Annotated in this window: 203 protein-coding genes, 4 tRNA genes, 5 pseudogenes and 1 riboswitch (2 of these 213 cut by a window edge); of the genes and pseudogenes, 96 read left to right on the top strand and 116 right to left on the bottom strand. The window is 69.8% G+C overall.

All coding sequences use genetic code 11. From position 1 onward, the window contains the following. Positions 1-38: the final stretch of a UDP-glucose dehydrogenase family protein gene (locus tag OHS16_RS18975; RefSeq protein ID WP_328538403.1), read on the top strand. 1,306 nt of this gene lie to the left of the window's left edge; 38 of the gene's 1,344 nt are visible here — the last part of the coding sequence; its start codon lies beyond the left edge, outside the window; its stop codon occupies positions 36-38. A gap of 64 nt (positions 39-102) precedes the next feature. On the opposite strand, the gene OHS16_RS18970 is transcribed toward OHS16_RS18975, so the two are convergent. Beyond that, complete coding sequence (locus OHS16_RS18970) at positions 103-606, bottom strand: CGNR zinc finger domain-containing protein (protein WP_328538402.1); 504 nt, start codon at positions 604-606, stop codon at positions 103-105. Between the two features lie 90 nt (positions 607-696). Here OHS16_RS18970 and OHS16_RS18965 point away from each other — a divergent pair, with 90 nt between their 5' ends. Further along, positions 697-1,059, top strand: coding sequence for a VOC family protein (locus OHS16_RS18965; protein ID WP_328538401.1), 363 nt, complete (start codon positions 697-699; stop codon positions 1,057-1,059). A gap of 51 nt (positions 1,060-1,110) precedes the next feature. On the opposite strand, the gene OHS16_RS18960 is transcribed toward OHS16_RS18965, so the two are convergent. The 3 genes from OHS16_RS18960 to OHS16_RS18950 are packed head-to-tail and all read right to left on the bottom strand — an operon-like array spanning position 1,111 to position 3,968. Next, a complete protein-coding gene (locus OHS16_RS18960) occupies positions 1,111-2,298 on the bottom strand; it encodes a dipeptidase (protein WP_328538400.1) in 1,188 nt (395 codons plus the stop codon). Positions 2,299-2,307: 9 nt separating this feature from the next. Continuing rightward, positions 2,308-2,832 (bottom strand): 5-(carboxyamino)imidazole ribonucleotide mutase, encoded by a 525-nt coding sequence (purE, locus tag OHS16_RS18955; protein WP_328538399.1) that lies wholly within the window; start codon positions 2,830-2,832, stop codon positions 2,308-2,310. Next, positions 2,829-3,968, bottom strand: a complete 1,140-nt coding sequence (locus OHS16_RS18950; protein WP_328538398.1) for a 5-(carboxyamino)imidazole ribonucleotide synthase — start codon at positions 3,966-3,968, stop codon at positions 2,829-2,831. Before OHS16_RS18950 ends, purE begins: the two co-directional genes overlap by 4 nt. A 161-nt stretch (positions 3,969-4,129) precedes the next feature. Between OHS16_RS18950 and OHS16_RS18945 the strand changes: the two genes are divergently transcribed. Next, entirely contained in the window at positions 4,130-4,639 is a 510-nt protein-coding gene (locus OHS16_RS18945) for a GtrA family protein (RefSeq protein WP_328538397.1), read from the top strand. Between the two features lie 107 nt (positions 4,640-4,746). Here OHS16_RS18945 and OHS16_RS18940 read toward each other — a convergent pair whose 3' ends face one another. Both OHS16_RS18940 and OHS16_RS18935 read right to left on the bottom strand, forming a co-directional pair. Continuing rightward, positions 4,747-6,036, bottom strand: a complete 1,290-nt coding sequence (locus tag OHS16_RS18940) for an ATP-binding protein (RefSeq protein ID WP_328538396.1) — start codon at positions 6,034-6,036, stop codon at positions 4,747-4,749. A 47-nt stretch (positions 6,037-6,083) separates the two neighbouring features. Next, entirely contained in the window at positions 6,084-6,761 is a 678-nt protein-coding gene (locus OHS16_RS18935) for a response regulator transcription factor (RefSeq protein ID WP_328538395.1), read from the bottom strand. Between the two features lie 480 nt (positions 6,762-7,241). Between OHS16_RS18935 and OHS16_RS18930 the strand changes: the two genes are divergently transcribed. Then, positions 7,242-8,738, top strand: coding sequence for an oligopeptide:H+ symporter (locus tag OHS16_RS18930; RefSeq protein ID WP_328538394.1), 1,497 nt, complete (start codon positions 7,242-7,244; stop codon positions 8,736-8,738). Between the two features lie 274 nt (positions 8,739-9,012). Here OHS16_RS18930 and OHS16_RS18925 read toward each other — a convergent pair whose 3' ends face one another. Together OHS16_RS18925 and OHS16_RS18920 are read right to left on the bottom strand one after the other, a co-directional pair. Continuing rightward, positions 9,013-9,504 carry an ATP-binding protein gene (locus OHS16_RS18925; RefSeq protein ID WP_328538393.1) on the bottom strand — a complete coding sequence of 164 codons (492 nt, stop codon included), beginning with the start codon at positions 9,502-9,504 and terminating at the stop codon, positions 9,013-9,015. 117 nt (positions 9,505-9,621) lie between these two features. Beyond that, entirely contained in the window at positions 9,622-9,990 is a 369-nt protein-coding gene (locus OHS16_RS18920; protein WP_328538392.1) for an STAS domain-containing protein, read from the bottom strand. Between the two features lie 257 nt (positions 9,991-10,247). On the opposite strand from OHS16_RS18920, the gene OHS16_RS18915 reads away from it, so the two are divergent. From OHS16_RS18915 to OHS16_RS18905, 3 genes are all read left to right on the top strand, one after another. After that, on the top strand, positions 10,248-11,120 hold the full coding sequence (locus OHS16_RS18915) for an RNA polymerase sigma factor SigF (RefSeq protein ID WP_328538391.1): 873 nt from the start codon (positions 10,248-10,250) through the stop codon (positions 11,118-11,120). Positions 11,121-11,294: 174 nt separating this feature from the next. Beyond that, positions 11,295-12,479 (top strand): DegT/DnrJ/EryC1/StrS family aminotransferase, encoded by a 1,185-nt coding sequence (locus tag OHS16_RS18910; protein WP_328538390.1) that lies wholly within the window; start codon positions 11,295-11,297, stop codon positions 12,477-12,479. Next, the gene (locus OHS16_RS18905; RefSeq protein ID WP_443042649.1) at positions 12,472-14,568 is read left to right on the top strand and encodes a lipopolysaccharide biosynthesis protein; all 2,097 of its coding nucleotides are present in this window, start codon (positions 12,472-12,474) and stop codon (positions 14,566-14,568) included. Before OHS16_RS18910 ends, OHS16_RS18905 begins: the two co-directional genes overlap by 8 nt. Positions 14,569-14,662: 94 nt before the next feature. On the opposite strand, the gene OHS16_RS18900 is transcribed toward OHS16_RS18905, so the two are convergent. The 10 genes from OHS16_RS18900 to hutU form a co-directional block, all read right to left on the bottom strand. Further along, on the bottom strand, positions 14,663-15,781 hold the full coding sequence (locus OHS16_RS18900; protein WP_328538389.1) for a glycoside hydrolase family 26 protein: 1,119 nt from the start codon (positions 15,779-15,781) through the stop codon (positions 14,663-14,665). Continuing rightward, a complete protein-coding gene (locus OHS16_RS18895) occupies positions 15,778-16,191 on the bottom strand; it encodes a hypothetical protein (protein ID WP_328538388.1) in 414 nt (137 codons plus the stop codon). Before OHS16_RS18895 ends, OHS16_RS18900 begins: the two co-directional genes overlap by 4 nt. A gap of 11 nt (positions 16,192-16,202) precedes the next feature. Further along, the gene (locus tag OHS16_RS18890; RefSeq protein WP_328538387.1) at positions 16,203-18,083 is read right to left on the bottom strand and encodes a hypothetical protein; all 1,881 of its coding nucleotides are present in this window, start codon (positions 18,081-18,083) and stop codon (positions 16,203-16,205) included. A 68-nt stretch (positions 18,084-18,151) separates the two neighbouring features. Next, positions 18,152-18,958, bottom strand: coding sequence for a polysaccharide deacetylase family protein (locus OHS16_RS18885; protein ID WP_328538386.1), 807 nt, complete (start codon positions 18,956-18,958; stop codon positions 18,152-18,154). Continuing rightward, positions 18,955-20,214 carry a glycosyltransferase gene (locus tag OHS16_RS18880; RefSeq protein ID WP_328540903.1) on the bottom strand — a complete coding sequence of 420 codons (1,260 nt, stop codon included), beginning with the start codon at positions 20,212-20,214 and terminating at the stop codon, positions 18,955-18,957. Before OHS16_RS18880 ends, OHS16_RS18885 begins: the two co-directional genes overlap by 4 nt. Before the next feature lie 166 nt (positions 20,215-20,380). Next, on the bottom strand, positions 20,381-21,451 hold the full coding sequence (locus OHS16_RS18875; RefSeq protein WP_443042781.1) for a GNAT family N-acetyltransferase: 1,071 nt from the start codon (positions 21,449-21,451) through the stop codon (positions 20,381-20,383). A gap of 249 nt (positions 21,452-21,700) precedes the next feature. After that, positions 21,701-22,879: an imidazolonepropionase gene (hutI, locus tag OHS16_RS18870; RefSeq protein ID WP_328538384.1), complete on the bottom strand. Its 1,179-nt coding sequence runs from the start codon at positions 22,877-22,879 to the stop codon at positions 21,701-21,703. A 47-nt stretch (positions 22,880-22,926) separates the two neighbouring features. Next, positions 22,927-24,276, bottom strand: a complete 1,350-nt coding sequence (locus tag OHS16_RS18865; protein WP_328538383.1) for a formimidoylglutamate deiminase — start codon at positions 24,274-24,276, stop codon at positions 22,927-22,929. Further along, positions 24,267-25,466, bottom strand: a complete 1,200-nt coding sequence (locus OHS16_RS18860; protein WP_328540902.1) for an allantoate amidohydrolase — start codon at positions 25,464-25,466, stop codon at positions 24,267-24,269. Before OHS16_RS18860 ends, OHS16_RS18865 begins: the two co-directional genes overlap by 10 nt. Positions 25,467-25,513: 47 nt before the next feature. Next, positions 25,514-27,175, bottom strand: coding sequence for a urocanate hydratase (gene hutU / locus OHS16_RS18855; protein ID WP_328538382.1), 1,662 nt, complete (start codon positions 27,173-27,175; stop codon positions 25,514-25,516). A gap of 120 nt (positions 27,176-27,295) precedes the next feature. Between hutU and OHS16_RS18850 the strand changes: the two genes are divergently transcribed. The 5 genes from OHS16_RS18850 to OHS16_RS18830 all read left to right on the top strand — a co-directional run bounded on the left by OHS16_RS18850 (position 27,296) and on the right by OHS16_RS18830 (position 30,972). Continuing rightward, on the top strand, positions 27,296-28,675 hold the full coding sequence (locus tag OHS16_RS18850; RefSeq protein ID WP_328538381.1) for a diaminopimelate decarboxylase: 1,380 nt from the start codon (positions 27,296-27,298) through the stop codon (positions 28,673-28,675). Positions 28,676-28,860: 185 nt separating this feature from the next. Next, on the top strand, positions 28,861-29,268 hold the full coding sequence (locus OHS16_RS18845) for a hypothetical protein (RefSeq protein WP_328538380.1): 408 nt from the start codon (positions 28,861-28,863) through the stop codon (positions 29,266-29,268). Beyond that, a complete protein-coding gene (locus OHS16_RS18840) occupies positions 29,265-30,029 on the top strand; it encodes a transcriptional regulator (RefSeq protein ID WP_328538379.1) in 765 nt (254 codons plus the stop codon). The genes OHS16_RS18845 and OHS16_RS18840 overlap by 4 nt, the downstream gene beginning before the upstream one ends. Before the next feature lie 38 nt (positions 30,030-30,067). Continuing rightward, positions 30,068-30,460, top strand: a complete 393-nt coding sequence (locus OHS16_RS18835) for a roadblock/LC7 domain-containing protein (RefSeq protein WP_328538378.1) — start codon at positions 30,068-30,070, stop codon at positions 30,458-30,460. Between the two features lie 137 nt (positions 30,461-30,597). Further along, positions 30,598-30,972: a hypothetical protein gene (locus OHS16_RS18830; protein WP_328538377.1), complete on the top strand. Its 375-nt coding sequence runs from the start codon at positions 30,598-30,600 to the stop codon at positions 30,970-30,972. A gap of 21 nt (positions 30,973-30,993) precedes the next feature. On the opposite strand, the pseudogene OHS16_RS18825 reads toward OHS16_RS18830, so the two are convergent. The 3 genes and pseudogenes from OHS16_RS18825 to OHS16_RS18815 form a co-directional block, all read right to left on the bottom strand. After that, positions 30,994-31,492: pseudogene (locus OHS16_RS18825) on the bottom strand (hypothetical protein). A gap of 164 nt (positions 31,493-31,656) precedes the next feature. Further along, positions 31,657-32,493, bottom strand: a complete 837-nt coding sequence (locus tag OHS16_RS18820; protein ID WP_328538376.1) for a MurR/RpiR family transcriptional regulator — start codon at positions 32,491-32,493, stop codon at positions 31,657-31,659. Between the two features lie 120 nt (positions 32,494-32,613). After that, positions 32,614-34,092, bottom strand: a complete 1,479-nt coding sequence (locus tag OHS16_RS18815; protein ID WP_328540901.1) for an aromatic amino acid ammonia-lyase — start codon at positions 34,090-34,092, stop codon at positions 32,614-32,616. Positions 34,093-34,232: 140 nt separating this feature from the next. On the opposite strand from OHS16_RS18815, the gene OHS16_RS18810 reads away from it, so the two are divergent. Genes OHS16_RS18810 through OHS16_RS18795 form a run of 4 tightly spaced genes read left to right on the top strand, consistent with a single transcriptional unit; the run spans position 34,233 to position 37,632 of the window. After that, positions 34,233-35,357 carry an ABC transporter ATP-binding protein gene (locus tag OHS16_RS18810; protein WP_328538375.1) on the top strand — a complete coding sequence of 375 codons (1,125 nt, stop codon included), beginning with the start codon at positions 34,233-34,235 and terminating at the stop codon, positions 35,355-35,357. Continuing rightward, positions 35,354-36,007: an ABC transporter permease gene (locus OHS16_RS18805; RefSeq protein WP_328538374.1), complete on the top strand. Its 654-nt coding sequence runs from the start codon at positions 35,354-35,356 to the stop codon at positions 36,005-36,007. The genes OHS16_RS18810 and OHS16_RS18805 overlap by 4 nt, the downstream gene beginning before the upstream one ends. Before the next feature lie 4 nt (positions 36,008-36,011). Beyond that, positions 36,012-36,683 carry an ABC transporter permease gene (locus OHS16_RS18800; protein ID WP_328538373.1) on the top strand — a complete coding sequence of 224 codons (672 nt, stop codon included), beginning with the start codon at positions 36,012-36,014 and terminating at the stop codon, positions 36,681-36,683. A gap of 19 nt (positions 36,684-36,702) precedes the next feature. Continuing rightward, the gene (locus OHS16_RS18795) at positions 36,703-37,632 is read left to right on the top strand and encodes an ABC transporter substrate-binding protein (protein WP_328538372.1); all 930 of its coding nucleotides are present in this window, start codon (positions 36,703-36,705) and stop codon (positions 37,630-37,632) included. Between the two features lie 165 nt (positions 37,633-37,797). Here the strand turns inward: OHS16_RS18795 and OHS16_RS18790 are convergent, their stop codons facing one another. Continuing rightward, entirely contained in the window at positions 37,798-38,799 is a 1,002-nt protein-coding gene (locus tag OHS16_RS18790) for a LacI family DNA-binding transcriptional regulator (RefSeq protein WP_328538371.1), read from the bottom strand. Positions 38,800-38,890: 91 nt separating this feature from the next. Between OHS16_RS18790 and OHS16_RS18785 the strand changes: the two genes are divergently transcribed. The 4 genes from OHS16_RS18785 to OHS16_RS18770 all read left to right on the top strand — a co-directional run bounded on the left by OHS16_RS18785 (position 38,891) and on the right by OHS16_RS18770 (position 42,463). Further along, positions 38,891-39,838 carry an amidohydrolase gene (locus OHS16_RS18785; RefSeq protein ID WP_328538370.1) on the top strand — a complete coding sequence of 316 codons (948 nt, stop codon included), beginning with the start codon at positions 38,891-38,893 and terminating at the stop codon, positions 39,836-39,838. Continuing rightward, positions 39,835-40,338: a cysteine dioxygenase gene (locus OHS16_RS18780; protein ID WP_328538369.1), complete on the top strand. Its 504-nt coding sequence runs from the start codon at positions 39,835-39,837 to the stop codon at positions 40,336-40,338. Before OHS16_RS18785 ends, OHS16_RS18780 begins: the two co-directional genes overlap by 4 nt. A gap of 106 nt (positions 40,339-40,444) precedes the next feature. Further along, on the top strand, positions 40,445-41,878 hold the full coding sequence (locus tag OHS16_RS18775) for a purine-cytosine permease family protein (protein WP_328538368.1): 1,434 nt from the start codon (positions 40,445-40,447) through the stop codon (positions 41,876-41,878). A gap of 162 nt (positions 41,879-42,040) precedes the next feature. After that, a complete protein-coding gene (locus OHS16_RS18770) occupies positions 42,041-42,463 on the top strand; it encodes a hypothetical protein (RefSeq protein WP_328538367.1) in 423 nt (140 codons plus the stop codon). 18 nt (positions 42,464-42,481) lie between these two features. Here OHS16_RS18770 and OHS16_RS18765 read toward each other — a convergent pair whose 3' ends face one another. Further along, entirely contained in the window at positions 42,482-43,243 is a 762-nt protein-coding gene (locus tag OHS16_RS18765; protein WP_328538366.1) for an SDR family oxidoreductase, read from the bottom strand. Between the two features lie 142 nt (positions 43,244-43,385). Between OHS16_RS18765 and OHS16_RS18760 the strand changes: the two genes are divergently transcribed. Then, entirely contained in the window at positions 43,386-44,234 is an 849-nt protein-coding gene (locus OHS16_RS18760; protein ID WP_328538365.1) for a helix-turn-helix transcriptional regulator, read from the top strand. Positions 44,235-44,565: 331 nt separating this feature from the next. On the opposite strand, the gene OHS16_RS18755 is transcribed toward OHS16_RS18760, so the two are convergent. Further along, complete coding sequence (locus OHS16_RS18755; protein ID WP_328538364.1) at positions 44,566-45,954, bottom strand: cystathionine beta-synthase; 1,389 nt, start codon at positions 45,952-45,954, stop codon at positions 44,566-44,568. A gap of 94 nt (positions 45,955-46,048) precedes the next feature. Here OHS16_RS18755 and OHS16_RS18750 point away from each other — a divergent pair, with 94 nt between their 5' ends. The 3 genes from OHS16_RS18750 to OHS16_RS18740 all read left to right on the top strand — a co-directional run bounded on the left by OHS16_RS18750 (position 46,049) and on the right by OHS16_RS18740 (position 49,631). After that, on the top strand, positions 46,049-47,041 hold the full coding sequence (locus OHS16_RS18750; protein WP_328540900.1) for an SGNH/GDSL hydrolase family protein: 993 nt from the start codon (positions 46,049-46,051) through the stop codon (positions 47,039-47,041). Positions 47,042-47,253: 212 nt separating this feature from the next. Continuing rightward, complete coding sequence (locus tag OHS16_RS18745; RefSeq protein ID WP_328538363.1) at positions 47,254-48,474, top strand: acetyl-CoA C-acetyltransferase; 1,221 nt, start codon at positions 47,254-47,256, stop codon at positions 48,472-48,474. A gap of 308 nt (positions 48,475-48,782) precedes the next feature. Beyond that, positions 48,783-49,631 (top strand): hypothetical protein, encoded by an 849-nt coding sequence (locus tag OHS16_RS18740; protein WP_328538362.1) that lies wholly within the window; start codon positions 48,783-48,785, stop codon positions 49,629-49,631. A 60-nt stretch (positions 49,632-49,691) separates the two neighbouring features. Here OHS16_RS18740 and OHS16_RS18735 read toward each other — a convergent pair whose 3' ends face one another. Next, on the bottom strand, positions 49,692-50,009 hold the full coding sequence (locus tag OHS16_RS18735; RefSeq protein ID WP_328538361.1) for a hypothetical protein: 318 nt from the start codon (positions 50,007-50,009) through the stop codon (positions 49,692-49,694). Between the two features lie 111 nt (positions 50,010-50,120). Between OHS16_RS18735 and OHS16_RS18730 the strand changes: the two genes are divergently transcribed. Further along, positions 50,121-50,351 (top strand): DUF4287 domain-containing protein, encoded by a 231-nt coding sequence (locus OHS16_RS18730; protein WP_328538360.1) that lies wholly within the window; start codon positions 50,121-50,123, stop codon positions 50,349-50,351. A gap of 136 nt (positions 50,352-50,487) precedes the next feature. On the opposite strand, the gene OHS16_RS18725 is transcribed toward OHS16_RS18730, so the two are convergent. Then, the gene (locus OHS16_RS18725; protein ID WP_328538359.1) at positions 50,488-51,321 is read right to left on the bottom strand and encodes a Bax inhibitor-1/YccA family protein; all 834 of its coding nucleotides are present in this window, start codon (positions 51,319-51,321) and stop codon (positions 50,488-50,490) included. 230 nt (positions 51,322-51,551) lie between these two features. Between OHS16_RS18725 and OHS16_RS18720 the strand changes: the two genes are divergently transcribed. Beyond that, positions 51,552-52,250, top strand: coding sequence for a TetR/AcrR family transcriptional regulator (locus OHS16_RS18720; protein ID WP_328538358.1), 699 nt, complete (start codon positions 51,552-51,554; stop codon positions 52,248-52,250). 110 nt (positions 52,251-52,360) lie between these two features. Next, positions 52,361-53,506 (top strand): FAD-dependent oxidoreductase, encoded by a 1,146-nt coding sequence (locus OHS16_RS18715; protein WP_328538357.1) that lies wholly within the window; start codon positions 52,361-52,363, stop codon positions 53,504-53,506. A gap of 109 nt (positions 53,507-53,615) precedes the next feature. On the opposite strand, the gene OHS16_RS18710 is transcribed toward OHS16_RS18715, so the two are convergent. Further along, positions 53,616-53,698: transfer RNA gene (locus tag OHS16_RS18710), tRNA-Leu, on the bottom strand. Between the two features lie 660 nt (positions 53,699-54,358). On the opposite strand from OHS16_RS18710, the gene OHS16_RS18705 reads away from it, so the two are divergent. Together OHS16_RS18705 and OHS16_RS18700 are read left to right on the top strand one after the other, a co-directional pair. Continuing rightward, on the top strand, positions 54,359-55,129 hold the full coding sequence (locus OHS16_RS18705) for an ABC transporter ATP-binding protein (RefSeq protein ID WP_328538356.1): 771 nt from the start codon (positions 54,359-54,361) through the stop codon (positions 55,127-55,129). Positions 55,130-55,210: 81 nt separating this feature from the next. Continuing rightward, positions 55,211-57,739, top strand: a complete 2,529-nt coding sequence (locus OHS16_RS18700) for an ABC transporter permease (RefSeq protein WP_328538355.1) — start codon at positions 55,211-55,213, stop codon at positions 57,737-57,739. Between the two features lie 67 nt (positions 57,740-57,806). Here OHS16_RS18700 and OHS16_RS18695 read toward each other — a convergent pair whose 3' ends face one another. The 14 genes from OHS16_RS18695 to OHS16_RS18630 all read right to left on the bottom strand — a co-directional run bounded on the left by OHS16_RS18695 (position 57,807) and on the right by OHS16_RS18630 (position 71,939). Next, positions 57,807-59,102 (bottom strand): cyclopropane-fatty-acyl-phospholipid synthase family protein, encoded by a 1,296-nt coding sequence (locus tag OHS16_RS18695; RefSeq protein WP_328538354.1) that lies wholly within the window; start codon positions 59,100-59,102, stop codon positions 57,807-57,809. A 234-nt stretch (positions 59,103-59,336) separates the two neighbouring features. Next, entirely contained in the window at positions 59,337-60,728 is a 1,392-nt protein-coding gene (locus OHS16_RS18690) for an NAD(P)/FAD-dependent oxidoreductase (protein WP_328538353.1), read from the bottom strand. A 483-nt stretch (positions 60,729-61,211) separates the two neighbouring features. Beyond that, a complete protein-coding gene (locus OHS16_RS18685) occupies positions 61,212-62,141 on the bottom strand; it encodes a Ppx/GppA phosphatase family protein (RefSeq protein ID WP_328538352.1) in 930 nt (309 codons plus the stop codon). A 94-nt stretch (positions 62,142-62,235) separates the two neighbouring features. Further along, positions 62,236-62,778 carry a DUF501 domain-containing protein gene (locus OHS16_RS18680; RefSeq protein ID WP_328538351.1) on the bottom strand — a complete coding sequence of 181 codons (543 nt, stop codon included), beginning with the start codon at positions 62,776-62,778 and terminating at the stop codon, positions 62,236-62,238. Between the two features lie 37 nt (positions 62,779-62,815). Continuing rightward, positions 62,816-63,292, bottom strand: a complete 477-nt coding sequence (locus OHS16_RS18675) for an FtsB family cell division protein (RefSeq protein ID WP_328538350.1) — start codon at positions 63,290-63,292, stop codon at positions 62,816-62,818. Between the two features lie 199 nt (positions 63,293-63,491). Beyond that, complete coding sequence (eno, locus tag OHS16_RS18670) at positions 63,492-64,778, bottom strand: phosphopyruvate hydratase (RefSeq protein ID WP_328538349.1); 1,287 nt, start codon at positions 64,776-64,778, stop codon at positions 63,492-63,494. Between the two features lie 243 nt (positions 64,779-65,021). After that, positions 65,022-65,705 carry a transglycosylase family protein gene (locus OHS16_RS18665; RefSeq protein ID WP_443042648.1) on the bottom strand — a complete coding sequence of 228 codons (684 nt, stop codon included), beginning with the start codon at positions 65,703-65,705 and terminating at the stop codon, positions 65,022-65,024. Positions 65,706-65,708: 3 nt separating this feature from the next. Further along, positions 65,709-65,909: riboswitch (cyclic di-AMP (ydaO/yuaA leader) on the bottom strand. Positions 65,910-66,167: 258 nt separating this feature from the next. Next, positions 66,168-67,124 carry a transglycosylase family protein gene (locus OHS16_RS18660; RefSeq protein ID WP_328538348.1) on the bottom strand — a complete coding sequence of 319 codons (957 nt, stop codon included), beginning with the start codon at positions 67,122-67,124 and terminating at the stop codon, positions 66,168-66,170. A 113-nt stretch (positions 67,125-67,237) separates the two neighbouring features. Beyond that, positions 67,238-68,479: a cytochrome P450 family protein gene (locus OHS16_RS18655; protein ID WP_328538347.1), complete on the bottom strand. Its 1,242-nt coding sequence runs from the start codon at positions 68,477-68,479 to the stop codon at positions 67,238-67,240. Continuing rightward, entirely contained in the window at positions 68,476-69,462 is a 987-nt protein-coding gene (locus OHS16_RS18650) for a nucleoside triphosphate pyrophosphohydrolase (protein WP_328538346.1), read from the bottom strand. Before OHS16_RS18650 ends, OHS16_RS18655 begins: the two co-directional genes overlap by 4 nt. Before the next feature lie 91 nt (positions 69,463-69,553). Beyond that, positions 69,554-70,204: a SurA N-terminal domain-containing protein gene (locus OHS16_RS18645; RefSeq protein ID WP_328538345.1), complete on the bottom strand. Its 651-nt coding sequence runs from the start codon at positions 70,202-70,204 to the stop codon at positions 69,554-69,556. A 58-nt stretch (positions 70,205-70,262) separates the two neighbouring features. Then, positions 70,263-70,694, bottom strand: a complete 432-nt coding sequence (locus OHS16_RS18640; RefSeq protein ID WP_328538344.1) for a GtrA family protein — start codon at positions 70,692-70,694, stop codon at positions 70,263-70,265. 247 nt (positions 70,695-70,941) lie between these two features. Further along, positions 70,942-71,127, bottom strand: a complete 186-nt coding sequence (locus OHS16_RS18635; RefSeq protein WP_328538343.1) for a DUF397 domain-containing protein — start codon at positions 71,125-71,127, stop codon at positions 70,942-70,944. Further along, entirely contained in the window at positions 71,124-71,939 is an 816-nt protein-coding gene (locus OHS16_RS18630; RefSeq protein ID WP_328538342.1) for a helix-turn-helix domain-containing protein, read from the bottom strand. Before OHS16_RS18630 ends, OHS16_RS18635 begins: the two co-directional genes overlap by 4 nt. A gap of 120 nt (positions 71,940-72,059) precedes the next feature. On the opposite strand from OHS16_RS18630, the gene OHS16_RS18625 reads away from it, so the two are divergent. The 4 genes from OHS16_RS18625 (at position 72,060) to OHS16_RS18610 (ending at position 75,525) form a co-directional block, all read left to right on the top strand. Next, positions 72,060-72,479 carry an ATP-binding protein gene (locus tag OHS16_RS18625; protein ID WP_328538341.1) on the top strand — a complete coding sequence of 140 codons (420 nt, stop codon included), beginning with the start codon at positions 72,060-72,062 and terminating at the stop codon, positions 72,477-72,479. Between the two features lie 568 nt (positions 72,480-73,047). Continuing rightward, the gene (locus OHS16_RS18620) at positions 73,048-73,701 is read left to right on the top strand and encodes a guanylate kinase (RefSeq protein ID WP_328538340.1); all 654 of its coding nucleotides are present in this window, start codon (positions 73,048-73,050) and stop codon (positions 73,699-73,701) included. A 79-nt stretch (positions 73,702-73,780) separates the two neighbouring features. Then, positions 73,781-74,137, top strand: coding sequence for a YciI family protein (locus tag OHS16_RS18615; protein WP_328538339.1), 357 nt, complete (start codon positions 73,781-73,783; stop codon positions 74,135-74,137). A gap of 368 nt (positions 74,138-74,505) precedes the next feature. Further along, positions 74,506-75,525 (top strand): glycoside hydrolase family 16 protein, encoded by a 1,020-nt coding sequence (locus tag OHS16_RS18610; protein ID WP_328538338.1) that lies wholly within the window; start codon positions 74,506-74,508, stop codon positions 75,523-75,525. A 92-nt stretch (positions 75,526-75,617) separates the two neighbouring features. Here the strand turns inward: OHS16_RS18610 and OHS16_RS18605 are convergent, their stop codons facing one another. From OHS16_RS18605 to OHS16_RS32150, 6 genes are all read right to left on the bottom strand, one after another. Continuing rightward, a complete protein-coding gene (locus OHS16_RS18605; protein WP_443042780.1) occupies positions 75,618-76,412 on the bottom strand; it encodes a glycoside hydrolase domain-containing protein in 795 nt (264 codons plus the stop codon). A gap of 314 nt (positions 76,413-76,726) precedes the next feature. Beyond that, positions 76,727-78,256, bottom strand: a complete 1,530-nt coding sequence (locus tag OHS16_RS18600) for a serine/threonine-protein kinase (RefSeq protein ID WP_328538337.1) — start codon at positions 78,254-78,256, stop codon at positions 76,727-76,729. Next, complete coding sequence (locus tag OHS16_RS18595; protein WP_328538336.1) at positions 78,253-78,924, bottom strand: hypothetical protein; 672 nt, start codon at positions 78,922-78,924, stop codon at positions 78,253-78,255. The genes OHS16_RS18600 and OHS16_RS18595 overlap by 4 nt, the downstream gene beginning before the upstream one ends. A gap of 201 nt (positions 78,925-79,125) precedes the next feature. Next, positions 79,126-79,827 carry an HNH endonuclease family protein gene (locus OHS16_RS18590; protein WP_328538335.1) on the bottom strand — a complete coding sequence of 234 codons (702 nt, stop codon included), beginning with the start codon at positions 79,825-79,827 and terminating at the stop codon, positions 79,126-79,128. A 250-nt stretch (positions 79,828-80,077) separates the two neighbouring features. Further along, positions 80,078-83,617: a transcription-repair coupling factor gene (gene mfd / locus OHS16_RS18585; protein ID WP_328538334.1), complete on the bottom strand. Its 3,540-nt coding sequence runs from the start codon at positions 83,615-83,617 to the stop codon at positions 80,078-80,080. 125 nt (positions 83,618-83,742) lie between these two features. Next, complete coding sequence (locus OHS16_RS32150) at positions 83,743-84,045, bottom strand: helix-turn-helix domain-containing protein (RefSeq protein WP_443042646.1); 303 nt, start codon at positions 84,043-84,045, stop codon at positions 83,743-83,745. A 256-nt stretch (positions 84,046-84,301) separates the two neighbouring features. Here OHS16_RS32150 and OHS16_RS18580 point away from each other — a divergent pair, with 256 nt between their 5' ends. Further along, positions 84,302-84,952 carry a phospholipase A2 gene (locus OHS16_RS18580; RefSeq protein ID WP_328538333.1) on the top strand — a complete coding sequence of 217 codons (651 nt, stop codon included), beginning with the start codon at positions 84,302-84,304 and terminating at the stop codon, positions 84,950-84,952. Positions 84,953-85,023: 71 nt separating this feature from the next. On the opposite strand, the gene OHS16_RS18575 is transcribed toward OHS16_RS18580, so the two are convergent. From OHS16_RS18575 to OHS16_RS18555, 5 genes are all read right to left on the bottom strand, one after another. Continuing rightward, positions 85,024-87,594, bottom strand: coding sequence for an ABC transporter permease (locus OHS16_RS18575; RefSeq protein ID WP_328538332.1), 2,571 nt, complete (start codon positions 87,592-87,594; stop codon positions 85,024-85,026). Further along, positions 87,591-88,379, bottom strand: coding sequence for an ABC transporter ATP-binding protein (locus OHS16_RS18570; protein WP_328538331.1), 789 nt, complete (start codon positions 88,377-88,379; stop codon positions 87,591-87,593). Before OHS16_RS18570 ends, OHS16_RS18575 begins: the two co-directional genes overlap by 4 nt. A 372-nt stretch (positions 88,380-88,751) precedes the next feature. Beyond that, positions 88,752-89,642, bottom strand: a complete 891-nt coding sequence (locus OHS16_RS18565) for a cellulose-binding protein (RefSeq protein ID WP_328538330.1) — start codon at positions 89,640-89,642, stop codon at positions 88,752-88,754. Positions 89,643-89,936: 294 nt separating this feature from the next. After that, a complete protein-coding gene (locus tag OHS16_RS18560; protein ID WP_328538329.1) occupies positions 89,937-92,372 on the bottom strand; it encodes an SUKH-4 family immunity protein in 2,436 nt (811 codons plus the stop codon). Positions 92,373-92,379: 7 nt separating this feature from the next. Continuing rightward, positions 92,380-93,363, bottom strand: a complete 984-nt coding sequence (locus OHS16_RS18555) for an SMI1/KNR4 family protein (RefSeq protein WP_328538328.1) — start codon at positions 93,361-93,363, stop codon at positions 92,380-92,382. Between the two features lie 240 nt (positions 93,364-93,603). On the opposite strand from OHS16_RS18555, the gene OHS16_RS18550 reads away from it, so the two are divergent. Continuing rightward, on the top strand, positions 93,604-94,116 hold the full coding sequence (locus OHS16_RS18550) for a YwqJ-related putative deaminase (RefSeq protein ID WP_328538327.1): 513 nt from the start codon (positions 93,604-93,606) through the stop codon (positions 94,114-94,116). Between the two features lie 10 nt (positions 94,117-94,126). Beyond that, positions 94,127-94,627 carry an SUKH-3 domain-containing protein gene (locus OHS16_RS18545; protein ID WP_328538326.1) on the top strand — a complete coding sequence of 167 codons (501 nt, stop codon included), beginning with the start codon at positions 94,127-94,129 and terminating at the stop codon, positions 94,625-94,627. 73 nt (positions 94,628-94,700) lie between these two features. Here OHS16_RS18545 and OHS16_RS18540 read toward each other — a convergent pair whose 3' ends face one another. Next, a complete protein-coding gene (locus OHS16_RS18540) occupies positions 94,701-96,011 on the bottom strand; it encodes a sensor histidine kinase (protein ID WP_328538325.1) in 1,311 nt (436 codons plus the stop codon). A gap of 142 nt (positions 96,012-96,153) precedes the next feature. On the opposite strand from OHS16_RS18540, the pseudogene OHS16_RS18535 reads away from it, so the two are divergent. The 7 genes and pseudogenes from OHS16_RS18535 (at position 96,154) to OHS16_RS18505 (ending at position 101,600) form a co-directional block, all read left to right on the top strand. Further along, positions 96,154-96,778 (top strand): annotated as a pseudogene (locus tag OHS16_RS18535) (hypothetical protein). A 27-nt stretch (positions 96,779-96,805) separates the two neighbouring features. Next, positions 96,806-96,881, top strand: a tRNA-Gln gene (locus OHS16_RS18530). 105 nt (positions 96,882-96,986) lie between these two features. Beyond that, entirely contained in the window at positions 96,987-98,474 is a 1,488-nt protein-coding gene (gene glmU / locus OHS16_RS18525) for a bifunctional UDP-N-acetylglucosamine diphosphorylase/glucosamine-1-phosphate N-acetyltransferase GlmU (RefSeq protein ID WP_328538324.1), read from the top strand. A gap of 144 nt (positions 98,475-98,618) precedes the next feature. Continuing rightward, on the top strand, positions 98,619-99,596 hold the full coding sequence (locus OHS16_RS18520) for a ribose-phosphate diphosphokinase (RefSeq protein WP_328538323.1): 978 nt from the start codon (positions 98,619-98,621) through the stop codon (positions 99,594-99,596). A gap of 188 nt (positions 99,597-99,784) precedes the next feature. Continuing rightward, the gene (locus OHS16_RS18515) at positions 99,785-100,378 is read left to right on the top strand and encodes a 50S ribosomal protein L25/general stress protein Ctc (RefSeq protein WP_328538322.1); all 594 of its coding nucleotides are present in this window, start codon (positions 99,785-99,787) and stop codon (positions 100,376-100,378) included. Positions 100,379-100,475: 97 nt separating this feature from the next. After that, the gene (gene pth, locus OHS16_RS18510) at positions 100,476-101,069 is read left to right on the top strand and encodes an aminoacyl-tRNA hydrolase (protein ID WP_328538321.1); all 594 of its coding nucleotides are present in this window, start codon (positions 100,476-100,478) and stop codon (positions 101,067-101,069) included. Positions 101,070-101,135: 66 nt separating this feature from the next. Then, complete coding sequence (locus OHS16_RS18505; protein WP_328538320.1) at positions 101,136-101,600, top strand: hypothetical protein; 465 nt, start codon at positions 101,136-101,138, stop codon at positions 101,598-101,600. A gap of 274 nt (positions 101,601-101,874) precedes the next feature. Here the strand turns inward: OHS16_RS18505 and ppc are convergent, their stop codons facing one another. Beyond that, on the bottom strand, positions 101,875-104,610 hold the full coding sequence (ppc, locus tag OHS16_RS18500; protein WP_328538319.1) for a phosphoenolpyruvate carboxylase: 2,736 nt from the start codon (positions 104,608-104,610) through the stop codon (positions 101,875-101,877). Between the two features lie 248 nt (positions 104,611-104,858). On the opposite strand from ppc, the gene OHS16_RS18495 reads away from it, so the two are divergent. From OHS16_RS18495 to OHS16_RS32145, 3 genes and pseudogenes are all read left to right on the top strand, one after another. Then, complete coding sequence (locus OHS16_RS18495; protein WP_328538318.1) at positions 104,859-105,839, top strand: acyl-CoA desaturase; 981 nt, start codon at positions 104,859-104,861, stop codon at positions 105,837-105,839. Further along, positions 105,836-106,525, top strand: coding sequence for a TetR/AcrR family transcriptional regulator (locus OHS16_RS18490; RefSeq protein ID WP_328538317.1), 690 nt, complete (start codon positions 105,836-105,838; stop codon positions 106,523-106,525). The genes OHS16_RS18495 and OHS16_RS18490 overlap by 4 nt, the downstream gene beginning before the upstream one ends. 125 nt (positions 106,526-106,650) lie before the next feature. Then, positions 106,651-106,719, top strand: a pseudogene (locus tag OHS16_RS32145) (hypothetical protein); the annotation flags it as partial. Between the two features lie 2 nt (positions 106,720-106,721). On the opposite strand, the gene OHS16_RS18480 reads toward OHS16_RS32145, so the two are convergent. Next, a complete protein-coding gene (locus tag OHS16_RS18480) occupies positions 106,722-107,087 on the bottom strand; it encodes a VOC family protein (protein ID WP_328538316.1) in 366 nt (121 codons plus the stop codon). After that, complete coding sequence (locus tag OHS16_RS18475; protein ID WP_328538315.1) at positions 107,084-107,872, bottom strand: trans-aconitate 2-methyltransferase; 789 nt, start codon at positions 107,870-107,872, stop codon at positions 107,084-107,086. Before OHS16_RS18475 ends, OHS16_RS18480 begins: the two co-directional genes overlap by 4 nt. An 89-nt stretch (positions 107,873-107,961) precedes the next feature. Between OHS16_RS18475 and OHS16_RS18470 the strand changes: the two genes are divergently transcribed. After that, positions 107,962-108,459, top strand: a complete 498-nt coding sequence (locus tag OHS16_RS18470; RefSeq protein WP_328538314.1) for a MarR family winged helix-turn-helix transcriptional regulator — start codon at positions 107,962-107,964, stop codon at positions 108,457-108,459. Here the strand turns inward: OHS16_RS18470 and OHS16_RS18465 are convergent. The 4 genes from OHS16_RS18465 to galT form a co-directional block, all read right to left on the bottom strand. Then, a complete protein-coding gene (locus OHS16_RS18465) occupies positions 108,418-109,185 on the bottom strand; it encodes a response regulator transcription factor (protein ID WP_328540897.1) in 768 nt (255 codons plus the stop codon). The two genes, OHS16_RS18470 and OHS16_RS18465, sit on opposite strands and share 42 nt — an antisense overlap. A gap of 272 nt (positions 109,186-109,457) precedes the next feature. Continuing rightward, the gene (gene galK / locus OHS16_RS18460) at positions 109,458-110,588 is read right to left on the bottom strand and encodes a galactokinase (protein WP_328538313.1); all 1,131 of its coding nucleotides are present in this window, start codon (positions 110,586-110,588) and stop codon (positions 109,458-109,460) included. Next, positions 110,585-111,571 carry a UDP-glucose 4-epimerase GalE gene (gene galE / locus OHS16_RS18455; RefSeq protein ID WP_328538312.1) on the bottom strand — a complete coding sequence of 329 codons (987 nt, stop codon included), beginning with the start codon at positions 111,569-111,571 and terminating at the stop codon, positions 110,585-110,587. Before galE ends, galK begins: the two co-directional genes overlap by 4 nt. Then, positions 111,568-112,629, bottom strand: a complete 1,062-nt coding sequence (gene galT, locus OHS16_RS18450; protein WP_328538311.1) for a galactose-1-phosphate uridylyltransferase — start codon at positions 112,627-112,629, stop codon at positions 111,568-111,570. Before galT ends, galE begins: the two co-directional genes overlap by 4 nt. A gap of 246 nt (positions 112,630-112,875) precedes the next feature. Between galT and OHS16_RS18445 the strand changes: the two genes are divergently transcribed. After that, positions 112,876-114,546, top strand: a complete 1,671-nt coding sequence (locus OHS16_RS18445; RefSeq protein WP_328538310.1) for a sodium:solute symporter family protein — start codon at positions 112,876-112,878, stop codon at positions 114,544-114,546. Between the two features lie 15 nt (positions 114,547-114,561). Continuing rightward, positions 114,562-114,924, top strand: coding sequence for a hypothetical protein (locus OHS16_RS18440; RefSeq protein ID WP_328538309.1), 363 nt, complete (start codon positions 114,562-114,564; stop codon positions 114,922-114,924). Positions 114,925-114,948: 24 nt separating this feature from the next. Here the strand turns inward: OHS16_RS18440 and OHS16_RS18435 are convergent, their stop codons facing one another. Next, entirely contained in the window at positions 114,949-115,671 is a 723-nt protein-coding gene (locus OHS16_RS18435) for a helix-turn-helix transcriptional regulator (RefSeq protein ID WP_328538308.1), read from the bottom strand. 227 nt (positions 115,672-115,898) lie between these two features. Here OHS16_RS18435 and OHS16_RS18430 point away from each other — a divergent pair, with 227 nt between their 5' ends. Continuing rightward, a complete protein-coding gene (locus OHS16_RS18430; RefSeq protein ID WP_328538307.1) occupies positions 115,899-116,342 on the top strand; it encodes a hypothetical protein in 444 nt (147 codons plus the stop codon). Between the two features lie 57 nt (positions 116,343-116,399). On the opposite strand, the gene OHS16_RS18425 is transcribed toward OHS16_RS18430, so the two are convergent. The 9 genes from OHS16_RS18425 to rsmI all read right to left on the bottom strand — a co-directional run bounded on the left by OHS16_RS18425 (position 116,400) and on the right by rsmI (position 127,835). After that, the gene (locus OHS16_RS18425) at positions 116,400-118,193 is read right to left on the bottom strand and encodes an outer membrane protein assembly factor BamB family protein (RefSeq protein WP_328538306.1); all 1,794 of its coding nucleotides are present in this window, start codon (positions 118,191-118,193) and stop codon (positions 116,400-116,402) included. 46 nt (positions 118,194-118,239) lie between these two features. Next, the gene (locus tag OHS16_RS18420; protein WP_328538305.1) at positions 118,240-120,015 is read right to left on the bottom strand and encodes an outer membrane protein assembly factor BamB family protein; all 1,776 of its coding nucleotides are present in this window, start codon (positions 120,013-120,015) and stop codon (positions 118,240-118,242) included. Positions 120,016-120,244: 229 nt separating this feature from the next. Next, positions 120,245-122,056: an ABC-F family ATP-binding cassette domain-containing protein gene (locus OHS16_RS18415; protein ID WP_328538304.1), complete on the bottom strand. Its 1,812-nt coding sequence runs from the start codon at positions 122,054-122,056 to the stop codon at positions 120,245-120,247. A 106-nt stretch (positions 122,057-122,162) separates the two neighbouring features. Continuing rightward, entirely contained in the window at positions 122,163-123,092 is a 930-nt protein-coding gene (locus OHS16_RS18410; RefSeq protein WP_328538303.1) for a 4-(cytidine 5'-diphospho)-2-C-methyl-D-erythritol kinase, read from the bottom strand. Next, positions 123,089-124,021 (bottom strand): 16S rRNA (adenine(1518)-N(6)/adenine(1519)-N(6))-dimethyltransferase RsmA, encoded by a 933-nt coding sequence (gene rsmA, locus OHS16_RS18405; protein ID WP_328538302.1) that lies wholly within the window; start codon positions 124,019-124,021, stop codon positions 123,089-123,091. The genes OHS16_RS18410 and rsmA overlap by 4 nt, the downstream gene beginning before the upstream one ends. Further along, on the bottom strand, positions 124,018-125,337 hold the full coding sequence (locus OHS16_RS18400) for a ubiquitin-like domain-containing protein (protein ID WP_328538301.1): 1,320 nt from the start codon (positions 125,335-125,337) through the stop codon (positions 124,018-124,020). Before OHS16_RS18400 ends, rsmA begins: the two co-directional genes overlap by 4 nt. 79 nt (positions 125,338-125,416) lie before the next feature. Next, complete coding sequence (locus OHS16_RS18395; RefSeq protein WP_328538300.1) at positions 125,417-126,310, bottom strand: TatD family hydrolase; 894 nt, start codon at positions 126,308-126,310, stop codon at positions 125,417-125,419. A gap of 33 nt (positions 126,311-126,343) precedes the next feature. Further along, complete coding sequence (locus tag OHS16_RS18390) at positions 126,344-126,793, bottom strand: hypothetical protein (protein WP_328538299.1); 450 nt, start codon at positions 126,791-126,793, stop codon at positions 126,344-126,346. Between the two features lie 163 nt (positions 126,794-126,956). After that, entirely contained in the window at positions 126,957-127,835 is an 879-nt protein-coding gene (gene rsmI / locus OHS16_RS18385; protein ID WP_328538298.1) for a 16S rRNA (cytidine(1402)-2'-O)-methyltransferase, read from the bottom strand. A 61-nt stretch (positions 127,836-127,896) separates the two neighbouring features. Between rsmI and OHS16_RS18380 the strand changes: the two genes are divergently transcribed. Continuing rightward, a complete protein-coding gene (locus OHS16_RS18380; protein WP_328538297.1) occupies positions 127,897-129,666 on the top strand; it encodes a dolichyl-phosphate-mannose--protein mannosyltransferase in 1,770 nt (589 codons plus the stop codon). Positions 129,667-130,763: 1,097 nt separating this feature from the next. Here OHS16_RS18380 and OHS16_RS18375 read toward each other — a convergent pair. From OHS16_RS18375 to OHS16_RS18365, 3 genes are all read right to left on the bottom strand, one after another. Next, the gene (locus OHS16_RS18375) at positions 130,764-130,949 is read right to left on the bottom strand and encodes a hypothetical protein (RefSeq protein WP_328538296.1); all 186 of its coding nucleotides are present in this window, start codon (positions 130,947-130,949) and stop codon (positions 130,764-130,766) included. Between the two features lie 191 nt (positions 130,950-131,140). After that, positions 131,141-131,662 (bottom strand): GNAT family N-acetyltransferase, encoded by a 522-nt coding sequence (locus tag OHS16_RS18370; RefSeq protein WP_328538295.1) that lies wholly within the window; start codon positions 131,660-131,662, stop codon positions 131,141-131,143. Next, the gene (locus OHS16_RS18365; protein WP_328538294.1) at positions 131,659-132,441 is read right to left on the bottom strand and encodes a GntR family transcriptional regulator; all 783 of its coding nucleotides are present in this window, start codon (positions 132,439-132,441) and stop codon (positions 131,659-131,661) included. Before OHS16_RS18365 ends, OHS16_RS18370 begins: the two co-directional genes overlap by 4 nt. A gap of 491 nt (positions 132,442-132,932) precedes the next feature. On the opposite strand from OHS16_RS18365, the gene OHS16_RS18360 reads away from it, so the two are divergent. From OHS16_RS18360 to OHS16_RS18320, 9 genes are all read left to right on the top strand, one after another. Continuing rightward, positions 132,933-133,196: a DUF6284 family protein gene (locus OHS16_RS18360; protein WP_328538293.1), complete on the top strand. Its 264-nt coding sequence runs from the start codon at positions 132,933-132,935 to the stop codon at positions 133,194-133,196. After that, on the top strand, positions 133,193-134,191 hold the full coding sequence (locus OHS16_RS18355; RefSeq protein WP_328538292.1) for a DUF2637 domain-containing protein: 999 nt from the start codon (positions 133,193-133,195) through the stop codon (positions 134,189-134,191). The genes OHS16_RS18360 and OHS16_RS18355 overlap by 4 nt, the downstream gene beginning before the upstream one ends. Further along, positions 134,191-134,547, top strand: coding sequence for an RRQRL motif-containing zinc-binding protein (locus OHS16_RS18350; RefSeq protein WP_328538291.1), 357 nt, complete (start codon positions 134,191-134,193; stop codon positions 134,545-134,547). The genes OHS16_RS18355 and OHS16_RS18350 overlap by 1 nt, the downstream gene beginning before the upstream one ends. Positions 134,548-134,566: 19 nt before the next feature. Then, positions 134,567-135,037: a hypothetical protein gene (locus OHS16_RS18345; RefSeq protein ID WP_328538290.1), complete on the top strand. Its 471-nt coding sequence runs from the start codon at positions 134,567-134,569 to the stop codon at positions 135,035-135,037. 313 nt (positions 135,038-135,350) lie between these two features. Further along, entirely contained in the window at positions 135,351-137,192 is a 1,842-nt protein-coding gene (locus tag OHS16_RS18340) for an ATP-binding protein (protein ID WP_328538289.1), read from the top strand. A gap of 95 nt (positions 137,193-137,287) precedes the next feature. Then, on the top strand, positions 137,288-138,151 hold the full coding sequence (locus OHS16_RS18335) for a bifunctional DNA primase/polymerase (protein ID WP_328538288.1): 864 nt from the start codon (positions 137,288-137,290) through the stop codon (positions 138,149-138,151). Continuing rightward, entirely contained in the window at positions 138,144-139,625 is a 1,482-nt protein-coding gene (locus OHS16_RS18330; RefSeq protein WP_328538287.1) for an ATP-binding protein, read from the top strand. Before OHS16_RS18335 ends, OHS16_RS18330 begins: the two co-directional genes overlap by 8 nt. A gap of 441 nt (positions 139,626-140,066) precedes the next feature. Continuing rightward, complete coding sequence (locus OHS16_RS18325) at positions 140,067-140,306, top strand: helix-turn-helix domain-containing protein (RefSeq protein WP_328538286.1); 240 nt, start codon at positions 140,067-140,069, stop codon at positions 140,304-140,306. Between the two features lie 72 nt (positions 140,307-140,378). Further along, positions 140,379-141,638, top strand: a complete 1,260-nt coding sequence (locus OHS16_RS18320; protein WP_328538285.1) for a tyrosine-type recombinase/integrase — start codon at positions 140,379-140,381, stop codon at positions 141,636-141,638. A gap of 179 nt (positions 141,639-141,817) precedes the next feature. Here the strand turns inward: OHS16_RS18320 and OHS16_RS18315 are convergent, their stop codons facing one another. Next, on the bottom strand, positions 141,818-142,480 hold the full coding sequence (locus OHS16_RS18315) for a histone deacetylase (protein WP_328538284.1): 663 nt from the start codon (positions 142,478-142,480) through the stop codon (positions 141,818-141,820). A 278-nt stretch (positions 142,481-142,758) separates the two neighbouring features. On the opposite strand from OHS16_RS18315, the gene OHS16_RS18310 reads away from it, so the two are divergent. From OHS16_RS18310 to OHS16_RS18300, 3 genes are read left to right on the top strand one after another with little or no spacing between them, the layout of a single operon-like run. Further along, positions 142,759-144,411 (top strand): penicillin-binding transpeptidase domain-containing protein, encoded by a 1,653-nt coding sequence (locus OHS16_RS18310; protein WP_328538283.1) that lies wholly within the window; start codon positions 142,759-142,761, stop codon positions 144,409-144,411. A gap of 44 nt (positions 144,412-144,455) precedes the next feature. After that, positions 144,456-144,944, top strand: coding sequence for a YbaK/EbsC family protein (locus tag OHS16_RS18305; RefSeq protein ID WP_328538282.1), 489 nt, complete (start codon positions 144,456-144,458; stop codon positions 144,942-144,944). Then, positions 144,941-145,786, top strand: coding sequence for a DMT family transporter (locus OHS16_RS18300; RefSeq protein WP_328538281.1), 846 nt, complete (start codon positions 144,941-144,943; stop codon positions 145,784-145,786). The genes OHS16_RS18305 and OHS16_RS18300 overlap by 4 nt, the downstream gene beginning before the upstream one ends. An 85-nt stretch (positions 145,787-145,871) precedes the next feature. On the opposite strand, the gene OHS16_RS18295 is transcribed toward OHS16_RS18300, so the two are convergent. From OHS16_RS18295 to OHS16_RS18285, 3 genes are all read right to left on the bottom strand, one after another. Next, positions 145,872-146,549, bottom strand: a complete 678-nt coding sequence (locus OHS16_RS18295; protein WP_328538280.1) for a hypothetical protein — start codon at positions 146,547-146,549, stop codon at positions 145,872-145,874. Between the two features lie 245 nt (positions 146,550-146,794). After that, positions 146,795-147,616 carry an SDR family NAD(P)-dependent oxidoreductase gene (locus OHS16_RS18290; RefSeq protein ID WP_328538279.1) on the bottom strand — a complete coding sequence of 274 codons (822 nt, stop codon included), beginning with the start codon at positions 147,614-147,616 and terminating at the stop codon, positions 146,795-146,797. 7 nt (positions 147,617-147,623) lie between these two features. Next, complete coding sequence (locus OHS16_RS18285) at positions 147,624-148,781, bottom strand: serine hydrolase domain-containing protein (RefSeq protein ID WP_328540896.1); 1,158 nt, start codon at positions 148,779-148,781, stop codon at positions 147,624-147,626. 256 nt (positions 148,782-149,037) lie between these two features. Between OHS16_RS18285 and OHS16_RS18280 the strand changes: the two genes are divergently transcribed. Next, on the top strand, positions 149,038-149,409 hold the full coding sequence (locus OHS16_RS18280; protein ID WP_443042645.1) for an SsgA family sporulation/cell division regulator: 372 nt from the start codon (positions 149,038-149,040) through the stop codon (positions 149,407-149,409). A 62-nt stretch (positions 149,410-149,471) separates the two neighbouring features. Here the strand turns inward: OHS16_RS18280 and OHS16_RS18275 are convergent, their stop codons facing one another. Beyond that, complete coding sequence (locus OHS16_RS18275) at positions 149,472-151,667, bottom strand: MMPL family transporter (protein ID WP_328538278.1); 2,196 nt, start codon at positions 151,665-151,667, stop codon at positions 149,472-149,474. Positions 151,668-151,785: 118 nt separating this feature from the next. Further along, complete coding sequence (locus OHS16_RS18270) at positions 151,786-152,355, bottom strand: TetR/AcrR family transcriptional regulator (RefSeq protein ID WP_328538277.1); 570 nt, start codon at positions 152,353-152,355, stop codon at positions 151,786-151,788. Between the two features lie 255 nt (positions 152,356-152,610). On the opposite strand from OHS16_RS18270, the gene OHS16_RS18265 reads away from it, so the two are divergent. Then, entirely contained in the window at positions 152,611-156,012 is a 3,402-nt protein-coding gene (locus tag OHS16_RS18265) for a S41 family peptidase (protein WP_328538276.1), read from the top strand. Positions 156,013-156,229: 217 nt separating this feature from the next. On the opposite strand, the gene OHS16_RS18260 is transcribed toward OHS16_RS18265, so the two are convergent. From OHS16_RS18260 to OHS16_RS18245, 4 genes are all read right to left on the bottom strand, one after another. Continuing rightward, positions 156,230-156,412 carry a hypothetical protein gene (locus OHS16_RS18260; RefSeq protein ID WP_328538275.1) on the bottom strand — a complete coding sequence of 61 codons (183 nt, stop codon included), beginning with the start codon at positions 156,410-156,412 and terminating at the stop codon, positions 156,230-156,232. A gap of 99 nt (positions 156,413-156,511) precedes the next feature. Continuing rightward, positions 156,512-157,390, bottom strand: a complete 879-nt coding sequence (locus tag OHS16_RS18255; RefSeq protein WP_328538274.1) for an SDR family oxidoreductase — start codon at positions 157,388-157,390, stop codon at positions 156,512-156,514. After that, a complete protein-coding gene (locus OHS16_RS18250; RefSeq protein ID WP_328538273.1) occupies positions 157,387-158,283 on the bottom strand; it encodes an alpha/beta fold hydrolase in 897 nt (298 codons plus the stop codon). The genes OHS16_RS18255 and OHS16_RS18250 overlap by 4 nt, the downstream gene beginning before the upstream one ends. Beyond that, positions 158,280-159,800 carry a flavin-containing monooxygenase gene (locus tag OHS16_RS18245; protein WP_328538272.1) on the bottom strand — a complete coding sequence of 507 codons (1,521 nt, stop codon included), beginning with the start codon at positions 159,798-159,800 and terminating at the stop codon, positions 158,280-158,282. Before OHS16_RS18245 ends, OHS16_RS18250 begins: the two co-directional genes overlap by 4 nt. Positions 159,801-159,964: 164 nt before the next feature. On the opposite strand from OHS16_RS18245, the gene OHS16_RS18240 reads away from it, so the two are divergent. Next, positions 159,965-160,636, top strand: a complete 672-nt coding sequence (locus OHS16_RS18240; protein ID WP_328540894.1) for a MerR family transcriptional regulator — start codon at positions 159,965-159,967, stop codon at positions 160,634-160,636. Positions 160,637-160,672: 36 nt separating this feature from the next. Here OHS16_RS18240 and OHS16_RS18235 read toward each other — a convergent pair whose 3' ends face one another. Next, on the bottom strand, positions 160,673-161,476 hold the full coding sequence (locus tag OHS16_RS18235) for an exodeoxyribonuclease III (RefSeq protein ID WP_328538271.1): 804 nt from the start codon (positions 161,474-161,476) through the stop codon (positions 160,673-160,675). A 63-nt stretch (positions 161,477-161,539) separates the two neighbouring features. Between OHS16_RS18235 and OHS16_RS18230 the strand changes: the two genes are divergently transcribed. Further along, on the top strand, positions 161,540-162,034 hold the full coding sequence (locus tag OHS16_RS18230; protein ID WP_328538270.1) for a GNAT family N-acetyltransferase: 495 nt from the start codon (positions 161,540-161,542) through the stop codon (positions 162,032-162,034). 179 nt (positions 162,035-162,213) lie between these two features. Here the strand turns inward: OHS16_RS18230 and OHS16_RS18225 are convergent. The 7 genes from OHS16_RS18225 to galU form a co-directional block, all read right to left on the bottom strand. Beyond that, a tRNA-Ala gene (locus OHS16_RS18225) sits at positions 162,214-162,287 on the bottom strand. Between the two features lie 73 nt (positions 162,288-162,360). Further along, positions 162,361-163,413 (bottom strand): divisome protein SepX/GlpR, encoded by a 1,053-nt coding sequence (sepX, locus tag OHS16_RS18220; protein WP_328538269.1) that lies wholly within the window; start codon positions 163,411-163,413, stop codon positions 162,361-162,363. A gap of 176 nt (positions 163,414-163,589) precedes the next feature. Further along, positions 163,590-164,222 carry a GNAT family N-acetyltransferase gene (locus OHS16_RS18215; RefSeq protein ID WP_443042779.1) on the bottom strand — a complete coding sequence of 211 codons (633 nt, stop codon included), beginning with the start codon at positions 164,220-164,222 and terminating at the stop codon, positions 163,590-163,592. Further along, positions 164,219-164,758, bottom strand: coding sequence for a MogA/MoaB family molybdenum cofactor biosynthesis protein (locus OHS16_RS18210; protein ID WP_328538267.1), 540 nt, complete (start codon positions 164,756-164,758; stop codon positions 164,219-164,221). The genes OHS16_RS18215 and OHS16_RS18210 overlap by 4 nt, the downstream gene beginning before the upstream one ends. After that, positions 164,755-165,255 (bottom strand): cyclic pyranopterin monophosphate synthase MoaC, encoded by a 501-nt coding sequence (gene moaC, locus OHS16_RS18205; RefSeq protein ID WP_328538266.1) that lies wholly within the window; start codon positions 165,253-165,255, stop codon positions 164,755-164,757. Before moaC ends, OHS16_RS18210 begins: the two co-directional genes overlap by 4 nt. Before the next feature lie 60 nt (positions 165,256-165,315). Then, positions 165,316-166,620: a molybdotransferase-like divisome protein Glp gene (glp, locus tag OHS16_RS18200; protein ID WP_328538265.1), complete on the bottom strand. Its 1,305-nt coding sequence runs from the start codon at positions 166,618-166,620 to the stop codon at positions 165,316-165,318. A 3-nt stretch (positions 166,621-166,623) separates the two neighbouring features. After that, on the bottom strand, positions 166,624-167,526 hold the full coding sequence (gene galU, locus OHS16_RS18195; protein WP_328538264.1) for a UTP--glucose-1-phosphate uridylyltransferase GalU: 903 nt from the start codon (positions 167,524-167,526) through the stop codon (positions 166,624-166,626). Positions 167,527-167,649: 123 nt separating this feature from the next. Between galU and OHS16_RS18190 the strand changes: the two genes are divergently transcribed. Next, positions 167,650-168,213: a 5-formyltetrahydrofolate cyclo-ligase gene (locus OHS16_RS18190; RefSeq protein ID WP_328538263.1), complete on the top strand. Its 564-nt coding sequence runs from the start codon at positions 167,650-167,652 to the stop codon at positions 168,211-168,213. 21 nt (positions 168,214-168,234) lie between these two features. Here OHS16_RS18190 and OHS16_RS18185 read toward each other — a convergent pair whose 3' ends face one another. Continuing rightward, positions 168,235-171,006 carry a penicillin acylase family protein gene (locus OHS16_RS18185; RefSeq protein ID WP_328538262.1) on the bottom strand — a complete coding sequence of 924 codons (2,772 nt, stop codon included), beginning with the start codon at positions 171,004-171,006 and terminating at the stop codon, positions 168,235-168,237. Positions 171,007-171,196: 190 nt separating this feature from the next. Here OHS16_RS18185 and OHS16_RS18180 point away from each other — a divergent pair, with 190 nt between their 5' ends. The 5 genes from OHS16_RS18180 (at position 171,197) to OHS16_RS18160 (ending at position 176,545) form a co-directional block, all read left to right on the top strand. Next, positions 171,197-172,708, top strand: coding sequence for a potassium/proton antiporter (locus OHS16_RS18180; RefSeq protein ID WP_328540893.1), 1,512 nt, complete (start codon positions 171,197-171,199; stop codon positions 172,706-172,708). A gap of 313 nt (positions 172,709-173,021) precedes the next feature. Further along, entirely contained in the window at positions 173,022-174,314 is a 1,293-nt protein-coding gene (locus tag OHS16_RS18175) for an MFS transporter (RefSeq protein ID WP_328540892.1), read from the top strand. Positions 174,315-174,380: 66 nt separating this feature from the next. Then, positions 174,381-174,716, top strand: a complete 336-nt coding sequence (locus tag OHS16_RS18170; protein WP_328538261.1) for an FmdB family zinc ribbon protein — start codon at positions 174,381-174,383, stop codon at positions 174,714-174,716. 75 nt (positions 174,717-174,791) lie between these two features. Beyond that, positions 174,792-175,655 (top strand): S-methyl-5'-thioadenosine phosphorylase, encoded by an 864-nt coding sequence (locus OHS16_RS18165; RefSeq protein WP_328538260.1) that lies wholly within the window; start codon positions 174,792-174,794, stop codon positions 175,653-175,655. A gap of 317 nt (positions 175,656-175,972) precedes the next feature. Next, positions 175,973-176,545: an RcpC/CpaB family pilus assembly protein gene (locus OHS16_RS18160; RefSeq protein ID WP_328538259.1), complete on the top strand. Its 573-nt coding sequence runs from the start codon at positions 175,973-175,975 to the stop codon at positions 176,543-176,545. A 193-nt stretch (positions 176,546-176,738) separates the two neighbouring features. On the opposite strand, the gene OHS16_RS18155 is transcribed toward OHS16_RS18160, so the two are convergent. Continuing rightward, positions 176,739-176,933, bottom strand: coding sequence for a hypothetical protein (locus tag OHS16_RS18155; RefSeq protein ID WP_328538258.1), 195 nt, complete (start codon positions 176,931-176,933; stop codon positions 176,739-176,741). A 134-nt stretch (positions 176,934-177,067) separates the two neighbouring features. Here OHS16_RS18155 and OHS16_RS18150 point away from each other — a divergent pair, with 134 nt between their 5' ends. From OHS16_RS18150 to OHS16_RS18140, 3 genes are all read left to right on the top strand, one after another. Then, positions 177,068-178,249 (top strand): low temperature requirement protein A, encoded by a 1,182-nt coding sequence (locus OHS16_RS18150; RefSeq protein ID WP_328538257.1) that lies wholly within the window; start codon positions 177,068-177,070, stop codon positions 178,247-178,249. A 24-nt stretch (positions 178,250-178,273) separates the two neighbouring features. Beyond that, positions 178,274-179,350 carry a P1 family peptidase gene (locus tag OHS16_RS18145; RefSeq protein WP_328538256.1) on the top strand — a complete coding sequence of 359 codons (1,077 nt, stop codon included), beginning with the start codon at positions 178,274-178,276 and terminating at the stop codon, positions 179,348-179,350. Positions 179,351-179,476: 126 nt separating this feature from the next. Then, entirely contained in the window at positions 179,477-180,220 is a 744-nt protein-coding gene (locus OHS16_RS18140; RefSeq protein WP_328538255.1) for a DUF6227 family protein, read from the top strand. A gap of 125 nt (positions 180,221-180,345) precedes the next feature. On the opposite strand, the gene OHS16_RS18135 is transcribed toward OHS16_RS18140, so the two are convergent. The 4 genes from OHS16_RS18135 to OHS16_RS18120 form a co-directional block, all read right to left on the bottom strand. Then, the gene (locus OHS16_RS18135; RefSeq protein ID WP_328538254.1) at positions 180,346-182,391 is read right to left on the bottom strand and encodes a PTS fructose transporter subunit IIABC; all 2,046 of its coding nucleotides are present in this window, start codon (positions 182,389-182,391) and stop codon (positions 180,346-180,348) included. Then, on the bottom strand, positions 182,388-183,341 hold the full coding sequence (gene pfkB / locus OHS16_RS18130; protein ID WP_328538253.1) for a 1-phosphofructokinase: 954 nt from the start codon (positions 183,339-183,341) through the stop codon (positions 182,388-182,390). Before pfkB ends, OHS16_RS18135 begins: the two co-directional genes overlap by 4 nt. Then, positions 183,338-184,099 (bottom strand): DeoR/GlpR family DNA-binding transcription regulator, encoded by a 762-nt coding sequence (locus OHS16_RS18125; protein ID WP_328538252.1) that lies wholly within the window; start codon positions 184,097-184,099, stop codon positions 183,338-183,340. The genes pfkB and OHS16_RS18125 overlap by 4 nt, the downstream gene beginning before the upstream one ends. Before the next feature lie 237 nt (positions 184,100-184,336). Next, the gene (locus OHS16_RS18120) at positions 184,337-185,848 is read right to left on the bottom strand and encodes an MFS transporter (RefSeq protein ID WP_328538251.1); all 1,512 of its coding nucleotides are present in this window, start codon (positions 185,846-185,848) and stop codon (positions 184,337-184,339) included. A gap of 62 nt (positions 185,849-185,910) precedes the next feature. Here OHS16_RS18120 and OHS16_RS18115 point away from each other — a divergent pair, with 62 nt between their 5' ends. Continuing rightward, positions 185,911-186,882 carry a helix-turn-helix transcriptional regulator gene (locus OHS16_RS18115; RefSeq protein ID WP_328538250.1) on the top strand — a complete coding sequence of 324 codons (972 nt, stop codon included), beginning with the start codon at positions 185,911-185,913 and terminating at the stop codon, positions 186,880-186,882. A 62-nt stretch (positions 186,883-186,944) separates the two neighbouring features. On the opposite strand, the gene OHS16_RS18110 is transcribed toward OHS16_RS18115, so the two are convergent. After that, a complete protein-coding gene (locus tag OHS16_RS18110; RefSeq protein ID WP_328538249.1) occupies positions 186,945-187,925 on the bottom strand; it encodes a sigma-70 family RNA polymerase sigma factor in 981 nt (326 codons plus the stop codon). 182 nt (positions 187,926-188,107) lie between these two features. Here OHS16_RS18110 and OHS16_RS18105 point away from each other — a divergent pair, with 182 nt between their 5' ends. Beyond that, complete coding sequence (locus OHS16_RS18105; RefSeq protein WP_328538248.1) at positions 188,108-188,644, top strand: GNAT family N-acetyltransferase; 537 nt, start codon at positions 188,108-188,110, stop codon at positions 188,642-188,644. Positions 188,645-188,696: 52 nt separating this feature from the next. Here the strand turns inward: OHS16_RS18105 and OHS16_RS18100 are convergent, their stop codons facing one another. Continuing rightward, a complete protein-coding gene (locus tag OHS16_RS18100; RefSeq protein ID WP_328538247.1) occupies positions 188,697-189,482 on the bottom strand; it encodes a dioxygenase family protein in 786 nt (261 codons plus the stop codon). Positions 189,483-189,564: 82 nt separating this feature from the next. On the opposite strand from OHS16_RS18100, the gene OHS16_RS18095 reads away from it, so the two are divergent. Further along, the gene (locus OHS16_RS18095) at positions 189,565-190,080 is read left to right on the top strand and encodes a MarR family winged helix-turn-helix transcriptional regulator (RefSeq protein ID WP_443042778.1); all 516 of its coding nucleotides are present in this window, start codon (positions 189,565-189,567) and stop codon (positions 190,078-190,080) included. Between the two features lie 60 nt (positions 190,081-190,140). On the opposite strand, the gene OHS16_RS18090 is transcribed toward OHS16_RS18095, so the two are convergent. Both OHS16_RS18090 and OHS16_RS18085 read right to left on the bottom strand, forming a co-directional pair. After that, a complete protein-coding gene (locus OHS16_RS18090) occupies positions 190,141-191,676 on the bottom strand; it encodes an MFS transporter (RefSeq protein WP_328538245.1) in 1,536 nt (511 codons plus the stop codon). Positions 191,677-191,742: 66 nt separating this feature from the next. Beyond that, complete coding sequence (locus tag OHS16_RS18085) at positions 191,743-192,450, bottom strand: TetR/AcrR family transcriptional regulator (RefSeq protein WP_443042644.1); 708 nt, start codon at positions 192,448-192,450, stop codon at positions 191,743-191,745. Between the two features lie 272 nt (positions 192,451-192,722). Between OHS16_RS18085 and OHS16_RS18080 the strand changes: the two genes are divergently transcribed. Then, positions 192,723-194,054 (top strand): M6 family metalloprotease domain-containing protein, encoded by a 1,332-nt coding sequence (locus tag OHS16_RS18080; RefSeq protein WP_328538243.1) that lies wholly within the window; start codon positions 192,723-192,725, stop codon positions 194,052-194,054. On the opposite strand, the gene OHS16_RS18075 is transcribed toward OHS16_RS18080, so the two are convergent. Continuing rightward, positions 194,027-195,664, bottom strand: a complete 1,638-nt coding sequence (locus OHS16_RS18075; RefSeq protein ID WP_328540891.1) for a class I adenylate-forming enzyme family protein — start codon at positions 195,662-195,664, stop codon at positions 194,027-194,029. The two genes, OHS16_RS18080 and OHS16_RS18075, sit on opposite strands and share 28 nt — an antisense overlap. Positions 195,665-195,989: 325 nt before the next feature. Continuing rightward, on the bottom strand, positions 195,990-196,430 hold the full coding sequence (locus tag OHS16_RS18070; protein ID WP_328538242.1) for an ATP-binding protein: 441 nt from the start codon (positions 196,428-196,430) through the stop codon (positions 195,990-195,992). A 194-nt stretch (positions 196,431-196,624) separates the two neighbouring features. Here OHS16_RS18070 and OHS16_RS18065 point away from each other — a divergent pair, with 194 nt between their 5' ends. The 3 genes from OHS16_RS18065 to OHS16_RS18055 all read left to right on the top strand — a co-directional run bounded on the left by OHS16_RS18065 (position 196,625) and on the right by OHS16_RS18055 (position 198,109). After that, complete coding sequence (locus tag OHS16_RS18065) at positions 196,625-196,795, top strand: DUF5670 family protein (RefSeq protein WP_328540890.1); 171 nt, start codon at positions 196,625-196,627, stop codon at positions 196,793-196,795. A 162-nt stretch (positions 196,796-196,957) separates the two neighbouring features. Continuing rightward, on the top strand, positions 196,958-197,851 hold the full coding sequence (locus tag OHS16_RS18060) for an RNA polymerase sigma factor SigF (RefSeq protein WP_328538241.1): 894 nt from the start codon (positions 196,958-196,960) through the stop codon (positions 197,849-197,851). A gap of 185 nt (positions 197,852-198,036) precedes the next feature. Next, positions 198,037-198,109, top strand: a tRNA-Arg gene (locus OHS16_RS18055). A 75-nt stretch (positions 198,110-198,184) separates the two neighbouring features. On the opposite strand, the pseudogene OHS16_RS18050 reads toward OHS16_RS18055, so the two are convergent. Then, a pseudogene (locus OHS16_RS18050) lies at positions 198,185-199,147 on the bottom strand (tyrosine-type recombinase/integrase); the annotation flags it as partial. Between the two features lie 378 nt (positions 199,148-199,525). On the opposite strand from OHS16_RS18050, the gene OHS16_RS18045 reads away from it, so the two are divergent. Beyond that, on the top strand, positions 199,526-199,903 hold the full coding sequence (locus OHS16_RS18045) for a hypothetical protein (RefSeq protein WP_328538240.1): 378 nt from the start codon (positions 199,526-199,528) through the stop codon (positions 199,901-199,903). Positions 199,904-200,396: 493 nt separating this feature from the next. Next, positions 200,397-200,876, top strand: a complete 480-nt coding sequence (locus OHS16_RS18040; protein ID WP_328538239.1) for a DUF3515 family protein — start codon at positions 200,397-200,399, stop codon at positions 200,874-200,876. 560 nt (positions 200,877-201,436) lie between these two features. Here OHS16_RS18040 and OHS16_RS18035 read toward each other — a convergent pair. From OHS16_RS18035 to OHS16_RS18020, 4 genes are all read right to left on the bottom strand, one after another. Then, positions 201,437-201,877 carry a VOC family protein gene (locus tag OHS16_RS18035; RefSeq protein ID WP_328538238.1) on the bottom strand — a complete coding sequence of 147 codons (441 nt, stop codon included), beginning with the start codon at positions 201,875-201,877 and terminating at the stop codon, positions 201,437-201,439. A gap of 414 nt (positions 201,878-202,291) precedes the next feature. Continuing rightward, a complete protein-coding gene (locus tag OHS16_RS18030; protein ID WP_328538237.1) occupies positions 202,292-203,371 on the bottom strand; it encodes a HoxN/HupN/NixA family nickel/cobalt transporter in 1,080 nt (359 codons plus the stop codon). A gap of 413 nt (positions 203,372-203,784) precedes the next feature. After that, entirely contained in the window at positions 203,785-204,564 is a 780-nt protein-coding gene (locus OHS16_RS18025) for a calcium-binding protein (RefSeq protein ID WP_328538236.1), read from the bottom strand. Positions 204,565-204,732: 168 nt separating this feature from the next. Continuing rightward, on the bottom strand, positions 204,733-205,275 hold the full coding sequence (locus tag OHS16_RS18020) for a DUF1707 SHOCT-like domain-containing protein (RefSeq protein WP_328538235.1): 543 nt from the start codon (positions 205,273-205,275) through the stop codon (positions 204,733-204,735). 79 nt (positions 205,276-205,354) lie between these two features. Here OHS16_RS18020 and OHS16_RS18015 point away from each other — a divergent pair, with 79 nt between their 5' ends. The 6 genes from OHS16_RS18015 (at position 205,355) to OHS16_RS17990 (ending at position 212,073) form a co-directional block, all read left to right on the top strand. Further along, positions 205,355-205,498, top strand: coding sequence for a hypothetical protein (locus OHS16_RS18015; RefSeq protein WP_328538234.1), 144 nt, complete (start codon positions 205,355-205,357; stop codon positions 205,496-205,498). A 71-nt stretch (positions 205,499-205,569) separates the two neighbouring features. Continuing rightward, complete coding sequence (locus OHS16_RS18010) at positions 205,570-207,276, top strand: right-handed parallel beta-helix repeat-containing protein (RefSeq protein ID WP_328538233.1); 1,707 nt, start codon at positions 205,570-205,572, stop codon at positions 207,274-207,276. Then, positions 207,273-207,680, top strand: coding sequence for a hypothetical protein (locus OHS16_RS18005; protein ID WP_328538232.1), 408 nt, complete (start codon positions 207,273-207,275; stop codon positions 207,678-207,680). The genes OHS16_RS18010 and OHS16_RS18005 overlap by 4 nt, the downstream gene beginning before the upstream one ends. Before the next feature lie 388 nt (positions 207,681-208,068). Continuing rightward, the gene (locus OHS16_RS18000; RefSeq protein ID WP_328538231.1) at positions 208,069-209,112 is read left to right on the top strand and encodes a tellurite resistance/C4-dicarboxylate transporter family protein; all 1,044 of its coding nucleotides are present in this window, start codon (positions 208,069-208,071) and stop codon (positions 209,110-209,112) included. Between the two features lie 253 nt (positions 209,113-209,365). Further along, complete coding sequence (locus OHS16_RS17995; protein ID WP_328538230.1) at positions 209,366-211,012, top strand: PP2C family protein-serine/threonine phosphatase; 1,647 nt, start codon at positions 209,366-209,368, stop codon at positions 211,010-211,012. Continuing rightward, the gene (locus OHS16_RS17990) at positions 211,009-212,073 is read left to right on the top strand and encodes a cobalamin-dependent protein (RefSeq protein WP_328538229.1); all 1,065 of its coding nucleotides are present in this window, start codon (positions 211,009-211,011) and stop codon (positions 212,071-212,073) included. Before OHS16_RS17995 ends, OHS16_RS17990 begins: the two co-directional genes overlap by 4 nt. 44 nt (positions 212,074-212,117) lie before the next feature. Here the strand turns inward: OHS16_RS17990 and OHS16_RS17985 are convergent, their stop codons facing one another. Beyond that, positions 212,118-213,890 carry an MFS transporter gene (locus tag OHS16_RS17985; protein ID WP_443042777.1) on the bottom strand — a complete coding sequence of 591 codons (1,773 nt, stop codon included), beginning with the start codon at positions 213,888-213,890 and terminating at the stop codon, positions 212,118-212,120. 210 nt (positions 213,891-214,100) lie between these two features. After that, positions 214,101-216,794, bottom strand: coding sequence for a serine hydrolase (locus OHS16_RS17980; protein ID WP_328538227.1), 2,694 nt, complete (start codon positions 216,792-216,794; stop codon positions 214,101-214,103). Between the two features lie 193 nt (positions 216,795-216,987). Between OHS16_RS17980 and OHS16_RS17975 the strand changes: the two genes are divergently transcribed. The 4 genes from OHS16_RS17975 to OHS16_RS17960 all read left to right on the top strand — a co-directional run bounded on the left by OHS16_RS17975 (position 216,988) and on the right by OHS16_RS17960 (position 221,377). After that, a complete protein-coding gene (locus tag OHS16_RS17975) occupies positions 216,988-217,701 on the top strand; it encodes a GOLPH3/VPS74 family protein (RefSeq protein ID WP_328538226.1) in 714 nt (237 codons plus the stop codon). A gap of 232 nt (positions 217,702-217,933) precedes the next feature. Then, complete coding sequence (locus tag OHS16_RS17970; protein ID WP_328538225.1) at positions 217,934-218,791, top strand: helix-turn-helix domain-containing protein; 858 nt, start codon at positions 217,934-217,936, stop codon at positions 218,789-218,791. A 190-nt stretch (positions 218,792-218,981) separates the two neighbouring features. Next, a complete protein-coding gene (locus OHS16_RS17965; RefSeq protein ID WP_328538224.1) occupies positions 218,982-219,191 on the top strand; it encodes a DUF397 domain-containing protein in 210 nt (69 codons plus the stop codon). A gap of 590 nt (positions 219,192-219,781) precedes the next feature. Then, on the top strand, positions 219,782-221,377 hold the full coding sequence (locus OHS16_RS17960; protein WP_328538223.1) for a sodium:solute symporter family protein: 1,596 nt from the start codon (positions 219,782-219,784) through the stop codon (positions 221,375-221,377). A 314-nt stretch (positions 221,378-221,691) separates the two neighbouring features. Here OHS16_RS17960 and OHS16_RS17955 read toward each other — a convergent pair whose 3' ends face one another. Then, positions 221,692-222,105: a DUF1398 family protein gene (locus OHS16_RS17955; RefSeq protein WP_328538222.1), complete on the bottom strand. Its 414-nt coding sequence runs from the start codon at positions 222,103-222,105 to the stop codon at positions 221,692-221,694. A gap of 96 nt (positions 222,106-222,201) precedes the next feature. Between OHS16_RS17955 and OHS16_RS17950 the strand changes: the two genes are divergently transcribed. Further along, a complete protein-coding gene (locus OHS16_RS17950) occupies positions 222,202-222,672 on the top strand; it encodes a MarR family winged helix-turn-helix transcriptional regulator (protein ID WP_328538221.1) in 471 nt (156 codons plus the stop codon). A gap of 14 nt (positions 222,673-222,686) precedes the next feature. On the opposite strand, the gene OHS16_RS17945 is transcribed toward OHS16_RS17950, so the two are convergent. The 5 genes and pseudogenes from OHS16_RS17945 to OHS16_RS17925 form a co-directional block, all read right to left on the bottom strand. Continuing rightward, the gene (locus OHS16_RS17945) at positions 222,687-223,802 is read right to left on the bottom strand and encodes an ADP-ribosylglycohydrolase family protein (RefSeq protein WP_328538220.1); all 1,116 of its coding nucleotides are present in this window, start codon (positions 223,800-223,802) and stop codon (positions 222,687-222,689) included. Between the two features lie 84 nt (positions 223,803-223,886). Beyond that, the gene (locus tag OHS16_RS17940) at positions 223,887-226,505 is read right to left on the bottom strand and encodes a bifunctional FO biosynthesis protein CofGH (protein ID WP_443042643.1); all 2,619 of its coding nucleotides are present in this window, start codon (positions 226,503-226,505) and stop codon (positions 223,887-223,889) included. Positions 226,506-226,628: 123 nt separating this feature from the next. Then, the gene (locus OHS16_RS17935) at positions 226,629-227,123 is read right to left on the bottom strand and encodes a hypothetical protein (protein WP_328538218.1); all 495 of its coding nucleotides are present in this window, start codon (positions 227,121-227,123) and stop codon (positions 226,629-226,631) included. Between the two features lie 208 nt (positions 227,124-227,331). Further along, positions 227,332-227,421: pseudogene (locus tag OHS16_RS17930) on the bottom strand (DUF397 domain-containing protein); the annotation flags it as partial. Between the two features lie 80 nt (positions 227,422-227,501). Further along, positions 227,502-227,692, bottom strand: partial view of a hypothetical protein gene (locus OHS16_RS17925; RefSeq protein WP_328538217.1) — the 3' portion only. 133 nt of this gene lie beyond the right edge of the window; the window shows 191 of its 324 coding nt (coding positions 134-324); its start codon lies beyond the right edge, outside the window — the gene reads right to left on this strand; it ends in the stop codon at positions 227,502-227,504.

Genomic DNA, 227,692 nt, shown 5'->3' with positions numbered 1-227,692 from the left:
GGTGGGTCTACCGCGCGATGGGTAGGCCCCGGGCCTGATCACGGCCGGACCCGTCCGCCGGCCGGCGGACGGCTGCCCCGCCGCTGAGGCCGGCCGCACCGTTCAGGCCGGCGGCACCGAACGGCGAGCCCGGTAGGCCCGCATCTTCGCCCGGCTGCCGCAGACCGCCATCGTGCACCAGCGGCTGCGGCCCGCCGGGCTGCGGTCGTAGTAGGCCCACAGGCAGTCGTCCGCCTCACAGGCCTTGAGACGCTGCCAGGTTCCGTCGGCGACAGCCGCGGCAACGGCCGCCGCGACACGGGAAGCCAGCGGAGCGGGATCCGCCGGAGCCAGGGTCGCCCCGCCCGCCTCGTCGAATGCGACCAGCAGCGGCGCCCGGGACAGCAGCCGGGTCAGGGTGTCCCTCGCGGCGGGGGCCATGTCCTGGCCCGCATGAGCCAGACAGGCCGCGCGGAGCGCTTCGCGCAGCTCCCTCGCCTCCGCCAGGGCTTCGCCGCCGAGCCCGAACTCATCGGCCAGCCGGTCCGCTCCGCTGTCGACGCTCCGGGTGTTCACCAGCGCCTCGACCAGTGCGAGACCTCCGGGTGCAACCGCTCTGTCACTCACCCTTGCGACGTTACCTCCAGTGGGGCAGCATGAGGTAACGGTTACCTGTTAATGGCTTCTGCCGGTAACACACTGCCCAGGGAGGAACACATGGCTGTCGCCAGACTCGGCACTGTCGTACTCGACTGTCCCGACCCGCTTGCGCTCGCCGCCTTCTACGCCGAGATCATCGGCGGCAAGGCCGAGGAGACCGAGGAGGGCTGGGTCGAACTCACCGGGCACGAGGGCACTCCGCTCGCGTTCCAGAAGTCGCCGGGCTACGTGCCGCCGCGGTGGCCGGCCGAGGACGGATCGCAGCAGTTCCACCTGGATCTGACGGTCGAGGATCTGGACGCGGCCGAGACGCGGGTGCTGGCACTGGGTGCGAAGGCTGTCGACGCCGGCGACCCGGTGCGCACCTGGCGGGTCTACACGGACATCGCCGGGCACCCGTTCTGCCTCTGCGCCTGCTGAGCGCGGCTGGTCCGGGGGTGCGGCGCCGCGCCCCCGGACCGGTGGCGGCGATCAGCCGTCGAGATCGGCCAGGGTCGCGTTGGACGGACCGCGCTGCGCCTGCACGGCGCGGGCCACATCCTCCGCCGCGCGCAGTACCCGTACCGCGTTCTGCCAGGTCAGCTTGGCCAGGTCGGCTGACGACCAGCCACGCCCGATCAGTTCGCCGATCAGGTGGGGGTAGCCGGCGACGTCCTCGAGGCCGTCCGGGGTGAACGCCGTGCCGTCGTAGTCGCCGCCGATGCCGATGTGGTCGACACCCGCGACCTCACGCATGTGGTCGAGGTGGTCGGCGACGGTGGACGCGGTGGCCACCGGACGCGGGTGCGCCTCCTCGAAGGCACGCTGGACCTTCATGCCCGCGGGTGTCGTGTCCAGGTGGTGCAGACCGTGGGTGCGCATGTTCTCGTCCGCGCGGGCGGTCCAGGCGACCGCGTCGGGGAGGATGAACTTCGGCACGAAGGTCGCCATCGCGATGCCGCCGTTGGCCGGGAGCTGGGCCAGCACGTCGTCCGGGATGTTGCGCGGATGGTCGCAGACCGCGCGGGCCGAGGAGTGCGAGAAGATCACCGGCGCGACCGAGGTCTCCAGCGCGGCGCGCATCGTCTTCGCCGACACGTGCGAGAGGTCCACCAGCATGCCGGTGCGGTTCATCTCCCGTACGACCTCGTGGCCGAAGGCGGTCAGTCCGTGTGCCTTCTCGACATCGGTCGCCGAGTCCGCCCAGGCGATGTTGTTGTTGTGGGTGAGGGTCATGTACCGCACACCCAGCGCGTGCAGTGAGCGCAGGGTGCCCAGCGAGTTGTTGATGGAGTGCCCGCCCTCGGCGCCCATCAGCGAGGCGATACGGCCCTGGCTCCTGGCCGACTCCATGTCGTCAGCGGTCAGCGCGCGGACCAGGTCACCCGGGTAGCGGGCGATCAGCTGGGCCACCACGTCGATCTGTTCCAGCGTCGCACTGACCGCATCGTCGCCCGTCAGGTCGCTGCGGACGTACACCGACCAGAACTGGGCGCCCACACCACCCTTGCGCAGCCGGTGCAGGTCGGTGTGGAGAACACCCTGCTGGTCGCGGGCGATGTCGAGCCGGTCCAGGTCGTAGCGGACGTGTTCGCGCAGCGCCCACGGCAGGTCGTTGTGACCGTCGACGACCGGACAGTCGGCAAGCAGTTCGAGGGCCTCGGTGAGATGAGCCGTCATGGCTAGCGCCTACTTTCCGAATCCGAAGGAGCCTGTCCCCTCGACCTTGGCACGCAGCCGCTTGCCCTTCTCCGTGGCGGAGTCGTTCAGCTCCTGCTGGAACTCCCGCATCCTCTCCAGGAGTTCGGGATCGGCGGTGGCCAGGATGCGGGCGGCGAGCAGACCTGCGTTCCGCGCGCCGCCGACCGAGACCGCCGCCACCGGGACACCCGCCGGCATCTGGACGATGGAGAGCAGCGAGTCCATGCCGTCCAGGTACTTCAGCGGCACGGGGACGCCGATCACCGGGAGCGGGGTCACCGAAGCCAGCATGCCGGGCAGATGGGCCGCTCCCCCTGCTCCCGCGATGACCGCCTTGAGACCGCGCCCGGCAGCCTCCTCGCCGTACGAGATCATCTCGCGCGGCATCCGGTGCGCGGAGAGGACATCGACCTCGTAGGGAACGGAGAACTCGTCCAGCGCGGTCGCGGCGGCCTCCATGACGGGCCAGTCGGAGTCCGAACCCATGACGATGCCGATGAGAGGAGTGGTCATTCCGTGATCGTCCCTCGCAGATATCCGGCGGCGTGACGGGCGCGCTCCAGCACCTCGTCGAGGTCGTCACCGTAGGTGTTGACGTGGCCGACCTTGCGTCCCGGCTTGACGTCCTTGCCGTACATATGGATCTTCAGCTGCGGGTCGCGGGCCATGCAGTGCAGATACGCCTGGTACATGTCGGGGAAGTCGCCGCCGAGGACGTTGCACATCACGGTCCAGCGGACGCGCGGGCGCGGGTCACCCAGCGGAAGGTCGAGTACGGCCCTCACATGGTTGGCGAACTGCGAGGTGACCGCACCGTCCTGGCTCCAGTGACCGGAGTTGTGCGGGCGCATCGCGAGCTCGTTGACGAGGACGCGTCCGTCGCGGGTCTCGAAGAGCTCGACCGCGAGGTGGCCGGTCACCTCCAGCTCGGCCGCGATCCGCAGGGCGAGCTGCTGGGCCCGGCCCGCCAGGTCCTCGTCCAGACCGGGGGCGGGCGCGATCACCGTGTCGCAGACCCCGTCGACCTGGCGGGACTCCACGACCGGGTAGGCGACGGCCTGTCCGTGCGGCGAGCGCACGACGTTCGCCGCCAGCTCCCGTACGAAGTCCACCTTCTCCTCGGCGAGCACCGGGACACCCGCGTTGAACGGAGCCTCCGCGTCCGCCCTGGACCTCACGAACCACACGCCCTTGCCGTCGTAACCGCCCCGGACGGTCTTGAGGATGACGGGGAGCCCGCCCACCTCATCCGCGAAGGCCATCGCGTCGTCGGGGCCGGTCACGATCCGGTGGCGGGGACAGGGCGCGCCGATCGCGGTGAGCTTCTCACGCATCGCCCCCTTGTCCTGGGCGTGCACGAGCGCGTCGGGCCCGGGCCGGACGGGGATGCCGTCCGCCTCCAGGGCCCTGAGGTGCTCGGTGGGCACATGCTCGTGATCAAAGGTGATCACGTCACAGCCGCGCGCGAAGTCCCGCAGCGTGGCCAGGTCGCGGTAGTCGCCGATGACGACTTCGCTCACCACCTGGGCGGCCGAATCCTGCGGGGTGTCACTGAGCAGCTTGAATCTGATGCCGAGGGGGATGCCCGCCTCGTGGGTCATACGGGCGAGCTGACCGCCACCGACCATGCCGACTACGGGGAACGTCACATGTCCCAGGGTATCCGCCGGTCACGTCACCGCATCGCCGCCCCTTCCCGATCGGCAGGGCACCGGGTTGGCCCACTGGTTAGCATGGCCGGGTTGACGACGACCGAACAGCAGGCGACCGGTACCTGCGCCGGTGACACGGGACGGGGCTGAGCCACACCATGGGCGAACGGGGCGCGCTGCGGATACGGCTGGATGCGCTCGCTCGCGAGCTCGCCAAGTTCGGCGCGGTCGGGGCGATAGGTTTTGTGGTCAATGCGATCGTTTTCAATATCTGCACGCACGCTTTCGACCTTGCGGTCGTCCGGTCCGGGGTCATCGCCACCTGTGTCGCCATCGCGACGAACTACGTCGGCAACCGCTACTGGACCTACCGCCACACGGACCGCAGCAAGCGCACCCGCGAGCTGATGCTCTTCCTGCTCTTCAGCGGTATCGGCCTGGTCATCGAGAACGGCATCCTCGCCCTCTCGCACTACGGTCTCGGCTTCACGTCCACGCTCGCCGACAACATGGCGAAGAACGTCGTCGGGCTCGGCCTGGGCACCGTCTTCCGTTTCTGGTCCTACCGGACCTGGGTGTTCCGCGCGCTGCCCGCCCGGGAGGCGGTACAGACCGCGGAGTCCTTTCTCGACAAGGGAAGCCAGTCGGCCCGGTCGAACCGCCGGTGATCCGCAGAGCCGCCTCGGTGACCGCCCGAAGCCGTCCCGGAGCCCGGCCGCGGCGAACCGTTCCGCTGACCGGCCGGGCTCCGGGCCCGCGCCGCGGATGACCAGGGTCATCTGATCGTCGGCTCGTCCGGTTCCTCCGGCTCGTCCGCTGCCGGTGCCGCCCCCTTGGCCACCCGGCTCAGGAAGAGCGCGAACACCGGCGGGTCCTGTTGCAGCATTTCCAGCCGTCCGCCGTCGGCCTCCGCCAGGTCGCGGGCCACGGCAAGTCCGATCCCGGTGGAGTTGCGGCCGCTGATGGTCCGCTCGAAGATCCGCGCTCCGAGCTCGGGCGGCACCCCGGGGCCGTCATCGGTCACCTCGACGACCGTCTGGGTGCCGGTGACCCTGGTGCGCACCGCCACCGTGCCCCCGCCGTGCATCAGCGAGTTCTCGATCAGCGCGGCCATCACCTGGGCTACGGCTCCCGGCGTCCCCACGGCGCGCAGCCCGTGCTTCCCGGACCGTACGATCGCCCGGCCGGCGCTGCGGTACGCCGGACGCCACTCCTCCAGCTGCTGCTTGACGACCTCGTCGAGATCGAACGTGACGGCGGAGCCCGTACGCGGGTCCCGGGAGTTGGTGAGCAGCCGCTCCACCACGTCGGTGAGCCGCTCCACCTGGGTCAGCGCGATGGTCGCCTCCTCCTTCACCGTGTCCAGGTCATCGGTGAGGGTGATCTCCTCCAGCCGCATGGAGAGCGCGGTCAGCGGAGTCCGGAGCTGATGCGAGGCGTCCGCCGCGAGTCTGCGCTCCGCGGTCAGCATCCGGGTGATCCGCTCGGCCGACGAGTCCAGTACGTCGGCGACCCGGTCCAGCTCGGGCACCGCGTACCGCTTGTGCCGCGGTCGCGGGTCGCCCGAGCCGAGGCGCTCGGCGGTCTCGGCGAGATCGGTGAGCGGCGACGCGAGCCGGTTGGCCTGGCGTACGGCCAGCAGCACCGCCGAGATGATCGCGAGCAGCGCCACCGCCGCGATGATCATCAGGGTGCGGCCGACCTCGCGGGTGACGGTGGAGCCCGGTTCCTCGACGGAGACCTTCTCACCGCGGCCGCCGGTCGCCGTACCCCGGATCACGCCGCCCTGGGGCTCGGTGCCCAGCCTGATGGTCTCCTTGCCGGGGATCCTGATCACCGCGTAGCGGTTGACGTCGACCTGGTCGCGCAGGATCGCCGTGGTGACCCGCTCGTCGCTCACCAGCCGGCTCTCCACGATGCTGGCGAGCCTCAGCGCCTCGGAGTCCACGCTCTCCTGGGCGCTGCTGCTGATGGTGCGCGTCTCGACGATGACCAGCGAGACGCCGAAGACGGCGATCACGACGAGCACGACGGCGAGGGTGGAATTGATCAGGCGGCGGCGCATGCCGTCAGTGTCGCAGCCGGTGCCCGGCGCCTGCCCTCAGGAGACCGTCAGCTCTTCTCGAAGCGGAAACCGACGCCCCGGACGGTGGCGATGTAGCGCGGGTTCGCCGCGTCGTCGCCGAGCTTCTTGCGCAGCCAGGAGATGTGCATGTCGAGCGTCTTGGTCGATGACCACCAGGTGGTGTCCCAGACCTCGCGCATCAACTGGTCCCGGGTGACGACCCGGCCGGCGTCCCTGACCAGCACCCGCAGCAGGTCGAACTCCTTCGCGGTGAGCTGGAGTTCCTCGTCGCCCATCCAGGCCCGGTGCGACTCGACGTCGATCCGTACGCCGTGGGTGGCGGGCTGCGGGGCGGTGTCGGTGGCGCCGCGGCGGAGCAGCGCCCGCACCCGTGCCAGCAGTTCGGCGAGCCGGAAGGGCTTGGTGACGTAGTCGTCGGCGCCGGCGTCCAGGCCGACCACGGTGTCCACCTCGTCGGCACGTGCGGTGAGCACCAGGATAGGCACGGTGTGTCCCTCGGCACGCAGCCGCCTGGCCACCTCGAGGCCGTCCATTCCCGGCAGGCCGAGATCCAGGACGACCAGATCGACACCTCCCTGAAGGCCGGCGTCGAGCGCGGTCGGGCCGTCCTCCCGCACCTCGACCTCGTAACCCTCCCGACGCAGTGCGCGGGCCAGCGGCTCCGAGATGGATGCGTCGTCCTCGGCGAGCAGTACACGGGTCATGAGGTGATGGTAGTCCGCGACAGGTACTGCTCGTGAGGTGATCGACAACCCCTGCGGGTCTGGGATGCAACACTGGTCAAGGCCTTCGAATATGGGAACCTGGTTCCACGTTCACCTGTGATCCATGTCTCAAGTCCTTCCAAATGCCGTGTCTGCCTCCTTATGGTGGCGAGACGCCTGTAGCACCACTCGGGACTCTTTAGCCTGCTATGACACGCCAAGGATCCCTTTTCTGTGTGCGGTTGGCATCGCCGGCATCGCCGGCAGTCAACGACCCAGCGAGTAAATGACCTGACGGCCGGGCCCCGCGTGCGATGTTGCGTGCGGAGCGAGGATCCCGGTGTGGTCTCCCCTTCGGCACGGAGCGATTCCGGCCGGACCCCCTAGGCGTGGGGTGGGGAAGAACCATGCCGGTGCCGGCCACCCCCCACCGGGCGCGGCACCGTTTCGCGGCGCGTCCCGCAAAAGCAAGGAACGACCATGGCGTCCAGCCTGACGAAGGACTCGGCCGGTTCGACCGGCACCGGGAAGACCTTCTTCGGCCACCCCCGCGGCCTGGCTACTCTCTTCATGACCGAGATGTGGGAGCGTTTCTCCTACTACGGCATGCGCGCCCTTCTCCCGCTGTACCTGATCGCGCCCAACGGGCTCCATATGAACCCGGCCACGGCCACCGCGATCTACTCGGTCTACCTGTCGCTGGTGTACCTGCTCGCCATGCCCGGCGGCTGGTTCGGCGACCGGGTCTGGGGCCCGCGCAAAACGGTCGCCATCGCCGGCGGCGTGATCATGGTCGGCCACCTGACGCTGGCACTGCCCTCGCAGGGCACGTTCTTCGTGGGTCTCGCTCTGGTCGCGCTCGGCTCCGGCCTGCTGAAGTCCAACATCTCCACGATGGTCGGCCACCTCTACGACGGCCCGGACGACCCCCGTCGCGACGGCGGCTTCACCGTCTTCTACATGGGGATCAACCTCGGCGCCTTCGCCGCCCCGCTGACCATCGGCACCATCGGCGAGAACGTCAACTGGCACTTCGGCTTCGCGCTCGCCGCTCTCGGCATGGCGCTGGGCCTCGGCCAGTTCCTGATCGGCTCCCGCCACCTGAGCGAGCGCAGCAGCTTCGTCCCGAAGCCGCTCTCGGCCGAGGAGCGGACCTCCTCGCTCCGCAAGGCCATGATCTGGATGGCCGTCGCCGCCGTCTTCTACCTCGGCACGGTCGTCACCGGTGTCTACACCCTCAACTGGGTGCTGATCCCGATCACCCTCGCCGGTCTGGTCATCCCCGCTGTCGTGCTGTTCCGCATCAAGCGGGACAAGGACCTCAGCGACGTCGAGCAGCGGAAGATGTCCGGCTACATCTGGTTCTTCGTGGCCGCCGCCGTCTTCTGGATGATCTACGACCAGGGCGGATCGACCATGTCGATCTTCGCCGACGCCTCGGCCGACAACTCGGTCTTCGGCTGGAACTTCCCGGTCTCCTGGTACCAGTCGGTCAACCCGGTCCTGATCATGGCGCTCGCGCCGGTCTTCGCCTCCCTCTGGCTGGCGATGAACCGCCGCGGCAAGGAGCCGAGCACGGTCGTGAAGTTCGCTTCCGGCCTGGTGCTGGTCGGCGCCTCGTTCTTCGTCTTCCTGGCGCCGCTGACGATCGCGACGGACGGTGCCAAGGCGGGCGCGCTGTGGCTGGTCGCCATCTACTTCGTGCAGACCGTGGGTGAGCTGACGCTCTCTCCGGTCGGCCTCTCGGTCACCACGAAGATGGCTCCCGCCAAGTACGCCAGCCAGATGATGGGTGTCTGGTTCCTGGCCGTCACCGCCGGCGACTGCGTCACCGGCATGCTGTCCCTTCCGCCGTTCAGCCTCAACCTGAACAAGAGCGGCATCGTCGCCATCGAGGCCGCCGTCGCGGTGCTCGCCGGTGTGGCGGTGTGGCTGAACCGCAGCAAGGTCAAGGAGCTCATGGGCGACGTCCGCTGACGCGGACCGCTCACGCTCCACCCAGGGCCCGCCCGCACCGATCCGGTGCGGGCGGGCCCTGCCGCGTACTCCGCCGTCAGCCTGCCGCGCGGACCGGCGCCTCCGCGCGTGGCAGGAGCGCCCGGCAGGAACTGCGGCAGCGGTGCCCGGCAGGGGCCGTGCGGCAGGAAGGCACGGCAGCAGTGCGCTCAGGAGGCGTGCCGCACGAAGGCGCGGAAAGAAAAAGAGCGCACCGGGCAGGTGCGCTCAGAGGCGGTGCGGAAGGGGTGGCGGGTCAGGCCGGAGCGGAGAGCTCCGCCCAGACCATCTTGCCGGGCATTCCCGGCGTACGGACCACTCCCCAGTCGAGACAGAGCCGCTCGACGATGAACATGCCGTGGCCGCCGGGCCGGCCCGCCCGGTGCGGGCTGCGGGGGGTCGGCTGACCCGTGCCGCGGTCGGAGACCTCCAGACGGAGCACCTTCTGTCCGTAGGAGACCCGCAGGTCCTCGGGGCCCTCGGCGTGCAGGCACGCGTTGGTGACCAGCTCGGAGACGACCAGCAGGACATCCTCGGCGGCCGCACGGCGATCGGCGGCCTCCGCGGGCAGCCAGCCCCAGTCGTACAGCGCCTGGCGCGTGAAATCGCGGGCCAGAGGGACGATGCCGCTTGCATCCCGCAGAAGGAGCGTGCGGGTGCGACCTTCGGCGGACACGGTAAAGGCTGGTCCGGCGCCGTCGCGCTCGGGGCCGAGGTCCCCCGGCGGCTGCTGCCGGGTGGTGCTCATCAGCGCTTCACCTCACCGATTCACCGGATCTAGAAAGTCAGGGGTACAAAAGATTGCGCAGGGACTCCTGCCCTGTCGAATGGCCGCAACACTCATTTTTTCAACAGAGTGTGCCGATCAGTCGCGCAGAGCGTCGGCCAGAGAGTCATGCACGGTGAAAACCGCCTCGGCGCCCGTGATCTCGAACACCCTGGCCACCACCGGGAGCATCCCGGCCAGATGGACCCCGCCGCCCGCGGCTTCCGCCTTGAGGCGGGCGCCCAGCAGCACGTTCAAGCCGGTGGAGTCACAGAATTCGAGCGCAGAGCAGTCCACGACCAGCCGGGTCCTGCCGCGCTCGAGGGCCTTGTCCAGCGGCGCACTGAGCAGTTCGGCGGTGTGGTGATCCAGCTCACCCGCCGGGGTCACCACTTCACTTCGGCCCTCGGCCCGGACTTCGACCAGAAGCCGGCCCCGGTTCGCACTGCCGACGGTCCCGCGGTCCATGTCCGTGTCCGTCCCTCTTCGCCGTGGTTGTGAGATGTCTCTGACGTGCGAGAAAGACTACGCCCTTGAGGGACCGACCGGTAGCGGAGCAACCCCAACAAGCACGACAATTATGGACATTTGGTCCTTGCGTTTGCCCATCCCGAGCCGATAGGCCTAGAGGGTCATCATTCGACACGACCGGCTTTGGAGGCGCCGCTACACCGCGGACACCGAACAGGCATCGGCAGCCATACGCCGAGAACCATGGAGGCACCATGTCACCCCAGCTCGACGAACACTCCGCCGGTACGTCGACTACCCACCCCAACCGGATCGAGACCGGACTCGAGGAAATTCCCGAGATTCCGCCGTACGACGAGGTGGGCCCGCTGGATGCCAGGGCCCTTTCGAAGACGCTCTTCGCGCGTCTCGAGTCCCTCGAAGAGGGAACACACGAGCACGCATACGTACGGAACACCCTGGTCGAGCTGAACCTCGCGCTGGTCAAGTTCGCCGCCTCCCGCTTCCGCTCCCGCAGCGAGCCGATGGAGGACATCATCCAGGTCGGCACCATCGGCCTGATCAAGGCGATCGACCGCTTCGAGCTCAGCAGAGGTGTGGAGTTCCCCACCTTCGCGATGCCGACCATCATCGGTGAGATCAAGCGCTTCTTCCGTGACACCTCCTGGTCGGTCCGGGTACCGCGCCGCCTCCAGGAACTCCGCCTCGACCTCGCCAAGGCCGGGGACGAACTCTCTCAGCAGCTCGACCGCGCCCCCACCGTGGCGGAACTCGCCGCCCGCCTCGACCTCACCAGGGAAGAGGTCGTCGAGGGAATGACGGCGAGCAACGCCTACACGGCGAGCTCCCTCGACGCCCAGCCCGAGGACGACGAGTCGGAGGGCGCGCTGGCGGACCGGATCGGCTACGAGGACCACGACCTCGAAGGCGTCGAGTACATCGAGTCGCTGAAGCCGCTCATCGCCGGACTGCCCTCGCGCGACCGGCAGATCCTCTCGCTCCGCTTCGTCGCCAATATGACGCAGTCGGAGATCGGCGAGGAACTGGGCATCTCGCAGATGCACGTCTCGCGGCTGCTCTCCCGCACCCTGGTGAAGCTCCGCAAGGGCCTGACCCTGGAGCAGTGACACACGTCCCGAGGAACTGACGCCCCTCGGCGGAAGAGCCGGTCCCGCTTGCCGGGACCGGCTCTTCCGCGTTCCGGACGTCCCGTCACGGGCTTGTTGCACCACCCCTCCGCATTATTGACGAATCACCCCACCCTGCGTCAGATTGGCCGCAGGGCTCAGGGGGGACTGTGCATGGCGCTCGCAACGAGCGGCCGGGCAGCGCGGATCGAGGATGTACTGCGACGCCGTCTGGGCCGTGAATGTCTCTACGTACCGTCGTGCAGGACGGGTCTGTACCTGGCGTTGCGCAGATGGTGCGCGCCCGGCGGCCGGGTGCTGATGTCACCCGTCAACGACGACGTCATCTTCTTCGTGGTGCTGGCGGCCGGACTGCGGCCGGTGCAGGCGCCGCTGCGCGCACAGGACGGATCCATCGACCCGGCGGCGGTTCCCGACGCGGTCTGGGGCGGCCTGTCCGCCGTGCTGACCACCAATCTGTACGGGAACCCCGACCCCGCGCCGGAACTCCGTGCCCGCTGCGACGAGCTGGGCATCCCGATGGTGGAGGACGCGGCGCATGCCGTCGGCAGCCTGGTGGGCGGCCGGCCGGTGGGCAGCTTCGGAGACGCCTCCGTCTTCTCGCTCTCCAAACACCCGCACGCCAGGACGGGCGGTGTCCTCTCCGTCGCCGACCCGACGGTGCGCGGTGAACTGGCGCGAGCACGGGACGAGCTCCTCGCGCCGCGCAGACCGGCCGCCGAAGCCGCCTACGCGGTACGCCCGTACGCCGAGGCGGTGGTGCGCGGGCTGCGTCTCACCCCGGCCGCCCACGCCACGATGCGGCTGCTCGGGATGCAGGAGCGCGAGTCGATCCGGATGCCGCTGAGACCCGGCGAGCTGAAGCGGGCGATGGACACCGCCCCCTCACTCACCGGCTTCGACCCCTGGGTACGGGTCGACATGCACGACTACCGGCTGACCCCCGGAACCCAACGGCTGCGCAGAGTGGAGCGGCTGACACGCCGTCTGGACCGCACGCTGGCCGCGCACCGCGCGGGCACCGAGATGCTGTACGCCACCCGGTGGGCGCGCCCCGGCCCGCTGCAACCGCTGTTCCGGGTGCCGCTGCTGGTCGAGGACCGGGACGCGGCCATCGCGGCGCTGGCACGGCGCCGCATCACCGTCGGCTATCTCTACGACCCTCCGCTGGACGACTACGCGGGCGAGTCCTTCACCGACCCCTCGCCGTCACCGGCACCGGCGCGCTGGTTCGCCCGTCACGCCCTGCCCGTCGATCCGCTGAGAGCCGCCGAGGTCGTAGCGGTCCTCACCGCGCTGGGCGCCGAGCCGGCCCGGGGGTGCCCGGACGGTGGCTGAGGCGGCCGGGGCCACGTCCCCCCGGGGTGCCGGGGCCCCCGGGCCCGCCGTGCTCGCCCCCGCGGACCGGGCCCCGGACCCGACGGGGGCCGCCGGCAGCGCGTCGATGTTCCGCAACGCCTATGCGCTGATGCTCTCCACCGGTGTCTCCGCCGCGCTGGGCCTCGGCTTCTGGCTCGCCGCCGCCCGGTACTACTCCGAGGAGGCCGTCGGACAGGGTTCGGCCGCCATCGCCGCGATGCGCCTGCTGGCATCGGTCACCGCCACCACCATGACCGGCGCGGTGGTCCGGTACGTACCCCGGGCGGGCCGGGCGACCGCCCCGCTGGTTCTGCGCGCCTACCTGGCGAGCACGGTCGTGGTCTGTCTGGGCTGCGGTGTCTTTCTGCTCACGCTGGGCCGGTGGGGGCCCGCGTACGCGCCGCTGGGCACGCTCCGGGCCGGGCTTCTGTTCACCGCGTCCTGTGCCGCCTGGGCGCTGCTGACCCTGCAGGACGGGGTACTGACCGGGCTCCGCAGGGCCTTCTGGGTGCCCGTCGGCAACGCGGTCTTCTCGACCGGCAAGCTGCTGCTGCTCGCGGTGTTCTCCGCGGCACTCCCGGTGCTGGGCATCTTCGTCTCCTGGGCCGCGGCCATCGCGCTGTCGGTACTGCCGCTCGGCTGGCTCGTCTTCCGCAGGCTCATTCCCCGTCAGGCCGCCGCCGACCATGACCGGGAACCGCCGCGGCTGCGGGAGATCGGCCGCTTCCTCGCCGGCGACTCGGTGGGCGCGCTGTTCTCACTGGCGATGATCAATCTGCTGCCCGTGATGGTCGCGGTGCGCTTCCCGCCCGCCCAGAACGGCTTCTTCTACATCGCCTACACCGTCGGCGGGACCATGGAGTACATGGCCATCAACATGGCCTCGTCGCTCACCGCGCACGCCTCGCACACCCCCGGACGGCTGACGGAGGGTGTCCGCGGGGCGCTCCGCCGGATGACCCTCCTGCTCGTCCCCGTGGTGGCCCTTCTGGTGGCCTTCGCGCCGCAGATCCTGCGGCCCTTCGGTGACCACTACGCCGCCCACGGCACCACGGTGCTGCGGCTGCTCGCGGCGGCGGCGCTGCCGCGCGTGGTCGTCGAGCTGTACATCGGGGTACTGCGGGTACAGGGCCGAACCGGCGCGCTCGCCGTCGTCCAGGGCGCCATGTGCACCGCGGTGCTGGGCAGTTCGGCAGTACTGCTCGGCCCCATGGGCATCGACGGGGCCGGCTGGGCCGTCCTGGTGAGCATGTCACTGACCGCCCTGGGATGCGGCTTCGGACTGCGGGCCGCCCTCTCCGGCACCCGCGCCCGTCCGGCCCGCCGGTCCGTGGGGCCCGACCGCTACGGCACGAGCTGGGCCCGGGCCGCGGCCCCGCACGACGACGGCGGGCCCGGCTCCCGGCGGGCCGGGGGGCCGGCACGGGGGCGGCAGCGCTCCGGCTCCGGCTCCGGCGGGACACCCGACTCGCCACTGACGGACGTCCTGTGGCTGCTTTCCGGTCTGGCCGCTGGACTGTTCTGGGTACCTCTCACCCCATGGGCGGGGGCGGGCCGCCACCGTCCGTCGGGCCCGCCCCCGCTCGACGTGCTCCCGCCCCTCACCGTGATCGCCGTGACGCTGCTGACCGTGGTCTACGGCACGGCGCTCTGTCTCCGGCACCCCCGCCCCGCGCTCCTGGTCCCGGTGCTCCTGACCACCCTGACCGCGCTGCACACCGCGTCCTGGTTCCACGGTCCCGCTGCGCACCCCGTGTCGGCGCCCTGGCACGGCGCACCGGCGTTCCTGTCCGGTACAGCGGGTCCTGGCAGCCGCGATGTGGTGCTTCGCGCCCTGCCCGTCGCCCTCCAACTGCTCTGTCTGGGGCTGCTCGCCGTCACGCTGCGATCGCCCGGCACGCACTGGCGGGTCACCGCCGTGGTGATGTGGACGGCGGGGGTGGCCGGCTGGGTGGGCCGGGAGGTGTTCGCGGCGGTGGGGGGATGGATCGTCCTCGGCCTCCTCGCGCTGGCCGCGGTGACCGTTGCCGCAGGCCGCCGCCGTACCGCAGGACAGCGGACCCGGTGACGGGGGGAGGGTGTCGCGGGCCGGGGCGCGGCGCGGCCCGGGGCTCCGCGGGGTCTGCCGCAGGGCCTGCCGGCGGCAGACGGAGGCCGGGCCGCTAGCGGCCCGGCACCGGCTGGGCGAAGTAGCTGTCCCGGCCCGCCTGCCGGTAACCATCCAGACCCGGACCGCTGTCGACCGTCAGATCACAGTCCTTCCCGGGGACCGCGCGGTCCCACTGCACCAGTGCCTTCGCTCCGGGCATCGACCGCAGGGCGGACGGAATGCCGGTGTACCAGTCGCGCTGGCGGGCCGGGTCGCCGGGATCTGGGGCGGTCGCGAACTCGGCCATCATGACGGGCTTCTCGCCGGATACATGGCTGCGGAGCCAGTCGTAGGCGGGACGCTGGCTCTGCGCGAAGCCGTTCCAGTCGGTGGTCCGGTGGCAGAGGTAGTAGTTGTACTGGTCCATGCCGATCCAGTCGACGTAACCGTCGCCCGGGTAGAGGGACTTGATGACGGCGTCGTTGCCCTGGCCCAGATAGCCGGAGACCGTCCACACCCACACCACGTTGTCCACACCGAGCCGCTCGAAGCGGTCATGGATGTGGCGGTAGGCGGCGACGTACTGCGCGGGGGTCCCCGCTCCCTCGCTGATCCGGGCGTCGGCCTCCTGGTCGAAGGAGAAGAAGACCCGCTTTCCGTACGCCTTGATGCGCTCGGCGCCCGGATCGATGATGTCCTCGTCGTAGGTCCCGTCCGCGATGTTCCTCCAGCCGAGCTGGTCCTCGGTGTAGTGGGCGTGGTGCGGTTCGCGCCAGACCGTGGACTCCCAGGCGAGCATCAGCAGACGGTCCCTGCCGAGCTCCTGCTCCTGCGGGGTGAGGAGCTGGCCGTCCAGCCTGCCCCTGGACATGTCGTGGTAGGTGTACAGCAGATCGAGCCTGCGGCCGATCCTCTTCTCGAAGGCGTGCACCGGCCGGGTGAGCGAGCCGTCCTTCGCGTACGGGACGTAGGCGCCCCACCAGGCCCCGCACGGGGGCACCAGTGCCGCGGTCGGCGCGCAGGGGCCGTGCGGGCGTTCTCCCGAAGCGGCGTTCCCGGGCAGTCCTGAGCGGGCGCCCGTACCGTCGGTGCGGGCGATCCATACGCCGATCCCGATGAGCAGCGCGGCCAGCGCGATCAGCGCCGGCCATGCCCGGGGGCGCCATGGCGGTCCCGGCCTTCCTGTGGTCACCGGCGCGTCACTGGTGTGCGGGCACGCTCCACCGCGCCCCGGGTGGCAGCGGGCAGCGGCAGTCCCGGCAGCGCGGCGGCCACCGTGGTGAACACCGCGAGCGAGACGAGGAACGCGGTCGCGGAGAACCCCTCCACCAGGAAGAGCGAGGTGGAGACCAGCGCCCCGAGCGAGAGGCTGACCGGAGCGGCCAGCGCCAGCGCCTCGAGGCGGGCGGCCGGTCTTAGCCGGGCGGGCTGGGGAAGGAGCAGGGCGAGTCCGGGCCCGAGGGAGACGAAGAGCAGGACCGGAATCCAGCGAAGCGGAGCGCCTCCTGGCAGCGCTGTGGCCGCCAGAGCCAGCCATCCCGACACCGCTACCGCACCCCTGAGCGCGGCCCCGCCAAGGACCGGCGACGAACTGGAGACCATGACAACTCCCCTTACTGAGAACGGTATTGGAGGATCACGCCGTACTGGTTCCGCTCGAGGACCCGGAACTCGGGGGACTGCTCCAGTCTGGTCCGCAGCGTCACGAAGCCACCCGGCGGCAGCAGCCCCTCGCCGGCCGTGAAGGTCTCCTGGGTCCTGGTGAGGACGACGATCGCCCGGCCGCCGTCGGGGATCTGCGTCGCCAGGTAGCCCGCCGGGTCCTCGAGCATCCTGATGTTCGCCGGCTCCTCCTGTTCGACGAAGAACCAGTGCTCCAGTTCGTCGTACCGGTGCAGGGCCATCGGGAAGGAGCCGGTCGCGGCGAGGACCAGTGTCCCGTCGGGGGCCCGGTCGATCGCCCGGACGACCATCGCGGTCTCGGCGGGCGGCGTGTAGTACATCTTCTCCTTGCCGTAGTACGACAGCAGGAATCCGCCGACCAGTGCGAACACCACGACCGGCAGGGCCGCCGCGCCGATCCGCCGGCCGGCCGGTCCCGGCGTACGCCCCCCGGCGGCCGGGACGAGCGCGGCAGCGGCGAAGAACGCCGCCCCCGGCAGCCCGAAGAGATAGACCCGGAAGAGCATCTCGCCGCCGTAGTCGTTGACGGCGAACAGCGGCACCGGGGCCACGGAGACCAGCAGCAGCGGCAGCGCGCTCCGCAGCAGCTTCCGCCGGATCAGCAGGGCCACCGCGGCCGGCACCACCACCGCGAGGACCATCGCCACGTTGGCATGCCCCTGAAGCACCGGGCCGGGCCCGGTGAGCTGTCCCGCGTATCCGGCCCTGGAGTTCTCCAGCAGATCACCGGCCGACCGGCGCAGCGACTCCAGCGTCTCGACGAAGAGCGGGCGGCCCATGGTGAGGTCCCAGATCAGCATGATGACGCCGGTGACCACCAGCAGCCCCGCGTTGCGGTAGCGGCGGGTCAGATTGAGCGCGACCAGGGACGCACAGAGCATCACCGGGGTCAGCTGGTGCGAGACGTTGATAGCGGCGATGAGCGGGGCGAGGACCGCCACGCACACCGCCCGCTGGCGGGCGGTGGTGGGCGGCGGGACAGCGGCGGCCGCCGGGTCGAGATGAACGCGCGAGCGCAGCCGGCCGGCCGATCCCGGGCGTACGAAGTGGCGCAGCACCACGGCGATCACGGCGAGGTAGAGGAGGTACGACATGCCCTGGGGTGAGAAGTAGTCCTGTCCCACCCAGTTGGCCAGCTGGAAGATCCAGACCGCGGTCCACACCAGCCGCCGGTCCTCGGTGAACGTGCGGTAGATCAGGACCAGCACCGGCATGGTCAGCAGGCCGAAGACGATCGGCGCCCAGTTGAGGAAGGCCGCCGCCGAGTCCACGCCGAAGGCCCTGACCAGGGCGGCGTTGAGGGTGAAGAAGCCCGGCCACTGGTCGTACGCGGCCATGTTGCCCGAAAGGTGCGCCTGGGGGTGGAGGCCGTTGCCGAGCAGGTGGCCGATGACGGCGTCGTGCTTGGAGGCCCAGGGGTACCGCACCGAGTCGTACAGCACGGCGGTCGGCGCCTTGACCGCCACCAGCAGCGCCGCACAGTAGGCGGCCGGCCACCAGGTGCCCGCGCGGCGCAGGCCGGCCAGAAAGCCGGTGGTGAGCAGCGCAAGCGAGAGGTAGAAGACCGGCGGGAACCTGTCCAGCAGGCCGTAGTCGCCCATGTGGCGGAAGTCGATCAGCGGCAGCGAGAGGGTCCACAGGATCGCCGCCGCCGGTAACAGCCCGGCGGTGAGCCACTGTCGGACCCCGGCGCCGGCTGCCGCCCGGAGCCGCCGCTCGATCCGGGATCCGGGTCCGGGCCGGTCCCGCGGCCCGTCCGCCGGCCCGGCCCGGCCCGGCGGTGCCGGGTCCCCGGTGACCGGCGTGGGCATGCGTTGCTGCACCGTTCGACTCCCCCCGACGAGACCGATGTCCTGCTGAACTCCACCCCGGTGCGCGTCTATCCGGCGAACACATCCCCCCGCAGCGCGGCCCTGCCCCGCCGGTAGACGCGCCAGCCCACCGTGGGCAGGGAGTCCCGGTACGGCGCCGCCCGGGCGCCCCGCCCCGCCATCCAGGCCTCGACGTCCCGGACCGTGTGACCCCGGCGCACGATCAGCCGGGCGACGCGGTAGGTGTCGTCGGCCGCCGAGCTCAGCGCATGGCGTACGGCGACCGCACTGGCGTAACCGGCACTGCGGGCGGCTCTGCGGACCGCCCCGTTGTTGTAGCCGTGCGGATAGGCGAGATGGTCCACCCGGTGACCGAGGACGTCCTCCAGCGCCTTCTTGGAATCGGTGAGTTCAGCGCGCAGGGCCCGGGCCGGCAGGGTGTCCAGCTGGGGGTGGGAGACCGTGTGGGCGCCGACCTCCAGGCCGTACTGTTCGAGGAGCGGCGCCTGCGCCAGGGCCATCATCGGTGCCGGGGGCAGCAGACAGCGCCCGCCCGCGGTGATGGCGCCGGTGGTCAGGTAGGCGGTGGCGGGCAGATCCCGGACGGCGAGAGCTTCGGCCGTGGGCCCCGGCAGATCGGCGAACCCGTCGTCGAAGGTGAGCACGACCGGCCGGTGCGGCAGCGCGGCCCGGCCGGCGAAGTGGCCGGCCAGCGTGCCGATGCTGACCGGGGTGCGGCCGCTCGCGGCGATGGCGTCGAGCTGCGCCCCGAACTCCTGCGGGGCGACGGTGAATTCCGCGATCCAGTCCGGCGGGTCGTCCATCACCGCGTGGTAGAGCAGGACCGGTATCCGGCCGTTGTCCCGGGGTCTCATCGCTCCTCCCAGGGCAGCTGTCTGCCGCGGACCGCGTGCCGTGCCCTGAGGTAGCCGAGCGGCCCGTACAGCATCCCCCGGCGTTCGAGCCGGGAGAGACTGCGCGGCCATGGATAGCCCTGGGTTCCGTGCTCGCCGGGCACCCCTGCTCCCTCGGCCGCACTCCGGTGAGCGGTGATCGACACAGCGTGGAGGAGGCCGCGCGGCAGCCGGGCGAGCAGCGCCGGCAGCAGGGCGGGGCGGCGGACCACGGTCGCGGTGAGATACGCGGTGAGGCCCGCTCCGTATCCGTACGCCTGGTTTCTCAGGTCCTGCCACGTCTCCCGGTGGTGGTGCCAGACCAGTGCGTCGGGTGTGTAGCGCAACCGGTGCCCTGCGGCCACGATCCGGGTGAAGGCGTACAGGTCGTCGCCGCCCCTGGCCGGCGTACCGACTCCGGTGGCGGGGTCGAAGCCGCCGATGTCACGCAGCGGTCCCGCACGGAAGGCCATATTGGCTCCGGAGCCGAACATCCCTGCGGTGAACGGGAAGAGTGGGTCGCCGGCGGGCGGGCGCCGCGGGTCGAACCCCCGGGGTGCGAAGCCCTTGGTGAATCCGCCGTGGCTCTCGAGCAGGATCTGCGCCGGGGTGGTCAGCCGGGCGGGCAGTATCAGCCCGGTGACGCAGGCCAGTCGCGGATCGGCGGTGAACGGGGCCGCGAGGGCGGTGAGCCAGTGCGGGTCGGCGATGACGTCGTCGTCGGTGAAGGCGAGGACCGAGCCCTCGGCCACGGCGATGCCCCGGTTGTGCGCACAGGCGAGTCCCGGGACCGGCTCCTGGACGTAACGCACTCCCCTGGGTGCGTAGTTCTCCTCGATCAGACGGCGGGTCGCCGTGGTGGCCGGTGCGTTGTCGACGACGACGATCTCGTAATCCGGGTGGTCCTGGGCAAGCAGCGAGTCCAGTGCGCCCGCCAGGCGTGCGGGGCGCTCCCGGGACGCGACGATGATGCTGGCCCTGGGCATTCCGGTGGGCGCCTGCCGCTTCCCCGGAGTGCCCCTGACGCAGTGCCGCAGCCGGTCGCGCGCCGCGGCCGCGAGCACCGGGGCGGCCTCGGCGCCCTCCGGCACCAGGGCGAGAACCACACCGGCGGGAACACCGCCGACGCGTATCAGCGCGTACACGGGGCCGTCGGTCACCGGTGGTCCGCCCGGCGCGGGACGCAGGGAGATCACCCGCCCTCCGAGCCCGGCGAGATCCAGCTCGGCGACGGCGATCCCGCCCGGCCCCGCCCGGTCCACCGCTCCGGTCGGCCGCTGTGCCGTGTGCGGTGCCTGGACGGCCTGCGGCGTACGGCGGCTACGGGCAGGCCCGCCGGCCCCCTCGCCGGCCGGGCCGCCGGTCCGCCCGCGGATCCTCCTGGCGATCCGTCCGGCGGCGGTGTCACTCGGCACGGAGTCGCCCCGCCCGCTCGAGACTCCGCTGCGCGAAGGCCGCGAGGGCGGGCCTCCGGCGTACGAAGCCGTGCGCTCTGCGGGAGGGTTCGCGGCCGGCCCAGTGCAGTGCGGCCCCCGCCCCCGGCCGTAACGACGCTCCCTCGAAGACCCGTTGCTCCCCGGTTTTCAGGGCTTCCTTGTACTCGGCGGCCCCGCGTCCCAGGTCGAGCATGCCGATCCCCACCTCCGCGGCCGCCTCGGCCATCCGCAGATGCAGGATCAGGCCCGGTGAGAATCTCGCGAACTCCGGTTCGTAGGCCGGGAACCAGCAGGCGAGCACGGTGCGCGACCGCAGTCCGAAGTGAGCGGCCACCGGGCGGTCCGCCGCGTACAGCACGGACAGCAGACCCGAACAACCCGGCTCCCTGAGGTGCGCGAGGTAGTGCACGAGGCTGCTGATCCACTCCTTGGCGAACCGGTCTCCGCGCCCGGTCCTCCGGTACTGCGCGGACTTCCACGCCATCAGCCGTTCCAGTGCCGCCGGGTCCCGCTCGTCGAGGACGAAGCGGAGCGGGCCGATCTGGCGGCCCATTCTCCGTTCCTTGGCGAGCGTGGTCCTCAGGAACTTGGGCGACTGCTTCCGCAGGAGCTGCTGGTACTGCTCGTACCCCTGCGCCACGTCGATGACATACGAGGCGTACTCATCGGCGGCCGACGGCCGGAAGAGCTCCTGCCCCGCCTCGAGATTGTCGTACTCCCACGCGGAGAGCCCGCAGGCCCGCAGCAGTTCCCGGGCTTCCAGCCGCAGACCTGGCCCGAGCACCGCGCCCTGGCAGTCCGACACTCCGAAGCCGATGGCTCTGCCATGCCCGAACAGCCCCTTCTCGTAGGGGAAGAAGCCGGCCGTCCACCCCGCATCGTGCACCACGGCGACCCGGGCTCCCGGCCGCTGCCGCCCGACGGCAAGAGTGAATTCGGGCTCCATGAACGGATTGGCCCGTGCGCCGGACATGGCCCGCAGCTCGCGCCAGCTCTCGATCTCCCCCTGGTCCAGCTCGCCAGGCCTCTTCACACGGATGTGTACAGCGCTCAACTCGACCCCCCGGTCGGCCCCCCTTGAAACATCCTGGAAGGGACGGTACCGGGCGCTATGGCCGCACGGTAGGGAGTCTCACCCATCTTGTGACCAAGTTGCGAAAGGGGTGACAACTGCGACAGATCTTCGACTACCGGGTGCGTCGTTGTGGTGAATGCCCGACATCCGTGATCTCCGGCACCCGGTCCTGCGGGATGCCGGGGCGGCCGGCCGCCCCGGCACGCACGCGGGTCAGAGCTTGCGTTCGCCGCGCCGCCAGACCGCCGAGACCAGCGGAACACCCGGCCGGTAGGCGAGATGCACGGGCGACGGGGCGTCCAGGAGCGCGAGGTCGGCGAGGGCTCCCGGGGCGAGGCGGCCGATGTCGGTGCGCCGCAGAGCGGCCGCGCCGCCCGCGGTGGCCGCCCAGACCGCCTCGTCGGGGGTCATGCCCATGTCCCGTACCGCGAGGGCGATGCAGAACGGCATGGAGGAGGTGAAGGACGAGCCGGGGTTGCAGTCGGTGGAGAGGGCGACGGTGGCTCCCGCGTCGAGCAGACGGCGGGCGTCCGGCCACTCGGCCCGGGTGGAGAACTCGGCGCCGGGGAGCAGTGTGGCCACCGTGCTGCCGCTCGCCAGAGCCGCTACGTCCGCGTCGGTCAGATGGGTGCAGTGGTCGGCCGATGCCGCGTCCAGCTCCACCGCGAGCTGGACACCCGGACCGTGCCCCAGCTGGTTGGCGTGGATCCGGGGGTGCAGTCCGCGGGCCAGGCCGGCGGTGAGGATCGCGCGGGCCTGGTCGCCGTCGAAGGCTCCCTTCTCGCAGAACACATCGATCCACCGGGCGTGCGGGGCACAGGATTCGAGCATCTCACCGGTCACCAGCGCCACATAGGCGGCCGGGTCGTCCGCGTGCTCGGGCGGCACGATGTGGGCGCCCAGATAGGTGACCTCATCGGTGTGCGAGGCCGCGATGCGCAGCGCCCTGGTCTCGTCGGCGACGGTCAGCCCGTAACCGGACTTGGTCTCCAGCGTGGTGGTGCCCTGGCGGAGGGCCTCCCGCAGATATCTCGCGACGTTCGCCGAGAGCTCGTCGTCGGTCGCCGCCCTGGTCGCGGCGACCGTGGTGCGGATGCCGCCCGCCGAATAACTGCGGCCGGACATCCGGGCGTTGAACTCCGCCGTGCGGTCGCCCGCGAAGACCAGATGCGAGTGGGAGTCGACGAAGCCGGGAATCACCGCCCGTCCGCCCGCGTCGACCGCGTTGTCAGCGGCGGGTGCTTTGCTGGTCTCACCGACCCAGGCGATGCGGTCGCCGTCGATGACGAGCGCCGCGTCCTGGATCAGACCGAGAGGGGAACCGTCGCCGAGGGAGGGGTCGTTGGTGACCAAGGTGCTGATGTGGGTGAGTGCGGTGGTGCCGGTCTTCATCGCGGTGTGCTCCTACGCGTACGGGGCCGTGCTCCGGCCGGTCTGGCTCAGGCGTGCAGTGTGGCGATGGACCGCGCCAGGGCCTGCGGCACGTCCGGGACCAGGGTGTGCACACCGTCGCGTACGATCTGCCGGCCGCCGACGACCGTGTGCCGGACGTCCGCCGCGGAAGCGGCGAATACCGCGGTCTCCGCTCCGAGCCTCGACACCGGCCCCGCTGTTCTGACGGTGTCCAGCGCGATCGTGGTGAGGTCGGCGAGGGCACCCGGCTCGATGGTGCCCGCGTCGCCCCAGCCGATGGCGGCATGGCCGTCGGCGGTCGCGGCGCGCAGCAGGGCAGCCGCGGTCCAGTGCCCCCGGGTGCGGGTGCGCAGGCGCTCATTGAGCTCCATGGCCCGCGACTCCTCCAGGATGTCGATGACGGCGTGACTGTCGCTGCCCAGCGAGAGCGGACTGCCCGCGTGCTGGAGCTGGACCGCCGGGCCGATGCCGTCGGCGAGGTCCCGCTCGGTGGTCGGGCACATGCAGGTGCCCGTCGCGGTCGTGCCGATCAGCGAGATGTCGCCCGCGGTGAGATGGGTGTTGTGGACGCCGGTCGTGCGCGGTCCCAGCACGCCGTGATCCGCGAGCAGCCTGGTGGGCGTACAGCCGTGGGCCGCCCGGCAGGCGTCGTTCTCCGCTGTCTGCTCGGACAGATGCACATGGAGCGGTGCCTGCCGTGCTTCGGCCCACTCGGCCACCGTGGACAGCTGGGCGGCCGGCACCGCCCGTACGGAGTGGATGGCCGCGCCGATCCGGGTGTGCTCGCCGTCCTTCAGCAGGGAAGCCCGCTCGGCCCAGGCCTGGGCGGTGCCGTCCGAGAAGCGCAGCTGGTGCTTGTTGGGGGCGGCCCCTCTGCGCTTGTCGATCAGCCCGGACGCGAGGTAGGCGGTGTCGAGGAGGGTGATCCGGATGCCCGCGTCGGCGGCGGCCGCGATCAGCGCGTCGCCCATCGCGTTCGGATCGTCGTAGGGCGTCCCGCCGGGGCCGTGGTGCAGGTAGTGGAATTCACCGACGGCCGTGATGCCGGCCAGCGCCATCTCGGCGTACACCGCGCGGGCGAGGGCGTGATAGCTCTCCGGAGTGAGCCGGGCGGACACTCCGTACATCACGTCGCGCCAGGTCCAGAAGGTGCCGGAGCCCACCTGGACGGTGGAGCGCAGCGCGCGGTGGAAGGCGTGGCTGTGCGCGTTCGCCAGGCCCGGGAGGGTCAGACCGCGCAGCGCCGTCGCACCCCGCGGCGGGGCCGGCACATCCGTGACGACGGAGGTGATCCGGCCCGCGTCGACCTCCACGGCGACACCCGGCTCGACGTGGGTGTCGAGCCAGGCGTGTTCCAGCCAGTACGTCACCTGCACGCCAGGCCCTCCAGTACGTCGGCGAGTGCGGTCACCCCGGCCAGGCAGTCGTCCTCACCGGCGTGTTCCGCCGGGGAGTGCGAGACACCCGTGGGGTTGCGTACGAACAGCATGGCGGTCGGAACGGAAGCGGAGAGGATTCCGGCGTCGTGTCCCGCCCCTGTTCCGAGAACGGGGATGCCGCCGCCGTCCCCGCCGAGGATCCGGCCCAGCTCGTCCCGCAGCGCATGCGCGAATTCCACGACGGGGGTGAAGGACTCCCGGGTGACCCGGACATCCACGCCGTCGCGCTCGCCCTGTTCCCTGGCGGCCTGCTCGATACCGGCGATGACGGTGTCCAGGGTGGACTGGTCGGCGGCGCGGGAGTCGAGCCAGCCGCGCACCAGGGAGGCGATGGCGTTCACGCCGTTGGGCTCCACGACGATCTTGCCGAAGGTGGCGACGGCCCCGGCGAGCTCCGCTTCACGGCGCGCCGCGAGCACGGTCTGCGCATAGGTGAGCATCGGGTCGCGGCGGTCCACCAGACGGGTGGTGCCCGCGTGGTTGGCCTCGCCGGTGAAGTCGTACCGCCAGCGGCCGTGCGGCCAGATGGCGGACGCGATACCGACCGGGTCCCCGCTGAGGTCGAGGGCGCGGCCCTGTTCCACATGCAGTTCGACGAACGCGCCGATCCGGGCGAGCCGCTCGGGGTCGGGCCCGATCGTGGAGGGGTCGTACCCGGCCTTTTCCATGGCGTGGGGCAGTGGGACCCCGTCGCCGTCGCGCAGCGCATGAGCCTGTTCCACGGTGAGCCGGCCGGCCGCGAGCCGGGAGCCGACGCAGGCGAGCCCGAAGCGGGCCCCCTCCTCGTCGCCGAAGTTCCCGATGGCCAGCGGCCTGGTGAACTCCACTCCCCTGCTGCGGAGTTCGTCGAGGGCGGCGAAGGAGGAGACCACACCGAGCGGCCCGTCGAAGGCACCGCCGTCCGGCACCGAGTCCAGATGTGAGCCGGTGACGACGGCGTCGGTGCCCTCCGGGTCACCCAGCCATGCCCACTGGTTGCCGTTGCGGTCGACCTCGTAGGTCAGTCCGCGGCTCTCCGCCTGGTCCTTGAACCAGGCGCGGCAGTCCGCGTCCGCGGCGGTCCAGGCATAGCGGCGGTATCCGCCGCTTCCGGCGTCGCGGCCGATAGGGGCCAGGTCGCGCCACATCTCCTGGAAGGACGGCGGCGCGAGGGGGGCGCTGTCGATGCGGGTCGTCACTCGGTGCCCTCGCGCATCGGGATGCGGACACCGCGCTCGTCGGCCACCCGCTCGGCGATGTCGTATCCGGCGTCGACATGGCGGATGACGCCCATGCCCGGGTCGTTGGTCAGCACCCGGCGGATCTTCTCGCCCGCGAGTTCCGTGCCGTCCGCCACCGAGACCTGGCCCGCGTGGATGGAGCGGCCCATACCGACACCGCCACCGTGGTGGATGGAGACCCAGGACGCGCCGGACGCCACGTTGACCATGGCGTTGAGCAGCGGCCAGTCGGCGATCGCGTCGGAGCCGTCGAGCATGGCCTCGGTCTCGCGGTAGGGGGAGGCGACGGAGCCGCAGTCGAGGTGGTCGCGGCCGATGGCCAGCGGCGCGGCGAGCGTGCCGTCGGCGACCATGTCGTTGAACAGGGCGCCTGCCTTGTCGCGTTCGCCCTGGCCAAGCCAGCAGATACGGGCCGGCAGCCCCTGGAAGTGGACCCGCTCGCCCGCCATTTTGATCCAGCGGTGCAGCGATTCGTTCTCCGGGAAGAGGTCGAGCAGCGCCTTGTCGGTCTTGTGGATGTCCGATGCCTCGCCGGACAGCGCCGCCCAGCGGAACGGGCCCCTGCCCTCGCAGAAGAGCGGGCGGATGTAGGCGGGGACAAAGCCGGGGAAGTCGAACGCCCTTGCGTATCCAGCGAGTTGCGCCTCGCCACGGATGGAGTTGCCGTAGTCGAAGACCTCGGCGCCCGCGTCCATGAAGCCGACCATGGCCTCGACGTGCCGGGCCATCGACTCGCGGGCGCGCACCGTGAAGTCGGCGGGCTTCTCGGCGGCGTACGCGGCCATGTCGTCGAAGTCGACCCCGACCGGGAGGTAGGCGAGGGGGTCGTGGGCGGAGGTCTGGTCCGTCACGATGTCGATCGGGGCGCCGTCGGCGAGCAGCTGGGGCAGCAGCTCGGCCGCGTTGCCGAGCAGCCCGATGGAGAGCGGCTTGCGGGCGTCGCGCGCCTCGACGGCGAGCCGCAGCGCATGCTCAGGGCTGTCGGCCCTGACGTCCAGGTAGCGGTGCTCGATGCGGCGCTCGATGGCCCGCGGGTCGACGTCGATACAGATGGCGACGCCGTCGTTCATGGTCACGGCGAGTGGCTGGGCCCCGCCCATGCCGCCAAGACCCGCGGTGAGGGTGATCGTCCCGGCGAGTGTGCCGTTGAATCGCTTGGCGGCGACCGCGGCGAAGGTCTCGTAGGTGCCCTGGAGGATTCCCTGGGTGCCGATGTAGATCCAGGATCCGGCCGTCATCTGGCCGTACATGGTCAGCCCCAGCGCCTCCAGGCGGCGGAACTCCTCCCAGTTCGCCCAGTCGCCGACCAGGTTGGAGTTGGCGATCAGGACCCGCGGAGCCCATTCATGGGTCTGCATCACGCCGACCGGGCGGCCGGACTGGACGAGCATCGTCTCGTCCTGCTTCAGCGTCTTCAGCGTGCGCACCATCGCGTCGAAGGAGCGCCAGTCGCGGGCGGCCTTGCCGGTGCCGCCGTAGACGACGAGCTTGTCGGGGTGCTCCGCGACCTCGGGGTCGAGGTTGTTCTGCAGCATCCGGAGGGCGGCTTCCTGCTGCCATCCCAGGGCGCTCAGCTCCGTACCGCGCGGTGCCCGTACCGGCCGGGGTCCTGACATGGCGTGCCTCCTCGATCCATGACTGTTGCATTAACTATTCACATCTTGACGAGATGAATAGAGCTAGTCAATACGGCCCGGCATCCGCGCCGGACCCGAGCGGATGATTGGCTGGATCGCATGGCTTCCGAAACGGCTCCCGACAGCACCGACGTCAGGCCCTCCACCGCCCCCCGTACAGCCGCCCTGAGGCGCGAGCAGGCCGTCCGGGCGGCGGTGGAGAGCGGGATCGCCGGCGCCCGGACACCGATCGTCGGACTGCTGGACATCTCCGGCATCCGGAGCAGCGCGGCGGCACTGCACTCCGCCTTCGCCGGCGTCACGCCACCCGGCACCCCGGTTCTGCACGCTTTCGCGGTGAAGGCCGCACCACTGGTGCCGGTGCTGAGGCTGCTCAGGGCCGAGGGCATCGGGGCCGAGGTCGCGAGCCCCGGTGAACTGGCGCTGGCCCGCGCCGCCGGCGTGCGGCCCTCGCACACCGTGCTGGACTCCCCCGCGAAGACCCCGGCCGAGCTGCGGGAAGCACTGAGCCTGGGAATCGCGGTCAACGCGGACAATCCGCAGGAGCTGGACCGTATCGACGCACTCGTCGGATCGGATCCGCCGTCGTCCCCGCTGGGCCTGCGGGTGAACCCGCAGATCGGCGGCGGCTCCATCGGAGCCCTGTCGACCGCGACCGCCACATCGAAGTTCGGCATCGCCCTGCGCGACGACGGCGCGCGCGAGTGGGTGATCCGTGCCTGCCTGGACCGCCCCTGGCTGACCCGGCTGCACACCCATTCCGGCTCGCAGGGCGTGCCGCTGGCACTGATGGCCGAAGGCGTCCGGGCCGTCCATGAACTGGCCGAGGAGATCAACACCGCGGCGGGCCGGCAGCAGATCGACACCATCGACATCGGCGGCGGGCTCCCCGTCAACTTCTCGTCCGACGAGGAAACCCCCCGCTACGCCGACTACGCGCGCCTCCTCAAGGAGACCGCACCCGGGCTGCTCGACGGCCGCTACGGTCTGGTCACCGAGTTCGGCCGCTCCCTGCTCGCCAAGCACGGCACGATCCTCGCCCGGGTCGAGTACACCAAGTCGTCCGGCGGACGGCCGATCGCGGTGACCCACGCAGGTGTCCAGGTCGCGACCCGCACGGTGTACGCGCCCGAGTCCTGGCCGCTGCGGATCACCGCCCATGACGCGGACGGCCGGCCCAAGTCCGGCCCCGGGGTCGCCCAGGACGTGGCAGGGCCGGCCTGTTTCGCGGGCGATCTGCTGGCGGAGGACCGGGAGTTGCCCCTGCTCCAGCCGGGCGACTACGCGGCGGTGCTCGACACCGGCGCCTACTACTTCGCGCACCACTATGCGTACAACAGCCTTGCCAGGCCCGGCATTTACGGCTTTTCGACCGGACCCGACGGGGTGCGGTTCACCGTGGCACGGGACCCGCAGACCATGGAGGAGATCGTGGCGGACGCGGGTGGCGGGCATCGGGACGCACTTCTCCCGGAGTGATGTCCGCAGGGCATGACGGTCCGGCGGCCGCCCGCGTCCGAGCGGCCGAACTCGGACTTTAACCCCACGCCGCATGTTCCGCCGGAAAATGCCAGAACTCCCACCAGCAGAGCGCACGGTGCGTAACTTCACGGTTACTGCCGCACACCACGCTGCCGCACACCACGCTGGGGGGAGGGTCACGCGTGCCCGGAATCGACGAGTGTCTGCTGCAAGCCATGCGGCTGCCCGGTGCCATCGGCGCCGCCGTGGTCGACTGGACCAGCGGGCTCGCCCTCGGCACCATCGGCGACTCGCCGAACAACGACCATGAGGCGACAGCAGCCGAGACCGCCGAGCTGGCGCGGATGGCCGCCGAACATCCCGCCTTCGCTCCGGAGGAGCCCGCACCCGGCGACGAGGCTGCGGCCAGGGATCTCCCGGTCGAGGACGTCATCGTCACCACCCGCACCGGCTACCACATCCTGCGCTTCGTCGAGACGACCTTCGACAGCAGCGTCTTCCTGCACCTCTGGCTCGACCGCGACGAGGGCAACCTCGCCCTCGCCCGGTTACGGCTCGGCGATCTCGCCGAGCGACTGGTCCTGGCATGAGCCCCGCAACCGTGTCCCCCATGCTGGTCCGGCTCGCCGGTGAGCGCGCGACCGGCGCCCTGCTGCGGGACCGCGGCACGCTCTACCTGGTGGACGGCCAGGTGGTGCACGCCGAGAGCCCCGCCGCACCGGGCATCGACATCCTGCTCACCGCCACCGGCCGGTTGCGGCCCGAAGGCTGGCAGCAGGCCGTCGACCGGGCGGGCGCCCACGGTTTCGTCGGCAGATTCCTCGTGGAGAGCGGCCAGGTGGCCGGCGGGGAACTGGAGATATGCCATCTGGGAGCGCTGCACGACGCGGCGTTCTTCGCACTGGCCCCCAGCAGCGGGCCCACCCGCTTCCGTTACGGGGTCGCCCACTGGATCGGTCCGGTGCACCCGGTGTCCGCCGAGGTGGTGGAACGCGAAGCCGCCCGCCGGAGGGACCTGCTCGACCGGCTCTGGCCGTATCCGGACGTCGACAACGCCCCGGTGGTAAGGACCCGCCGCCGCCCGGACACCACGGTCACCGCGCGCCAGCGGGCCGTGCTCGCTCTGGCCGACGGCGCGATGACCCCGCAGGACATCGCCCGCGCGCTGGGCCGCCCGGCGTTCCACATTCTGATCGACATCCGCAGGCTGGCAGCCGCCGGCGCGGTCGAGACCCCGCGCGCGCCCGTACCGCAGGCGCACCTGGTTCCCGCGTGGGTCGCCGGGATGACGCCGGACCCGGATGTCGCCCTGCTCCGCCGGCTGCGAGACGCATTGGAGGCCACGCTGTGATCCGCGCCCTGCGGCAGCGCGCCGAGAGGAGACAGCTGATGTCCGCGGAGGCCGAAGTCCTCGACGAGTTGCACCGGCTGAGAGCCCGGGTCCCGCTGGTCGTCGGAGCGCTCGCGGCCAGCGCCGACGGCCTGGTGCTGGCTCAGGACACCGCGTCGTCGGAGGCCGAGTCCATCGCGGCGCTCACCGCGGCGGCCCTCGGCGTGGCCCAGCGGCTGACGGACACCACGGGCCAGGGCGACTTTCGCGAACTGCTCGTCCGGGGCGAACACGGCTACGTCGCCACCTATGCCGCCGGCCCGTCCGCGGTGCTCACGCTGCTCGCCCAGCCGCGCATCAACGTAGGCCGTCTGCACCTGGAAGCCCGCCGTGCCAGCGCCCGGATCGGCGAACTGGTCGACGGCGCCCTCGAACGGCCGGAGAGCCCATGACCGACGTCCCGCCACGAACCCCCCGGTCCAAAACCACTCAGCCCAGGACCACTCAGACCAGAACCACTCAGACCAGGACCGCCCAAACCGGGTCCACTCAGCCCAGGAACACCAGGACGAAAGGCAGTACAACCCTCATGGCGAACACCGAAACCACACTCAAGGAAGCGATGACCACGATCGAGGGGGCCATTGGAGCCGCCCTCGTCGACTACACCAGCGGGATGGCCCTCGGCACTCTCGGCGGCGGCAAGGACCTCGATCTGTCGGTGGCCGCCGCAGGAAACACCGATGTGGTGCGCGCCAAGGTGCGGACCATGGAACACCTCGGAATGAAGGACGAGATCGAGGACGTCCTGATCACCCTGGGCGAGCAGTACCACCTGATCCGGCTGCTCAAGGGCCGAGGCAAGAACGGCCTGTTCCTCTATCTGGCGCTGGACAAGGGCCGCGCCAACCTCGCCATGGCCCGGCACCAGTTGAAGAAGATCGAGGCCGAGCTGGAGATGTGAGACCGGCCGGCCTCACGGAAGTCAGCGACGCCGCGCCCCGCCCGGCGCGGCGTCGCCCGCGAGGACCCCCGTGGACCGATACCCCTTGACCGTGCTGCCGGCGGGACCGCGCGCGATCCAGTCGGTACGGACCCAGAACAGCAGGTCCTCGGCGCGTTCCCGGCGTCCCAGCCCGACCGACTTGAGCCACAGGCCGGCGCCTGCCCCGGCCAGGGTCAGCCCGCCGGCGGCCGGCAGGGCGAACGACGAACCCAGCGCCAGCACGAAGGCGGCCAGCAGCCACCACCGGTGCGAGCGCCGCCAGTTCCGCAGGGTGACCGCACGGGTCCTGGAGAAAGTCCGAACGGCCGGCCCGGTCAGGTGTCTTCGCCAGATGTCCGAAACGGCGCCTCCGGACCAGCGCCACGGCTGCCGCCGTGACCAGGAAGAGCGCCGCCCCGGCGAGCAGACCGATCCTGCGCCCGGTGAGCCCGGGCAGCAGCACCCCGGCAACCGCGGCGAGCAGCCCCAGCCACCACATCGGGGCAGCCCCCGCTCGCACCAGCACCGCGACCCGTGCCACGGCCCGTGTTTTTCCCTGCGTGCGCGCGCGACCCACGTCCGTACCCCCTCACAACTCCGCTCCACGACGAGCGGGAGATCAGCCGGGGTTTCTGAGTGCCGGGTGAGAACCACCGGGCGGTGTCACTCCACGAAGAGGCCCCGTGCCGAAGCCCTGGTGTCGAACTCCTCCAGCCTCGCCTGCGCGTCGGGCAGGTCGTCGCACATCGCCTCGAGCAGCACCCGGCCCAGCAGCATCGGCCCGCACGCCGTGTCGAAGGCAAGACCGGTGCCGACAGCCGCCGGGATGAGGATGTCGCTGTCCTTGGCCACCGGGGCGAAGGCCGAGTCGGCGACCGTGATCACGGTCAGGCCCGCCGATCCGGCGTACGCCAGCGCCTCGGCGACCTCGCGCGGATGGCGCGGCAGCGCGAAGCAGAGCAGCGCCGTGGCACCGGCCCGCACCGACGCGTCGATGCGGTCGGCCAGCATGGTGCCGCCCTCGTCGAGCAGCCGGACGTCCGAGTGCACCTTGGCCGCGAAGTACGCGAAACCCCTGGCCTGCGAGGAAGCGGCGCGCAGCCCGAGCACCGGCAGCACCGGAGATGCGGCGAGCGTCCTGCCCGCGCGCTCCACCAGTGACGGATCGGCGAGCAGTTCGGACAGCTGCCGCAGATTCTCCATCTCGGCCAGGACCGCCTGCTGGTACTCGTTGAGGCTGTTGTCATCGGCGGTGCTGCCGGCCGGCGCCACCTCGCGCAGATGCCTGCGCAGTGCCGGGTAGCCGTCGAAGCCGAGCGCGACGGCGAAGCGGGTGACGGACGGCTGGCTGACACCGGCCAGTTCGGCCAGCTCCACGGAGGAGAGAAACGGCGCGTCGGCGGCCCGGCGCACCATGCAGTGCGCGATCCGCCGCTGTGTCGGTGTCAGCCGGTGCCCTTCGAAGAGCTGCTGCAGCCGTGCGGCCGGGCTGTCGCTCATGCCGTCCCCTTCAAGATCCACATCCACATCGGACTTCGTTCACATCGGGCTTCGTTCACATCGGAGTTCCATCACGCCGGAGTCCGTCCACGCAGGAGTTCGTCCGTTTCGGCAGGCACATCAGAGATCGTCGAAACGGTCGAGCAGCGCGGCCGCTGTCTCGACATCATCGGTCAGCGGCCGGTCCGCGAGGTCCGGATCGAGTACCGCGTCCGCCAGGTCGAAGGCGCGGCCGACCGGCAGATCGGGATCGATCCGCAGATCACGCTGACGCAACGCCCGTACGGCGGCGACGAGTTCGCATCCGACGACGTACCGGAACGCTCGCCCGGCCCGCAGCGACTGACGGGCCGCCAGCGAGGCGAAGCTGGCCTGCTCCTCGACTCCGCGGGAGAGGACGGCGTGCCCGAGGGACGCGGGTGCGGAGAAAGCCCGCAGGTCGCCGAGCGCCGCTCCCGCCGCGTACTCCAGGATCATCACACCCGACGACGCGGCCTCACCGTCCGCCAGGAACGGCTTCAGCCGGGTGAGGGCCGGCTCGTTGAGCGCCGAGAGCCGGGAGGTCGAGAGCCGCGCGGTCTGGGTGACGGCCAGCCTGAAGTGGTCGAGTGCCAGCACCAGTTGGGCCATGTAGAAACCGCCGTGATGGTAGGCGGCCATGTCCGCCGGGCAGATCAGCGGATTCTCCGCTGCCGCGTTGATCTCGACGGCGAGGGTCCGCTCGAGGAGATCGGCCGCGTCGTACGCGGGGCCGTGGATCTGGGGCACACAACGGAAACCGTACGGGTCCTGGATGCGGCCGAGCGGCGGGGTGGGCCGCTCGGGTGCGCCGAGCAGCCGGCGGCTGCGGGCGGCCACCGCGTACGAACCGGGGTGCGGGCGGGCCGCGTGCACCGGCTCCGCGTACGCCTCGAAGGATCCGTCGACCGCGAGCAGCGAGAGCGCCGCCACGACCTGGGTGGCGGCGACCAGCCTGCGCAGCTCGTCGAGGGCCAGCGCGGACTGTCCGAGGGTGAGTGCGTTGCTGCTGATCAGCGCGAGGGCGTCGTTGTTGTCGAGGGGCTGAGCCCCCGGCGGCGTCCCGCCCTGCCAGGGATGCTCGCCCGCCAGTGCAAGACCCATCTGCGCGAGGGCGGCGATGTCCCCGGTGCCGACCGAGCCGAATTCGTGGACCACCGGGTGGGCGCCGGACCCGAGCGCATCGCAGAGCGCGGTGACCACCGTCGGCCGGAGCCCCGCTCCACCGGCGAGCAGCTGGTTGGCACGGACCGCGAGCATGGCCCTGACCTCGCCGGCGGGCAGCGGGTCACCGATCGCTCCGGCGTGCGAGCGCAGCAGCCTCAGTCCGTGGTCCGTGGCGGCGCCCGACGGGACGGACTCGTTACGGTTGGCACCTACACCCGTGGAGCGGCCGTAGACCCGGCCGGACGCGGCGAGCTCACGCGCCGCGTCCCATGACGACTCGACACGCTTCATCGCCTCGGTTCCGGGTACCGGCCTGACCGTACCGCGAGCCAGGCGCACCACATCGGCGACCGGAAGGGACTCACCGTCGAGCACCACGATGCCGGTCGGGGTGTCCACCATGCGGGACGACATCATGCGCGAACGCCTCCTGATCCGACATCCTGTCTTGCCTCATGGACTCATGGAACCAGTGTTTTACCGCAGCCCATTGACAAATTATTCAGACACAGAGAACTCTGCATGACCATATGCAGCCGGGCAAGGGATCACCGATGATCGAATTCGAAGCCGTGCACAAACGTTTCCCGAACGGCACCACAGCAGTCCACGACCTCACACTGGACATGCCGGAGGGACAGATCACGGTCCTCGTCGGCTCATCCGGTTGCGGTAAGACCACCACCCTGCGGATGGTCAACCGGATGGTCGACCAGACCTCCGGCACCATCCGCCTCGCGGGCAAGGACATACTCGAAGCCGATGCCGCCGTACTGCGGCGCGGCATCGGCTATGTCATCCAGCAGTCCGGGCTCTTCCCGCACCGGACGATCCTCGACAACGTCGCCACCGTCCCGCTGCTGCTGGGCTGGGGCAGGAAGAAGGCCCGGGCCCGGGCCGCCGAGCTTCTGGAGACCGTCGGGCTGGACGCCGCCACCGGCAAGCGCTACCCGAACCAGCTGTCCGGCGGCCAGCAGCAGCGTGTGGGCGTGGCCCGCGCACTGGCGGCCGACCCGCCGGTACTGCTGATGGACGAGCCGTTCGGAGCGGTGGACCCGGTGGTCCGCACGCAGCTCCAGGACGAGCTGCTGCGGCTGCAGAAGGACCTCAACAAGACCATCGTCTTCGTCACCCACGACATCGACGAGGCCGTACGGCTCGGCGACCGGATAGCCGTCTTCCGTACCGGCGGCCACCTCGTCCAGTGCGCCGAGCCCGCCGAACTGCTGGCCCGCCCCGCCGATGAGTTCGTCGCTGACTTCCTCGGCGCCGAGCGCGGGCTCAAACTGCTGTCCCTGAGCACCCTGGCCTCGGTACCGCAGAGCACGCCGGCCGCCCTCAGGGCCGACCAGCGGATATCCGCCGCCACCGGGCGCGAGGACCGCTGGCAGCTCGTCACCAGCGCCGAGGGAAAGCCGCTCGGCTGGCTCGACACCCAGGCCGCTCCCGCGTCGGGCACGGCGGGCGACGCCCCGCTGCTGCCGGTACGGGCCCTGCGGGACAGCGACTCCCTGCTCTCCGCGCTCAACGAGTCGCTCTCCTCCCCCGGCGGCCTGGTCGCCCGGGTCGACTCGAACGGCACACTGACCGGCGTCACCACCCGTGGCGACATCCACGACCACGCGGGCGGGGCCCACACGTCGGCCGGTGCCGCGGCGCACACGGGCACCGCCGTATGACCATCGACTGGGGCTGGTTCCCCGACCACACCGGTGAGATGGCCCACCTCACATCCGACCATCTCTCGACCGCGGTGCCCGCCGTCCTGTTCGGGCTGCTGATCGCGCTCCCCCTCGCGGTCCTCGCCCACCGGGTACGGCCGCTGCGCGGCTTCGTGCTCGGCCTCTCCAACATCCTCTACACCATCCCCTCCCTCGCCTTCTTCGTGCTGCTGCTGCCGATCACCGGTCTGACCAGGACCACCGCGATCGCCGGCCTCACCGCGTACACCCTGGTCGTACTCGTACGGAACACCGTCGAGGGCCTGGACGCGGTGCCCGCCAAGGTGCGCGAGGCATCGACCGCGATGGGCACCCGCCCGCTGCGCACCCTGCTCACCGTCGAGCTGCCGCTCGCCCTCCCGGTCATCATGGCGGGAGTCCGGGTCTCCACAGTGATGTCGATCTCACTCGTCAGCGTCGCCAGCTACATCGGCTACGGCGGCCTGGGCCAGCTCTTCATCGACGGCTTCCAGCGCAACTACCCCACGCCGGTCGTCGCCGGGGTCGCGCTGACCCTGCTGCTCGCCCTGGTGGCGGACGCGCTGCTGGTCAGCATCCAGTGGCTGTGCACGCCGTGGACCCATCGCTCACCCAGGCGAGGTGCCTGAACCCATGACCGAACTCCTCAAGAATCTCCTGTCCTGGCTGACCAGCGGTTCCCAGTGGTCCGGGCAGGAAGGCATCGCCCACCGGCTCGTCGAACACCTTCAGTACTCGCTGCTCGCGACCGTCATCGCCGCCGTGATCGCCCTGCCCATCGGCATGCTGATCGGCCACACCGGACGCGGCGCGTTCATCGCCGTCAACCTGGCCTCCTTCGGCCGCGCCTTGCCGACCGTCGGCCTGGTCACCCTGGTCTTCCTCGCCGGCGGCCTCTCCATCTGGCCCGTCTACATCTCGCTGGTGGCACTCGCCGTACCGGTGATCGTCACCAACACGTACGCGGGCATGGCCGCCGTCGACCCGGAGGTCAAGGACGCGGCCAAGGGCATCGGCCTCCGTGGTCACCAGGTCCTGCGGCAGGTCGAGCTCCCGCTCGCCCTTCCCCTGATCATGACCGGAATCCGGCTGGCGACCGTTCAGGTCGTGGCCACCGCCACCATCGCCGCCTACGTCAGCTTCGGCGGTCTGGGCCGCTATGTCTTCGACGGGCTGGCCCAGCGCGACCTCGTGCAGGTGCTCGGCGGCGCGGTGCTCGTCGCGCTGCTCGCCGTCGCCGCCGACCTGGCCCTGGGCGGGGTGCAACGGCTGCTGCTCCGCGGCCGCCCCACCACCGCCCGCTGACTTCCCGGAGGACCTGGAAATGAACCGCCGTACCGCGCTCACCGCGCTCCTCGCCGGCGCATCGGCGCCGCTGCTCGCCGCCTGCTCGTCCGGCATCACCTCGCTCAACGGAAGCGGATCGGGTGGCGACACCGGATCGAGCTCCGGCGGCCTGGTCATCGGCACCGCCAACTTCACCGAGAACCAGATACTCGGCTACCTCTACGCGGGCGTCCTGAAGGCCGCCGGCATCAAGACGACCGTCAAACCCAACCTCGGCTCCCGCGAGATCATCGTCCCCGCGCTGAAGGGAGGCGACATCGATCTGCTCCCGGAGTACCAGGGCAGCCTGCTGCTCTATCTGGATCCGAAGGCCACAGCGACGGAGGCGGGCGAGATGCAGAACGCCCTCGCGGCGGTGCTCCCCTCCTCCCTCGAAGTCCTTCCCTACGCGTCGGCCGAGGACCGCGACAGCTTCGCGGTCACTCAGGAAACCGCCGACAAGTACGGTCTGCACAGCCTCGCCGACCTGAAGAAGGCCAACGGCAAGCTGGTCTTCGGCGCGGCCGCCGAGATGAAGAAGCGGGTCGTGGGGCTCGTCGGCCTCAAGGACCAGTACGGCGCGCAGTTCAAGGAGTTCAAGGCGCTGGACTCGTCCGGTCCGCTGGTCAAGGGCGCGCTGAAGAAGGGTGACGTGGACGTGGCGAACGTCTTCACCACCGATGTGGATATCGCCGCGAACAAGTGGGTCATCCTCTCCGACCCCCGACACCTGGTGCCCGCACAGCACATCGTCCCGCTGATCGCCGCCCGCAAGGCGGACGGCAAGGTCCGCAAGGCGCTGGCCCGGCTGGGCAACGTGCTGACGACCGCCGAACTGACCGCGCTGAACCGCCTGGTCGACAAGGAGAAGCAGGACCCGGACCGGGTGGCGGACGCCTGGCTGAAGAAACAGAAGCTGGTGGCTTAGGTCCGCCGCCTCGGCAGCCGCGCACGCGGTACGGCACGCGGATCCCTGATCACGCGATGCCGCCGGGCGGCGGCCGGCCCTGCCCCGGCGAGGGCGGCCGACCGGCCCGGGGCCGGTCTCGCGCCGGTGGTGGCTTACGGTCTCGCGGGGCCGGACCCGGGGCCGTCAGCCGGTGGATGAGGCCGAGCCCCGCTCGACCAGCCGAGGGGCGCAGAGAATCCGCTTGCGCCGCACCCTGCGCCCCTCGATCGCCGCCACCGCCAGTCTCGCGGCGTCCGCCGCGATCTCCGCGAGGCCCCAGTCCAGCGTGGTCAGCGCGGGGGTGAGCACCCGGGACACCGGATGGTCGTCGAAGCCGACGACCGACACATCGCGGCCGACGGTCCGCCCCGCCTCCGCCGCTGCCGCGTACACGCCGTAGGCGATCGAGTCCGAGAAGCAGAAGACGGCGGTGGCCGGTCCCGCGAGCACCCCGCGGGCGACCGCTGTCGCCTCGCTCAGCTCCTGTGCGCAGGGGACCACTTCGACATCGAGCCCCAGCCGGCCCGCCGCCTCACCGACATAGAGGTCCGCCGGGCGGTCGGGGGTGCTCGGGCCGGTCGGCGTGAGCACCGTCACCCGCCGGTGCCCCAGACCCGCGAGATAGCCGAGGACCGCGTCGATGCCGGCCCGGTTGTCGAAGAGCACCTCACCCGCGGTGCGCGCCTGCCGCAGCGAGTCCCCGATCGAGACCACCGGCACCGCGTCGGCGATCTTCGCCCAGCCCTCCGCCGACGGGTCGACGGGCGAGACGAGCAGCCCGTCCACTCGCTGGTCGCGCAGCTGCTTCGCCAGCGCGAGTTCGCGCGCCGGGTCGCCGCCCGCGTCCAGGATCAGCGCATACCGGTCGCCTGCCAGCAGCTCACGGCCTATGGCCGCCATCAGCTGCTGCTGCCACAGGTCCTGGAGGTCCCCCGCGAGAACGCCGACCATGCTGGTGCGGCCGCTGGCGAGGGCACGGGCGATGGGGTCCGCCTCGTAACCCAGCTCGGCGGCGGCCCTGCGGACCCGTTCCTCGGTCTCCTTGGAGACCTGTTTGCCGCGCAGCGCGTACGAGACGGCAGCCGTCGAGAGGCCGGTGGCCTCTGCCACCTCGCGGAGGGTGGTGCGTTTGCTGGGCCTGGCCATATCGGGAAGCCTACCGGGCACGCTTGACAGCCCGAGTGGTTAAGCGTTTCACTTAAGCGCATCACTGAAGCGATTAACTCCAGGAGGCCCCTTGCCGGCGGACGTCCACCAACACCTCTGGCCTCCGGATTTCATCGAGTTGCTGCGGGGCCGCGCGAGCAGCCCCCGGCTGGACGGCTGGACACTCCACCTGCCCGGGGAGGCGCCTTATCCGGTCGACCCCGCCGACCACGACATCGCCGCCCGCACCGAGCTGACCCGCGCCGACGGCCTCGATCTCGCCCTGGTGTCGCTCTCCAGCCCCCTGGGCATCGAATATCTGCCGCCCGCCGAGGCGGCCCCACTGCTGACGGCCTTTCACGACGGCTCACTGGCGCTTCCCGCGCCCTTCGGCGTCTGGGCAGCGGCCGCACTGGTGGCTCCGGACCCGCAGGCCCTCACCCGTGAGCTGGACCGGGGCTGCGTGGGACTTCAACTACCGGCCACAGCACTGCTCGACGAGGCCGGCTGGGCCCACTGCGCCCCGCTGATCGAGACCCTGGCGCGCGCGGACAAACCACTCCTCGTCCACCCGGGGGCCGCGCCGCCCGCCGCCCCCGGCACACCGCCCTGGTGGCCCGCCCTGGTCCCGTACGTCCACCAGTTGCACGCGGCCTGGTTCGCCTTCCGTACCTTCGGCCGTGCCCGTCACCCGGGACTGCGCGTCTGCTTCGCCGCCCTGGCGGGCCTCGCCCCGCTGCACGGCGAGCGCCTCGCCGCCCGCGGCGGCGGGCGCGGCCTGGTGGACCGCGACGTGTTCTACGAGACCTCCTCGTACGGCACCCGGGCAGTCGACGCCCTGGCCAGGACCGTCGGCATCGACACGATCGTCGCCGGCAGCGACCGCCCGTACGCCCGGCCCGGCGCCCGCCCCCCATCCGCCGACACGGGTCGCGCCACACCCCTCGCCCCCGTCACCCCCGACCTGGGCGGGGATGCGGCCGCCCGGGCCCTGCACACCGCCAACCCCGACCGCCTCCTGAAGGGAGCAACCGCATGACCTACGACGCCGCACTGCCCGACCGCAACCTCGACAAGCGCGAACTCCGGGCCCTGGCCGACGAGCTGGCAGCCAGGCCGGGGCTGTGGCGTGCGGAGGTCGCCTTCTCCGACACCGAGCGCCACTACGCCTCGCTGCACCGCGACGAGTACGTCGACATCTGGCTGCTCTGCTGGACCCGCCAGAACGACACCGGCTGGCACGACCACGACCTCTCGTCCGGGGCGGTCCGGGTCGTCCAGGGCGTACTCACCGAGTCCAACCCCCGCATCGGCGGCCACCATCTCGCGACGGCCGTCGCCGCCGGCGAGTCGTTCTGCTTCGGCCCGGACCACATTCACCGGCTGACGGGCGCCACCGACGACGCGGTCTCGATCCACGCCTACTCGCCGCCGCTCTGGCGGCTCGGCCAGTACGACATCGGCGACGACGGACTGATGCGCAGGATTTCCGTCTCGTATGCGGATGAACTACGCCCCATGGACAGCCCTGCCGCCTGAGGAAACGGACAATCGGCCTGCGACTATTGACCTTCCATTCATCACAGCACACCCTGCATAGATCGATACATGAGCAGTGTGGTGAACGAGAGAGGGAGGCCGTCGCATGGCAGGCCTGGTGGAACAGCGCTCGATCGACGTCGTCCCCGACGAGGAGCGCCACGGCACGGCCTTCTCCCAGTTCACCCTCTGGGTCGGCGCGAACCTCCACATCACCGCGGTCGTCACCGGCGCCCTCGCGGTCGTCTTCGGTGGCGGTGCGCTGTGGTCGGTCGTCGGTCTGCTCACCGGCAACCTGCTCGGCGGCGCCGTGATGGCCCTGCACTCCGCCCAGGGCCCCCGGCTCGGCCTGCCTCAGATGATCTCCTCGCGTGCACAGTTCGGCGTGCGGGGAGCGGTGGTGCCGCTGGCCCTGGTCATCCTGATGTACGTCGGCTTCTTCGCCAGCGGCACCGTGCTCGCGGGCCAGGCGGTCGGCGAACTCACCCACCTCGGCGACACCGCGGGCATCGTCGTTTTCGCCCTGGTCACCGCCGCCATGGCGGTCATCGGCTACCGGATCATCCACGTGCTCGGCCGGGTCGCCGGCGCCGTCTGCGCCGTGGCCTTCGTCTATCTCGGCATCCGTCTGCTCGACCGCATCGACCTCTCCACGGTCCTGCACGACCACGGCTTCTCGCTGCCGCTGTTCCTCCTGGCCGTCTCCCTCTCGGCCTCCTGGCAGCTTGCCTTCGGCCCCTACGTCGCAGACTACTCGCGCTATCTGCCCAGGACCACGAGCGGCCGCGCCACCTTCTGGTGGACGCTCGGCGGCACCGCCCTCGGCTCCCAGTGGTCGATGACCTTCGGCGTGCTGGTCGCCGCCACCGCGGGTGACGCCTTCCTGAACAGCCAGGTGGGATACGTCGTCGGCCTGGGCGGCACCGGCCTGATGGCCTCGGTGCTCTACTTCGTCATCGCGCTGGGCAAACTCACCATCAACGTGCTGAACACCTACGGCGGCTTCATGTCGATGGTGACCAGCATCAGCGGTTTCCGCGGCCAGAAGACCCTGACACCGCGCGGCCGGACGCTCTACATCCTGGTCATCATGATCGCCGGAACCGCGGTGGCCCTCGCGGGCAAAGACAGCTTCCTGGACTCCTTCAAGGACTTCCTGCTCTTCCTGCTGGCCTTCTTCACCCCGTGGTCGGCGATCAACCTGGTCGACTACTACCTGATCTCACGCGAGCGCTACGACATCCCCGCCCTGTCCGACCCGCACGGCCGGTACGGGACGTGGCGCTGGGACGCTCTGCTCGTCTACGGAATCGGCCTGCTGGCCCAGGCCCCGTTCCTGGCGACGTCCTTCTACACCGGCCCGCTGGTCGCCCCGCTCGGCGGCGCGGACATCTCCTGGATCGTGGGCCTGCTGGTCCCGGCCCTGCTGTACTGGCTGCTGGCCCGCCGCGACACCTCGCACATCCCGCCGGCCACGATCCTTGCCGCGGTACCCGCGCAGCGGACGGAACCCGCCGCGGGGGCGCACGTCCTGCCGTGACACGCGCCCACCGGCCCTCCCGGCCAGGGCCCCCGCCGGCCGGTGCGCGGGTCCGCGGCGCGCTCCGGCGGCTGCGTCCGGGCCTCACCCGGCACGGAACCCGCCGGAATTGGGGGGTTAACCCCACTGCCATGGGCGTCCCCGATTCGTACCGTATTCACCATGGAAACCAGCGACCCAGAGCTGAAGAAGGAACTCGACGCCACCCTGCACGCCCGCAGGGAGCTCGGCGCGGACTACGACACCGCGCTGGTCGAGTCGTTCCTGGAGAAGGTCGAGCAGCGCCTCGACGGAACGGTCGACCGCCGGGTGCGGCGCCAGCTCGCCGAACAGCAGCTGGTGGTCGCCAGGGGATCCCGCCCGCCGCGTACCGACAGCAGCTTCGGCGAACGTTTCGGCTTCGGGATCGTCACGCTGATCGTCGCCATCCCGCTCTCGGCCATCGGCGCCGCACAGGCCCAGCTGTCCGGGCTGCTGGTCACCTGGCTGGGCATCGTCGGCGTCAATGTGGTCCATGCGGCGCGTGAAGGGGGCCTGTTCCGCCACTCCCGCAAGAAGTCCGCAGGCTCCGACTGGGAGGACTGACCCGGCAGGCCGCTCGGCTCATGCCTGGCGGGTGGGGAGCACGACCACCTGGCGCAGATTGATGTGCCGGGCCCGGCTGGTGATGTACCCGATCAGGTCCGCGATCTCGTCCGCCGCCAGCGGGCCGATGGTGCCGGCCATCCCGTCCAGCTGCCCGGACAGCTCATCGTTGTCGATGTGGCCGCCGAGCTCGGTGTCGGTCAGGCCGGGCTCGATGTTCGTCACCCGTACATCGCGCGGACCCAGTTCGGTGCGGAGCGACTCCGACAGAAAGGTCAGCGCGGCCTTGGACGCCCCGTACACCGCGTAGTTCGGGAAGAGCACATGCGCGCCGATCGACGAGATATTGACCAGATCGGCCGTCCTGCCGTCCGCCGCGGCGGCCAGCAGGTCAGGTGTGAACGCGCGGATCATCCGCAGCGCACCGGTCACGTTGACGTCCAGCATCCGCTGCCACTCGTCGACGCGGCCGTCGTCGACCGGATTCGGCAGCATCACACCGGCGGCGTTCACCAGCAGATCGACGGGCCCGTACACCTCATGGACCCTGGCCACCGCGGCAGCCACCGAGCGCTCGTCCGTGACGTCCGCGGTCACCGCGAGAGCCTGCCCGCCGCCGGCCGCGATCTTCCCGGCCAGCTCCTCCAGCCGTCCCGAGCGGCGGGCCAGCAGCACCACCCTGGCTCCCCGGGCGGCGAGCAGCCGGGCGGTCGCCTCGCCCATCCCGCTGGCGGCCCCTGTGATGACGGCGGTGCGGCCTGCGAGGTTCTCGTACGTCATGGTGTGGCTCCCTTGTCGTTCCCGGGGTGTTCCTGCTGACGGGAACCACTCTGCCGGGGGCGCGAGGTCCTACCCAGGGCTCGGCCTTTCCTGGGTCCGGCAGTACCAGGTAAGCGCCGCGGGCAGCCCGTAGGGTCGGGCCATGGACGGTGAACTCGGAGATTTCCTGCGGTCACGGCGCGCCCGGATACAGCCGGAGGACGTGGGCCTGCCCTCGCACGGGCGCCGCCGGGTGCCAGGACTGCGGCGCGAGGAGGTGGCACAGCTGGCGGGTGTCAGCGTCGACTACTACATCCGCCTGGAACAGGGCCGGCGGCAGGGCGTCTCCTCCAGGGCCGGGTCCGGGGGCGTGTCGGACGCCGTACTGGACGCGGTGGCCCGGGTGCTGCGGCTTGACGAGACCGAACGGCAGTATCTGCGGGAGATCGCCCGCCCGCGCCCCACCACCGTGACCCGTCAGAGCGTGCGCCCCGGGCTGCAGTTGCTGCTCGACACCCTCGACCGGGCACCGGCGTTCGTCCTCGGCCGCAGGATGGACGTGCTGGCCTGGAACGCACTCGGGGACGCGGTCGGCGACTTCAGCAGGATGGCGCCGGGTGAGCGCAACATGCCGCTGCAGGTGTTCCTCGCGCCCTCGGCACGTGAGCTGTACCCGGACTGGCCGGCGGTGGCGGCGGAGACGGTGGCGCATCTGCGTCTGGACGCGGGCCGCCATCCCGACGACAAGCGGCTGGCCGCGCTGGTCGGGGAACTGTCGCTGAAGAGCGAGGACTTCCGACGGCTGTGGGCCGACCATCTGGTGAAGGAGAAGACCTACGGGGTGAAGCGCATCGCCCACCCGGTCGTGGGTGAGCTGTCGTTCCCGTACGAGACTCTCGCGCTGCCGGGCGACCCGGACCAGCTGCTGGTCGTCTACACCCCGCAGCCGGGCTCCACGACAACCGAACGGCTCGCCCTGCTGGGCAGTTGGGAGAACCGGACAAGCGGGTGACGGCGGCGGGCGATCGCGGGGACCGCCGCACCCCCGGCGGACCGGGGGGCGGGACGACGGCGGTCCCCGCGAGGGACGCGGTCACGGGTCAGGGCCGGTTTCCGCGTCCATGGCGTCCTGGAAGCCGGGAGCCGCTCCGGAGGTCCGTGACGCCGTTCGTGGTGCCGGAGGGTTTCCCCTCCGACACCCACCACTGTGCCCCCACCGTGTTAAGACGGTGCTGCGTCAACGTGTCGCGTGCGTACCACTTCCGGGAACCCCGCGTTCCCGCCGGCTGGGCCGTGTGCGAGAAGTCCCGGCCGCCCCGCTGCGCCTGGCACGCACCTGCGGCCTAAGCCTCGCTCTTCGCGAGGAAGGCCAGCAGGTCCTGTCGGGTCACGACCCCCTTCGGCTTGCCCTCCACCAGCACGATCGCCGCATCCGCCTTGCCCAGTACGGACATCAGGTCCCCGACCGGCTCACCGGACCCGACCAGCGGAAGCGGGTTCGACATGTGCTTCTCCAGCGCGTCACCGAGCGAGGCACGCTTGGTGAACAGTGCGTCGAGCAACTCGCGTTCGACGACCGATCCGACGACCTCGGCTGCCATCACGTCGGGGTGGCCGGCGCCCGGCTTCACGATCGGCATCTGCGACACGCCGTACTCGCGCAGCACCTCGATGGCCTGGCCCACGGTCTCCTCCGGGTGCATGTGCACCAGGCTGGGGATGCCGTGCGACTTGTACTCCAGTACGGCCGCGACGCGCGGATCGGTGCCGGGCTGCTCCAGGAAGCCGTAGTCGTTCATCCACTCGTCATTGAAGATCTTGCTGAGGTAGCCACGCCCGCTGTCCGGCAGCAGCACCACCACGATGTCATCGGGACCGAGGTCCTTCGCCACGTGCAGCGCGGCCATGACCGCCATCCCGCAAGAGCCTCCGACCAGCAGGCCCTCCTCCTTGGCGAGACGGCGCGTCATCTGGAAGGAGTCCTTGTCGGACACCGCGACGATGTCGTCGGTCACCGTGCTGTCGTAGGCGGTGGGCCAGAAGTCCTCACCGACACCCTCGACGAGATACGGGCGCCCCGAGCCCCCGGAGTACACGGAACCCTCCGGGTCCGCACCGATGACCTTGACCCGGCCGTCGGAGACGTCCTTGAGGTAGCGGCCGGTACCGGAGATCGTGCCGCCGGTGCCGACACCGGCGACGAAGTGGGTGATTTTGCCGTCGGTCTGCTCCCACAGCTCCGGGCCGGTGGTCTCGTAGTGCGAGCGCGGGTTGTTGGGGTTGCTGTACTGATCGGGCTTCCAGGCGCCCGGCGTCTCCCTGACCAGGCGGTCCGAGACGTTGTAGTACGAGTCGGGGTGATCCGGGTCGACGGCCGTCGGGCAGACCACCACGTCCGCGCCGTAGGCGCGCAGCACGTTGATCTTGTCGGTGGAGACCTTGTCCGGGCATACGAAGATGCACTTGTAGCCCTTCTGCTGCGCCACGATGGCGAGACCGACCCCGGTGTTACCGCTGGTCGGCTCGACGATCGTGCCGCCGGGCTGCAGCGCGCCGCTCTGCTCGGCCGCCTCGATCATGCGGACGGCGATGCGGTCCTTCACGGAGCCGCCCGGGTTGAAGTATTCGACCTTGGCCAGGACGGTCGCCCTGATACCTGAGGTCACGTTGTTGAGCCTCACCAGCGGGGTGTTGCCTACGAGACTGATCATCGAGTCGTGAATGTGCGCCATGACGGTCAGCGTATTGGACAAGATTGGGCGACACCTGTCTCCGGGCAGTTAGGTGATGTACGGCTATGAGGAGGTGGCGGTGTCGAGAGCGAGGGTGGCACGGCGGATCGCGGCCGGCGCGGCGTACGGCGGCGGCGGAATCGGTCTGGTCGGGGCGGCGACGGTGGGGGTACTGCTGGCGGAGGTCCAGCTGGCGAAGCGTTCGGTGGGGGGCGGGCGGGCCCCCGAGCCGCCGAGGGCCGACGGGAGATACGGACTGGCGTTCGCGGGACGCAGCGGCCATCTGGAGCCGCTGCGTCTGGGCATGCTCGGCGACTCCACCGCGGCGGGACAGGGTGTGCGGCGGGCGGGCCAGACCCCGGCCGCCCTGCTGGCATCGGGGCTCGCGGCGGTGGCCGAGCGTCTGGTGGATCTGCGGAACGTCGCCCTGCCCGGCGCGATGTCGGACGATCTCGAACGCCAGGTGACGCTGCTGCTCGACGATCCCCGGCGCGTCCCGGAAGTCTGCGTGATCATGGTCGGCGCGAACGACGTGACGCATCGCATGCCGGCCACCCAGTCGGTCCGGCATCTCGCCACCGCGGTACGCAGGCTGCGCACCGCGGGCGCGGAGGTCATCGTGGGGACCTGCCCCGACCTGGGCACGGTCGAGCCCGTGTACCAGCCGCTGCGGTGGCTGGCGCGCCGGGTGTCCCGGCAGCTGGCGGCGGCGCAGACCATCGGGGTGATCGAGCAGGGCGGCAGGACCGTGTCCCTGGGCGAGATGCTGGGCCCCGAGTTCGCGGCGAATCCGCGCGAGCTCTTCGGGCCGGACAACTACCACCCGTCGGCCGAGGGGTACGCGACGGCGGCGATGGCGGTGCTGCCCACCCTGTGCGCGGCGCTGGGCCTGTGGCCGGAGACGGACCGTCTCGATGCCGCACGGGACGAGGACATCCTGCCGGTGGCGAAGGCCGCTTCGGCCGCCGCGTCCGAGGCGGGCACGGAGGTCACCGGTGCCCGTGCCCCATGGGCGCTGCTGAAGCACCGCAGGCGGCGGCGCCTGCCCCCGGTGTCGGAGCCGGCGGACAGTTCTCCGCAGGGGTGAGAAGAGGCGGACGGCTGACGGGCGCGGGCCGGTGTCGCATCTGGCGCACCGGCCGTGTTCGGACTACATTCTGAGCGGTCGCTTAGAAAAGAGTCCCGCATCACACGCCATTTCCGGTGACCTCCGAGCTACGTGCGGGTAACTTCCAGACGACTGCCCACCCGTCACCTGCCGCCACCCGACCTCCGACCTCTCAGCCCTCTGGAGCCGTGATGCCCGAAGCCGTGATCGTCTCAACCGCCCGCTCCCCGATCGGTCGGGCGTTCAAGGGGTCGCTCAAGGACCTGCGCGCCGATGACCTCACCGCCACCATCATCCGGACCGCCCTGGCCAAGGTCCCGGAGCTGGACCCCAGGGACATCGACGACCTGATGCTCGGCTGCGGCCTGCCCGGTGGTGAGCAGGGCAACAACCTGGGGCGGATCGTCGCCGTACAGATGGGGATGGACCACCTTCCCGGCTGTACGGTCACCCGCTACTGCTCGTCCTCCCTGCAGACCTCCCGGATGGCGCTGCACGCCATCAAGGCGGGCGAGGGCGACGTCTTCATCTCGGCCGGTGTCGAGATGGTGTCGCGCTTCGTGAAGGGCAACTCCGACAGCCTTCCGGACACGCACAACCCGCTGTTCGCCGACGCCGAGGCCCGCACCGAGGCCGTCGCGAAGTCGGAGGGCGCCTCCTGGCACGACCCGCGCGAGGACGGCCTGGTGCCCGACGCGTACATCTCGATGGGCCAGACCGCCGAGAACCTGGCCGGGCTCAAGGGCGTCACCCGCCAGGACATGGACGAGTTCGGTGTGCGCTCGCAGAACCTCGCCGAGGAAGCCATCAAGAACGGCTTCTGGGAGCGCGAGATCACCCCGGTCACACTTCCCGACGGCACCGTGGTCTCGAAGGACGACGGCCCGCGCGCCGGGGTCACCCTGGAAGCCGTCCAGGGCCTGAAGCCGGTCTTCCGTCCCGACGGCCGGGTCACGGCCGGCAACTGCTGCCCGCTGAACGACGGCGCCGCCGCGCTGGTCATCATGAGCGACACCAAGGCGCGCGAGCTCGGCCTGACCCCGCTGGCCCGGATCGTCTCGACCGGCGTCAGCGGCCTGTCCCCCGAGATCATGGGATACGGCCCCGTCGAGGCGTCCAAGCAGGCGCTGAAGCGGGCCGGGCTGACGATCGGCGACATCGACCTCGCGGAGCTCAACGAGGCGTTCGCCGCGCAGGTCATCCCCTCGTACCGCGATCTGGGCCTCCCCCTGGACAAGGTCAACGTCAACGGCGGCGCGATCGCCGTCGGCCACCCCTTCGGTATGACCGGTGCGCGGATCACCGGCACGCTGATCAACAGCCTCCAGTTCCACGACAAGCAGTTCGGCCTGGAGACGATGTGCGTGGGTGGTGGCCAGGGCATGGCCATGGTCATCGAACGACTGAGCTGACGAAGCGGCCGACGGCCCCAACTCGCCAGTAGGGCACCGGATTTGATCACCCAGAGGTACGGGTGGTGCCCGCACCGTGACAGTCCTCCGTCGGATACACCTACCGCGTCCCAGTCGTGACCGAATCTCCCCCAGGATGTGACCTATCTCCTGGGGGAGACCTGTTTTCGCAGGTCGCAGCGGTTTCAGCGCTAAACATCAGGCCCAAAGACCTGTCCAATTCGTGACGTAATGCACTGACAGCGGGAGCACTCTCACGACAAGCTGATGTAGTAAGTCGGGGAACGATTGAATCCGGGAGTAAGTCAGTGAGCGCCTTGTCTATTGCCCTGCTGCTGACGACGGCCGCCGCCACGGCCGTCGGCGCCGCGTCCCTGTACGCCGTCCATGGCCTGCGCCGCCAGATCACCGCGCTGCGCGACGATCTGCTCGCCAGGCAGGGCGGCGCCCGGGGCGTCACCGTGCCCGCCGCGCGGGAGACTCCGGCCGCTGAGATACGCGCCGCGGTCGCCGAAGCGCTGGCCGAGGAACGAGAACGCGAACTGGCGGAGGCGCGGGCCTTCTGGGCCGCGCAGGAGTCCCGTGACGCGGCGGATGCCCCGTCGCTGCTGGGCGGCCTGGCCGGTCTCGGCGAGGACGCGGCGTTCTTCATGCCGCGCCAGACGGACTTCACGGGAGTCGACGCGGGCTTCGACATGAGCTTCGGCCCGGAGCTGGAGCCCGCGGTCGAGCCGGCCGGCGAGCCGGACGACGAGCCCGCCGCGGAGGACTACGCCCCGGAGAGCGCCGACCTCGCCGCCGCGCGCCGCAGGCACCCCTCGCATCCGGACTTCGTGCCGGTGCAGACGCCCGTGGTGACCGACCACGAACGCATGGTCACCCGCCTCGAAGCGCTGGCGGAGACCCGCACCGCGCTGTCCGACGTGCGCCCCGGCCCGCTGGGCACACTCGATGTGTATGTCTTCACGGACGGCACCACCCTCTGCATGACCCCGGGCCACCGGGAGACGGCGGAACGCCTCGCCGAGGCCCTACGTCTGGGTGAGACCCCGGTCCTGCTGGGCGGTTCCGGCATCTCCGGCGCGTTCGCACTGACCTTCACCTGCGGCGAGGAGAACGTCTACATTCTCGCCGACCGGGTCATAGCCTCGCTCTGACCCGCACGGTCCGCCCCGGCTGCCGCGCGGCCCACCCCCGCCGCGCCACGCCTCCCGCCGTCACACCCCCGACTCGACGGCAGCCGCTTCAACGATCTTCACGGCCTCGTCCAGCTCTGCGGACGAGGCCGTCCGCAATTCCTCGGCCAAGTCGTTGCCCGCGACCACGAGTTGATCGGCGACGGCGAATATCCCGGCGTCCGGCATGACCCGCCGATCGGCGTCCGGGTCCTCCAGCAGCTGCGCCCGCAGGGAGAGTTCCCTGGCCAGCGCAAGGCCCTCGGCGGCGGCGCCACGGTTCAGCCGGCTCTGCGGGGCGGACCTCAGCCGGTCCGCGAAACGGCTCACTGCGGTGGTGAGGGGGGTCGTATCAAGCACGCCGCGACCCTACGCGCCCGTCCCTGCCTGTTGCCAACGAGCCTGCGCTCAGGCACGGTGCAGTGAAGGACGGTCTACGGCCGACTCAGCGCAACGCCTCCGGAGGCGCCGATGTCCCAAGTCTTCTCCGAAGAGACCCATCGCAATCTGCTCTCCCGCATTCCCCAATGCACAGGGCGTGAAGTATCCGACTGGCTCCACGCCGTCGACGAAGGACCCGCACTCGTCCGCTTCGACGAGAAGGTCACCTGGCTGAGAACGGAACATCATCTGGCGTACGGCCACGCCAAAGCGATCATCCACGAGTACGACCTGAGGCGTGCCGCGCGACGGCTGGCCTGAGGCCCGCGCACGACGGCGCTTCGCCCCGCCCGGCCACGGCCCGCGGGGCGAAGCGCTGTCCGGACGCCTCCCCGGACACACCGCAGGGCCCGCCCCGATGGGGGCGGGCCCTGCACGCACATGTCTCGCAGACGAACTAGCGGTTCAGGATCGCGACGAGTCGCAGCATCTCCAGGTAGATCCAGACCAGAGCCATCGTCAGCCCGAAAGCGGCCAGCCAGGACTCCTCACGCGGGGCGCCGTAGGCGATGCCGTCCTCGATCTGCTTGAAGTCAAGCGTCAGGAAGAAGCAGCCGATCAGAATCGCCAGGATCCCGACGAGCGCACCGAGCGGGCCGAACCCGCGGAGGCCGCCGTTGTCGGCGACGCCGGTGACGACCAGCAGCAGATTGACCACCATCACGATCACGAAGGCGATCGCGATGGTCATGCCGATCCGCGCATACCGCGCGGTGACACGAATCCAGCGCTGCTTGTACGCCACCAGGGTGGCGGCCGAGACCGCCATGGTGCCGAGCACCGCCTGGAAGGGCGCGCCGGACCAGGCGGAGTTGTAGATCTCGCTGATCACGCCGAGGAAGATGCCCTCGAAGAAGGCGTATCCGAGGATCAGCGCCGGCACCGGGGTGCGCTTGAAGGACTGCACCATGGCCAGCACGAACGCCAGCAGTGCGGACCCGACGGCCAGGCCGTAGCTGGTCGAGGAGACCGGCAGGACGGCCCAGGCGATGACGGCGCCGACCACCACAGTGCCGAGCGTGATGGCCGTACGGGTGACGACGTCGTCCATCGTCATCGCGTTGCTGCGCGGCGGCGCCGGAGGGGCGTACGGGTCGGTGGCGTACGGGTTCGTCGCGTACGGGTTGGTCCCTACCGCTGGGCCCCCGGCCTGCGGCGCCGCGTTGAAGCCCGCGTAGCCGGTGTCGCGGCTGAAGCCCCGTCGCGAGAAGACCGGGTTGCTGCTCCTCATCTCACTCCTCAGTGGCCACGCTGCGTGGCCTCGCGTCAAGAGTAATGGGACAGCAAAGCGATGGCTCTACTGCCCAGGAAGGATCTTTTCCTCATTATGGCGTCTGCCCACCTGACCGCCTCGTAGCGCTTCCGTGAGTGACCTGACCGAGTGACACCGGAACGGACATTCGCTACGAACATGTTCGTTACGATGTTGTTCGTAGCGAACATGTTCGCTATTCTGGTGACATGACACCAGGCACCAACACACCGCGAAGCCGCCGCGAGCGGCCGGCCAAACCGGCTCTGACCCTGGGCGGCATCGTCGCGACCGCAGTGGATCTGATGCGGGCCGAGGGGCTCGAGCGGGTGACCATGCGCCGGCTGGCGCAGGAGCTCGACACCGGCCCGGCCTCGCTCTACGTCTACGTCCGCAACACCGCCGAGCTGCATGCGGCGGTCCTCGACGAACTGCTCGGCGCGGTCGATCTGAGTCCGGCCGGGGCGGGCGGGGAGTGGCGCGACCGGCTGGTGCGGATCCTCACCTCGTACATCGAGGTGCTGTTCGAGCACCCGGCGCTTGCCAGATCCGCACTGCTGGCCCGGCCGTCCGGGGAGCACTACCTCGATCTGGTCGAGGCGGTGCTCGCGCTGCTGGACGAAGGCGGCTTCCCGCCGGGGAAAGCCGCCTGGGCGGTCGACATGCTGTTGCAGTTCGCCACCACGAACGCGGCCGAGCACTCGTCCCGCGCCCAGGACATCGGCGCCCAGGACGACTGGGACGCGCTCACCACCGCGCTGCGCGGCGCGTCCGACGCGCGCCGTCCGCACATCGCCGCCCTCGGCGCCGGCCTGCTGTCCGGCACCGGCCGGGCCCGGCTGGCCTGGGGCTTCGACGTGCTGATCAGCGGAATGCAGGCGGCACCGGCGCCGGACACCAGGACGTGAGCCACCGGAATCACCGGACCGCAGACGCAACCGCTGCCGGAGACACCGGCAGCGGACGGAGCCGGCACCGGACGACCAGCCCACCGCCCCACGCCGTAAGGAGCATGCCCATGTCCTCACAGCACCACCCCATCACCGTCGTCGGCGCCGGTCTCGGCGGCCTCACCCTGGCCCGTGTCCTGCACGTCCATGGGATCGAGGCGGCCGTCCACGACCTCGACGCCTCACCGTCGGCCCGCGACCAGGGCGGCATGCTGGACCTCCACGCGGAATCGGGCCAGGCCGCGCTCAGCGCCGCGGGCCTCTACGAGGAGTTCCGCGGGATCGTCCATCCCGGGGGCGAGGCCACGCGCATCGTCGGCAAGGACGGCACGGTCCGGCTGCGGGACGACACCGAACAGGGCGACCGTCCCGAGGTGAACCGCGAGGATCTGCGCCGCATCCTGCTCGACTCCCTGCCCGGCACCACGATCCGCTGGGGCGCCAAGGTCGACGGCGCCCGCCCGCTGGGCGGCGGACGCCACGAGGTCACGCTCTCCGACGGCACCGCCTTCACCACGGACCTGCTGATCGGCGCCGACGGCGCCTGGTCGAGGATCCGCCCGCTGCTCTCGGACGCGGCGCCGGCCTACACCGGCATCTCCTTCGTCGAGACCGATCTGCCCGACGCGGCCACCCGCCACCGGAGCGCCGCGGAACTCGCCGGGGGAGGCATGATGTTCGCGCTCGCCGACGGGAAGGGCTTCCTCACCCATGTCGAGAGTGACGGCGTCCTGCACGCCTACACGGCTCTCAGGGTTCCCGCCGACTGGCTGCGCGCCATCGACTTCACCGACACCGGCGCGGCCAAGCGAGCCCTGCTGAAGCACTTCGACGGCTGGGACGAGCGGCTGCGCGCGCTGATCGCCGACGCCGAGGGCGCACTGGTCCCCCGTCCGGTCCACGCCCTGCCCGTCGGACACCGGTGGGAGCGCACACCGGGTGTGACGCTGCTGGGCGACGCGGCCCATCTGATGTCCCCGTTCGCCGGCGAGGGCGCGAACCTGGCCATGCTCGACGGTGCCGATCTCGCGGCCGCCATCGCCGCCCACCCCGGCGACACCGAGGCAGCCCTCACCGCGTACGAGCAGGCCCTGTTCCCGCGCAGCGAACAGGCCGCGGCCGAATCCGCCGAGAGCCTCGCGCTGTGCTTCGGTCCCGACGCGACACGGCGCCTCGTCGAGCAGATGACGGGCGGTCAGGCCGCCGCCGGCTGAGCCCATGGTCCAGGAGGACGAGCCGTACGGCTGGGTGAGCGGCGCCTCGGTCGCAGCGGGCGCCGTGATCCGCCCCGGGTTTCCCCACTCGGGCACGCATCCGGCGAGGTGCCCGGAACCGGACTTGAACCGGTACGCCCCCGAGGGGCAGCGAGGTTTAAGCTCGCCGTGTCTGCATTCCACCATCCGGGCAAGGCGCGCGGCTCCGCATTCGTGTAGATCAGAGCCTATCGGGACGCAGCCCCCGCCTTGCTGCATAAAAACCCGATGTTGTCTTATTTTATTGATGCCTGAAGGTCCGTCAGCACCCTGAACTGCCATGGGCGCGTGCCACGCGCGGTGACCGCGCTGTACCCGGGGGTGCGGGATTGACGGAAAGTCGACGCCCGGTCAGTGCGCCCGCGCCACATGCTGGTCCCTTTCGCCGACGCGACAGCGCGCCGGGGTGTCCCCCTGCTCGTCCGGGCCGGGGATGCGGCCTCGCCCGTCACCCGGACGTGGGTGCTCCCGTCCGGCGTCAGGGTGACCGGAGCAGGAGGGGACCCGGCGTACCGGCCGGCCCCTCGCCGTCCGCACGGGACGGCTCCCTGCTGCCCGGTGGTCGCGGGCCGGCGCCGGCCGCGCGGGGCAGCGCACGGGTCCGCCACGCCGGTCCCGGTCCCGGGAGGGCCCGACCCCGGACCGGGGCTCAGGGCCGGGGTCATCCCGGAGGAGGAGACGAGGGCTCCCCGGTCAGCCTCAAGAGGGCCCCGGGAACGGGCACGCGGAGGGACGTCCCGGCGCGGGACGACGGACAGGATGAAGGGGTCCCATCGCACCTCGGTCCCCGACCGTCCTGACAGGAGCCCCACAGTGACCACGTCCACCACCGCTCGCCGCACTACCGCGGTGGCCGCCCGCGCCACCGAACTGTCCAAGGTGTACGGGCAGGGTGAGACCAAGGTCGTCGCCCTCGACCAGGTCTCCGTGGATTTCCGGCAGGGCGAGTTCACCGCGATCATGGGCCCGTCCGGCTCGGGCAAGTCGACGCTGATGCACTGTGTGGCGGGGCTGGACACGTTCAGCTCCGGCTCCGTACGGATCGGTGAGACGGAGCTCGGGACGCTCAAGGACAAGCAGCTCACACAGCTGCGCCGGGACAAGATCGGCTTCATATTCCAGGCGTTCAACCTGCTGCCCACGCTGACCGCGGCAGAGAACATCACGCTGCCGATGGACATCGCGGGCCGCAAGCCCGACAAGGCGTGGCTGGCCGAGGTGATCAAGATGGTGGGCCTCGCGGAGCGGCTCAGCCACCGGCCGACCCAGCTCTCCGGCGGCCAGCAGCAGCGAGTCGCGGTGGCCCGCGCCCTGGCCTCCCAGCCGGAGATCATCTTCGGTGACGAACCGACCGGGAACCTGGACTCCCGCTCGGGCGCCGAGGTACTGGGCTTCCTGCGCAACTCCGTGCGGGAACTGGGCCAGACCGTGGTCATGGTGACCCATGACCCGGTGGCCGCCGCCTACGCGGACCGGGTGATCTTCCTCGCCGACGGCCGGATCGTCGACGAGATGCTGGCCCCCACCGCAGACGGCGTACTCGACCGGATGAAGGAGTTCGACGCCCGCGGCCGGACCAGCTGACACCGGCTCGCTCCGCTGCCCCGCAGGCGTATCCGCCGGCCTCCCGACGGCTCATCCGACAACTCCAGGACTGACAACACCATGTTCCGTACCGCCTTGCGCAATGTGCTCGCGCACAAGGCCAGACTGCTGATGACCCTGCTCGCCGTGATGCTCGGCGTGGCCTTCGTCTCCGGCACCCTGGTCTTCACCGACACCCTCGGCCACGCCTTCCGCAACCAGTCGGCGAAGAGCTACGACAACGTCGCGGTCTCCGTCACCTCGTACAACGACGACAGCGGCGCCCGGCAGAGCCCCGGCATCAGCTCGAAGACCCTGGAGAAGATCCGGCGTCTCGACGGGGTCTCCTCCGCGACCGGACGGGTCTCGGGATTCGCCGGCGTCGCGGACCGCAACGGCAAGCTGATCGGCAACGGCTGGTCCAACACCGGGGCCAACTACGCGCCCGGCAAGCAGGACAAGGACAGCCAGTACACCTTCACCGACGGGACGGGCCCCCTGCGGGTCGGCGACATCGCCCTCGACCGGGCCACCGCCGACAAGGGCCACTACCGGGTCGGCGACACCGTACGGGTCTCCACCAACGGCCCGGTCCAGGAATTCAGGCTCGCCGGCATCTTCGACACCGAGGACGGCTCGGTCAGCGCGGGCGGCAGCCTGGTGCTCTTCGACACGGCGGTGGCCCAGAAGCTGTATCTGGAGCCCGGCTACTTCGAGGACGTCAACGTCGCCGCCGCCGCGGGCGCGTCCGACCACCGGATTCTGACCGAGGTCAAGCCGCTCCTGCCGTCGAACGCCCATGCCCAGACCGGCAAGCAGCTCGCCGACGACCAGGCCCGGCAGATCGAGAAGGGCATGTCCGGTCTCAGCCAGATGCTGCTCGCGTTCGCCGGTGTCGCGCTCTTCGTGGGTATCTTCCTGATCTCCAACACCTTCACCATGCTGGTCGCCCAGCGGACCAGGGAACTCGCGCTGCTGCGTGCCGTGGGTGCCTCCCGCAAGCAGGTCACCCGCTCGGTGCTCGCCGAGGCACTGGTGGTCGGCGCGGTCGCGTCGGCGATCGGCTTCGCGCTCGGTATCGGCCTCGCCGTGGGGCTGCGTTCCGCGATGGGCGCTTTCGGTGCGAAGGTGCCGGGCGGTCCACTGATCGTGGCGCCCACCACCGCGCTGGCCGCGTTCGCGGTCGGCGTGGTGATCACCATGCTGGCCGCCTGGCTGCCGGCCCGCAGGGCCGCGAAGATCCCGCCGGTGGCGGCCATGGGCAGCGCCCACCTGCCCGCGACCACCAAGACCCTGGTGGTCCGCAACTCCATCGGCGGAGTCATCACCCTGCTCGGCGCCGCCGTGATCGTCGCCGGAGCGGCGGCCGGGTCCGACGGCCGGATGATGATCGCGGCAGGAGCCTTCCTGACACTGGTCGGCGTGATCGTGCTGATCCCGTTGCTGTCCCGCCCCGTCATCGCGCTGGTACGGCCGCTGCTGCGCGGCGTGTTCGGGGTCTCGGGCAAGCTGGCGGGCCAGAACGCGGTACGCAACCCGCGCCGCACCGGGGCCACCGCTTCCGCGCTGGCGATCGGGCTCACCCTGGTCACCGGGCTCTCGGTGCTCGGCGCCACGATGAGCCAGGCCGTGGACCGCATGACCACGGACAACATCAAGGCCGACTACATGGTCCAGATGGCCAACGGCATGTCCCTGGCTCCTTCGGCACTCACCGCGCTGCACCACGCCAAGGGTGTGAGCGCCGCATCGCCGCAGAGCGGCAGCCAGGTCGTCATCGGCGGCCACGACGAGTCGGTCTCCGGTGTCACCCCCGGCGACATCCAGCAGGTACTCACCCTCACCACGGTCTCCGGTTCCCTGGACACCCTCGGCAAGGGAGAGATCGCGGTCGCCAGGAAGACCGCCGACAAGCAGGGCTGGAAGCCAGGCACCAAACTGCCCGCGACGTACCTGGACGACAAGAAGGGCGAACTCACCGTCGGCGCGGTCTACGAGGACAACGAGCTGCTCTCCCCCGTCCTCGCCTCCACCCGGGTGCTCGCCCCGCACGAGAAGAAGCCGGACATCCAGCAGATCTTCGTGAAGATGGACGGAGGCAGCGGCAAGGCCAACGAGCAGGCACTGGTCAACGCCCTGGGTGACAACCCCGCCATCTCCGTCATGAACCAGCAGGACATCCGCAACCAGTTCGGCGGCGTCATCAACACCGCCCTGAACATCATGTACGGGCTGCTCGCGATGGCCCTGATCATCGCGGTGCTCGGGGTCATCAACACCCTGGCGATGTCGGTCTTCGAACGGCAGCAGGAGATCGGCATGCTGCGGGCGATCGGCCTGGACCGCGCCAAGGTCAAGCGGATGATCCGTCTCGAGGCCGTGGTGATCTCGGTGTTCGGCGCGGTGATCGGTATCGGTCTCGGCTCGTTCCTCGCCTGGGCGCTCGGCCAGACGATCAAGTCGAGCATCCCGCACTACGCGATGGTCATGCCGTGGGACCGGATCGGGATCTTCCTGCTGCTCGCCGCGTTCGTCGGGGTGCTGGCCGCGCTCTGGCCGGCCCGCAGCGCCGCGCGGCTGAACATGCTGACAGCGATCAAGACCGAGTAGCCGGGCGGATCGCGGCGAAGGGCCCGGGACACCGTCCCGGGCCCTTGGCGTACCGGCGGCGGGCCGGTCAGCGCCAGTCGTACACCCGGCGCGGCACCCCCGACGCGCCGTTCTCCGGGGTCCTCACCGCCAGGATCTGGTTGACGCCGATCCGGTTGTGTTCGAAGGCAAGTGCCGATGCGGCCATGTAGAGCCGCCAGACCCGGGCCCGGCCAGGACTGGCCAGCCGTACCGCCTCCGGCCAGTGCGCCTCCAGATTGGCCACCCACTGGCGCAGGGTCAGCGCGTAGTGCTCGCGGAGCGTCTGCACGTCACGTGCCTCGAAGCCCGCCTCCTCCAGGGTGGCCACCGTGGAGCCCAACGGCGCCAGCTCACCGTCGGGGAAGACGTACGCGTCGATGAAACCGTCGATCTCATACGCCGATTCATCAAGCTCGGGGCGGCGGGCGATCTGGTGGTTGAGCAGTCGGCCGCCGGGCTTCAGCAGGGCGAAGACACTGTCCGCGTACTCCCGGTAGCGCACCGAGCCGACGTGTTCCGCCATCCCGATCGAGGAAATCGCGTCATAGGGACCGTCCCTGACGTCCCGGTAGTCCTGGACCCGGATCTCGATCCGGTCGGTGAGCCCCTCCTCCGCGATGCGCTTGCGGGCGTACGCCGCCTGCTCGCGCGAGAGGGTGACGCCGGTGACCCGGGCGCCGTACTCACGAGCCGCGTGTATGGCCATCGAGCCCCAGCCGCAGCCGACGTCGAGCAGCCGCGTGCCCTCCTCGAGGGCCAGCTTGCGGCAGACCAGGTCGAGCTTGTCGCGCTGGGCGGTCTCCAGGGTGGAGTCGTCGGCCCAGTAGGCGCAGGAGTAGACCATCGAGGGGCCGAGCACCCGCTCGTAGAAGTCGTTCCCCACGTCGTAGTGATGGCTGATGGCCCGTTTGTCACGGTGCTTCGTGTGGATGGGGCCGCGGCGTCTGCGGATCTCCTCGGCCGGTGGGGGCGGCGGGGGCAGCAGTCCCCCGATGTCCAGCAGTCCGCGGGCGGCCGCCCGCAGCCGCGGGTCGAACAGCGGGTGCCCCGCCTTCTTGCCGCCCTCTTCGTCGTCCCGCTCCCAGATCAGTCCTGCCAGCAGGTCCAGCGCCGCGTACAGATCGCCGTCCACATCGATCTCACCCGCCACCCAGGCTCGGGCCAGGCCGAGCTCGCCCGGCTTCCACAACAGCCGCCGCAGCGCCCTGCGGTGCCGGATCACCAGAACGGGAGTGCCCGGCGGCCCGGACTCGCTGCCGTCCCAGGCCCGGATCCTCAACGGGAGCGGGGCTCCCAGAAGTTCCTCGGCGAGAGTGGTCAGACGCAGCGCGGCGTCGGCCATGGCACACACCTCCGTACGGGCGGGAAACGCTCAGCACTACGTAAACAACCAATACCTGCCGTTGCAGTCCCACTACCACATAACGGGTCCGCAAAATCCATGGTTGATACATGTACATGTGTCCCGGAACGCCGAAGGGGCCGTCCGCACCACGGATGGCGGACGGCCCCTTCGGACGGAACCTTTACTGCTGGGTACTGCTCGGGCCCTGCTCCCGCGTCGGCTGACGCAGGGTCAGGAGGCCTTGGCCTTCTCACCCTCGGGCTTGACCGCGGCCGGGGCCGGGACGGGCGCCGGCTTGGCCGCCTCGTAGAACTCCTCGCGGGGAGTCTCCATGGCGCCGAGCGAGACCACCTCACGCTTGAGGAACATCGCGAGGGTCCAGTCGGCGACGACACGGATCTTGCGGTTCCAGGTCGGCACCGCGAGACCGTGGTAACCACGGTGCATGTACCAGGCGAGACGGCCCTTGAGCTTGATCTTCATCTTGCCCATGACGATCATCGCGACACCCTTGTGGAGGCCGAGGCCCGCCACCGCACCCTTGTTGGCGTGCTTGTAGGTGCCCTGCGGGAAGCCGCGCATGCCCGAGATGACGTTGTCGCCGAGGACCTTGGCCTGGCGCAGCGCGTGCTGGGCGTTCGGCGGGCACCAGGCGTTCTCCACGCCTGCCTCGCGGGCAGCCATGTCCGGCACCTGGGCGTTGTCGCCCGCGGCCCAGATGTAGTCGGTGCCCTGCACCTGAAGCTTCTCGGACGTGTCCACGTGACCACGGGGGCCGAGCGGCAGGCCGTAGCGGGCCAGCACCGGGTTCGGCTTCACACCGGCGGTCCACACCAGGGTGTTGGAGTCGACCTCGAGGCCGTTGTTCAGGACGACGTGACCGTCGATGCAGGAGTCCATGCCGGTCTTGAGGTAGACCTCGATACCGCGGGACTCCAGGTGCTCCTTGCCGTACGCGCCGAGCTTCGGCCCGACCTCGGGAAGGATCTTGTCGGCCACGTCGACCAGCACGAAGCGCATGTCCTCGCGCTTGACGTTGCTGTAGTACTTGGCAGCGTCCCTGGCCATGTCCTCGACCTCACCGATGGTCTCCGCACCGGCGAATCCACCGCCGACGAAGACGAAGGTCAGCGCCTTGCGGCGGACATCCTCGTCGGTCGTCGATGCAGCCTTGTCGAGCTGCTCGAGGACGTGGTTGCGAAGGCCGATGGCCTCCTCCACACCCTTCATGCCGATGCCCTGCTCGGCGAGACCGGGGATCGGGAAGGTACGGGAGACCGCGCCGAGCGCGATGATCAGGTAGTCGAAGGGCAGCTCATAGGCCTCGCCGACGAGCGGCGCGACCGTGGCGACCTTGCGGTCCTGGTCGATGGTGGTGACTCGGCCGGTGAGGATCTCAGCCTTGGGCAGCACGCGTCGCAACGGGACGACGACATGCCGAGGCGAGATGCTGCCGGCAGCAGCTTCGGGGAGGAAGGGCTGGTACGTCATGTACGAGCGCGGGTCGACGACCGTGACGGTCGCCTCGCCGTAGCGCATCTTCTTGAGAATGCGTCGAGCTGCGTACAGGCCTACGTACCCGCCTCCAACTACGAGGATCCTGGGACGCTCCGTGGTGCTCATGGCAACGAGTATCCACCTCTTGGAGGGGGGTACCTCGTGCGCCCCTTCACAAGGTCGGGTGGACCCTCTGCTACACTGCGCGGCTCGTGTGACGCAGGCCATCACTTCACAGGGGAACCAGAGTGCCCGGGTGCACGTTGTTCACCCCTCTTGAGCTGGACCTCACCGCGCGGAGCCGAGTGGACCACTGCCCGATGTCATCCGCCTGTAACAGACGGCGGGACGTCCGTCATGGAGGGAATCGGGACCTTCGGGCCCCCTCGAAGGACCAATGGCCCGGAAACTTCGGCCGCCCGGCCCCGATTCCTTGTGAAGAAGTTCACGAACTTTCCCGGGGCTGATCGATCAGACCGCCCCCCGAGGCCTTCCGAAGCCCCTTTCCGGCCATGGAGCAGGCGGCCCCGGCACGGCTGTCCACCGCCCCCTCCGGGAACGGCCGGCCCGGAGACCGGAGCCTCCGCGCCGCCTCGTCCGGCCGGCGGATCAGTCGTCCCCGAGTGCGATGTGCCAGGCAATGCCGTCGAGGATGTCGTGCTCGCTGACGACCACCTCCGCGGCCCCGGTGCGCTTCATGATCTCGTACAGGACCAGCGCGCCCGCGATGATCACATCGACCCTCCCGGGATGCATCACGGGGATCGCGGCGCGCTCATCGTGGGTCGACCGGAGGAGCTGCCCCACGATCTCACCGACCCGTTCCGCCGTGATCCGTGAGCGGTGGATCGCCGCGGAGTCGTAGGTGCCGAGACCCAGCGCGATGCCCGCGATGGTGGTGACCGATCCGGCCAGCCCGACGAGCGTACGGTCCCCGGCCAGCGGGACCGTCTCGTCGGCCAGGTCGAGAGCGGCGGTGATGTCTGCGCGGATCGCGGTGATCTCGCCGAGGGTGGGCGGATCGTTGCGCACATGCCGCTCGGTGAGCCGCACGCAGCCGATGTCCACAGAACGGGCCGCCCCCACGCGGTCGTCCCCCACGACGAACTCGGTCGACCCACCACCGATGTCCACGACCAGATACCGGCCGCCCTGTCCCGCCAGCTCCCTGGTGGCGCCGGTGAAGGAGAACTCGGCCTCCTGGTCCCCGGTGATCACCTCCGGCTCGACGCCGAGGATGTCCACCACCCCGCTGACGAACTCGTCGCGGTTCTCGGCGTCCCGGGAGGCGGACGTGGCGACGAAGCGGACGCGTTCGGCGCCGTGCTCCGCGATGATCCCGGCGAACTCCTTGCACGCGGCGAAGGTCCGCTCCAGGGCTTCCGGGGCGATCCGCCCCGTTCTGTCCACACCCTGGCCGAGCCGGACGATGGTCATCCGCCGGTCGATGTCGGTGAGTTCACCGGTGGCCGGGTCCACGTCCGCGACCAGCAGCCGGATGGAGTTGGTACCGCAGTCGACGGCGGCAACGCGGGTCATCTGGTGTGTTCCTCTCGTGTACCGGTGCCCGGGTACGAGCACCGGGGGCCGGCGGTCGCCGGACGGGCCGTCACGTTCCGGACGGGCCGGCCCGTCACTCGCCGGACGGGCCGGCCGCGTCCTGACAGGGCGACACACAGGGGCCCTTCGCCCACCACTGCGGCAGCATCGCGATCGCCTCGTCCCCCAGCGGGTTCACCCCGGGACCGGCAGCCAGCGAATGACCCACCAGAACGTGCAGACACTTCACCCGGTCCGGCATCCCCCCGGCGCTCGGGAACCCCTCCAGCACCTCGATGGCATCGCGGCGCGCGATGTAGTCCTCATGGGCGGCGCGGTAAGCGGCGGCCAGTTCGGGGTCGTTGCCGAGGCGCTCGGTCATCTCCCTCATCACGCCGTTCGCCTCCAGCGTGCCGATCGCCGACGCCGCGCGGGGGCACGTCAGGTAGTACGTCGTCGGGAACGGCGTGCCGTCCTCGAGGCGCGGCGCCGTTTCGACGACGTCGGGATTGCCGCACGGGCAACGGTGCGCGATGGCGCGCAGGCCGCGCGGCGGGCGGCCCAGCTGTTGCCGGAACGCGGCGATGTCCGCGTCGGTCGGCTCGGTGCGGTCGGTCTGCGGAGGGGGCGTTTCCATGCCTGCCTTGGATCTGTTCGTCAGGGTTTGCTGGTGTCTATTGCTTTTTGGTGCGGTCGGCGTTGTCCACGCCGTCCCAGAGGTTGGTGTACCAGGGCCGGTCCGTCGCGCCCTGGTCCTGGGACCGCTGTCTGCGGGCGTCGGGGTCGACGACGGTGTAGTTCTCCTCCCCCGGCCGCACGTAGTGCAGATGCTCCCTGGCCAGCCGCTCCACGTATGCGTTGTCCTGCAGACGTGCCTTCTCGTCCCGCAGTTCCTCGACGCGGGCCTTCGCCTCGTGCGCCTGCCGGCGCTGATCCGCGATGTCGTTGCGCTGCGAGACGTACTGCCGCATCGGATAGGCCAGCGCGACGACCAGCGTGCACAGCACCATCAGCAGTATCGCCGCCCGGCCGGTGAGCCGGGGACGGCGGGCCTGTCGCCTGGACTGGGAGCGGTAGACCCGGGCGGCTGTCTGTTCACCCAGCGCCTTGAGCCTGGTCGCGGTGGAGAACCGGTCCCGGTTCCCTGCCATGCCGCCTCCCCGTATACGCACGTCCGTCCCCGGACACGGTACGGGACCGTGTCCGGGGACGGCTGCGCTTCGCTGCGCCTTTGCTCCTCATTCAGTTCTTTGGATGCAAAGCCGCTGACCGGGTGTTCGGACGCCGCCCGGCCCGCGTCCGCCGGGGCGGGCAGCGTTCGTCAGGAGCAGGGAGCCCCCCGGGGGGAACTCAGCCCTTGAAGCGGGGGAACGCCGACCGGCCCGCGTACACCGCGGCGTCGTCCAGGATCTCCTCGATGCGGAGCAGCTGGTTGTACTTGGCGACCCGCTCGGACCGGGCCGGGGCACCGGTCTTGATCTGACCGCAGTTGGTGGCGACGGCAAGATCGGCGATGGTGACGTCCTCGGTCTCACCGGAGCGGTGCGACATCATGCACTTGAAGCCGTTGCGCTGGGCCAGCTCGACGGCGTCCAGCGTCTCCGTCAGCGAACCGATCTGGTTGACCTTGACGAGCAGGGCGTTGGCCGAGTTCTCCTCGATGCCACGCGCCAGGCGCTCGGGGTTGGTGACGAAGAGGTCGTCGCCGACGATCTGGATCTTGCTGCCCAGCTTCTCGGTGAGAACGTTCCAGCCGGCCCAGTCGTCCTCGAACAGCGGGTCCTCGATGGAGACCAGCGGGTACGCGGCGACGAGCTCCTCGTAGTACTCGGTCATCTCGGCGGCCGAGCGGGACTTGCCCTCGAACTCGTACAGGCCGTCCTTGTAGAACTCGGACGCGGCGACGTCCAGCGCCAGCGCGATGTCCTTGCCCGGGACGTAACCGGCCTCCTTGATGGCCTCGATGATGAGGTCGAGGGCGGCACGGTTCGAGTCGAGGTTCGGCGCGAAGCCGCCCTCGTCACCGAGACCGGTCGCCAGGCCCTTGCCCTTCAGGACCTTCTTGAGGGTGTGGTAGACCTCGGCACCCCAGCGGAGCGCCTCGGAGAAGGACTCGGCGCCGATCGGCGCGATCATGAACTCCTGGATGTCGACGTTGGAGTCGGCGTGCGACCCACCGTTGAGGATGTTCATCATCGGAACGGGCAGCAGGTGCGCGTTCGGACCGCCGAGGTAGCGGAAGAGAGGCAGGTCGCTGGCCTCGGACGCGGCGTGCGCCACGGCGAGCGAGACGCCGAGGATGGCGTTGGCGCCCAGCGAGCCCTTGTTGTCGGTGGCGTCCAGGTCGAACATGGCCTGGTCGATCAGCCGCTGCTCGGTGGCGTCGTAGCCGACGAGCTCCGGACCGATCTGCTCGATGACGGCCAGGACGGCCTTCTCGACACCCTTGCCCTGGTAGCGGTTGGGGTCACCGTCGCGAAGCTCGATGGCCTCGAACGCACCGGTGGAGGCTCCGGACGGAACTGCAGCACGACCCGTGCTGCCGTCGTCGAGGCCGACCTCGACCTCGACCGTGGGGTTGCCTCGGGAGTCCAGGATTTCCCGGGCTACGACGACGTCGATGGACGGCACGAGCATCTCCTTCTGGGATGTGACGCTATGGGTGCAGGGTCTCTGTGGCCTTGCGCCATGAGCCTAACCGGCCCGGGGCCTCCAGCAGGCCGGACGCCCGGCCCCTGGGACGAAAAAGGGCACAAAAGACCGTATTACCGCCCGAAGATCAGCAAATCTACTCGCTGGTAACCGGACTGGCGGAGAAAAACCCCGGCCCGGCGCGTTCGGGGGAAGTCGCGCCGGGCCGGGGTGGACCGGGGGCCGGGATCAGCTCAGGTGCAGCTGCTGCCCGGGGTAGATCAGGTCGGCGTGCTTCACGACGTCCTTGTTCAGGTCGTAGACCTTCTTCCAGCCGCCGGAGAGGTGGTGCGACTTGGCGATGGTGGAGAGGGTGTCGCCGGCCTTCACCTTGTACTCGCCGTCGCCCTTGCGGATCTTCTCCGGGGCGGCGTGCTTCGGCGCGGCCTTACGGGCCTCGCCGCGGGAAGCGGTCTGCTGGTCGCTGTGGGTCTCCTGCTTCGGCGCGGCCTTCTCGGCGGTCGAGCCGGAGGGGTTGACGCCCGGGTCCACACCGTCGTTGGTCAGACCGCCGGCACCGGCGCAGGACCAGGCACCCGGACCCTGCATCTCGAGGAGCTTCTCGGCCACGGCGATCTGCTGGTCCTTGGTGGCCAGGTCGGCACGCGACGCGTACTGCGTACCGCCGGCGGCGGCCCAGCTGGAGTTCGAGAACTGCAGGCCGCCGTAGTAGCCGTTGCCCGTGTTGATCGACCAGTTGCCGCCGGACTCGCACTGCGCGACCGCGTCCCAGGTGGAAACGGAAGCAGCGGAGGCGGAGGTCGCACCGAGCAGCGGCACGGCGACTGCCGCACCGGTCACACCGGCGAGCGTGGCGATACGGACGGCCTTGGACGGGCGACGGTGCTTGGACTTGCTGGACGAAAACAGCATCAAGTATCTCCTCACCGACGCCTACGAGGTGAGCTGTCGGGTTCGGGCCAATGAGTTGCCCGGCCGTGCGCACCTGCGCACAACTTCACCCCAAGCCGTATCCGTTCGTCCCGTTCACGGATTCCGCCGATGCGGACTCCGGAGGGACGGCCGGACCCGGCACTTACCTGGGTCCCCCGCTCCTGCCTACGGCGCTTTTACGCGTCGAATACAACCCATCGACCGATGACAGGATTCGGCGTGGCGGTCGAAGGGGCCCGCGGTGCGAGCGGTTCTGACCGAAACACAGATCCCCCCGATATTCAAAGATGAACATCGGAGGGATCTTGTCCCATTCGGCCCCCATCGGGACGCATTTACGCAGGTGAGGGACGGCGTGGACGGAGCGGACAGTCCGAACCTCCGGCGAGTCGGACGAGAGTCATGTCTCACCGATGCCAAATCCGGACATAGTTGGGCCAACTAGCCCTGATTCTGGTCGAGATCAAGGGTCTGGCCAGGAATGATGAGATCCGGGTCGCTGCCGACCGTCCGGTGATTCGCGGCGTAGAGCGCGCGCCACCCGCCGGGCAGATCATGCGCGTGGGCGATCGCCCAGAGGTTGTCACCCGAGCGGACGGTATAGCTGTGCTCCGAACCGGCGTCGTCGCGCTCCGGGCTCTCCGAGCGCGAGGCATGCCGGCCCGAGTCCTCGGGCCGGGCCGAACCGTTCAGCGGCTCGTCGGCCCGGCCGCCGCGGTGCTTGCCCGCCTTCTCGCTCTGCGAGGGTGCGGACGAGTCGTCGGAGGCGTCGACGGACGCGGTGGACCGCGAGGGTTCGGGAGACGCGGAGTCCGACGGATGATCGGTGGCGTCCGAGTCCGATCCGGAGTCGGAGGCGGAATCGGACGGCGAGGGCGAGGCCGTGCCCGAACCGGAGTCCGAGTGCGACCCGGTGGCCGGGTCCGAGCTCTTCGGAGTGCCGGTCGAGCCGGACGACGAGTCCGAGGGGGCGGGGCTCGCGGTGTCCGGGGCACCCGGGTCCACCAGCGGCGCGGTGGCGTCGCCCTTCGTCAGCCCGGAGATGGTCGCGCAGCTGAGCCAGGGCTTGGCACCCTCGGCCGCGTACACCTTCTCGGCCACGGCTATCTGCTGGGACCGGCTGGCGAGGTCGGGGCGCGATGCGTACTGACCACCGCCGTACTGGTCCCAGGCGTCCTGCGACAGCTGCAGTCCGCCGTAGTAGCCGTTGTCCAGATCGGCGCTCCAGACGCCGCCGCTCTCACAGAGCGCTACCCGGTCCCACGTGGTGGCGTCCGCGGCGTGTGCGCCGGCTGCGCCCAGCAGCGGAATGGCGATGGCGGATCCCGTGACTCCCGCCGCTACAACGAGGGCAGGAGCCTGGCGGGGTCGTCGATGCCGACCGTTCCCGGTGCGCATGCGGTGGCCTTCCGTGTGACGGATGATTCGAACGGTGAAGGTAGCCGTAGTCGAACGGCGATCACAAGTCGATGCAGCGCAGATCACGTGAAAGTCACAGTCCTGACGGATCGTCACTTTTTATGACGGGTGAACTCCACCGGAAGCGTGCGCAATCCACGCATGATGAGCCCTCCGCGCCAGCGCAAATCGTCAGGATTCACCGCAAGTCTCAGCTCGGGCAGCCGGCGCAGCACCGTGGCGAGAGCGGTCTGCGCCTCGAGCCTGGCGAGTGGGGCTCCCAGGCAGTAGTGAATGCCGTGTCCGTACCCGAGATGCTGGTTGTCGGCGCGCGAGAGGTCGAGCGTGTCGGGTTCGGTGAAGCGCTCGGGGTCGCGGTCGGCGGCCGCGAGGACGACGAGAACCGGATCGCCCTCCGCGACGGCCTGCCCGCCCAGGGTCAGCGCCTCGGTGGCGAATCGCCAGGTGGCGAGCTCAACCGGCCCGTCGTAGCGCAGCAGTTCCTCCACCCCGGTGGCCAGCAGTCCGGTCTCACCGGCGGCCAGCGAAGACTGGAGGCGCGCACGCTGTTCCGGGTTGCGCAGCAGCGCGTACACACCGTTGCCGATGAGGTTCACGGTCGTCTCGAAGCCGGCGAAGAGCAGGATGAACGCCATCGCGGCGGCCTCGTTCTCCGTCAGATGCTCCCCGTGGTCACTGGCCCGGATCAGACCCGAGATCAGGTCGTCGCCCGGATTCTCCCGCTTCCGGTGGATGAGCTCGGCGAGGTAGTTCCGCATCTTCTTCACCGAGCGTGCGACACCGCCGCGGGGCCCGCCGCCGTGACGGATCATCATGCCGGCCCAGTCCCGGAATTCGTCCTGGTCCTCACGCGGAACGCCCAGCAGATCGCAGATCGCGTAGATGGGGAGGGGGAAGGCGAACTCATGGATGAGGTCCGCCTCGCCCTTCTCCACGAACCGGTCGATCAGCTGATCCGTCAGCTCCTGCACCCGGGGCGCGAACAGCGCCACCGTGCGCGGGGTGAACGCCTTCGACACCAGTCGCCGCAGCCTGGTGTGGTCCGGCGGGTCGATGTTCAGCAGATGCGTCATCAGCTCCGCCTTGCGCTCCCCGGGGATGCCGGTCTTGCCCTTGGCGTGCGGCGACTCGGCGTGATGAGCCGGGTTCTTGGACAGCCTGGGTTCGGCCAGCGCCGTCCTGGCGTCCTGGTAGCGGGTCACCAGCCAGGCCTCCACCCCGCTGGGCAGCGTCGCCCGGTGCACGGGGGCGTTCTCCCGGAGCCAGGCGTAGGCGGGGTAGGGGTCGGTCGCGAACTCCCAGGTGAAGAGTTCGGGCTGCGGTCCCGCGGTCATCCGCGGGCGCCTTCTGCGGCCAGGATCGCGTCCCGGTACGCCCGCGCCGCGGCGCGCAGCGCGGCCTCGGGGTCGGTGCCCTCGGCCTCGGCCTCCGCGGCCATCGCGAGCAGCCGGTAGCCGACCCCCTCGCCCTCGGGGAGCGGGACCACGAGGCCGCCGCCCCGCACCCGGGATGCCAGCTTCGCCGCGAGGGCCAGCGCGGGCTGCCCGACCGGCACCCCCTCCGTCACCGACGCCCGCTGCTTCTCGGCCGCCTTGGTGCGGTCCCAGTGGGCATGGACGTCCTCCGCCGTCTCCGCGGTCTCGTCGCCGAAGATGTGCGGATGGCGGCGGATGAGCTTCTCCACGAGACCGCCGGCCACATCGTCGACGGAGAACGGCTCGTCCTCGTCCTCCTGAGCGATCCGCGCGTGGAAGACGACCTGGAGCAGCACATCGCCCAGCTCTTCCCGGAGCTCGTCACGGTCGCCGTCCTCGATCGCCTCGACGAGTTCGTACGCCTCCTCGATGAGGTACTTGGCGAGCCCCTGATGCGTCTGCTGCGACGTCCAGGGGCACTCCCTGCGCACCCGGTCCATCACCTGCACGAGGTCCAGCAGACGCGCACCCGGCAGGTCGTAGGAGCCGGGCAGCAGCTCCAGGTCCGGCATCTGCACCCTGCCGCTGCCGGCCAGCCGGGCCAGTCCGTCGGTGAGACGCCGGTCGCCCTCCCCCGTGGGAAGGACCACGACGGTGCGGCCGCCCGCGCACTCCCCGACGAGCTGCTCGGCGTCCGGTGACAGGTGCTCGGCGGTGATGCCGGCCTCCCGCAGATACGGCAGCTGGGGATGGCCCTCGTCCGGGCACAGCACCCGGTCGGCGTCGCGGAGCAGCTGCCAGGCGGGCCAGGACAGCAGCCCCGGCGCGACCCGGTGGCTGGTGGTGAGCAGCACGATACGGCCGGGGGTGTCAGGGGTGTCGGGGGTGTCTGATGCGGTCACCCGTCGAAACTACCCCGCCCCGCGAGTGCCATGGCAGGCGGTGTTTGCCCGTGGAGGAGGGACCTGCGCGCACGCCGCGACGGGACTGCCCTCAGGCGCCCGTCGCCGCGGACGGCGCCTTGGTGACCTGGGCGATCCACGGGGCCTTGTAGGGGCCGAGCTGGCTCTTCCTGGAGTCCCAGACGCCGTAGCGCGGATTGACGTCCACACCCAGCGACTTGGAGGCCTTCGACATGGCCTGGAGTACCGACGCCTGCCCCTGCGAGGTACCGAGGTCGGCGCCGAGGGACTGGGCCAGCTTCGAAGCGGTGACCTGTTCCTGGAGTGCCTGGTCGATCTGGCCGGGGGCGATGCCGTTCTGCTGGAGGTAGACCTGCCGCAGCCGCGCCTCGCTGCCCGCCTGCTTGACGAGCTGCGCCCGCGCGTCCTGCACGTCCTTGCGGGAGACCGTCGCACCGGCATCAGCAGCGGCCTTCGCGAGCACCCGGTCGAAGATCATGCTGCCGAGCTTCATCCCGCTGAGATTGTTACTGCTCTTGATCATCTCGGCGGCCTGCGGAGACTTGTTCTGTGCGTCGCGTACGGCCTTCACCTGCGCCTGGACGGAGGCGACGGTGATGCGGTCCTTGCCCACCACGGCAGCTGCCCCCGGATGCGCCTGACTGCCGCAGGCGGCGAGGAGAGGGGCCGCGGCGACGAGAGCGGCGGATACGGAGAGCGCAGTGCGACGGCGGCGGTGCAAAGGAGCCTCCTGGCGGCGAGTTTGTGCTTCGGTGCACAAGGCCTTGCGGGAAATGATGTTAGGCACTCGGCGTGGCCGGGGCCACTGGTTCGACCAACGATTCGGAGGCTTCCCGGTTGTCGGGGCGAAGCATGATCATCCGCGAGACGACAAAAGTGATGGGTACGGCGGCCCCCGCGGCGATCAGCGGGGCGTAGTGGCTGCTGAGGTGGACGAGGTCGACGAGGACGTACACACCGCTCGTCGTGATCACGAAATTCGCCGCGTTGGTCAGCGGGAACAGCAGGAACTTCCGCCAGGTCGGCCGGACCCGGTAGGTGAACCGGGCGTTCAGGAAGAACGAGCCCACCATGCTCAGGCAGAAGGCCAGGGTGTGGGCCGCGAGATACGGCAGCCCGGTGAGCAGTGCGCGGTAGCACGCGTAGTACGTGCCGGTGTTCACCACGCCCACGCAGGCGAAGCGGAGCATTTGCGCGAGGCGGCCGGTCATCTGCGTACGGGCTCCAGGGGTGCGGGGCCGCCGGAGGCCGCCAGGTTCGCCACCACCGTGTCACCCACCTCTGCCCAGCGGCAAGCGGGCAGGCAGGGCCCGGCGCCGCAGGCTGGACGCGGCCGCTCGCCGCGCCCAGCCTGCGAGCTTGCTGTGCACCGCCGTCGTCCCGGTCCGGTGCCTCCCGGGACACCGGCATCCGTGCCGGCGGCGGCGCGCATCGGCATGCCCCGTGTCGAGGGCCCGGTCAACGCCCGGACGCGTAGGCCAGGAAGTCCGCCCAGGGACCGCGCGAGAACGCGAGCCGCTCGCCGTCCCTGCTCTTGGAGTCCCGCACATGGACCGCGCCCCGGGCAGCCGCGATCTCGACGCAATCATTGCTGTCGCCTGCGCTGTAGCTGCTCTTGAACCACTGCAGTTCGGTGGTGGTCATGTCTCACCCAGTGCTTTCTCGATGAAGGCCATCGACTCCCGTGGCGTGAGAGCCTGCGAACGGATGATCCCATAGCGCAACTCAAGGATCTGGAGCTCTTTGGGATCGGAGATCAGGTAACTGGCCAACTGCGCCTCCGTGTACCCGACCGTAGACCCGTCCCCCAGCTTCAGCACCTGAATCTGCCCGCCCATTCCCGCGTGGTCCTCGCGCTCGGTCGGCATCACCTGAATCTCGACATTACGCAACTCCCCTACCGCGCCCATGTGTTCCAGCTGCCGGCGCAGCACATGCCGGCCACCGAGAGGGCGCCGCAGGATCACCTCCTCCAGTACGAAGGTGAGCGTGGTGCCCGCCCGTCCGAAGATCTCCTGGCGCCCCATGCGCGCTTCGACCTGGCGGTCGATCTCGTCCGCCGAATAGCCGGGGCGGCGCATCTCGAACAGTGCGCGGGTGTACTCCTCCGTCTGGAGGAGGCCCGGCATGTTGTGGTTGCTGTACGCCCCGAACTCGACGGCGGCCGCCTCCAGCCTCGCCAGGTCCCGCACCTTCTTGGGGTACCGGGCCTCCGCGACGTCCTTCTTCATCGCGGCGATGATCCCGTCGGCACCCAGCGCCGCATCGGCCCGGTCCAGGAACTCCGGCCTCGGCACCCGGCGCCCGCGCTCCACCGACGAGACCTGCTCCTCGCCGTACCCGACCGCCTCGCCCAGCTCCGACTGCCGCAGGCCCGCCCGCTCCCGCCAGAGTTTGATCTGCCGGCCGACCGCCTTCAGTACGGCCGCCGACTCGTCGTCCGTCGCATGCTCCATGCCGTCCACCTCCACACGGGGGTACAGAAACCGGACGGCTCCGGACAGCACCCGGACAGTGACGCTCCGTACCGGCGCCAGGCCTGTTCAGAGTAAACGCGACCGACCACGCTGAGTGACGTGAATCAGGAAATCACCGCCGCCCCCGCCCCCGTACGGCAGTTCAGCGTGCTGCTGTCCGCGACCCGCCGGGGCGCCCGGCTGGCGCGTCTGCTCAGCGTGCAGCAACTCATCGACTGGGAGCTGCCGTTCGATGCGGCAGCGCACGTCGTCGCCGAGCTCGCCGCCAACGCGGCCACGCACGGTCAGGTGCGCGGCCGGGGTTTCCGTCTGACGCTCTCGCTGTGCGGAGGACGGCTCCGTATCGAGGTGACCGATCCGCGCCCGGAGCGGCTTCCTGGCCTCCGCCGGCCGGACACCGGGCATCCGGAATCCGGCAGGGGCCTGCTGCTGGTGGAGGCGTACGCCGACCGCTGGGGCGTCGACGGCGGGCCGTCCCCGTGCAAGACGGTCTGGGCCGAGCTGGACATCGGGCCCTGAGTCACCCGGCCCCTCCCTCGCCTCGTCACCCACACGAGTGATCGGCATCAACTCCGCCGGTGATCATGGGATTTGGTAGGGCAGGGTCTGCGGAACCACCTGAACCCCCCGCACGCACCGACCACCGGCCGGCCCCCCGCGCCCCCGGCTCCCGGCTGCCCCTCCCCGCAGCGGACAGCGGCCGGGTCACCGGTGCCGTGTCCGACCGGCCCGGAGCGCGGCATCCGACCCCACCGCCGTACCGCGCGCCCCGACCACCTCGCTGCCCCAGGGGCCTCCACACCGCCCGGCACGCCTCCTCCTCCCCCCACCCCCACCCACCGACTCCCACCCCGTTTCCCGCCATCACTCCCGGACCGTCCGGCCCGGTCCGGGACCGCGACATCCGGCCCGCTCCGGACCTGAGGCGACCGCGACCCGCACCTTCGGTGTCCCGGGCCGGGCCGCTGCCGGGACTGCGACGCGCGGGTCACGGCGGATTCGCGGCCGAGCGGAGACAGGCTCCGCCGGGGCACAATCAACCGAACTCTCCCGTGAGCAATCATGAGCACCCGAGGAGCAGCGAGCCATGAGCCACCTGGACGCCCGGCCACTGATGTTCGTCGTATCCGGCCCCAGTGGTGCCGGAAAGGGAACGGCGCTGCGGTTCCTCACCGAGAGGTCCCTTCTCCAGCGGGTCCCCACGTACACCACCCGGCAGCCGCGCGAGCACGAGAAGCCGGGGGAGGACTACGTCTTCGTGAGCGAGGAGGAATTCTTCCGGCTCCACGACGAGGGGACGATCTTCGAGTACACCCGGACCTACTCGGCCAGCTACTACGGCTCCCCGCAGCGACTGCTCGCCGACGGCCAGTCCGGGCCGCTGCTGACCGAGCTCGATCCGGGCGGCTTCGTACGGGTGAGGGCCGCCTCCCAGCGCCGGGTGATCGGCATCTTCGTGACCACCGCGTCCGAGGACGAGCTGCGGCACCGGTTGCATCTGCGCGGCCAGGGTGACGAGGCGAACCAGCGGCTGCGCATCCGCACCGACCAGCTCACCTGGGCCTGGGTCTACGACTACGTACTCCTCAACGAGGACAGGGAACAGTTCCTCCGCGACCTGGAGACGGTGGTGCGCAGCGAGATCCTGCGGTCGGACGGGGCGCGGCGGATGCTGGAACTCAAGGCCGAATCGAACCCGACCCTGCTGGACGCCGAGGATTCCCGGAAGAACTCCGGGTGAGCTGTCGATCCGGGCGTCTTCCGTTCGACGCATGAGTGAGAGGCGGAAGAGCCCCCGCCCTCCACACCGAGGAGTCACCATGCCGCGCTTTCTGACACTGATCCGCATCGACGAGCAGAACGCCCCCACCGAGGACCCCGGCCCCGAGTTCGAGAAGCGGATGGCCGCACTCCTGGAGGAGATCACCAGGGCAGGGGTCATGCTGGACACCGCAGGCCTCACCCCGGCATCCGAAGCGACCAGGGCCACCTGGTCGGACGGCAAGGTCAGCTACACCGACGGGCCGTTCGCCGAGGCCAAGGAAGTCGTCGGCGGTTACTCCCTCATCCAGGCCAAGGACAAGGCCGAGGCACTGGAATGGGCCAGGCGGTTCCTCCAGATTCACCCGGCGCACTGGAACCTCACGGCCGAGGTCCGCGAGATCGCCGAAAACTGATCCGCCCGGACCGGAGGGCCCGGACCGCGTCCCGCCGCCCGCTCCGCGCGTCGGGGCGGTCCGGCACTCCCGTGACGACCCGGCTGACATGCGACTGCTGACAGGAGTCTTGACGTGAACGAGTCAGGGCTATAGACAACTAGCTCCAGAGAGCGCTCTCAGAGATTCGGCCTGCACACGGTCCCCCACCCGGTCAGGAGAAGGTCATGCCGAGCGACGGCTCACCGCTGACGTTCCGTCGGTACAGGCGGCCGGCACCGCCGTACTCACGGGTGCGGCTGTCGCGCCCCCAGCGCTCCCCCCTGACGTGCCCGGAGCCGGACCCCACCCGCGGCACGGAAGCATCCCCCCACCTCAGGAGAACCCGTATGTTCAGCGGACAGACACCGGAGCAGGACCGGATACCCCGTCATGGAAGCGGCGGCCACCGATCGCGGCGCTCCAGGACCCGGATGGCGCTCGCCGCCCTGGCCGTCGGCGCGCTGGCCGCGGCAGGACTCGGGGTCGTGGCTTCGCCCGGCGGCGCGGCCACCCCCACCGCGGCTCAGGCCGCTGCCCCGGCCGGCGTGCCCGCGCCGCCCGCCGGATTCACCACCACCTGGAGCGACGACTTCAACGGCGCGTCCGGCAGCGGACTCGACACCGGCACCTGGAAGTACGACACCGGCCCCGGCAGCAACTTCGGCACCGGTGAGATCGAGACGATGACCGACTCCACGTCGAATGTCTTCCAGGACGGCAACGGTCATCTCGTGCTGCGCGCCAACCACGACGGGACCGACCCCCGTTCGGGCTGGACCTCGGGGCGCGTGGAGACCCAGGCGGCCACCTTCGGCGCTCCGGCCGGCGGTGTGGTCGAGATGGTGTCGTCCATCCAGCAGCCGGACGTCAGCACCGCCAACGGCGCCGGCTACTGGCCCGCCTTCTGGATGCTGGGCTCCACCCTGCGCACCGGCACCACCTGGCCGACCTCGGGCGAGGTCGACATCATGGAGGACATCAACGGCCGGAGCTCCGTCTTCGGCACCCTGCACTGCGGTACCAACCCCGGCGGCCCCTGCAACGAGAGCACCGGCATCGGCAGCGGTGAACACCCGTGCGCGGGCTGCCAGACCGGCTACCACACGTACGCCGTGCAGATCGACCGCTCGGTCTCGCCCGAGCAGATCCGCTACTACCTCGACGGCAACCAGTACTTCAGCATCGACTCCACCAAGGTGGACGCAGCGACCTGGTCCAGCGCCGTGGACCACCCGTTCTTCATCATCTACGACCTCGCCATGGGCGGGGGCTTCCCCGACGCGTTCGGCGGCGGGCCCAACGCGGCCACCGTGTCCGGCGGTCAGATGAACGTCGACTACGTCGCGGTCTACAACAAGACCCCCTGAGCCCTGCCGGCATCCGGTCCACCGAGGGGAAGGGGCGCCCGGCTGGGACGCCCCTTCCCCTCGGGCACGGGGCGCCGGGCGGCGCGTGAGGGTTACTTCACGACGACCGCGACCGGGGCGTCCCAGGCGTCCCGGTCGATGGTGAGGGTGCCGCCGGTGTGCGTCACCTTCTTGTTGACGGCGAACTGGTGCCCGCGGCGATGGCCCGTCCACAGCGTCGAGGCGTAGGGGAAGCCCTTGGTGGTGGAGTACACGTCGTCGTACCGGGCGTACCAGAGAATCTCCGGCAGGTCGGTGCGGGTCTTGGCGTCGGCGACCACGGCCGCGCTGGAGTTGCTGAAGCCGTAGAAGCCGGACCAGTACCCCTTCGCCTTGACGGTCTTGTCGAACGAGCGGATGTACGTGAGGACGGTGTTCACGCACGACGTGTTCGCCGGGTCGAAGTACTCCATGTCCAGATAGACCGGGCTGCCGGCCTTCATCCCGAGTGCGGCTTCCTTCGCCACGGCGTCCGCGGCGTCGGTGGCGGCCAGCGATGTGGCGTTGGCGGCCGTCATCTTCTCGGGGTTGTTGCTCGTCTGGCACGGCGGCTGCGCGCCGACGTACAGCGGGATCAGCTTCCAGCCGGTGGCGCTCACCGACTTCACCCAGGACGCGGTGAGATTCGGCTGGGCACAGCCGCGGTTCCTGCCCCCCACGTAAACGGCGGCTCCCCGGTAGACCGACGTCGCGTACCAGCCCTTCATGGCCGTCAGTGACGGTGCCGCGCAGGTGTCGAACGCGTGCCCGGTGAAGATCTGTGGTGCGGGCCGGGCGGCCGTGGTGGCGGTGGCGGACTCGGCGGCGAACGCACCGCCGGCCAGCACCCCCAGACCTGCCAGGGACATGGCGATATAGCGCCGCTTTTTGGATATGCGGTGGTGGGGCACAGAGACCTCGACGGTTCTCAAAGGGAAGGAGAGTGAGCCGGACGGGCACAACGGCAGCCGTTCCGGCGGCAGGTCACGATCTCACGCGCCGCTGAAGCACAGCCGTTCGGTGAAGGAGCTGTGCCAATCCATGGCGGAAGCTTGGCGTGTCCATTACCTAGCGGCGGCTCCCTCACCCCACCTGATGAGCGGCTTCGCGCCGGACGCCGTCCGGCCCTCATGCGGACCGGCACCTGCCGGCAGCCGCGGGCGGGCCACCCTGCGCCGCGCCGCTACCTCCGCCGCATCTCCTGATTGCGCTGCAGTGCCCGCCGCAGCTCGGCCGGCAGCGGGTGGTGCGGGCCGTAGAACCGCTCGGTGTCGTAGAGCAGCTCCTCCAGTTGCCGGTGCGCCTCCATGTGCTGTCCGAGCGCCGGCAGCAGATGTCCGATGCGGTGCCGGATCTCGAAGGCGCGCGACGGGTCGTTGCCCGTCGCGTACTGGTTCTTGTAGTAGGGCAGCAGCGCGCGGTACTCGCCGAGCGCGGCGGCCGCGTCGCCCAGCTGCTCCAGGCACTGGGCTGCGTCGAAGCGGAACTGCAGCGCCTGCTGGTCGGCGACGCCTGCCTCCGACGTGCGTATGTCGGCGAGTCCGCGCAGTTCGGGCAGGGCACGGCGGTACTGGCCGTCGTCCATCAGGGTGGCCGCGTACTGCTTGCGCAGGATCCGGACCACCGGGGAGTGTTCGCCGTGCTGCTCGACCGCGACCGGGAGGATTCCGCCGAGGATGTCCACCGCCTGGGTGATCCTGCCCTCGCCGAGCAGCTTCTTCACCTCGTCGACAGCGGCCGCCACATCCTTCCTGGCGGGCGGCGGGGCGGGCTGCGCCGCGGGCGGGGTGGTGGCGCGGTCGGGCCAGGGGGCGTGCGGGCGCAGGAAAGGACGCGTCGGGTCGAGCGGGCCCGACGGACCGGCGCCACGTGCGGGCAGCAGCGGGACGAGGTTCTCGTACACCTCCTGGGCGCTCGCAGGGCGGTGCTGCGGGTCTTTCGCCAGCAGGCGCAGAACGAGGTTCTCCAGCTGCGGCGGCACCTCGGGCCGGGTACGGCGGACCGGCACCGGCGGCTCGTACAGATGGCGGTGGAGTACTCCGAGCGCGGTCGATCCGGAGAACGGCACGTCCCCACTGAGGAGTTCATGGAGGACCACGCCGAGGGCATAGAGGTCGGTGCAAGGGCCGACCGCACCGCCCATCGCCTGCTCGGGCGCCATATAGGCGGGGGAACCGATGGGGGTCCCGGTGTGGGTGAGGCGGGTGGTGTCGGTCTCGGTGTCGAGGACCGAGGCGACGCCGAGGTCGAGAACGGTGACCGTGCCGTCCGGTCTGATCATGAGATTGCGGGGCTTGAGGTCGCGGTGCACGATCGGCACCGCGTGCACGGCGGAGAGCACCGCACACAGTTGCGCGGCGACCGACACCGCCCACGGCCAGGGGTAGGGGGTGTGCGCGGCGAGATGGTCGGCGAGGTCGGATCCCTCGACGTGCTGCATGACGAGATAGAGGTCGTCGTCGTCGCTGCCGGCGTCGTGCACGGTGACCAGGCCGGGGTGGTCGACCTGGGCGGTGACCCGGCACTCGCGGACGAAGCGGCGGCGCAGCTCCTCGGCGTCGGCGGAGCCGGCGACCCGGTCGGGGCGCAGCAGCTTCACCGCGACACGGCGGTCCAGCCGCTTGTCGTACGCCGTCCAGACCTGGCCCATGCCGCCCTGACCGAGGACCGAGGCGAGCTCATAGCGTTCGGCGACGAGACGTCCGCCCGTCAACGGCCCTCGCCCTTGCCGTCGGTGTCCTTACGGAGCAGGTCGCTGAGCTCGTCCAGCTCGGCGCGGACCTGGTCGATACGGTGCGGGGGCCGGTCCGCGGACAGCGGGGCCGGGGTGTGCGGGGGCCGCTGCGGCATCTGCGGGTGCTGGGGCTGCGGGTGCTGGGGCTGCGTCTGCTGGAGGCGGGGCTGTTGCGGCTGCGTCTGCTGGGGGTGTGTCCCGGGATGCGGAAGCGGCACCGGGGTCTGCCGCGGATATCCGTAGCCGGCCTGCGGCTGCGTCTGGGCCGCATACCCCTGCTGGGGCGACGCGAAGTAGGCGGCGGGCGCCTGCCTTTTCCGCTCCATGTCGCGGATGTCGAAGATCACGAAGTAGACGGCGCTGCCGGCCCCGAGGAGCAGCACACAGGCGAGCGCCACATCGGTCCGGTGATCCGTCTCGGGCAGCGCGCCGATCACCGCGAGGCCGCCGATGGAGACCGGCAGGCTCAGCCAGGCCATCGCCCAGTCGTACCAGCGTCCGCGCATGATCGCGATCCGGAACAGCGGCAGGCAGGCGAGCATTCCACAGGTCAGGAACGAAGCCACGGCGAAGCCCACGCGCATGGTGATGCGGGCGCCCTCGCCGGGCGCGGACGGCGCGGGCGGCGCGGGATTGGGGCCGAACATGGCTGCTCCAGGGAACCTGATGGGACGTGGATTCGAGCGTATACACCGACACCGACAACCGGTCAGCGGTTGTACGGAACCGTTGTCCGACCGATCACATCAACTCACACCAGGAGGTGCCGCGAATCCCCGGGTGCACATCGGAACCGGCCACCGGGCAGCCGTCCGCGCCACCCGTGCCTCCCCACGCCCGTCCGTCCGTCAGCCGGTGGGCAGTTTCTCCTTCGGGCAGCCCGACAGGACCCGCTTCATGGCGTCCCGCTCGGCACCGGTCACCCACAGCCCGTACTTCTTCTTCACTGCCACCTGGCGGGCCACATAGCCGCACCGGGACGGCTTGTAGGCGGGCAGCCAGGTCGCGGTGTCACCGTCGCCCTTGCTGCGGTTGGTGGACGAGTCCACGGCCAGCAGGTTCAGCGGGTCATTGGCCAAAGCCGTCCGCCTCGACTTGTCCCACTGCTGGGCGCCCTTCTGCCAGGCGTCGGAGAGCGCGACCACATGATCTATGTCGACCTTGCTGTGTCCGCGCACGAACTTCACGGTCGTCCCCGTGTACGGGTCCCTGACCAGCGTCCCCGATGCGACCTGGCAGTCGCCCTTGTCGTACTGGACGTTCCGCAGGTCGCGTTTGAGCACATCGTCCCGGGTCGGGCAGTGGTTGTGGTCGGTGTCCGACCAGGCACTGCCGAACTCCTCCCGCTCATAACCGGTCTTGGGCGCCCGTCCCTTGACCGGAAGGGCCTCGGCAGCGGCGAGCGCGGATCCGTGCGCCGCCTTCCCGGCCGGGCCCGCCGGGGCACCCGACGCATCGGGCGCGGCGAGCCCCCCGTCCTTGCATCCCGCGAGAGCGAGCGCGGCGGCGGCAGCCGTGGCTGCGGAGAGAACGAGACGTGTACGTATCAAGGCGGGCCGTCCTGGCGGTAGTGGGCCGAACCACGCAATCCTAGAGACAGCTGCCCCGGGCCCCGGACACCACACCCGCGCGCGGTCCTGGACCACCGCGCACGAGCCCGGAGGCCGCCCTCCGGGAGACGCCGTTCAGCAGCCGCCGTCCGGAAGCCGCCCCGACGGAACCGGCGTTCACCGGCTGCCGTCCGGGAAACGGGCCCCGGCACCGCCGTTCGCGAGCAGCCGGCAGCCCGGGACCCGTCGTTCAGGACCCCAGGATCGTCGTCAGGAACTCCCCGGTCCACGACAGCAGTTCACGCCCCACCACCGGCTTGCCGCCGATCCGGCCTGCCGTCGGACGCGGCACCAGGATCTGATGGGCCGCCGCCTTGATGACCGTACGCGGATGGAGACGCTTGAGGCGCAGCTCCTGCGACTCCCTCAACTCCACTGGAGCGAAACGGATGTTGGACCCCTGCAGCACGATCTCGCCGACGCCGCAGGCCCGCGCCAGCATCCGCAGACCGGCCACCAGCAGCAGGTTCTCGACCTGCTCGGGGAGCTTGCCGTAGCGGTCGGTGAGCTCCTCCCGTACCGCCTTGATGTCCTCCTCGGAGTTGGCCGATGCGATCGACCGGTACGCCTGGAGGCGCAGCCGCTCGCCCGGGGCGTACTCGTGCGGGACATGCGCGTCGACCGGCAGCTCGATCTTGACCTCGAGCGGTGGCTCCTCGTCCGCACCGCCGTCGACCGCGGTGCGGTAGTCGGCCACCGCCTCGCCGACCATCCGGATGTACAGGTCGAAACCGACACCGGCGATATGGCCGGACTGCTCACCGCCGAGCATGTTGCCCGCGCCGCGGATCTCCAGGTCCTTCATCGCCACATACATACCGGCGCCCATCTCGGTGTGCTGCGCGATCGTCGCCAGCCGCTCGTGAGCGGTCTCCGTCAGCGGCTTCTCCGGCGGGTACAGGAAGTACGCGTAACCGCGGTCGCGGCCACGGCCCACCCGGCCGCGCAGCTGATGCAGCTGGGACAGACCGAAGTTGTCGCCGCGCTCGACGATCAGGGTGTTGGCGTTGGAGATGTCGATACCGGACTCGACGATCGTCGTGGACACCAGCACATCGAACTTCTTCTCCCAGAAGTCGACCACGACCTGCTCCAGTGCGCTCTCGCCCATCTGACCGTGCGCGGTCTGGATGCGGGCCTCGGGAACGATCTCGCGCAGCCGCGCCGCTGCCCGGTCGATCGAGTCGACCCGGTTGTGGATGTAGAAGACCTGGCCCTCCCGGAGCAGTTCCCGGCGGACGGCGGCCCCGATCTGCTTCTCCTCGTACCCGCCGACGAACGTCAGCACCGGGTGGCGCTCCTCGGGCGGTGTGGTGATCGTCGACATCTCCCGGATGCCGGTCACCGCCATCTCCAGGGTCCTGGGAATCGGCGTCGCGGACATCGTGAGGACATCCACATTGGCGCGGAGCTTCTTCAGCTGCTCCTTGTGCTCGACACCGAAGCGCTGCTCCTCGTCGACGATGACCAGGCCCAGATCCTTGAATCTGGTCTCCGACGAGAACAGCCGGTGGGTGCCGATGACCAGGTCGACGGAGCCGTCCCGCAGGCCCTCCAGCGTCGCTTTCGCCTCGCTGTCGGTCTGGAAGCGGCTCAGCGCCCTGACGACCACGGGGAACTGTGCGTACCGCTCGGTGAAGGTGCCGAAGTGCTGCTGGACCAGGAGCGTGGTGGGCACCAGGACCGCCACCTGCTTGCCGTCCTGCACCGCCTTGAACGCGGCACGCACCGCGATCTCGGTCTTGCCGTAGCCGACGTCGCCGCAGATCAGCCGGTCCATCGGAACCGTCTTCTCCATGTCCTCCTTGACCTCGGCGATGGTGGAGAGCTGGTCGGGCGTCTCCACGTACGGGAAGGCGTCCTCCAGTTCGCGCTGCCAGGGCGTGTCGGGGGCGAAGGCGTGGCCGGGCGCCGCCATCCGCGCGGAGTACAGCTTGATCAGGTCGCCGGCGATCTCCTTGACCGCCTTCTTGGCGCGGGCCTTGGTCTTCGTCCAGTCGGCGCCGCCGAGCCGGTGCAGGGTGGGGGACTCGCCGCCCACGTACTTGGTGACCTGCTCCAGCTGGTCGGTGGGGATGTAGAGCCGGTCGCCCGGCTGGCCACGCTTGGCGGGGGCGTACTCGACGAGCAGATACTCACGCGTCGCGCCCTGCACCGTGCGCTGCACCATCTCGATGTAGCGGCCGACACCGTGCTGCTCATGGACGATGAAGTCGCCCGTCTCCAGAGTCAGCGGGTCGATGGTCTTCCTGCGGCGGACCGGCATCCTGCCGAGGTCCTTGGAGATGGTGCGCTGGCCGGTGAGGTCGGTCTCGGAGAGCACGGCCAGCTTGATCGCCGGATCGATGAACCCGTAGTCGATCGACCCGCAGGACACATGGACGACCGAGGGGGCGAGCTCGGCGAGGTCGGAGTCCAGCCGGGCGGCGATGCCCTCACCGCCGAGGACCTCGACGGTACGGGCGGCGGGCCCGTGGCCCTCCGTGATGTACACCGTGCGCCAGCCGTCCGCGATCCAGCCCTTGGTGTCGGCCAGCGCACGGGCGGTGTCTCCGCGGTACGACTCGGGCGCGTGCATGCCCAGCTTGATGGTGTCGCCGCCGAGGTCCTCGTCCGCGGCGAAGGGACTCACCGACCACCACATCATGCCGAGCTCGCGGGCCCGGTCACGGACGTCGGCGATGCCCCACAGCGACGCGGCGCCCAGGTCGATGGGCGCCTCCCCGCCGCCCGCGGTCGCCGCCCACGACGCCTGGAGGAACTCCTGCGACGTGGCCACCAGGTCGGCGGCCCTGCTCCGCACCCGCTCCGGATCGCACACCACGGTCATCGCACCCGCGGGCAGCACATCCAGCAGCAGCTCCATGTCGTCGACGAGTACCGGAGCCAGCGACTCCATGCCCTCGACCGCGATGCCCTCGGCGATCTTGTTCAGCAGCTCGCCGAGCTCCGGGTGCTGCTGCGCCAGCGCGGCGGCCCGCTCCCGTACGTCGTCGGTCAGCAGCAGCTCACGGCAGGGCGGCGCCCACAGACCGTGCTCGGCGATCTCCAGGGAGCGCTGGTCGGCGACCTTGAAGTAGCGGATCTCCTCGATGTCGTCGCCCCAGAACTCCAGCCGCAGCGGGTGCTCCTCGGTCGGCGGGAACACATCGAGGATGCCGCCCCTGACGGCGAACTCTCCGCGCTTCTCGACCAGCTCCACCCGGGCGTACGCGGCGGCCGCCAGCGCCTCGGTGATCTGCCCCAGATCCGCCGACTGCCCGGAGCGCAAGGACACGGGTTCCAGATCGCCGAGCCCCTTGACCTGCGGCTGGAGCACCGATCTGATCGGTGCGACGACCACGCTGACCGGTCCGGCCGCCGGGTCGTCGGCGCGCGGATGCGCCAGGCGGCGCAGCACGGCGATCCGCCGGCCCACCGTGTCCGACCTGGGCGAGAGCCGCTCGTGCGGCAGTGTCTCCCACGACGGGTAGTCCACCACCGAGTCCTCCAGGCCGGCCGGCATCAGCGAGCGCAGCGCGGCCGCCAGATCCTCGGCCTCCCGTCCGGTCGCGGTCACCGCGAGTACGGTCCGCCGGGTCTCCCGGGCCAGCGCCGCGACCGCGAAGGGCCGCGCGGCGGGCGGGCCGACCAGATCGACATGCGTACGGTGCCCGTCGGTGGCGGCCTTCACCGCTTCGGCGAGCGCGGGGTCCGAGATGGTGGCATCGAGCAGACCGTGCAGGCTCATGAAGAACGCTTTCCGTCGTGGGCAACGCGAACGGCCCGACACGTGTCACGGGCCGGGGTTCTCCAGCGTACGGCGCTTTCCGCGTGGTACAGCATCTCCCGCCCTCCCCCTCCATGCCCCGGCCGTCAGGTCCGGGGCGGCCGGGCGATGTCCCGAAACGCAACCGCCACACGATTCCTGGGCTCGATCGCGACGTAGAGCACAGAATTCAGCGCCACCGCCACCCGCTTCAGCAACGGAATGGTGGGCATACACTTCCCGCGCTCAAGACGAGATATAGCCGCCTGACTCATTCCGGACACCCGCGCCAGCTGCGCCTGGGTCATGCCGACCTCTCGGCGGCGCGCTCGTACAGCGAGACCGAAGGGCTTCTCCAGGTCATCCTTCGAGTCGTTGCTGACAACATTATCCGCCAGTCGGCTCCCCATGAAACTTCCCCCCATTTCCAGCCCAGGCACCGCGCCACGGCACGGACCAGCCGTGGAAACTGTAAGCGGACTCTCGGGGCGCTACTGGCGGTTGAGGTAAATCTGAGCTTCGAACGACGTTCCGGCTCGGCCAACAACTTGTCGCCGATTCAACCACTCATTGACATTGCCACCCCATCGTTCGGCATGCCGAGAAACGCATATACCAAAATCGGCATACGCCATAGCTGAGCGTCGAAAACCCAGGTCAAGAGGCATGGAATATTTGGTTCCACTTATCGACCACCACCGGATTCGCCAAAACTGTTTGCCACGGACTCACAGCAATGTAAAGATCCACGCTGTCACCGAGCGGATATGGAGTGCAACATTGAACACACTTCGCAGTTTTCACGGAATCGCCCTCACTGGCGCCATCATTCTCACCACAGCTGCGCCAGCACTCGCGGTCGCACCTCCTGCAACCGTGTCGGCCGCTTCCTCGATCAGCAAGACAGCAAAAGTGAACAAACTCAAATCCATCACCGGCGACAGTTCGGCATCGCAGGACAGATGGTACAGCGATCTGGGAAACCGGAACAGCGCCGGAATCAAGAAATATGGATTCAACTGGAAGACGGATGGGTGCTCATGGGCCCCGGACACCCTCCCCGGGGGTTATGACTTCAAATTCCCCTGCTGGCGGCACGACTTCGGATATCGAAACTTCAAGAAAACGGTTGGCACGTCCAAGTTCCATCGCGACCACAAGAAGCGGGTCGACAAGGCATTCCTCCGCGACATGCGGTCCGTGTGCAACAGGTTCATCTGGGCCGACCCGTACCCGGCCGCAGCGCGGAAGAGGCTGAAAGCCGCGTGCTTCAAGACGGCTACCAAGTACTACAACACCGTCAAGTCCTTCAACTGACAGAGACCCGTGCGGATACTCGTGGGGAAGCCCCGGGCACATGTGTCCGGGGCTTCCCCACGACAATCGCACTAATCCGAAGCAATCGCGTTCAGCACGTTCATCCGGCCCGCTCGGAAGGCCGGGATCAGCGCGGCGAGCAGTCCCACGAAGGCCGAGGCAACGAAGACGCCAGTGATGGTCAGCCACGGTATTTCCAGCACAGCCATACCTTCGAGAGCGAGCAGCTTGTGCGCTGTGGCCCCCCAGCCCATTCCCAGCCCCAGGCCGAGCAGCGCACCGAAAAGTGCGATGACCACTGACTCCAGTCGGATCATCCGCCGCAACTGCCGGCGCGAGAGGCCGATCGCCCGCATCAGGCCGATCTCCCGGGTCCGCTCCACAACCGAGAGTGCGAGCGTATTCACCACGCCAAGCACCGCTACGACGATCGCCAGCGCCAGCAACCCGTAGACAATGTTGAGCAGCTGACCGATCTGATCCCTCAGGTTCTTCTTGAAGTCCGTCTGATCACGCACCTGGTACTGCGGATAATCCTGCATCGCTCGTTTAAGTGACGCGTAGGCCTGCTTTTCATGACCGTCCTTGGATGTTGCGAACATGACGTCGTTCAACGGCATCCTGTCGACGGGAATGTACAGTTCCACAGTACTGATGTTGAGGTACATGGAACCACGGTCGACCGCGGTGTTATCCGATGTGATGGCCGCTACCCTCAGCTTCGCTGTGTGGCCATCCCCGAAATCGACATCTAGTTCATCGCCGACCCCGACGTGCTTCGCATCCGCGAAATTGTCGCCTACCGACATCGCGTCCCTGCCGTATGCGGCCGCCAGATCACCGGACATCACCTCACGCCGTAGATCCTTCGTATACGAAGGATCTGTAGCGGAGAGCGACGTCGTTTCCTTCGAGCCGTTCGGAGCGGTGATAGTGGCATCGATGGTCTTCATTCTGGTGACATGTTCGAGACCGGGCACCGATTCCATCGCCTTCGCCGCGTCCGGCACAATCGGCTGGTTCTGATCATGTCGGACGATGAAGTCCGCACCCACCGACCTGTCCAGCTCGGACGTGGCCGAAGCCACCATCGACGAGCCGACCACCGACAGACAGGCCACCAGGGCGAGCCCGATCATCAGCGCGGCACCCGTCGCCCCGGTACGCCGCGGGTTGCGCAGCGCGTTGCGCTCCGCCATCCGCCCGACCGGGCCGAACATCCTGAGCACCAGCGCGCTGATCGCCCGGACCACCACCCCCGCGAGCAGCGGACCGATCACCACGAAGCCGACCAGGGTGAGGACCACACCCGCACCGAGATACAGCGACCCCTCGCTCGACTTGTCGGCGCCCGCCGCCAGGAAGAGACCCGCCGCACCCGCACCGGTGAGCACCAGACCGATCCCGGCCCGGATCCAGCCGGCCCTGCCGTCCGCCGGAGTACCGGCGTCCCGCAGCGCGGCCATCGGGGAGGTCTTGCCGGCCCGCCGGGCCGGAACATACGCGGCGACGACCGTCACGATGACACCGAGCAGCATGCCGACGACCGGCGTCGTCCACCTCACCGTCAGGTCATCGGTGGACAGATCCATGCCCACGGCGCCCATCAGCTTCATCAGCCCCACGGCCAGCCCCACACCGGCGCCGACCCCGAGTACCGAACCGAACAGGCCGAGCAGCAGCGCCTCCACCAGCACCGAACGGTTGACCTGCTTGCGGCTGGAACCCAGCGCCCGCATCAGACCGATTTCCCGGGTCCGCTGGGCCACCAGCATCGAGAAGGTGTTGATGATCAGGAAGATGCCGACGAGGAAGGCGATTCCCGCGAAGCCGAGCATCGCGTACTTCATCACCTTGAGGAAGGAGCCCATGGAGTCACGGTTCGCGTCCGCGTTCTCCTTCTGGGTCTGGAACTTGTACGGACCCGGCAGCGCCGACTCCACGTAGCGCTTCAGCCGGATGTCGCTCACCCCGGGCTTGGCGGTGACGGCGATGCTCGTGAAGAGATCGGGTCCGCCGAGCAGCTTCCGCTGCGCCGTCGCGGTGTCGAAGTACACGACGGCCGCACCGGGGTTGGTCACCTTGAACGTGGCGATCCCGGAGATCCTGGCCGTGATGTCACCCGTCGCCGCGATGGTGCGCAGTGTGTCGCCGAGCGCGAGGTGGTGCTTCTTCGCGGTGTCCGCGTCGACCATCACCTCGGCCGCGTTGCGTGGCCCGTGCCCGGAGGTGATCTCCATCGACCTGGCCTCGTGGGAGGTCCAGTTCCCGGCGATGGTCGGCGCACCGGTGCTGGAACCCATGTTCTTGTTGGCGCTGTTGACGACGGTCACGCTCATGCTGGTGACCGCGCCGTCGGCCGCCTCGACACCGTCGGCCGCCGCCACCCGGCGCACGGCGGAGGCCGGCAGCGAGACCGGCTTGCCGTTCCGCGGGGTGTCGTCGGTCTTCGCGGACTTCGGCAGAACCGTCACGTCCGATGCCGACGCCGCGAACAGCTTGTCGAACGTGGTGTTCATGGTGTCGGTGAAGACGAGAGTGCCGCACACGAACGCCACCGACAGCAGGACCGCGATGGCGGAGAGCGCCATCCGTCCCTTGTGCGCGAAGAAGTTGCGCATCGACGTCTTCCAGACGGTCATGACGTCCGCCCGCGCGCGTCGAAGTCCTTCATACGGTCGAGAACCTGGTCGGCGGTCGGACCGTACATCTCGTCCACGATCCTGCCGTCCGCGAGATACAGCACCCGGTCCGCATACGAGGCGGCCACCGGGTCATGAGTGACCATCACGATGGTCTGGCCGAGCTCCGACACCGACTTCCGCAGGAAGCCGAGCACCTCGGCGCCGGCCCTGGAGTCCAGGTTCCCGGTCGGCTCATCACCAAAGATGATCTCCGGCCGTGCCGCGAGCGCGCGCGCCACGGCGACCCGCTGCTGCTGGCCGCCGGACAACTGCGTCGGCCGGTGCTTCAGCCGGTCCGCGAGACCCACCGTCTCCACGACCTGACGCAGCCACTCCGGATCCGGCCTGCGCCCCGCGATGTCCATCGGCAGCGTGATGTTCTCGATCGCGTTGAGCGTCGGCAGCAGGTTGAACGCCTGGAAGATGAAGCCGATACGGTCCCTGCGCAGCTGCGTGAGCTTCTTGTCCTTCAGCCCGGTGATCTCGGTCTCGTCCAGCAGGATCTGACCCGAACTCACCGTGTCGAGACCCGCGAGACAGTGCATCAGCGTGGACTTGCCGGACCCGGAGGGACCCATGATCGCGGTGAACTGTCCACGCGCGATGTCCACATCGACGTGGTCGAGCGCGACGACCCTGGTCTCCCCCGATCCGTACGCCTTGACGACCTGCCGCGCTCGCGCGGCAACGGCCGTTCGCCCTCCAGTGCCCCCGTGCCTGGGAATGGTCACAGCCGTTGTCACGGTCAGTCTCCTCGGTCGGTCCATCACGTCCGGTCACCCGGTACACCTGGAGTCTGTCGAGCCCAGGGCGCCGGCACACTGGTGCGTGTATCCGTCTCCGCCCTGGGGTTTTCCCCACCCCGGCCCCGCGGACGGACGGCTGCACCAGCCATGACAAAACGTTAAGGAGCGGACCGCCCCTTTCTCCTCCTCCGCGTGGACGAACGTCCCCCGGCCATGAGTAGGGGTCGGGCCCTAGGGGTCGTCCACCTCCGGGTGGACGACCCCTCAGGGGCGGACTGCACCCTCACCCGGCCGGAGGTGCGGGCCGGCGAACAGCCGGACCGGATACCTGCACAGTGAAGAGATCCTGCTGAAGGGACCTCGGGAAGGTCAGCCCTCCGCGGGCGCCCGCCCGGTCAGCGCGGCCAGACTGCTCCGCACATGCGACAGATGCGCCCGCAGCTCCTCCTGCGTCGCGTCGCTCTCCCGGAGCATCCGCTCCGTCTCCCGCTCCGTACGCTCCGCCCGCGCCGTCGCCAGTGCGACCAGCTCCGCACCCCGGGCCTCCGCCTCCTCCTGCTCCTGAGCCGCCGACTCCTCCGTCGCTGCCAGAACCCGCTGAGCGTCCGAGAGCCGGCCCTCCGCACGGGAGATCAGTTCCGAGTGCCGGGCATCGAAATGCTCCTCCCTGGCCTGGAGTTCACTCTCCGCGGCAGCCCAGCGCTCCGCCTGATCCTTCTCCTGCGCCGCCAGCTCGCCCGCACACCGCGTGCGCATCTCCCGCAGCACGGCCAGCGCCTCGCCGCGCCACTGCTTCACGTCCTGCCTCGACCCGATCCTCAGCTCGTCCGAGGTGGACTGCGCGGCGGTCAGCACCTGCTGCGCATACGCCTCACCCCCGGCCAGCAGCTCATCGGCGTACGCACGCGAGGCATCCCGCAGCTCCTGCTCCGCGGCGCGGGCCTCGTCACGCAACCGCTCAGCCGCCTCCCCGGCATCGGTACGCAGCGCTTCGGCCTCCGCGTCCACCAGGCCGATCAGAGCCCGGGCCCGCTCGCCCAGCGACTCGTACGTCTGCGGGGCCAGTTCCGCTACCCGCTCCCGCAACTCGGCGGCCGAGGCCGCCATCTCCTTCTCGAGCACCGTCAGCCGCGCGGCACGCTCCCACGCCTCGTCGCGGTCCGCCGAGAGGCCGGCGACAAACCGGTCCACCTGTTCCACCCGGTACCCACGGCCCCGGACACCGGTGAAGCCATGAGGTGACTCCGATGCTGCACTCATCCTTCAAGCCCCTCTTCGAACACAACACGCGACACGGCACGCGACACGGCACTCAACATGACCCGGCGCACATCCTGATGGATCATCGCGAAGCGCCCATAACGCGACACTCCGCCCATCCGAACCTCCAGGATGCGGCAACCCGGCTCAGAAGTCGGCATCACAGCGCCGAACACCCGCAGCATCCGGACACGCGCAGCGCACACGACAGAGGCGTCCGGCCGCGAATACCGCGGCCGGACGCCTCTCGAAGGACCTGCCCGGGTGCTCGCCCGGACCCCGATCAGAACCCGATCAGAGCAGTCCGTCCCACATTTGTTCCAGCAGAACCGACCACCAGCTCTCCGGCGAACCGAGCGCCGCCGGATCCAGCATCATCAGCTGCGCCTGGAAATCGACCGTCCAGCGGCCCGCCTGCTCGGGCGTCAGCCCGAACCGCAGGCGCCACATACGGCCCAGCAGGGCCAATGACCGCACGAACTCCGGCAGCCCGGAGTTCACGAACTGCGGCGGGACCGGCTGACCACCAGGGCCCGCCTCCACCGGCACGGCCACGATGTTCGCCGTCCCGTACTGCACACAGATCGCCCGGCCGAAGTCGGACCCCATCACCAGATACGACCCCGCGTCCGAAGCAGGCTGCACCTGACGCTGAGCGGCGAGTTCGGCCAGCGTCGGCACCGGCTGGTTCGGCACGGCCTGCGCCCAGAAGAAGGGACCGAAGTCCAGCGGCAGCCCCGCCCACACCAGCGTCTGCGCCACGATGTCCGGCACGCCCTGACGCGAGACGGACCGCTGGTCGAAGCGGAAGACACCCTGCGGCCCGAAGCTCTGCGCCAGCTCGTGCGCGACCCCCTCCGGAGGAATCGGCGGCATCGGCTGAACCGCCGGCAGCGGAGCCCGCACCGGAGCCGGACGCGCAGGACCGTCCGCCACCTGATGCAACTCGCCCTGGTGGGTGAGCAGATGCTGCATCCCCTGCTGACGGCTCGCGTGATCCCTGCCGTACGGGGCCACGCTGGTGATCCGGACCTGCGGCCAGGTCTCCCGGATCATCCGCGCGCAGTAGCCACCCGGCAGCTCGCACGACTCCAGCTCCGTATGCAGCTCGATCACCTGCTGCGGCGGCACGTTCATGGCCCGCAGCTCATGCAGCATCTGCCACTCCGGATGAGGAGTGCCCGGCGCCGAACGCCGGATGAGCTGCTGCTCGGAACCGTCCTGCGCACGGAAGCGCAGCACAGCCTGATAGCCGGGCCCCACCGTCGGCAGCCCTGAGGGCTGCTGCGGCGGATACCCGTACTGCGGCGGACCCACCGGACCAGGTGCCGGAGGCGGCGGACCCACCGGACCAGGTGCCGGAGGCGGCGGACCCACCCGACCGGGGGCCGGAGGCGGCGGACCCACCAGACCGGGACCCGCCAGCATGGTCTCCGCATGGTGCACACCGCCACCGGCGCCCCCACCGGACGGCGGAGAAGCGGGCGGACCGGGCGGACCAGGATGCTGCGGCGCACCGGGAACCCCGGGCGGGCCGGGCGGCTGCGGCGCACCGGGAACCCCGGGCGGCCCCGGAGGCTGCGGCACACCCGCACCGCTCCGGCCACCAAGACTCGGATCGGCGAACATCGTCGCGGCATGGTGCACATCGCGACCGGCGCCCCCGGCGGACGGCGGAGGCGTGGGCGGGCCGGGCGGGCCGGGCGGCTGCGGGCCTTCCGGACCGAGCTGCGAGACCAGCTGGGTCGGCACGTACCCGCCGGCCGGCGCCGCCGGAGGCGGCACCGAAGCTCCGGGCCGCGCACCCGGCGTGCCCGGCGCACCGGGCGGAGGCGGCGTGGAAGGGCCACCACCGCGCGGGGTCCGCGGCACCCGAGGCGGCGCCACCGCCTTGCTGGTCGCCGCGTCGTAGATGTCACCGGACCCGTCACTGTCGCCGAGGCCGGCGCCGGGCTGCACCGGAGGCTGCGGCAACGGCTGCGCCCGATGCGGCTCCGGGCCGTCGACCGCGGGCGCCACCGTGGTCCGTGGCAGCCCGCTGCCCCCGGACATCAGCTCCGTCCTGGCCTCCGGCCGCACCCCGGGCGGCGGCGTGCCGTCATCGTCGAAACCGGCCAGCGGCGGCGCGAACACCGTCGCGGGCAACGGCACCGAAACATCGTCAGCACCGGAACCCGCATTGGTGTCCGTCCCCGCCCAGGGGGTCCCGCCCAGCGGGACCCCCTCGTTGGCCGTCGGCTCGTGACCGGCACCCGAAGCACCGGCCCCCGGAACACCCGGCCCGGACACCGCCGGCTCCGGAGAAACCGGCTCAGGCAACCCGGCTCCCGCGGAGTCAGCCCCCGAACGCCGGTCGGGAATACCCAGCCTGTCCGCCGCGTCCTGCAACCACTCCGGCGGAGTCAGCAGGAACGACGTCTGGTTCAGATCGATGCGCTGCGGCGGCTCCGGCGCCGCCGGCTCATCGCCCGCCGCCCCGTACTCCTCCTCGTAACGGCGGACCACCTCGCCCACCGGCAGTCCCGGCCACAGCGTCGCCTCACCACTGTCCCGCGCGATCACCAGACGCTGCCGGCCACCACCGCCCGAAGGACCGTCCGCACGGTCTTCCGCCCACACCACGAAACCGAGGTCGAACTCCCGCACCCGCACCTCGCGGTGCTGATACGCGGGCACATCCCCGTTGACCCACTCCTCCGCGCGCTCCTGCGCCTGCGCAAACGTCACCATCGGTTCATCACCCCTCGGCCGAGACCGGGACGGCCTGCGCGAAGCCACCATCCACCATCAGATTCGCCACCGTCTCCAGCTCCGGCGGATTGCCCGCGAGCCGGTCCAGGAACGCATCGAAGTCGTCGCCACACGGCAGCAACAGCCGTTCCACCCGCTCCGCCGGCGGCCAGTCGTCCCCGTCACGGGCGTCGTCGTAGGCGCAGAACCAGACCGACCCGGTCCCGCCGCCCTTGACCTTCACCGCCAGCAGACCGCCCTGGACGAATCCGACACCGAGGTAGTCCTTGGTCAGATGGTCCCGCAGGCACTTGTTCACATACACCAGATCGTTCATCGCGGCCTGGTCCCGCACCGTGAAGAACGGCTGGTCCACCAGCAGGCCCAACTCCGCGTCGAGGGCCGTACCCACCGGAGCACAACCGCCCGCCGCCTTCAGGAACGAACGGTAGGCACCGGGAAGCCGGTACCCCAGATCCTCCTCCGCACCGAGAACCAGCTGCTCGCCGACCGCCACCGAGCCCTTCGGCAGCCCGAAGTGGACGGGGCGGGTGTCCTGCAGCGGACGCGTGCCCCGCTTCGACTGGTCGACCGCCGCCGTCGCAAGCCCGCCGTGATGCCGCAGCAGCGCCTTCACCTCGACGGGAACCAGTTCGAGCCGGCGCCCGCCCGGCACGTGATGCCACGTCCAGCCGTGCGGAGTCGCCACCTCCGGAACCGTGTCCCACAACTCGTGCCCCGAAGCGGAAAGCGCCGCGTTGGCCGACACATAGTCCGTCAGCCGCAGTTCGTCGACGCCGAACCCCTCGGGGGGTTCGGCGATCTCGGCGGCGGCACGCGCATACGGTGAGAAAACCGGAAACCCGTTCCCGTCCACCCGCACACCACGGGGGTGGCGCGCAGCCCTGACCGGGTCCGGGAAATTCACGAGCTGCCCGGTGTAGGCCGCATTCGGTGGCGCGGCTTGCTGCCCGAGCCGACCTGTCGTCATGGCGGTTGCCCCCTGCTGCGAATGGCTTGGTGACGACAGCCTATGCGCTGGGGCAAGACAGCGACCCGCACCTCCATCGCAGTAACGGACTGTCACGTTCGGGTGACGACGAGCCGACGCAACACACCGATCCAATGCCCCAGCTTCCGCACCACCGGCCCCATTTGGCAGGCTGACCCACGCAACTCGCGGGCGTAACACCAGCAGCAGCCACTGCGGGGTGGGAGGGGTACCACTGCCATGCACACCACACAGTCACCACAGACCGGACCGTCGGGCGATCCACGCCTGCGCTGGAGCAGCAACGAGTCCCGGCCACCACAACTGCGCCACCGGCGCGACGGCATCCTGCCCACGGTCGCCGCCGCGCTCTCCGTACGCGGCGCCGACACCCTCACCTCCACCGCGGGCAAGGCCGACCAGCCCCCCGCGCTCCACCCACTCGTCCAGGACTTCCTCGCCACCCTCACCAACAGCCAGCGGGAGCGCTTCACCGGACGCTGCCCCGAGGCGATCCTGCTCTCCCGCCACGTCACCGCCACCGACGCCGCCCGCTCCAAACGAGCCGCCCGCAAACCCCTCACCAACGGCGAAGCCCGCCGTACCCTGAAACACGCCAAGATCACCGCACGGCGCATCCGCGAGGACGGGGACCCACTGCACGGCAGCTACGCCCCACCCTGCCGCTCCTGCTCGGCGATGCTCGCCCACTTCGGCGTACGCGCCGTCGACCCCACCACCGAGAAGGGCTGAACCACCGCAGATGGAGCCGCACCCGTCGGACGCACCGAGCACCCGCTTCCCCGACGCCGTCGACGCCGCACTGCGCCAGGCGGGCTGGCAACCGGGCCGCTGGGACATCCGATGCGCCGAACAATGGGCCGACGCACTGCGCGCCCACGTCTCACCCGCCGGCCACCGCCACTCGGTCTTCCCCGCCGCCGTCGAAGCCTGGGCCGAGTTCGGCGGACTCCACATCACCGGCCCCACCCCCGGCCGCCAGACCGCGCCCGCCCCGGTCCGCATCGACCCGCTCGCCGGGCTCCATCTCGCCCGCACCCTCGCCGACCTCGGCCGCGCCCTCGGCACCGAGATCGCACCGCTCGGCGAGGAAGGCCAGAGCCAGGCGCTGCTCGCGATCGACGCGGACGGCCGCGTCTACAGCATCGACCACACCGGCGACTGGTACCTCGGCAAGGACATCGACCAGGGGCTCGGCACCCTCGTCAACGGCCTCCAGCCCATCCGCCTGGGCGCCGGCTGACCCGGCCCGGCAGGGGGGGCCGCCACGCCCGACCGGGACCGGCGGTTCCGACCGGACGGCCCACGCGTCAGCATCAAGCGGACGACTGGTCCGGCAGCACCGCCGACACCCGGAATCCACCGGCATCGGTGGGCCCCGAGACGAATACCCCGCCCAGCGCGGTCACCCGCTCCCGCATGCCGACCAGACCGTTCCCCCCGCTGGGCAGCCCCGCATCGGCCACCCCCGCGTCCGAAGGCCCGTTCTCCACCTGCATCGCCACCTCGGCTCCCCTGTGCGCAAGCCGCACCCAGGTCTTCGCCCCAGCCGCGTGCTTGTGCACATTGGTGAGCGCCTCCTGGACCACCCGGTACGCGGTCTGCTCGACCAGCGCGCCGTAGGCCCCCACCTCGCCCTCCACCAACAGCTCCACCACCATCCCGGCGGCTCGCGACTGCCCGACCAGCACCTCGAGCTCATCGAGACATGGCCCGTCCTCCCCCGCCGCGGCTGCTGCCGCGGCCGCGGCAGCAGCGACAGCGGCCAACGGCACCGCGACAGGCGCCCGCACCGGCTCCCCCGAACGCAGCACCCCGAGCATCTCCCGCAACTCCGTCAACGCCTGCCGCCCCATGTCCCCCACCAGCGCAGCGTTCCTCACCGCCTTCGCGGGATCCTTCAACGCGACCGCCTGCAACGCGGCCGAATGCACCACCATCAGGCTCACCCGGTGCGCGACGACGTCATGCATCTCCCGCGCGATCCGGGTCCGCTCCTCGGTACGTGCCCACTCGGCACGCTCCTCGGCCCGGTCGGCCAGCAGTGACAGCTCACGCTCCAGGCTGTCCGCACGCTCCCGCAGACTCTCCATCAGCCGCCTGCGCGCCCCTATATAGAGCCCCAGCAGCACCGGAGGCGCCGTCAGCCCCAGCGACATGAACACCGAGCCGAGCACCACGAACAGCATGCCGGGGTCGTCCTCGTCGGTGCCGATTCCGTGCCGCAACCGCACGAACGTCACAATCAGCGTCCCGACCATCGCCATCGCGGTCAGCGAACCGGTCAGCCGGCGCGGCATGTCCGACGCCGCGAGCGTGTAGAGGGCGACGATGCCCATCAGGACACCCATCTCGGCCGGCGTGACCGCGATCGACACCAGCACCACCGCGATCGGCCACCGTCGCCGCAGCACCAGCACCGTCCCGGCCAGCAGCCCGAACACCACACCGACCGGCACGGGCAGCCCGGCCTGCCCCGAGAAGTCGACACCCTCCAACGCACACTCGAGGGCCGACACCACGGCCAGCCCCACATCCAGCGCGGCACTTCGCCGCCGTTCCCACCACCACCAGCCACGGGCGGTCAGTCCCGTAGCCGTGGCGTCGTTCGCCCCCGTTGCGCTCATGCCGTCCAGCGTACGGGCGGGGGCCCGTTCAGCCCACGTGTTTCATTGCGGGAGGTTACGTGCGATACGAGGCTGCCACTCGAACTGGTGAATCGCCCAGGCTTTCGAACCAAACACTGGCATTCAGGACGAAGCTCGTGATGTGACGGAAATCAGCAGCAAGTACGGCGACTTCGAGGCACTTCGGGAACAGGCGATCACCTTGCGGCGGGAGGGCCTGAGCCGGCGCCAGATCCGCGACCGCCTGAAGATCTTTAACAACGACCTCCTCAATGCCGGGCCGCCCTTCACCAGCCGGAGAAGTCGAACGGCAGCAAACCAAGCGCGACGCGGCGGCAGAGATCGGCCCCCTGAGCAAACGAGAACTGTTCCTGGTCGGCGTCAGCCTCCACTGGGCCGAAGGAACCAAAGCCCACGGGGGACAGGAGCGCGTGACGTTCATCAACAGCGACCCGGACATGATCAACACCTTCCTCGCATGGCTACGCCTGCTCGACGTCGGCACAGGTCACCTGCGGTTCCATGGACACATCCATGAATCCGCAGATGTGCCGGCAGCCGAACAGTTCTGGGCTGAACTCGTCGGCGAAGGCAGCACATTCGGCAAGGCGACGCTCAAGAAGCACAAGCCGCAGACCAACCGCCAGAACACCGGCGTCGGCTACCACGGGTGCTTGACCATCCGCGTAAACAAGAGCGCCAGCCTTTGTCGTCGCATTGAGGGCTGGAGGTACGGCATAGTGTTAAGCGCCAGTCCGGCAACCTGACCAAAAGTCCGGTTGATACGGGTTCCATCCCCCATGGTGTAATCAGGCAGCACTGCGATTTTTGGTGTCGTATGTCCAGGTTCAAATCCTGGTGGGGGAGCCACCGTGCGGGTCCTGACCGTCACCAGTCAGGACCCGCCCCCATTTCCGCCCGGAAACGCCCCGGTATCCTTCGGTTGTCCATCACCCGAAGCCGAAGGGCATCACCGTGAGTGCGAATCCTCCCCAAGTTCTCGGCTCCGCTCGGACAGGGGAGACCCCGCCGGCAGCGGTCGTCGTACTCGCAGCGGGTGAGGGCACCCGCATGAAGTCGGCGACTCCGAAGGTCCTGCACGAGATCAGCGGGCGCTCGCTCGTCGGCCATGTGGTCGCCGCGGCCCGCGAGCTGGAGCCCGAGCAGCTCGTCGTGGTCGTCGGGCATGAGCGGGAGCGGGTCAGCACTCACCTCGGCGACATCGACCCCGGCGTACGCACCGCGGTGCAGCACGAGCAGAACGGCACGGGGCACGCGGTCCGGATGGCTCTCGAGGAGCTGGGCGCCGAGCCCGACGGCACCGTGGTCGTCGTCTGCGGGGACACACCGCTGCTCACCGGCACGACCCTGGCCTCCCTCGCCGCGACCCATACCGCCGACGGCAACGCCGTGACGGTGCTGACGGCCGAGGTGCCGGACGCCACCGGCTACGGGCGGATCGTCCGGGACCACGCGAGCGGTGCGGTGACCGCCATCGTCGAGCACAAGGACGCGTCCGAGGGCCAGCTGGCGGTCCGGGAGATCAACTCGGGTGTGTTCGCCTTCGACGGGCGGCTGCTCGCCGACGCGCTGGGCAAGGTGCGCAGGGACAACAGCCAGGGCGAGGAGTACCTCACCGATGTGCTGGGGATCCTGCGCGAGGCCGGACACCGGGTCGGCGCGTCGGTCGCCGGGGACCACCGGGAGATCGTCGGCATCAACAACCGGCTGCAGCTGTCCCAGGCGCGCGCACTGCTGAACACCCGGCTGCTGGAGCAGGCGATGCTGGCCGGGGTGAACGTGGTGGACCCGGCATCGGTGTTCATCGACGTGACCGTGACCTACGAGCGGGACGCCGTCATCCACCCGGGCACCCAGCTGCTCGGCGCCACTCATCTCGCGGAGGGCGCGGAGGTCGGCCCCAATTCGCGGCTGACCGACACCACGGTCGGCAGATTCGCGCGGGTGGACAACACGGTGGCAGACGGCGCGGAGGTCGGTGAGCACTCGACCGTCGGTCCTTTCGCCTATCTGCGTCCGGGGACGAAGCTCGGCGCCAAGGGCAAGATCGGGACGTACGTGGAGACCAAGAACGCCACGATCGGCGAGGGCACGAAGGTGCCGCACCTGTCGTATGTCGGCGACGCGACGATCGGCGAGTACACCAACATCGGTGCCGCCAGCGTGTTCGTGAACTACGACGGTCAGGACAAACATCACAGCACGGTCGGGTCGCACTGCCGGACCGGTTCGGACAACATGTTTGTGGCGCCTGTCACGGTCGGGGACGGTGCCTACACCGCGGCCGGCTCGGTGATCACGAAGGATGTGCCGGCCGGGGCACTGGCCGTCGCCCGGGGCCAGCAAAGGAATATCGACGGTTGGGTGGCCCGCAAGCGCCCCGGAAGTGCGGCAGCGCAGGCCGCTCAGTCCGCGTCGGAGGGGTCCGGCGGCGAAAGCTGACCGGATTCAGTCACGTTCATCTGCGCGTACCGTGATAGACGCACGCCCCTTGACCTACGGACAGGGGCCCGGGGGCAACCCCGGGGTTACATACCGCCGGCTGGCTCGCCCAGCAGCAATCAACACGTCTGAGGAGACTGTGCTGTGACCGGGATCAAGACGACCGGCGAGAAGAAGCTGATGCTCTTCTCCGGCCGCGCCCACCCCGAGCTGGCCGAGGAGGTCGCATCCACACTGGGTGTCGATCTGGTGCCGACCAAGGCCTTCGACTTCGCGAACGGTGAGATCTACGTCCGCTTCCAGGAGTCGGCCCGTGGTGCGGACTGCTTCCTGATGCAGAGCCACACGACCCCCATCAATCAGTGGATCATGGAACAGCTGATCATGATCGACGCGCTGAAGCGGGCCTCGGCCCGCAGCATCACGGTGATCGTGCCGTTCTACGGCTATGCCCGCCAGGACAAGAAGCACCGTGGTCGCGAGCCGATCTCGGCGCGTCTGATCGCGGACCTGATGAAGACCGCGGGCGCCGACCGTATCCTCACGGTCGATCTGCACACCGACCAGATCCAGGGCTTCTTCGACGGCCCGGTGGACCACCTGTTCGCGCTGCCGATACTCGCGGACTACGTGGGCGCCAAGGTCGACCGGCAGAAGCTCACCATCGTCTCACCGGACGCCGGCCGGGTGCGGGTCGCCGACCGCTGGTGCGACCGTCTCGGTGCGCCGCTGGCGATCGTGCACAAGCGCCGGGACAAGGACGTCGCCAACCAGGTCACCGTGCACGAGGTGGTCGGTGAGGTGAAGGGCCGCGTCTGCGTGCTGGTGGACGACATGATCGACACCGGTGGCACCATCTGCGCGGCCGCCGACGCACTCTTCGCCAACGGCGCGGAGGACGTGATCGTGACGGCCACCCACGGTGTGCTGTCGGGTCCGGCCGCCGACCGGCTGAAGAACTCGAAGGTGAGCGAGTTCGTCTTCACGAACACGCTGCCCGACCCGGGCAACCTCGAGCTCGACAAGATCACGGTGCTCTCGATGGCGCCGACCATCGCGCGGGCGGTGCGCGAGGTGTTCGAGGACGGTTCGGTGACGAGCCTCTTCGAGGAGCAGGCGTAACGAGCCGGTTCGACCTAGATCGATTTCAGTACGGCCTCCCTCGCCGGGTAGACTCACGGAGTTGCTCGGCGAGGGAGGCCGTACGTTTGCGTACGGGGCTCCGTTATCGACGCGCTCTTCGTAGCAGGCCGCGGTTCGTGGCCGGGTGACCCGTCTGTTTTCGTCATTTCATCTACGAGGAGTGCCACATGGCTGAGGTCAAGCTCACTGCTGAGGTCCGTACCGAGTTCGGCAAGGGCGCCGCCCGCCAGACCCGTCGCGCGAACAAGGTTCCCGCGGTCATCTACGGCCACGGTGCCGAGCCGGTTCACATCTCCCTTCCGGGTCACGAGCTGATGATGGCGCTGAAGACCGCCAACGCCCTGCTCAGCCTGGACATCGACGGCCGTACCGAGCTGGTCATCCCGAAGGCTGTTCAGCGTGACGCGATCAAGCGCACCCTGACCCACGTCGACCTGCTCGCGGTCAAGCTGGGCGAGAAGGTCACCGTCGAGGTCTCGGTGCACGCCGAGGGCGACCTGGCGCCGGGTGCGAACCTGCTGGAGTACGTGCTCAACACCCTGACCGTCGAGGCCGAGGCCACCCACATCCCCGAGTCGGTCACCGTCTCGGTCCAGGGTCTGGACGCGGGCGACTCGATCCTCGCGAAGGACATCACGCTGCCGTCCGGCACCGTTCTGGACATGGACGAGGACGCGGTCGTCATCCAGATCGTGGCCGCGCAGGCCGAGGAGCCGGCTGCTGACGCCGACGCCGCCACGGCCGAGGGTGCCGAGGCCTGAGCCAGGCCCTGAGCGATTTCTCGTTCGGCCGCCGCCCGCGCCATCAGGCGCGGGCGGCGGCCTGCTGTTCACCGGCTGTTCTCAGGGAGACGTGCAGATGACGACCGATCCGTCCGCGCCGTGGCTCATCGTGGGCCTGGGCAATCCCGGGCCCGAGTACGCGGCCAACCGTCACAATGCCGGTTTCCTGGTGGCTGATCTGCTGGCCGGGCGTATCGGGAGCAGGTTCAAGTCGCACAAGGCGCGGGCGCAGGTCGTCGAGGGCAGGGTGGGCCCGCCCGGGCCGGCGAACCGCCGGGTGGTGCTCGCGAAGCCGATGTCGTTCATGAATCTCTCGGGTGGTCCGGTGACCGCGCTGCGGGACTTCTACAAGGTGGAGACGGCGAACATCGTGGCGATCCACGATGAGCTGGACATCGACTACGGTGCGCTGCGGCTGAAGCTGGGCGGCGGCGACAACGGTCACAACGGTCTGAAGTCGATGACCAGATCGCTGGGGCCGGACTATCACCGGGTGCGGTTCGGCATCGGGCGCCCGCCGGGCCGGATGCAGGTGGCGGACTTCGTTCTGAAGGACTTCTCGTCCGCGGAGCGCAAGGAGCTCGACTATCTGGTGGACCGTGCGGCGGACGCGGTCGAGGCGCTGATCACCGGTGGCCTCGAGCGGGCGCAGACGGCGTACAACAGCTGACGGCCGGCGTGGTCCCCTCCGACCCGAGTTGACCTGACGTGGCCCTATGGCCAAGGATCGCGCCCCATGAAGCGGAGTCATGGCGTCCTCCTGTATGCGAGCCGGGCAGCGATGGGCTGTGTCGCGGCGCTGATCCTTGTCGCCGGGTTCTGGTCGTCATGGGGGACGGCGCAGCATGTGATCCTGTCGAAGGGCCGTGATCACGGCACTCTGACGGTGAGTTCCTGCGAGCGGGACGTCTGTACCGGGCGCTATGTGCCGTCGGCGGATTCGGCGCCGCATCCCGGGCTGCGGATCGATGAGTCGACCGCGGTACGCAAGGGTGAGCGGCTGCCCGTGGTGGTGCGTCCGGGATCGGACGAGGCGATACGGACGGGGACGGCCGGGATGCTGCATGCCTGGGTGCCGTTCGGTGGGGCGCTGGTGCTCGCGGCGCTGGTGATCGCCGGTGGTCTGCGGATGTCGCGTACGGCCTGGGCGGCCGGGGTCGCGGGCGCGGCGCTGCTGGTGGCGGCTTTCGCGGTGCTCTGAGCCGTCGGACCGTGGGGTGTGGGGGTCCGCGCCCGCATGGACTCATCCGTGCGAGACGGCTCCGCAGTAGGGCGCCGATGACGGCTCCGGCGATGACTGAACCGACCTGCCCCAGTGCGTTGTTGACTCCGGACGCGGCGCCGGTCAGGACCAGTGGCGCGGCGAGGCCGGTCCGGGGCGGTGCGGAGTGTGACACGGGGCGGGACACGGGTGCGCCCCGCCGCTCACGCCGGGATGCGGCGCGGGGGGCGGGGCGCTGGGGTCCGTCGGTGGATCAGCCGGTGTTGCGCAGACCGGCGGCCACTCCGTTGACGGTGAGGAGCAGAGCCCGGGCGAGGGTGGGGTCCGGTTCCTCGCCGCGCTCGGCAGCTGCCCGCTGACGGGCGAGCAGGGAGACCTGGAGGTAGGAGATCGGGTCCAGGTAGGCGTCGCGGATGCCGAAGGTCTGCTGGAGCACCGGGTGGGAGTCGAGCAGCTTCTGGCCGCCGGTGATCCGCAGTACCTCGCGGACGGTGAGCTCGTGTTCGGCCTCGATGTCGGCGTAGACGTGCTTGAGCTCATCGGGCACGAGGGTGTCGACGTAGTGGCGGGCGATCCGCAGGTCGGTCTTGGCCAGGGTCATCTCGACGTTGGAGATGAAGTTCTGGAAGAAGTGCCACTGCTCGTGCATCTCGTCCAGGACGGGGTCCAGCCCGGCTTCGCGGAGCGCCTTGAGGCCGGAGCCGACACCGAACCAGCCGGGCACGATCTGCCGGGACTGGGTCCAGCCGAAGACCCACGGGATGGCGCGGAGTCCGTCGAGGCCCGCGCCCGAGTCGGGGCGCCGGGAGGGGCGTGAGCCGAGGTGCAGTTCGGCGAGCTGGTCCACGGGTGTCGATGCGAAGAAGTACGCGGGCAGGTCGGGGTCCTCGACCAGCTTGCGGTACGCGGTGTGGGCCGACTCGGAGACGACCTCCATGGCGGCGTCCCAGCGGGCCAGTGCCTCGTCGGACTGCCGGGGCGCGGTGTGGAGTGCGGATGCCTGGAGTGTGGCGGCGACGGTCAGTTCCAGGTTTTCCCTGGCGAGCGCGGGGACCAGGTACTTGTCGGAGATGACCTCACCCTGCTCGGTCACCTTGATCTCGCCCTCCAGGGTGCCCCAGGGCTGGGCGAGGATCGCGTCGTGCGAGGGGCCGCCGCCTCGGCCCACGGTGCCGCCGCGGCCGTGGAACAGCCGCAGGCGCACGCCGTAGCGGTGGGCGACGTCGCGCAGCCGGCGCTGGGCGCGGTGGATCTCCCACTGGCTGGTGGTGATGCCGCCGAACTTGGAGGAGTCGGAGTAGCCGAGCATCACTTCCTGGACATCACCGCGCAGCGAGACGAGCTTGCGGTACGACGGGTCGGCGAGCATCTCGTCGAGGATGACGTCGGCGGCGCGGAGTTCGTCGGTGGTCTCGAGGAGCGGCACGATGCCGATCTTGGCCCAGCCGCCGTGCAGGTCGATCAGTCCGGCTTCGCGGGCGAGGACCGCGGCGGCGAAGACGTCGTCGGCGCCCTGGCACATCGAGATGATGTACGACTCGATGACTTCGGGCCCGAAGCGTTCGAAGGCCTGTGTGATGGTGTGGAAGACGCCGAGGGTCTTCTCACCCGCGGCGTCCAGCGGTGCCGGGGTGGGGGCCAGCGGGCGGCGCGACCTGAGTTCCTTGGCGAGGAGCTTCTGCCGGTAGTCGCGGGGCATGTCGGCGTAGCGCCAGGACTCCTCGCCGAGCCGGTCGAAGAGCTGTCCGAGCGCGTGGTGGTGGGCGTCGGCGTGCTCGCGTACGTCCATGGTGGCGAGCTGGAGCCCGAACGCGGCGAGGGTGCGGATGGTGCGGTCCATCCGGCCGTCCGCGAAGAGCCCGCCCCGGTGCTCACGCAGTGAGGTCTGGATGAGGGTGAGGTCGGCGAGCAGCTCGGCGGTGCCGAGGTAGTCACGGCCGTCCTCGTGAGCGGTGCCCTTGGCCAGGCGTTCGCGGGTGTTGACGAGCTTCTGCCGGACGCAGGTGGCCTTGAGCCGGTAGGGCTCCTCGGCGTTGAGGCGCTTGTAGCGGGGGCTGATCTCGGGCAGCCGCTCCAGGTCGCGCTGGAGGGAGGTGAGCAGTTCCTCGGTGGCGCCGGTGTAGCGGATGGAGTTCGACAGCAGACCGCGCAGATAGTCGATGAGGTCGATGGCGTCGGTGATGCCGTGCTCGTGCTGGAGGATCAGCACTTCCCAGGTCACCGCGGGTGTGACGTTGGGGTTGCCGTCGCGGTCACCGCCGATCCAGGTACCGAAGGAGAGCGGGCGGGTGCCCGGGGGCAGCTCGACGCCGACCCTTTCGAGTTCGGCCGCCAGGTCCTCGAGGACGTCGCCGACGGCGCCGGCGTGCAGCTCGTCGAGGTAGTAGATGGCATTGCGGGCTTCGTCGGCGGGCTCGGGGCGTACCACCCGCAGTTCGTCCGTCTGCCAGATGAGGTCGATGCTCTCGGCCAGCCGCAGGTCGTGCCTGCGCCGGTCGGCCTCGATGACGGGGGTCTCGAGGAGCTCGGCGATGCGCCGCAGCTTGTTCAGCACGGAGCGCCGTGCGGCCTCTGTGGGGTGCGCGGTGAAGACGGGGCGCACATTGAGGTGCTTGACCGTCTCGCGCAGGTGTTCGGGGTCGGCGTCCTTGAGGCGGTCCGCGGTGCGGGCGAGCAGTCCGCCCTCGGCGGCGCGCACGGCGCGCATCTCGCGTCCGCGGTGCACCTGCTCGGTGACGTTCGCGAGGTGGAAGTAGGTGGAGAAGGCGCGAACCAGCTTGGCTGCGGTCTCCAGACCGGTGTCCCCGAGCAGCGCGGCGGCTGCTTCGCCGTCCTCGCGGGTGAGGGCGCGGACGCGTTCGACCAGCTCCAGGAGTTCGGGGCCCTCCTGGCGTACGAGGGTCTCGCCCAAGAGGTCCCCGAGGCGGCGGATATCGGCGCGCAGCTCGGTGCTGGCGGAGGGGGCGGGGGTCAGGTCGGCACTGCTCACAGGTGCGGCTCCTTGCAGTGTTGGCACGACTGGCAAAGGGGGGTCTGGGGTGAAGCCCCAGAAGTCACAGAACGGACCGCGCTGTCCGACGACACGGGTCCAGGATAGGTGTCCGCCTCGCCGCTTCACCCGCGGCCCTTTGTGGTGCCCTTGCTGTGAGGCCGCTCGCTGACATACTTACGAGGCCGTAGGTTACGGAACCGTAGCCCGGCATCAGCCGCTTTCCTCACCCCACAGGGGACGTCCCTATGACCAATGGCCCCGATCTGATCGACGACGCCCGGAGCGATACACCCTCCGGTTCCTCCGCGACGCTCGGCGGAGACAAAAAAGGCTCCATCGAGCAGATCACCCTCCTGCTCTTCATCGTGGTGCCGTTTCTGGCCCTGCTCGCGGCGATTCCGCTCGCCTGGACTTTCGGCGGCGTGAGCTGGCTGGACCTCGGACTGCTGGTGGCGATGTACTACATCGGCTGCCATGGCGTCACGATCGGTTTCCACCGGTATTTCACCCATGGTTCGTTCAAGGCGAAGCGCCCGCTGCGCCTCGTTCTGGCGGTCATGGGGTCACTCGCGGTCGAGGGTCCCCTCGTCCGCTGGGTGGCCGACCACCGCAGGCATCACAAGTTCTCGGACGCCGAGGGCGACCCGCACTCTCCATGGCGCTATGGGGAGACCCTGCCGGCCCTGCTGAAGGGGCTGTGGTGGGCGCACATGGCCTGGATGTTCGACGAGGAGCAGACACCGCAGCACAAGTACGCCCCTGACCTGGTCGGGGATCCGGCGATCCGCTGGATCTCCAGGAACTTCATCTACTGGACGATGCTCTCGCTGGCGATTCCGCCGGTGGTCGGCGGTCTGGTGACGATGTCCTGGTGGGGTGCGTTCACCGCGTTCTTCTGGGGCTCGCTGGTGCGGGTCGCTCTGCTGCACCACGTCACCTGGTCGATCAACTCGATCTGCCACGCGGTGGGCAAGCGCCCGTTCAAGTCGCGTGACCGTTCGGGCAATGTGTGGTGGCTCGCGGTCCTTTCCTGCGGCGAGTCCTGGCACAACCTGCACCACGCGGACCCGACATCCGCACGGCACGGCGTCCTGCGCGGCCAGCTGGACTCCAGCGCTCGCCTGATCCGCTGGTTCGAGCAGCTGGGGTGGGCGTACAACGTGCGCTGGCCGTCCGCTTCCCGTATCGATGCCCGGCGCAAGAGCGAGCTCACAGAAACGGCATGATGGCAGACGTGGCGATCGAAGGCAGCAGTACCAGTGGTGACAAGCGCCGGCCGACCGTGTCACGGCGTGCCCGCCGGGTCCGTATGACCGGAAAGGAACGCCGCGAACAGCTGCTCGACATCGGCCGCATCCTCTTTGCCGAGAAGGGCTTCGAAGGCACGTCGGTGGAGGAGATCGCCGCGAAGGCGGGGGTCTCCAAGCCGGTGGTGTACGAGCACTTCGGCGGCAAGGAGGGCCTGTACGCGGTGGTGGTCGACCGCGAGATGCGCCAGCTGCTCGACCTGGTCACGGGATCGCTGACCGCGGGCCACCCGCGGGAACTGTGCGAGCAGGCCGCCTTCGCGCTGCTCGACTACATCGAGGAGTACACGGACGGTTTCCGCATTCTGGTGCGGGACTCCCCCGTGGCGCAGTCGACCGGCACCTTCGCCTCGCTGATCAGCGATATCGCCACTCAGGTGGAGGACATCCTGGGCAGCGAGTTCAAGGCCCGCGGCTTCGATCAGAAGCTGGCCCCGCTCTACGCCCAGGCACTGGTCGGCATGGTCGCGCTGACCGGCCAGTGGTGGCTGGACGTCCGCAAGCCGCCGAAGGCCGAGGTGGCGGCTCATCTGGTGAATCTGGCCTGGCACGGCCTGGAGAACCTGGAACCCAAACCGCGGCTGATAGGCCACCGCAAGAGCTGACGGCGGACGATTCCTGGGGCGCCCCGGGCGCAGGTCACGCTGTGTGACGGCGCCCGGGACCGCCTCACCCCGCCGGCGCCCCGGTCACCGCGGTCTCCGGTGCGTGCGGGTACAGCGGCCCGAGCGCGTTCATCCAGACGTTCCGTAGTGCGTTCGGCACGACGCCCGGCGCGTACGGACGGGCCGGCCGCTGAGATCAGCCGGCGGCCGGCTCCAGGAATTCGATGCGGTTGCCCGCCGGATCCCAGGAGTAGAAGCGGCGGTGTCCCGGCAGGTCCGTGTCCCACTGGACCCGGGCGCCGCGGGCGGCGATGCGTTCCGCGTATGCCTCGATACCGGCGACGCGCAGCGCCGGGTGGGCCTTCACCGACGGGCGGTGGTCCCGATCCATGCCGAGGTGCAGCTGGACGGGGCCCGCCTGGAACCAGCAGCCGCCGCGGGCGGCCAGGACGGGCGGCTTGGGGATCTCCGTCATACCCAGCGCGTCTGCGTAGTACGCACGCAGTTCGTCCTCGGTGCCGGGCGGTGCGGCGAGCTGGACGTGGTCGAAGGCGGCGATCATCGCTTCCCCCGCCGCGCGACGGCGAAGATCCGGCGGAACGGGAAGACCGTGCCGTGCGGGCCGGGCGGATAGGCCGCGCGGAGCAGGTCGCGGTATTCGGCGAGGAAGCCGGCCGTCGCCTGCGGGTCGTCCGCCAGTGCGGTGAGCACGGGGCGCAGTGCGGTGCCCTTGACCCAGTCGAGTACCGGGTCGTCGCCGGTCAGCAGCTGGAGATAGGTGGTTTCCCAGACGTCGGTGTCGCAGCCGAGGTCGCTGAGGCGGGTGAGGTAGTCGCCGGGCTCCAGGACCGCCGCCGTACGGTCGCCGACGCCGGACAGCCGGGGTTTCCAGCGCGGGGATTCGCGCAGCTCGGCGAGGATCGTGTGGCTGGGGGCGGTGAAGTTGCCGGGCACCTGGAAGGCGAAGGTGCCGCCGGGGGCGAGTGTGCCGAGCCAGCGGGGGAAGCGGTCCGCGTGACCGGGCACCCACTGGAGCAGCGCGTTGGAGACGATGAGGTCGTAGGTCTCGGTGGGGGCCCAGGTCGCGGCGTCCGCCGGTGCGAAGTCGAGCAGCGGGCTCGCGTACCGCTGGGCCTGTTCCAGCATCTGCGGGGAGTTGTCGTAGCCGGTGATACGGGCCTGTGGCCAGCGTCCGGCGAGCAGCGCGGTGACGTTCCCTGCTCCGCAGCCGAGGTCGGCGATGCGGGCGGGAGTGCCGGTGATGCGGCCGAGCAGGTCGTGGAAGGGGCGGGTGCGATGGTCCGCGTGGCGCAGGTACTGCTGCGGATCCCAGGTGGGTGCGGTCATGGGAGCAAGCATTCCCCCACATTTATCTCGATGTCAAGATAGTTGCATTCAAGAGACTTCATGTCGAGGGACCCTCTACACTGATCGTCATGGAGGACGAGGTCGACCGGCTGGTCGCTGCATGGCGCCGAGAGCGCCCCGACCTCGACGTGGAACCGCTCGAGGTGCTCAGCCGCGTGTCCAGGCTGGCCCGCCATCTCGACCGGGCCCGTCGGCTCGCCTTCGCCGAGCACGGCCTCGAGCCCTGGGAGTTCGACGTCCTGACCTCACTTCGCCGGGCCGGCGACCCCTACCAGCTCTCGCCGGGGCAACTGCTCACCCAGACCCTGGTCACATCGGGCACCATGACCAACCGCATCGACCGGCTCGCCACCAAGAGCCTCGTCGAGCGGCTGCCCGACCCCAGCGACCGGCGTGGCGTCCTGGTGCGCCTCACGGCCGAGGGCCGCGACCGGGCCGACCAGGCGCTGGCCGGACTGCTCGCCCAGGAGCGCGCGCTGCTCGCCGAGCTCTCCCGCGGCCAGCGGGGCGAACTGGCGAATCTGCTACGCCAGTTGACCGCCCCGTTCGACAACATCCCCGGCTAGGCCGGCCGGCCCCACGCCCGCCCTCCTGGCCAGCGCGACCGCGGCAAGGGTGGAATGCACACCGAGCTTTCCCAGCACGTTCTGCATATGGGTGCGCACGGTGTGCGGCGAGAGGAAGAGCCGCTCGGCCACGGCCTTGCGGCCGAGTCCGGCCACCATGCACCGCAGCACCTCGCACTCACGAGGGGTGAGCGACTCGACGAGCCGCTCACTCTCGGTGCGGTGCTTACGGGCCGCGGTCAACTCCCGCAGCACACCGGTGAGCAGGGCCGGCGGCAGATGCGTCTCGTCCCGCAGCACCCCCCGCAGCACCGCGAGCAGCCGTTGCAGCGAGCAGTCCTTGGCCACCCACCCGGACGCCCCGGCCTGCAGCGCGAGGGCGGCTCTGCGCGGTTCGTCCTTCTCGGCGAGCACCACGATCCGGACGTTGGGCCGGGCCGCCCGCACCCCCACCACCAGTGAGATGCCGTCCACCAGGGCGTTGTTCCCGTTGTCGGGGACCTCGACCGCACGGGCCCCCCAGGTCGCCGCGATGCCCAGATCGGCGTCGACCAGCATGACATCGAATCCGCGGCCCTCGGCGGCCGCCCGGTCCAGACATCGCAGCGCGGCGGGACCGCTGCCGGCCGCCGCGACATCGACATCGGGCTCGGCGGCGAGGGCCGCGGCGAGCGACTCGGCGAAGATGCGATGGTCGTCGACCACAAGAACCCGGATACGAACCACATGAACCCCCACGCTGCGTCCTTCAGGGGACAGGTCCGTTGCGGGTACGGCGCCCGGAAGACGGATGGCCGCCGTCGCACGGCCGCCGCCGTGAAGCCACTGCTACCCCGCCCCGGGGCGTCGTGCCGACTGCCTCGCCCCCTGATCGGCACCGGCCCCCACCGGTGCTGTTCCTCAGCGTACGGCGGGGGCGCCAGGACGGAAGGGAATTTGCAGAACTGGGCCGCGGGCGGAGGCCGGAGGCTTCGGGCGCACCGCCCGGGGCCCCTCGGTCAGGCCAGCCGGCGCGCCCCGGCGGACGGCGTCGCCACGAAGATCCGGGGCTCCGCGTAACCGGCCGCCGCGAATGCCTCGGTCACCGACTTCGACACCGCGTCCCGGTACGCATCCTCCACGAGGACGATCGCGGATCCGCCGAACCCTCCGCCCGTCATCCGTGCCCCCAGCGCCCCGCCGGCGTTCGCGGACTCCACCACCAGGTCCAGTTCCGCACAGGAGACGAGCAGGTCGTCGCGGAGCGAGGCGTGCCCTTCGGTGAGGACAGGACCGACCCCGCGGACATCACCGGCGCCGAGCAGCGTGATGGTCTGCTCGACCCGGTGGTTGTCGGAGACGATGTGCCGGACATAGCCCCGGACCGTGGGGTCGTCCAGCCGGGCGAGGGCCTCGGTCAGCTCCTCGTACGGCACATCGCGCAGGGCGGGAACGCCGAGTGTCCGGGCTCCCTCCTCGCAGCCCGCACGCCGCTCCGCGTACGCGCCGTCGCCCAGCGCGTGCTTCACGCGGGTGTCCACGACCAGGAGCTGCAGCCCCTGCGCGGCCAGGTCGAAGGGCACCTGGCGGGTCGAGAGGTCCCGGCAGTCGAGGTACAGCGTGTGGCCCTCGGTGCAGCAGGCCGAGGCCGTCTGGTCCATGATCCCGCAGGGGACACCGACGAAGGCGTTCTCGGCGCGCTGGGCGACAACCGCCAGGTCCTGGCAGTTCAGGCCGAGTTCGTAGAGATCGTTGAGGGCGAGCGCGGTGACGACCTCGAGCGCCGCGGACGAGGAGAGGCCGGCGCCGGTGGGGACGGTGGAGCTGAGGTGGATGTCCGCCCCGGTTATCGGGTGGCCGGCCTCCCGGAGCGCCCAGACGACACCCGCGGGGTAGGCGGCCCAGCTGGTGTTGGTGAGCGGCTCGAGTTCGTCGACACGGAGCTGGACGACGCCGCCGTCGATGTCCGCCGAGAACAGCCTCAGCACACCGTCGCCGCGGCGGGAGACCTGCGCGACCGCGGTGTGCGGCAGCGCGAGCGGCATCACGAAACCCTCGTTGAAGTCGGTGTACTCACCGATGAGATTCACCCGGCCGGGTGCGGCCCAGGTGCCCTCGGGGGCGGATCCGTACAGCTCCTCGAAACTCATGCCTCAGCAACTCCCTTGTTCTGAGAGAACTCGTTCTGGGTGAAAGCCCAGGCATCGGAGACGATGCCGGCCAGATCGGATCGCGAAGGGCTCCAGCCCAACCGCTCGCGCGCGGTGTCGGCGGAGGCGACGAGCACGGCCGGATCCCCGCCGCGGCGTTCGGCCGCGATCTCGGGGACCGGGTGCCCGGTGACCTTGCGGACGGTCTCGATGACCTCACGGACCGAGAAACCGCTGCCGTTGCCGAGGTTGCAGATCAGATGCTCACCGGCGGCGGCGGCGTCCAGGGCCAGCAGATGGGCGTCGGCCAGGTCCGCGACATGGATGTAGTCCCGGACGCAGGTGCCGTCCGGGGTCGGGTAGTCGTCCCCGTACACCGAGATCGCGTCACGGCGGCCCTGCGCGACCTGAAGAACCAGCGGGATGAGATGCGACTCGGGGTCGTGGCGCTCTCCGTACGTCCCGTAGGCACCCGCCACGTTGAAGTAGCGGAGCGAGACGGCGGCCAGACCGTGCGCCGCGCTCTCGCCACTGATCATGTGGTCGACGGCCAGCTTGGTGGCTCCGTACGGGTTGGTCGGGGAGGTCGGCGCGCTCTCCCTGATCGGCACGGTCTCCGGCTCACCGTAGGTCGCGGCGGTGGAGGAGAAGACCAGGGTGCGGACGCCGGCCGAACGCATCGCGGCGAGCAGCGCGGTGGTGCCCCCCACGTTGTTCAGCCAGTACTTCTCCGGGTTGACGACCGACTCGCCGACCTGGGAGGACGCCGCGAAGTGCAGCACCCCGTCATAGGAGGCGTCAAGCCACCTGGCGGAGTCCTGGATACGGCCCTCGATGAAGGCGGCGCCCGCCGGTACACCCTCGCGGAAGCCGGTGGAGAGGTCGTCGAGCACGGTCACCTCGTGCCCGGCCTCCAGCAGATGGGCGGCGACGATGCTGCCCACATATCCCGCGCCGCCCGTGACCAGATACTTCTTGCTCACTCGCTCGCTACCTCTCGCAGTCGCTCGGCCGCGGTTTCCGGCGGCACGTCATTCACGAAGACGTTCATGCCCGACTCGGAACCCGCGAGGAACTTCAGCTTGCCCGAAGTACGGCGAATGGTGAAAAGTTCGAGATGCAGGGCGAATTCACCCCGGTCGATGTGATGGCCCTCCAGCTCACCGAAGGGCGCCTGGTGCCATGCCGCGATGTACGGCGTGGGGGGCTCGCCCTCCCCGAAGATCCGGTCGAAGCGCCTCAAGAGTTCCAGATACATCTGTGGAAACTCTGTGCACGCCTCGTCGTCGAGGAAGCGCAGGTCGGGAACGCGCTTCTTCGGGTAGAGGTGCACCTCGTACGGCCAGTGCGCGGCATAGGGGACGAAGGCCACCCAGTGCTCACCGTCGAGTACCACGCGCGAGCCGTCCGCCAGTTCGCTGGCGATGACGTCGTCGAAGAGATTCCGTCCGCCGCTGCTCTCCTTGAAGTGCTCGGCCGAGCGGAGCATCAGCGCGGTGCGCGGGGTGACAAAGGGATAGCCATAGATCTGACCGTGCGGGTGGCCGAGGGTGACGCCTATCTCCGCGCCACGGTTCTCGAAGCAGAACACCTGCCTGATCTGCGGGAGTTCCGCCATCTCCGCGGTCCGGTCGGTCCAGGCCTCCAGGACCAGACCGGCCTGCTCCTCGGTGAGATCGGCGAACGACGCGTCGTGGTCCGAGGTGAAGCAGACCACCTCGCATCGGCCCGAGTCACCGGCGAGCGAGGGGAAGCGGTTCTCGAAGACGGCGACGTCGTAGTCGGACTCCGGGATCTCGCTCAGCCGGCCCTCACGCGAGGGGCAGAGCGGGCACTCGTCGGCCGGAGGGTGGTAGGTGCGCCCCTGGCGGTGCGAGGCGATCGCCACCGCGTCGCCGAGCAGTGGATCCCTGCGGACCTCGGACGCCGTGGCCACGGGGTCGAGCGGGCGCCGGTCGACGGCCTCGCGCACCGCGTCGTCCCGGGAGTCGTAGTAGAGCAGCTCACGACCGTCGGCTAGCCGGGTCGATGTCTTCTTCACGCTGGCGCTCCTCGCCCACTCCTAACAAACATAACCGAACACAACAAACCACAACTCAACAGCACAGTCAATGGGGCCGACCGGGTTCCCACAGAGGGCCACCGACAGGCCCCGCGTGCGCTTTACATCGGGACATAACAACCAGCCCGATCACAATCAAACAAAGAACACCAAGGAACTGTTCATTTTCTGAACACGGACGCGTAGATTCCGCAAGGATCAGTTCTGGCAACGAAGCGAGTACGCATGCAATACCTGGCTGACGGGCTCCGGCTCCCCACGAACGGGCTCGACTACACCATCCTGGCGATCTACTTCGTCGTGGTCCTCGGCATCGGCTTCGCCGCCAGGGCGAGCGTGAAGACCAGCCTCGACTTCTTTCTCTCCGGGCGCTCTCTGCCCGCCTGGGTCACCGGCCTGGCCTTCGTCGCGGCCAATCTCGGCGCGACCGAGATCCTGGGCATGGCGGCGACCGGCGCGCAGTACGGCGTCGCGGTCGTCCACTGGTACTGGATCGGCGCCATCCCGGCCATGGTCTTCCTCGGCCTGGTGATGATGCCCTTCTACTACAAGTCGAAGGTGCGCTCCGTACCGGAGTTCCTGCTGCAGCGATTCGACAAATCCGCGCATCTGCTGAGCTCCATACTCTTCGCCTTCGCGGCAATCCTGATCGCGGGTGTGAACCTGTACGCCCTGTCGATCGTCGTGGAGGCGCTTCTCGGCTGGCCGCAGTGGGTCGCGATCGTCGTCGCGGGCCTCTTCGTCCTCATCTACATCACCATCGGCGGACTCTCCTCGGCGATCTACAACGAGGTGCTGCAGTTCTTCGTCATCCTCGCCGCGCTGATCCCGCTCACCATCCTGGGCCTCAAGAAGGTCGGCGGCTGGGACGGCCTGTCGGACACGCTGGAGAAGAGCCACGGGCACAACTTCCTGTCCGCCTGGAGCGGCACGGCCATCGGCCAGGCCAACCCGCTGGGCGCCAACTGGCTGACGATCATCCTGGGGCTCGGCTTCGTGCTCTCGTTCGGTTACTGGACGACCAACTTCGCCGAGGTGCAGCGCGCGCTCTCCGCGAAGAACCTGTCGGCCGCCCAGCGGACCCCGCTGATCGCCGCCATCCCGAAGATCTTCATCGTCTTCCTGGTGATGATCCCGGGCCTGGTCGCCGCGGTCATCGCCCCGAAGATCGGTACGGCCGGCTCGGACCTCACCTACAACGACGCCATCCCGCTATTGATGCAGGAGCTGCTGCCCAACGGTGTGCTCGGCATCGCGGTGACCGGCCTGCTGGCCGCCTTCATGGCGGGCATGGCCGCGAACGTCTCCTCGTTCAACACCGTGTTCACCACGGACATCTGGGCGCGGTACATCAAGACGGACAAGCCGGACGCGTACTACCTGCGCTTCGGGCGGCTGATCACGGCGGTCGGCGTGCTCGCATCCATCGGCACCGCCTTCATCGCCGCCAGCTTCTCCAACATCATGAGCTACCTCCAGACGCTGTTCTCCTTCTTCAACGTCCCGATGTTCGTCGTGTTCATCATCGGAATGTTCTGGAAGCGGGCCTCGATGAAGTCCGGCGTCTGGGGCCTGGTCGCGGGCACCGGCGCCGCGATGGTCAATTACTTCTGGATCTACAAGCAGGGGATCATCGACATCCCCACCGACCAGGGCGCCAACTTCGTCTCGTCGATCGTCGGCTTCGTGGCCGGCGCCGTAGTGATGGTCCTGGTCACGCTCTTCACCGCGCCCAAGCCGGAGGCCGAACTGGCCGGGCTCGTGTACGGAACGGAGTCCGCCGACGCACCGGAGGCACCGGCCGAGGGCGACGACGCCTGGTACCGCAGGCCCGCCCTGCTCGGCTGGGGCGCGATCGTCATCGCCGCCCTGTGCTACCTGCCCTACTCGCTCTGATCGGAGGCACCCACCATGTCTGAACTGCAGAACGAAGTCTCCGACCTGGAGCGCAAGTCCGCGACCGCGGCCCGCCTCTTCGACATCCGGCGGATCATCGGCGGCCTGTTCGTGGTCTACGGAATCATCGTGACCATCGCCGGGATCACCGCGTCCGACGCCGATCTGAAGAAGGCCCAGGGGATCAACATCAACCTCTGGACAGGTCTCGCGATGCTGGTACTCGGACTGTTCTTCCTGATCTGGCTGAAGCTGCGCCCGACGGCGCCGCCGGCCCCGGACGGGGTGCACATGGACGCACTTCACACGGACGGGCAGTACACGGCCGAGCGGCACACGAACGAGCAGCACACGGCCGCACTTCATACGAAGGACTGAACCGGCGCCGGAGGGGGCCGGGCCTCACACCACGGGGTCCGGCCCCTCCGGCGTGCCCGGTTCCGCCGCGCAGACCGCCGCGGTCATCGCCGCGCGGTCGAGCAGCCCGGTACGTGCCGCGAGCGCGGCGGCCTCCAGCCGCGATCCGACACCCAGCTTCATCAGCACCCGCTGGACATGAGTACGCGCCGTGCTCGGCGCGATCCGCATCCCCGCCGCGATCAGCCGCGTGTCCTCGCCTTCGGCCACTCGCACCAGCACCTCGACCTCGCGCGGGGTGAGCATCTGCAGCAGTCGCTGCCCCTCGTCGTCCGGCTGGGCCACCGGATTGAGCAGCTCGGCGAACGCCCCCTGCAACAGCGTCGGGGCGACCGCCGCCTCCCCCGCCCTGGCCTTCACCATCGCCCGCTCGACACCCTCTATACGCTCGTCGTGGCGCACGTATCCGCAAGCTCCGGCGGCGAAGGCCGCGGCGATCCCCCGCGGGCTCGGCACAGGACCCAGCACCACCACGGCCACCTGCGGGCGTTCCTGCCTGATCCGGACGATCGGGTCGAAGGCTCCCGGTTCGGCGGGCAGCGCCGTACCGAACAGGCACACCTCGGGCGCCCTGCTCACCACCAGTTCGGCCGCGCCACCGGTGGGCGCGGCCGCCGCGAGCACCCGGTGCCCGCGGAGTTTCAGTGCCGAGGCGAGCGCCTCGGCGAGCAGTCGGTGGTCGTCGACCACCATGAGCCGCACGCTCATGGAGCAATCCCCCACTTTCCCGGCACCGGAGCTGCCCCCCGGCTCCCCGGCGTTCCTGACCCGGCAAGCTACACGCTTGTTCGACCTTGTGCCCGCGTTACTGGTCAGAAGCCCCCCGGATTGCCGAATTCACAGCAATCGGGGCTATTTGATGGTCTGTCATGCATGTGGTGACAGGTGTAATCTTCCGGCCGACCTCGACCGCAAATTCCCTTGGGGGGGAACATATGAACGTCAGGCGTGCCCTCTTCGTGGCGGTATCCGCTGCCGCGGTGCTTGCCCTTCCGCTGTGTACGACCCCGGCGGCAGCCGCGTCCACCGTCACCACCACCTCCGTCACGACGTCCTTCGGCACGGCCAGTGTCTCGGCACAGTGGCGGCTGAATCCCTACAAGCTCGACCCGCTCGCTCTCACCGTGAAGGACACCGACGCGGACGGCCACAGTGTGGCCGTCCGGCTGGTCACCACGGGCGACGCGGGCAAGCACTACTTCCCGCTGCACGAGATCAGCACCGGCGCCGGCACGTCCGGGACGTGGAGGACCTACGCCGACCCGGGCGGCTGGATCAGCACCGCCTCCATCCAGATCTGCCTGATGGAGGGCCCGACCGTGCTCGGCTGCGCCAACTCGCGGCTGATGTACCCGCCGTTCGACGACGACCTGAGCTGAAACGCGTGGGGGGTGCCGCCCGGTCCGGGCAGCACCCCCCACGTCCTGATCCGCCGGTCAGTTCGTACCGAAGCCGATGGCCAGGTACTTCCTGTCGTCCGATGAGCCGGTGTCCTCGCTGATCAGATCGTCGGCGAGATAGAGCCGCCCGCCGGTGTAGCGGATCTCCGCGGAGTCGGGCAGGAAGTCTGCTTCCGCCCGGCGGACAGACTCGTCGGCCGGGTTGTTCATCAGGACCGTCTGCTTGAGGGTGGAGCCGTCGAGGGATGCGACCTGGCCGCCCTTGTCGTAGGGGCCCCGCTTGTAGGCGATGACGTTGCTGCCGTCCATCCGGACGGGGTACGCCTGGTAACCCGCACCGGCCGGAGCCTTGCCGTTCACCAGTTTGCCGGTGGCGAGATCGAAGGCGACGATCTCGTTGGTCTGCCCGACGTCGTCACCGGTCCCGTCGTGCTCCTCCGTCGGGACGTACAGCCGGTCGTTGCCGACCACCAGGTTGGTGCAGCTCTCCACCTCGGTGCTGGCGCACTTGCCGGCGTAGGTGTCGGCGTCGGCGGAGATCCTGGCGCGCAGCGTGCCGGTCTTCTCGTCGACCGAGAAGTAGTCCGAGATGCCACTGCCGTCGCCCGCGGTGTCACCGACGTCGGCGGCCACGACAAGCGGCTTCGTGGAGACGATGTGCGCGTACTGCACACCCGTCGGCATCTTGTACGTCGCGGTCGGCGCACCCGACTTCGGGTTCAGGACCTGCACACTGATCTGCGGGTTGTCGTAGTCGCCGCAGCCACGCACCGCGACCAGGTTCTCCCCGCCGCCGTAACCGCGGTCCTCGCACTGGTCGGTGCTGGCCTTCGGTGCCCAGCGGACCGCCCCCGATTCGAGGTCCCAGGCGGCGCCGCCGTCGGTGCCGCCGGCCGCGACCGTACCGCCTCCGAGGGTGACCTCGTCGAAGCTTGCCTTCTCGTCGCCGTCCTTGGCCGACCTCGTCCAGAGCAGCTTGCCGCTGCTGAGGTCCAGCGCGGCGATCTCGCTGCAGCCCCAGTACTGCTTCTTCTTGGTCGGCACCTTGGGCTGGAAGGCGATGACCGTCTTGTTGTCCTTGCTGACGTGGCTGGTCGCGGCGCACAACGGCCCCGGCAGCGGAAGCTTCCAGGTCTGGGTGCCCTTCACCGCGTCGTAGCCGACGACCTCGTTGACCCCGGACTTCACATACAGCGTGTCCGTGGTCCAGGAACCGTTGGTTCCCGTGACGTCGCTGACCTTGGGATACGGCAGCTGGAAGAGCACCTTGGAGTTGGTGTCCGCGGGGGCCTTCTCCTTGCCGCCGCCGCCCTTGGCGCCGCCGGTGCCGGATCCGCCGGTCGGGCCCGCCGACGACACATTGGGCTCGTTGTCGCCCTTGCTGGACGAGTACGCGAAGCCCGCGCCGATGATGAGCACGATGGCCACAGCGGCGGCCGTGATGATCTTCGCGTCGATTCCGAAGGTGAAACCACCGCCGCCACCGCCGGCCGGGGCGCCCTGCTGGGGCTGCATCGGCTGGGTCGGATAGCCGTAGGGCTGCTGCCCCGGTGGCTGGTTCTGCGGGTAGCCGTATCCGGGCTGAGCGGGCGGCGCTCCCTGCGGGTAGCCGTACGCCGGGTCCTGCACGGTGGGCGGCTGCTGCGGATAGCCGTACGGCGGCGCGTCCTGCGGCCCGGCGGGCGGAGCGGCCTGCGGGACCGGCGGTGCCTGCGGAGGCATCTGCGGAGGCACCGGCGGCTGGGGCGGCGTCTGGCCACCGGCCGGGGGCTGCTTGGAGAAGCCCCCCTGCGGTGGTCCTTCGGGCGGCTGGGGCGGCGGCTGGGTCATGGTGTTTCTGCCTTTGTCGAGGGGGAGGGTGGGACCTGGGGACCGCTCACTTGCCGAAGGCCATCATGGTCTTCTCCGTGGTGTCGCCCTTCTTGCCCCTGACGTGTCCGGTCATGACGAAGAGCCGGCCGTTCGTGTAGGAGACCGACTTCGAGTAGAAGGAGTTCTCGATCTCGGCCGTCGACTGCGGGTTCTGCAGGAGCACCTTGGGCTTGCCGCCGGACGACGGAATGCTGACGACGGCGCCACCCCCGTCGTACGAGGGCTCCTGGTAGGCGACGAGGCTGGATCCCTCCATCCGCAGCGGAAGCATGGTGCGGTCGGCGGCGGCGGGCGAACGCCACTTCTCCTTGCCGGTGTTCAGGTTGAAGGCGACGATCTCGTTCGCGCCGCTCTTCACCTCGGTCGGCAGATACAGCGTGTTGGCGTCCGCGGCGGTACCGAGGCAGCCCTGCAGATCGCTCTCGATGATCGACAGACCGCACTCCGGCGCGAAGCTGTCCTTGGTGGTCAGCTGGGAGCGCCTGGTCCCGTCGTGCTTGAGGATCGAGATGTTCCAGCTCTTCTTCTTCTCGTTGGTCGAGTAGAGGACCACCGGGTCGACCGAGTAGACCTTCTTGACCTCCCAGCCGGCCGGAAGCGCGAACGTCCACTTCGACTTGCCGGTGTCCGGGTTCAGTTCCTGCACCTGCTGGCTGGCGGCGGGCTGGTTGTCCTTGGTGCACGACTCGACCGCGATGAGCTTGGCGCCGCCCGCGAACGCGCTGGGCCTGCAGGCTCCGGTGGACGCCCCGAAGATCTTGTGACCGTCCAGCACCGAGAAGGCGCTGGAGGGACCCATCCGGCTGGCGGTCACGGTGTTGCCCGCGATCGTGAGCTCCATGGAGCTCATGATGTCGAAGCTGCCCTCCTCGGGAATCGGCTTCTTCCAGCCCCCCTTGCCCGTCTTCAGGTCGATCATCTGCATCTGGTTGCAGTCGGACTTGTCGGTGTCATTGCTCTCGTACGCGATGACGATCTTGCCGTCCGGCGTGGTCTGGTGCGGAGCGGCGCAGATCGCGTGAGCGATCGGCACACTCCACTTCTCCTTGCCGTCGTTCACGCCGTAGGCGGTGACCTTCTTGTACATGGCCTTCACGACAACATCACCGGTGAACCACATGCCGTAGTTCTCGGAGCCGTTCTGCGGCAGCGCGACATCGTTGGTCTTCAGCCAGAGGACCTTGTCCTCGCCCGCTTTGCGACCGGCGTTGAGATCGTCGTTCCCGGCCCGCCCGTCGCCGCTGCCGTCGCCCTGGTCGACGTCGGCTGACGTGGTCGGCTCGACCGGGTGCTTGCTGTCGGTCGCGACGGGCTTCTTGTCGCCGTCGCCGCCACCCCCGACAACGGCATAGACGCCGCCGCCGATGACCAGCAGCGCGGCGACGGCCGCACCGATGACGAGAGCGGTCCTGCCCTTGAAGGGGCCCTTGCCGCCCGGGGGCGGGGTGGGCGCACCGGGGTACTGCTGCGGATAGCCGTACGGGCCCTGCTGCTGGCCGTAAGGACCCTGCTGGGGCGGCTGGCCGTAAGGGCCGGGCGCCTGCTGGGGGTAGCCGTAGGGGCCGGGCTGCGGAGCCTGCTGGGGATAGCCGTATCCGGGCGGCGGCCCGGCCGGGGGGCCCTGCGGCGCGGGCGGACCCTGCGCCGGCGGCCCCTGCGGAGGCGGCGGCATCTGCGGCGGCTGGGCGGGCGGTGTCGGGGCACCGAAGCCCCCCGGCGGAGGGACCTGCGGAGCGCCGAAACCGCCCTGCGGCGGCTGCTGGTCGGGCGGCTGAGTCATCAGCACATACCTCTTCACGCGGGGTCCGCGTCCCGACCGGCCTCCCCCGCAATTCCGGCAGCGTGCTGCGCCGAAAAGGAGCGAATCGGGTGTGGATCCCACAGATCAACGTCAGTCGAGCGGGAGTTCTTTCTATCACCCGGACAGCACTGAGTGAGGCGCCGGTCCGCCCCTGTTCCCAAGGGAGGACCGGCCCGTGATGCCCCCGTTACGCGAACGGGGCGGACGCTCAGGCGTCCTCGGCGAGCTCCAGCCAGCGCATCTCCAACTCGTCCCGCTCTGTCGCCAGTTCACGAAGCTGAGCGTCCAGCTTCGCAACTTTTTCGAAGTCTGTGGCGCTTTCGGTGATTTGGGTGTGAAGCGTGCTCTCCCGGCCGGACAGCTTGTCCAGTTGCCGCTCGATCTTCTGCAGCTCCTTCTTCGCCGCGCGGCCGTCCTTCGCGGAAGCGGCGGGCGACGGACTCTCCCTGACGGCGGCCGGCACCGGCACGGCCGCCTGGGACTCGGCCACCTTCCGGCGGCGTTCCAGGTACTCGTCGATACCTCGCGGCAGCATCCGCAGGCTCGCGTCGCCGAGCAGGGCGAAGACCCGGTCGGTGGTGCGCTCGACGAAGAACCGGTCGTGCGAAATCACGATCATGGAGCCGGGCCAGCCGTCGAGGAGATCCTCCAGCTGGGTCAGGGTCTCGATGTCGAGGTCGTTGGTCGGCTCGTCGAGGAAGAGGACGTTGGGCTCGTCCATCAGCAGCCGCAGGATCTGCAGCCGCCGGCGCTCACCGCCCGACAGGTCACCGACCGGTGTCCACTGCTTCTCCTTGGAGAAGCCGAACTTCTCGCACAGCTGACCCGCCGTCATCTCCCGGCCCTTGCCGAGGTCGACGCGGTCCCGCACCTGCTGCACCGCTTCCAGCACCCGCAGGGACGGCTTGAGTTCCGTGACCTCCTGGGAGAGGTAGGCGAGCTTGACGGTCCTGCCGACGACGACCTTGCCTGCGGCGGGCTGGGTGTCGCCCTCGGTACGGGCCGCCTCGGCGAGCGCCCGCAGCAGCGAGGTCTTGCCCGCGCCGTTGACCCCCACCAGACCGACCCGGTCACCGGGGCCGAGCTGCCAGGTCAGATGCGTCAGCAGCACCTTCGGGCCGGCCTGGACGGTGACGTCCTCCAGCTCGAACACGGTCTTGCCGAGCCGGGCGTTGGCGAACTTCATCAGCTCGGACGTGTCACGCGGCGGTGGCACGTCGGCGATCAGTTCGTTGGCCGCCTCGATGCGGTAGCGGGGCTTGGACGTGCGCGCGGGGGCTCCGCGCCGCAGCCAGGCCAGCTCCTTGCGCATCAGGTTCTGACGCTTGGACTCCTCGGTGGCGGCGATGCGTTCGCGCTCGGCGCGCGCGAACACATAGTCGCTGTAGCCGCCTTCGTACTCGTGCACCGTGCCGCGCTGGACGTCCCACATCCGGGTGCAGACCTGGTCGAGGAACCAGCGGTCGTGAGTCACCACGACCAGCGCCGAACGGCGGGCCCTGAGGTGCCCCGCCAGCCAGGAGATGCCCTCGACGTCGAGGTGGTTGGTCGGCTCGTCGAGCACGATCAGGTCCTGCTCGGCGATGAGCAGCTTGGCCAGCGCGATACGGCGGCGCTCGCCGCCGGAGAGCGGGGCGATGACGGTGTCGAGACCGTCGGAGAACCCCGGCAGCCCGAGCCCGCCGAAGAGGCCCGTCAGCACGTCCCTGATCTTGGCGTTGCCCGCCCACTCATGGTCGGCGAGGTCCCCGATGACCTCGTGCCGGATGGTGGCCTGCGGGTCCAGGGAGTCGTGCTGGGTGAGCACACCGCTGCGCAGCCCGCCGTTGTGGGTGACCCGACCGGTGTCCGGCTCCTCCAGCTTGGCGAGCATCCGGATCAGGGTCGTCTTGCCGTCACCGTTGCGCCCGACGACGCCGATGCGGTCTCCCTCGGAGACGCCGAGGGAGACACCGTCGAGCAGGGCGCGGGTCCCGTAGACCTTGCTGACGGCCTCGACATTGACGAGGTTGACGGCCATTGACGCTCCTAGCAGGGGATGGATCGATCTCCCAGACTACGGCGCTGCGGCAAAGCGGCGTGCACCACCCGTCCCGCCCCGGTGCAGGTCTCCGCCCGTACGGGACTCAGCCTGCCGCGCCGCCCGGGGCCCGGACAACGGTCGCTCCGGCGACCCCGGAGTGCGCGGCGCGCGCCGCCCGGCAGGTGCCTGACCGGCGGAGCGCGGCCGCGATCCGGTCCGCCTCGTCCGCGTCCTTCGCCAGGAACGCCGTGGTGGGCCCCGACCCGGAGACGATCCCGGCCAGCGCCCCCGCGGCCGTCCCCGCCGCGAGGGTGTCGGCCAGCGAGGGCCGCAGCGAGAGCGCCGCCGGCTGCAGATCGTTGACGAGTGCCCCGGCCAGTGCCCCCGCATCGCCGGTACGCAGTGCCTCGACCAGGGCGCGCGAAGCCTCCGGCGGGCCTGCCTGCGGGGTCAGCCGGTCGAACTCGCGGAACACCGTCGGGGTGGAGAGCCCGCCGTCGGCCAGCGCGAACACCCAGTGGAAGGGGGCGCCGAGCTCGAGCGGTGTCAGCTGTTCGCCGCGGCCGGTGCCGAGCGCCGCTCCGCCCACCAGGCTGAACGGCACATCACTGCCCAGCTCCGCACAGATGTCCAGAAGTTCGGCATGCGAGGCACCGGTGGACCAGAGCGCGTCACAGGCCAGCAGTGCACCCGCCCCGTCCGCGCTGCCGCCGGCCATTCCGCCGGCCACCGGGATGTCCTTGGCGATGTGAACATGGACGTCCGGGGAGATGCCACGGCGGGCGGCCAGCAGGTGCGCCGCCCGCGCCGCCAGATTCGTCGCGTCCAGCGGCACCTGATCCGCGTCCGGACCCTCGCAGGTGACCCGCAGGGAGTCGGCGGGGCTCACCGTGACCTCGTCGTGGAGGGACACCGCGAGGAAGACGTTGGCCAGGTCGTGGAACCCGTCGGGGCGCGCTCCGCCCACCGCGAGCTGGACGTTGACCTTGGCGGGGACACGGACCGTGACGGCTGCACCGCGGGTCGTGCTCACGCTCCGGCCTCCCCGGCCCCGGCACCCTCGGGTCCGGCCGTACCGTTCCCGGACCGCCCGCACTCCGCGATCCTGGCGAACTCGTGCACGGTGAGGGACTCGCCGCGGGCCTGCGGCGAGACTCCGGCGGCGACCAGTGCGGCCTCCGCAGCCGCAGCGGATCCCGCCCAGCCCGCCAGGGCGGCCCGCAGCGTCTTGCGGCGCTGCGCGAAGGCCGCGTCGACCACCGCGAAGACCTCCGCCCGCGAGGCCGTGGTCGGTACCGGCTCGTCGCGCCGGACGAGGGAGACCAGACCCGAGTCCACATTCGGGGCCGGCCAGAAGACGTTGCGTCCGATGGACCCGGCCCGCTTGACGTCCGCGTACCAGTTGGCCTTCACCGAAGGCACCCCGTACACCTTGTTTCCCGGCTCCGCCGCGAGCCGGTCGGCGACCTCCGCCTGCACCATCACCAGCGTGCGCCGGATGGTCGGGAAGCGCTCCAGCATCGTGAGCAGGACCGGTACCGCGACGTTGTACGGGAGGTTCGCCACCAGCGCGGTGGGTGGCGGACCCGGCAGTTCCCTGACCTGCATCGCGTCGGCATGGACCAGGGCGAAGCGGTCGGCGCGGGACGGCAGCCGGGCCTCTACGGTGGCGGGCAGCGCACCCGCCAGGACATCGTCGATCTCGATGGCCACCAGCCGGTCCGCCGCCTGCAGCAGGGCCAGGGTCAGCGATCCGAGGCCCGGGCCCACCTCGACGACCACATCGTCCCTGGTCACCTCGGCCGTCCGGACGATCCTTCGTACCGTGTTGGCGTCGATGACGAAGTTCTGACCGCGCTGCTTGGTCGGGCGCACATCAAGCGCTGCGGCCAGTTCGCGGATGTCGGCGGGGCCCAGAAGGGCGTCGGAGACTTCGGGGGCCTCGGGTTCAGTGCTGCTCACCCGTAAAGCCTACGGCCGCAGAGCGGCCACGGACTCGCCCCCCGCTGCATGTAGAGCCGCTTCGCCCGGTACGTCTGCTCTCCGGCCGGGGCGTACTGCGGGAGTCCGCTGCCGCCCAGGGCGTGCCAGGTCTGCCCGTCGAGCTGGTAGAGCCCGCCGTAACCGCCCGTCTCGTCGACCGCGGCAGCGTGTCCGCCGGACTCGCAGTGGGCGAGCCCGCCCCAGTCGAGCCCGTCGGCCGCGGCCGACGTGCCGGGATGCGGCCGGGTGCCGATCCTGACGATCCGGGTCTCGGGCTGCCGTACCACCTCGTCGGAGACCTTCCGCGGCTTCTGACCGACACCGTTGACGGTGCGCAGTTCGTAAGTGACCCGGCGCAGGCCCGCCGCTCCGGGCCAGGTCACCGATTCCGTACCGGCGAACAGTGTGGGATCCAGGGTCTTCCTGGTCCGGAAGGCGATGGGCTCCTCGCGCACTTCGGTGCTGCCGGCGATCCGCAGCACGGTGACGGTCTGGCCGTCGCGCGGGAAGGACCCGGCCGGCACCGAGGTGGTGTCCTGCCCCTGCAGGCCGATGCCCGCCTCGTCGAGGGCCTCGGCCACGGTTGCCGCGTTGGTGCGGACGGTGTGCTCGCGGCCGTCTGCCATGAACGTCACGGTGCGCTCGGTCCGCACGTCGAGGGCGAGTCCGTGCCGCGAGATCGGGGTGAACCGGGAGGTGGAGAGATACGCGCCCTCCGCGCGTACCCCCAGCCGGCGCAGCGCGGCCTCGACCGTGCGGGCCGTCGTCCAGACCTTGTGGTGCTGTCCGTCGAGTGTGAGGACAAGCGGCCGTGCGTAGCGGACGGTCACCGCGTCGCCGTCGGCGAGTGCTCCGCGGTGGCCCGGGGTGACAAGGTCGTGGGCACCGACGGGTACGTGCTCCTCGGCGAGCAGTTCATCGACCGTGCCGGCGAAGGTGTGCAGGGTGCGGGGCGTCCCGTCGACGCTGAGCCGTACGGCTTTGTCGCTGGCCACGAAGGCGGACGTGCCGCCGGCCAGCAGAGCCACCACCAGGGCCTGCGGGAGCAGTCTGCGCAGACCGTCGGGGCGGTCGGGGGCCTTGCGGCGCCCGGCCTGCCTTGCACCGCCCGGCGGGGTACCGGCCGACGGGGTGCGGAGCGCCGGACCGGCATCGACGGTGTCGGCGTACGCGGCGGCGTAGGCGGGCACGGTCGGCGTGTACGGCGCCGGATACGGCCTTCCGTCCGGCCTCGCGGCCCCGCCCCATCCCAGCCCGCCGGGTACGCCGCGGTGACTGCCCTGCGAATTGCTCACGACGCTCCAGCGGTCCGCTCCCGAGTCCGGTCGGGCCGGAACACTAGCGGAGCGCCGGTCGCTCTCCAAAGCGGTACCACTACACAGCGTCACTGCCGATATCGAAGGCGCGAACGGTATTGGCCATGATCGCCGTGGCCAGAGCCTCTTCACCGACCCCTTTCACCTCAGCCATCGCCCGTACGGTCACCGGAATGAGATAGGGGGCGTTAGGCCGTCCTCGGTAGGGGGCCGGGGTGAGGAACGGTGCGTCCGTCTCGACGAGCACCAGTTCCAGCGGTGCCGCGGCGAGCGCGTCGCGCAGCGGCTGGGCGTTCTTGAACGTCATGTTCCCGGCGAAGGACATGAAGTAGCCCTTGGTGGCGCAGGTTTCGGCCATGGCGGCGTCGCCGGAGTAGCAGTGGAAGACGGTGCGCTCGGGTGCGCCCTCCTCCTCGAGGATGCGCAGCACATCGGCATGGGCGTCGCGGTCGTGGATGACGAGCGCCTTGCCCCGCCGTTTGGCGATCTCGATATGCGCCCGGAACGACCGTTCCTGGGCCGCGATGCCTTCGGGTCCCGTACGGAAGTGATCGAGTCCGGTCTCGCCGACGGCCCGCACGTGCGGGAGAGCCGCCAGCCGGTCGATCTCGGTCAGCGCCTCGTCCAGTGCGGTCTCGCCGCCGGCCGTGCGGGCCCCCTGGCGCGACCAGTTGTCCGGATCGCCGAGCACGATGCGGGGCGCTTCGTTGGGGTGCAGTGCTACCGCGGCGTGGACGTCGCGGTGCGCCTCGGCCGTCTCGGCCGCCCACCGGGAGCCCTTCAGGTCGCAGCCCACCTGGACCACGGCGGTCACCCCGACCGACGCTGCCTTCTCCAGGGCCTCGTCGACGGTGGTGTCCTGCATGTCCAGATGGGTGTGCGAATCCATGACCGCCACCCTCAGGGGTTCGGGCAGCGGCGGGGCGGCGTCCTTGGCGGCTTGCGGGCTCATGGCGCCCGATCCTACGGCGCCCTTCCCGGTGGACTATTTCCGGTGGAAGGGGTGCAGCAGGTCGGAGAGGTGCCAGTGATGGGGCTCCCCGGCGGGCGTCGCCCCGGTGAGGGGTGCGGCGGCGGTCCCGGCAGCGGAGGGGGCAGCGGCTTCGTCGGCCGGCGCCGCGTGTCGCGTGACCCGCTTCTGCTTGTGCGGCCGGTCCGTTTCCCTGGTCACCCGTTCACCGGCGTGCATCAGCTGCTGCACCGATGAGACCCGTCCGGACCTCATGATTCTGACGACATGCCCCCCGCAGTTCAGACAGGTCGGAGTGGACAGCGGGGAGGGGACCCGCGCGCCTTCGGCCTTGTATATGACAAATGCCCGGCCGCTCACATCGACGTGGTGCTCGATCTCGTACGCCTGCTCCCAGCCGTGGCCGCACCGCATACACGCAAAGGCGTATGCCTCATGTGCGGTGGAGTCCGTGGTTTCGCTCATGCCAGCTCCTCTTGCCCGAAGGACAAGCCGTCCTCGCAACGATTGCGTCCCACTTCCAGTGGACTGCTATCGCTCCCGGATTGCATCAGGGGCTGCCGACTGTTGGACCCGTCTTGGCCGTCTCGTGGCCGGGGGCCCGGGATCACGAGGCTGCCTTTGCGAATCACGCCGGTCCTTTAACCTCCGGTGGGGACGTCCGGGCAGCGTTCTTTGCCGCGACGACCGCATCGAACACCTCACGCTTGGGCAGGCCCGCGTCCGCGGCGACAGCGGCGATCGCCTCCTTGCGCCGCTCCCCCGCCTCCTCGCGCACCTGCACCCTGCGTACCAGCTCAGAAGGGTCGAGCTGCTGAGCTCCGGTGCCGGTGTCACCCTCGACCACGACGGTGATCTCGCCCCGTACGCCGTCCGCCGCCCACTCCGCGAGCTCCCTCAGCGGCCCGCGTTTCACTTCCTCGTACGTCTTGGTCAGCTCACGGCAGACGGCGGCCCTGCGCCCGTCCCCGAAGACCTCGGCCATCGCGGCGAGCGTGTCGTCGAGCCGGTGCGGGGCCTCGAAATACACCAGGGTCCTGCGGTCGGCCGCGACCTCACGGAGTCTGCCGAGCCGCTCGCCCGCCTTGCGCGGCAGAAAGCCCTCGAAACAGAAGCGGTCCACCGGCAGGCCGGAGAGGGCCAGGGCGGTGAGCACGGCCGACGGGCCGGGCACGGCGGTGACCTTGATGTCCTTCTCCACGGCCGCCGCGACCAGCCGGTAGCCGGGGTCGGAGACCGACGGCATTCCGGCGTCGGTCACCAGCAGGACGCGCGCGCCGCCCTCCAGGGCTTCGACGAGCTCGGGCGTACGGGCGGTCTCATTGCCCTCGAAGTAGGAGACGACCCTTCCTGTCGTGTGCACACCGAGCGCCTGGGTCAGCCGGCGCAACCGCCGGGTGTCCTCGGCGGCCACGACATCGGCCGTCCTCAGTTCCTCGGCGAGCCGGGGCGGCGCGTCCGAGACATCACCGATGGGGGTCCCTGCGAGTACCAGCGTTCCAGTCACGTCTTCATTCTCCCAGCCCCGCGCACACCACTCACACAGCCGTGTTCCCTACGATGGCGCGGTGACGAGTACAGCGCCTCAAGCCCTGAAGGGCCACGACGCCGGAGACCAGCCGCCCACCTGGGCACGCCGACTCCGCCGGTTCGGCTACACGGCTCCGCGGCAGATCGGCCTGCGTGAGCGGCTGGTGCCGCCGTTCACCGTGCCCGGCACCCAGGTGTGGAGTGTGCTGGGCATCTCCCCCGCGACCGCCGAACGGCTGCTGCGCTGGTCGGCGTGGGGCGGTCCGCTGCTGGTCACGCTGATCGCCGGGATCCTGCGCTTCTGGAACCTGGGCAGCCCGCATGCGGTGATATTCGATGAGACGTACTACGCCAAGGACGCCTGGGCGCTGATCCACCAGGGGTACGAGGGCCACTGGCCGGACAACATCAACAGCGCGGTCCTCGCCGATCCGTCGCATGTCACCGTGCCGGCCGATCCCGGCTATGTGGTGCATCCGCCGGTCGGCAAGTGGATCATCGGCCTGGGTGAGTACTTCTTCGGCTTCACCCCCTTCGGCTGGCGCTTCATGACGGCTGTGCTCGGCACCCTCTCGGTGCTGATGATCTGCCGGATCGGGCGGCGGCTGCTGCGTTCGACGCTGCTGGGGTGCCTGGCGGGTCTGCTGCTCGCCGTCGACGGACTGCACTTCGTGATGAGCCGCACCTCGCTGCTCGATCTGATCGTGATGTTCTTCGTGGTGGCGGCCTTCGGCTGTCTGCTGATCGACCGGGACAGCACCAGATCCCGGCTCGCCGGCGCCCTCCCGGTGGCGGAGGAGGGCGGGCTGCGGCCCGACGACTCGGTCGCATCGGCGCTGCGCCTCGGATGGCGGCCCTGGCGGATCACGGCCGGCGTGATGCTCGGCCTCTCGGCCGCGACCAAGTGGAACGGCCTCTACGTCCTGGTCTTCTTCGCCGTGATGTCCGTGCTCTGGGATGTCGGCGCGCGCCGTACCGCCGGTGCGGTACAGCCCTACCGTGCGGTGCTGCGGCGCGATGTACTGCCCGCCTTCGTGTCCACGGTGCCCGTGGCGGTGGCCACCTACCTCGCCTCCTGGGCCGGCTGGTTCGCCACGTCCGGCGGCTACTTCCGCGACTGGGCCAACCACCGCGGCGGCCTCTCCCCCGACCACATCAAGCTGCCCGTGCTCGGTACGGTCCATCTGCCGCAGGTCGGCATGGGCTGGGTTCCCGCGCCGCTGCGGAGTTTCTGGCACTACGAGTCCGAGGTCTACAGCTTCCATGTGAATCTGACCGAGGGGCACCAGTACCAGTCGAACCCGTGGAGCTGGCTGGTCATGGGCCGGCCGGTCTCGTACTTCTACGAGTCCCCCAAGCCGGGGGTCGACGGCTGCCCCACCGGCACCGAGAACTGCGCCCGCGAGGTCCTGGCGATCGGTACACCGCTGCTCTGGTGGGCCGCGTGCTTCGCCGTGCTCTACGTCCTGTGGCGCTGGCTCTTCCGCCGCGACTGGCGGGCCGGGGCCATCGCCTGCGCGATCGCGGCCGGCTATCTGCCCTGGTTCATGTACCAGCAGCGGACGATCTTCTTCTTCTACGCGGTCGTCTTCGTGCCGTTCCTCTGTCTCGCGGTCGCGATGATGATCGGCGCGATGCTGGGCCCGCCGGGGTCGAGCGAGCGCCGGAGGGCCGTGGGGGCGATCGGCGCGGGTGTGCTGGTGCTGTTGATCGTCTGGAACTTCATTTATTTCTGGCCGCTGTTCACCGGGGATGCGATTCCGCTCAGCCAGTGGAACGACCGGATGTGGCTTACCACCTGGGTCTAGCAGGGCAGACATGCCCTGAGGGCCCGGCAGGCTGCCGAGCCCTCGTGGTCGTTGTCGGTCGTTCGTGGTTGTCGTAGGTCGCCTTCGGACGGCCCAGGGACGGCCCGGCACAGGCTTCACTCACTCAACGATCAGTCCACACCGCTCCATTGCCCTAGCGCGAGACAGAGTGTGGCTCGTCGTAGAGGTACTCGACGGCACACTCCTGGACGATGAGCTCGTGTCCAGTTCCTGAACTCTTCAGGTTGCCCGGTCCGTGCTGTCACGCGAGCCGCCCTCAGCTCCTATGCACTGGGCGCTGTCGCTGGATGCGGCAGTGGGCGCAAACGGTGAGCTGAGGAGGACTGCGGACGGCATGGACATCGGGGTAGCGGGGCCCAGGTAAGGCAAGGCGCCGGTATCACGCCGCTCGGCCCTCTGCCCTGGAGCCGCCTGCCTCGGTTCAGACCTTGCGGGCCCGGCTCAACTTCGCGTAGAGCGGCTAAGCGGCCAATGCTGTGGCCCGTAGTCGCCAGGCCACAGCCGCAACCTCTACTGGCCGGGCGGGCCGACGGGACGGTAGTCAACGGCTGACTGATGAACGTGGACTGTGAGCTGGATGGGGCTGGGCGTAGTGGTCGGGGTCGGAGGTTCAGGCCGGTCGCCCTGGTCTCCTCGGCCGAGCTGGGCCAGGAGGGCCGTGATCGGCGCGATCATGCCGACACCGATCCCTCCCGCGAGCTGCGCCTCTGCCGAATGCCCAGTCAAGGCCAAGATGACCATGGTCGGTATGCTCGCAGCCACAGCGGCGACTGCGATCCATACGGGCCCACGACCAGGGCTCTGACAGTGCTCTGCGGTACCTTCGGTTGTAGTCACGGAATCTCGCTTCCTGCGCGGTGGTGCGGTCCCGACGACAGATGAAGTGAGGGCCCCGAGTAGCGGCTGCCGGCCAGCAAGGCCGCGGTTCGGGGTCTTCCTTCGTCGCTGGGGCGTCGCGGTGACGCACACACATCTTGACCTACGCCTCCGACAACCCAGTGCGCATTGGAGGTCAAGTCCCCGCGTCTCCGAGGGGTTCAGCGCGGCCGCGCTGGTCGAAGTCCCAAAAGAAGCGGTCAGCCGTTGTGGGGCAACCTGGGCTTCACATGCCCAGGTGAAGAGCCCGGGAAGGGGCTTGAGGGTGCCTGCTTCCTCTCGGAGCCGTTCTTGATTCGCTTGGTGAAGTCGGCGACCTTGGTTCTCTCATCGTCGAAGTCGTGGTCTCCCTTGATGATGATGATGATGTCGATCTCAGCGTCCACCAAGTGGTGCACTGGGCTGGGCTGTGCCCAGTCCGGGGTGGGGCTTCGTTTGCGCGGGCAGATCCGCCGATGAGGCCGCCCTTGCACAGACCGTCGACAAGTTGCGGCCTGAAGGTTGGCCTCCGGACCGAAGTACGACGGATTCTCGCGGCAGGCCCCCGCCCTGGCCGACCTCCGGCGTCTGCCGCCGGTTACTCGTTTGCCTCGGGATCGGATTCGGACGGGCGCTGAAACAGAGCTCCTGACCTGCGATGCGGAAGGTCCACAATGCGTATAAGAGTGAAGCCTGCTCCCTCGTAGTACCGGTGCAGCCCTTCGTTGTCCTTCCACGCGTCCAGGCGCAGCCATCGCTTGCCCTGCGCTGCAGCCCGTCCCGCAGCCCAATCCAACAACTTCGCCCCGACATCACGGCTGGCCGCGTGCCTGCTGACAGTCATGCGGTGCACATAGAGCGCTGCGCCCGCATCATCTTCCAGGGTCCAGAACTCCGAGTCCGCAAAGTCGTCCACTTGGATGGTCGCGATCGGCTCGCCATCCTCAAAGGCGAGGAAACACACACCCCGTTCCAAGGCAGCCATGATGCGATCACGGTGCGGGGGGTACTGCCACTGATCGATGCCGCGCGAGGCGAGCCACATGGACGCCTCGCGCAGCAGCCCCTCCACGGTGCCCAATTCATCCAGGCGACCGGGACGGATGAGTAGATCCGTCATACATCCTCGTTCGGTTCTTCGCGCTGTCGCTCGTAGGAGATCACGTGCCGGTCGCCGGGGAGCACAGTGACCGCGACCCGCACGGGCTGCCCCTCAGCCGTATGTCCGGTGATGACGTGGACACCGATCGGCGTTCCGGGGCCGAGGTCAAGGCGGCGCACTTGCTCCGGTGTGGGCATCCGGACGTACAGCTCATCCAGCGCCCGGACCTGCCGATACCCCAGTTCGCCCAGTACTTCATTAGCGCCACGGACGATGTCTTCCGGACGCATGATCTCTGAATCCCGAACGATCGAGAGCGGGAAGTAGCTGTCATTGATGTTGAAGGGCTCGCCGTCGAGATAGCGGACCCGCTTCCGGACCGCTACAAGTTCGCCCGGTTCAAGGCGCAGTCGCTTGGCGACATCCTCGGGCGGCTCCACGATGGCCACCTCGATTTCCTGCCGCGGCTCGCGCCCCTCTGCCGAGTACTCGGTCATAAAGGCGTCCATCTCCGGCGAGTACGGCCGCTTCCGGAACTCCGCCTGAGGGCGGAACACCATCGGTCGACGTCGCCGAACGAAGTGACCCTGGGGACGGGCTGAGACGACAAGCCCCTCGTTCACGAGCTGAGCGAGCGCCTTGCGTACGGTCTCGCGCGACACGCCGTACCGGTCGCGCATCTCCGCTTCCGTCGGAAGTTTCGCGTCCGGCGCGAGATCTCCAGACGTGATCTGCTCCCGCAACGCGTCCGCAATCTGCTGGTACATCGGGTTTCGCCCGAGTCGGGTCACTGCCATGCCTCCCATAGAAGCCGCAGGCTGACTGCATTGTCCAGTCAATACGGCCAATGCCCTTGCGATCAGACAACGGCTCTGCCAACATCCTGACTGTAGCCATTGTACGGACAATAGCTACAGCGCCTCGATACCCCTGTGTCATAAGACAGGGGGACGGGGCGAAGGGGCCCGGGACAGAGCGGGCCGAGGGCGCCCCCGACCCTGGTCATTCGGGAGGGCTTAGACCGAAAGGTCACGTCTCCATACGCCTACAACGGGGTCATGCCGCGCTACCTGATACGGGCGCGACACCCCAAAGGAGACACCACACCGCCCCGGCATCCAGCCGCGAAGGGCGCGAGATCGAATCTCGCCCGGGGCACTCCGGCCGCTGTCAGGCGGCCGGGCCGCGCTTCTTGCGTGGCTGATCACCCCACAACGGCGCGCGGCCCCGGTGCTGTAACACCGGGACCGCTTTTCGGGCCGTTCCTGCGTGAGAGGAACACGACCCAATGAAGCACATCGTCACTGTTCAGGAAGCTGTTACCGCATTCGCCGGCTTCATGGAGCCGACGGACGCGGAGCTGGACGCGATCGAGGCGGAGATGCCGCTGATCCTGGCGGACGTCGACCTGCTGGACGCGCAGATCATCGTCATCGACCGGGCGCCCACCGAGGTGGACGAGCGGCGTATCCGCCGCGCTCGGCGCCGGGTGCTCGCCGCTCACCGTGAGCAGGTCAACGGCCGCGCCGGGCAGTCGGGCGGTGCCGCGTGAACGCTGTTCATATCCGTTCAGCAGAGCGCGCCCTGTCGGCCGGCACGTGGCTGATCGTGGCGGGCGCGATGCTCTACTCGATCCTCACCGTCACCCCGCTCGCCTCCGCTCACACCCCCGAAAAGTGGGGCTGGACGGCCCCCATCTTGCCCCTGGTAGTGGATGCGGCCGTGGTCATCGTGGTCCGCCTGGACGCGGTGCTCGCCCGGCTCGGGGGCAACGGCGGGCGGTGGCCCATTGCGCTGCGGTGGATGACCGGCTGCATGACGCTCGCCCTCAACGTGGCCGACTCCGCACTGAAGAACGACCTGGTGGGCGTGGCCGTGCACGCGGTCGCGCCGCTGCTGCTGATCGTCACGGCGGAGACCGGACTCGCCTACCGTCGGGCGATTACGGCGGCCGTGGTGGCGCTGGAGGCCAAGCAGCAAGCCGAGCGGGAAGCCCGTGAACGCGCCGCCATCGAGCGGCGGGAGGAGGCCACCCGCCGGGCCCGTGAGGAACGCGAGCACACAGCGGCGTTGGCGCGTGAACAGCGGGAGCAGGAAGCCCGCATGGCCCGTGAACAGACCGAGCGGGAGACCGCCGCTCGGCGTGAGGAACGCGAGCGCGAGCAGGCCCGCGAACAAGCGGAGCGGGACGAGCGTGAACGCGTCGAGCGCGAGCGTGAACAGCGTGAACGGGAGCGTGAACGCCGTGAACAAGAGGCCACCGAACACGCCAGGCGGGAGCAGCGCGAGCTTGCCGAGCGGGAGGGCCGTGAACGGCAGGAGCGTGAGGAGCGGGCCGCGCGTGAACGCGCCGCGCTTCTGTCCGCCGGGCCCGTCACGGAGAAGCTGTCGGAGGACGACGCGCGTGCCATCGTGGCCGCCGCTCATGCGGAGGGCATGTCGGTGCGGACCGCCGCCGAGCTGTGCGGCTGGTCGGTCGGCTGGATCTCCAGCCGCTACGCCGAACTCCGTGAGCCCGTCAACGGCGTCTCCGTCGCAGGCCGCTGATGACCACCGCAACGGCCAGTGGCTCGCTTCCTGTGTATCGGTGGCGGCTTGCTCCGGACGGTATGGCCACCCGGCGCCAGCTCCGTGCGATGGGGCTGCGTCCAGGGGGCCAGGACGTGGCCGCCGAAGTCCAGCGCCCCCGTCGACGGCGGGGCCCGCTGGTCGCCTACCTCTACCGCATCGACAGCGCCAAGCCCGTACGCCCGATGACGCCGGGCCGCGCCGCCGCGCTGGCCAAGGCCATGACCGCGCGCCGGACCTGTCCGAACTGCCACCGAGACGCCGGATACTGCATCCCGCGCTCACTCGGCATGTGCGTGCCCTGCGCTGACTCCCCCAACCAACACCCGGCTTGACCAGCGAGAGGACCACATCGTGACTGCCGCCGAATACCGCGAGACCGCCATGGCACCCCTCCCCGGGTGGCCGACCATCCCAGATACGCCCCTCACCGGCGCGGTGCGACTGCACGGCGAACAGGGCACCGTCGTCTACGTCCCCGCCCCGGACGGGCGCATGGTCGCCGTGCTCCGGGAGCACCTGCCGAGTGCCCCCGCCGCCTACCAGCCCCGGGACCTCACCCCGCAACCCTTGCTCGACCCGCGTGCGCAGCGCCTCGCGGCCGGTGGACTGCTCGCCGGGGGCGCCGGATTCGGGGCCGGGCAACTCCTCATCGGTGCAGGCCAGATCATCAGCGCGTTGGCCGGTCTCGGGTCGGCGGTGATGTGGGCCGCGATCGCGGTCGTCGCCTCCCGGCTCGCCCCGGCCCTGCTCGGCACCAGCCGCCCCACCACGGTTCACCACACCACGGTCAACAACCGGTGGTTCGGCCGCTCCACACACTGAACCGCCCTACGCCCCGCAGAAGCCCTGACCCCCCTCGCATGTGGGTCCAGACCCCCAGGGCTGCGAACGGCCTTACAGGGCCCTGCGAGGGGGTTGCACGGCCCCATTTTCCGCCGCTCTACGCGCGCGTGCGCGTAGGGCCCCACCCCTCCCCACCGCTCAACTCTGCAACTTCGCAGGTCACAGGTGGTTGCAGGGGTTCAACCGGTGCTGTCGACGCAACCGACAGCCCCGCCCCCCTGCAACTCGGGCGGGCCGGTGACGCCACGCAACGGCGCACCGGCCCTCATCCACGGTCTTGGAGGACCCTTTCGTGGACTGGAAGCAAGCATGGTCGACCACTGCCAACACCACCAACAACGCGCTGGATTCACTCGCGCCCGTCTGTGTTCCGTTCGCGGTCCGCTGGGACCTTGAGGCGGACCGTCGGGACAAACTGCGCACCCCGGAGCACCTCAAGGCGCTCATGGCGGCGCAGAAGGAGCACAACGCCGCACGCTCCACACAGGCCACCGCCAAGTCGCAGCAACTCACCGCGCGCGCCGCGTCGAACAATCCGTTCGCGGCCGGACGCCGCGCCGCCCGGGTGGCGAGCAAGGCAGCCGCGCGGCACGAGCGCGACACCCGGGCCAAGCTCAAAGCCGCCCGGGTGAACTACCCCAGCACGCTCAAGGCCCGGGCGATTCAAGCGCACTCGCTGCACACCGTGCCCACGGTCGTCACGTCCGCGCTCATGTCCGCCTCGCACCTGGCCCTGTGGCCGGCCGCCACGTCCGCCGTACTGGTCGGCGCGAACGTGGCCGGTCTCGCGCTCGGTCGCCGCACGCTGCGAGTGCCGGTGGACGAGTCCGTCTCGCTGGAAGAGCGTCAGCTCATGGAACGGCTTGACCCGTCGTACTGGGTGGAGCACGCCCCCGACCGTGGCCTGTCCGGCACGGTCACCACGCCCCCGGCCATGGAGCCGGGCGGCATCCGGTGTGAGATCCGGCTGGACGGGACGTGGACCGTCAAGACGCTCGCGGACAAGGCCGACTCGGTCCGTGCCCTGCTCGGAGCCCGCACCGCGCTGCGGATACGGATCACGTCCGCCTCGCGCGGCGGCTGGGCCGTCCTCACATTGGCGACTCGGTCGGCAGCCGCGGGCGTTTCCTCGCTGTGGACCCCGGACCGCATCCCGGCCGATCCGATGGCGATGAGCCTCGGTCTGGACACCGAGACCGGTGATGAGGTCCTGATCCCGTTCGATGAGCGGCTGTTGGTGTCCGGCGCGTCCGGCACCGGCAAGTCCTGGTCGTTCCGCCCGCTCATGGCAACCGCGCACCTGCGCGGGGACCTGCTCCTCATCGACGGCAAGGGCGAAGAGGCCAACATCTGGGAACACTCGTGCCGCGTCGCCGTGGAACGCGACGAGATCACGGCCGGTGTGGACGATGCGCACGCCGAGATGACCCGCCGCAAGGTGGACATGAAGCAGCGCGGCATCAGCGTGTGGGACGGACGTCAGCTCACCGTCGTCGTGGATGAGGGACAGGTGATCCTGGCCCTGATCAGCAAGGACAAAGACCGGCTGCAACGCCTGATCGAGCTGTCCTCGCTCGGCCGCTCGCGCGGCGTCGTTCTGTGGTGGGCCACCCAGTACCCGCTCACCGACGGCAGCGCTCCAGGCGTGCACAAGCTGATCGCACCCAACCTCCTCACCAGGTTCTCGCTGCGGGTGGCCGGCACGACACAAGCACAGGTCGCGCTCGACGACTGCGCGCACTACGCGCCGCACCAGATCCCCGACGGCCGCGAGTACCGAGGACACGGCTACCTCAAAGGCTACGGGCCGCGCATGCTCCGCACCTGGACCCTCGACGACGCGGGAGTACGCGCACTGCCCAAATCGATCTGGACCCCCGACCAGGCAACCGGCGGACAGGCGCCGCGACCCCTGCACCTGGTCAAGGAGACCGCCACACCGTCCGGGGCGCTGAGCAACCGGGACAAGGTGCTGACCGCCGTTCAGACCGGGGCCCGGACGGCCAAGGACGTGGCCGACCGGACCGGCCTCAACAAGGGCACCGTCTCCCGCGAAATCAGGGCCCTCACCGCCGACCGAGCCGTGCACAGGACCGCAGACGGCCAACTCCTGCCCGGCCAGCAAGCGGCCTGACCACCCCCGACGAACGACAACGGCGGCCCCCCTTCCGGCAAGAACCGGGGCCGCCGCCAATCCAGCACGCTGATACGGAACTGGAGACCTCCAGCATGACCCAACCGACAGACATTCGGCGAGAGCACCTCGCTACCGCGCTCTCCCTCGCAGCCTCCGGGGTGCCGGTACTGCCGTTACGAGCGGGGAAGGTGCCGTTCGGGAACTGCCGCCGCTGCGCCGACAACGTGTGTGGTGGCCGGCCGAACATGAAGACCCCCGGGCCCTGCACTTGCCCGGCGCCCTGCCACGGCTGGGCCGCCGCGACCACGGATCCGGACGTCATCCAGTCCGGCATGTGGCGCCGCGCATGGGTGCAAGCGAGCGCGGTTGCCTATCACCCCGGCGGAGCCTGGCTGACGGTCGTGGACCTGGACCACGCCGAAGCCATCACGTGGGCCCGCGAGACTCTGCCCCCCACGCGAACCGTGCCGACAACGCGCGGCGAGCACTGGCTCTACATGGGTCCCATGCAGTCCGCCAACGCCGTACGCCCCGGCGTGGACATCAAGTCGTCCATGCAATACGCCCGGTGGCTCGGCCCCGGCACCGGCACCATGGCGCCCCTGCCGGACATCGTGCGCGCCCTGACCGTGAAGCAGCCGACCACGGCCCGCCCGGTAGCCGTCACGATGCCCGCGCCGGTCGGCGGCGGGGGCTGCCCGCACCGCACGCCCACCTATCTGGATCGCGGGATCGCCATGGCGGAGCAGCGCATCACCGAGGCCCATGAGGCGGTGCACGCCACCGTCTACCGAACATTCCTCGCGGTGCTGTCCACGCACGGCCGGTGCGGCTGCCTCACCGAGACACACACCGCGCGGCTGTTCACCGCAGCGCAGGCCAAGGGCGAATCGCCCCGGCACTGCGCCGACGCGTGGACCAACGCCCTGACCACGTTGGGACTGAGCCATGTCTGAGGACGACAAGACGCCCGCCCGCGAGGTCATCGCGGACTACGCGCAGGAGCACTTCCGGTACTTCCGCACCGCTGACGGGACCGTGTACGCACAGAAGAACGGCCACCCCGTCGCCCGACCGATCCGCTCCCAGGGCACCACCGGCAGCCACCGCCAGGAACTCATGGTCGGCCTGTACAGGGACGGTCGCGGCGCATTCAACGGGTCCGCCATCAAGGAGGCACTGGACTTGATCGAAGCACTCGCACTGACCGAGACCGTCCAGCCGGTCCATATCCGCGTGGCCCCCGGCTTCGACGGGGCGACGTGGCTGGACCTGGGACGCGATGACGGGCAGTCCATCCGCATCCATCCCACCGGCTGGGACATCCTCACCCCCGACCCCCGCGAGGTTTGCTGGCGGCGCACGCAGCTCACCGGCGAACTCCCGCTGCCGGTCAAGGACACCGAAGGCAAGGGAATCGATCTGCTGATGAGGCTGTGCAACTTCGCCAACGCCGAGACCGAGTGCCTGGCCATCGCATGGCTGATTGGCTGCCTCGGGCCGTCCGTGCCCGTGCCCGCGCCGTTCCTCACCGGCCCGCAGGGCGCGGGGAAATCCACGGGTGGCCGGATGCTCGTGCGGATCATCGAGGGCATGAGCGGTGACCTGCGCAGGGCACCGAAGGATGAAGAGAACCTGATCGCGGCAGTGGCCGCCGGATGGGTCACCGCCCTGGACAACCTCTCCCACATGACCCCGGACCTATCCGACGCCATGTGCTGCATCGTCACCGGCGCCGAGAGCGTCAAGCGCGCCCTGTTCACCGACGGAGACGTCTTCCGCGTCGGCTACCGCCGCCCCCTACTCCTCACCGGCATCGACGTCGGCGTCATCCGCCCCGACCTCGCCGAACGGCTCCTGCCGCTCCGCCTGGAACGCCCCAGCGTCCGGCGCACCGAGGCCGAACTGTGGGCGGACTACGCGGAGGTTCTGCCCGTCGTCCTCGGCTCGCTCCTGGACCTCACGGTCAAGGTCCGCGCGGCCGAGGCGGAGACCCCGACCGATCTGCGGATGGCGGATTTCGCGCACCTGTGTGCGCAGTTCGATGCGGCGACCGGCCTCGGGTCTCTGCCTGCGTACCGGGCCAGTCTGGACGACCTGAACGACGACGTGATCGAGGGCGATCTCCTCGCGCAGACGGTCCTCAGGCACGCCGACACCATCGAGCCGGGAGCCGCGCAGCAGATGACGTCCACCGAGTGGCTGGCCTGCCTCAGCCGCCTCTACATCGACGATGGACTACACCCCTTGCCCAAGGGATGGCCCACCACCGGGAAAGTCCTCTCCGACCGGCTCAAGCGCCTCCAACCCACCCTGGCAGCCCGGGGTGTGCTCATCGACTCGGGCCGCACCAAAGCGGGCCGCTACCTCGAAATGACCCGCACCATCGCCCTGACCCTGCCTCCGCACGAGCAATCGCGGGCGTTCTGACCCGCGATCCGCACGTTCAAGCGAACGGCAAGAGGAGCACGTGCTCCTCTTGCTGTTCGGCGGAACGCCGCCCCCAGGGCGCGCCGCGCAGCGGCTCCTTCTTCGCTCTGTAAGGCGCACCCAACTACAACAGGCAGCCCCATCTTTGTCCTAAGTAGGAAGACGCTGCGTCACCCGCGTCACCCGGCCCGGAAAACGGCGCCTGACCTGCGCCAACAGCGATGACGCAGACGGCAGGCTCTGCGTCATCCTGCGTCACCTGCGTCACCCGGTGACGCAGCCGATGACGCACCGGTGACGCACGCTCGATCCGCCGCGTCACCCAAAACAGCAGGTCAGAGCCTCAAGTGACGCTGATGACGCGGTGACGCAGAAATCCGAACCTCGGACACACAGAGCCGGCCCCCCGAAACCGACGTGCCTCAACCTCCGAGGAACTCCATGAGCCGAACCAGTTCCGCTCAGCCCGACCCCCGCGCCACCCTTCGCGGCGGCCTACCAGATCGGTACCTCACTCCCGACGACATCGCCGAGATCTTCGGCGTCCCCCGCGAAACCGTCTACCAGTGGCGCAAGAAGCACACCGGCCCGCCCGGCTTCCGTATCGGCAAACACCTCCGCTACGACCCCGACGACGTGAGCGCCTACGTGAGGCAACGCAAGACCGCTGCCGCCGCCTAACCCAACGCCCAACAGCAGGGGCCCGGCCACAACGGTCGGGCCCCTGCCACGTCCCGCCCCAAGGAGCCTTACGTGGCCGGCCACATCCAAGACCGCTGGTACAAGACCGAAACCACCCAGGATGGCAAGACCCGAAAGGTCAAGAGCGAGCGACACGGCACCGGCATGCGCTACCGCGCCCGCTACGTCGGCCCTGACGGCACAGAGAAGAGCAAGTCATTCCCCGACCGGCAGAAGCGCCTTGCAGAGCAGTGGCTGAATGAGACGGCCGCCGACATGTCGCGGGGGCAGTACATCGATCCCCGCGCGGCGCGCATCACCTTTCAGCAGTTCGCAGAGAAGTGGGTAGCGACTCACACGACCGAGATCAACAGCCGTGAAGCGGCAGAACGGCGGCTCCGACTCCACGCGTATCCGTTCATCGGAACGCGCCCCCTTGCGTCCTTCCAGCCGGGTCACATCCGCACGTGGCTGGGCGAGCTGGAGACCAGGGTTCCCGCCAGCTCCCACCGGCGCATCATCTTCGGAACGGTCTCGGCTGCTCTCAGCGCGGCCGTGGATGACACGCTGCTGGCAAAGAACCCATGCCGAGCTCGATCGGTACAGATTCCCAAGGCGAGCCCTCCCCGAGTCGTTCCATGGACTTCGGCTCGGGTATTCGGCGTTCGCGCCGCACTCCCTGAACGCATGCGAGCAACAGTGGATGTGGCCGGCGGATGCGGTCTACGACAAGGCGAGGTCTTCGGACTGTCGGTAGATGAAATTAACGAAACGGGCGGCTGGCTCGCTTTGGGGCATCAGCTGAAGCGCATTCGCGGCAAGTTCGTCTTTGCTCTGCCCAAGGGCGGGAAAGTACGAGACGTGCCACTCCCCCACGCCGTATCCACCGCCCTTCGTGAGCACTCCGAGAAATACGCCCCGGTCGAGGTGACGTTGCCATGGCGCACTCCCGATGGGCCTCCTGTGACGAAGCGGCTCATCTTCACCGGAGCGTCCGGCGACCACGTAAGGGTGAGCCACTTCAACGACCGAATCTGGAAGCCTGCTCTCGCGGTCGCGGGCATCATTCCGCAGCCTGAGGAGGGCCAGCGGTATGCAGCGGCTCCCGAGGACGGCATGCACGCGTTGAGGCACTTCTACGCGTCGGTCCTACTCGATGCTGGCGAGAACATCCGGGCCCTGAGTCAGTACCTCGGTCACTCCGACCCAGGGTTCACGCTGCGGACGTACACGCACCTGATGCCGAGCAGCGAGGGACGTACCCGCAAGGCCGTGGACAGTCTGTACGAGGCGCCCCCGGAGCATGATCACGGCCCAGAGACGGCCCCATAGCCACTTCGCGGCCCCGATCAGCAGCGAACATGCTGGTCGGGGCCGCATGGCCCTTGCTGCCGGAGGCTTCATTTATTTCTGGCCGCTGTTCACCGGGGACGCGATTCCGCTCAGCCAGTGGAACGACCGGATGTGGCTGACCACCTGGGTGTAGCAGCAGGCCGGCCGCGGCCCGCCCGTCACTGCCCCGTCAGCGTGCGGACGGCTTGCGCGGTCCACCGGACGCCGGCTCCAGGGGCCGACGCGACGTAGGCGGCCACCGTGGCCGCGTCCCACGGCCCGGCCTCCAGCAGGCCGAGGGCGAGGCACCGCACGTATGACGAAGAGGGCTCGGTCCCTGGCACGTCGTTCGCGCCCCAAGGGGCGGTGAAGGTGACCACGGGCAGACCGTCCACCTGCCCGGGACAGACGAGCGTCTCGTAGCGCCCGTCACCCAGTCGTGCGACGCCGGTCGCGAGTACCTCCGTCAGATCGAGGTCACCGCACGGCTCCCTGTACATCTCCTGGGCGGCGATGTCGGAGAACTGCGACGCCGAGACCAGATGAGCCCGCGCGAGCACCCGCCCCTCTCCGTGAGGGTCGTAGAAAGCCCGGCCGCCGCCCCAGACACGTGACTCCGTAGCGAAGAACAGGGTCCCCGGCAGCTCCACGGGAATGGACCGTCGCGGCAGGTCGCGGTCCCTGCACCCCGGGTGCGTGACGCTCGCGCCGGGCGGCCTGCCTCCTTTGATGTAGTAAGTGAGCCGCTCCAGGTGCATGTTGGAGCCGTACGAGGCGTACCAGACCTGCCTCGGGGACCGGTCTTTCGTTCGGCCCGGGTCAATCGGGTGTGCGGTCGTCATCGGCCGGCGCTCCTGGGTGGTGACAGGTGGATGTACTCGCCGTACACGTCATACCGGATGACGGACCGGTCACCCGGCAGAAACGTGCGGCTCACCGCTCGGAGCGGATCGGAGCCAACAACCCGGGGAACGACCGTATGCGGATGGACACTTGGGTGTGACACGGGCCATGGTCCCGGTCATGTAACGGCTTCCACAGATGTCCCAGCCGTCCCGTACGCTGCTGCCGTAACTCTCTTGAACATGTTCAAGGAGACTCCTGGGGAGGGGACGCAGCGATGCGTGGTGGGACAAAGATGGGTCTGGTCGGCGGGGTGTTCGCCATCGTGCTCAGCGGTGTGGGGTACGGCGCCTACAACGTATGGACGGGGCTCAACAGCACCAGCGGTGGCGGAGGCGGCAGCACGACACAGGCCGCGCCGGTGCGGACCGGGCCGCCGAGCGGGGACGAGATCAGCCGTACGGCAAAGGACTTCCTAGCCGCGTGGGCGAGTGGCGACGCAGACAAGGCCTCGCAGCTCACCAACAACGCGACCGACGCACAGCCCCTGCTGGCCGGCTACTCCGAGGACGCGCATGTCAGCAAGGTGACGCTGTCACCGGGGGCGGCGGCCGGCGCGAAGGTGCCGTACACGGTCAAGGCCACCGTCTCGTACGAGGGGAAGACCAAGCCCTGGTCGTACTCATCCTCGTTGACCGTGGTCAGAGGGCTGAGCACGGGCAAGGCCCTGGTCGACTGGGAACCGTCGGTGATCCACCCGGACCTCAAGAAGGGCGAGACGATCAGGACCGGCGAGGCGGCCTCCGCGCCGATCAAGGCCGTCGACCGGAACGGGACCGAACTGACGAAGGAGAAGTACCCCTCGCTCGGACCGGTGCTGGACGCATTGCGGGATAAGTACGGCGACAAGGCGGGCGGCAAGCCAGGCATCGAAACCGCCATTGAGAGCGGTTCCGCCGACAGCGCGCCGGCCAGGACGCTGGTGGTACTGGCCAAGGGCAAGCCGGCGCTGCTGCACACCACGCTGGATGCCGGGGTGCAGGCGGCGGCCGAGACGGCGGTGAGGAAGTTCAGCGAGTCGTCGGTGGCCGCGGTGTCGGCCGGTACCGGCGAGATACGGGCGGTCGCCAACAACCGGGCGGACGGCTTCAACGCGGCGATGCAGGGCAAGCTCGCGCCCGGCTCGACGATGAAGATCATGACGGCCGCGATGCTCATCAACAACGGCCTGGCCAGTGAGCACAGCCCGGTCCTGTGCCCGCCGGACGTCACCTGGCAGAGCCAGACATTCCACAACCTGGACAACTTCTCGATATCCGGCGGCACGCTCGCGATGAGCTTCGCCCGCTCCTGCAACACCGCTTTCATCAAGCCTGTCGGCATACTCAACAACCGCCACATCGCGGACACCGCGCTGCCCTCGACGGCGGAGAAGTACTTCGGCATCGGCAAGGTCTGGAACGTCGGCATCCCCTCGTTCGACGGCAGCGTCCCGCAGACCACCGGACCCAACACCGCGGCGGCGATGATCGGTCAGGGCCTGGTCCAGATGGACCCGCTCAATATGGCGTCCGTCACCGCAACCGCCCGCAACGGCACCTTCCGCCAGCCGGTCATCGTGCCGAAGTCCCTGATCGACGGCGGGCGCGCCACCGGGCAGTCCCTGCCGTACAACACCGCGCAACAGCTCCGCGACATGATGCATCTCACCGCGACCGCGCCGTACGGCACGGGCACCGTGGCCATGTCCGGCGTCGGTGGCTACAAGGGAGCCAAGACCGGTTCGGCCGAGGTGGACGCGCAGGGCAAGTCCAACAGCTGGTTCACCGGATTCAGCGACGATCTGGCCGCCGCTGCCGTCGTCCAGTCCGGCGGGCACGGCGGGGATGCCGCAGGTCCGGTGGTCGCGGCGGTGCTCCGCGCGGGGTGATACCTGCTGGCACGGCCCGCACGCGGGACGTTAGCGTGCGGGCCATGAGTTCTTCCGAACCTGCTGTCCACCCACGGTTCGCCGAAGCGTTGCGGGACCTCGGCCTGACGGTCGAGGTCCGCACCTTCCCCGAAGCCACCCGCACCGCCGTCGAAGCCGCGGCCGCCATCGGCTGCGAGCTGAGCGCGATCGTCAAGTCGCTGATCTTCGAGGCCGACGGGGTTCCCGTGCTGGTCCTGATGGACGGGTCCTCGCGCGTCGATGTCGATCTCGTACGCGCCGTGCTCGGCGCCGAGAAGGTCACGCGTGCCGATGCCGCGCTGGTACGCGAGACCACCGGATACGCCATCGGCGGCGTCCCGCCGTTCGGCCACCGCACCCGCACCCGGGTCGTCGCCGACCGGGGGCTGCTGCGACACCCGGTGGTGTGGGCAGCCGCCGGGACCCCGCACACGGTCTTCGCGCTGGAGCCGAAGTCGCTGGTCGCGTACGCGGGTGCCACGCCGGCCGACGTCCGGGAGGACGCCGCGTGACGCTGACGGTCATCACCGCGGTGGTCATCGCCGCGATCACGCACGCCAGTTGGAACGCGATAGCCCACCACATCAAGGACCAGCTGCTCTCGTTCACACTCATATCCGGCGGCGGGGCCGCACTCGGGCTGCTCGCGGCGTCGTTCGTGCCGTTCCCGGCCGCCGCCGCATGGCCGTATCTGATCGGCTCGGCCGCTCTGCACGTCACCTACATGCTGCTGCTGATGCGCTCGTTCACCCTCGGCGACTTCGGGCAGATGTACCCGATCGCGCGAGGCACCGCACCTCTGGTGGTGACCGTGCTGGCCGCGGCCTTCGTGCATGAGACCCCGGACGGCTGGCAGCTGGCGGGTGTCGCTGTCTCCTGCACCGGGCTCGTCGGGGTGGCCCTGTGGGGCCTGCGGGGCTCCCGCCCGCACTGGCCGGCCATCGCCGCCGCCCTGGCGACCGGCCTTGCCATCGCCTCGTACACCACGGTCGACGGCGTCGGGGTGCGCGCATCCGGTTCGTCGCTCGGCTATATCGCCTGGCTCATGATCCTCGAAGGCATCGCCATCCCGGTCTACGCCCTTCACCGCCGACGCGCCCTGCTTATGCCCCAGTTGAAGCCGTACGCGGTGCGCGGGCTCATCGGCGCGGCCATGTCCGTCGTGGCGTACGGCCTGGTCCTGTGGGCCCAGACCCGGGCGCCGCTCGCGCCGATAGCGGCGCTGCGCGAGTCGTCGATCATCGTGGGTGCGGCGATAGGAGCCGTCTTCTTCAAGGAACGCTTCGGCCGGCCACGCATCGCGGCAGCCGGACTGATGGTCGTCGGCATCGGCCTGATGCTGCACGCCGGGTAGCCGGCCCCCTGCCGTCCGCCTGCTCCGGTCATCACTGCCCGGCATCCGGACTGCGCCGGACGGCATCTCGCTCCGGGGGCACCGTTCACACCTCACCGGGCTGCGGTTCCACGGGCTGCGGTTCCACGGGCTGCGGTTCGACGGGCTGCGGTTCGACGGCGGCCCGGGCGGCAGCTGTCAGCAGGTCACTCAGCAGCAGGCCGAGGCCGAGGTCCAGTGTCCGCTCACGGTCCTTGTCACCGAGCGCCTGCGGGCACAGGGCGGCGGGCCGTGCGATCCACAGGATCTTCCAGGCCAGCGCGTCGACCGCCTCCCGCTCACGCACCGCGTCGGCCAGCCGCAACGAATGGAGGATCTGCCGCAGCCGGTGGCACACCGCATCGGGTAGCGGACCGTCCATCGCGGTGAGCGCGCCGGCCATCGACGCGGGGGATGTCCGGGCGATGGCCGCCGTGGTCGGATGGCTGCGGATGCCCCGTGCCACGTGCACCAGATGGGCAACCGTTCCGGAGATGGTCCCCCGACTGGGACAGGCGTGTTCGGCGGTGTCGAAGACGGTCATCACCTCGGCTGTGACCGCGAGTTGCCGCAGGGCCTCCGGAGATCTCCACCAGCGGTAGAGGAAGTTCCGGGACGTTCCACTGCGCCGGGCGATCGCGCTGAGAGTCACCGCCACCCCGTCCGCGCGCATCAGGTCCTGGACTGAGGTGATCACATTCCGCTCGCTGTAGGGACTGACCACGTCCTCGAATTCCCGCCCCACGGCATACCCCCCTTAAAAAAACGTGCGCAACAGACCGCGAAGTGTCATCGGAACACTCGTATGAGCGGCCCGTGAACAACACCGGGAGAGATGTTCACGAATTTCAGCAGAGGGGTTGTCCGGCGGCCATCCATGCCGACGACCCTAGGACGCCCCACTGACACGTACCGCAGTTGCCGGCAGCGGCTGCCACCGGAACCCGCAGTCGCCGGAGCCGGATCCGTCGGGCCCGCGAAGAACGTATGTCAGCTGTCGTCCGGCTCGGCGTCGCCCTGCTCGGCCTCGTCGCTCTCAGTGGGAAGTGCCCGGCGGAACGACGTGTTGACCGCCAGCAGCCCGCCGTCCACCCGCAGAGTCGTTCCGGTGATCCAGGAGGCGTCGGACGAGGCGAGGAAGGCGATGGCCGCCGCGATGTCGTCCGGCTCGCCCACTCGTCCCAGCGGGTAGACCGGAGCGAGCCGTGCCAGGGCGCGGTCGCGACCGGCCCAGGCCTCGGAGCGGATGGTGCCGGGCTCGACCAGATTGACTCGTACGCCGCGGGGCGCGGCCGAGCCGGCCAGGGTGCGGGTGAGGCTCGTCAGGCCCGCCTTGGCCGCGCTGTAGCCGTGGTTGCCGAAGTCCTGCGCGCCGTTGACGGAGCCGACGTTGACGATGGCGCCACGCCCGCCGGCTGCCGCGAGGTGCGGCAGCGCGGCCCGTGAGGCCCGGAACGCTCCGGACAGGGTTGCGTCCAGGTCACGGTGCCATGACGCGTCGTCCTGGTCCTCGAAGAGCGGGGTGTCGGGGGAACAGGCGTAGGCGTTGTTGACCAGGACGTCGAGGGCGCCGAACTCGGCCACCGCATGCGCCACGGCCGCCTCGACGGCGGTCCGGTCGGTGACATCGCAGGCGAACGACGCCGCGCCGGGGATGGTCGCCGCGGCCTTCTCGGCGCGCGCGCCGTCCAGGTCGGTGACCAGGACACGGGCGCCCTCATCGGCGAATCTCCGTGCGGTGGCTTCGCCGATCCCTCGTCCCGCACCGGTGATCAGTACCGCGTACCCGTCGAACCGCCCCGTTCGCTCCATGCATCGATCATGCCGCCGACCGCACCGCCCTGACCAGAGCCTGGGCGCGGGGGTCAGCCGTCACTCCCTTCTGCAGGCCATTGGTCACATATCCGAGCGCGATCCCCGACTCCGGGTCCGCGAAGCCGAGCGAACCGCCGCGGCCGGGGTGGCCGAACGAGCCGGGGCCGAGCAGTGGCGACGCCGGACCGTGCAGCATGAAGCCCAGCCCGAAGCGGGTGTTGACGACGAGGACACGGTCGGGGCCCGACGATTCCTCGGTGCGGGCGAGGGCCAGCGTCGCCGGGGCGAAGAGCCGGGTCCCGTTGTCGACAGAGCCGATCATCGACGCGTAGACCCGGGCGAGTGCGCGGGCAGTGGATATCCCGGCGGACGCGGGCAGTTCGGCGGCGCGGTACTCGGGTGCGTTCTCGTCGGGGAACGGGGCGATGGCGCCGAAGGCGCGGCTGGTGAGCGAGCCGGGGTCGGCGTACGCCTCGCTCACCGAGCGCTTGGGCCTGATCTTCAGCCGGCCGCCGACCGGGGGCGCTTCGACCGGTCCGATCCGGCCGACCCGGTGGGCCTCCTCAGCGGGCAGCCCCACCCAGAAGTCGATGTCGAGGGGGCGGGCGATCTCCTCGGCGATCCACCGGCCGATGGTGCGTCCGGTCACCCGCCTCACCAGCTCGCTCAGCAGCCAGCTGTATGTCTGGGCGTGATAGCCGTGGTCGGTGCCCGGCTCCCAGGCGGCCTGCTGGGCTGCGACCGCCCGCGGCCCCGACTGCCCGTCGATGGCCTCCGCGGGTGTGAGCGGCCGGTCGAGCATCGGCACTCCACCCCGGTGGGCGAGGAGGTCCCGGACCAGCGCGCGCTCCTTGCCGCCCGCCTTGAACTCCGGCCAGTACGTGGAGACGGGGGCGTCGAGGTCGAGCTGACCTCGCTGGTGCAGCAGCAGCGGGACGGCCGCGGCGACTCCCTTGGTCGCCGACCGGACGACCTGGGCGGTGTCGAGCGCCCAGGGCTCGGAGCCCTCGGCGTCCCTGGTGCCGCCCCAGAGGTCGACGACCTTGTGACCGTCGCGGTAGACGGTGACGGCGGCCCCGCGCTCACCGCGCTGGCCGAAGTTGCCGACAAAGGCGTCCCTGACCGCATCGAAACCGTCCGCCACTGTCCCCTGGACGTCCACCACGTCGTGCTCCCGCGTCTACCCGCACGTCCCGTCGACGTACGTCTCCCATGGTGCGGTGCGCCTCCGGACGGCGTTCCCCGGGGGTACGGTGCGCCCCCGGCAGGGTGTGCCGGGGGCGCACTCCCTTCCGTTGGAACGGTCACCGACAGAACAAATAAGACAAAAGGTGGGATATTTGGTGTAAGCGCTCGCCGGGGAGGACAAGACTGTGGCGAGAGGCACGCCAAAATCAGCACAAGGCGAGGAGCTGGAGATGGAGATATCCCCCTCCGTCGAGATGTCCGCACGGGGCCATGTCGTCACCGACACCCCCGGACACTGGACCGTCGTCCGCGTCGCCTTCCGCTACGATCCCGCGTCCGACGCGGGGGACGTGACCGTGGTCTTTCCCGGCGGCACCGAGTGGGTCTTCGCCAGGGAGCTCCTCGAGGCCGGTCTGCGCGCGCCGCAGCGCAGCGGCAACGTGGGGATGTGGCCCTGCGGCCGGGCCCAGGCGGTGCTGGAGTTCCACTCGGCGCACGGCGTGGCGGTCGTCCAGTTCGACAAGGCACCGCTGATGCGCTTCCTGGGCCGTACGTACAGAGCGGTCCCCCATGCCGTGGGGCATGGAGGACCTCAGCGCTGAGCGGTCGATGCCCGAGGGGCGGCCGCCCCGGGGCATCCCCCCGAAGGACGGCCGCCCGGATGTCAGACCTTGACCAGCTCCCGCTGCTGCTCGAGCTCGATGTGCTTGTTCAGTCCCTCGCCCTCGACGTCCACGTTGGGCAGCGCGCGGTCGAGCCAGCGCGGCAGCCACCACGCCCGCTTGCCGAGCAGCGCGAGGACCGCGGGCACGATCGCCATACGCACGACGAACGCGTCGAAGAAGACCGCGATGGCCAGACCGAAGCCGATCATCTTGATCATCGCGTCGCTCGCGCCGATGAATCCCGAGAAGACCGCGATCATGATGACGGCCGCGGCGCAGACCACCCGGGCACCGTGCTTGAAGCCGGTGACCACAGCCTGTCCCGGCCGCTCCCCGTGGACGTAGGCCTCCCGCATCCGGGTGACCAGGAAGACCTCGTAGTCCATCGCGAGACCGAAGACCACACCCACCATGAAGATCGGCATCATCGACATGATCGGGCCGGTCTGCTGGACTCCGAAGACCGAGCCGAGCCAGCCCCACTGGAAGACAGCGACGACCGCGCCCAGGGCGGCGACCACCGAGAGCAGGAAGCCGAGTGCCGCCTTCAGCGGGACCAGCACCGAGCGGAAGACCACCATCAGCAGCAGGAAGGCCAGACCCACCACCAGCGCGAGATACGGCAGCAGCGCGTCGTTCATCTTCTGCGAGAAGTCGATGTTCATCGCCGTGGCACCGGTGACCAGGACGGTGGCTCCGGTGTCGGACTTGATCTGTGCGCCCGCGTCCCGGATGGAATGGACCAGGTCCTCGGTCCTGGCCGATGAGGGCCGGTCCTTCGGGATGACGGTGATCGTGGCGGTGTCGTGCTGCTTGTTGTAGGTGGCGGGCAGGACCGTGACGACTCCGTCGAGTCCGGCGATCTTCTTGTGCACCCTGTTCACCGCGGCCGTGCCGTCGCTGACACCCTTGACGTCGGCAACCACCATCAGCGGGCCGTTGAACCCGGGACCGAAGCCGTCCGACAGCATGTCGTAGGCCTTGCGCTGGGTGGTGTCGGTCGGCTGAGCGCCGTCGTCCGGAAGACCCATCTGCAGTGAGGCGGCCGGTACGGCGACGGCCCCGAGGCCGATCACACCGACCAGCAGCACCATCACGGGACGGCGGAGTACGAAGCTCGCCCAGCGGGTGCCTCCGTTGACCTTCACCGCGGCGCCCTCGACCGGGGGCTTCCTGCGGGCCTTGCGACCCAGCACCCGCTTGCCGGCGAAGCCCAGCAGCGCGGGAATCAGGGTGAGCGCGATAAGCACAGCGATCACGACCGTGCCGGCGGCGGCGAAGCCCATCTTCGACAGCATCGGAATGTTGACGACAGCCAGTCCGACCAGCGCGATCACCACGGTCAGCCCGGCGAACACCACGGCGGAGCCGGCAGTTCCGGTGGCCCGTCCGGCCGCTTCCTCGGGTTCGCGGCCTTCGGCGAGCTCGGCCCGGAACCGGGAGACGATGAAGAGCGCGTAGTCGATGCCGACCGCGAGGCCGATCATCATGGCCAGCGTCGATGTGGTGGATCCCAGATCCAGCACGTTGGCCAGTGCCGTGACGGTGGAGACACCGATTCCGACACCGATGAGCGCGGTGATCAGAGGAAGACCCGCGGCGATCAGCGAACCGAAGGTCACCATCAGTACGACCGCGGCAATGACCACACCGATGATCTCGCCCGACCCGGTCTCCGGCATGGCCTGGAGGGCGTCACCGCCGATCTCCACGTCGTACCCGGCGTGCTGCGCCCTGTCGCCGGTGTTCTGGAGCGAGTCCTTCGTCTTGTCGGTGAGCTCCATCGAGCTCACCTTGTAGGCGACCTGCACATAGGCGGTACTGCCGTCCCTGGACACGGCCTTGGCCTTGTACGGGTCGGTCACCGAGGCGATCTGGTGGGAGCCGGTGCGCAGATCCGCCGCGACCTTCCGGACCTCCGCCTTGTTGTCGGCGTCGGTCATCTTCTCGCCGGCCGGCGCCTTGAACACCACTCGTGCCGTGGCGCCGTCGGCGCTTCCCCCGGGGAAGCGCTGGGCGAGCAGATCGAAGGCCTTCTGGGCCTCGGTGCCCGGTATGGAGAAGGAGCTGGAGGTGGCGGTGGCAGCGGAGGCGGCGCCGAAACCGGCGAGCGCCAGCAGCGCCACCCACACCAGAAGGACATAACGGCGGCGCCGGAAGGCAAACCGTCCGAGCTTGTAGAGGTACGTGGCCACGAGGGCGTCTCCCGGTCAGGTCGGGTGGAAAAGGGCGTAAGGAACCAGCCCGACGACGAGAGCAGCGTGTCAGGTGGGCGGATGGGGCGGTATCGGTGGTGCGGTGTCAGGTGACGGGCTAGACGCCGAGGGCGGGGAGAATCACGGCGTCCAGATACTGGGTGAGGAAGGCGCGGTCGGCCGGCCGGTCCTCGATCAACTGCCGGGCGACGAATGCGCCGACCAGCATGTGCGGGACGAAGCCCAGCGCGGGATTGCCCGCACTGACCTCGCCGCGCTCGACGGCGCGCCGCAGCAGCCGGTCGAGGCCCGTCAGCTCGGGCTCGATCAACAGCTCACGCAACGCCTGGTACAGATCCGGATTGTCGTGGACCGCATGCATCAGACCCCGCATCAGGGCGGAGTTCTTCTCCATCTCGCAGTCGTTCTCACGGGCCACCATGGCGTGGAAGTCACGCCGCAGTGAACCGGTGTCGATGTCTTCGATCCGGACGGGTTTGTTGTGCCGCAGCGCTCGAGCCACCAGCTCCGGCTTGCTCCCCCACTGGCGGTAGAGGGTGGCCTTGCTGGACTTGGTGCGGGCGGCGACGGCGTCCATGGTCAGGGCGTCGTATCCGACCTCGCGCAGCAGGTCGAGTACGGCTGCGTACAGCTCGGCCTCGCGTTCCGGCGTGAGTCTGCTCGCCATCCTCGACCTCCCTTCGGCTGCCTGGAGCGGTCCGAGTACATGGCGTACGCCGGAAGGCTCTGAGCGGAACGGCTTTGAACGAAACGGTTTCGTACACCACGACATTACGCCCCGCCTGAGCGAAACGGAGGCGTTTCGCTTGTGGGCTCCATCACCGTTGTCGGCCCGGCATAAGCGGGCACCGCACGAATGTGCGACCGCGAGGCGCGGCAACCACGAGTTGCCGGGCCCTCTCCGCCCGGAAAGCATGGGAGGGTGAGCCAAGTCGATGCAGGCGATGCCGCGTACCTCCGCTTCCCGCACCTCCACGGCGACCTGCTGTGCTTCGCGAGCGAGGACGATCTCTGGGTTGCGCCTCTCGCCCCGGCAGGCGCCCGCCCCGGCCGGGCCTGGCGGATCACCGTCGACCGCACCAGAGTGGGCCATCCGCGCTTCTCGCCCGACGGCAGGCACCTGGCGTACACGAGCTGGCGCAGCCTCGACCCGGAGATCCATCTCGCCCCCGTGGCCGGGGGCCCCTCCCGGCGGCTGACCCACTGGGGAGCACTCGACACCCGGGTCTGCGGCTGGACCCCCGACGGCGACATCCTGGCGGTGGCCTCACACAGCCAGCCCTTCTCCTACTTCAGCTGGGCCTACACCGTCGCCACCGACGGCTGCCCCGGTGCGAAGCTTCCGTGGGGCCCGGTCAGCGACATCGCGGTCGGGGACGTCGAAGGGCAGCGCCGTACGCTGCTGCTCACCGGGAAGCCTCCGCACGAACCCGCCGCCTGGAAGCGCTACCGCGGTGGCGCGACCGGCCGGCTGTGGCTGCACGGCGAGCGGCTGCTGGCCGGCATCGGCGGCCATCTGGAAAGCCCGATGCTGGTGGCGGGCCGGGTCGCCTTCCTCTCCGACCACGAGGGCATCGGCAACCTCTACTCCTGCCTGCCGGACGGCACAGGCCTGCTCCGTCACACCGACCACGACACCTTCTACGCCAGAAACGCATCGACCGACGGCCACCGCGTGATCTACCAGTGCGCGGGCGACCTCTGGCTCGCCGACGACCTCTCGCCCGGTGCGCTGCCGCGCCGGCTGGACGTCCGGATCGGCGGTCCGCGCACCGGCCGGCGCAACTACCAGGTCCCCGCCTCCCTCCATGTCGACAGCCTGTCCGTCGACGAGACCGGCCGGGCCAGCGCCGTCGCCGTACGCGGCAGCCTCTACTGGCTCACCCACCGCGACGGCCCGGCGCGCACCATCACCGACACGCCGGGGGTGCGGATCCGGCTTCCCGAAATGCTCGGCAGCGCGGGCCGGGTCGCGTACGTCACCGACGCCGAGGGCGAGGACGCGATCGAGATCGCGTACATGCCGCGGGCCAGCGGCCAACGCCCGCCGCGGCGGCTCGCCTCCGGGGCGCTCGGGCGGGTGCAGGAGCTGATCTCGGACCCGGAGGGCGAGCAGCTCGCCATCGCGTCGCACGACGGGCGGCTGCTGCTGCTCACCGTGCCCGACGACGAGACCGACGAGATCGGGGAGACCGGCGGAACCGGCGGGACAGGTGCGGAAGACGAGGGCGGCGAGGAAGACGGGGGCGGGCCCATCGGCGCCGACCGGGCAGGCGGAGAGGTCACCGAACTCATCCGTTCCGTCAACGGCCCGGTGCGCGACCTGGCGTTCTCACCCGACGGCGCCTGGCTGACCTGGTCGCACCCCGGGATCGGCCGCTCGTTGCGCCAGATCAAGATGGCCAAGATCGCCGGCGCTATGGCCCCCACCGTCGTCGACGTCACCAACGGCCGCTTCGAGGACGAGAATCCGGTCTTCACCAGCGACGGCCGCTATCTGGCGTTCCTGTCCTGGCGGGGCTTCGACCCGGTCTACGACGTGCACACCGGCGACCTCTCCTTCCCGCTCGGCTGCCGCCCCTACCTGGTCCCGCTCTCGTCCGCCACGCCCTCGCCCTTCGCCCTGCTGCCCGACGGCCGCCCCGCGGCGGGCGGGCTCGACCCGGTCGACGCGATGGGCGACGGTGTGAGCGACAGCATGGGCGACGGCGGCGGCAGGGTGCTGGTCGAGATCGAGGGCCTGGAGAACCGGGTCACCCCCTTCCCGGTACCCGCGTCCAAGTACTCCGCCCTGCATCCGGTCAGCGGTGGCGGCCTCGTCTGGCTGCGCTGGCCGATCTCCGGCGCCCTGGGCGAGACCTTCGTCAACCCGGCCGATACGTCGGGCCGGCCGACGCTCGAACACTTCAACATCATCAAGGCGCGCAAGGCCGAACTGGTCGACCACCTGGACTCATTCGCGGTGAGCCGCGACGGAAGCCGTCTGGTGGTCGTCGACGAGGGCGAACTGCGCGCGGTTCCCGCCACCGAGTCCGGTGACAACGACACCACGGTGTTTCTCGATCTCCGCCGCATCCTGCACGAGGTCGAGCCGCCGTCCGAATGGCGCCAGGCCTTCGACGAGGCGGGCCGCATCATCCGCTCCTACTTCTGGGAGCCGCAGATGTGCGGCATCGACTGGTCGGCGATCCTCGCCCAGTACCGCCCGCTGGTCGAACGGGTCGCGTCCCCGGACGAGTTCGCCGATCTGCTCCGCGAAGTCCTCGGCGAACTGGGCACCTCGCATGCGTACGTCAGCCCGGCCCGCCGCAACGAAGGCCCCCCGCACTACCAGCGCGCGATGGGCCTGCTGGGCGCGAACCTCGTCTGCCGGGACGGCGCCTGGGTGGTCCAGCGGATCCTCCCCGGCGACTCGTCCGACTCCAGGGCGCGCTCCCCACTGGCCGGGACCGGTATCCGCGAGGGAGCCGTCCTCACCCATGTGGACGGCCGCCCGGTGGACCCGGTGACCGGCCCGTACCCGCTGCTCTCCGCCGCCGGCGGCACGACGGTCGAGCTCACCTTCCAACCCCCCGAGGGGGGCGGGCGTTCCCGCCGGGTGGCCGTGGTCCCGCTGGTCGACGAACGCCCGCTGCGTTACCAGGACTGGGTGAACAAACGGCGCGCCGTCGTCTGGGAGCTGAGCGGCGGCAGGTGCGGCTACCTGCACATCCCCGACATGGGGGGTTCCGGCTGGGCACAGTTCAACCGCGATCTGCGGCTGGAGGTGTCCCGCCCCGCACTGATCGTGGACGTACGGGGAAACGCGGGCGGCCACATCAGCGAATTGGTGGTGGAGAAGCTCACCCGTACCATCGTCGGCTGGGACCTCACCCGGGACGCACAGCCCGTCTCCTACGCCTCCAACGCCCCCCGGGGCCCGGTGGTCGCGCTGGCCGACGAGGCGACCTCGTCCGACGGCGACATGATCACAGCGGCCTTCCAACTGCTGAACCTCGGCCCTGTGGTCGGCCAGCGCACCTGGGGCGGCGTGGTCGGGATGACGGGGCGGCATCAGCTGATCGACGGCACGGTGATCACGGTCCCGATGAACGCGGCCTGGTTCGACGACTACGGCTGGTCCGTGGAGAACCACGGCGTGGCACCGGACCTGGAGGCCCTGCGCACCCCACTGGACTGGGCGGAGGGCCGCCATGCCCAGCTCGACGACGCCGTCTGGGCCGCGCTCGATCTGCTGGCGGCGAAGCCGGCGAAAGAACCGCCCGACTACAGCGACGTACCGGACAAACGGCGCCCGGCTCTGCCACCCCGCCGGGGGCGCTAGCTGCGGGCGCTCCGGCACCGTCGAAGAGGGCATCCTCGCACCCGGCTCACCCCGCCCCATGGACCCGCCCCACCCGCGGCACACCCCGCGCACGGAGGTGAGACGCGCCCCGCAGGGGGCGCGCCTCACGTCTCACCGGGCCGGGGGCGAACCCGCACGGCGCCCGCTTCCGGCCCGTCTCCGGGCCGGTCGTGTCGCGGCTCGAACCCGACCCGGATCAGGCGTCGAACTGATCCCGCAGCCGGTCCTGCGCACCTTCGGTCCGCCGCCGACCCGCGTCCTTCATGCCGTCGGCCTCCGAGGGCCGCTCGGACTGCTCGTCCGCCGTTCGGCCACCGGATTTCTCCGCCCGCTCGGCGAGTTGCTTCGCCTTGTCCCTGAACTGGTCCCTGATGCCCATGCGGTCTCACTCCCAGCGCGTTCGTGGAGAGGGCGGGGGCTCACGCCCCCAAGGCCCCGCCCAGCCTGCCACGGTGGAGAAGACCACGCATTTCGGAACCTAACGCTCGGTGCGGGCCTTCTCGTCAGCAGCTCCCCCGGCGCCCACCAGACCCCGTGCGACCCCCGCCAGCCTCGGCTCGAAGCGGCGCATCTCGCGCTGCCCGACGACACCGATCACCGAGGGCAGATAGCCCCGCACGGACTGCATCCCGCGCAGCCACCACTGCGCGTACACGTGGGGGGAGCGCCGCTCGATACCGGCCACGATGCGGTCCACCGCCGGACCCAGCGGATACGTGCGGTTGGCAGGCCACGGCAGCCGCTGCCGCAGCTCCCGCATCACCTCGTCCTCGTCGGCGCCGCGCACCATGTCCGTGTCGGTCCAGGACAGATACCCGACACCGACCCGCACTCCCTTGTAGCCGACCTCGGCCCGCAGACAGTGCGCGAAGGCCTCGACCCCGGACTTGGACGCGCAGTACGCGGACATCATGGGCGCGGGTGTGATCGCGGCGAGCGAGGCGATCTGGAGAAAGTATCCGCGGCTCTCCATCAGTACCGGAAGGAAGGCCCGCGCGGTGACCGATCCACCCACCAGGTTCACTTCGATGACCCGGCGCCAGGCATCCGGGTCGGAGTCCACAAGGGGCCCGCCGGTCGCCACTCCTGCATTGGCGACGACGATGTCCACCTTCCCGAACCGCGCCTTGACCTCCTGAGCGACCCGCGCCATGGCCAGGTGGTCGGTCACGTCGGCGTGCCAGTGGTCGCTGTCGGTGTGCAGCCGCGCCGACACCGCCTTCAGCTCCTCCGGCTCCAGGCCGATGAGCGCCACCTTCGCGCCGCGCGCCGAGAGCTTGCGGGCCAGCAGTTCGCCGACACCCCTGGCCGCGCCGGTGACGACCGCGACCTGGCCTTCAAGGCTGTTCCTGCTCATACGGCCTGCTCCTTCTGCTTCTCCACGCGTACATAGGTGTTGACGAGTTCCCGCAACCGGTCCGCGACCACGTCCGGGGCTTCCATCGGGGTCATGTGACCGATCCCGGTCAGCTCGGTGAGCCCCAGGCCGTCCGGCAGCGCGGCGGCCAGCGCCCGGGCGTGCACCGGCGGGGTGAGCCGGTCCGCGGTACCCACGATCACCGCGGTCGGTACGCGCAGCTCCCGTATCCCCGCCTCCAGATCCAGCTCGGCGAGCACCCGCGACCAGGCCACTCGGGTCCCCCGTGGGCAGGCGTGCACGATCCGGGCGCACTCGGCCACCCGGTCGGGGACCGAACCTGGCCCCATCGTCCCGTACTTGAGAATGCGCCTGGACACGGCGGTCGCCGGTCCCAGCGGGGCCCGCGATCCGAGGATCAGCCGGGTCAGCCGGGTCCGCAGCCGCCCGGGGCGCATCGGCACCACCAGCGACTCGGCGATCAGCCGCGAAGCGCCGGTGCTGCAGAGCAGCACCGCGGCGGTGTGTTCCCGGAACCCGGGCCGCCCGGAGGCGGCCATCATGGTCATCCCGCCCATGGAGTGCCCGCCGAGTACGGCCCGCTCGCCCGGCTCGAGAGCGGCGGCGAGCACCGCCTCCAGGTCATCGGCGAGTGCGCCCGTGGAGTAGCCGTCGCGCCCGGCACCGGGTGAACGGCCGTGCCCACGCTGGTCGTAGACCACCAGCCGGTGATCGGGGACGAGGTCCCTGATCTGGGCGGCCCAGAATTCCGTCGAACAGGTCCAGCCGTGCGAGAGCACCACGGCAGGGGCGCCTTCGGGGCCGTGGACCTCGGCGTGGATGCGTGAGCCGTCGGCCGAGACGACGGTCAGTTCCCGCGCGGCGGTGCTCACACCGCCTCCTTCTCGACGGCACGGTCCGCGGTGCCGGCGCTCGCACCTGCCGCCCGGATCACCTCGTACTCCCCGAGATCCACCGACCTGGTGGCCTTGCGGAACTCGGTGGTGGTGCCCGGCCAGATCGTGGTGTTGCGTCCGTTGGCGTCGAGATACCAGCTGGTGCAGCCGCCGGTGTTCCAGACGGTCCGCTTCATCCGCTGCTGGACGCGCTCGTTCCACGCGCCCACCGCCGCCGGCCGCGGGTCGAGTGCGACCCGGCCGCCGAGCACGTTCAGCTGGCGCAGGTAGTCGGCGAGATAGCTCAGCTGGGACTCGATCATCAGAATCATCGAGGAGTTACCGAGACCGGTGTTCGGCCCGATGATCGTCATCCAGTTGGGAAAGCCGGCCGCGGTGGCGCCGCGCAGCGACTCCATGCCGTCCTTCCACGTCTCGGCGAGGGTGACGCCCTGGGCGCCCACCACCCGGTCGGCTATCGGCATGTCCGTGACATGGAAGCCGGTCCCGAAGATGATCACATCGGCCTCGGTCTCGGTCCCGTCGGACGCGACCAGGGTGTTGCCACGCACCTCCTTGAGACCGGAAGCGACCACGTCGACATTGGGCTCGGCGAGCGCCGGATAGTAGGTGCTCGACAGCAGGATGCGCTTGCAGCCGATCCGGTACGAGGGCGTCAGCTTGGCGCGCAGTGCCGGGTCCTTGATGGAGCGGCGGATGTTGGACCTGCCGATGGACTCGATGAGCCCCAGCTCGTTGGGCCGCTTGGTGAAGGCGCTGACCTGCAGCTCCCGTATGCCCCAGAGCAGTCGCCTGCGCGCGCTGGCGGTGAGGGGAACCTTGTCGTGCAGCCACCGCTCGGCCCCGCTGATCGCCCGGTCCATCCGCGGCATCACCCAGGGCGGTGTGCGCTGGAAGAGCGTCAGCCGCCCCGCCTCGGGCTGGATCGCGGGCACGATCTGGATCGCGGAGGCCCCGGTCCCGATCATCGCGACGCGCTTTCCGCGCAGGTCGTAGTCGTGGTCCCACTGCGCGGAGTGGAAGATCTTGCCCTCGAAGCCGTCGAGCCCCGGCACCTCGGGGATCTTCGGGTCGGAGAGCGGCCCGGTCGCGGAGACGACCATGTCAGCGGTGAGCGTGCCCCGGGAGGTCTCGATCTCCCAGCGCAGTTCAGCGTCGTCCCAGTGCATCTTCAGCACTTCGTGTTCGAGGCGGATATGCGGCCGCAGGCCGAAGGTGTCGGTGACGTTCTCCAGGTACGCCCGGATGTGCGGCTGGCCGGAGAAGGTGCGCGGCCAGTCGGGGTTGGGCGCGAAAGAGAACGAGTACAGATGGGAGGGCACATCGCAGGCGCACCCCGGATAGCTGTTGTCGCGCCAGGTCCCGCCGACCGAAGCGGCCCGCTCCAGGACGACGAAGTCGGTGATCCCCTCGCGGCGCAGCCGGACAGCGGCGCCCAGGCCGCCGAATCCGGATCCGATCACCGCCACTCGTACGTGCTCGTGCTGGGCCATGCTGCCGCCTCCTGCAATACCCCGACTCTGCCAGCAATCACTGGCACTGTTTGGAGACTAGAGCACCCGCGTACTGATGGGTAGGGGTCGGCGGAGCGAAAGTTACCTCCGGTACGACATAGGCTTCCCGAGTGGCAGAGGGCAAAGCAGGACGCGAGTACCGCATGGAGGAGCTGGCCAAGGAGGCCGGTATCACGGTGCGCACCCTGCGCTTCTACCGTGAGCGGAAACTGATCCCGCCGCCGCGCCGCGAAGGCCGGATCGCCTGGTACGACGAACATCACCTGGCCCGCCTGCGCACCATCGCGGCGCTGCTGGAACGCGGCCACACCCTCAGCGGCATCGCGGACCTGGCCACCGCCTTCGAGAGCGGCCGCGATGTGGGCGCGCTGCTCGGCCTGTCGGCATCGGAGCCCCCCTCCTGGTCGGAGGAGGAGCCGGTCCGCCTCACCCCCGAGCAGCTCGCGGACTACTTCGAGGGCGAGGCGACAGCGGAGAACCTCGCAGCGGCGCTGGATCTCGGCTACCTCGCCACCGACGGCGACAAGATCATCCACATCAGCCGCAGGCTGCTCGACGTGTCGGCCGCACTGGTCGGACAGGGCGTCCCCCTCGCGGACGTCCTCGCCGCGGGCCACCGGATCCGCGAGCACACCGAGGCACTCACCGAGCTGTTCACCGAACTCATCCACGCACATCTGCCGGACACCGGCTTCGGGGAGGCGATGTCGCAGCTGCGGCCGCTGGCCAAGGACGTCGTCGCGGCGGAGCTCTCGATGTCGATGGACCGCCGGGTGCGGGCCGAGGCGGAAGGGAGCCGGTCCGAAGGGGGGTGACCCGCGGCCCGAAAGGGGGGCCCGCGCCCGCTGGACCTACAGGTCGTACACCGCTGTCACAGGCGCGTGGTCGGACCAGCGCTCCGCATGGCTCGCGGCCCGCTCCACCCAGGCCTTGACCGCCCTTGCCGCCAGACCGGGGGTGGCGGCCTGGTAGTCGATGCGCCAGCCGGTGTCGTTGTCGAAGGCGCGGCCGCGATAGGACCACCACGAGTACGGGCCTTCGACGTCCGGGTGCAGGGACCGCACCACATCGACGTACGCCGCCCCGCCCTCGTCGAAGATCCGGGTCAGCCACTCCCGCTCCTCGGGCAGGAAGCCCGCGTTCTTCTTGTTTCCCTTCCAGTTCTTGAGGTCGGCCTCCTGGTGGGCGATGTTCCAGTCGCCGCAGACCACGACCTCACGGCCGTCCGCCGCCGCCCGCTTCCTGAGCCCCTCGAGGTACGGCAGGAACTCGGACATGAACCGGATCTTCTCGTCCTGCCGCTCCGTTCCGACCTCGCCGGACGGCAGATAGAGGCTGGCGACCGTGACTCCGGGCAGATCGATCTCGGCGTACCGCCCCGACCCGTCGAACTCCTCGCTGCCGAATCCGATGCGCACCCGGTCCGGCTCACGCCGGGAGTAGAGCGAAACCCCCGCGCGCCCCTTGGCGGACGCCGGGGCGTGAACGGCGAACCAGCCCTCGGGCTCCCGCACACCGGCGGGGAGTTGCTGGGGCTCGGCCCGTACCTCCTGGAGGCAGATCACATCGGCGGAGGTCTGCGCCAGCCACCCCACGAAACCCTTCTTGGCGGCGGCGCGCAGTCCATTCACATTTACGGTTGTCACAGTGAGCACCACGGCACCCTACCGATACGGACTCACTCCACCAGTCCATCGCATAGAAGTACGATACTCCGTATGAATATCCGTCCGGTCCGTTACGACCACCCCGACGCCGTCAAGCTGAACGAGCAGGTCCAGCTCGAATACGACGAGCGCTACGGCGACGGGGGTGACGTCACCCCGCTCGATGCCGACATGTTCGACCCGCCGTCCGGCCTCTACCTGCTGGCGTACGACGCGCGCGACCGCCCGGTGGGCACCGGCGGCTGGCGCAACCAGGACGCGGCGGGCGACTTCGGGTACACACAGGGGGACGCCGAGATCAAGCGGATGTACGTCGTCCGGGAGGCCCGCGGTCTCGGCCTCGCCCGGCGGATCCTCGCCGCCCTCGAGGAGAGCGCCCGGGCCGCGGGCCGTAGCCGGATGGTGCTGGAGACCGGCGACAAGCAGCCGGAGGCGATCGCGCTCTATCTGTCCAGCGGCTACGCACCGTGCGAGAAGTTCGGCCACTACCGCACTTACGAGAGCAGCCGCTGCTACGCGAAGGCGCTCACGCCTAACGGAACCTGAACCCGCGTCCCGTACCCCCGGTCCACAGCCCCGGGGGCGCGGGCGGGCCGGGCATCCGGGATCGTTCCCGCCCGGGGAGGCGCCGAACGATTCCGGAAAACACGAAATCCCGTCCGATCTTCCGATCGGACGGGATTCCGTCACTGTTCGTGGGCGAACCCCACAACAGTCGTGCAATGTGGACCTGTGGGGATTTGAACCCCAGACCCCCTCGATGCGAACGAGGTGCGCTACCAGACTGCGCCACAGGCCCTTGCAACGAGTGAAACCTTAGCACCCCGATCGGGGTGCTTGGAAATCCGTTCCTTCGCTGGTCACGGAACCCGTCACTCGTTGGCCGCGCGGGGGCGGTCCTCGTCCTCGTACTGGTCGAAGAGCGGGGTGCGGCCGTGTTCGCGGGCACGGCGCGCTGCCGCGCTCTGCTGGCGCGGGGCCGGCGGCGGGTTCTCCTCGGCGGCCGGTTCGGCGACGGTGGAGGAACGGGCCGCACTCCAGGTGTCCGGGACGCCGAGGTCGACGCTGCCCGGGGCGCGCGGAGCCACCGGGGCGGTGACATAGGTCGGCAGCGGCACCGGCACGGGCTCCCAGCTGTCGCCCTGGACACGGCCGCGTTCGCGTTCCTGGTCCACCCACTCGGCGTGGTCGGTCTGCTCGACCAGTGCGCGGCGGCCGGCTTCCTGCGCGGAGACGGCAGGCGCGGGCTCGGGCTCGGGGTGGTGCTCCTGGGGCTCGTCGTCGGGCTCGGCGGCGCTCTGCCGGCGCGGGCGGTTCTCGCGCAGCCGCTGTGCTGCGAGTTCGGCCCTGCGCCGGTCCATGGTGAAGGCGAAGCGGCGGCGCTCCTGGGTGCGCAGATGCACGATGTACGTGCTGAGCAGCAGGGCGGGGGCGGCGGGCGCCCAGAGGAAGGCGAGACCACCGACCGCGGCGACGATCGCTCCCAGGGTGAAGGCCGCGAAGAGCAGCACGGTGGTGCGCCTGCGCCGAGCGAGGGCCTGGGTGCGACGGGCCCTTTCGGCGGCTGCCCCGGTGGGCCGTTCCCGGCGTGCGGGCCGCGCCGGGCGCTCCGCGGGGCGCTCCTCACGGGGGGCGGGCGACTGCCTGGGCGCGGCAAAGGACCGGACGTCGACGGAACTCGGAGATTCCGTCGCGCCGTCCGGCTCGTCGGCACCGGGACCACCCTCACCGACAGCGCGCTCCTGCAGCTCCCTGGCGTACCGGCGCTCCATTCCCGCCCGTCCGGACAGCAGCCGGATGGCGGTGCTGAAGCGTTCCGTCGGACGGGCCTCGTTCAGCTCGTCCTGCCTGCGGAGCCACATCGGCACCAAGTAGGCGGCCCAGGCCCCGACGATGACTGCGTAGATGAGGCCACTACTGCTCACCCTCACACCGTAGAGGGGCGCGCGCGAAGGCATCGCCCAATTGGCTCGGCGTGTCGCTTGATCCGGCTGATATCTCGAACTTTTTTTGTGATTGTTGGGATCAACAGTCTCCAATTGGATGACCGTTCACGGTCGCGCCACGCCGATTGACGGTCAATTTCGAACACTTATTTTATTTACGGGGCGCGCCGGGTCGTTCCCGGTCTCGCTCTGCGCCAGCGGCTGAGCAGGCTGTCGGGCACTTCCTCCGCCGTGAGGGCATAGACCAGATGGTCGCGCCAGCCGCCGTCGATGTGCAGATAGCGCGGGCGCAGCCCTTCCTCGCGGAATCCGAGTTTCTCCACGACCCGCCGGCTGGGCACGTTCTCCGGGCGAATACAGACTTCGATGCGGTGCATGCCGACATGACGGAAACAGTGGTCGACGACGAGCGCGACCGCGGTCGGCATGACCCCGCGTCCCGCGACGTCGCGGTCGACCCAGTAGCCGACATGGCCGGAGCACATCGAGCCCCAGGTGATCCCGGCGACCGTGAGCTGGCCGACCAGACGGCCCTCGTACTCGATCACGAAGGGAAGCATCCGCCCCGCGCGGGCCTCCCTGCGCAGATGCCGGACCATCTGGCGATAGGTGGGGCGCTGGGCGACCGGGCCTCCGGGGGCAGGGGGCGGGACGGTCGCTTCCCAGGGGCGCAGCCACTCCCGGTTGCGCCGGTTGACCTCACGCCAGAGCTTCTGGTCGCGCAGCTTTATGGGACGGAGAACGACGGGGCCTTCCGCCAGTTCCACGGGCCAGGACGAGACGTTCAGCTCATGCTCCCGGCGGGTCTCGGGTGGTCGCCGCCCCGGAGCTGGTCGACGGCGTGGATCAGTAGTCGTTCCAGCACGGCCAGCCCGTCACGTACTCCTCCGGTGGAACCCGGGAGGTTGACGACGAGCGTCGTGCCTGCGACTCCGGCGAGTCCGCGGGAGAGCGCCGCTGTCGGCACCTTGGCCAGGCCCTCCGCGCGGATCGCCTCCGGAATACCGGGGATCTCGCGGTCGAGGACCCGGCGGGTCGCCTCGGGCGTGCGGTCGGTGGGTGACAGGCCGGTGCCGCCGGTGGTGACGATCACGTCGTGGTCCGCCGCGATCCCGGCGCGCAGCGCCTGCTCCACCGGGTCGCCGTCCGGGACGACCCGCGGTCCTTCGACGGTGAAGCCGAGCCCGGCAAGGGCGGTCACGATCAGGGGGCCGCCCCGGTCGGCGTACACACCCGCCGAAGCCCGGTTCGACGCGGTCACGACCAGCGCGGTGTACCCGGCGGGCCGCTCGCCGCCGCCCTGCGCGGCACCGGAAGCGGTCATGCTCCGGCTCCACCCGGCGCGGTACGCCGGTAGTCCCCGGACTTTCCGCCCGACTTCTCCTCGACGCGTACATCCGTGATGACCGCCCCCTTGTCGACGGCCTTCACCATGTCGATCACGGTGAGCCCGGCGATCGCGACGGCCGTCAGCGCCTCCATCTCGACACCCGTACGGTCCGTGGTCCGCACCGTGGCGGTGATCTCCACCGCGTCGTCGGTGACCGCGAGTTCGACCGTGACCCCGGATACCGCGAGCGGGTGGCAGAGCGGGATGAGGTCAGGTGTCCGCTTGGCGCCCATGATGCCTGCGATGCGCGCTGTGGCCAGCGCGTCGCCCTTGGGGACGCCCTCGCCCCGCAGCAGTTCGATGACGCGCGGCGAGACCAGGACCCGCCCGCCGGCGCGTGCGGAGCGCGCGGTGACGTCCTTCTCGGAGACGTCGACCATGCGGGCCGCGCCCGCCTCGTCGATATGCGTGAGCCGTTGCTGCGTACTCATTGCTGTGGCGCTCCCGGTCGGGCCTGTGTGGTCAGACACGGTACCGCCACAGCAGGGAGTTCAGCCCAGGAGGACCACGTCGAGCTCCGTGCCGGGCTCCGCGGCGGTGATGTCCTCGGGGACCACGATCAGACAGTCCGCCTGTGCCAGGGCCGCCACCAGATGCGAACCGGAGCCGCCGACCGGGGTGACCGAGCCCGCCGCCGCGTCATGGACACCGCGCAGGAACTGCCGCCTTCCGCCGGGCGATGTGAGCGTCCTGTCCGCCTTCAGGGCGGCCCTGACGGTCGGTCGGTTGACCTCGGTCAGCCCCATCAGGGCGCGGATCGCCGGCCGTACGAACAGCTCGAAGGAGACGTAGCTGGAGACCGGATTGCCTGGGAGGGCGAGCAGCGGGGTGTGGTCGGGGCCGATCGAGCCGAAGCCCTGGGGTTTGCCCGGCTGCATCGCGAGCTTCCGGAAGTCGATGCCGCTGCCCGCCTCGTCCTCGTCACCCACCGAGGAGAGCGCCTCCTTGACGACGTCGTACGCCCCGACGCTCACCCCGCCGGTGGTGACCAGCAGATCGGCCCGGACCAGCTGCTCCTCGATGGTGCTGCGGAGCGTGTCGGCGTCATCGGTGACCGCGCCGACCCGGTACGCGATGGCGCCGGCATCCCGGGCCGCGGCGGCCAGCGCGAAGCTGTTGGAGTCGTAGATCTGGCCGTGGGCGAGCGCTTCGCCGGGCTGGACCAGCTCACTGCCGGTCGACAGCACGACGACCCGGGGGCGGGGGCGCACCCTGACCGTGCCGCGGCCGATCGCGGCGAGCAGACCGATCTGGGGCGGGCCGAGGACCGTACCGGCCTCGAGGGCGAGGTCGCCCGGCTTGACGTCGCTGCCCTCGGAGCGGACATGCGCGCCCGCACCGGCCGGGCGGTGGACCCGGACTTCGCCCCCTGCGCCCTCCGGAGCGCTGCTCGCGGCGCGCATGGTGGTGGCGGCTCCGCCCCCGGTGCCGCCGTCGGTCCATTCGACCGGTACGACGGCTTCCGCACCGGGCGGCAGCGGAGCCCCCGTCATGATGCGGGCGGCCTCACCCGGGCCCACGGTGGGCAGCTCGCCGCTGCCCGCCGCGACATCCCCGATGACGGTCAGGACGGCGGGGAAATCCTCGCTGGCGCCCTCGACATCGGTGGTACGGACCGCGTACCCGTCCATCGAGCTGTTGTCGAAGGGAGGCAGCGAGACCTGAACGGTGACGTCCTCGACGAGGACACAGCCCTGCGCGTCCGCCAGTTGGAGCTCGATCGGCTCGAGCGGGCGGATCGAGCCGAGGATGTCGTCCAGATGCTCGTCCACCGACCAGATCGGCGTGTTGCTCACGTGCTACATCTCCTCGGTGACATAACTGCGAAGCCAGGCCTTGAAGTCCGGGCCCAGGTCCTCACGTTCGCACGCGAGTCTGACAATGGCACGCAGATAGTCCCCGCGGTCCCCGGTGTCATAGCGGCGGCCCTTGAAGACCACTCCGTGCACCGGGCCTCCGGCGGACTCGTCGGCGGAGAGCTGCTGGAGTGCGTCGGTCAGCTGGATCTCGTTGCCACGGCCCGGCGCGGTCTTGCGCAGTATCCCGAAGATCGCGGGGTCCAGCACATAGCGGCCGATGATCGCCAGATTGCTCGGGGCGTCCGCCACGTTGGGCTTCTCCACCAGGTCCGTGACCTTGACGACGTCGGCTTCGCCGGCCGGCTCCACGGCTGCGCAGCCGTACAGGTGGATCTGGCTCGGCTCGACCTCCATCAGCGCGATGACGCTGCCGCCCTCGCGTTCCTGGACCTCCACCATCCTCGCGAGCAGCGGGTCGCGGGGATCGATCAGGTCGTCGCCGAGCAGCACGGCGAAGGGCTGGTCGCCGACGTGCGGAGCGGCGCAGAGGACCGCGTGTCCGAGGCCCCTGGGGTCGCCCTGGCGGACGTAGTGCATGGTCGCGAGGTCGCTGGACTCCTGGACCCGGGCGAGCTTCTCGGCGTCGCCCTTGCGGGTGAGCGCGGACTCCAGCTCGTAGTTGCGGTCGAAGTGGTCTTCCAGCGGGCGCTTGTTGCGACCGGTGATCATCAGCACGTCGGAGAGACCGGCGGAGACCGCTTCCTCGACGACGTACTGGATGGCCGGCTTGTCGACGACAGGCAGCATCTCTTTCGGAGTGGCCTTGGTGGCCGGCAGGAACCGGGTGCCGAGGCCCGCTGCCGGAATGACAGCCTTGCTGATCCTGGGGTGCGACTGAGTCATGCGGAGCACCATATCCGCTGACTCTTGGCGGAACATGATGCTCCAGTTAATACATTCTTATATGTGAGGTTACGAGAAGATTGCGAACTGCTGATAATGATTGCTAATCCGGACAAAGCCTGCATGCGTCAGCAACTGCTGGCCGCAAGAACCCTCCTGACCAGTGAAGACGCACAGAAGACCGCCGTGGTTCTCGCCCGGCGCGCACTGGAACTTCCGGAGCTCGCCGCCGCCGGAACCGTGGCCGCCTATGTCTCGGTGGGCCGCGAACCGGGCACCCGCCCATTGCTCGACGCACTCCGGGAGCGCGGGGTGCGGGTGCTGCTTCCGGTGCTGCTGCCCGACAACGACCTCGACTGGGGCCACTACGAAGGGGCCCGCTCCCTGGTGCCGGCCGGTCGCGGGCTGCTCGAACCCGGAGGCGAACGGCTCGGCGCGGCCGCGGTCCTCGGCGCCGGGGCCGTCCTGCTGCCCGGACTTGCCGTGGACCGGCGCGGGATGCGGCTGGGGCGAGGCGGCGGGAGTTACGACCGGGTGCTCGCCCGTATCGCACAAGGCGGCGCCCGCCCGGCCCTGGTGATGCTGCTCCACGACAACGAGGTGGTCGCGCGGGTTCCCGACGAACCGCACGACCACCCCGTTCAGGCAGTGGTGACCCCTTCCGGGGTCCACCGCTTCAGCGGCTGAGCACCCTCGCCGCCCGGCGCGTCAGGACTTCTTCAGAACGAGCGTGTCGACCGTGCTGCGGTCGACCGCGCTCCTGCCGAACGGCCACTGGAGCAGCTCACCGTCGGCCCACTTGCTCGTCTGATCGGTGTAGTGCGCGCTGTACGCGTGTCCCGACGCACCCGTCAGATTGATCCAGCGGGACTTGTCGAGGTCGGCGAGGTTGACGACCATCCGCATCGACGGCACCCAGATGACGTCGTAGCCGCCGGCCGCGTTCCAGCCGGTGGCGTCGACCGCCGCCTCGCCGCCGCCCAGGTTGTAGGGGCCGCGGTTGAGCATCCACTGCAGGACGCCGGGGCCGTCGGTGCCCAGCGTCTGGTTCTTGAGCATCAGCTGGTGCAGCCGGCCCCAGCTCCAGGTGTCCATGTCCTTGCCGAGCTTGGCGGTCAGCTCCCAGCGGGCGTCCTTCATGGCCCGCTCGAGCAGCTGGTCCCGGTTGGCGGTCGCGGGGTCGAGCCGGGTCCGCGGCGTCTTCCACCAGTCGCTGTCCGGCTTGTTCAGCAGATTGCGCACCACCTCGAACCAGCGGTCGCCACCGTCCGGCTGCGCCGAGTCGGCGGAGCGCTGGCCGCACTCCCGTACCAGCCTGTCCTTCTCGTCGTCGGGCACCGACGAGCTGTCGGCGGGCGGCACGTTGAGGCAGTCGCCCTCGGCCCGCAGCTCCTTGGGGAGCTTGTTGCCGAAGGCCAGCTTGAGGACGTTGCGCCAGACCCCGTTGAAGTAGGCGGCGGCGGCCGAGTCCGAATCCTGGGTGTAGTCCCAGCCCTCCAGGAGCTTCTGCGCATCCCGGACGTCCGGGTCCTTGAGGTTCAGCTTCAGCAGCAGCGGGGTCAGCAGCTTGGCGATCTCGCTGCTGTTGTCCATCTGCATCTTCTGCATGTCCTCGGTCGAGATCTTCCCGCCGTCCCTGGTCTTCTGCTTGATGAGATCGGTGATCCGCCGGCTCCGGGTGCCGTAACCCCAGTCCTCGGTCAGCAGATACGGGTACTTCCTCGAGTCGACGACCGCCTGGTTGGCTGTGACGATGTAGCCGCGCCTGGGGTTGTACTCGTACGGCAGCTGGTCGAAGGGGATCGGGTCCTTCTTCCACGCGTACGCGGAGTCCCAGCCGGGGGCGGGCATGGTGCCGTCGTCGCCCTTGGCACGGATGGGGACGGTGCCCGGGGCCTGGTAGCCGATGTTGCCCCTGGTGTCGGCGTAGATCATGTTCTGTGACGGGACCTCGAAGTCCTTCGCCGCCGCCCGGAACCCGGTCCAGTCCTTGGCCCTGTCCAGCTCGAAGACCGCGTCCATCGAATTGCCCGGCTGGAGCGCGGTCCACTTGAGCGCCACCGCGTAGCCGTCTCCGCGGTCGGGGGCCGCCGCGGTCACCGGGGCCTTCTCCCCTACCGTCGCCAGCTCGGAGTCCCGGTCGGAGATCAGCGGACCGTTGTTGGTCTCACGGACGACGATCGACTTCGACTTGCCGCCGGCGACCCTGATGGTCTCCGTGCGGGTGGTGAAAGGCTTCTCCCGGCCGTCGTACAGGTAACCGCTGCCGGTGACCTTCTCCAGATAGAGGTCGGTGACGTCGGCGCCGAGGTTGGTGAAGCCCCAGGCGATGTTCTGGTTGTGGCCGATGACCACCCCGGGCATGCCGGAGAACGTGTAGCCCGCCGCGTCGTAGTGGCAGCTGCTGGAGACCGTCCGGCAGTGCAGGCCCATCTGGTACCAGAGGGACGGAAGTTGCGGCGCCAGGTGCGGATCGTTGGCCAGCAGGGGTTTCTGGGTCGTCGTGTACTTGCCCGACACCACCCAGGAGTTGGAGCCGATGCCGCTGCCGCTCGGGCCGAGCAGCGCCGGGATCTTGTCCAGGGTGTCGGACAGCGAGGAGAGCTGCGACTGCATTCCGTCGACCGCGCCCGCCGCGGTGTTGCTGCCGCCCACGGAGCCGGCCGGAGCGGCCTGGGGGTCGAACTTGCCGGTGACGGGGCTGATGCCGCCGTTCTGCACGATCGGTTTGTTCCTGCTGTACGGGTATGCCGGGTACAGGTCGTCGATCTGCTTGCTGTCGAGCCGGGACGTCATCAGCGACCGGTCGATCTCGTCCTGCATGTTGCCGCGCAGGTCCCAGGCCATCGCCTTGAGCCAGGCCACCGAGTCGACGGGGGTCCACTTCGCGGGCTTGTAGTCGTTGGTGAGTCCGAGGGCGGCGTACTCGACGGAGATCTGCTTGCCGTCCTTGCCCTTCAGGTACTCGTTCACCCCGGCCGCGTACGCCCGCAGGTACTTCTTCGTCGACGGCGACAGCTGGGTGTCGTACTCCTTCTGCGCGACCCGGCGCCAACCCAGGGTCCGCAGGAAGGAGTCGGTCTTGACCTGCCCCGAGCCGAACATCTCCGAGAGCCGGCCCGACGTCATGTGCCGGCGTACGTCCATCTCCCAGAAGCGGTCCTGCGCCTGGACATAGCCCTGCGCGCGGAAGAGGTCGTCGTCGGTGTCCGCGTAGATCTGGGGGACACCGTGGTCGTCGCGCTTGACGTCGACGTCGGCGGAGAGACCGGGAACCCTTATCTCGCCGGTCGTCTGCGGGAGCGAAGCACGCACGGTGCTGATGCTCCAGTACGTGCCGAATCCGATACCCGCGACAAGCGCCAGCACCAGGACGACCACGAGAAGCCGGGCGCGACGCCCTTTCTTCTTGCGGGACTTCGTACCGGAGGTCGTACCGGAAGTCGTGCCGGAAGGGGCGGCGGAGGTGGTGGCGGGCATCGCTGTCCTTCGCGGGGCAGGGTGGTCTGTAGTGCCGAGGGAGCGCTGGAGCAACCATAGGCGCAGCGGCCGGCCGGTCAGGACGCGGTATACCCACCTGGATCGCGCAAGCCCGCGAAGCGTCAAGGAAACGTCAAGGATTAGGTAGGGTAACGAAGTACCCGCAGGTGTACGAGGGAAGGAAGGGCCACTGACTGTCCACCACCTGAACGAGCTCCTGCTGATCTGCTCGCTCGTTCTGCTGATCGCCGTGGCCGCCGTGCGTATCTCATCGCGCAGCGGCCTGCCGAGCCTCCTGCTGTATCTCGGCATCGGCATGGCGATAGGCCAGGACGGCATCTTCAACGTCGAGTTCGACAACGTCGAGATGACGCAGGTGATCGGTTACGCGGCACTCGTCGTGATCCTCGCCGAGGGCGGCCTTGGCACCAAGTGGAAAGAGATCAGACCGGTCCTGCCGATGGCGGTGGTGCTGTCGACCGCCGGTGTCGCGGTCAGCGTGGGTGTCACCGCGGCCGGAGCGCACTATCTGGTCGGCCTCGAATGGCGCCAGGCGCTGATCATCGGGGCGGTGGTGTCGTCGACCGACGCCGCCGCGGTCTTCTCCGTACTGCGCAGGGTGCCGCTGCCGTCCCGGATCACCGGTGTGCTGGAGGCCGAGTCCGGCTTCAACGACGCCCCGGTGGTGATTCTCGTGGTGGCCTTCTCCTCGGCGGGTCCGGTGGACCACTGGTATGTGCTGATCGGTGAGATCGCGCTGGAGCTGGCGATCGGCGCGTCCATCGGGCTCGCGGTGGGCTGGCTCGGATCGTGGGGGCTGCGGCATGTGGCACTGCCCGCGTCCGGCCTCTATCCGATCGCGGTGATGGCGATCGCGGTGACGGCATACGCGGCCGGCGCCATCGCGCACGGCAGCGGATTCCTCGCGGTGTATCTCGCGGCGATGCTGCTGGGCAACGCCAAACTGCCGCACTGGCCCGCGACCCGCGGATTCGCCGAAGGGCTCGGCTGGATCGCGCAGATCGGCATGTTCGTCCTGCTCGGTCTGCTGGTGACCCCGCACGAACTGGTCAACGACTTCTGGCCGGCGGTGGTCGTCGGGCTGGTGCTGACGATGGTGGCGCGGCCCGTCTCGGTACTGCTGAGCCTGGCGCCGTTCCGGCTGCCCTGGCAGGAACAGACCCTGATGTCCTGGGCAGGACTGCGCGGCGCCGTGCCCGTCATCCTGGCGACCATCCCGATGGTCTCGGGCATCTCGGGCAGCGACCGGGTGTTCAACATCGTCTTCGTGCTGGTCGTCGTCTACACCCTGGTGCAGGGGCCGACCCTGCCCTGGCTGGCGCGCACCCTCCGCCTCGGCGACGACTCGGAAACCGCGGCCGACCTCGGTATCGAGTCCGCGCCGCTGGAGCGGCTGCGCGGACATCTGCTGTCCGTGGCCATCCCCGCGAAGTCCAAAATGCACGGTGTCGAGGTCGGCGAGCTCCGGCTGCCGCCCGGCGCCGCCGTGACCCTGGTCGTCAGGGACGGCAGGAGCTTCGTCCCCGCGCCGGCGACCGTGCTGCGGCGCGGCGACGAGCTGCTGGTGGTGGCCACCGATCCGGTGCGGGACGCCGCCGAGGCACGGCTCCGGGCGATCGGGCAGGGCGGCAAGCTGGCGGGCTGGCTGCACAACAGCGGTACCATGAACCGGTCGGCCTGAACGGCTTGACCCATCGGCTCCACCTGAATCACCCGAATTACCCGCACCATCTGAATCACCTGATTCACCGAATCACTTGATCCGACGAACCACCTGATCGACCAACTCTGCCTGATGCAGAGCTGGCGCGACCGTATGGCGGTCGTGGCACCCTCCGCAGCTGTGGCTCCACAGCTGGCGTCTTCTGCGCAGCGGGGCGGCCCGGCATCTACCGCAGTTCCGCGCAAGAGGACAGCTCTCGGCAGCTCCCGTACGCATGGCTTCGCATGCCCTGCACCGGCGGAGCGCCACCAGGCGGCAGAAAGGCAAGGCCGTGGTGTCCACGGTCTCCGAGGCCCGTCCCGGTTACAGCCAGTTGTTGCGCACTCCGGGCGCCTGGACGTTCCTGCTGCCCGGCTTCGCCGCCCGGCAGCCCTTCGCCATGCTGACCATCGGCATCGTGCTGCTGGTGCAGCACACCACCGGTTCCTACGGCAGCGCGGGAGTGGTCGCCGCCGTCACCGGCGTGGCCATGGCGCTGTTCGCGCCCCAGAGCGGCAAGCTGGCCGACCGGTTCGGGCAGGGCTCCGTACTGCTCCCGGGGGTCCTGGTGCACACCGTTTCGGTGGGCGCCCTCACAGCGCTCGCGCTGGCGGACGCGCCGCTGTGGGCACTGTTCGTCGCCGCCGTGCCCACCGGTGCGTCCGTGCCGCAGATCGGGCCGATGGTCCGGGCCCGCTGGGCGGCGAAGCTGGAGGGCTCCCCGCTGATGGCGACCGCCGCGGCCTTCGAGTCGGTGACCGACGAATTCACCTTCGTCATCGGCCCGGTGCTGACGACCGCGCTGTGCACTGGTCTCCACCCGGCGGCCGGACTGATCGCCGAGGCCGCTCTCACCCTGGCCGGCGGTCTCGCCTTCGCGGCGCAGCGCCGCACCCAGCCAGCGGTCGGCCGCGCCGACGGCCGGACACCTGCCGACCACGTCTCCGCACTGTCCGTACCGGGCGTACGGGTGCTGGCCGCGGCCTTCCTCGGGATCGGCGCCGTGTTCGGCGGGATGCAGGTCTCGCTGACCGCGTTCGCCGAGGAGATCGGCCACCCCGGGGTGAACGGTCTGCTCTACGGGGTCTTCGCCGCCGGCAACATGCTCGCGGGCATCGCCTGCGGGGCCATCGCCTGGAAGAGCGCGCCGCGGCGCCGTCTGCTCACCTCCTACACCGCGCTGGCGCTGGCCGCGTCCGGGCTCTGGGCCATGCACACGGTGCCGCTTCTCGCCGGGCTCGGCCTGCTGGTCGGCCTGTGCATCGCGCCTGCCCTGATCACCGGATACACGCTGGTGGAGAATCTGGTGCCGGCATCCGCACGGACCGAGGCATTCACCTGGCTGACCGGTTCCGTGGCGCTGGGACAGGCCGCCGCGGTCACCGTGGCCGGCCGGCTGGCCGACGAGTACAGCGCGAGCACCGGCTTCCTGGTGCCGATGGCCGGGACCGTACTGGCCCTGGTCACACTGCTGGCGCTGCGGTCGCGGCTCGCCCCGAGGGCCCCGGGAATCGTGGTCCGCTCCGGGAGCGAAACGGCGAAGGAGCGTGTGATCGGTCACCGAGTGCCGGTCTCAGTGGACTGATCCAGCGGAATACGTCACTATGGAACATCGTTAGCACTCACTCAGTGAGAGTGCCAGGAGGAGCAAGTGCCGACCTATCAGTACCAGTGCACCGAGTGCGGCGAGGGCCTCGAGGCGGTGCAGAAGTTCACCGACGACGCCCTTACCGTCTGCCCGAACTGCGAAGGACGCCTGAAGAAGGTGTTCTCGGCGGTCGGCATTGTCTTCAAGGGCTCGGGCTTCTACCGGAACGACAGCCGGAGCTCGTCCTCGAGCAGCACGGCGCCGTCTTCCAAGTCCGCCGCGTCCACTTCCTCGTCGAGCTCCGACGCGAAGCCCGCTGCGTCGAAGTCCGCTGACGCGAAGCCGTCGACATCGTCGGCCTCGTCGAGCTCCTCCGGCGGCAGCAGCTCGGCCGCCTAGTTGCTTTCTGCCCGGACCCTGCCGTCATCGACGGCGGGGTCTTCGGTGTACCCGCGCCCGGATAGTGTGACCGGTATGGCGAATGTGGCGGATACGGCAGACGCAGCGGTCGGCGCGGAGATCGGCGTGATCGGCGGCTCGGGTTTCTACTCCTTCCTGGAGGATGTGACCGAGGTCGAGGTGGACACCCCGTACGGCAGTCCGAGCGACTCCCTCTTCATCGGCGAGATCGCCGGACGCCGGGTGGCGTTCCTCCCGCGGCACGGCCGCGGTCACCATTTGCCGCCGCACCGCATCAACTACCGCGCCAATCTGTGGGCGCTGCGGTCCGTCGGTGTGAGGCAGGTGCTCGGACCGTGCGCGGTGGGCGGCCTGCGACCCGAATTCGGCCCCGGGACGCTGCTGGTGCCCGACCAGATGGTGGACCGTACGAAGGCACGGGCGCAGACCTACTACGACGGTCTTCCGCTGCCGGACGGCAGCCTGCCCAATGTGGTGCACGTGGCGCTGGCCGACCCCTACTGCCCCAACGGGCGCAGGGCCACCATCGCGGCCGCCCGCGGCCGGGGATGGGAACCGGTGGACGGCGGCACCCTGGTCGTCGTCGAGGGACCGCGCTTCTCCACCAGGGCCGAGTCGCGGTGGCACGCGGCCATGGGCTGGTCGGTGGTCGGTATGACCGGACACCCCGAGGCGGTACTCGCCCGCGAACTGGGGCTCTGCTACAGCTCGATGACCCTGGTGACGGACCTGGACGCGGGGGCGGAGGCCGGCGAGGGCGTTTCACACGAAGAGGTGCTGAAGGTGTTCGCGGCCAACGTGGACCGGCTGCGTACCGTGCTCTTCGACGCTGTGGCCGGACTGCCGTCGGAGAGGCTGCGGGACTGTCTCTGCTCGCACGCGCTGGACGGGCTCGACACGGGGATCGACCTGCCCTGACCTGGCCTGCCGACCGGGTGGTGCCTGACCGGTTGAGCCGGGCCTGGTTGAGCCGGGCCTGGTTGAGCCGGGCCTGGTTGAGCCGGACCGGCCATCGACCCGGCCGATCGATACGGCCGGCTGCTGGGGTCCGGCCGGGCCTGGTCCGGTCGCAACGGCGCAGGTGCGGTGCCGGTGCGGTGCCGCCTCCGGCGGCTGCCGGGGGGTGACGCAGTTGTCCACACCAGGTGGGTGGTCCACAGGCCGCAGCGGGAATCGGCGGCAGCCTGGATCGTGAGGAGTGTCCGACACGCTCCTCTCACCAGGCGGTGGTTGCCATGATCCCCATGCCCGTACCGGTCGTATCGGCACCCGAGCCGCGCGGTGTGCCGCTCTTCCCGCCAGTGCGGGTGCCCGGCACCCGGCGCCGGCTGCGGCGCGCCCTGCGCCGGAGACACCGCGCCCTGTCGTCCGGGGTGGTGCTCACTGCCGCCGCACTGGTGGCCTGGGCGCCGCCGGGTTCCGGCCGGACCGCCCAGCCTCCCGATGTGCGGGCCGCTTCGGCGGCGGTGCACCACGGCCGGGCACGGGCCGGCGCCGCGGACACCGCACGCCCCGATGTGGTGTCCGCACCGGTGCGGATCGCCGACGCGGCCACCGTCCGGCTGCTGGAACCGGGAGACCACGTCGATGTCATCGCAACCGGGGGCAAAGGCCCCCGGTTGGGCGGTGCGGGGGCGGCAGCCGAGGCGCGGGTGGTGGCTGCGGGAGTCCGGGTGGCCGGGGTGCCGGCAGCTGGTGCGTCATCGTCCGACAGCGGTGCGCTGATCGTGCTGACCGTCCCCCGCACCACCGCCACCGCACTCGCCGGTGCGGCGGCCAGGTCGGAGCTGACGGTGACGCTGTGCTGAGCTACCCGGCCGTGCCACCGCACCACCGGTGCGCCGCCCCGGCCGCACCACCGGTGCGCATCCCGCCTCGTCCATCCGCGCGCCTCACGCCGGACGGCAGGCGGAGCGACGCTGCTCCAGGCGGAGGCGCCGGCCGCGCGGTGCGACAGCGGCCACAACACCCGGCACGACCGCCGGAAGCTGCGCCGTCGGATCAGACGTGGTGGGGCGGCTTCTCGTCGAGGAAACGCGCCAGGTCGGTGTCGCCGTCCCCCGATGAGGCCCGCTCACCCCACCCGCGATCCGTGTCGTCCGATGACTGCTGGTCCAGCGGATCTTCGAAGACCAGCTTCGGACGGGGCCGGGGCTGCTCTTCGTCACGCGGTCCGGGGGCGGGGGCGGTGCTCATACGGCAAGGGTACGGCGGACGGTCGCCGCACGGCCTCATTCCTCCCCGCTGCTCCCTCCCCGCTCTTCGCCTCCGCGGGAACGCACCGCGCCGCGCGGACCGCTGTGGAGCATCGGTTCTGGTGTGCTGGTCGCATGACAAGCACCTCATCCGCCTCCGGCCGGCTGCGCCGGATGACCGCACGCAGCCCCTCGGAGCAACATCGTGCGTCGACCCCGCTGGAGTTGCTCTTCGATCTCTGTTTTGTGGTGGCTGTCGCGCAGTCCGGTGTCCAGCTGGTGCACTTCGTCGCCGAAGGGCAGCAGGCCGAGGGCGTCATCAACTTCGCGATGATCTTCTTCGCGACCTGGTGGGCATGGATGAACTTCACCTGGTTCGCCTCCGCGTACGACAACGACGACGTCGTCTACCGCCTCGTCACCCTGATCCAGATCGCGGGCGTACTGATCATGGCCGCGGGGATCTCCCGGGCCGCCGTGGACCACGACTTCGCGGTCTGCGTCCTCGGCTACCTGGTGATGCGCTTCGCCATGTGCACGCAGTGGCTGCGCGTCGCGCTGTCCACCGAGGGCACGGAGCGGCGGATGGCCCTGCGTTATCTGGGCGGGGTGCTCGCCTGCCAGGCCGGGTGGACGGCGCTGCTCTGGCTGCCCTCGGGCATCCGGCCCTGGGTGTTCGTGCCGATGGTCCTCGCCGAGCTCGCCGTGCCGGCCTTCGCCGAACGCCTGCGCCCCACCACCTGGCATCCCGACCACATCGCCGAGCGGTACGGCCTCTTCACCATCATCGTGCTCGGTGAGTCGATCGCCGCGGCCACCGTGGCCGTGAAGTCGGCCCTGGAGGAGCACGACGCCCTGGGCGATCTGCTGCCGATCGCCGCCGGTGGTCTGCTGATCGTCTTCGCAGCCTGGTGGATCTACTTCGCGGTCCCCATCCAGCAGCATCTGGCCTCCAACCGGCAGAGCTTCGTCTGGGGTTACGGCCACTACCTGGTCTTCACCTCGGCTGCGGCGATCGGGGCGGGCATCGAGGTGGCGGTCGAGGAGGCGGTGGGCAAGTCGCACATCTCGACGAGCGCCGCGTCGGCGGCCGTGACCATTCCCGCCGCGGTCTTCATGCTCATGCTGTGGTCGCTGCACGCGCGCCACTTCAAGCGCGGGCTCGCCGAGCAGCTGACGCTGCCCCTCGCATCGGTGGCTCTCCTCGCCTGCACCTTCACCGGGCCGCTCGCGGTGCTGTGGGCGGGAGTGGTCGCAACGGTGACGGTGGCGGCCGGAACCGCACTCAACTCCCGGCGGAATCGCGCCGGATCATGACCGGGCCTCTGATCCCATGGGGTCATGACATCAGCAGACGCATCCATGCCCGCACGGCCCGGCGCACTGACCGATGTGGCCGGCCTCCGGGTCGGTCACGCACAGGTACCCGGAGACCGTGCCCTGAGCGGCACCACCGTCGTGCTGGCACCTCCTGGCGGCGCGGTCGCCGCAGTGGATGTACGCGGCGGCGGGCCGGGCACCCGGGAGACGGACGCCCTCGACCCCCGCAACCTGGTGCAGCGGGTGGACGCCGTGGTCCTCACCGGAGGCAGCGCCTACGGGCTGGACTCCGCGTCCGGGGTGATGGCCTGGCTCGAGGAACAGGGCCGCGGCTTCCAGGTGGGCCCCGACCCCGCGCAGGTCGTTCCGGTGGTCCCGGCCGCCTGCGTCTTCGATCTGGGTCGCGGCGGCGACTGGCGGGCCAGGCCCGGCGCGGCGACGGGCCGTGCGGCTGTGGAGGCCGCCGCGCGTACGGTCTCCGGCGCGCCGGTCGAGGAGGGCAACACCGGGGCCGGCACCGGTGCGGTCGCCGGCGGACTCAAGGGCGGCATCGGAACGGCGAGCATCACCCTCCCCTCCGGAATCGTCGTGGGCGCCCTTGCCGTGGTCAACGCCGTCGGCTCGCCCATCGATCCGCTGACCGGGGTGTTCTACGGCGAATACGGCTCCGGCCGGCCCGCGTATCCGGATCCGGCCGTCCACGAGGCGGCACAGCGGCGGCTGGCCGAAGCCCGGGGGCGCAACGCACTCCCCCCGCTGAACACCACCATCGCCGTGGTGGCCACCGATGCGGAACTGACCCGCGCGCAGGCGCAGAAGCTCGCCGGTACGGCCCACGACGGCCTCGCCCGTGCCGTACGCCCCGTCCATCTGCTGCATGACGGAGACACCGTCTTCGCTCTGTCGACCGGTACCGGGCCACTGCCGGACCTGGGGTCGCTCAATGACATCCTGGCCGCGGGCGCGGACGCACTGAGCCGGGCGGTGGTGCGCGCCGTGCGGGCCGCGGAGTCCGTCGACGGCCCCGGCGGCAGCTTCCCCGCCCATCGCGATCTGTACCGTTCTGACACTCCATCTACTGACTTGCCGGACAAGTGAGTTGGTCCTGTTCCCGGGAACTTTCCGAGCAGCCCCGACGTTTTGCCGAACGAAGGCCCCGTTGTCAGACCCAGGGACTACGTTGAGTCCCAACCTCATGACTTGCCGCAACGGCCTGGAGAGACCTTGAGCGATCCGCACGAGACGGCCGAGGAGCACCTCGCACGACTCCTCGGCCGCGCCCTGAACTCCTTCGAGCTGCCCGACACCTCCGTCGAGCGGCTCGGCTCCGCACTCGCACACAGCAGTGCGCTGCACTCCTCGCACCACAGCTCGGGCGCCGGGCTGCACCGCGAGACCTACCGGCACACCTTCCTCCTTGCCGACGGAAGCGACCTGACCCTGTGGGAGCTGGTGTACGAGACCGGCGGTGGCAGCGGTCCGCAGCACGAGCTGTACATGGCCGAGGAGGAAGCCCGCCGTGCGGTCACCCGGATCCGCGGGGCGGACGCCGCCGAGATGTTCCCCGATGACGACACGCAGTGCGACTTCGAGATCCTGAGTGCCCTGCGGAGCGCCCCCGCCGCCGCGGCCCGCACCTACGTCCCCGACCGCTCGGCCGACCACGCCCGCCGGCTGCTGCGCCGGGCCGAGAACCCTGATCGGCCCGGGGAGAGCACGGCCCGGCTGCTGCGTTCCGCGTTCGCCCATCAGATCAGCCAGGCCTTCGGCAGCCAGTGCCGCTTCGACATCGGCCAGAACGCCGGCTTCACGCTCTACGAACACGCCTTTCTGCTGGTCGACGGCAAGGAGATCAGTCTCTGGGAGGTCGAGCACACCGCGACACCTGACGGCCGCCACATGTGCGAGGTCTACGACTCCCGCAGCGCCGCCCACCATGCGATGGAGATCCGCGCCCAGGTGCGCTGAGCCCGGTCCGCCAGGCCCGCGGAACAACCCCCGGGCCCGGCCCACCCGCCTTCCCGGCTCCTCGCCTGCGGGAGTTCACGGCCTGGTGAGCCCGGGCGGACCGCCGACCGTCATCGGGCGGGCCGTCAGGCAGCCACCGGAACCGCCGCCGTGTCCTCGGCGGCGTCCGCTCGGGCCGGGGACGGCGCCTCCCCGTCCGTCCTGCGCATCCCCTTGAGCAGGATCACCAGGCCCGCCGACACCGCGGTACCGGCAGCGATGGCGAGAAGGCAGAGGAACGGGCTGCCGATCAGGGGGATCACGAAGACCCCTCCGTGCGGGGCCCGCAGCGTGCAGCCGAAGGCCATCGACAGCGCGCCGGTCACCGCACCGCCCGCCATGGACGCGGGGATCACCCGCAGTGGATCGGCCGCGGCGAACGGGATCGCCCCTTCGGTGATGAAGGAGGCACCCAGCACCCAGGCGGCCTTGCCGTTCTCGCGTTCGGTCCTGGTGAAAAGCCGTCCGCGCACCGTGGTCGCCAGGGCCATCGCGAGCGGTGGCACCATGCCGGCGGCCATCGTGGCGGCCATCACCTTGAGGCTGCCGTCGGTCGGATTGGCCAGACCGCCGACGGCGAACGCGTACGCGACCTTGTTGAGCGGGCCGCCCAGGTCGAAGCACATCATCAGGCCCAGGACGACACCGAGAATGACCGCGTTGGCGCCGGAGAGGCCGTTCAGCCAGTCGGTGAGTGCTCGCTGGAGGGAAGCGATGGGCTTCCCGACCACCAGGAACATCAGGAATCCGACGACCGCCGACGAGATCAGCGGGATCACGACCACCGGCATGATGCCGCGCAGTACGGCGGGCACCCGCACCCGCTGGACGGCCATCACCACGCCGCCCGCGATCAGTCCGGCCGCGAGACCGCCCAGGAAGCCCGCGTTGATGGTGAGGGCGATGGAACCGCCGACGAAACCGGGGACAAGACCCGGCCGGTCCGCCATCCCATAGGCGATGAACCCCGCGAGGACCGGCACCAGGAAGGCGAAGGCGAGGCTGCCCGTCTGGAACAGCAGCGCGGCCCAGCTGGTGTGGTCGGTCCAGACGAAGTGCTCGGCCACCGAGGGCGCCTTGTTGATGGTGTATCCGCCGACGGCGAACCCGATGGCGATCAGCAGGCCGCCGGCCGCCACGAACGGGACCATGTAACTGACCCCGGACATCAGCCACTTGCGGAGCCTGGTGCCATAGCCCTCGCCGGCTTCCCCCGTCCTGTCCACGGGCGGCACAGCACCCGGCGCTGAGATCTCGCCGCGCTCCGACTTTCCCCGTGCCTCGGTGATGAGCTCACCGGGACGGTTGATGCCGGCCTTCACTCCGACGTCCACGGCCGGCTTCCCGCCGAAGCGTTCCTTCTCCCGTACGGGGACGTCATGGGCGAAGATCACGGCATCGGCGGCGGCGATGACGGCAGGGGCGAGGCGGGTGAAACCGGCGGACCCCTGGGTCTCGACGACGAGTTCGACGTCCGCGTCGCGGGCGGCGTTCCGCAGCGACTCGGCGGCCATATAGGTGTGGGCGATGCCGGTGGGACACGAGGTGACGGCGACGATACGGAACGGGGCGGGGGGTGCCTCTTCCGCTTCACCCGGCTCCGCAGCCCGGTCCGCCCCCGCCGAGGCATCACCCGGGGCCGGGGCCGCTTCCACCGAGGCGTCACTCCTGGCCGGGCCCGCTTCCACCGAGGCGTCGCCCCGGATCAGCGCCGCAGCCGTGTCCGCGTCCCCTGCTGCCCGCAGCGCGGCGGTGAACTCGGCGTTCATCAGCTGCCGGGCAAGTGAGGACAGGATCGCCAGATGGGCGTCGTCCGCACCGGCCGGGGCGGCGATCAGGAAGATCAGGTCAGCCGGGCCGTCAGTGGCGCCGAAGTCGATGCCATCGGCGCTGCGGCCGAACGCCAGGGTCGGTTCGGTGACATGGGCGCTGCGGCAGTGCGGGATGCCGATGCCACCGTCCAGGCCGGTGGGCATCTGCGCCTCGCGGGCCGCCACATCGGCGAGGAAGCCGTCGAGGTCGGTGACCCTGCCGATGGCCACCATCCGCTCGGCCAGCGATCGGGCTGCCGTTTCCTTGGTGTCCGCTGCCAGGCCGAGGTCGACCAGGTCCGCGGTGATCATGTCGCTCATCGGGGGCTCCCTTGCTCCGTCAGTACGCGGTCCAGCGGTATCTCCGCGGTCACGGTGACCGCGGAGGCATCCAGGTCCTGTGGGGCCGGCATCACGCTGCCGGGCAGTTGCACGGCTGCCGACCCATGGGCGACCGCCGACCGGAGGGCTTCCGGTCCCGCGCCTCCCGCGGCCAGGAATCCGGCCAGCGAGGCGTCACCGGCGCCGACATTGCTCCGTACCGCGGCGACCGGAGCCGATCCGAAGTACACGCCCGACTCCATGACAAGCAGCTGCCCGTCCGGGCCGAGGCTGGCCAGCACCGCGCCCGCCCCGAGGTCCCGCAGCTCTCCCGCCGCCTTGAGCGCGTCGCCGACCGTGGCGAGGGGGCGGCCGACGGCCTGGGCGAGTTCGCCGGCGTTGGGCTTGACGACATCGGGGCGCTCGCGCAGCGCCGCGAGCAGTGACGGTCCTGATGTGTCGAGCGCGATGCGCTTTCCCGCGCGGTGCGCGCGGGCCACCAGCTCCGCGTACCAGGCGGGTGCGAGGCCGGGCGGGAGGCTGCCGCAGCAGGCGATCCAGTCCGCGTCGCCGGCGTGGGCACGGATCGCGGCGAGCAGCGACTCCGCTTCGGCGGCAGAGAGTTCGGGCCCCGGGGCGTTGATCTTGGTGAGCGTGCCGTCGGGTTCCGCGACCGAGATGTTGGAGCGGGTGTGTCCGGCCACCGGGACCGGGGCCACCGCGATGCCCTCGGCCACCAGCAGTTCGGCGATCGCGGCTCCGGGCGCCCCGCCGAGCGGCAGCACGGCGACCGTACGGTGGCCGGCCGCCGCGACGGCCCGCGAGACGTTGACGCCCTTGCCGCCGGGGTCCATCCGCTCGGCGGTGGCACGCAGCACCTCGCCCCGCTCCAGGGCCGGGACCTCGTAGGTCCGGTCGAGCGAGGGGTTGGGGGTGACGGTGAGGATCATGCGCGGACGACCTCCGTACCGGCCGCCTCGATACGGGCCGCGTCATCGGGGCTGAGCCCGGTGTCGGTGATGAGCAGATCGACGCCGCTGAGGTCGGCGAAGCGGGCGAAGTGCTCCTGGCCGTACTTCGCCGAGTCGGCGAGCAGCACGACGCGGCGGGCAGCCGCGGCGACCGCGCGTTTGACCGCGGCCTCGGCGAGGTCGGGGGTGGTCAGTCCGGAACCGGGTGCGAAGCCGTTCGCGCCGAGGAAGGCGACGTCGGCGCGGATCTCGCCGTATGCCCGGAGCGCCCAGGCGTCTACGGCGGCCCGGGTGCGGTGGCGGACCCGGCCGCCGACCAGGTGGAGGTCGATGCCGGGATGGTCGGCCAGACGCGCGGCCACCGGCAGGGCGTGGGTGACGACGGTCAGCCCGCACTCGAGCGGAACGGCGTTCGCCAGCCGCGCGACGGTGGAGCCCGCGTCGAGGATGACGCTGCCCTCCGCGGGCAGTTCGGCGAGGGCGGCGTGCGCGATCCGGTCCTTCTCGTCCGCGGCCGTCGACTCCCGTTCGGCCAGATCGGGCTCGAAGTCGAGCCGCCCCGCGGGGATGGCCCCGCCGTGCACCCGTCGCAGCAGGCCGGCCCGGTCGAGGGCCTTGAGGTCGCGGCGTACGGTCTCGGCGGTGACCTGGAACCCGTCGGCGAGCGAGAGGACGTCGACGCGGCCGCTGTCGCGGGCGAGGCGGAGGATCTCCTGCTGACGCTCCGGTGCGTACATGTGGGTTTACATCCGTTCAATGCCCGAACCTGTGGTTTCGCCGACACATTACGAGGTCACTTTCGGAATGTAAACAGATTCGGGCATTACCGGGCCTGCCCGGGCAGCCGCAGTGCTCGCCCCGTCTCCCCGCCCGATCCCTCCACGCCCGCTCCCTCCCGGGCCACACACGAAGCGGCGCCCGTACCGGGCGAACCGGCACGGGCGCCGCCCGGCGGAGCTCTCGCGGCAGAGCTCTCAGGGCGCGAGCGCCGGCTCGCTCACAGCCGGCCCGTCGTCGAAGACGGCCGCCTCGCCCTCGGCGCCCACCCGCGGCCGCTTCGGCAGCGCGAACATCAGCAGGAAGATGACGCCGAGAACCGCGACGACCCACCACAGCGAGTGCATGAACGCATCGGCGAATGCGCCTCCCACCTGCGACGGGGCCAGCCGGTCGCTGATCGAGCCGAAGAAGACCACCGACACCAGGCCGAGTCCCAGCGCATTGCCCATCTGCTGGACGGTGTTGATCAGGCCGGACGCCGACCCCGCGTGCTCCTTCGGAACGTCGGAGAGGACGGCGTCCGTCAGCGGCGCGACGATCAGGCCCATACCCAGGCCCATCACGGTCAGCGGCAGTGCCATCTGCCAGGGCGCGATGTCCGCGCCGTACCGGCCTGCCTCCCAGATGTAGATCAGCAGCCCGGCCATCATCGTCAGCGCGCCCGCCTGCAACACCTTCCGGCCGAAGCGCGGCACCAGCTTCTGCACCGAGAGGCCGGCCGCGACGGATACCGCGATGGAGAACGGAATGCCCGTGGTGCCCGCCTTCAGCGGACTCCAGCCGAGACCGAGCTGCATGTACAGCGTCCAGACCAGGAAGAAGATGCCGAGCGCCACACCGAAGGTGGTCTGGACGGCGATACCCGCGGCGAAGCTCTTGGCCCGGAAGAGCGAGAGTTCCACCAGCGGCGAGCCGTCCTTGCGGGCCTTCCGCTTCTCGTACCCGACCAGCGCGGCGAAGACCACGACACTGCCCGCCATCGAGAGGTGACCCCAGAGCGGCCAGCCGAGCTCACGGCCGCGGGTGAGCGGGTAGAGCAGCATCAGCAGACCGAGGGTGACCAGCGCGACGCCGACCAGGTCGAGCTTCAGGGCCCTGGGAGCCTTCGACTCCCCGATGAACCTGCGTCCGAGGATCAATCCCGCGATGCCCACCGGCAGATTGATCAGGAAGATCGGGCGCCACTCGAGACCTGCGATGTTCCACTCCGTGAGCAGCGCGCCGAGCAGCGGGCCGGTCACCGCCCCCAGACCGACGATCGCGCCGAAGAGTCCGAAGACCTTGCCCCGCTCCTCAGCGGGGAAGGTCGCGTGCACGATCGACAGGACCTGCGGCACCATCATCGCGGCCATGGCGCCCTGCAGGATGCGGGAGGCGACCAGCATCTCCGGATTGGCGGCGAAACCGCAGAGCGCGGATGCCAGGGTGAACCCCGCGATGCCCACGAGGAAGAGCTTCTTCCGTCCGTGGATGTCGCCGAGCCGGCCGCCCGTGATCAACCCGGCGGCGAAGGCCAGGGCATATCCCGCGGTGATCCACTGGATCTGGCTGAAGGAGGCCCCGGCGTCCTTCTGGATGGAGGGGATCGCGATGTTCACGATCGTCACATCGACGAGGTCCATAAAGGCCGCCGTCATCACGATGGCGAGCGCGAACCACCGCCGGCGGTCCGACTGCAGCACGGTCTGCTCGGGTGTTGAGGTCATGGCTCCACGCTAGACGGCATGTAGGTCGGATCGCGTCCTAGTTGACCGGCATCCTGGATGACATGACGGACACTCCGGCACGGCTGCTGCAACTGCTCTCGCTGCTCCAGACTCCGCGTGAATGGCCGGGCGGTGAACTCGCGGACCGGCTGGCGGTCAGCCGCCGCACCATCCGGCGCGATATCGACCGGCTGCGCGACCTCGGCTATCCGGTGCAGGCGACCATGGGGGCCGAAGGGGGCTACCGGCTCGTCGCGGGGAAGGCCATGCCCCCGCTTGTCCTCGACGACGAGGAGGCGGTGGCCATCGCGGTCGGGCTGCGCGCCGGGGCCGGACACGCGGTCGAGGGCATCGAGGAGGCCTCGGTGCGGGCCCTTGCCAAGCTGGAGCAGGTGCTGCCCTCCCGGCTGCGTCACCGGGTCGCCACCCTCCAGGCCGCGACCATCCCGCTGACCAGTGGCGACGGAGCGACCATCGATCCGGGCACGCTGACGGTGATCGCGGGTGCGGTCATCGGTCCCGAGCGGCTGCGTTTCGGCTACCGGGCGGGGGACGGCCGGGAGACCAGGCGTCTCGCCGAACCGTACCGGCTGGTGTCCACCGGGCGGCGCTGGTACCTGGTCGCCTACGACATGGACCGCGAGGACTGGCGCACCTTCCGGGTCGACCGGATCAGTGAGCCCCTCGCCACCGGGGCGCGTTTCACGCCCCGCGAGCTGCCGACGGGGGACGCCGCCGAGTTCGTCACCCGGTCGATGTCGCGGCGGCAGCCGTCGGTGGACCTCGACGTCACCTTCGAGGCCCCCGCGGAGTTCGTGGCGGCCCGGCTGCCGAAGTCGATGGCCGCGCCGCAGCCGCTGGGCGAACGCCGCTGCCGGCTGCGCACCACGGCGGCCGACTCCGTGGAATGGCTGGCAGTGCGGCTCGCCCTGGTGGACGCCGAGTTCACCGTCCACCAGCCTTCGCACCTGGTCGGCCATCTGGCCGAGCTGGGCTCACGGCTCACCAGGGCGACGGCACAAGGAACCCCCTGACACGGGGGGGTGTGTCGGGGGGTTCCGGTTCGCAGGGTCGTGCACGGTGCCGGGCGGCGGCGTCACGCCGCCGCGTCGAAGCCCGTGTCGTGCGCCATCTTCTTCAGTTCGAGCAGGGCATGCTTCTCGATCTGACGGATCCGCTCGCGGGTGAGGCCGTGCTCCTTGCCGACCTCGGTCAGCGTCCGCTCCCGGCCGTCCTCGATACCGAAACGCATCTTGATGATCGAGGCGGTCCGGTGGTCGAGCTTGCCTATGAGGTCGTCGAGCTCCTCGCTGCGCAGCAGCGTCATGACGGACTGCTCGGGGGACACCGCCGATGTGTCCTCGAGCAGGTCGCCGAACTGGGTCTCGCCCTGGTCGTCCACCGGCATGTTCAGGCTGACCGGGTCACGCGCCCAGTCCAGTACGTCGCTCACCCGCTCGGGCTTGGCGTCCAGCTCGGCTGCGATCTCGGAGTGCTCCGGGTCGCGGCCGTGCTCGCGGTTGAACTCACGCTGCACACGGCGGATACGGCCGAGCTCCTCCACCAGGTGGACAGGAAGCCTGATCGTGCGGGACTGGTCCGCTATCGACCTGGTGATGGCCTGCCTGATCCACCAGGTCGCGTAGGTCGAGAACTTGAAGCCCTTGGCGTAGTCGAACTTCTCGACCGCACGCACCAGACCCGCGTTGCCCTCCTGGATCAGGTCGAGCAACGGCAGTCCGGCACGCGGATACCGCCGGGCGACGGCCACCACGAGCCGCAGGTTGGACCGGATGAAGACATCCTTGGCCCGGTCACTGGCGGAAACCAGCGCCTCCAGCTCCTCACGGGAGGCACCACCCGCCTTGCTCTGCACAGAACCGTCGAGAATCTGCTGGGCGTACACCCCGGCCTCGATGTCCTGCGACAGCTCGACCTCCTTGGCTGCGTCGAGCAGCGGGGTACGGGCGATTTCGTCGAGATACATGCCGACCAGGTCGCGGTCGGCGATCTCGCCGCCTACGGCGCGAACGCTGCTTGCCCGGTCGGAACGACGGGCGACGGCACGGGTTGCCATGCGTGCTCCCTAACGTGAGTAACGTGATGAGGTCGCGAATCAGTGGCTCATGTGATGCAGAACACTCTCCCGAGTGCCCTCCATCTGATGGAAACAACGACTGGAATCCGGACAGAATTCCCCTGATACGGCTTGATTTTCGTGATCATGCAGTACCCTGTCCGCCCGCCGAAGGAGATCAAATGTTGTCGGAACGGACAGACGTGCAGGTCAGACCAGGCAGGGAAGGTGATCTCACTGCCCTCACCGACCTCTACAACCACTACGTCCGTGAGACCGCCATCACATTCGACACTCAGGTCTTCACCCCTGAGCAACGCCTTCCCTGGCTGCTCTCCCATCCCGAAGACGGCGCGCACCGCCTCCTGGTTGCTCAGGACGTACCGTCTGCCCGGATTTTCGGCTACGCAACCAGCAGCGCCTTCCGGCCGAAGGCCGCGTACGCCACCTCGGTGGAAGTCAGCGTCTACTGCGCGCCGGACGCGGCGGGCCGGGGCATGGGCACGCAGCTCTACACCGCGCTCTTCGAGGAACTGCGGAAGGAGGACGTGCACCGCGCGTACGCCGGCATCACCATGCCCAACGAGGCGTCGGTCCGGCTGCACTCCCGCTTCGGCTTCACTCCGGTGGGCACGTACCGCGAGGTGGGCCGGAAATTCGGCGTCTACCACGACGTCGCCTGGTACGAGAAGAACCTCCGGGACCGGGCCGGGATCTAGCAGGCCGGCCGGGAACAGCGGGAGGGCCGGGCCGCCGGACCGCCGGAAACGCCTACCCGAATTGAAGCGATCGCTTCGCCAGGCCCATCCAGAACCCGTCGATCACATCGCGCCGTTCCTCCGCCCCGTCCCCGGATGCTCCGAGCGTCACGAACAGCGGGGCGAAGTGCTCGGTGCGGGGATGGGCCAGGCGTCCCGCCGGGGACCTGCGCTCGAAGTCGAGCAGCGCGTCGATGTCCCGCGCCTCCAGCGCCTCCCTCCCCCAGGCGTCGAACTCCGCTGACCAGCCGGGCACTTGCCCGCCGGCATGCCGCAGTGCGGCCAGGTTGTGAGTGAAGAATCCGCTGCCGACGATCAGTACGCCCTCGTCGCGCAGCGGGGCCAGCCTGCGACCGATCCCGAGCAGTTTCTGCGGATCCAGCGTCGGCATGGAGATCTGGAGTACCGGGATGTCCGCGTCCGGGAACATCTCCACCAGCGGAACGTACGCCCCGTGGTCGAGCCCCCGGTCCGGGACGTCCTGGACCGGGGTGCCGGCACCCCCCAGCAACTTCCGGACACTGTCGGCGAGTCGGGGCGCGCCCGGGGCCTCGTAGCGCACCTGGTAGTAGTGCTCGGGGAAGCCCCGGAAGTCGTACACCAGAGGTGCCGCCGCAGTCGCGCCGAGCGCGAGCGGGGCCTCCTCCCAGTGCGCGGAGACCATCAGGATCGCCTTCGGGCGCGGCAGCCCGGCGGCCCAGGCCGCGAGCTGGCCCGGCCAGACCGGGTCGTCGGCGAGCGGCGGCGCGCCGTGGGAGAGGTAGAGGGCAGGCATGCGCTCCGCGGGAACGACGGTCATGGCGGCAACTCCAGCACTTGAAGTCTCAAGCTTTCTCTTCGACCCTAGCTCCATCTAGTTTAACTTTCAAGAAATGGCTAGAATGGGGTCCATGACCACGGCAGCAGACCCCGGACCCCCACGCTGGCTCTCCGACGACGAGCAGCGCGTCTGGCGCTCGTATCTCCATGCGACCACGCTGCTGGACGACCACCTCGACCGCCAGCTGCAGCGTGACGCGGGGATGCCACACCTCTACTACGGACTGCTGGTCAAGCTCGCCCAGGCACCTGGCCGTCGGCTGCGGATGACCGAACTCGCCATGGACGCCAAGATCACCCGGTCCCGGCTCTCGCACGCGATCGCCAGGCTGGAGAAGAACGGCTGGGTGCGCCGGGAGGACTGCCCGTCCGACAAGCGCGGTCAGAACGCCGTACTGACACCCGAGGGCCTGGCGGTGCTCGAGCGGACCGCGCCCGGTCATGTCGCCGCCGTGCGTCAGGCACTCTTCGACCGGCTCTCCCCCGAACAGGCCGGGCAGCTCGGCGAGATCATGCGGCTGCTCGCCGAGGGGCTCCAGCCGGAGGACGCGGACGCGGATCTGCCCTGGCTCCGCTGATCGCGGAGCCAGGGCAGACCGTGGCGGATCCTCAGTGGTCGGTGACAGCGGCGCGGCGCGTCAGTGCGCGACCACCGGAATCTGGATCTCGTCCTCGATCCCCTCGCCGTCGGCGGTGCCGGAGACGGCGCCCGGCCCCGATGTCGCCATCGAGGGACGCCCGGCGTTGATGAACGTCAGAGCGATCGTGGAGGCGACCGCGAGGATGCCCACCGCGACCCAGATGGCGTTGGTGTAGCCGTGCACCAGTGCCTGTGCCTGGAGCAGCTTGGGATTGACACCCGAAGCGGCGTGACCGGCGACGTACGCGGTGGTGGCGGAGGCGGCGATGGTGTTCAGCAGCGCCGTACCGATCGCACCGCCCACCTGCTGCGATGTGTTGACCATCGCGGAGGCGACACCGGCGTCACGCGGTGCGATGCCGTAGGTGGCGAGTGACATGGCCGGCATGAACGCCGTACCCATACCGAGGCCCAGCAGCAGCATGCCCGGCAGGATCCCCGTGGTGTAGGAGGAGTCGACCTCGAGCTGGGTCAGCAGCAGCATGCCCACGGCCGCGAGGGCGAAGCCGGGACCCATCAGCAGGCGGGCCGGCACCCGGTTCATCAGCCGTGCACCGATCTGCGTCGAGCCGGTGATCATGGCCGCCACCATGGGAAGGAAGGCGAAGCCGGTCTTGACGGCCGAGTACCCCTGAACGACCTGGAGGTAGTACGTCAGGAAGAGGAAGAGCCCGAACATACCGATGATGGCGAGACCCAGCGACAGGTAGATACCGCCGCGGTTGCGGTCGGCGACCACCCGCAGGGGCAGCAGCGGCGCCCTGACCCTGGACTCGACCAGCACGAAGGTCGCCAGCAGCACGACGGATGCCACGAACAGGCCGATGGTGAGCGGGTCGGACCAGCCGTTCGACTCGGCGCGGGTGAAGCCGTACACCAGCGACACCAGGCCCAGCGTGGAGAGAACGACGCCGGGGATGTCCAGCGGGGAGCGGTTGCGGCCGCCCGCCGGCTCTCGGATCACGAAGTGCGCGCCCAGCGCGGCGACCACGGCGAACGGGATGTTGACGAAGAAGGTCCAGCGCCAGTTCAGGTACTCGGTGAGGAATCCGCCGAGCAGCAGGCCGACGGCGCCACCGCCACCGGCGATCGCACCGAAGATACCGAAGGCCTTGGCGCGCTCCTTGGCGTCGGTGAAGGTGACCGCGAGCAGCGACAGCGCGGCCGGCGCGAGCAGCGCACCGAAGACGCCCTGCGCGGCACGGGAGCTGAGCAGCATCGCCTCGTTGGCAGCGGCACCACCGACGGCGGACGCGGCGGCGAAGCCGATGAGTCCGACGACAAAGGTGCGCTTGCGGCCCCACAGGTCGCCGATCCGGCCGCCGAAGAGCAGCAGTCCGCCGAAGGCGAGTGCATAGGCCGTGATGACCCACTGCTTGTTGGCGTCCGATATGCCCAGGTCGGCCTGGGCGTGCGGCAGGGCGATGTTCACGATGGTCGCGTCGAGCACGACCATCAGCTGGGCCAGCGCGATGAAGACCAGCGCTCTCCAGCGATTCGGATCAGGGAGTGATATGTCGGCAGTTTTTGACATGGCGGGAGCCACCTAGGTGTGCAGGAGGAACAGAACGGTCGGAAGAATGAGGGTGTGGGTCAGCCGTTACGACTGATCACATGCGGGACGTCGCAGATCTTCGAAGGTCGCCGGTGACCCCGGAAGCACGCTCCGCGCCGGGGTCTGAAGCCCGTCGAGGAACAGCTGAAGATGACGGTGGACAAAGCGGTCGAGGCCCAGGCAGGAGCTGCCGGGCAAGGGCCGGGTGAGCTGGGACAGGGCTACGAACAGGTCTCCGACCGCGACGTCGGAGCGCAGCTGCCCTTCGTTGCGCGCCCGGTTCATGAGGCCCTCCACGGCCTCCTCGAGCCGGTCACGCTCTGCCATGATCTGCGGGTCGTTGCGGTCGAAGCCGTCGGCGAGCATCGGGCACAGGGCACCGATCTTCTCGTCAGCCGCGGCGTGCACGAACCGGCGGAGCGCGGCGAAACCGTCGGGCTCCTCGGCGATCGCCGCGTCCACCTGGTCCGCTACGCGGGCCATGACGGAAAGGGCGACCTGCCGGAAGAGGTCGATGCGGTCGGGGAAGTGACGGTAGAGCGTGGCATTGCCGACGCCGGCCCGGCGGGCGATCTCGTCGAGCGGCACATCAGGTCCGTGCTCCACGAAGATCTCACGCGCGGCCGATACGATCCGCTCCCGGTTGCGCAGGGCATCGGCCCTGGGGCGCGGCCGGGCGGCGGTGGCGGTGTCCACGGCGTCCGCTTCCTTCCCTCGGTAGTCGGGTCCGCGGCCTTCGGCGGCCTGCGGCATTCGGTCTCGCGAACCGGGGAGCATCTCCCCGGTTCGCTGTAACAACGGTTCAAACGGGGAAAGCGTCCCCCGTTATTTCCCCCAGTCGATGTGACCTGCATCACAGCAAATGTGCCCGAAAACCCCACGATCGGCCCACCCACCGCGCGCCCGGGCCGCCGCCGACACAGGGTGATCGAACGAGCGCAGCAAGGAAACGCCGGCTGCCGCGGCCCGAAGGCGAAGGCATGCACCTGACCCGCCGCCGGACACGGGGCTCACGGACAAACGGCATGCGGCGGAACACCGCCCGAACGGAAGGCGCCAGGACCGGGCGCCCTCGGATACGTGGTTCCGGACGGCCGCTGGCGGTCGCCGCCCTCTGCGCCCTCGCGCTGGCCGCTCTCACCTCCGCGGGCACCTCGCTCAGCCTCAGGCGCCCTCCCGGCGGACCCTCCGCGGAGGCCGGTCTCCACCACACGGACCGGACAGGCTCCGAACTGGCGCTCGGCCCCTGCCGCATCGGCGGCTCGATGGGTGTCCAGATGTCCGAAGGGCTGCCCACCGCACCCGGCTACGCTCGCCCGTCCGGCCGGGTGCGGGCCCTGACCCTCATGATCGACTTCCCGGACGCGCCGGGCAAGGGCTCCGCGATGAGCCGGTTCGACGAGTTCTTCCCGCAGACCTCCGACTGGTACCGCAGGAGCTCCTACGGCCGGCTCGACTACCGCCCCGACGCGCCGGTCAAGCACTGGCTGCGGATGCCGATCCCGTTCGCCGGATACGGCATAGAGAGGGGCTCGCCCTACAACCCCGGCTATCACCGCCTCGCCGACGACATCGCGGCGGCCGCCGACAGCCGGGTCGACTTCCGCAAATACGACCTGATCAACGTGCTCGCCACCTCCAACGCCGGCCCCTCCGCGCTGGACACCGTGCTCTCCGTGACGTTCTCGGGAAACGACGAGGCCCCGGTAGCCGACGGCGTACCGCTCGCCAACATGTCCTTCATCTACAGCCGCCAGGACGACGGATCGGGCTCGTACGCACACACCGGGTACCGGGTACTGCCGCACGAGAACGGGCACACCTTCGGCCTGCCCGACCTCTACACCTCGGGAGGCGGCGGCGCGGTCGGGCACTGGGACATCATGTCCGAGGACTGGGGCGCCAACAACGACATGCTGGGCTGGCACAAATGGAAGCTCGGATGGCTCGACGACCGCCAGATCAGCTGTGCGTCGGCGCCCGGCGTCCATGACGCCGTGCTGTCCCCGCTGGCCGAGCCGGGCGGGGTCAAGCTGGTGGTGGTCCCGCTTTCCGATTCCTCGGGCTACATCGCCGAGGTCCGTACCCACGCGGGCAACGACGAAGCGGTCTGCCGGCCGGGCGTACTGATCTACCGCGTGGACGGCGACGTCGACACCGGGCAGGGGCCGGTGTCGGTCAAGGACAGCACCCCGGACAGCGGCGGCTGCACCCTGAGCCCGAATGTGCAGGCCGAACTGTCCGACGCGACGTACACCGTGGGCCAGTCGTTCACCGACCAGGCCCACGGACTGCGTATCGCCGTGGCCGCGAAGGACAGTTCGGGCAACTACCGGGTGCGGGTCACCCGGTCCTGAACCGGACCGCGCAGCTGCCGCTTCAGCACCTTGCCGGTCGCGTTGCGGGGCAGCGGCTCGTCCCTCACCACCACATGGGCCGGCACCTTGAAGGCGGCCAGCGTCGCCGCCACATGTGCCCGCAGCTCCTCGGGAGTGACCGCGGCGCCGTCCCTGAGCTGCACGACAGCGGCCACCTCCTCGCCGAGCACCGGATGCGCCACTCCGAGGACCGCCGCGTCGAGTACATCCGGGTGGTCGTGCAGCACGGCCTCGACCTCGACGCAGTACACGTTCTCGCCGCCGCGGATCACCATGTCCTTGATCCGGTCGACGACGCTGATCCGGCCCCCACGGACGGTCGCCAGATCCCCGGTCCTGAACCAGCCCTGCTGGAAAGCGGCCGCGGTGGCCTTGGGATCATTCCAGTAGCCGCGGACCAGCGCCTGCCCGCGCAGCCACAGTTCGCCGATCTCCCCTTCGGGCAGCGGCTCACCGGCGGCCCCCGCGATCCGCACCTCGGTGGCGGGCGTGGGCCGGCCGACGCTCTCCGGGTGCGCCCGGTACTCCGCACCGAAAATGGCCAGCACACCTCCGCTGGTCTCGGTCAGGCCGTATCCGTTGCGGGGCTCGATGCGGTCGCCGTACCGGGCGGTGAGCCGGGCGACGAGATCGGGAGGGGCGGCGGCCCCGCCGGTGTTGAGCATCGCCAGGCTCTCCAGACCGTCCCCTCGCTGTTCGGCCGCCGCGAGCAGTTGCAGCGCGGTGGACGGAACGCCCGCGTAGTAGGAGACGCCGTGGGCGCGGATGGCGTCCAGTGCCTTGTCCGCGTCCCACTTGTGCAGCAGCACCAGCGTGCCACCGGCCGCCATCGCCGAGTACACGCTGGTGAAGGCGGCCACATGGAAGAACGGGAACGTCATCAGCGCGACCGGGGCGGGCCCCTGGCCGGGAATCACCCCGCGCTCGAGTGCGGAGGCCGCCGCGAAGTACCGCGGATTCAGCATCGCGCCCACCTGCGCCAGATGGGTGGCAACCGCGCCCTTGGGGCGCCCCGTGGTGCCCGATGTGTAGATGATCGTGGCGTCGTCCTCCGGCCTGACCTCGACATCGGGCGGAGCGGCCAGCGGATCGGCGGCCGGCCGCTGCTCCCACCGTTCGACCCGCTCACCCGCGTCCCCCTCATGGTGGAAGGTGACGATCCAGGGCCGCCCGTCCCGGTGCCCGTCCTGCTGCCGCACCCAGGGCTCCACCCGCCCCAGCCGCTCACCGTCGACCAGCAGCACCCGCGGTGCACAGTCGTCGAGCGCGTAGGTGAACTCGTCCTCCGTCCACCAGGCGTTCAGCGGTACGGCGACCAGCCCGGCCAGCTGCGCCGCCCAGAAGGCGATCTGCCACTCCGGGTGGTTGCGCATCGCGATGACTGCCCGGTCCCCCGGCCTCAGTCCGTGGACCTCGGTGAACCGGCAGGCGAGCGCGGAGGCTTCCGCGAAGAACTCGCCGTAGGTGTACGTGGCGCTCTCGGCGACGAGGAACGGCTGGTCCCCGAAGGCCCAGACCGCCTCGACGAACTCTCTCAGGGTGCGCGGCCCGCTCTCGAACACCGGGGAGCCGTCCTCGGCCTCCACCACGGCGAAAGGCGCACCGGGGGCACAGAGAACGGCCTCGACGCCAGAGGGCTCGGTCCTGCCGGCGAGGCCGGCGCTGCCGGAGAGATGGCTGGTGCCGGAGTCACCACTGGTGCGGAAGTCACCACTGGTGCCGGCAGGATCGCCGGTACTGGAGGGTTCGCGGATACCGGAGGGATCAGCGATACCGGAGGGGCCCCCGGTGCTGGAGGGATCGGTCTGCGGCACTGGAGACCCTTTCTAAGCGCTTGCTCAGTCCCTTTGGACGCTATGCCTCCCGCTCCACCCGGGTCAAGATTCCGATTCCGGACTCATCGGCCGGTCCGGATCACCGGCTGAGCGTCGCCAGCACGACCTTGCCGCCGTCCGCCCCGGCCCGCACGGCGACCGTACGGGCGAGCCGCTGCACCATGGGCCAGCCGAAGCCGCCGGTACGTCCGGTCAGATCGGGGGTACGGTCCTGCGGCTGGACGGGGCTGAGATCGGCGACGGCCACCTCGAGGGTCCGCCGCCCCGCACTGAGCCGCATCAGGGTCACCCCGCCCGCGTGCCGCAGCGCATTGGTGACGAGCTCCGAGACCAGCAGCACCAGGTTCTGGACGGTGTGCGCGGGCGGGGCAGGGGACAGCTCCGCGACAAACCCGGCCACCGCGTCCCTCGCTTCCGCCGCCAGTACCGGGCGACAGGTCCAGTCGACGGAAGGCGTCCTTTCCAGAACTCCGCCGTCCCGGCCTTCCCAGATTTCCTGGTGATCGAACTCGTCGCGCATGTGAATCGCCCCCGTGGATCCGGAGTAATTTACTTTCCCTATCGCCCGGACGCCTACCCGGTGAAGGCCGGTCCACCACCCGGAACCGACCATTCACCCGCACGATGATCCGGCGCATGATCCGCAAAAGCCGGGGCACCCGGAATTTCGGCCGGACACCTGCCGGACACCTGGTCGAGCGGAGGAAGATTCCCATGGGTCCTGTTCTTCTCGTTCTGCTCCTCGCTCTGATTCTTTTCGGCGCCGGTTTCGCGCTGAAGGCCCTGTGGTGGATAGCCGTCCTGGTGCTCGTCGCGTGGCTGCTGGGCTTCGTGATTCACCCGGCGGGAGGCCCGGGCCGCAAGGGCCGCTGGTATCGCTGGTAGCCGCACCACGAGGCGCCGACTACGCGGATCGCATGGGATGAACCATGACAGAACGTGGGATAATACCCCACTTTCATTCCGTCAGGATTGAAGGCGGAAGGCCGGGGCAGGAGCCGATCTGAACGGGGTCCGTACTTGGGGAGGCTGAACACCATGATGTCGATGTCCGCGCCTACTGCGACGGTCGAGTCGGGACCTGCTTCGACGGCGTCCGGGACGTCAACGCTGCCGGAGACGGACGGACTTCCCTGGATCGAGGACGCCGGCAAGATCGCCCCCAAGGACGCTCGGGCCCTCTCCAAGACCTTCTTCGATCAGCTGCAGGTCCTCGAAGAGGGCACGCATGAATACCAGTACGCGCGAAACACCCTTATCGAGATGAACCTTTCGCTGGTCCGGTTCGCGGCAAACCGCTTCCGCCACCGTGGCACCGGCGAGATGGAAGACATCATCCAGGTCGGCACCATCGGCCTCATCAAGGCCATCGACCGTTTCGATCTCTCCCGGGAAGTCGAATTCACCACGTTCGCCATTCCGTACATCGTCGGTGAGATCAAGCGATTCTTCCGTGACACCAGCTGGGCCGTTCACGTTCCCCGCAGGCTTCAGGAACTGCGGGTGGAGATCGCCAAGGGCAAGGAGCACCTGGCGGTCGTCCTGGACCGCGACCCGACGGTTTCCGAGCTCGCGGAGCACCTGAAGCTGACCGAGGACGAGATCATCGAGGGCATCGTCGCGAGCAACGGCTACACGGCCGGCTCCCTGGACATGCCGAGCGACTCGGGCGACAGCCAGTCACCGAAGAGCGGCCGCACCTTCGCCGACGTGCTGGGTGAGCCCGACCCGGCGATGGAGACCGTCGAGGACCTGCACGCCCTGGCCCCACTGATCGAGCAGCTCGACGCCCGTGAACGCCGGATCGTGGAGATGCGCTTCGGCGAGGAGCTGACCCAGTCCCAGATCGGCGAGCAGCTCGGCATCTCCCAGATGCACGTCTCGCGCCTGCTGGCCCGCATTCTGCAGCGGCTGCGCACCGGGATGCTGGTCGAGGACTGATCTCCGGCCGGGCCACCGGCCACCAGGCCCGGGTAGCCGACCGGCACCCGGGCCTGAGCGCGAAGTCGGCGGCCGGGAATCGCTCCCGCGCCCGCCACCGCATACTCCCGGCCTGGCCACCAGCCCACCCGCTACACTGTTTCCGGCGGCAACCCCTGAGGTTGCGCGCCGGACAAACAGATCCCGCCTTCGTAGCTCAGGGGATAGAGCACCGCTCTCCTAAAGCGGGTGTCGCAGGTTCGAATCCTGCCGGGGGCACAAGCGAAAAGACCCCCAGCCGATCGTGGCTGGGGGTCTTTGCCATCTACGGCTGACATCAACGGGCATGGTCACTCACGACCGAGGACGCCTCGTGAGCAGCCGGTCCATGTGGCTGATGGCTTCGCGCTGGGTGTCCTGCACCACGGGCGTGTACACGTCCATGGTGATGCTGATCTGGCCTGTGTCCCAGGATCTCCATCACGACGCGAGGCGCCACCCCGGCCGCGGTGAGAATGGTCGCGCAGCCGTGCCGTGCGTCGTGCAGCCGGATGACACGGAGGCCGGCGGATTCCGCGATGCGGGTGAAGGAGCGGTAGACGTTGCGCGGCTCGACGGCGTGGCCGGTGCGGGTGGCGAAGACGTGTCCACTCTCCTGCCACCTCTCCCCGCTCGCCTTTTCGCCTCCATCTGCCGCATCCGGGGCCAGCGCAGCGGAGCAACGCACATGGCGGACAGCGGGACGGCCCGGCGACGGCGTCTCTGGGGATCGTCGTCGTAGAGGACGCCACGTCGCCGTTGGGTCTGCTGGCGGACGTAGGGAACGCGGTGCTCAAGGTCCAGGTCAGTCCATCGGAGTCCGACGATCTCACCCCGGCGCAGGCCCATGGTGATGGCGAGGACGAAGGCCGCATAGAGCGGATCCGTCCGGGCGGCGGCGAGGAAATCGAGCGTCTCCTCAAGCGTCCAGGGGTTCAGCTCACGGGACTTGGCACGCGGAGGCTCAACGAGGCTGGCCACGTTCCGGCTGATCAGTTCCTCACGGCAGGCAGCCGTCAGAGACGTGCGGAGTACCCGATGCGACCCTTTGGCCGTAGCTGCGGTGGTCTTCTTCTCCAGCGGCACCAGGAAGCGCCGTACATCAGCGACGCCCAGCGATTCGAGCCGCTTGGTCCCGATCATCGGCACGAGGTAGAGGCGTACGTGCGCCTCGTACTTGTCGTACGTGCTGAGCTTGCGGCGCGGTTTGATCACGTTGTCCAGCCAGTACGGCAGCCAGTCAGCGAGCTTGGCGGAGTGAGTCGGTACCGGAATACCGCTTCACTGACGGCGACTCCCCCGGTGCCCTTGCACGCAGGGCACTTCGGCGTGCGCTTGCGGATGGTCTTCCGAGCGGTCATGACGTCCTCCTTGTGACAAGGCAGGGGTAGGGACTTGGCGCGAAGGCGGTCGCGCCGACCGTGGGGCGGGGAGTGGTCAGGCCGTGGAGGGCGAGGTCGCCGGGGCCGGGGACTTGCCCAGGGACACGCGAGCGAGGACCGCTGGGCCGACCGGCCGGAGGAGCCGTTGGAGGCCTGCCCGATGCCCGAGCTGTTCCGCTGACATCCAACGCTGGCGCCGCCATCGCCGTACCAGCCGCCTCGGCGCCCGCGGCCGTCCCTGGTCAGCGAAGTCACGATCGGAGAGTCTGGGAGCATGCTGCTGCCGCTAACCCATGGGAAGACTGAGCTCATCGAGGTCGTCCGCATCACCGACCCCGTCAGGCACCTCAGTTCGGAGAACCTAGCCGGAGACACTGCCGCGATCTGGGAGGGAGACCAAGCCCAGCAGGCCCTGTCCCTGATCGCCGACCTACCAGGAAGTGAGCCGTACCGCTGCTTTCTCCCAGGCTGGGGAATCCGGGCGCACAGCTCCACCGATCAGCTCTTTGAGATCGCCTTCTGCTTCCGCTGTCACGGTGCCCGTATCTGGGGGCCGGGTCTTCCTCTCGAACAACAAGGCCAGACCTTCGACGCAGAGAGCCCTGACGCACTTGAACTGCTCCACCGATTCCGCTCCTGCCTGCCGGGCTGATGAACAGGTCTCGGCAGCTTCGGGACGAAGAGGCCGCCGTGCCACAGCCGTGCCAGAAGCAGGGGTCAGCAGCGGTCAACAAGGGTGGCTAGCAGGTGCATCCGTGCCCGCTAGCTCGACCAGCGAAGCCGCAGGTCACCTGCCGTACAGCCCCGCCTCTCTCCTAAAGCGGGTGTCGCAGGTTCGAATCCTTCCGGGGGCACAAGGAAAAAGACCCCCAGCCGATCGTGGCTGGGGGTCTTTGCCATCTACAGCTGACATCAAAGGCGACGGTCAGGGACAATCCCAGGCGCTATTTGAGCACCGATCCATGTGGCTGATCGCCTCGCGCTGAGTGTCCTGCTCGACGTGCGTGTAGACGTCCATGGTGAAGGACCGACCCCGGTCACCCGCATCGCCGGCGCTCCGTACGAGAGCGCCGCGTACCGTCTCCTGCCGTGTGGCCTTCACCAAAGAAGGCCCATGACCGCGTTACCTAGACAAGGGATTACTCATGGAGATGAGCTCTGGCCGACGTCTGGCAAAGGCTGGTGTGATCGCTGTGTGTGCTGCCGCTCTTGCGGCGTGCGGGACATCCTCGCGTTCCTACAACGTGTCGGGAGCTCCGGGGGGTGCCACTGCCGGGTGCTCCAGTCTGGTGAGCAAGGCGCCGCAGAAGCTGGGGGGCCATGAGCGTAACGATTCCGGCCAGGAGGGAACGGCCGTGTGGGGGGACGGTGATGTGGTTCTCCGCTGCGGGAATATCTCGGACGTCCCGGAGTCGGCTCCGTGCACGTCGGTGAAGGGGGTCGACTGGGTCGTGAACGCGAAGAAGACCCACGACGGAGTGAAGACGGTTCTGTCGTACGGGCGTAGTCCTGCTGCCGAGGTCACGGTGTCGGAGCGCGTCAAGGACAAGGACGCCGTCATCGGTGAGATGTCCGGGATCGTGGCGGGGCTGGCTAAGCAGAAGGAGTGCGCGGTGCGGGGCTGAGCCTCCGCGGCCTGGGCTCCTGAAGTAGCCCTGGAGGACAGGATGTCCGAAGGTCCGATGGTCGCCGGCGCGGCCAGGACGTAGCAATAAGTGGAACGTGCGTGCGGGTGCCGTCAGCGGTTTCTCATCCAGGCCGTGCCGGGCGACGTTCAGCGTGAAGAGCCGGTCCGGACGCTGCCCCTTGCGGCGTACGACGTCTTGCGCCGCATGACTGGGATCACCTGTCCATCCTGGCTTCAGTGGGGACATGCGCGCGGCACGTCGCGCCGGGAGCACAGGCCCCCAACCGATCATGGCTGGGGTTTTTGACATCCCGTCCTGACGTCAGCGAGTGGGGTGAGTTGCCGCTGAGAAACTGCCTCGCGATGGGCGCGAGATCGTCTTTCCGGGCATTGGTAGAAGCTTTCTCTACAGGTTCGAGGGCTCGCTCCGCTCGCGCCTGCCCGCTCGCCGCGGGATGCTGCCGCCACGCTGATAAACGACTTCAGAGGTGGCGAGCCACCTCTCTCCGAGGTCCGTCCCATGGCTACCGTTCGGCTGCATGGTTCGGTTCCTCCTTCTCAGCGCAGTTGCTCGGCCAGTCCGACGATGATGCCCTCCGGGCCGCGGAGGTAGCAGAGCAGATAGCTGTCCTCGAACCGGGCGATCTCGCCGACGAGTTCGGCGCCGTGCGGGCGCAGGCGGGCAACGGTGTCCTCGATGTCGTCGACGGCGAACATGACGCGGTGCGTGCCCAGAATGTTGTGCGGCCGGTTGCGCGGCCCGGCGCTGATCACCGCGGGGCTGCGGTACTTCGCCAGCTCGAGCCGGCCGTGACCGTCCGGGGTCCGGACCATCGCGATGTCACAGCGAACACCGTCGAGTCCGGTGCACTGGTCGGCGAAGAGGCCCTCGACCTCCGCCCTGCCCTCCAGCTCCATACCGAGTTCCAGGAAGAACGCGACGGCGGCATCCATGTCCTCGACGACGATGCCGACGTTGTCCATCCGCTGAATCGCCATGCTGGTTTCTCCTTCATCCTCGTGCGGCCGGTGGTGGCCGCTGATGTCCCTGGGACGGAGCCGGTGACACGTTCTCGACATCCCCGGACCGCCGGACTCCGAAAAATCCGCCGTGAACGTGACCGACCTCCGTCGGCCGGCCACTGCGTTTCGTGGAGCACGTGACCGCCCCTGCCCACCATGAACCGTCCCGTGCTCCGGGACCTTGCCGAAGGGTGCTGCTCACCAGGATCTGACCGGTCCGCCGCTTGGCGAGCGCCGTCAGCGCGTGTCGCAGGTCCGAAGCCTGCCGGGGGCGCAAGCGGAAAGGTCCCCAGCCGATCACGGCTGGGGACCTTTGACATCCACTTCTGGACAACAAGAGCGGTGGGCCCTGACGGCCGGTCCGCTGTGTGCGCTGCCGTCCGGGCTTCCTCAGTCCCTGCCGGTCGGCTGGGGCGAGAGGTTCGCGGACCACTTCTCCTCGATCCGCCCGTAGCGCCACACGAGGAGGGCGATCAGCCAGGAGAAGATGAACAGGCCCACGATGCCGTAGCCGGCGTAGTCCAGGTTGATGTCCGCGATCGCGGCCAGCGGGCCGGAAGTGATGTTCGCCTGGTCGGTGAGTACGCCGATCAGCTCGATGGTCCCGATGATCAGCGCGACAGCCACCGAGATGGACGTGATGGTGATGTTGTAGAAGACCTTGCGGACGGGCTTGGCGAAGGCCCAGCCGTACGCCACGTTCATGAAGACACCGTCGATGGTGTCCATGAGGCACATGGCGGCGGCGAACAGGATCGGCAGGACGAGGATGGAGTAGAAGGGGAGGCTGAAGGCGGCCGCGCCACCTGCGAGCACCAACAGGCCCACCTCGGTCGCCGTGTCGAAGCCGAGGCCGAAGAGCACACCGATCGGGTAGATGTGCCAAGCCTTGCGCACGGACTTGGTCAGGCTGTTCAGGAAGCGGTTCATCAGACCGCGTTTGTTGAGCTGCTCCTCGAGTTCCTGCTCGTCGAAGTGGCCGTTGCGCATCTCCCGGAAGATCTTGATGATGCCCACCAGCACCGCGAGGTTGAGGATGCCGAGGATCCACAGGAACACACCGGAGACAGAGGCACCGATGATCCCGGTCGCCGAGTGGAGGCCCGAGTCGTCGTCCTCGACCTGGCCCACCAGGGCCTTCACACCGGCCGACAGCAGGAAGGCCAGCGCGAACACGATCGTCGAGTGGCCGAGGGAGAACCAGAAACCGACCGAGAGCGGCCTGCGCTCCCGCGGCGTGCCGTTCGCCTCGCGCTCGGCGTTGTCGGACAGCAGTTTCCTGGTGGTGTTGTCCACGGCTGCGATGTGGTCGGCATCGAAGGCGTGACGCAGCCCGAAGGTGTAGGCGAGTACCCCCACTCCGACGTTGAAGACCGGGTGGTCACCGCCCAGGTGATAGTGCTTGGGAACGACGAGGCCGAACAGCACCCCGAACCCCACCACATGCAGCAGCACGATGAATCCCAGCATCCCGCCCAGGGAACGCCAGTCGCCACGCGTGAGTGATTGGCGAAACCGTCCGATGCGTTCGGACAGCGACGGTTCTGCGGTTATATCGGCGCTCAAGGCCCTCTCCATAGCTCGGCATATCAGCCAAAACACGCTGACCGTAGTCCTGCACCTCGCCTTATCGCAAGCTGCTCGCAATAGACCACTTGTCGCAGGTGAGCAGGGCAGGCGGTTCTGCGTTACTGCCGGGGCGTGTGTACCTGAGGGTCTCTCCTGGGGTGTGCCGAGTGACCGCCTTCGCACAGGGGCGCCGTCCCCGTGAGGACGGCGCCCCTGAGGACATCCGTTGAGACCGGCCAGGCGTGGTGTGACGTGCGTCCCTGGTCGGTGCGGCGTTCGCCGCATCAGGTCTCAGGGACGCTCGCAGTACGTGGCTACTGGACGTCGACGAAATCGCCGGTCGCGTTGACCGCCGGAGTCGTCGCCGTGCCCGCGAAGCTGTAGCGGAAGTAGCCGTCGGTGGAGGCGGTGACGGTGGACCTGAGGTTGCCCGTCGAGTCGGTCTTGACCGTCTTCACCGTGGTGTAGGTGGTGCTGTCCTTCTTGCGGAACTGCAGCTTCACCGGCTGGCTGATGTAGCCGTGGTACTCGTTGTCCTCCCAGTTGGCCCGGGACAGCTTGCCGGTGACCGTGATGGTCTTGCCCTTCTTCACCGGCTCCGGCGAAGCGTTGACCGTCAGCTTCGAGTAGCGCTGCACCTTGAACGTGGTGGCCGCGTCCCGGTAGATGTAGTCGTAGTCGTTGGCCGAGACCAGCGTGCCGAGGTTCCAGGTGGCAGCCGCGTTGTTGTCGACGAAGCCGGTCGACGCCTGCGGGTCGAACGTCAGCGTGCCCGTGCAGGTCGACGTGGTGGCGCTCGCCTTGACGCACGTGATCTCGTCGTCCCAGACCTGCGCGAAGTTCGGCTTCGGACCGGAGGCGCTGATGTACGTGGTCTCGGCGATGCCCGAATCGTCCGACGCGGTCACCGAGACCTTCGCGGACACGACGTTGGTGGTACCGACCACGACCGGTTTGCCGCCGTTGACGACGACCTTGTCGATCGTGATGTTGCCCTCGCCGCCGTCTTCCGCCTGGGCGGCGGTGGCACCGGTCGCGGTGGCGAGAAGCGCGAGGCCGGTGCCGAGCAGGGCAAGGCGCATGGTTGTACGCATGAAGGTCCCCCCAGGGATTCTTTGATCGATCAGAGGGAGCGTACGGCGTTGGCGAACGGTTCACTACGGTGTTGTTTCCCCGCCTGCACGAACACTCGGGCCTCCGCCTTCATCGGCACGTGCGAGCCGATCTCCCGGAGCCGGACGATCCGGCGACCGGACGGGGCCTCAGCGCCGTGCGTGGCGGATCGTCAGCCGCCCGAACCCCATGGCCCCGGAGATCCGGATCGTCGGCCCGCCGGGGCCTGAGCGCCGGCGACTCCTGTAGCGCGAGTCCTTCCACCCGGTGTGCAGGGCCTCGGCGTCGACGATCGCGTCGCGAGGCACCGTGATCCTGGCCTTGCCGGTGCCGAGCTGCAGCTCGATGTCGACGACCGGATGCTCGAAAACGGCCTGGGACAGGTCGAGGTACACCTTTCCGAATGCGGACTCGACCTTGAGCATCCGCGGAACCCGCCATGTGCCGCGCCGTCGGATCCGTCCGCCGGCGGCGGCGATCGTGGACGTACTGCCCGCGTTCTCCTCCGGAAGCGAGGCCAGGACCGGCACGAGCTCGCTGCGCGTCGTGGCGGTGAGCACCTCGCCGAGTCCTTCGTCCATCTCCTCGTGTGAGATGTGCCCTTCGGCGTACGCCTCCTGCAGGCGCCGCACGGCCGTGTCGCGAGCGTCTTCGCTGATTCGCGACGGAGGGTCTTGCGGCAGAGAGGTCACCGTCTCATTCTAGTTCCACGGCGACGATCCCGACACGTCAAACTCCGTCGCAGGCAGGGCAGTTGATGATTCCGGACCGGTGATGGTCAACCGAGCCCGCGCAGAGCGCCTCGCACCCGTCCAGGACGAAGGGCCGGTCCCGGAATGCCTGGTGGTCTCCTGCCGGCTCACCGACGTCGCGACAGCCGAGGCAGCCGACCGGTCCTGGCACGACTGCCTCTGAACAGCCTGGCCGTCCCCAACTCTACGGGTAATATCGGCTGTTCCAGTCGGCCGCGCGTGGGGGGGGCGGGAATGGTCGCGAGGTATCTGGTCTCGCCGCACGGTGGCCGTCGCGCTCACCCCGACATCACGTCCGCGCTCGCTGCCGCCGCCGGAAGGGGCCGAGCGGCGCTGATCGAGATCGCGCCCGGCCGCTACGAGGAAGCCCTCACCGTTCACGGCGAGGTCCAGTTGGCCGCGCTCGGCGATCCGGGCTCCGTGGTGGTGAGCCGGCCCCGCGGCGCCGTCCTCGACACCCTCGGGTCCGTTCGTGTGCACGGCCTCGTGCTGATCGGCCGCGACGCCGACGTCGTCGGCTGCCATGCCGGAACGCTCACGCTTGAGCACGCGGAGATCCGGGCGCACAACGGGGTCAGCGTGCACGCGAGGCCGAACACCTCGGTGACCTTGCGGGACAGCACGATCCTGCATGGCAGAGCCCTCTTCAGCGGGTCCGGCGGGCTCGTCGAACGGTGCCGGTTCGCCGACGCCGCCGACAACGCGATCGCGGTGATCGAAGGCGCCCACGTCTCGGTGCGGGACAGCCGGATCGGGGGCAGCATGATCCACGGCGTGCGGGTCAGCGGTGCGCGCGCCCAGGTCACCGGGTGCGAGCTGACCGGCACCGGCAGGGCGGCCATCATGGCGGACTCCCAGGCGGAACTCACCGTGACCGGCTGCACGATCAACGCCGTGCACGCAGAGGCGATCATGTTCGTCGAGCAGTCCCGGGGCTCTGTGGCCGGCACGCGGGTTTCCGATGCGCAGCACGGGATCGCGGTGGCGAGCGGCGCCGACCCGGTGGTGCGCACCTGCGTGTTCACCGAGTGCCGCGACACCGGCATCAACATCCAGACCTCGGGCCGTGGCAGGTTCGAGGACTGCGAGGTCAACGCCGCGGGCAACGTCGCGGTGTTCTCGACCAAAGGCGGAGCCCCCGCGGTTGACGGCTGCCGCATCTCGGGAGGCAACGTCGGCATCGCCGTTACCGATGCCGCCAGAGGCCGCTTCACCCGGGTCGAGATCAGTGATCTGACGAGCGTCGCACTGCGGGTCCGCGACGAGGGCAAGGCCGTGTTCGAGCACGTCCGTGTGGCGGGCTGCCCCTCGATCCTGGAGACCCGCGGGAACGGAGGCACCACGGCCGACGTGACCGACTCGCGCTTCCACGACTTCGGCATGTCCGCGGTGGAGGTCCTCGGCCAGTCCCGGGTCACGCTCAGGAGCGTGGTGGCGGAGCGCGGGCCGCTGGGCTTCGGTGTGGGCGACGACGCTCAGCTGTTCGTGCACGACTGCGAGGTCAGCGCGGTGAGCGCAGGAGGAGTCATCGGGTTCGGCAGGTCGAGGCTCGTCGCGCGGAACCTCACCGTGAACGGCTCGGAGGCCTTCGGCCTGTACGGGACGGACTCCGCCCGCCTCGATGTCGTGAACAGCGGGTTCGTCGACTGCGCGGCCGGTGGCGCGCACTTCGACGGCACGAGCAGCGGCCGGCTGGTGGACTGCACCGTGACCGGAACGCAGGGCGTGGCCGTACAGCACAACGGCCGCGTCGACCTCGGCTCGCTCCGCACGTCGCTGCCGGTCGTCGAAAAGATCACCCAGCCGATCGCGAGTCCGCCGACGATCGTCAACAACTACGACGGGCCGGTCTTCAACGCCCCGGTCCAGGGCATTCAGCTGGCGTGGAACAACATCAACGCCATCCAGCAGCAGGCCAACGAGGACGGTTCCCACGCATGAACGATCCGCAGCACCTCAACGACAACGGCGGGCCGGTGTTCAACGGCGGGGTCTCGGGCGCCCAGTTCGCCTGGAACAACGAGACGGTCACCCAGAACCAGCAGAACAACAGCACTGTTGCCCCGGGCTTCGAGGAACTCGCCGCGCTGGTCACCAACCTGCTCCGAGAGCTTCCCCGGGCCGGCCTCACCGATCCGGACCGGGAGGACGCGGAGTCCGCGGCCCGGGAAGTGCTGGCGACGATCGCCCGGCCAGGCCCCTCTGAGGGCGGCAGGCTCCGCAGCGCACTTGCCATGCTGCGAGGAGCGCTGGCTCCGGTCGCGACCGGAGCGGTGGCCGGTACGGCGGCGGGAGCCCAGGAGTGGGCCCGGGCGGCGATCGAGGGTTTGACCGGCGTCCTCTGACCAGCGACGGCTTCAGCGGTCTGCGGCAGTGATCCGCGGCCGGTGGCCTGCGGCATGGGTCGACGGCGGCGCCGGGCCCGGGTCGCGGTCGTCCCCCGCAGCCCTCCTCATCAGGTGGTCACGGTGGCGGGGGCCACTCAGCACCGAGCCGGCCAAGCCGTTGTCCGATAAAATGGGCGTGCCCCGGGGCGGTTGTGCGGTGATGCACGCTGCTGACGCGCAGCGCCGTGGCCGGCCGGAATCAGCGTTCCCGGCAGCGGGCCGAAGCCGGAGTGAGCGCCCCGCCACGCATCCCAGGCAGCCGTCCGAACCCGGCGCGAGCGCCCCGCCCCACGGTTGGCGACCTGTCGGCTGAACGGCCCGGTCGCCTCTCCGCGAAAGGTGCTTCATGGGCAAGCAGGTGTACCGGGCGGCTGTTACCTCCAGGGTGGCGGGCCTCAACGCGGCGGCGTTCTCGTTCGTCATGGGCACGGGCATCGTGTCCACCGCCCTGGACATCAACGGCGCCGGCACCGCCTCCGCAGCACTTCTGGTGGTGAGTCTTGCCGGTTTCGCGGTACTGCTCCCTGCCTACGGTTGGCGGCTGCTGCGCCGGCGGCAGCGGTTCATGGCGGATCTCCTCGGGCCGCGCGGGTTCGCCTTCCTCACCATCGTCATCGCCTCCAATCTGCTGGCCTCTCGCCTGGTGCAGGACGGCCATACCGCGGTGAGCGGGGCGTTCCTGGCGTTCGGGGCGGTGGGGTGGCTGCTGCTGGGCTACGGGATTCCCCTCGGGCTGATCACCACTGCGCGGCGAGGCCCGTCGATCGACCAGGTCAACGGCACCTGGTTCCTCTGGGCGGTGGGATCCGAGTCGGTTGCGGTCGCGGCAGCCGCTCTGAGCCGGCAGGTCCCGGGCCACCTGCTGCCGGTACTCGCCCTGGTCTGCTGGGCCGTCGGATTGATCCTGTACCTGTTGACCGCCGGGATCGTGCTGGCCAGGCTCCTGGTGCGGCCGGTAGCGCCGGGGGACCTCATGACGTCGGCCTGGATCTTCATGGGGGCGGCGGCGATCAGCGTGCTCGCCGGGGCGAGGCTGCTCGACCTGCCTCTGGGAAACCTGCTGGTGTCGCGTTCGGTCATCGCAGGGTTGTCCATCGTCCTGTGGTCGTTTTCCAGCTGGTTGATTCCCCTGCTGCTTGCTCTGGGGGTATGGCGGCACGTGCTGCGCCGGATTCCGCTGCGCTACGAGCTGGGCTGGTGGAATCTGGTCTTCCCGATCGGTATGTACGCGGTCACCACCCACGAACTGGGACGGACGACCGGGACATCGTGGCTGACCACGATGGGAAGCGGGGAGATCTGGGTCGCCGCCGCGGCCTGGGCGGTGGTGTTCACCGCCATGGTGGTCTCCGCGATCAGGGCCTGGCCCGCGATCAGGCGTGGCGCCTGATGACGGGTGCCGCCGTTCAGGAACAGAGGCAGGCAGAGCAGAAGGAATGCCACCCAACCCTTGGGCACTCCCCCGCGACCGGACGCCCCCCTCTCGCCTCCCGCGTACCGTTGTGACCAGATCGACAAGATGGGCATAAGGGGAGATAACGACGGGGTGAAGGCGGTGGTCGTCCCATGGCTCCATTCGCAGCGAGCTGCGGTTCCGGGCGCCCCCGCCTGTCCTGGGCAGGTGCCGACGAGAGCCGGTGCCGATGACGGACGGCGAAATCAGGGGTGCCTCATCGCTCCCGTCTCCGTCGGCCTGGGGCGGGCGCACACCACCGTGGACGGCGGGCGCGGCACAGTGGTCCAGCGCCGAAGGGCCGCACGGGCTGCTCGATCTGGTGGATCAGGCGGTGGTGATGTGCGACGAGTCGGGTGTGGTGCACGGGTTCAACGGTCCCGCGGCAGCGGTGTTCCCACAGCTGCGCACGGGAGGGCCGCTGGTTGAGCCCATGGCGTCGGCGGCGGCTCGGGGCGCGGAACGGTTCGCATGCGTGGTCGCCGGCCGCAGACTGTCCGGACACAGACGCCGGTGGAACGGCTATGCCGTCTGGCTGGTACGCCGCGACAGCCCTGTCCGGCGGGATGAGCAGCCGCCGCCTGCCGGACGGGGCCGCTCCGACTTCCTCGAGCAGGCCGGCGTACGGCTGAGCAGCTCGCTGCACCACGGCCGCACGGTGCGCGCCCTGGTGCAGGCACCGCTTCCGGTGCTGGCGGATGCGGCGGTGGCCGTACTGCCCGTGCCGGGGCACCGGGCCACCTGGCACCGGGCCGGGCAGGGTGCGGGGGCCGATTCGGGGGAGATGCCGGTCGCGGCACTGCAGGGCGCTCCGTGGGTCGCGGACGCGCTGGGAGGCCGGCAACGCCGGCCGGTTGTCCGTGCTCTCGGCGAGCTGGGAGATGTGGCAGCCCTGCTGCCGCAGGGTCCGGACTGCGAGGGGCTGGTGATCCCGCTCTCCGGAAACGGAGTTCCCGTCGGGGTGCTCGTCCTGGTACGAGGACCGGGCCGGCAGGGCTTCGACGAGGCGGACATCGAGCTCGGCGAACAGCTGGCCGCGAAGGCCGGGCCCGCGATCGGCGCTTCCGCCCTGTACTCGCAGCAGGCCCGCACCACCGCCGTCGTCCAGGAGGACCTGGCCCCCGCCCCGCTGCCCGACGTCGATGGCATCGTGCTCGGAGCTGCCTACCGTCCTGCCGCCGAGGCCCTGCGCATGAGCGGCGACTTCTACCACGTCGCCGCGGAGCGGGACGGGGGTGTGACGTTCTTCTTCGGGGATGTGTGCGGCAAGGGCGCGGAAGCGGCGCTGCTGGCCGGCCAGGTGCGGCAGAGCCTGCGGACCCTGGCTCTCGTGGAGTCCGATCCGCTGCGGACCCTGGGCCTGCTCAACCGGGCTCTGCTCACCAGCGCGAGCCGCTTCACGACACTGCTGACCGGTTCGGTCCTGCCGGCTCCGGGCGGGGGCCTGACCGTTCGGGCGGCGGGCGGCGGCCACCTCCCGCCGCTGGTGCTGCGCGGCGACGGCCGCGTGGAGACCGTGCCGGTCGAGGGCACCCTGGTCGGCATCCTGCCGGAAGCGGAATTCGGTCTGACGGAGTTCCGTCTCGAGCCGGGTGAACTGATGCTGCTCTACAGCGACGGAGTGACCGAGGCGCGCGGCGGCCCGGCCGGGAACACGATGTACGGAGATGAGCGGCTCGTCCGCGACCTGGCCACCTGCCGCGGGATGCCGGCCGGGGCGGTGACCGAACGGGTGGAGCTTCTCACCACGGGGTGGCTCGGGGGCCGTGGCCACGACGACATCACCGTACTGGCGGTCCAGGCGCCGGTCCGCGACGGCGGGAGGGAAGTCCGATGAGCGGTGCCGGAACGAAGATCACCGACGAGGCGCGGACCGCGTTCGACCAGTACCTGACCCGGGCGGACGCCAAGGGCGCCGTCGCGCTGGGCGTGCGCCTGCTGGAGGAGGGCACGGGCGCGGAGGAGGTGCTGCTCGATCTGGTCGCCCCCGCGCAGGTCACGGTGGGGTCCCGGTGGGCGGCCGGTGAATGGACGGTGGCCAGGGAACACGCCGCCACCCACATCAGCCAGCAGGTGGTCGACGCCGTCGCCACGGCTGCCCGTCCGCCGGAGGACGCCGCGACCGGGGGCGACATCGTGGTCGCCTGCAGCGACGGTGAGTGGCACACGCTGGCCCCGCGCATCCTCTCGGAGGTCCTGCGGCTGCACGGTTTCCGTGTGCGGTTCCTCGGCGGTCATGTCCGGCCGGCCCGGCTGATCGCCGATCTGCACGCGAACGGTCCGGATCTGGCCGCCCTGTCGTGCACCCTGCCGGTCCGGCTGCCGTCGGCCAGCCGGTTGTTCGAGGCATGCCGGACGGCCGATGTCCCGGTCCTGGCCGGCGGGCCCGGCTTCGGCCCGGGCGGTGTCTGGGCGTACACCCTGGGCGCGGACCTGTACGCACCCGGTGCCCGGGCCGCCGTGGATGTGCTGCGCAGCCAGTGGCCGCCGGTCCCGGCGAGCGGTCCGACGCCGGACCACCCTTCCACCGAGGCGTACGCGTGGCTCACGCAGCAGCGCCCCGAGCTGCTACGGGGTGTGCTGGAGCGGCTGCGGCTGCCCGTCCACGACGACGACCCCTCCGATCCGCGGTTCGAGGATGTCGTCGAGCAGGTGGGCTACCTGACGGACTCCCTCGCCGCCGGGGTCTTCGTCGACGACTCACGCGTCCTCACCGGCTGCCTCGGATTTCTCCGGGAGTTCCTCGCCGCCCGCTCCTCGCGGCCGGACTGCCTCGAAACGGTGCTGGCAGCCCTTTCGGAGCTGCTGCGCGACTCGCCCCGGGCTCTCGCCCATGTCGCCGTCGGCCGGAAGTGGCTGAACGACCGGACCGACGGCTCCGGCTCCGGCTCCGGCTGACTGTCCGGCGGGCCGCCCGGCCCCGTCCCGCCGGCGGCCCCTTGTCAGCCGCCCGCCGGAACCGTGTCCTGAAGTTCCGCCGGGCACGGCGTACCGCGCGGCAGGTGGTAGGGCGACGCCAGATGGTAGACGCCGGCCCGCGGGGCGACGAGCTCCGTCCACTCGTCGCCGTCCGCGTCCTTCTCCATCTTGACCAGGCAGCCGTGAACGTTGGCGAAGGTCCTCGGCTGCCCGTCCTCCCGTGCCCGGGACGCTTCCGTCTCCTGCGGACGCGGCAGGCTCCTGCCTTCGCCGTCCACCAGGGCGAGCCAGGGCGAGTACGGGATACGGATCAGCACCCGGCCCGACGCCTTCAGCCTGATGGTCAGCTCGCCCTCTTCGGCGCGTTCCACCGTTGCCGGCGGTTCGGCCATCGGGGTGGGGGCGTCGACCGCGAAGAGCTGCCAGTTGGCGTCGCCCCAGATCCGCTTCAGATACGGCTGTCCGTCCTGGATCAGCTTCTCCTCCTGGGTGCCGCCCGACGAGTCCGGCGTACCGGTCGGCAGCACGACGTACCGCACGGCCCAGCGGCCGAGCCAGGTCCGGTAGTTGTCGGCGTCCAGGGTGTCGTCGTAGAAGATCGGGTTGCGCTCCATGTCGGCCTGGCGGAGCCAGCCGCGCGCGAGGTTCACATACGGGGCCAGGGCCGATGCCTCCCGGTGGCTGCTGGCCGGTACGACCTCGACCCTGCCCTTCTCCGCACCGACCTGTTCCAGCTCGTTCACCAGCGGGGCGAGTTCGCGGGTCCAGGAGGCGGCGGGAGCGGTGCGCACCACGTCGTCGACGCTCTTGACGCCGATCCAGGTGTTGAGGCCGATGAAAACGATCACCAGGGCGTACCACTTGCGCGAGCGCGGCACCGTGTACGGGAGTGCCGCCAGCAGCAGCACCCCGGCGAAGAGCATCGGCAGGCGGGAGACGTTCGAGCCGATCTGCGAGTTGACCAGCCAGGTCAGCAGGACGCCGACGGAGTAGACCAGCGCGGCGGTACGGACGGTCCGCCAGTCCTTGGGGACCAGGAGCAGGACGAATACGCCGTACAGCAACGGCAGTGAGGTCGTGGCCACCGACATCGGCTGGGTGCCGGAGAAGGGGAAGAGCCAGGCGGAGAGCGCGACCACGACTGCCGGCGGGAGCCCCAGCGCATACGCCCCGGGGCGCCGCTTGTTGAGGAAGAGCGCGGTGGCGATCACCCCGAGGAAGAGCCCGGCCACCGGGCTGCTCGCGGTCGCCAGACCGGCGAGCGGGGCGGCGACCGCAGCCTTGGCCCAGCGCCGCTCGCGCCACTTCCGGGGCCAGCAGAACACCGCGGCGACCGCGCCCAGCGCGAACACCGTCCCCAGGCCGAACGTCACCCGGCCGGACAGCGCGTTGCAGAGGAACGCGAAGTCCGCGGCGAGCGCGCAGGCCAGCGGATTACGGACGGCGCGCACCCGGACCAGGATCAGCGCGGTCAGCGCGGCCGAGACCGTACCGGCCATCATCATCGTGGTCCGGACGCCGAGCACCGACATCAGATACGGCGACACCACGCTGTACGAGACGGGGTGTGTGCCGCCGTACCAGGCGAGGTTGTAGGCGGAGGCCGGATGCCGGCCGACGAACTCCGTCCAGGCGTCCTGCGCGGCCAGGTCGCCGCCGCTGTTGGCGAAGAAGCAGAACCAGACGATGTGCGCCACGGCGGCAACGGCGGTCGCGGAGGTGACGGGGTGCCGTTTCGCCCATGCCCAGCCAGCCGCAGCCCCTGGGCGGACGGGCGGGCGGTCGTCCGACGGCAGGTCTATGCGGCCCCCGGCGCGGGGGCCGCTCCTGTCTTCTTCACGCGTCGGCTCTGCAGTGGTCACCAAGACTCGCTCTCCTGGGAGGCAGGACGCCGTCCCTGCGCCCGGAGTTGCCCAGCGACGTTAACACGCACGAAATGGGTCGCCGCCGCCGCCCGCGTGGGGGCGTACCACCCGTCCACGCGGGGCGGCGGCCGAACGGCGCCCCTAGCCCACCCGGGTGAGCTTGGCCCCGAATCCCGGCTCCGCCAGGTCCTTCTGGAGAGCGACGGGCGCGGTCACCTTGCCCGGGCCGGAGCCCACGGTCACTTCGCCCACCACCGTGCCGGCCTTCGCGGAGTGCGGCACCGCGCTGCCCGCGTCACCGATGCTGAGTTCGGCCTTCAGGCCCGGCCAGCCGATCGCCTTGAGGTTCTTGGTGGCGACCACCGGGGTCTTCCCGCCGAGCCCGTCGTCCACATAGCCGACGACCTCGCCCTTTTTCACGACGGTGGCCGATGTGACGTCCTGCTGGGCGGCCTGGATCAGCTTGTAGCTGTTGTCCATGGCGCGCTGCAGCTTGGAGTCGAGGGTGGTGCCGGTCGTCTGGCCCATCACCACACCGACGATCCGGCGCGACGTGCCGTCGACGACGGTGTCGGCGGCCCAGAGCAGATTCCCGCCGGCCGGCGTGGACGAACCGGTCTTGACGCCGCTCACACCCGGCCGGAGCAGCAGCTTGTTGTTGTTGTAGATCGTGTTCGGGATACCCGGGACGTCGATCTGCGGGGTGTTGACGATCTCCCGGAACACGTCGTTGCGCATGACCGCCTTGGCCAGCTTCAGCTGGTCGGTGGCGGTGCTCACGGTGGTCGCGGTGAGACCGCTGGGATCGGTGTAGGTCGTGTTCTTCATGCCGAGTCCGGCCGCCGCGTCATTCATCTTCTTGACGAAGTCCTTGGTCGGTCCGTCCCAGCGGGACAGCAGCCGGGCCGCGTTGTTGCCGGAGGGGATCATCAGCAGTTCGAGCATCTGCTTCTCGGTGTACTTCTGCCCCTCCTTGATCGGCGCCGTCGACTCGTCGGCGGAGTTGGCCTCGTCCCCCGCCGTCTTGTCGACGGTGATCCTCGGTCCGGTCTGCTTGCCGGTGAGGGGGTGGTCGTGGAGCACCACGTACGCCGTCATCACCTTGGCCATGCTCGCGGTCGGCGAGGGCTTCACGTTCCCGTGTGTGCCGAGGCTGCCGACCCCGTCGACCTCCACGGCTGACTGCCCCTCGTCGGGCCACGGCAGGTTCAGCGCACCGCCCTTGAAGGTGTACGTGGGCGCGGCGGTGAGCCCGAGCGTCGGGGACGGCAGCGGCCGTACGGCCTGCGCGATAGCGAAGACGACCGCCAGCAGCAGCACCAGCGGCGTCCAGATCTTGAACCGGCGCACCACTGTGCGCACGGGGGTCTGCGGCGGCGGCGGCGTGTTGGTCAGCTCGGCCAGCAGGTCGAGCGGCGGTTTGGGCGGCAGCGGCTGCTGCCGGGTCCGCTCCACGATGTCGGGCTGCGCGGGAACGGTCCCGGTGGCCTTGGCCGCCGGGGCTTGGGGCTGCGCCGGCTCCGGGGAGGGGGCCGCGGGCTTCTTCCGCTCGGCCGGCACGTCGTCGGGGCGCAGCGGGACGAAGGTGCTGCGCTTCAGCGCGGTGGTGGGCTGGTCGATCAGCGGCTTCTTGGGCATCCGGAAGACGCCGGTTGGCTGGTCGACAGCGGTGGCACCCGGGGCCCCCTCCATTGCCGTTGCATCTGCTACGGAATCGGCGCCGTCACCGTCGTCGCTGTCACTGCCGCTGTCGCCGTCGCTGTCGGGCGTGGTGCTGCCGCCGGCCGCCGCACCGGTGTCCGGCGCGGGCCTGTCGGCTGACTCGTCCTCGTCACGGGCCGATTCGGCACCGGCGTCGTCGGCGTCGGGCTCCGCATCGGAGCCGCGCGCCGCGTCGGGGCCGGCCGCCGGCTCGGCGTCCGGCTCGGTGTCCCGTCCGGGCTCCGCATCGGGTACGGCATCCGCGCCGGAACCCTGGGGTTCGTCGGAGCCGACTTCGGCTCCGGCTCCGGCGTCCGCGTCAGCGTCCGCGTCGGCGTCGGCGTCGGCGTCGGCGTCGGCCCCGTCCGCGCCTTCCGCACCATCGCCTGCGGCGAGTTCGGCGGCGTCCGGCTCCGCTTCCGCGCCGTCCGCATCGTCGGCGCGAGCCGGGGCATCCGCCGCGTCTCCGTCAGAAACGGGCGCGGGCGCGTCGGACGCGTCGTCGGCGTCGGCCTTCGGGGCGGCGTCCGAGCCGGTGGGAGCCTCTGTACGGGCCTCCGGGCCGTCGGAAGCACCGGGAGCCCCGTCCTCTGCGGACGCACCCCCCGAGGCGCTCCCAGCGGCTGCCTCGTCAGCGGTTCCGTCGCCCGCCTCGCCGTCCGTCTCGTTGCCCGCCGGGTCATCCGTTCCGCCGTCGTCCACGGCATCGGCGGAGGCCACGGCGCCGGCCGGTTCCGGGTCTTCGGGCTCACCGTCCGCGTCCGGCGTCTCTCCGGGCTCCTCGCCAGGACCGCCGGCGGCAGTGCTCCCTCCCCCGGCACCCTCGCCCTCCGCGGGGGAGCCGTCCTCGCCGGACGGTGCGTCAGCGCCTTCGTCCGGAGCCGACGCCTGGGGCAGCACCCGGGTCGCGGGCACCTCCCGGACCGCCTCGTCCTCGCCGGACGGGGAGTCCGCGCCGGCGACCCAGGCCGCCACCGCGGCCCGCAGCCGCGCATCACCGGACTGCGACCCGGACACCGAACCCGCGTCCGGATCAGGGACCGCCTGGAAGACCGCAAGCCGCGGATCGCTCGTGCCCGGAGTCGCCCCCGACGACTTCCGCTGCTCCGACTTGTCGGGGGACTCGCCCGCCACCGATGCCTCCTGGATACGCCGCGCGGGAAATCCCGCCTGTCCGAACCATCTACCAGTGTCCTGTGTGGGCGCTTAACCGCCGCACCGGACGAGAACGACATACATATCGATTCCCGTACGAATCACCCAGGCACTCTCGACAGACCAATGTGAGAGGGGTCACCCTGTCATTCATCCACGCGGGGAGGCATGGATGGGCAGGAGCCGCAGAACGATTCCGGAAGAGCTTCTACTGCTCGCTCTGGACCCGACCACGGGTACCACAGCGCAGCCGCAGTCGCTCGACCTCGGCCTGGCCGGAGCACAGCTAGTAGAGCTGGCCCTGGCAGGACGGATAGCCCCGGACGGGGATCGTATCGCCGTGGTGATGGCACGGCCGACAGGAGATCCGACACTGGACTCCGCACTGGAACTGCTGCGCAGGCGCGGCAGCCCGGTACGGGCAGTCCACTGGATCGGCGGGCCCCGACTGGGGCTGCGCCAGATTTATCTCGCTCATCTGGAGCGGTGCGGCATGGTGCATGCCGTGGCGGGCCAGATGTGCGGAGTACTGCCGACGACTCGCTACCAGGCGACGGAGACGGCAATCAGCAGGGACATCAGGTCCCGGCTGGACAGTGCGATCCGCACCGGTGTACCTCCGGACCCGCGGACCGCGGCGCTCGCCGCGCTCGCTCACGCAGTGGGGCTCGGCAAGCATCTCTACCCCGGCAACGAGGGGCGTTCATCGCGCTCCCGTCTCCGGGACCTGATCAGGCACGACCCCATGGGCGGCCTCGTGGCACACGCCGTGATGGACGTCCAGAACGGCGCGGGCGCACAGCCGCGACGAGCAGCACCCGCACCGGGCAGCAGTGTTCCGATGCAGTCGCAGCACGGGTCCATGGCCCGTGTGGCGGCACACTGAGCCCACTCGCACACGACTGGGCACGGATCCGCGACACCACGCACCACCAGACCGCCGCACCGACGTCCCCACAGACCCGGTTCGGGAGCCGCAACACCAGCGCGCGGGGCCGGCATACGCCGGCCCCGCGCGCTCACTCTCTGGCCATTTCCCAGCGCAGTGCGTTGCATTGATGGCAATCTGCTGAGCACCAAGGCAGAAAGCAAGCCAGAAAGCCGGAGGTGCAGTTCCCGTGGCGTCCAACGTCAATCCCACCGTCAGGCGACGCCGGCTGGGCCAGGAGCTCCGCAGGCTTCGTGAGCTCAAAGGAATGACGGCCGAGGAGGTGGCGGAGCGTCTGCTGGTCTCCCAGTCGAAGATCAGCCGCCTGGAGAACGGCCGCCGTTCCATCAGTCAGCGTGATGTCCGTGATCTCTGCGGGGTGTACGAGGTCGAGGACCACCGGATCGTCGACTCGCTGATGCAGATGGCGAAGGACTCCCGCCAGCAGGGCTGGTGGCACGCGTTCGGCGATATTCCGTACAGCGTCTACATCGGCCTGGAGACGGACGCGGCGAGTCTTCGGGTCTACGACCCCCAGGTCGTCCCCGGCCTGCTGCAGACCCGTCAGTACGCAGAGGCGCTGATCGCGGGCGCCCTGCCCGAGACTGCCGTCTCGGACATCGAGAAGCGCGTACAGGTACGCCTGCGCCGCCAGGAGCGCATCAGTGCGGCCGAGAACCCGCTACGGCTCTGGGTGGTGATCGACGAGTCCGCGCTGCGCCGGGTGATCGGCGACCGGCAGCTGATGATCCAGCAGCTGGAACACCTGGTGGAACTCTCCAGGCTTCCGCATGTCACCGTGCAGGTACTGCCGTTCACCATGGGGGCCCACCCCGGGATCAACGGCCAGTACGCCATTCTGGAATTTCCCGACGCGGCGGACTCCAGCGTGGTCTACATCGAGGGCGTCACCAGCGATCTCTATCTGGAGAAGGCGCACGATGTGCAGAAGTACAGCGTGATGTACGAGCACTTGCGGGCGCAGGCACTCAACGTGGAGCAGACGCGGCAGTTCATCATGGAGATCGCCAAGGACTACGCGCGCTGAATCACCCCGTATGTCCGTTTTATTTAGACAGGGTCGGCACGGTACACCTCACCCGCCCCGCAGCGGAAGACCACTTGGAATATGCCATCCGGTCGAGTGAACGGCCCGCTCAAGCCCGGGAGTTCACGAGTAGCGTCGATCACGCCATCAAGAACGTTGGCGCACACGACCACTGCTTACCGGAGCGAACATGGCTATTCAGCAAGGTGCCACCAAGGCCTGGACGAAGTCTTCGTATTCCACGGGAAACGGTGCATGCGTCGAGGTCAAGTCACCGATCGAGCAGTCGATCGCCGTACGGGACTCCAAGGTCACCGGGGGTCCGTCGATCACCTTTGTTCCCACGTCGTGGAACACCTTCGTGAATGAAGTGGGTCAGGGCGTCTTCACCCTCGACTGATCCCGCTTTCCGCGCAGGGAGCATCCTGGACATCACCGCCCCAGCGCCATCCGTCACACCGCAGCACCGCAGACAAGGGCCCTCTCGACTGGATCGCCGTCCCGGCCGAGGGGGCTCGGCCGTGCCGGGGCGCCGGCCGGCGCAGGGGTCATCGCACGCGATATGGCGCAGATACGCGCCCACGCGGGGCACCGCGCACCCACGGGCCGAGCGACCCGGACGCGAAGTGACGTACCGAGCAGAGCAGTTGGACCCCTCCTTGACCTCGGCCGCACGGGACCCGCATCCCGTGCGGCCGTTCTGTCTGGCTGCGTATGGCGAAGTGCTCGCTCATCGTGTGGCCCCCGTCACTACGGAGCAACCGCCTCGATGGTCAAGAGAATGCAAAATCGTTCGCCTTACTGATCTGCGTTCATATTTGTGACCCGAGAAACCCTTGACCGACCCTCCGGGCAGAGGGTTCAATCCGTGAAGTCCCCTGTCCCGCACGGGGGCGCCGCCCGTTCGACGTACTGGCGAAGCGCTCCATGTTCATCAAGGCGAACAGTCACCTGGGTGAGCTCGTACCGGCGGACCCCTGGAGGGGGCACATGAACAGTCTCGACTGGGCCGTGCTCATCGGCTATTTCGGCGTCATGATCGCGATCGGTCTCTGGTCGCACAAACGCGTCGACAACGTGAGCGACTTCTTCACCGCCGGCGGCAGAATGCCGTGGTGGCTCTCGGGCATCTCACACCACATGTCCGGCTACAGCGCGGTGATGTTCACCGGCTACGCGGGCATTTCGTACCAGTACGGCCTGACGTCCTTCGTCACCTGGTCGCTGCCGATCGCCATCGGCATCGGCATCGGCGCGAAGCTCTTCGCGCCCCGGCTCAACCGGATGCGCTCCCGGCTGCACGTCTCGTCACCGCTCGAATACCTGAAGGACCGCTACAACCTCCCGACCCAGCAGGCGCTGGCCTGGTCCGGACTGCTGCTGAAGATCGTGGACGTCGGTGCCAAGTGGGCCGCCATCGCCACCCTGCTCTCCGTCTTCACCGGTGCCACCCTCACCCAGGGCATCCTCATCACCGGCGCCATCACCGCCGTCTACTGCACGGTCGGCGGGCTGTGGGCCGACGCGCTCACCGAGCTGGGGCAGTTCATCATCCAGCTGATCGCCGGTATCGCCATGCTGATCGCGGCGATGGGCAAGCTGGGCGGCTTCAGCGCGCTGTGGACCATCTGGGACAAGCTGCCCGAAGGGCACTCCGACCCGACGGCCGGCCCGTACACGGTGACCTTCCTGCTGGCGTATCTCTTCATCAAGACCTTCGAGTACAACGGCGGCATGTGGAACCAGGCCCAGCGGTACATGGCCACCGACTCCGCACGCTCCGCGGTCCGTTCGGCACGGCTCTCCGCGGTGCTGTGGCTTGTCTGGCCCACGGTCCTGTTCTTCCCGATGTGGTGCGCTCCGCTGCTGGTGCACGCCCAGAAGCCGGATGCCTCGGACTCCTACGCCCTGATGACCGAGTCGCTGCTGCCGCATGGTCTGCTGGGTCTGATCGTCGTCGGCTTCTTCTCGCACACGATGGCCATGTGCTCGTCGGACGCCAACGCGATCTCCGCGGTCTTCACCCGGGACATCGCCCCGGTGCTCTCCAAGGCGGCACGCGACTGGAACAGCCGCACCGGCCTGCTGGCCGCCCGGATCTCGACGCTCTCGTTCCTCGCGCTGTCCATGGCGCTGGCCACACAGATCAACTCGCCGGCGTTCAAGGACATCATCACGGTCGTCATCAAGTGGGTGGCCGGTCTGATGGGGCCCATCGCCATCCCGTTCATGCTGGGTCTGCTGCGCCGGTTCCGGCAGTCCGGACCGACAGCGGCGCTGGTCAGCTGGGCCGCCGGGCTGCTCGCGTTCTTCTTCACCAACTACCATCTGGACGGTTCGGCCAACACCGGTGTCGCACTCCAGTGGCAGGTCTCGCTGCCGCTCGCGATCTCGCTGGTGCTCTACATCCTCATCGGCTTCGTCAAGCCCGAGGACACTCCGGAGCGCGACGCGATCATCGAGAAGATCAACTCGGATGGCGAGGGACCGGGCGAGGGACCCGACGCCGCCGCGGGCGCGGCGGTGCCCGCTCCCGCCTCCCCCGGGGACGAGAAGGTACTGGGCCACGAAGGCGCAGGCGGCTGACACCACTGTCGCCATCACCGGGAGCGGCCCGCCCCTTCGGGGGCGGGCCGCCCCTTCGGCCACACCGTGCCCGGCGCCCCGGCCGCCCCGGCCGGTCCGGTGACGGATTCGGACCCCAGGCCGGGGCCGCCCGGCAGGATCACCCAGTTCCAGCGCCCGGCACTCACCGAGACCTGGCGCAGCCTGAGCCCTGAGCGCGTCCAGCGACCTGACGCCGCATTCCCACAGGCGCCTCTCTTCCTCGCCCGCCATCGGGCAGGCACGAGCGCCGGGACGCGGTGCCCGCACGGGAGTGGCTCGGCTCGTGCGTCCCGTCAGATCTCGACGGGCGGGTACGACTCGGTGTAACTGTCGCCGTCGGCGCCGTAGTAGACGCACTCGCGCGCCTCGAGGTCGACGTCGTACCGGACGACGCCGGCGCTCCAGCAGCCCTGGACGAATTCCGGAAACGTGCTGTCGCCCGCCTGGTCGACGCGGAGTGCGGTGAGGAGCGCCTCGCGGTCGAACGGCGTGACGCCGACCGTACCTGCGATCAGGGGCTCGCTCTGGACGGCGACGGGCCCGGCTTCGGTGAGGTAGAGCATGGCGTTCGCCGGAACGTCCATCAGGCAGCGGTGGACCCCGGCCTGTCGCAGGACCTCCGCGAGGTAGGGGAAACCGCCGACCTCGGGACGGATGGCGGCCGCACGGCCCAACGCCGCCTGAAGGTGGGTGACTGCGCTGTTCATGGTCATCTCCGGGGAGGTGTCCGGACGGGATTTCCGCCTCGTATACTGACAGCAGGTTCACATACTGGCAACATGTTGTCAATTGAGGAGAGTGGCATGCCGGACGAGATGGCGTTGCTGGTGGCGGACGTGTTCGAGGCGGCGGGACTGCTGCGCAGGTCCGGCGAGGCGATCGCCGCTACCGAGGGGCAGACGCAGGCCCGGTGGCAGCTGCTGAGTGCCGTCTCCGAGAACCCGCTGACCGTGGCCCAGGCAGCCCGCCGCCTCGGCATCACCCGCCAGGGGGTCCAACGCGTCGCCAACGATCTCGTCCGCGAGAACCTGGCCGCCTTCCTGCCCAACCCCGATCACCGGGGTTCGCCGCTCCTGGCCCTCACACCGGACGGCCGTCGCACGCTGGAAAGGATCACGGCCCGCGCCGACGACGTTCATCGCACACTGACCTCCGGCATCGCGCCGAACGAGATCGCCGGTGCCCGCGCCCTGCTGCACCGCCTCATCGAGCAGGTACGCACGCACGACGGCCAGCCCGACGCCGGCGGCCGGGCCCCGCTCGATCGGCCTTAGAACCGGGTCCCGGGTCAGCCCCTCGGGTAACGCGCCAGCCAGCCGGGGGTGCTGACCGCGGGCCCATGCAGAGCCGGGCCCTGGGTCATCTCCATCGCGAAGTCGTCGGCGATCTCGAGAACAGTGGAGCGCCCTTCCAGTTCCGCGAGCCACGCGGGCGGCAGGGAGGTCTCGCCGTGCAGGGCGCCCAGCAGGCTGCCGCAGATCGCGCCGGTCGCCTGCGAGGCGCCGCTGTGGTTCACCGCCAGACGCAGACCGTGGCGTACGTCCTCGCCGACCAGTGCGCAGTACACGCCGATGGCGAGCGCGTCCTCGGCCACCTCGCCGTTACCGATGGTCTCCACCCGCTCAGGGTTCGGCATGCCCTGGCGTACGGCGCCGAGCGCGTGCTGCAGGCCGTCGGTGACCGGCTGGTGGGCCGGCCGGGCAGCGAGCTGGGCGAGCGCGTGCTGGACCGCGGCATCGAGGCTCTCGCCGCGGGCCAGGCCGTGCACGATCACCGCGAAGGCGCCCGCACTGAGGTAACCGGTGGGGTGGCCATGGGTCTGTGCGGCGCATTCGACGGCCAGCTGGAAGACCAGGCCGGGCTCCCAGCCGACGAGGAGCCCGAAGGGCGCCGAGCGGCTGACGGCCGACGCGTCCCGCGCGGTGGGGTTCTTGGGGCGCTCCAGGGTGCCCATCACGTCGTCGCCGAACCCGAGCAGACAGTTCACCGACGGATCGCGCCGGCTGTAGAGCCACTCCTCGCAGGCCAGCCAGCCGTTGTCCTTGCGGCGCTCGTCGGGGCCCCAGTCGCTCTGCGTAGCAGCCCAGCGCAGATGGGCCCGGTGGACATCGGTGGGCGGATGCCAGGCGCCCGTGTCCCGCCGGACCTGCGCGCGTATCAGTCCGTCAACGGTGAACAGCGAGAGCTGGGTGGCGGTCGTCACCGCGCCGCGTCTGCCGTAGGCCGGGGTGAAGTCGGTCAGCCCCTCGGCGCCGTGGGTGCCGCGTATCGCGTCCAGGCCGAGCCCGGCGACACCCGCACCGAGCGCGTCGCCCAGTGCGCCGCCGAGCAGGCAGCCGCGGACCCGGCTGCGGAAGTCCTGCTGCTCGGCACGGCCCCACAGGGGAGTGGCTGATGCGCTCATGACGAAGCACTCTAATCGACGGCCGCCGACCCCTTGGAGCGCGATCGCGCTGGGTGAACGAGCCGCTTCCCGTCGGCGGCCCGGTCAGTCCTCCAGAACCGGCAGCAGCTCCGGCAGATGCCCGTCCGACGCGGCGGCCGCCCTCACCCGCTCGCCGGACACCGGCCCGTACAGCGTGGTGCGGGGCCGCGAGGGGCGCCCGGCCAGCTCCGCGATGGCGGTCAGATCCTGCACTGAGCGGTAGGAGCCGTAACTCGAGCCCGCCATCCGGGAGATGGTCTCCTCCATCAGCGTTCCGCCCAGATCGTTGGCCCCGGAGCGCAGCATCTCGGCCGCTCCCTCGGTGCCCAGTTTCACCCAGCTGGTCTGGATGTTGGGGATATGGGGGTGGAGCAGCAGCCTGGCCATCGCGGTGACCGCGCGGTTGTCGCGGGCCGTGGGTCCCGGCCGGGCGATGCCGGCCAGATAGACGGGCGCGTTGGTGTGGATGAAGGGCAGCGTCACGAACTCCGTGAAGCCCTCGACCCCCTTGGCCAGCGCGGTCTGCTGAATCCGGGCCAGGGTACGGAAGTGGCCGAGCCAGTGGCGGGGCTGGTCGACATGGCCGTACATCATCGTGGACGAAGTACGCAGACCCAGTTCGTGGGCGGTGCTGATGACCTCGGTCCAGGTGGCGGTCGGCAGTTTTCCCTTGGTGAGGACCCAGCGGACCTCGTCGTCCAGGATTTCCGCGGCAGTGCCGGGGAGCGAGCCAAGGCCCGCCTCCTTGGCGGCGGTGAGCCATTCGCGGATGGACATCCCGGTGCGGGTGGCGCCGTTGACCACTTCCATGGGTGAGAAGGCGTGCACGTGCATGCCGGGGACGCGTTCCTTCACCGCCCGCGCGATGTCGAAGTACGCGGTGCCCGGCAGGTCGGGGTGGATGCCGCCCTGCATGCAGACCTCGACGGCGCCGACGTCCCAGGCCTGCGCCGCGCGGTCGGCGACCTGGTCGAGGGAGAGGGTGTACGCGTCCGCGTCGGTGCGGCGCTGAGCGAAGGCGCAGAAGCGGCAGCCGGTATAGCAGACGTTGGTGAAGTTGATGTTCCTGGTGACGATGTAGGTGACGTCGTCGCCGACCACGTCACGGCGCAGTTCGTCGGCGATCCGGGTCAGCGCGTCGAGCGCGGGACCGTCCGCGTGCAGCAGGGCGAGCGCCTCGTCGTCGGTGAGCAGTGTCGGGTCGGCGGCGGCCTGGGTCAGCGCCTGCTTCACATCGGTGTCGATACGCGACGGCACCATGCCGGGCGCCGCCTGTTCGCGCAGCGCCTCCCAGTCCCCGTACACCTCGTCGAAGTCGTCGCGGCGGTCGGACGTGCGGCCCTCGGTGTCGATGGTGCGGTGCAGATCGGTGCGGCCCGCAGCCGTGAAGCCCTCGTCGGGCTCCTGCCAGGGCAGCCCGGCGGGGATGACACCCTCGCGGGCCAGTCCGGTCTCCGGGTCGGCGAGCGCCCGGACGTGCGGCAGCAGCCTGGGGTCAAGCCAGGGCTCACCTCGCTGGATGAACTCCGGGTAGATGGTGAGCCGTTCGCGCAGTGCGAAGCCGGCCGACGCGGTCCGCTCGGCCAGTTCGTCGATGTGCGGCCAGGGGCGCTCGGGGTTGACGTGGTCGGGGGTCAGCGGCGATACGCCACCCCAGTCGTCGATGCCCGCGCCGATCAGCAGCGCGTACTCGGCGTCCACCAGGTTCGGCGGGGCCTGGATGCGCGCGGACGGCCCCAGGATGTGGCGCGCCACCGCGATGGCGGCCGCCAGCTCCTCCAGCTCCGCGTCGGGCATCGCGCGCATCGCGGTGTCCGGTTTGGCGCGGAAGTTCTGGACGATGATCTCCTGGATGCCGTGGTAGGAGCGGGCGGTCCTGCGGAGCTCGAAGAAGGCGTCGGCGCGCTCCTCGTACGACTCCCCGATCCCGATCAGCACCCCGGTGGTGAACGGCACGTTGGAGCGGCCGGCGTCCTCCAGGACCCGCAGCCTGACGGCCGGTTCCTTGTCCGGCGAGCCGTGGTGCGGGCCGCCCGGCTCGCTCCACAGCCGGGTCGCGGTGGTCTCCAGCATCATCCCCATCGAGGGGGCGACCGGCTTGAGCCGCTGGAGGTCGGTCCAGGACATCACGCCCGGATTGAGGTGCGGCAGCAGACCGGTCTCCTCCAGCACCCGGATGGCCATGGCCCGCACATAGGCGAGGGTGTCGTCGTACCCCTCGGCCTCCAGCCACTCACGCGCCTCGGGCCATCGGTCCTCCGGCCGGTCGCCCAGGGTGAAGAGCGCTTCCTTGCAGCCCATAGCCGCGCCCTGCCGGGCGATCTCGATCACCTCGTCGGGCGACAGGAACATCCCGTGACCGGCCCGCTTGAGCTTGCCGGGCACGGTGACGAAGGTGCAGTAGTGGCACTTGTCACGGCACAGCCTGGTCAGCGGGATGAACACCTTGCGCGAGTAGGTGATGACCCCCGGCCGCCCGGCCGCCTCCAGCCCGGCGTCCCGCACCCGGGCCGCCGAGGCCGCGAGATCGCGCAGGTCGTCGCCTCTCGCCTGTAGCAGTACGGCCGCCTCCGCCGCGTCGACGGCAACCCCGTCGCGCGCCCGCCTGAGCGCGCGGCGCATCGCGTTCGCGGTGGGTGCTTCGGCCTGCGCGAGCTGCGGATCAGTCATGCCGTCGAGCATACGAGCGGGGCCGGGCTGCGTCCGCAGGGGCCACGCCCCGGTGGCGCACCGGCCGGGCCGGTCACGGCTTCGAACCGTTGGCGGCGCGTGCGGAAGCCGGCTGCCGTCCGGGCCGGGCGGCGGTCACGTGTGGCGCTGTTCCTGGACGGTCTTCATGAGGTCTGCGATGGCCAACCCTGCGTCGCGGTCACGCTCATCGTCGATCGCTTCGAGAGCGGCAGCCGCTGCCTCACGAATCCGGTGGGGAACCCCGTCGGCAGCCGTGAGCCGGTAGGCGGCCTTCCGGCGGGCCGTGCGCTCTGCGGGGTCCACCGCGTCGGGGCCGGACAGCGGAAACACGGCGACCCGGTAGGCGGATACGCCCAGCACCACCATGTCGCCGATTCCGTCGGCGTACCCGAGCGCCGCGGCCTCCCTGCGGCCTTCCCGGATCGCTCCCACCATGTGGCGGCGGGAGAGGACCGAGCCCACGGCCGCGCCGCCTCCCAGGGAGATGGCGCAGGCGACGGCAAGGAACGGCCCGCCCCAGGCCAGGCCGGCGACTGCTCCGAGGACCGCGATCGCGACGGTCCATCCGGCTGCGGTGCGGGTGCTCATGTGCTCGGGTGGGGTGTCCATGGGGACAGTGTCCCAGTCGAGATGGACACCACCCGTGGGGCCTATGGAACTTCACACCGTGCACCCGGCAGGGGCATTTCACGCGAAACGCCGTTCCGAGAATCAGGCGGCCCGGCCCGTGGCCGGCTCGACGCACCCCGCCCACGCCACGGGCCCCCACAGTAAGGATCGGGACATCGGGTTCCTTCGAATCCCGGATGTGCACAGCCCCGGCACCGGCCGCGACCTCTACGCACTGCCCGCCTTCACCGCTGCTGTAACTGCTCTTGAACCAAGCAGAATCCGGCGCGGTCAGCACCACACGCTGCCGCGTACACGTGTTGCACCGGTACGTACAGGCGGAATGGCCGCCCTGCCGTACGCCGCCCGACTCGGCTCTCACGAAGAGGCTTTCAGCAGAACCCGCAGGTCGTCGACCCGCGCGTGGACGTCAGGTCTGACGGCCGGGGCGGGACCGGCGGGGGCCGCGCCGGGAGCGAGGGTACGGCAGTCGCGGCAAAGGCCGTCGGGGAAGGCTTCGGAGGGTCCGGGTGTGCCGCATTCGGTGCACTCCACGAGCAGGCGGCGAA

It is taken from the genome of Streptomyces sp. NBC_00344 (genome assembly GCF_036088315.1).
GTDB lineage: Bacteria > Actinomycetota > Actinomycetes > Streptomycetales > Streptomycetaceae > Streptomyces.
The sequence above is the reverse complement of the archived record's forward strand: the minus strand, read 5'-3'. Positions and strand labels throughout refer to the sequence as shown.

Coding starts and splice junctions, on each gene's coding strand:
- OHS16_RS18965 (WP_328538401.1), top strand. CDS start 697: ATGGCTGTCGCCAGACTCGGCACTGTCGTACTCGACTGTCCCGACCCG.
- OHS16_RS18960 (WP_328538400.1), bottom strand. CDS start 2,298: ATGACGGCTCATCTCACCGAGGCCCTCGAACTGCTTGCCGACTGTCCG.
- purE (WP_328538399.1), bottom strand. CDS start 2,832: ATGACCACTCCTCTCATCGGCATCGTCATGGGTTCGGACTCCGACTGG.
- OHS16_RS18945 (WP_328538397.1), top strand. CDS start 4,130: ATGGGCGAACGGGGCGCGCTGCGGATACGGCTGGATGCGCTCGCTCGC.
- OHS16_RS18940 (WP_328538396.1), bottom strand. CDS start 6,036: ATGCGCCGCCGCCTGATCAATTCCACCCTCGCCGTCGTGCTCGTCGTG.
- OHS16_RS18935 (WP_328538395.1), bottom strand. CDS start 6,761: ATGACCCGTGTACTGCTCGCCGAGGACGACGCATCCATCTCGGAGCCG.
- OHS16_RS18930 (WP_328538394.1), top strand. CDS start 7,242: ATGGCGTCCAGCCTGACGAAGGACTCGGCCGGTTCGACCGGCACCGGG.
- OHS16_RS18925 (WP_328538393.1), bottom strand. CDS start 9,504: ATGAGCACCACCCGGCAGCAGCCGCCGGGGGACCTCGGCCCCGAGCGC.
- OHS16_RS18920 (WP_328538392.1), bottom strand. CDS start 9,990: ATGGACCGCGGGACCGTCGGCAGTGCGAACCGGGGCCGGCTTCTGGTC.
- OHS16_RS18915 (WP_328538391.1), top strand. CDS start 10,248: ATGTCACCCCAGCTCGACGAACACTCCGCCGGTACGTCGACTACCCAC.
- OHS16_RS18910 (WP_328538390.1), top strand. CDS start 11,295: ATGGCGCTCGCAACGAGCGGCCGGGCAGCGCGGATCGAGGATGTACTG.
- OHS16_RS18895 (WP_328538388.1), bottom strand. CDS start 16,191: ATGGTCTCCAGTTCGTCGCCGGTCCTTGGCGGGGCCGCGCTCAGGGGT.
- OHS16_RS18890 (WP_328538387.1), bottom strand. CDS start 18,083: ATGCCCACGCCGGTCACCGGGGACCCGGCACCGCCGGGCCGGGCCGGG.
- OHS16_RS18885 (WP_328538386.1), bottom strand. CDS start 18,958: ATGAGACCCCGGGACAACGGCCGGATACCGGTCCTGCTCTACCACGCG.
- hutI (WP_328538384.1), bottom strand. CDS start 22,879: ATGAAGACCGGCACCACCGCACTCACCCACATCAGCACCTTGGTCACC.
- OHS16_RS18860 (WP_328540902.1), bottom strand. CDS start 25,466: ATGTGGCGCGACCTGGCCCCTATCGGCCGCGACGCCGGAAGCGGCGGA.
- hutU (WP_328538382.1), bottom strand. CDS start 27,175: ATGTCAGGACCCCGGCCGGTACGGGCACCGCGCGGTACGGAGCTGAGC.
- OHS16_RS18850 (WP_328538381.1), top strand. CDS start 27,296: ATGGCTTCCGAAACGGCTCCCGACAGCACCGACGTCAGGCCCTCCACC.
- OHS16_RS18840 (WP_328538379.1), top strand. CDS start 29,265: ATGAGCCCCGCAACCGTGTCCCCCATGCTGGTCCGGCTCGCCGGTGAG.
- OHS16_RS18835 (WP_328538378.1), top strand. CDS start 30,068: ATGTCCGCGGAGGCCGAAGTCCTCGACGAGTTGCACCGGCTGAGAGCC.
- OHS16_RS18830 (WP_328538377.1), top strand. CDS start 30,598: ATGGCGAACACCGAAACCACACTCAAGGAAGCGATGACCACGATCGAG.
- OHS16_RS18820 (WP_328538376.1), bottom strand. CDS start 32,493: ATGAGCGACAGCCCGGCCGCACGGCTGCAGCAGCTCTTCGAAGGGCAC.
- OHS16_RS18815 (WP_328540901.1), bottom strand. CDS start 34,092: ATGTCGTCCCGCATGGTGGACACCCCGACCGGCATCGTGGTGCTCGAC.
- OHS16_RS18810 (WP_328538375.1), top strand. CDS start 34,233: ATGATCGAATTCGAAGCCGTGCACAAACGTTTCCCGAACGGCACCACA.
- OHS16_RS18805 (WP_328538374.1), top strand. CDS start 35,354: ATGACCATCGACTGGGGCTGGTTCCCCGACCACACCGGTGAGATGGCC.
- OHS16_RS18800 (WP_328538373.1), top strand. CDS start 36,012: ATGACCGAACTCCTCAAGAATCTCCTGTCCTGGCTGACCAGCGGTTCC.
- OHS16_RS18795 (WP_328538372.1), top strand. CDS start 36,703: ATGAACCGCCGTACCGCGCTCACCGCGCTCCTCGCCGGCGCATCGGCG.
- OHS16_RS18790 (WP_328538371.1), bottom strand. CDS start 38,799: ATGGCCAGGCCCAGCAAACGCACCACCCTCCGCGAGGTGGCAGAGGCC.
- OHS16_RS18780 (WP_328538369.1), top strand. CDS start 39,835: ATGACCTACGACGCCGCACTGCCCGACCGCAACCTCGACAAGCGCGAA.
- OHS16_RS18775 (WP_328538368.1), top strand. CDS start 40,445: ATGGCAGGCCTGGTGGAACAGCGCTCGATCGACGTCGTCCCCGACGAG.
- OHS16_RS18770 (WP_328538367.1), top strand. CDS start 42,041: ATGGAAACCAGCGACCCAGAGCTGAAGAAGGAACTCGACGCCACCCTG.
- OHS16_RS18765 (WP_328538366.1), bottom strand. CDS start 43,243: ATGACGTACGAGAACCTCGCAGGCCGCACCGCCGTCATCACAGGGGCC.
- OHS16_RS18760 (WP_328538365.1), top strand. CDS start 43,386: ATGGACGGTGAACTCGGAGATTTCCTGCGGTCACGGCGCGCCCGGATA.
- OHS16_RS18755 (WP_328538364.1), bottom strand. CDS start 45,954: ATGGCGCACATTCACGACTCGATGATCAGTCTCGTAGGCAACACCCCG.
- OHS16_RS18745 (WP_328538363.1), top strand. CDS start 47,254: ATGCCCGAAGCCGTGATCGTCTCAACCGCCCGCTCCCCGATCGGTCGG.
- OHS16_RS18730 (WP_328538360.1), top strand. CDS start 50,121: ATGTCCCAAGTCTTCTCCGAAGAGACCCATCGCAATCTGCTCTCCCGC.
- OHS16_RS18725 (WP_328538359.1), bottom strand. CDS start 51,321: ATGAGGAGCAGCAACCCGGTCTTCTCGCGACGGGGCTTCAGCCGCGAC.
- OHS16_RS18720 (WP_328538358.1), top strand. CDS start 51,552: ATGACACCAGGCACCAACACACCGCGAAGCCGCCGCGAGCGGCCGGCC.
- OHS16_RS18715 (WP_328538357.1), top strand. CDS start 52,361: ATGTCCTCACAGCACCACCCCATCACCGTCGTCGGCGCCGGTCTCGGC.
- OHS16_RS18700 (WP_328538355.1), top strand. CDS start 55,211: ATGTTCCGTACCGCCTTGCGCAATGTGCTCGCGCACAAGGCCAGACTG.
- OHS16_RS18695 (WP_328538354.1), bottom strand. CDS start 59,102: ATGGCCGACGCCGCGCTGCGTCTGACCACTCTCGCCGAGGAACTTCTG.
- OHS16_RS18690 (WP_328538353.1), bottom strand. CDS start 60,728: ATGAGCACCACGGAGCGTCCCAGGATCCTCGTAGTTGGAGGCGGGTAC.
- OHS16_RS18685 (WP_328538352.1), bottom strand. CDS start 62,141: ATGACCCGCGTTGCCGCCGTCGACTGCGGTACCAACTCCATCCGGCTG.
- OHS16_RS18680 (WP_328538351.1), bottom strand. CDS start 62,778: ATGGAAACGCCCCCTCCGCAGACCGACCGCACCGAGCCGACCGACGCG.
- OHS16_RS18675 (WP_328538350.1), bottom strand. CDS start 63,292: ATGGCAGGGAACCGGGACCGGTTCTCCACCGCGACCAGGCTCAAGGCG.
- eno (WP_328538349.1), bottom strand. CDS start 64,778: ATGCTCGTGCCGTCCATCGACGTCGTCGTAGCCCGGGAAATCCTGGAC.
- OHS16_RS18665 (WP_443042648.1), bottom strand. CDS start 65,705: ATGCTGTTTTCGTCCAGCAAGTCCAAGCACCGTCGCCCGTCCAAGGCC.
- OHS16_RS18660 (WP_328538348.1), bottom strand. CDS start 67,124: ATGCGCACCGGGAACGGTCGGCATCGACGACCCCGCCAGGCTCCTGCC.
- OHS16_RS18655 (WP_328538347.1), bottom strand. CDS start 68,479: ATGACCGCGGGACCGCAGCCCGAACTCTTCACCTGGGAGTTCGCGACC.
- OHS16_RS18640 (WP_328538344.1), bottom strand. CDS start 70,694: ATGACCGGCCGCCTCGCGCAAATGCTCCGCTTCGCCTGCGTGGGCGTG.
- OHS16_RS18635 (WP_328538343.1), bottom strand. CDS start 71,127: ATGACCACCACCGAACTGCAGTGGTTCAAGAGCAGCTACAGCGCAGGC.
- OHS16_RS18630 (WP_328538342.1), bottom strand. CDS start 71,939: ATGGAGCATGCGACGGACGACGAGTCGGCGGCCGTACTGAAGGCGGTC.
- OHS16_RS18620 (WP_328538340.1), top strand. CDS start 73,048: ATGAGCCACCTGGACGCCCGGCCACTGATGTTCGTCGTATCCGGCCCC.
- OHS16_RS18615 (WP_328538339.1), top strand. CDS start 73,781: ATGCCGCGCTTTCTGACACTGATCCGCATCGACGAGCAGAACGCCCCC.
- OHS16_RS18610 (WP_328538338.1), top strand. CDS start 74,506: ATGTTCAGCGGACAGACACCGGAGCAGGACCGGATACCCCGTCATGGA.
- OHS16_RS18605 (WP_443042780.1), bottom strand. CDS start 76,412: ATGTCCCTGGCAGGTCTGGGGGTGCTGGCCGGCGGTGCGTTCGCCGCC.
- OHS16_RS18595 (WP_328538336.1), bottom strand. CDS start 78,924: ATGTTCGGCCCCAATCCCGCGCCGCCCGCGCCGTCCGCGCCCGGCGAG.
- mfd (WP_328538334.1), bottom strand. CDS start 83,617: ATGAGCCTGCACGGTCTGCTCGATGCCACCATCTCGGACCCCGCGCTC.
- OHS16_RS32150 (WP_443042646.1), bottom strand. CDS start 84,045: ATGGGGAGCCGACTGGCGGATAATGTTGTCAGCAACGACTCGAAGGAT.
- OHS16_RS18580 (WP_328538333.1), top strand. CDS start 84,302: ATGGAATATTTGGTTCCACTTATCGACCACCACCGGATTCGCCAAAAC.
- OHS16_RS18575 (WP_328538332.1), bottom strand. CDS start 87,594: ATGACCGTCTGGAAGACGTCGATGCGCAACTTCTTCGCGCACAAGGGA.
- OHS16_RS18565 (WP_328538330.1), bottom strand. CDS start 89,642: ATGAGTGCAGCATCGGAGTCACCTCATGGCTTCACCGGTGTCCGGGGC.
- OHS16_RS18560 (WP_328538329.1), bottom strand. CDS start 92,372: ATGGTGACGTTTGCGCAGGCGCAGGAGCGCGCGGAGGAGTGGGTCAAC.
- OHS16_RS18555 (WP_328538328.1), bottom strand. CDS start 93,363: ATGACGACAGGTCGGCTCGGGCAGCAAGCCGCGCCACCGAATGCGGCC.
- OHS16_RS18550 (WP_328538327.1), top strand. CDS start 93,604: ATGCACACCACACAGTCACCACAGACCGGACCGTCGGGCGATCCACGC.
- OHS16_RS18545 (WP_328538326.1), top strand. CDS start 94,127: ATGGAGCCGCACCCGTCGGACGCACCGAGCACCCGCTTCCCCGACGCC.
- OHS16_RS18540 (WP_328538325.1), bottom strand. CDS start 96,011: ATGAGCGCAACGGGGGCGAACGACGCCACGGCTACGGGACTGACCGCC.
- OHS16_RS18515 (WP_328538322.1), top strand. CDS start 99,785: ATGGCTGAGGTCAAGCTCACTGCTGAGGTCCGTACCGAGTTCGGCAAG.
- pth (WP_328538321.1), top strand. CDS start 100,476: ATGACGACCGATCCGTCCGCGCCGTGGCTCATCGTGGGCCTGGGCAAT.
- OHS16_RS18505 (WP_328538320.1), top strand. CDS start 101,136: ATGAAGCGGAGTCATGGCGTCCTCCTGTATGCGAGCCGGGCAGCGATG.
- OHS16_RS18495 (WP_328538318.1), top strand. CDS start 104,859: ATGACCAATGGCCCCGATCTGATCGACGACGCCCGGAGCGATACACCC.
- OHS16_RS18490 (WP_328538317.1), top strand. CDS start 105,836: ATGATGGCAGACGTGGCGATCGAAGGCAGCAGTACCAGTGGTGACAAG.
- OHS16_RS18480 (WP_328538316.1), bottom strand. CDS start 107,087: ATGATCGCCGCCTTCGACCACGTCCAGCTCGCCGCACCGCCCGGCACC.
- OHS16_RS18475 (WP_328538315.1), bottom strand. CDS start 107,872: ATGACCGCACCCACCTGGGATCCGCAGCAGTACCTGCGCCACGCGGAC.
- OHS16_RS18470 (WP_328538314.1), top strand. CDS start 107,962: ATGGAGGACGAGGTCGACCGGCTGGTCGCTGCATGGCGCCGAGAGCGC.
- galK (WP_328538313.1), bottom strand. CDS start 110,588: ATGAGTTTCGAGGAGCTGTACGGATCCGCCCCCGAGGGCACCTGGGCC.
- OHS16_RS18445 (WP_328538310.1), top strand. CDS start 112,876: ATGCAATACCTGGCTGACGGGCTCCGGCTCCCCACGAACGGGCTCGAC.
- OHS16_RS18440 (WP_328538309.1), top strand. CDS start 114,562: ATGTCTGAACTGCAGAACGAAGTCTCCGACCTGGAGCGCAAGTCCGCG.
- OHS16_RS18435 (WP_328538308.1), bottom strand. CDS start 115,671: ATGAGCGTGCGGCTCATGGTGGTCGACGACCACCGACTGCTCGCCGAG.
- OHS16_RS18430 (WP_328538307.1), top strand. CDS start 115,899: ATGAACGTCAGGCGTGCCCTCTTCGTGGCGGTATCCGCTGCCGCGGTG.
- OHS16_RS18425 (WP_328538306.1), bottom strand. CDS start 118,193: ATGACCCAGCCGCCGCCCCAGCCGCCCGAAGGACCACCGCAGGGGGGC.
- OHS16_RS18420 (WP_328538305.1), bottom strand. CDS start 120,015: ATGACTCAGCCGCCCGACCAGCAGCCGCCGCAGGGCGGTTTCGGCGCT.
- OHS16_RS18415 (WP_328538304.1), bottom strand. CDS start 122,056: ATGGCCGTCAACCTCGTCAATGTCGAGGCCGTCAGCAAGGTCTACGGG.
- OHS16_RS18395 (WP_328538300.1), bottom strand. CDS start 126,310: ATGAGCCCGCAAGCCGCCAAGGACGCCGCCCCGCCGCTGCCCGAACCC.
- OHS16_RS18390 (WP_328538299.1), bottom strand. CDS start 126,793: ATGAGCGAAACCACGGACTCCACCGCACATGAGGCATACGCCTTTGCG.
- OHS16_RS18370 (WP_328538295.1), bottom strand. CDS start 131,662: ATGACGGATCTACTCATCCGTCCCGGTCGCCTGGATGAATTGGGCACC.
- OHS16_RS18365 (WP_328538294.1), bottom strand. CDS start 132,441: ATGGCAGTGACCCGACTCGGGCGAAACCCGATGTACCAGCAGATTGCG.
- OHS16_RS18360 (WP_328538293.1), top strand. CDS start 132,933: ATGAAGCACATCGTCACTGTTCAGGAAGCTGTTACCGCATTCGCCGGC.
- OHS16_RS18350 (WP_328538291.1), top strand. CDS start 134,191: ATGACCACCGCAACGGCCAGTGGCTCGCTTCCTGTGTATCGGTGGCGG.
- OHS16_RS18335 (WP_328538288.1), top strand. CDS start 137,288: ATGACCCAACCGACAGACATTCGGCGAGAGCACCTCGCTACCGCGCTC.
- OHS16_RS18330 (WP_328538287.1), top strand. CDS start 138,144: ATGTCTGAGGACGACAAGACGCCCGCCCGCGAGGTCATCGCGGACTAC.
- OHS16_RS18325 (WP_328538286.1), top strand. CDS start 140,067: ATGAGCCGAACCAGTTCCGCTCAGCCCGACCCCCGCGCCACCCTTCGC.
- OHS16_RS18315 (WP_328538284.1), bottom strand. CDS start 142,480: ATGACGACCGCACACCCGATTGACCCGGGCCGAACGAAAGACCGGTCC.
- OHS16_RS18310 (WP_328538283.1), top strand. CDS start 142,759: ATGCGTGGTGGGACAAAGATGGGTCTGGTCGGCGGGGTGTTCGCCATC.
- OHS16_RS18305 (WP_328538282.1), top strand. CDS start 144,456: ATGAGTTCTTCCGAACCTGCTGTCCACCCACGGTTCGCCGAAGCGTTG.
- OHS16_RS18290 (WP_328538279.1), bottom strand. CDS start 147,616: ATGGAGCGAACGGGGCGGTTCGACGGGTACGCGGTACTGATCACCGGT.
- OHS16_RS18280 (WP_443042645.1), top strand. CDS start 149,038: ATGGAGATATCCCCCTCCGTCGAGATGTCCGCACGGGGCCATGTCGTC.
- OHS16_RS18270 (WP_328538277.1), bottom strand. CDS start 152,355: ATGGCGAGCAGACTCACGCCGGAACGCGAGGCCGAGCTGTACGCAGCC.
- OHS16_RS18260 (WP_328538275.1), bottom strand. CDS start 156,412: ATGGGCATCAGGGACCAGTTCAGGGACAAGGCGAAGCAACTCGCCGAG.
- OHS16_RS18255 (WP_328538274.1), bottom strand. CDS start 157,390: ATGAGCAGGAACAGCCTTGAAGGCCAGGTCGCGGTCGTCACCGGCGCG.
- OHS16_RS18245 (WP_328538272.1), bottom strand. CDS start 159,800: ATGGCCCAGCACGAGCACGTACGAGTGGCGGTGATCGGATCCGGATTC.
- OHS16_RS18240 (WP_328540894.1), top strand. CDS start 159,965: ATGGAGGAGCTGGCCAAGGAGGCCGGTATCACGGTGCGCACCCTGCGC.
- OHS16_RS18230 (WP_328538270.1), top strand. CDS start 161,540: ATGAATATCCGTCCGGTCCGTTACGACCACCCCGACGCCGTCAAGCTG.
- OHS16_RS18210 (WP_328538267.1), bottom strand. CDS start 164,758: ATGACCGCTTCCGGTGCCGCGCAGGGCGGCGGCGAGCGGCCCGCCGGG.
- moaC (WP_328538266.1), bottom strand. CDS start 165,255: ATGAGTACGCAGCAACGGCTCACGCATATCGACGAGGCGGGCGCGGCC.
- galU (WP_328538264.1), bottom strand. CDS start 167,526: ATGACTCAGTCGCACCCCAGGATCAGCAAGGCTGTCATTCCGGCAGCG.
- OHS16_RS18190 (WP_328538263.1), top strand. CDS start 167,650: ATGCGTCAGCAACTGCTGGCCGCAAGAACCCTCCTGACCAGTGAAGAC.
- OHS16_RS18185 (WP_328538262.1), bottom strand. CDS start 171,006: ATGCCCGCCACCACCTCCGCCGCCCCTTCCGGCACGACTTCCGGTACG.
- OHS16_RS18165 (WP_328538260.1), top strand. CDS start 174,792: ATGGCGAATGTGGCGGATACGGCAGACGCAGCGGTCGGCGCGGAGATC.
- OHS16_RS18160 (WP_328538259.1), top strand. CDS start 175,973: ATGATCCCCATGCCCGTACCGGTCGTATCGGCACCCGAGCCGCGCGGT.
- OHS16_RS18155 (WP_328538258.1), bottom strand. CDS start 176,933: ATGAGCACCGCCCCCGCCCCCGGACCGCGTGACGAAGAGCAGCCCCGG.
- OHS16_RS18150 (WP_328538257.1), top strand. CDS start 177,068: ATGACAAGCACCTCATCCGCCTCCGGCCGGCTGCGCCGGATGACCGCA.
- OHS16_RS18145 (WP_328538256.1), top strand. CDS start 178,274: ATGACATCAGCAGACGCATCCATGCCCGCACGGCCCGGCGCACTGACC.
- OHS16_RS18135 (WP_328538254.1), bottom strand. CDS start 182,391: ATGAGCGACATGATCACCGCGGACCTGGTCGACCTCGGCCTGGCAGCG.
- pfkB (WP_328538253.1), bottom strand. CDS start 183,341: ATGATCCTCACCGTCACCCCCAACCCCTCGCTCGACCGGACCTACGAG.
- OHS16_RS18125 (WP_328538252.1), bottom strand. CDS start 184,099: ATGTACGCACCGGAGCGTCAGCAGGAGATCCTCCGCCTCGCCCGCGAC.
- OHS16_RS18120 (WP_328538251.1), bottom strand. CDS start 185,848: ATGACCTCAACACCCGAGCAGACCGTGCTGCAGTCGGACCGCCGGCGG.
- OHS16_RS18115 (WP_328538250.1), top strand. CDS start 185,911: ATGACGGACACTCCGGCACGGCTGCTGCAACTGCTCTCGCTGCTCCAG.
- OHS16_RS18110 (WP_328538249.1), bottom strand. CDS start 187,925: ATGGCAACCCGTGCCGTCGCCCGTCGTTCCGACCGGGCAAGCAGCGTT.
- OHS16_RS18105 (WP_328538248.1), top strand. CDS start 188,108: ATGTTGTCGGAACGGACAGACGTGCAGGTCAGACCAGGCAGGGAAGGT.
- OHS16_RS18100 (WP_328538247.1), bottom strand. CDS start 189,482: ATGACCGTCGTTCCCGCGGAGCGCATGCCTGCCCTCTACCTCTCCCAC.
- OHS16_RS18095 (WP_443042778.1), top strand. CDS start 189,565: ATGGGGTCCATGACCACGGCAGCAGACCCCGGACCCCCACGCTGGCTC.
- OHS16_RS18090 (WP_328538245.1), bottom strand. CDS start 191,676: ATGTCAAAAACTGCCGACATATCACTCCCTGATCCGAATCGCTGGAGA.
- OHS16_RS18085 (WP_443042644.1), bottom strand. CDS start 192,450: ATGCCGCAGGCCGCCGAAGGCCGCGGACCCGACTACCGAGGGAAGGAA.
- OHS16_RS18080 (WP_328538243.1), top strand. CDS start 192,723: ATGCGGCGGAACACCGCCCGAACGGAAGGCGCCAGGACCGGGCGCCCT.
- OHS16_RS18070 (WP_328538242.1), bottom strand. CDS start 196,430: ATGCGCGACGAGTTCGATCACCAGGAAATCTGGGAAGGCCGGGACGGC.
- OHS16_RS18065 (WP_328540890.1), top strand. CDS start 196,625: ATGGGTCCTGTTCTTCTCGTTCTGCTCCTCGCTCTGATTCTTTTCGGC.
- OHS16_RS18060 (WP_328538241.1), top strand. CDS start 196,958: ATGTCCGCGCCTACTGCGACGGTCGAGTCGGGACCTGCTTCGACGGCG.
- OHS16_RS18045 (WP_328538240.1), top strand. CDS start 199,526: ATGCTGCTGCCGCTAACCCATGGGAAGACTGAGCTCATCGAGGTCGTC.
- OHS16_RS18040 (WP_328538239.1), top strand. CDS start 200,397: ATGGAGATGAGCTCTGGCCGACGTCTGGCAAAGGCTGGTGTGATCGCT.
- OHS16_RS18035 (WP_328538238.1), bottom strand. CDS start 201,877: ATGGCGATTCAGCGGATGGACAACGTCGGCATCGTCGTCGAGGACATG.
- OHS16_RS18030 (WP_328538237.1), bottom strand. CDS start 203,371: ATGCTGGGATTCATCGTGCTGCTGCATGTGGTGGGGTTCGGGGTGCTG.
- OHS16_RS18025 (WP_328538236.1), bottom strand. CDS start 204,564: ATGCGTACAACCATGCGCCTTGCCCTGCTCGGCACCGGCCTCGCGCTT.
- OHS16_RS18010 (WP_328538233.1), top strand. CDS start 205,570: ATGGTCGCGAGGTATCTGGTCTCGCCGCACGGTGGCCGTCGCGCTCAC.
- OHS16_RS18005 (WP_328538232.1), top strand. CDS start 207,273: ATGAACGATCCGCAGCACCTCAACGACAACGGCGGGCCGGTGTTCAAC.
- OHS16_RS18000 (WP_328538231.1), top strand. CDS start 208,069: ATGGGCAAGCAGGTGTACCGGGCGGCTGTTACCTCCAGGGTGGCGGGC.
- OHS16_RS17995 (WP_328538230.1), top strand. CDS start 209,366: ATGACGGACGGCGAAATCAGGGGTGCCTCATCGCTCCCGTCTCCGTCG.
- OHS16_RS17990 (WP_328538229.1), top strand. CDS start 211,009: ATGAGCGGTGCCGGAACGAAGATCACCGACGAGGCGCGGACCGCGTTC.
- OHS16_RS17975 (WP_328538226.1), top strand. CDS start 216,988: ATGGGCAGGAGCCGCAGAACGATTCCGGAAGAGCTTCTACTGCTCGCT.
- OHS16_RS17965 (WP_328538224.1), top strand. CDS start 218,982: ATGGCTATTCAGCAAGGTGCCACCAAGGCCTGGACGAAGTCTTCGTAT.
- OHS16_RS17960 (WP_328538223.1), top strand. CDS start 219,782: ATGAACAGTCTCGACTGGGCCGTGCTCATCGGCTATTTCGGCGTCATG.
- OHS16_RS17955 (WP_328538222.1), bottom strand. CDS start 222,105: ATGAACAGCGCAGTCACCCACCTTCAGGCGGCGTTGGGCCGTGCGGCC.
- OHS16_RS17950 (WP_328538221.1), top strand. CDS start 222,202: ATGCCGGACGAGATGGCGTTGCTGGTGGCGGACGTGTTCGAGGCGGCG.
- OHS16_RS17945 (WP_328538220.1), bottom strand. CDS start 223,802: ATGAGCGCATCAGCCACTCCCCTGTGGGGCCGTGCCGAGCAGCAGGAC.
- OHS16_RS17940 (WP_443042643.1), bottom strand. CDS start 226,505: ATGCTCGACGGCATGACTGATCCGCAGCTCGCGCAGGCCGAAGCACCC.
- OHS16_RS17935 (WP_328538218.1), bottom strand. CDS start 227,123: ATGGACACCCCACCCGAGCACATGAGCACCCGCACCGCAGCCGGATGG.